Annotated in this window: 211 protein-coding genes, 7 tRNA genes and 3 rRNA genes (1 of these 221 cut by a window edge); 71 read left to right on the top strand and 150 right to left on the bottom strand. The window is 63.9% G+C overall.

Annotated elements, in window-relative coordinates; all coding sequences use genetic code 11:
- The 3 genes from ACEN9T_RS10325 to ACEN9T_RS10315 all read left to right on the top strand — a co-directional run.
- Positions 1-412, top strand: partial view of an ABC transporter substrate-binding protein gene (locus ACEN9T_RS10325; RefSeq protein WP_092975708.1) — the 3' portion only. Its footprint begins 695 nt before the window's first position; the window shows 412 of its 1,107 coding nt (coding positions 696-1,107); its start codon lies beyond the left edge, outside the window; the stop codon is at positions 410-412.
- Positions 413-499: 87 nt separating this feature from the next.
- Positions 500-2,311: an ABC transporter permease gene (locus tag ACEN9T_RS10320; RefSeq protein ID WP_092975709.1), complete on the top strand. Its 1,812-nt coding sequence runs from the start codon at positions 500-502 to the stop codon at positions 2,309-2,311.
- Complete coding sequence (locus tag ACEN9T_RS10315; RefSeq protein WP_024977827.1) at positions 2,304-3,389, top strand: ABC transporter ATP-binding protein; 1,086 nt, start codon at positions 2,304-2,306, stop codon at positions 3,387-3,389. The genes ACEN9T_RS10320 and ACEN9T_RS10315 overlap by 8 nt, the downstream gene beginning before the upstream one ends.
- 84 nt (positions 3,390-3,473) lie before the next feature.
- Here ACEN9T_RS10315 and tatC read toward each other — a convergent pair whose 3' ends face one another.
- The 28 genes from tatC to ACEN9T_RS10175 all read right to left on the bottom strand — a co-directional run bounded on the left by tatC (position 3,474) and on the right by ACEN9T_RS10175 (position 29,840).
- Complete coding sequence (gene tatC, locus ACEN9T_RS10310) at positions 3,474-4,277, bottom strand: twin-arginine translocase subunit TatC (RefSeq protein ID WP_024977828.1); 804 nt, start codon at positions 4,275-4,277, stop codon at positions 3,474-3,476.
- A gap of 61 nt (positions 4,278-4,338) precedes the next feature.
- The gene (tatB, locus tag ACEN9T_RS10305) at positions 4,339-4,851 is read right to left on the bottom strand and encodes a Sec-independent protein translocase protein TatB (protein WP_413707668.1); all 513 of its coding nucleotides are present in this window, start codon (positions 4,849-4,851) and stop codon (positions 4,339-4,341) included.
- Positions 4,852-4,871: 20 nt separating this feature from the next.
- Complete coding sequence (tatA, locus tag ACEN9T_RS10300; RefSeq protein WP_092975718.1) at positions 4,872-5,126, bottom strand: Sec-independent protein translocase subunit TatA; 255 nt, start codon at positions 5,124-5,126, stop codon at positions 4,872-4,874.
- Between the two features lie 61 nt (positions 5,127-5,187).
- Positions 5,188-5,562, bottom strand: coding sequence for a DUF4870 family protein (locus ACEN9T_RS10295; RefSeq protein WP_092975887.1), 375 nt, complete (start codon positions 5,560-5,562; stop codon positions 5,188-5,190).
- Between the two features lie 31 nt (positions 5,563-5,593).
- A complete protein-coding gene (locus tag ACEN9T_RS10290; RefSeq protein WP_413707667.1) occupies positions 5,594-5,968 on the bottom strand; it encodes a phosphoribosyl-ATP diphosphatase in 375 nt (124 codons plus the stop codon).
- On the bottom strand, positions 5,961-6,383 hold the full coding sequence (gene hisI / locus ACEN9T_RS10285) for a phosphoribosyl-AMP cyclohydrolase (RefSeq protein ID WP_027680226.1): 423 nt from the start codon (positions 6,381-6,383) through the stop codon (positions 5,961-5,963). The genes ACEN9T_RS10290 and hisI overlap by 8 nt, the downstream gene beginning before the upstream one ends.
- Complete coding sequence (hisF, locus tag ACEN9T_RS10280; protein WP_175537193.1) at positions 6,380-7,156, bottom strand: imidazole glycerol phosphate synthase subunit HisF; 777 nt, start codon at positions 7,154-7,156, stop codon at positions 6,380-6,382. Before hisF ends, hisI begins: the two co-directional genes overlap by 4 nt.
- Before the next feature lie 47 nt (positions 7,157-7,203).
- The gene (gene hisA / locus ACEN9T_RS10275) at positions 7,204-7,947 is read right to left on the bottom strand and encodes a 1-(5-phosphoribosyl)-5-[(5-phosphoribosylamino)methylideneamino]imidazole-4-carboxamide isomerase (RefSeq protein WP_045203048.1); all 744 of its coding nucleotides are present in this window, start codon (positions 7,945-7,947) and stop codon (positions 7,204-7,206) included.
- 76 nt (positions 7,948-8,023) lie between these two features.
- Positions 8,024-8,677: an imidazole glycerol phosphate synthase subunit HisH gene (hisH, locus tag ACEN9T_RS10270; RefSeq protein WP_092975723.1), complete on the bottom strand. Its 654-nt coding sequence runs from the start codon at positions 8,675-8,677 to the stop codon at positions 8,024-8,026.
- Between the two features lie 8 nt (positions 8,678-8,685).
- Positions 8,686-9,309, bottom strand: coding sequence for a MarC family protein (locus ACEN9T_RS10265; RefSeq protein WP_024977836.1), 624 nt, complete (start codon positions 9,307-9,309; stop codon positions 8,686-8,688).
- Positions 9,310-9,364: 55 nt separating this feature from the next.
- The gene (hisB, locus tag ACEN9T_RS10260) at positions 9,365-9,955 is read right to left on the bottom strand and encodes an imidazoleglycerol-phosphate dehydratase HisB (RefSeq protein WP_024977837.1); all 591 of its coding nucleotides are present in this window, start codon (positions 9,953-9,955) and stop codon (positions 9,365-9,367) included.
- Positions 9,952-11,076, bottom strand: a complete 1,125-nt coding sequence (gene hisC / locus ACEN9T_RS10255) for a histidinol-phosphate transaminase (RefSeq protein ID WP_092975726.1) — start codon at positions 11,074-11,076, stop codon at positions 9,952-9,954. Before hisC (ACEN9T_RS10255) ends, hisB begins: the two co-directional genes overlap by 4 nt.
- A 16-nt stretch (positions 11,077-11,092) precedes the next feature.
- Complete coding sequence (gene hisD, locus ACEN9T_RS10250; RefSeq protein WP_413707666.1) at positions 11,093-12,421, bottom strand: histidinol dehydrogenase; 1,329 nt, start codon at positions 12,419-12,421, stop codon at positions 11,093-11,095.
- Positions 12,418-13,107, bottom strand: a complete 690-nt coding sequence (gene hisG, locus ACEN9T_RS10245) for an ATP phosphoribosyltransferase (RefSeq protein ID WP_009241938.1) — start codon at positions 13,105-13,107, stop codon at positions 12,418-12,420. Before hisG ends, hisD begins: the two co-directional genes overlap by 4 nt.
- Positions 13,108-13,126: 19 nt before the next feature.
- Positions 13,127-14,392: a UDP-N-acetylglucosamine 1-carboxyvinyltransferase gene (gene murA, locus ACEN9T_RS10240; RefSeq protein ID WP_413707665.1), complete on the bottom strand. Its 1,266-nt coding sequence runs from the start codon at positions 14,390-14,392 to the stop codon at positions 13,127-13,129.
- A 98-nt stretch (positions 14,393-14,490) separates the two neighbouring features.
- Positions 14,491-14,727 (bottom strand): BolA family protein, encoded by a 237-nt coding sequence (locus ACEN9T_RS10235; protein WP_092975735.1) that lies wholly within the window; start codon positions 14,725-14,727, stop codon positions 14,491-14,493.
- A 174-nt stretch (positions 14,728-14,901) separates the two neighbouring features.
- On the bottom strand, positions 14,902-15,690 hold the full coding sequence (locus ACEN9T_RS10230; protein WP_045203042.1) for an ABC transporter permease: 789 nt from the start codon (positions 15,688-15,690) through the stop codon (positions 14,902-14,904).
- Positions 15,687-16,652, bottom strand: a complete 966-nt coding sequence (locus tag ACEN9T_RS10225) for an ABC transporter ATP-binding protein (protein ID WP_092975738.1) — start codon at positions 16,650-16,652, stop codon at positions 15,687-15,689. Before ACEN9T_RS10225 ends, ACEN9T_RS10230 begins: the two co-directional genes overlap by 4 nt.
- A gap of 251 nt (positions 16,653-16,903) precedes the next feature.
- A complete protein-coding gene (locus tag ACEN9T_RS10220) occupies positions 16,904-17,215 on the bottom strand; it encodes a lipid asymmetry maintenance protein MlaB (protein WP_413707664.1) in 312 nt (103 codons plus the stop codon).
- Positions 17,216-17,287: 72 nt separating this feature from the next.
- Positions 17,288-17,923, bottom strand: coding sequence for a phospholipid-binding protein MlaC (locus tag ACEN9T_RS10215; RefSeq protein WP_092975744.1), 636 nt, complete (start codon positions 17,921-17,923; stop codon positions 17,288-17,290).
- Between the two features lie 152 nt (positions 17,924-18,075).
- Positions 18,076-18,879: a VacJ family lipoprotein gene (locus ACEN9T_RS10210; protein ID WP_092975747.1), complete on the bottom strand. Its 804-nt coding sequence runs from the start codon at positions 18,877-18,879 to the stop codon at positions 18,076-18,078.
- A gap of 3 nt (positions 18,880-18,882) precedes the next feature.
- Complete coding sequence (gene mlaD / locus ACEN9T_RS10205; RefSeq protein ID WP_024977847.1) at positions 18,883-19,404, bottom strand: outer membrane lipid asymmetry maintenance protein MlaD; 522 nt, start codon at positions 19,402-19,404, stop codon at positions 18,883-18,885.
- Between the two features lie 37 nt (positions 19,405-19,441).
- On the bottom strand, positions 19,442-20,209 hold the full coding sequence (mlaE, locus tag ACEN9T_RS10200) for a lipid asymmetry maintenance ABC transporter permease subunit MlaE (protein WP_092975750.1): 768 nt from the start codon (positions 20,207-20,209) through the stop codon (positions 19,442-19,444).
- Complete coding sequence (locus tag ACEN9T_RS10195; protein WP_092975892.1) at positions 20,206-21,039, bottom strand: ABC transporter ATP-binding protein; 834 nt, start codon at positions 21,037-21,039, stop codon at positions 20,206-20,208. The genes mlaE and ACEN9T_RS10195 overlap by 4 nt, the downstream gene beginning before the upstream one ends.
- Positions 21,040-21,308: 269 nt before the next feature.
- On the bottom strand, positions 21,309-22,358 hold the full coding sequence (locus ACEN9T_RS10190; protein ID WP_413707663.1) for a Bug family tripartite tricarboxylate transporter substrate binding protein: 1,050 nt from the start codon (positions 22,356-22,358) through the stop codon (positions 21,309-21,311).
- Positions 22,359-22,531: 173 nt separating this feature from the next.
- Positions 22,532-23,995, bottom strand: a complete 1,464-nt coding sequence (locus ACEN9T_RS10185) for a glutamate synthase subunit beta (protein ID WP_413707662.1) — start codon at positions 23,993-23,995, stop codon at positions 22,532-22,534.
- A gap of 144 nt (positions 23,996-24,139) precedes the next feature.
- Positions 24,140-28,852 carry a glutamate synthase-related protein gene (locus tag ACEN9T_RS10180; protein WP_254775733.1) on the bottom strand — a complete coding sequence of 1,571 codons (4,713 nt, stop codon included), beginning with the start codon at positions 28,850-28,852 and terminating at the stop codon, positions 24,140-24,142.
- Between the two features lie 262 nt (positions 28,853-29,114).
- Positions 29,115-29,840, bottom strand: a complete 726-nt coding sequence (locus tag ACEN9T_RS10175; protein WP_092975756.1) for a transposase — start codon at positions 29,838-29,840, stop codon at positions 29,115-29,117.
- A 250-nt stretch (positions 29,841-30,090) separates the two neighbouring features.
- Here ACEN9T_RS10175 and ACEN9T_RS10170 point away from each other — a divergent pair, with 250 nt between their 5' ends.
- Complete coding sequence (locus tag ACEN9T_RS10170; RefSeq protein WP_092975758.1) at positions 30,091-30,765, top strand: OmpW/AlkL family protein; 675 nt, start codon at positions 30,091-30,093, stop codon at positions 30,763-30,765.
- Positions 30,766-30,990: 225 nt separating this feature from the next.
- On the opposite strand, the gene ACEN9T_RS10165 is transcribed toward ACEN9T_RS10170, so the two are convergent.
- The 8 genes from ACEN9T_RS10165 to pilM all read right to left on the bottom strand — a co-directional run bounded on the left by ACEN9T_RS10165 (position 30,991) and on the right by pilM (position 39,067).
- Positions 30,991-32,157 carry a deoxyguanosinetriphosphate triphosphohydrolase gene (locus ACEN9T_RS10165; protein ID WP_092975761.1) on the bottom strand — a complete coding sequence of 389 codons (1,167 nt, stop codon included), beginning with the start codon at positions 32,155-32,157 and terminating at the stop codon, positions 30,991-30,993.
- Positions 32,158-32,176: 19 nt separating this feature from the next.
- Positions 32,177-33,283, bottom strand: coding sequence for a 3-dehydroquinate synthase (aroB, locus tag ACEN9T_RS10160; RefSeq protein ID WP_092975764.1), 1,107 nt, complete (start codon positions 33,281-33,283; stop codon positions 32,177-32,179).
- Positions 33,280-33,852: a shikimate kinase gene (locus tag ACEN9T_RS10155; protein ID WP_175537194.1), complete on the bottom strand. Its 573-nt coding sequence runs from the start codon at positions 33,850-33,852 to the stop codon at positions 33,280-33,282. Before ACEN9T_RS10155 ends, aroB begins: the two co-directional genes overlap by 4 nt.
- Before the next feature lie 138 nt (positions 33,853-33,990).
- Complete coding sequence (gene pilQ / locus ACEN9T_RS10150) at positions 33,991-36,147, bottom strand: temperature dependent type IV pilus secretin PilQ (RefSeq protein WP_413708437.1); 2,157 nt, start codon at positions 36,145-36,147, stop codon at positions 33,991-33,993.
- A gap of 2 nt (positions 36,148-36,149) precedes the next feature.
- Positions 36,150-36,695, bottom strand: a complete 546-nt coding sequence (locus ACEN9T_RS10145) for a pilus assembly protein PilP (RefSeq protein WP_092975773.1) — start codon at positions 36,693-36,695, stop codon at positions 36,150-36,152.
- Complete coding sequence (locus tag ACEN9T_RS10140) at positions 36,692-37,351, bottom strand: type 4a pilus biogenesis protein PilO (RefSeq protein ID WP_413707661.1); 660 nt, start codon at positions 37,349-37,351, stop codon at positions 36,692-36,694. Before ACEN9T_RS10140 ends, ACEN9T_RS10145 begins: the two co-directional genes overlap by 4 nt.
- 2 nt (positions 37,352-37,353) lie before the next feature.
- A complete protein-coding gene (locus tag ACEN9T_RS10135) occupies positions 37,354-37,986 on the bottom strand; it encodes a PilN domain-containing protein (RefSeq protein WP_413707660.1) in 633 nt (210 codons plus the stop codon).
- A 10-nt stretch (positions 37,987-37,996) separates the two neighbouring features.
- On the bottom strand, positions 37,997-39,067 hold the full coding sequence (gene pilM / locus ACEN9T_RS10130) for a type IV pilus biogenesis protein PilM (protein WP_175537195.1): 1,071 nt from the start codon (positions 39,065-39,067) through the stop codon (positions 37,997-37,999).
- A gap of 452 nt (positions 39,068-39,519) precedes the next feature.
- Here pilM and ACEN9T_RS10125 point away from each other — a divergent pair, with 452 nt between their 5' ends.
- A complete protein-coding gene (locus ACEN9T_RS10125) occupies positions 39,520-41,934 on the top strand; it encodes a penicillin-binding protein 1A (protein WP_413707659.1) in 2,415 nt (804 codons plus the stop codon).
- Positions 41,935-42,003: 69 nt separating this feature from the next.
- Here ACEN9T_RS10125 and cyaY read toward each other — a convergent pair whose 3' ends face one another.
- A complete protein-coding gene (gene cyaY / locus ACEN9T_RS10120) occupies positions 42,004-42,348 on the bottom strand; it encodes an iron donor protein CyaY (RefSeq protein ID WP_102067435.1) in 345 nt (114 codons plus the stop codon).
- 138 nt (positions 42,349-42,486) lie between these two features.
- On the opposite strand from cyaY, the gene lptM reads away from it, so the two are divergent.
- Both lptM and lysA read left to right on the top strand, forming a co-directional pair.
- Positions 42,487-42,720: an LPS translocon maturation chaperone LptM gene (lptM, locus tag ACEN9T_RS10115; RefSeq protein ID WP_413707658.1), complete on the top strand. Its 234-nt coding sequence runs from the start codon at positions 42,487-42,489 to the stop codon at positions 42,718-42,720.
- Positions 42,721-42,784: 64 nt separating this feature from the next.
- Positions 42,785-44,044 (top strand): diaminopimelate decarboxylase, encoded by a 1,260-nt coding sequence (gene lysA, locus ACEN9T_RS10110; protein ID WP_413707657.1) that lies wholly within the window; start codon positions 42,785-42,787, stop codon positions 44,042-44,044.
- A gap of 67 nt (positions 44,045-44,111) precedes the next feature.
- On the opposite strand, the gene msrQ is transcribed toward lysA, so the two are convergent.
- The 8 genes from msrQ to ACEN9T_RS10070 all read right to left on the bottom strand — a co-directional run bounded on the left by msrQ (position 44,112) and on the right by ACEN9T_RS10070 (position 52,040).
- Entirely contained in the window at positions 44,112-44,768 is a 657-nt protein-coding gene (msrQ, locus tag ACEN9T_RS10105; RefSeq protein ID WP_092975791.1) for a protein-methionine-sulfoxide reductase heme-binding subunit MsrQ, read from the bottom strand.
- Positions 44,769-44,775: 7 nt separating this feature from the next.
- Positions 44,776-45,771: a protein-methionine-sulfoxide reductase catalytic subunit MsrP gene (gene msrP, locus ACEN9T_RS10100; protein WP_092975794.1), complete on the bottom strand. Its 996-nt coding sequence runs from the start codon at positions 45,769-45,771 to the stop codon at positions 44,776-44,778.
- 93 nt (positions 45,772-45,864) lie between these two features.
- Positions 45,865-46,725: an anti-sigma factor family protein gene (locus ACEN9T_RS10095; RefSeq protein ID WP_413707656.1), complete on the bottom strand. Its 861-nt coding sequence runs from the start codon at positions 46,723-46,725 to the stop codon at positions 45,865-45,867.
- 8 nt (positions 46,726-46,733) lie between these two features.
- On the bottom strand, positions 46,734-47,306 hold the full coding sequence (locus ACEN9T_RS10090) for an RNA polymerase sigma factor (protein WP_092975800.1): 573 nt from the start codon (positions 47,304-47,306) through the stop codon (positions 46,734-46,736).
- A 25-nt stretch (positions 47,307-47,331) separates the two neighbouring features.
- Positions 47,332-47,760, bottom strand: coding sequence for an ATP-binding protein (locus ACEN9T_RS10085; RefSeq protein WP_092975803.1), 429 nt, complete (start codon positions 47,758-47,760; stop codon positions 47,332-47,334).
- 108 nt (positions 47,761-47,868) lie between these two features.
- Positions 47,869-49,056 carry a c-type cytochrome biogenesis protein CcsB gene (gene ccsB, locus ACEN9T_RS10080; RefSeq protein ID WP_092975806.1) on the bottom strand — a complete coding sequence of 396 codons (1,188 nt, stop codon included), beginning with the start codon at positions 49,054-49,056 and terminating at the stop codon, positions 47,869-47,871.
- A 7-nt stretch (positions 49,057-49,063) separates the two neighbouring features.
- Positions 49,064-51,268, bottom strand: coding sequence for a cytochrome c biogenesis protein ResB (locus tag ACEN9T_RS10075; RefSeq protein WP_413707655.1), 2,205 nt, complete (start codon positions 51,266-51,268; stop codon positions 49,064-49,066).
- A 112-nt stretch (positions 51,269-51,380) separates the two neighbouring features.
- A complete protein-coding gene (locus ACEN9T_RS10070; protein ID WP_092975812.1) occupies positions 51,381-52,040 on the bottom strand; it encodes a c-type cytochrome in 660 nt (219 codons plus the stop codon).
- Between the two features lie 255 nt (positions 52,041-52,295).
- On the opposite strand from ACEN9T_RS10070, the gene yihA reads away from it, so the two are divergent.
- Positions 52,296-52,997: a ribosome biogenesis GTP-binding protein YihA/YsxC gene (gene yihA / locus ACEN9T_RS10065; protein ID WP_024977874.1), complete on the top strand. Its 702-nt coding sequence runs from the start codon at positions 52,296-52,298 to the stop codon at positions 52,995-52,997.
- A 150-nt stretch (positions 52,998-53,147) separates the two neighbouring features.
- Positions 53,148-54,143: a porphobilinogen synthase gene (gene hemB / locus ACEN9T_RS10060; RefSeq protein WP_024977875.1), complete on the top strand. Its 996-nt coding sequence runs from the start codon at positions 53,148-53,150 to the stop codon at positions 54,141-54,143.
- Here hemB and dsbD read toward each other — a convergent pair whose 3' ends face one another.
- The 36 genes from dsbD to ACEN9T_RS09880 all read right to left on the bottom strand — a co-directional run bounded on the left by dsbD (position 54,144) and on the right by ACEN9T_RS09880 (position 77,632).
- Positions 54,144-55,976, bottom strand: a complete 1,833-nt coding sequence (dsbD, locus tag ACEN9T_RS10055) for a protein-disulfide reductase DsbD (protein ID WP_413707654.1) — start codon at positions 55,974-55,976, stop codon at positions 54,144-54,146.
- An 18-nt stretch (positions 55,977-55,994) separates the two neighbouring features.
- On the bottom strand, positions 55,995-56,333 hold the full coding sequence (gene cutA / locus ACEN9T_RS10050) for a divalent-cation tolerance protein CutA (RefSeq protein ID WP_092975820.1): 339 nt from the start codon (positions 56,331-56,333) through the stop codon (positions 55,995-55,997).
- Positions 56,334-56,491: 158 nt separating this feature from the next.
- Entirely contained in the window at positions 56,492-56,890 is a 399-nt protein-coding gene (gene rplQ / locus ACEN9T_RS10045; protein WP_024977878.1) for a 50S ribosomal protein L17, read from the bottom strand.
- A gap of 154 nt (positions 56,891-57,044) precedes the next feature.
- Complete coding sequence (locus ACEN9T_RS10040; RefSeq protein WP_004634508.1) at positions 57,045-58,025, bottom strand: DNA-directed RNA polymerase subunit alpha; 981 nt, start codon at positions 58,023-58,025, stop codon at positions 57,045-57,047.
- Positions 58,026-58,264: 239 nt separating this feature from the next.
- Positions 58,265-58,888, bottom strand: coding sequence for a 30S ribosomal protein S4 (gene rpsD / locus ACEN9T_RS10035; RefSeq protein ID WP_092975823.1), 624 nt, complete (start codon positions 58,886-58,888; stop codon positions 58,265-58,267).
- Between the two features lie 203 nt (positions 58,889-59,091).
- A complete protein-coding gene (gene rpsK, locus ACEN9T_RS10030; protein WP_003264143.1) occupies positions 59,092-59,493 on the bottom strand; it encodes a 30S ribosomal protein S11 in 402 nt (133 codons plus the stop codon).
- 24 nt (positions 59,494-59,517) lie between these two features.
- The gene (rpsM, locus tag ACEN9T_RS10025) at positions 59,518-59,883 is read right to left on the bottom strand and encodes a 30S ribosomal protein S13 (protein ID WP_004634501.1); all 366 of its coding nucleotides are present in this window, start codon (positions 59,881-59,883) and stop codon (positions 59,518-59,520) included.
- Positions 59,884-59,904: 21 nt separating this feature from the next.
- Positions 59,905-60,021, bottom strand: coding sequence for a 50S ribosomal protein L36 (gene rpmJ / locus ACEN9T_RS10020; RefSeq protein ID WP_003264141.1), 117 nt, complete (start codon positions 60,019-60,021; stop codon positions 59,905-59,907).
- 30 nt (positions 60,022-60,051) lie between these two features.
- Entirely contained in the window at positions 60,052-60,270 is a 219-nt protein-coding gene (infA, locus tag ACEN9T_RS10015) for a translation initiation factor IF-1 (protein WP_003264140.1), read from the bottom strand.
- A 26-nt stretch (positions 60,271-60,296) separates the two neighbouring features.
- On the bottom strand, positions 60,297-61,619 hold the full coding sequence (gene secY, locus ACEN9T_RS10010) for a preprotein translocase subunit SecY (protein WP_009277656.1): 1,323 nt from the start codon (positions 61,617-61,619) through the stop codon (positions 60,297-60,299).
- A 57-nt stretch (positions 61,620-61,676) separates the two neighbouring features.
- Entirely contained in the window at positions 61,677-62,108 is a 432-nt protein-coding gene (gene rplO / locus ACEN9T_RS10005; protein WP_024977880.1) for a 50S ribosomal protein L15, read from the bottom strand.
- 18 nt (positions 62,109-62,126) lie between these two features.
- On the bottom strand, positions 62,127-62,309 hold the full coding sequence (gene rpmD, locus ACEN9T_RS10000; RefSeq protein WP_003264137.1) for a 50S ribosomal protein L30: 183 nt from the start codon (positions 62,307-62,309) through the stop codon (positions 62,127-62,129).
- A 22-nt stretch (positions 62,310-62,331) separates the two neighbouring features.
- The gene (gene rpsE, locus ACEN9T_RS09995; protein ID WP_004634493.1) at positions 62,332-62,850 is read right to left on the bottom strand and encodes a 30S ribosomal protein S5; all 519 of its coding nucleotides are present in this window, start codon (positions 62,848-62,850) and stop codon (positions 62,332-62,334) included.
- Between the two features lie 21 nt (positions 62,851-62,871).
- Positions 62,872-63,228, bottom strand: a complete 357-nt coding sequence (rplR, locus tag ACEN9T_RS09990; protein WP_004634492.1) for a 50S ribosomal protein L18 — start codon at positions 63,226-63,228, stop codon at positions 62,872-62,874.
- Between the two features lie 11 nt (positions 63,229-63,239).
- Positions 63,240-63,773 (bottom strand): 50S ribosomal protein L6, encoded by a 534-nt coding sequence (gene rplF, locus ACEN9T_RS09985; RefSeq protein ID WP_004634491.1) that lies wholly within the window; start codon positions 63,771-63,773, stop codon positions 63,240-63,242.
- A 12-nt stretch (positions 63,774-63,785) separates the two neighbouring features.
- A complete protein-coding gene (rpsH, locus tag ACEN9T_RS09980; protein ID WP_004634489.1) occupies positions 63,786-64,181 on the bottom strand; it encodes a 30S ribosomal protein S8 in 396 nt (131 codons plus the stop codon).
- A gap of 27 nt (positions 64,182-64,208) precedes the next feature.
- Positions 64,209-64,514 (bottom strand): 30S ribosomal protein S14, encoded by a 306-nt coding sequence (rpsN, locus tag ACEN9T_RS09975; RefSeq protein ID WP_004634486.1) that lies wholly within the window; start codon positions 64,512-64,514, stop codon positions 64,209-64,211.
- 9 nt (positions 64,515-64,523) lie between these two features.
- Positions 64,524-65,066 (bottom strand): 50S ribosomal protein L5, encoded by a 543-nt coding sequence (gene rplE, locus ACEN9T_RS09970; RefSeq protein ID WP_009241894.1) that lies wholly within the window; start codon positions 65,064-65,066, stop codon positions 64,524-64,526.
- Between the two features lie 26 nt (positions 65,067-65,092).
- Entirely contained in the window at positions 65,093-65,401 is a 309-nt protein-coding gene (gene rplX / locus ACEN9T_RS09965; RefSeq protein WP_092975826.1) for a 50S ribosomal protein L24, read from the bottom strand.
- A gap of 11 nt (positions 65,402-65,412) precedes the next feature.
- On the bottom strand, positions 65,413-65,781 hold the full coding sequence (rplN, locus tag ACEN9T_RS09960; RefSeq protein ID WP_003264129.1) for a 50S ribosomal protein L14: 369 nt from the start codon (positions 65,779-65,781) through the stop codon (positions 65,413-65,415).
- Between the two features lie 266 nt (positions 65,782-66,047).
- A complete protein-coding gene (gene rpsQ, locus ACEN9T_RS09955; RefSeq protein ID WP_004634482.1) occupies positions 66,048-66,317 on the bottom strand; it encodes a 30S ribosomal protein S17 in 270 nt (89 codons plus the stop codon).
- The gene (gene rpmC, locus ACEN9T_RS09950) at positions 66,314-66,508 is read right to left on the bottom strand and encodes a 50S ribosomal protein L29 (protein WP_004634481.1); all 195 of its coding nucleotides are present in this window, start codon (positions 66,506-66,508) and stop codon (positions 66,314-66,316) included. The genes rpsQ and rpmC overlap by 4 nt, the downstream gene beginning before the upstream one ends.
- Positions 66,509-66,520: 12 nt before the next feature.
- Positions 66,521-66,937 carry a 50S ribosomal protein L16 gene (rplP, locus tag ACEN9T_RS09945; RefSeq protein ID WP_003264123.1) on the bottom strand — a complete coding sequence of 139 codons (417 nt, stop codon included), beginning with the start codon at positions 66,935-66,937 and terminating at the stop codon, positions 66,521-66,523.
- 2 nt (positions 66,938-66,939) lie between these two features.
- Positions 66,940-67,728, bottom strand: coding sequence for a 30S ribosomal protein S3 (rpsC, locus tag ACEN9T_RS09940; protein ID WP_009241892.1), 789 nt, complete (start codon positions 67,726-67,728; stop codon positions 66,940-66,942).
- A 9-nt stretch (positions 67,729-67,737) separates the two neighbouring features.
- Positions 67,738-68,067, bottom strand: coding sequence for a 50S ribosomal protein L22 (gene rplV, locus ACEN9T_RS09935; protein WP_004634479.1), 330 nt, complete (start codon positions 68,065-68,067; stop codon positions 67,738-67,740).
- 9 nt (positions 68,068-68,076) lie between these two features.
- The gene (gene rpsS, locus ACEN9T_RS09930) at positions 68,077-68,352 is read right to left on the bottom strand and encodes a 30S ribosomal protein S19 (RefSeq protein ID WP_004634478.1); all 276 of its coding nucleotides are present in this window, start codon (positions 68,350-68,352) and stop codon (positions 68,077-68,079) included.
- Between the two features lie 21 nt (positions 68,353-68,373).
- Positions 68,374-69,204 (bottom strand): 50S ribosomal protein L2, encoded by an 831-nt coding sequence (rplB, locus tag ACEN9T_RS09925; protein ID WP_004634477.1) that lies wholly within the window; start codon positions 69,202-69,204, stop codon positions 68,374-68,376.
- A gap of 2 nt (positions 69,205-69,206) precedes the next feature.
- Positions 69,207-69,521, bottom strand: a complete 315-nt coding sequence (rplW, locus tag ACEN9T_RS09920; protein ID WP_004634476.1) for a 50S ribosomal protein L23 — start codon at positions 69,519-69,521, stop codon at positions 69,207-69,209.
- A complete protein-coding gene (rplD, locus tag ACEN9T_RS09915; protein WP_004634475.1) occupies positions 69,518-70,138 on the bottom strand; it encodes a 50S ribosomal protein L4 in 621 nt (206 codons plus the stop codon). Before rplD ends, rplW begins: the two co-directional genes overlap by 4 nt.
- An 11-nt stretch (positions 70,139-70,149) precedes the next feature.
- Positions 70,150-70,803: a 50S ribosomal protein L3 gene (rplC, locus tag ACEN9T_RS09910; protein WP_024977883.1), complete on the bottom strand. Its 654-nt coding sequence runs from the start codon at positions 70,801-70,803 to the stop codon at positions 70,150-70,152.
- A gap of 284 nt (positions 70,804-71,087) precedes the next feature.
- Positions 71,088-71,399, bottom strand: coding sequence for a 30S ribosomal protein S10 (gene rpsJ / locus ACEN9T_RS09905; protein ID WP_004634473.1), 312 nt, complete (start codon positions 71,397-71,399; stop codon positions 71,088-71,090).
- A gap of 107 nt (positions 71,400-71,506) precedes the next feature.
- Complete coding sequence (gene tuf / locus ACEN9T_RS09900; protein WP_102067425.1) at positions 71,507-72,715, bottom strand: elongation factor Tu; 1,209 nt, start codon at positions 72,713-72,715, stop codon at positions 71,507-71,509.
- An 83-nt stretch (positions 72,716-72,798) separates the two neighbouring features.
- On the bottom strand, positions 72,799-74,925 hold the full coding sequence (gene fusA / locus ACEN9T_RS09895; protein WP_045203008.1) for an elongation factor G: 2,127 nt from the start codon (positions 74,923-74,925) through the stop codon (positions 72,799-72,801).
- A 114-nt stretch (positions 74,926-75,039) separates the two neighbouring features.
- On the bottom strand, positions 75,040-75,510 hold the full coding sequence (rpsG, locus tag ACEN9T_RS09890; RefSeq protein WP_004634470.1) for a 30S ribosomal protein S7: 471 nt from the start codon (positions 75,508-75,510) through the stop codon (positions 75,040-75,042).
- Between the two features lie 186 nt (positions 75,511-75,696).
- Complete coding sequence (gene rpsL, locus ACEN9T_RS09885) at positions 75,697-76,074, bottom strand: 30S ribosomal protein S12 (RefSeq protein WP_003265519.1); 378 nt, start codon at positions 76,072-76,074, stop codon at positions 75,697-75,699.
- A gap of 298 nt (positions 76,075-76,372) precedes the next feature.
- Complete coding sequence (locus tag ACEN9T_RS09880; protein ID WP_413707653.1) at positions 76,373-77,632, bottom strand: MFS transporter; 1,260 nt, start codon at positions 77,630-77,632, stop codon at positions 76,373-76,375.
- Between the two features lie 99 nt (positions 77,633-77,731).
- Here ACEN9T_RS09880 and ACEN9T_RS09875 point away from each other — a divergent pair, with 99 nt between their 5' ends.
- A complete protein-coding gene (locus tag ACEN9T_RS09875; protein WP_413707652.1) occupies positions 77,732-78,652 on the top strand; it encodes a LysR family transcriptional regulator in 921 nt (306 codons plus the stop codon).
- Here the strand turns inward: ACEN9T_RS09875 and recQ are convergent.
- The 28 genes from recQ to ACEN9T_RS09735 all read right to left on the bottom strand — a co-directional run bounded on the left by recQ (position 78,649) and on the right by ACEN9T_RS09735 (position 114,441).
- A complete protein-coding gene (gene recQ, locus ACEN9T_RS09870) occupies positions 78,649-80,562 on the bottom strand; it encodes a DNA helicase RecQ (protein WP_092975836.1) in 1,914 nt (637 codons plus the stop codon). The two genes, ACEN9T_RS09875 and recQ, sit on opposite strands and share 4 nt — an antisense overlap.
- 112 nt (positions 80,563-80,674) lie before the next feature.
- On the bottom strand, positions 80,675-81,265 hold the full coding sequence (locus ACEN9T_RS09865) for a class I SAM-dependent methyltransferase (protein WP_413707651.1): 591 nt from the start codon (positions 81,263-81,265) through the stop codon (positions 80,675-80,677).
- Positions 81,266-81,272: 7 nt separating this feature from the next.
- Positions 81,273-82,115, bottom strand: a complete 843-nt coding sequence (locus ACEN9T_RS09860; RefSeq protein WP_413707650.1) for a YfaP family protein — start codon at positions 82,113-82,115, stop codon at positions 81,273-81,275.
- A 10-nt stretch (positions 82,116-82,125) separates the two neighbouring features.
- Positions 82,126-82,917: a YfaP family protein gene (locus tag ACEN9T_RS09855; RefSeq protein WP_413707649.1), complete on the bottom strand. Its 792-nt coding sequence runs from the start codon at positions 82,915-82,917 to the stop codon at positions 82,126-82,128.
- Between the two features lie 8 nt (positions 82,918-82,925).
- Entirely contained in the window at positions 82,926-84,656 is a 1,731-nt protein-coding gene (locus ACEN9T_RS09850) for a YfaQ family protein (RefSeq protein WP_413707648.1), read from the bottom strand.
- A gap of 7 nt (positions 84,657-84,663) precedes the next feature.
- Positions 84,664-89,448 (bottom strand): alpha-2-macroglobulin family protein, encoded by a 4,785-nt coding sequence (locus ACEN9T_RS09845; RefSeq protein WP_413707647.1) that lies wholly within the window; start codon positions 89,446-89,448, stop codon positions 84,664-84,666.
- Positions 89,449-89,456: 8 nt separating this feature from the next.
- Entirely contained in the window at positions 89,457-90,161 is a 705-nt protein-coding gene (locus tag ACEN9T_RS09840) for a DUF1175 domain-containing protein (RefSeq protein WP_413707646.1), read from the bottom strand.
- Positions 90,158-92,014: a DUF2138 domain-containing protein gene (locus tag ACEN9T_RS09835; RefSeq protein ID WP_413707645.1), complete on the bottom strand. Its 1,857-nt coding sequence runs from the start codon at positions 92,012-92,014 to the stop codon at positions 90,158-90,160. The genes ACEN9T_RS09840 and ACEN9T_RS09835 overlap by 4 nt, the downstream gene beginning before the upstream one ends.
- Positions 92,015-92,274: 260 nt before the next feature.
- A complete protein-coding gene (gene rpoC, locus ACEN9T_RS09830) occupies positions 92,275-96,504 on the bottom strand; it encodes a DNA-directed RNA polymerase subunit beta' (RefSeq protein WP_413707644.1) in 4,230 nt (1,409 codons plus the stop codon).
- Positions 96,505-96,631: 127 nt separating this feature from the next.
- Positions 96,632-100,738 (bottom strand): DNA-directed RNA polymerase subunit beta, encoded by a 4,107-nt coding sequence (gene rpoB, locus ACEN9T_RS09825; RefSeq protein ID WP_092975860.1) that lies wholly within the window; start codon positions 100,736-100,738, stop codon positions 96,632-96,634.
- Positions 100,739-101,187: 449 nt separating this feature from the next.
- Entirely contained in the window at positions 101,188-101,562 is a 375-nt protein-coding gene (rplL, locus tag ACEN9T_RS09820; RefSeq protein ID WP_004634456.1) for a 50S ribosomal protein L7/L12, read from the bottom strand.
- A 63-nt stretch (positions 101,563-101,625) separates the two neighbouring features.
- A complete protein-coding gene (gene rplJ, locus ACEN9T_RS09815; RefSeq protein ID WP_004634455.1) occupies positions 101,626-102,132 on the bottom strand; it encodes a 50S ribosomal protein L10 in 507 nt (168 codons plus the stop codon).
- Positions 102,133-102,509: 377 nt separating this feature from the next.
- Positions 102,510-103,205: a 50S ribosomal protein L1 gene (gene rplA / locus ACEN9T_RS09810; protein WP_004634454.1), complete on the bottom strand. Its 696-nt coding sequence runs from the start codon at positions 103,203-103,205 to the stop codon at positions 102,510-102,512.
- Positions 103,206-103,207: 2 nt separating this feature from the next.
- On the bottom strand, positions 103,208-103,639 hold the full coding sequence (rplK, locus tag ACEN9T_RS09805; RefSeq protein WP_004634453.1) for a 50S ribosomal protein L11: 432 nt from the start codon (positions 103,637-103,639) through the stop codon (positions 103,208-103,210).
- A gap of 176 nt (positions 103,640-103,815) precedes the next feature.
- Positions 103,816-104,400: a transcription termination/antitermination protein NusG gene (gene nusG / locus ACEN9T_RS09800; RefSeq protein WP_015855765.1), complete on the bottom strand. Its 585-nt coding sequence runs from the start codon at positions 104,398-104,400 to the stop codon at positions 103,816-103,818.
- Positions 104,401-104,412: 12 nt separating this feature from the next.
- The gene (gene secE, locus ACEN9T_RS09795; protein ID WP_092975863.1) at positions 104,413-104,793 is read right to left on the bottom strand and encodes a preprotein translocase subunit SecE; all 381 of its coding nucleotides are present in this window, start codon (positions 104,791-104,793) and stop codon (positions 104,413-104,415) included.
- A 59-nt stretch (positions 104,794-104,852) separates the two neighbouring features.
- A tRNA-Trp gene (locus ACEN9T_RS09790) sits at positions 104,853-104,928 on the bottom strand.
- An 89-nt stretch (positions 104,929-105,017) separates the two neighbouring features.
- Positions 105,018-106,208: an elongation factor Tu gene (gene tuf / locus ACEN9T_RS09785; protein ID WP_004634449.1), complete on the bottom strand. Its 1,191-nt coding sequence runs from the start codon at positions 106,206-106,208 to the stop codon at positions 105,018-105,020.
- A 43-nt stretch (positions 106,209-106,251) separates the two neighbouring features.
- Positions 106,252-106,326 (bottom strand) — tRNA-Thr (locus ACEN9T_RS09780).
- Between the two features lie 19 nt (positions 106,327-106,345).
- Positions 106,346-106,419: transfer RNA gene (locus tag ACEN9T_RS09775), tRNA-Gly, on the bottom strand.
- 56 nt (positions 106,420-106,475) lie between these two features.
- A tRNA-Tyr gene (locus ACEN9T_RS09770) sits at positions 106,476-106,561 on the bottom strand.
- Positions 106,562-107,041: 480 nt separating this feature from the next.
- Positions 107,042-107,154, bottom strand: a 5S ribosomal RNA gene (rrf, locus tag ACEN9T_RS09765).
- 117 nt (positions 107,155-107,271) lie between these two features.
- Positions 107,272-110,148: ribosomal RNA gene (locus tag ACEN9T_RS09760) — 23S ribosomal RNA — on the bottom strand.
- Between the two features lie 264 nt (positions 110,149-110,412).
- Positions 110,413-110,488 (bottom strand) — tRNA-Ala (locus ACEN9T_RS09755).
- A 36-nt stretch (positions 110,489-110,524) separates the two neighbouring features.
- Positions 110,525-110,601: transfer RNA gene (locus ACEN9T_RS09750), tRNA-Ile, on the bottom strand.
- Between the two features lie 60 nt (positions 110,602-110,661).
- Positions 110,662-112,199, bottom strand: a 16S ribosomal RNA gene (locus tag ACEN9T_RS09745).
- The 16S, 23S and 5S rRNA genes sit together here with 5 tRNA genes alongside, the layout of an rRNA operon.
- Positions 112,200-112,697: 498 nt before the next feature.
- Positions 112,698-113,558, bottom strand: a complete 861-nt coding sequence (locus ACEN9T_RS09740; RefSeq protein ID WP_413707643.1) for a CHAD domain-containing protein — start codon at positions 113,556-113,558, stop codon at positions 112,698-112,700.
- Between the two features lie 109 nt (positions 113,559-113,667).
- Positions 113,668-114,441, bottom strand: coding sequence for a DeoR/GlpR family DNA-binding transcription regulator (locus ACEN9T_RS09735; RefSeq protein ID WP_092977108.1), 774 nt, complete (start codon positions 114,439-114,441; stop codon positions 113,668-113,670).
- 143 nt (positions 114,442-114,584) lie between these two features.
- Between ACEN9T_RS09735 and glpD the strand changes: the two genes are divergently transcribed.
- From glpD to glpK, 8 genes are all read left to right on the top strand, one after another.
- Positions 114,585-116,162, top strand: a complete 1,578-nt coding sequence (glpD, locus tag ACEN9T_RS09730; RefSeq protein ID WP_413707642.1) for a glycerol-3-phosphate dehydrogenase — start codon at positions 114,585-114,587, stop codon at positions 116,160-116,162.
- Positions 116,163-116,227: 65 nt separating this feature from the next.
- On the top strand, positions 116,228-117,346 hold the full coding sequence (locus tag ACEN9T_RS09725) for an ABC transporter ATP-binding protein (protein ID WP_413707641.1): 1,119 nt from the start codon (positions 116,228-116,230) through the stop codon (positions 117,344-117,346).
- Entirely contained in the window at positions 117,333-118,430 is a 1,098-nt protein-coding gene (locus ACEN9T_RS09720; RefSeq protein ID WP_413707640.1) for an ABC transporter ATP-binding protein, read from the top strand. The genes ACEN9T_RS09725 and ACEN9T_RS09720 overlap by 14 nt, the downstream gene beginning before the upstream one ends.
- Positions 118,427-119,317, top strand: a complete 891-nt coding sequence (locus ACEN9T_RS09715) for a carbohydrate ABC transporter permease (protein WP_004637132.1) — start codon at positions 118,427-118,429, stop codon at positions 119,315-119,317. The genes ACEN9T_RS09720 and ACEN9T_RS09715 overlap by 4 nt, the downstream gene beginning before the upstream one ends.
- Positions 119,310-120,143, top strand: a complete 834-nt coding sequence (locus ACEN9T_RS09710) for a carbohydrate ABC transporter permease (RefSeq protein ID WP_027680527.1) — start codon at positions 119,310-119,312, stop codon at positions 120,141-120,143. The genes ACEN9T_RS09715 and ACEN9T_RS09710 overlap by 8 nt, the downstream gene beginning before the upstream one ends.
- Before the next feature lie 22 nt (positions 120,144-120,165).
- Entirely contained in the window at positions 120,166-120,447 is a 282-nt protein-coding gene (locus ACEN9T_RS09705; protein ID WP_260771999.1) for a DUF2160 domain-containing protein, read from the top strand.
- 171 nt (positions 120,448-120,618) lie between these two features.
- Positions 120,619-122,355, top strand: coding sequence for an ABC transporter substrate-binding protein (locus tag ACEN9T_RS09700; RefSeq protein WP_024977476.1), 1,737 nt, complete (start codon positions 120,619-120,621; stop codon positions 122,353-122,355).
- A gap of 129 nt (positions 122,356-122,484) precedes the next feature.
- Positions 122,485-123,981, top strand: a complete 1,497-nt coding sequence (gene glpK, locus ACEN9T_RS09695; protein ID WP_092977094.1) for a glycerol kinase GlpK — start codon at positions 122,485-122,487, stop codon at positions 123,979-123,981.
- Positions 123,982-124,051: 70 nt separating this feature from the next.
- On the opposite strand, the gene ACEN9T_RS09690 is transcribed toward glpK, so the two are convergent.
- Positions 124,052-124,417: a hypothetical protein gene (locus ACEN9T_RS09690; RefSeq protein WP_092977091.1), complete on the bottom strand. Its 366-nt coding sequence runs from the start codon at positions 124,415-124,417 to the stop codon at positions 124,052-124,054.
- A gap of 191 nt (positions 124,418-124,608) precedes the next feature.
- On the opposite strand from ACEN9T_RS09690, the gene ACEN9T_RS09685 reads away from it, so the two are divergent.
- Positions 124,609-125,235 (top strand): DUF1415 domain-containing protein, encoded by a 627-nt coding sequence (locus tag ACEN9T_RS09685; protein ID WP_413707639.1) that lies wholly within the window; start codon positions 124,609-124,611, stop codon positions 125,233-125,235.
- A gap of 272 nt (positions 125,236-125,507) precedes the next feature.
- Here the strand turns inward: ACEN9T_RS09685 and ACEN9T_RS09680 are convergent, their stop codons facing one another.
- Positions 125,508-127,121: a glucan biosynthesis protein gene (locus ACEN9T_RS09680; protein WP_092977085.1), complete on the bottom strand. Its 1,614-nt coding sequence runs from the start codon at positions 127,119-127,121 to the stop codon at positions 125,508-125,510.
- Between the two features lie 275 nt (positions 127,122-127,396).
- Here ACEN9T_RS09680 and ACEN9T_RS09675 point away from each other — a divergent pair, with 275 nt between their 5' ends.
- Together ACEN9T_RS09675 and ACEN9T_RS09670 are read left to right on the top strand one after the other, a co-directional pair.
- On the top strand, positions 127,397-128,635 hold the full coding sequence (locus tag ACEN9T_RS09675) for an AGE family epimerase/isomerase (RefSeq protein WP_413707638.1): 1,239 nt from the start codon (positions 127,397-127,399) through the stop codon (positions 128,633-128,635).
- Positions 128,636-128,644: 9 nt separating this feature from the next.
- A complete protein-coding gene (locus ACEN9T_RS09670; RefSeq protein ID WP_413707637.1) occupies positions 128,645-129,946 on the top strand; it encodes an MFS transporter in 1,302 nt (433 codons plus the stop codon).
- Positions 129,947-130,221: 275 nt separating this feature from the next.
- Here the strand turns inward: ACEN9T_RS09670 and ACEN9T_RS09665 are convergent, their stop codons facing one another.
- On the bottom strand, positions 130,222-131,313 hold the full coding sequence (locus ACEN9T_RS09665) for an ABC transporter substrate-binding protein (RefSeq protein WP_092976506.1): 1,092 nt from the start codon (positions 131,311-131,313) through the stop codon (positions 130,222-130,224).
- Between the two features lie 282 nt (positions 131,314-131,595).
- Here ACEN9T_RS09665 and ACEN9T_RS09660 point away from each other — a divergent pair, with 282 nt between their 5' ends.
- On the top strand, positions 131,596-132,393 hold the full coding sequence (locus ACEN9T_RS09660; RefSeq protein WP_413707636.1) for an AraC family transcriptional regulator: 798 nt from the start codon (positions 131,596-131,598) through the stop codon (positions 132,391-132,393).
- Between the two features lie 29 nt (positions 132,394-132,422).
- Here ACEN9T_RS09660 and ACEN9T_RS09655 read toward each other — a convergent pair whose 3' ends face one another.
- Entirely contained in the window at positions 132,423-133,721 is a 1,299-nt protein-coding gene (locus ACEN9T_RS09655) for an ATP-binding protein (RefSeq protein WP_092976484.1), read from the bottom strand.
- A 3-nt stretch (positions 133,722-133,724) separates the two neighbouring features.
- On the bottom strand, positions 133,725-134,456 hold the full coding sequence (locus ACEN9T_RS09650) for a response regulator transcription factor (protein ID WP_092976481.1): 732 nt from the start codon (positions 134,454-134,456) through the stop codon (positions 133,725-133,727).
- A 202-nt stretch (positions 134,457-134,658) separates the two neighbouring features.
- Here ACEN9T_RS09650 and ACEN9T_RS09645 point away from each other — a divergent pair, with 202 nt between their 5' ends.
- Positions 134,659-135,456 (top strand): MipA/OmpV family protein, encoded by a 798-nt coding sequence (locus ACEN9T_RS09645; RefSeq protein WP_413707635.1) that lies wholly within the window; start codon positions 134,659-134,661, stop codon positions 135,454-135,456.
- 12 nt (positions 135,457-135,468) lie between these two features.
- Here ACEN9T_RS09645 and ACEN9T_RS09640 read toward each other — a convergent pair whose 3' ends face one another.
- Positions 135,469-136,389: an alpha/beta fold hydrolase gene (locus tag ACEN9T_RS09640; RefSeq protein WP_413707634.1), complete on the bottom strand. Its 921-nt coding sequence runs from the start codon at positions 136,387-136,389 to the stop codon at positions 135,469-135,471.
- A 117-nt stretch (positions 136,390-136,506) separates the two neighbouring features.
- On the opposite strand from ACEN9T_RS09640, the gene ACEN9T_RS09635 reads away from it, so the two are divergent.
- Positions 136,507-137,466 (top strand): helix-turn-helix domain-containing protein, encoded by a 960-nt coding sequence (locus tag ACEN9T_RS09635; RefSeq protein ID WP_413707633.1) that lies wholly within the window; start codon positions 136,507-136,509, stop codon positions 137,464-137,466.
- Positions 137,467-137,490: 24 nt separating this feature from the next.
- Here ACEN9T_RS09635 and ACEN9T_RS09630 read toward each other — a convergent pair whose 3' ends face one another.
- Entirely contained in the window at positions 137,491-138,267 is a 777-nt protein-coding gene (locus ACEN9T_RS09630) for a hypothetical protein (RefSeq protein WP_413707632.1), read from the bottom strand.
- Positions 138,268-138,881: 614 nt separating this feature from the next.
- Between ACEN9T_RS09630 and ACEN9T_RS09625 the strand changes: the two genes are divergently transcribed.
- The gene (locus ACEN9T_RS09625) at positions 138,882-139,658 is read left to right on the top strand and encodes a PepSY-associated TM helix domain-containing protein (protein ID WP_413707631.1); all 777 of its coding nucleotides are present in this window, start codon (positions 138,882-138,884) and stop codon (positions 139,656-139,658) included.
- Between the two features lie 71 nt (positions 139,659-139,729).
- Here the strand turns inward: ACEN9T_RS09625 and ACEN9T_RS09620 are convergent, their stop codons facing one another.
- A complete protein-coding gene (locus ACEN9T_RS09620) occupies positions 139,730-140,593 on the bottom strand; it encodes a MurR/RpiR family transcriptional regulator (RefSeq protein WP_092976466.1) in 864 nt (287 codons plus the stop codon).
- 286 nt (positions 140,594-140,879) lie between these two features.
- Between ACEN9T_RS09620 and ACEN9T_RS09615 the strand changes: the two genes are divergently transcribed.
- A complete protein-coding gene (locus ACEN9T_RS09615; RefSeq protein WP_092976463.1) occupies positions 140,880-141,926 on the top strand; it encodes a porin in 1,047 nt (348 codons plus the stop codon).
- A 278-nt stretch (positions 141,927-142,204) separates the two neighbouring features.
- On the opposite strand, the gene ACEN9T_RS09610 is transcribed toward ACEN9T_RS09615, so the two are convergent.
- Together ACEN9T_RS09610 and ACEN9T_RS09605 are read right to left on the bottom strand one after the other, a co-directional pair.
- A complete protein-coding gene (locus ACEN9T_RS09610) occupies positions 142,205-144,472 on the bottom strand; it encodes a mechanosensitive ion channel family protein (RefSeq protein ID WP_413707630.1) in 2,268 nt (755 codons plus the stop codon).
- Between the two features lie 66 nt (positions 144,473-144,538).
- Positions 144,539-145,792 (bottom strand): MFS transporter, encoded by a 1,254-nt coding sequence (locus tag ACEN9T_RS09605; protein WP_413707629.1) that lies wholly within the window; start codon positions 145,790-145,792, stop codon positions 144,539-144,541.
- 119 nt (positions 145,793-145,911) lie between these two features.
- Between ACEN9T_RS09605 and ACEN9T_RS09600 the strand changes: the two genes are divergently transcribed.
- Positions 145,912-146,628, top strand: a complete 717-nt coding sequence (locus ACEN9T_RS09600; protein ID WP_413707628.1) for a glutathione S-transferase — start codon at positions 145,912-145,914, stop codon at positions 146,626-146,628.
- A gap of 42 nt (positions 146,629-146,670) precedes the next feature.
- On the opposite strand, the gene ACEN9T_RS09595 is transcribed toward ACEN9T_RS09600, so the two are convergent.
- From ACEN9T_RS09595 to ACEN9T_RS09580, 4 genes are all read right to left on the bottom strand, one after another.
- Complete coding sequence (locus ACEN9T_RS09595; protein ID WP_092976455.1) at positions 146,671-147,060, bottom strand: hypothetical protein; 390 nt, start codon at positions 147,058-147,060, stop codon at positions 146,671-146,673.
- Positions 147,061-147,101: 41 nt separating this feature from the next.
- Complete coding sequence (locus ACEN9T_RS09590; RefSeq protein ID WP_012436616.1) at positions 147,102-147,524, bottom strand: hypothetical protein; 423 nt, start codon at positions 147,522-147,524, stop codon at positions 147,102-147,104.
- 336 nt (positions 147,525-147,860) lie between these two features.
- Complete coding sequence (locus ACEN9T_RS09585) at positions 147,861-148,088, bottom strand: hypothetical protein (protein ID WP_024977450.1); 228 nt, start codon at positions 148,086-148,088, stop codon at positions 147,861-147,863.
- 44 nt (positions 148,089-148,132) lie between these two features.
- A complete protein-coding gene (locus tag ACEN9T_RS09580) occupies positions 148,133-148,342 on the bottom strand; it encodes a hypothetical protein (RefSeq protein WP_413707627.1) in 210 nt (69 codons plus the stop codon).
- A gap of 275 nt (positions 148,343-148,617) precedes the next feature.
- On the opposite strand from ACEN9T_RS09580, the gene ACEN9T_RS09575 reads away from it, so the two are divergent.
- Positions 148,618-149,832, top strand: coding sequence for a hypothetical protein (locus ACEN9T_RS09575; protein WP_413707626.1), 1,215 nt, complete (start codon positions 148,618-148,620; stop codon positions 149,830-149,832).
- Positions 149,833-149,842: 10 nt separating this feature from the next.
- Here ACEN9T_RS09575 and ACEN9T_RS09570 read toward each other — a convergent pair whose 3' ends face one another.
- Positions 149,843-150,991, bottom strand: coding sequence for a cation diffusion facilitator family transporter (locus tag ACEN9T_RS09570; protein ID WP_413707625.1), 1,149 nt, complete (start codon positions 150,989-150,991; stop codon positions 149,843-149,845).
- A 240-nt stretch (positions 150,992-151,231) separates the two neighbouring features.
- Between ACEN9T_RS09570 and ACEN9T_RS09565 the strand changes: the two genes are divergently transcribed.
- The 6 genes from ACEN9T_RS09565 to ACEN9T_RS09540 all read left to right on the top strand — a co-directional run bounded on the left by ACEN9T_RS09565 (position 151,232) and on the right by ACEN9T_RS09540 (position 160,849).
- Positions 151,232-151,900: a response regulator gene (locus tag ACEN9T_RS09565; protein ID WP_413707624.1), complete on the top strand. Its 669-nt coding sequence runs from the start codon at positions 151,232-151,234 to the stop codon at positions 151,898-151,900.
- A 7-nt stretch (positions 151,901-151,907) separates the two neighbouring features.
- Positions 151,908-156,236 (top strand): ATP-binding protein, encoded by a 4,329-nt coding sequence (locus ACEN9T_RS09560; protein ID WP_413708436.1) that lies wholly within the window; start codon positions 151,908-151,910, stop codon positions 156,234-156,236.
- Positions 156,237-156,381: 145 nt separating this feature from the next.
- Positions 156,382-158,004: a flavin-containing monooxygenase gene (locus ACEN9T_RS09555; RefSeq protein ID WP_413707623.1), complete on the top strand. Its 1,623-nt coding sequence runs from the start codon at positions 156,382-156,384 to the stop codon at positions 158,002-158,004.
- A 28-nt stretch (positions 158,005-158,032) separates the two neighbouring features.
- Complete coding sequence (locus ACEN9T_RS09550) at positions 158,033-158,923, top strand: SDR family NAD(P)-dependent oxidoreductase (protein ID WP_092976440.1); 891 nt, start codon at positions 158,033-158,035, stop codon at positions 158,921-158,923.
- Positions 158,924-158,933: 10 nt separating this feature from the next.
- Complete coding sequence (locus ACEN9T_RS09545; RefSeq protein WP_092976438.1) at positions 158,934-159,956, top strand: alpha/beta fold hydrolase; 1,023 nt, start codon at positions 158,934-158,936, stop codon at positions 159,954-159,956.
- Entirely contained in the window at positions 159,953-160,849 is an 897-nt protein-coding gene (locus ACEN9T_RS09540; RefSeq protein ID WP_009239703.1) for a metal-dependent hydrolase, read from the top strand. The genes ACEN9T_RS09545 and ACEN9T_RS09540 overlap by 4 nt, the downstream gene beginning before the upstream one ends.
- A 91-nt stretch (positions 160,850-160,940) precedes the next feature.
- Here ACEN9T_RS09540 and ACEN9T_RS09535 read toward each other — a convergent pair whose 3' ends face one another.
- The gene (locus ACEN9T_RS09535) at positions 160,941-161,759 is read right to left on the bottom strand and encodes a MerR family transcriptional regulator (protein ID WP_413707622.1); all 819 of its coding nucleotides are present in this window, start codon (positions 161,757-161,759) and stop codon (positions 160,941-160,943) included.
- 86 nt (positions 161,760-161,845) lie between these two features.
- On the opposite strand from ACEN9T_RS09535, the gene ACEN9T_RS09530 reads away from it, so the two are divergent.
- Both ACEN9T_RS09530 and ACEN9T_RS09525 read left to right on the top strand, forming a co-directional pair.
- On the top strand, positions 161,846-163,003 hold the full coding sequence (locus ACEN9T_RS09530; RefSeq protein WP_413707621.1) for a hypothetical protein: 1,158 nt from the start codon (positions 161,846-161,848) through the stop codon (positions 163,001-163,003).
- Positions 163,000-164,073: a DUF2993 domain-containing protein gene (locus tag ACEN9T_RS09525; protein ID WP_413707620.1), complete on the top strand. Its 1,074-nt coding sequence runs from the start codon at positions 163,000-163,002 to the stop codon at positions 164,071-164,073. Before ACEN9T_RS09530 ends, ACEN9T_RS09525 begins: the two co-directional genes overlap by 4 nt.
- 16 nt (positions 164,074-164,089) lie before the next feature.
- Here ACEN9T_RS09525 and ACEN9T_RS09520 read toward each other — a convergent pair whose 3' ends face one another.
- Both ACEN9T_RS09520 and ACEN9T_RS09515 read right to left on the bottom strand, forming a co-directional pair.
- The gene (locus ACEN9T_RS09520; RefSeq protein ID WP_413707619.1) at positions 164,090-164,503 is read right to left on the bottom strand and encodes a surface-adhesin E family protein; all 414 of its coding nucleotides are present in this window, start codon (positions 164,501-164,503) and stop codon (positions 164,090-164,092) included.
- Positions 164,504-164,678: 175 nt separating this feature from the next.
- Positions 164,679-165,575 carry a c-type cytochrome gene (locus tag ACEN9T_RS09515; RefSeq protein ID WP_413707618.1) on the bottom strand — a complete coding sequence of 299 codons (897 nt, stop codon included), beginning with the start codon at positions 165,573-165,575 and terminating at the stop codon, positions 164,679-164,681.
- A 381-nt stretch (positions 165,576-165,956) separates the two neighbouring features.
- Between ACEN9T_RS09515 and ACEN9T_RS09510 the strand changes: the two genes are divergently transcribed.
- From ACEN9T_RS09510 to kdpE, 4 genes are all read left to right on the top strand, one after another.
- Positions 165,957-166,032: transfer RNA gene (locus ACEN9T_RS09510), tRNA-Arg, on the top strand.
- Positions 166,033-166,204: 172 nt separating this feature from the next.
- Positions 166,205-167,272: a histidinol-phosphate transaminase gene (gene hisC / locus ACEN9T_RS09505; RefSeq protein ID WP_413707617.1), complete on the top strand. Its 1,068-nt coding sequence runs from the start codon at positions 166,205-166,207 to the stop codon at positions 167,270-167,272.
- A gap of 324 nt (positions 167,273-167,596) precedes the next feature.
- Positions 167,597-167,908, top strand: a complete 312-nt coding sequence (locus ACEN9T_RS09500) for a high-potential iron-sulfur protein (protein WP_004628878.1) — start codon at positions 167,597-167,599, stop codon at positions 167,906-167,908.
- Positions 167,909-167,978: 70 nt separating this feature from the next.
- Positions 167,979-168,683 carry a two-component system response regulator KdpE gene (gene kdpE, locus ACEN9T_RS09495; protein WP_413707616.1) on the top strand — a complete coding sequence of 235 codons (705 nt, stop codon included), beginning with the start codon at positions 167,979-167,981 and terminating at the stop codon, positions 168,681-168,683.
- A gap of 6 nt (positions 168,684-168,689) precedes the next feature.
- On the opposite strand, the gene ACEN9T_RS09490 is transcribed toward kdpE, so the two are convergent.
- The gene (locus tag ACEN9T_RS09490) at positions 168,690-169,688 is read right to left on the bottom strand and encodes a Bug family tripartite tricarboxylate transporter substrate binding protein (protein ID WP_413707615.1); all 999 of its coding nucleotides are present in this window, start codon (positions 169,686-169,688) and stop codon (positions 168,690-168,692) included.
- A 143-nt stretch (positions 169,689-169,831) separates the two neighbouring features.
- On the bottom strand, positions 169,832-170,962 hold the full coding sequence (locus ACEN9T_RS09485; RefSeq protein WP_092976412.1) for a porin: 1,131 nt from the start codon (positions 170,960-170,962) through the stop codon (positions 169,832-169,834).
- Between the two features lie 498 nt (positions 170,963-171,460).
- Here ACEN9T_RS09485 and ACEN9T_RS09480 point away from each other — a divergent pair, with 498 nt between their 5' ends.
- Positions 171,461-171,745 carry a hypothetical protein gene (locus tag ACEN9T_RS09480; protein ID WP_024977383.1) on the top strand — a complete coding sequence of 95 codons (285 nt, stop codon included), beginning with the start codon at positions 171,461-171,463 and terminating at the stop codon, positions 171,743-171,745.
- A 135-nt stretch (positions 171,746-171,880) separates the two neighbouring features.
- Here ACEN9T_RS09480 and ACEN9T_RS09475 read toward each other — a convergent pair whose 3' ends face one another.
- The 4 genes from ACEN9T_RS09475 to ACEN9T_RS09460 form a co-directional block, all read right to left on the bottom strand.
- The gene (locus tag ACEN9T_RS09475) at positions 171,881-174,079 is read right to left on the bottom strand and encodes a xanthine dehydrogenase family protein molybdopterin-binding subunit (RefSeq protein WP_413707614.1); all 2,199 of its coding nucleotides are present in this window, start codon (positions 174,077-174,079) and stop codon (positions 171,881-171,883) included.
- Positions 174,076-175,089, bottom strand: coding sequence for an FAD binding domain-containing protein (locus ACEN9T_RS09470; protein ID WP_092976406.1), 1,014 nt, complete (start codon positions 175,087-175,089; stop codon positions 174,076-174,078). Before ACEN9T_RS09470 ends, ACEN9T_RS09475 begins: the two co-directional genes overlap by 4 nt.
- Before the next feature lie 9 nt (positions 175,090-175,098).
- The gene (locus ACEN9T_RS09465; RefSeq protein WP_092976403.1) at positions 175,099-175,839 is read right to left on the bottom strand and encodes a 2Fe-2S iron-sulfur cluster-binding protein; all 741 of its coding nucleotides are present in this window, start codon (positions 175,837-175,839) and stop codon (positions 175,099-175,101) included.
- Between the two features lie 163 nt (positions 175,840-176,002).
- Entirely contained in the window at positions 176,003-177,313 is a 1,311-nt protein-coding gene (locus ACEN9T_RS09460; RefSeq protein ID WP_413707613.1) for a M20/M25/M40 family metallo-hydrolase, read from the bottom strand.
- Positions 177,314-177,496: 183 nt separating this feature from the next.
- Between ACEN9T_RS09460 and ACEN9T_RS09455 the strand changes: the two genes are divergently transcribed.
- Positions 177,497-178,291, top strand: a complete 795-nt coding sequence (locus ACEN9T_RS09455; protein ID WP_252692423.1) for a DUF1835 domain-containing protein — start codon at positions 177,497-177,499, stop codon at positions 178,289-178,291.
- Positions 178,292-178,392: 101 nt separating this feature from the next.
- On the opposite strand, the gene kefC is transcribed toward ACEN9T_RS09455, so the two are convergent.
- Positions 178,393-180,333 (bottom strand): glutathione-regulated potassium-efflux system protein KefC, encoded by a 1,941-nt coding sequence (gene kefC / locus ACEN9T_RS09450; RefSeq protein ID WP_413707612.1) that lies wholly within the window; start codon positions 180,331-180,333, stop codon positions 178,393-178,395.
- Between the two features lie 23 nt (positions 180,334-180,356).
- Positions 180,357-180,914: an NAD(P)H-dependent oxidoreductase gene (locus ACEN9T_RS09445; protein WP_413707611.1), complete on the bottom strand. Its 558-nt coding sequence runs from the start codon at positions 180,912-180,914 to the stop codon at positions 180,357-180,359.
- Between the two features lie 399 nt (positions 180,915-181,313).
- Here ACEN9T_RS09445 and ACEN9T_RS09440 point away from each other — a divergent pair, with 399 nt between their 5' ends.
- The 9 genes from ACEN9T_RS09440 to ACEN9T_RS09400 all read left to right on the top strand — a co-directional run bounded on the left by ACEN9T_RS09440 (position 181,314) and on the right by ACEN9T_RS09400 (position 188,446).
- A complete protein-coding gene (locus ACEN9T_RS09440; RefSeq protein ID WP_027680412.1) occupies positions 181,314-182,009 on the top strand; it encodes a GNAT family N-acetyltransferase in 696 nt (231 codons plus the stop codon).
- Positions 182,010-182,266: 257 nt separating this feature from the next.
- The gene (locus ACEN9T_RS09435; RefSeq protein WP_413707610.1) at positions 182,267-183,901 is read left to right on the top strand and encodes a methyl-accepting chemotaxis protein; all 1,635 of its coding nucleotides are present in this window, start codon (positions 182,267-182,269) and stop codon (positions 183,899-183,901) included.
- Positions 183,902-183,917: 16 nt separating this feature from the next.
- The gene (cysC, locus tag ACEN9T_RS09430) at positions 183,918-184,562 is read left to right on the top strand and encodes an adenylyl-sulfate kinase (protein ID WP_092976392.1); all 645 of its coding nucleotides are present in this window, start codon (positions 183,918-183,920) and stop codon (positions 184,560-184,562) included.
- Positions 184,559-185,665, top strand: coding sequence for a sulfotransferase family protein (locus ACEN9T_RS09425; RefSeq protein ID WP_092976390.1), 1,107 nt, complete (start codon positions 184,559-184,561; stop codon positions 185,663-185,665). The genes cysC and ACEN9T_RS09425 overlap by 4 nt, the downstream gene beginning before the upstream one ends.
- A 134-nt stretch (positions 185,666-185,799) precedes the next feature.
- The gene (locus tag ACEN9T_RS09420; RefSeq protein WP_413707609.1) at positions 185,800-186,291 is read left to right on the top strand and encodes a cupin domain-containing protein; all 492 of its coding nucleotides are present in this window, start codon (positions 185,800-185,802) and stop codon (positions 186,289-186,291) included.
- A gap of 124 nt (positions 186,292-186,415) precedes the next feature.
- Complete coding sequence (locus ACEN9T_RS09415) at positions 186,416-187,159, top strand: LysM peptidoglycan-binding domain-containing protein (protein WP_092976385.1); 744 nt, start codon at positions 186,416-186,418, stop codon at positions 187,157-187,159.
- On the top strand, positions 187,150-187,563 hold the full coding sequence (locus ACEN9T_RS09410; RefSeq protein WP_092976382.1) for a hypothetical protein: 414 nt from the start codon (positions 187,150-187,152) through the stop codon (positions 187,561-187,563). The genes ACEN9T_RS09415 and ACEN9T_RS09410 overlap by 10 nt, the downstream gene beginning before the upstream one ends.
- A 21-nt stretch (positions 187,564-187,584) precedes the next feature.
- Positions 187,585-188,022, top strand: coding sequence for a hypothetical protein (locus ACEN9T_RS09405; RefSeq protein ID WP_252692415.1), 438 nt, complete (start codon positions 187,585-187,587; stop codon positions 188,020-188,022).
- Positions 188,023-188,059: 37 nt separating this feature from the next.
- Positions 188,060-188,446: an SgcJ/EcaC family oxidoreductase gene (locus ACEN9T_RS09400; protein ID WP_413707608.1), complete on the top strand. Its 387-nt coding sequence runs from the start codon at positions 188,060-188,062 to the stop codon at positions 188,444-188,446.
- 14 nt (positions 188,447-188,460) lie between these two features.
- On the opposite strand, the gene ACEN9T_RS09395 is transcribed toward ACEN9T_RS09400, so the two are convergent.
- Complete coding sequence (locus tag ACEN9T_RS09395) at positions 188,461-188,949, bottom strand: Lrp/AsnC family transcriptional regulator (protein ID WP_027680403.1); 489 nt, start codon at positions 188,947-188,949, stop codon at positions 188,461-188,463.
- 156 nt (positions 188,950-189,105) lie between these two features.
- Between ACEN9T_RS09395 and hppD the strand changes: the two genes are divergently transcribed.
- Complete coding sequence (gene hppD, locus ACEN9T_RS09390) at positions 189,106-190,212, top strand: 4-hydroxyphenylpyruvate dioxygenase (RefSeq protein ID WP_092976376.1); 1,107 nt, start codon at positions 189,106-189,108, stop codon at positions 190,210-190,212.
- Between the two features lie 221 nt (positions 190,213-190,433).
- On the opposite strand, the gene ACEN9T_RS09385 is transcribed toward hppD, so the two are convergent.
- Together ACEN9T_RS09385 and ACEN9T_RS09380 are read right to left on the bottom strand one after the other, a co-directional pair.
- Positions 190,434-191,048, bottom strand: coding sequence for an EF-hand domain-containing protein (locus tag ACEN9T_RS09385; protein ID WP_092976373.1), 615 nt, complete (start codon positions 191,046-191,048; stop codon positions 190,434-190,436).
- Positions 191,049-191,186: 138 nt separating this feature from the next.
- Complete coding sequence (locus tag ACEN9T_RS09380) at positions 191,187-191,870, bottom strand: type II secretion system protein N (protein ID WP_092976370.1); 684 nt, start codon at positions 191,868-191,870, stop codon at positions 191,187-191,189.
- Positions 191,871-192,045: 175 nt separating this feature from the next.
- On the opposite strand from ACEN9T_RS09380, the gene gspG reads away from it, so the two are divergent.
- The 11 genes from gspG to gspF all read left to right on the top strand — a co-directional run bounded on the left by gspG (position 192,046) and on the right by gspF (position 203,534).
- Entirely contained in the window at positions 192,046-192,516 is a 471-nt protein-coding gene (gene gspG / locus ACEN9T_RS09375; protein ID WP_092976368.1) for a type II secretion system major pseudopilin GspG, read from the top strand.
- Positions 192,517-192,548: 32 nt separating this feature from the next.
- Positions 192,549-193,046 (top strand): GspH/FimT family pseudopilin, encoded by a 498-nt coding sequence (locus ACEN9T_RS09370; RefSeq protein ID WP_092976365.1) that lies wholly within the window; start codon positions 192,549-192,551, stop codon positions 193,044-193,046.
- Positions 193,043-193,441 (top strand): type II secretion system minor pseudopilin GspI, encoded by a 399-nt coding sequence (gene gspI, locus ACEN9T_RS09365; protein WP_045206679.1) that lies wholly within the window; start codon positions 193,043-193,045, stop codon positions 193,439-193,441. Before ACEN9T_RS09370 ends, gspI begins: the two co-directional genes overlap by 4 nt.
- A complete protein-coding gene (locus tag ACEN9T_RS09360) occupies positions 193,422-194,153 on the top strand; it encodes a type II secretion system protein J (RefSeq protein ID WP_413707607.1) in 732 nt (243 codons plus the stop codon). Before gspI ends, ACEN9T_RS09360 begins: the two co-directional genes overlap by 20 nt.
- 1 nt (position 194,154) lies before the next feature.
- Positions 194,155-195,234: a type II secretion system minor pseudopilin GspK gene (gene gspK / locus ACEN9T_RS09355; RefSeq protein ID WP_413707606.1), complete on the top strand. Its 1,080-nt coding sequence runs from the start codon at positions 194,155-194,157 to the stop codon at positions 195,232-195,234.
- Positions 195,235-195,395: 161 nt separating this feature from the next.
- A complete protein-coding gene (gene gspL / locus ACEN9T_RS09350; RefSeq protein ID WP_413707605.1) occupies positions 195,396-196,832 on the top strand; it encodes a type II secretion system protein GspL in 1,437 nt (478 codons plus the stop codon).
- Between the two features lie 10 nt (positions 196,833-196,842).
- Positions 196,843-197,409 carry a type II secretion system protein GspM gene (gene gspM / locus ACEN9T_RS09345; RefSeq protein WP_413707604.1) on the top strand — a complete coding sequence of 189 codons (567 nt, stop codon included), beginning with the start codon at positions 196,843-196,845 and terminating at the stop codon, positions 197,407-197,409.
- Between the two features lie 17 nt (positions 197,410-197,426).
- Complete coding sequence (locus ACEN9T_RS09340; protein WP_092976350.1) at positions 197,427-198,269, top strand: type II secretion system protein N; 843 nt, start codon at positions 197,427-197,429, stop codon at positions 198,267-198,269.
- Between the two features lie 37 nt (positions 198,270-198,306).
- A complete protein-coding gene (gene gspD, locus ACEN9T_RS09335; protein WP_092976347.1) occupies positions 198,307-200,727 on the top strand; it encodes a type II secretion system secretin GspD in 2,421 nt (806 codons plus the stop codon).
- A 16-nt stretch (positions 200,728-200,743) separates the two neighbouring features.
- Entirely contained in the window at positions 200,744-202,300 is a 1,557-nt protein-coding gene (gene gspE / locus ACEN9T_RS09330) for a type II secretion system ATPase GspE (protein WP_413707603.1), read from the top strand.
- A 22-nt stretch (positions 202,301-202,322) separates the two neighbouring features.
- Positions 202,323-203,534, top strand: a complete 1,212-nt coding sequence (gene gspF / locus ACEN9T_RS09325; RefSeq protein WP_413707602.1) for a type II secretion system inner membrane protein GspF — start codon at positions 202,323-202,325, stop codon at positions 203,532-203,534.
- A 571-nt stretch (positions 203,535-204,105) separates the two neighbouring features.
- Here the strand turns inward: gspF and ACEN9T_RS09320 are convergent.
- Positions 204,106-204,789, bottom strand: a complete 684-nt coding sequence (locus tag ACEN9T_RS09320) for a pyridoxamine 5'-phosphate oxidase family protein (protein WP_413707601.1) — start codon at positions 204,787-204,789, stop codon at positions 204,106-204,108.
- A 92-nt stretch (positions 204,790-204,881) separates the two neighbouring features.
- On the opposite strand from ACEN9T_RS09320, the gene ACEN9T_RS09315 reads away from it, so the two are divergent.
- A complete protein-coding gene (locus ACEN9T_RS09315; RefSeq protein WP_413707600.1) occupies positions 204,882-206,351 on the top strand; it encodes a PLP-dependent aminotransferase family protein in 1,470 nt (489 codons plus the stop codon).
- A 297-nt stretch (positions 206,352-206,648) separates the two neighbouring features.
- Complete coding sequence (locus ACEN9T_RS09310; RefSeq protein ID WP_413707599.1) at positions 206,649-210,209, top strand: indolepyruvate ferredoxin oxidoreductase family protein; 3,561 nt, start codon at positions 206,649-206,651, stop codon at positions 210,207-210,209.
- A 69-nt stretch (positions 210,210-210,278) separates the two neighbouring features.
- On the opposite strand, the gene sbcB is transcribed toward ACEN9T_RS09310, so the two are convergent.
- Positions 210,279-211,718 carry an exodeoxyribonuclease I gene (gene sbcB / locus ACEN9T_RS09305; RefSeq protein ID WP_413707598.1) on the bottom strand — a complete coding sequence of 480 codons (1,440 nt, stop codon included), beginning with the start codon at positions 211,716-211,718 and terminating at the stop codon, positions 210,279-210,281.
- A gap of 147 nt (positions 211,719-211,865) precedes the next feature.
- Here sbcB and adhP point away from each other — a divergent pair, with 147 nt between their 5' ends.
- Positions 211,866-212,888 carry an alcohol dehydrogenase AdhP gene (gene adhP, locus ACEN9T_RS09300; RefSeq protein WP_413707597.1) on the top strand — a complete coding sequence of 341 codons (1,023 nt, stop codon included), beginning with the start codon at positions 211,866-211,868 and terminating at the stop codon, positions 212,886-212,888.
- A 59-nt stretch (positions 212,889-212,947) separates the two neighbouring features.
- Complete coding sequence (locus ACEN9T_RS09295; protein ID WP_413707596.1) at positions 212,948-213,943, top strand: 2-hydroxyacid dehydrogenase; 996 nt, start codon at positions 212,948-212,950, stop codon at positions 213,941-213,943.
- 9 nt (positions 213,944-213,952) lie between these two features.
- Here the strand turns inward: ACEN9T_RS09295 and ACEN9T_RS09290 are convergent, their stop codons facing one another.
- Positions 213,953-214,582: an HD domain-containing protein gene (locus ACEN9T_RS09290; protein WP_413707595.1), complete on the bottom strand. Its 630-nt coding sequence runs from the start codon at positions 214,580-214,582 to the stop codon at positions 213,953-213,955.
- Between the two features lie 103 nt (positions 214,583-214,685).
- Between ACEN9T_RS09290 and ACEN9T_RS09285 the strand changes: the two genes are divergently transcribed.
- The 3 genes from ACEN9T_RS09285 (at position 214,686) to ACEN9T_RS09275 (ending at position 217,779) form a co-directional block, all read left to right on the top strand.
- Positions 214,686-215,441 carry a Crp/Fnr family transcriptional regulator gene (locus ACEN9T_RS09285; protein ID WP_413707594.1) on the top strand — a complete coding sequence of 252 codons (756 nt, stop codon included), beginning with the start codon at positions 214,686-214,688 and terminating at the stop codon, positions 215,439-215,441.
- A 95-nt stretch (positions 215,442-215,536) separates the two neighbouring features.
- A complete protein-coding gene (locus ACEN9T_RS09280) occupies positions 215,537-216,772 on the top strand; it encodes an MFS transporter (RefSeq protein WP_413707593.1) in 1,236 nt (411 codons plus the stop codon).
- A 194-nt stretch (positions 216,773-216,966) separates the two neighbouring features.
- Positions 216,967-217,779 carry a ferritin-like domain-containing protein gene (locus tag ACEN9T_RS09275; RefSeq protein ID WP_092976531.1) on the top strand — a complete coding sequence of 271 codons (813 nt, stop codon included), beginning with the start codon at positions 216,967-216,969 and terminating at the stop codon, positions 217,777-217,779.
- 80 nt (positions 217,780-217,859) lie between these two features.
- Here ACEN9T_RS09275 and ACEN9T_RS09270 read toward each other — a convergent pair whose 3' ends face one another.
- The 6 genes from ACEN9T_RS09270 to ACEN9T_RS09245 form a co-directional block, all read right to left on the bottom strand.
- Positions 217,860-218,939 (bottom strand): porin, encoded by a 1,080-nt coding sequence (locus tag ACEN9T_RS09270; protein WP_092976534.1) that lies wholly within the window; start codon positions 218,937-218,939, stop codon positions 217,860-217,862.
- Positions 218,940-219,332: 393 nt separating this feature from the next.
- The gene (locus tag ACEN9T_RS09265) at positions 219,333-219,944 is read right to left on the bottom strand and encodes a response regulator (protein WP_413707592.1); all 612 of its coding nucleotides are present in this window, start codon (positions 219,942-219,944) and stop codon (positions 219,333-219,335) included.
- A 113-nt stretch (positions 219,945-220,057) separates the two neighbouring features.
- The gene (locus ACEN9T_RS09260) at positions 220,058-222,046 is read right to left on the bottom strand and encodes a Cache 3/Cache 2 fusion domain-containing protein (RefSeq protein WP_413707591.1); all 1,989 of its coding nucleotides are present in this window, start codon (positions 222,044-222,046) and stop codon (positions 220,058-220,060) included.
- 120 nt (positions 222,047-222,166) lie between these two features.
- Complete coding sequence (locus ACEN9T_RS09255) at positions 222,167-224,929, bottom strand: hypothetical protein (RefSeq protein WP_413707590.1); 2,763 nt, start codon at positions 224,927-224,929, stop codon at positions 222,167-222,169.
- Positions 224,930-225,047: 118 nt separating this feature from the next.
- Positions 225,048-225,275, bottom strand: a complete 228-nt coding sequence (locus ACEN9T_RS09250) for a hypothetical protein (protein WP_413707589.1) — start codon at positions 225,273-225,275, stop codon at positions 225,048-225,050.
- Positions 225,276-225,472: 197 nt separating this feature from the next.
- Positions 225,473-226,261 carry an SDR family NAD(P)-dependent oxidoreductase gene (locus tag ACEN9T_RS09245; RefSeq protein WP_413707588.1) on the bottom strand — a complete coding sequence of 263 codons (789 nt, stop codon included), beginning with the start codon at positions 226,259-226,261 and terminating at the stop codon, positions 225,473-225,475.
- A 270-nt stretch (positions 226,262-226,531) separates the two neighbouring features.
- On the opposite strand from ACEN9T_RS09245, the gene ACEN9T_RS09240 reads away from it, so the two are divergent.
- Complete coding sequence (locus ACEN9T_RS09240) at positions 226,532-227,020, top strand: MarR family winged helix-turn-helix transcriptional regulator (protein WP_092976545.1); 489 nt, start codon at positions 226,532-226,534, stop codon at positions 227,018-227,020.
- A gap of 95 nt (positions 227,021-227,115) precedes the next feature.
- On the opposite strand, the gene ACEN9T_RS09235 is transcribed toward ACEN9T_RS09240, so the two are convergent.
- The 3 genes from ACEN9T_RS09235 to ACEN9T_RS09225 form a co-directional block, all read right to left on the bottom strand.
- On the bottom strand, positions 227,116-227,814 hold the full coding sequence (locus tag ACEN9T_RS09235) for a response regulator (RefSeq protein ID WP_413707587.1): 699 nt from the start codon (positions 227,812-227,814) through the stop codon (positions 227,116-227,118).
- 144 nt (positions 227,815-227,958) lie between these two features.
- Positions 227,959-228,909, bottom strand: a complete 951-nt coding sequence (locus ACEN9T_RS09230) for a S1C family serine protease (protein WP_413707586.1) — start codon at positions 228,907-228,909, stop codon at positions 227,959-227,961.
- Positions 228,906-229,493, bottom strand: coding sequence for a hypothetical protein (locus ACEN9T_RS09225; protein ID WP_092976551.1), 588 nt, complete (start codon positions 229,491-229,493; stop codon positions 228,906-228,908). Before ACEN9T_RS09225 ends, ACEN9T_RS09230 begins: the two co-directional genes overlap by 4 nt.
- Between the last annotated feature and the right edge of the window lie 11 nt (positions 229,494-229,504).

Raw genomic sequence — 229,504 nt, 5'->3', positions numbered from 1 at the left:
GATGATGGAGCGCGTGGCCTCGGGCGAAAACCTGGTGGCGTACAACATCCTCGGTTCGTACGCGATTGCGCGCGCCAAGAAGGACCCGTCGATCGGCATCGTCTATCCGAAGGACTACACGCTCGTGGTGTCGCGCGTGGCGATGATCGCCAAGAAGGCGAAGAACCCGAACGCGGCCAAGCTGTGGCTGGACTACATCCTGTCCAAGCGCGGCCAGGAAATCCTCGCCAACAAGTCGGATCTGCACTCGCTGCGTGAAGACGTGACGGGCGAAGCGACCGCCGCCGGCCTGAAGAAGATTCTCGGCAACAGCATCAAGCCGATTCCGGTTGACGAATCCATCCTGGCGTTCCTGGAACCCAAGAAGCGCCTGGACTTCATCAAGCAATGGCGCACCGCCGCCGGCCGTTGATCTGATCCGCTGATCACCGGCACCCTTCTCATCTGACCGACCTGCCGGCGCCATCCTTATCTGGCGCCGGCTCCTCCTGGAGGCACCATGCGTTCTCTAGCGCAAGACCGTGCCGCCGCTCGCCAAGTCACCCTCAAGCGCTCGCCCTGGACGCGTGTGGGACAAGCTTTGCCGCGCGGCGTGGTCATTCTGCTTACCGCGCTGGCGATTTTCACGCCGCTGGCGCTGATCTTCTACCAGAGCTTTCTGTCCGCGCCGTTCTTCATGCCCGACGCGCTGGCGGGGCTGGATGCGTATCGCTTCATCTTTACGGATTCGGATTTCTGGCAGGCCTTTGAGAAATCCACCGCGCTCGCTTTCGGTCTGGCGGTGATCTCGGTACCGCTGGGCGGCATCCTGGCGTTCCTGATGGTGCGTTCGGACTTGCCCGGCCGCCGCGTTCTCGAACCGCTGCTGATGATTCCGGTGTTCGTCTCGCCGATGGTGCTGGCGTTCGGCTACGTGGTGTCCGCCGGACCGGTGGGCTTCTACACCGTCTGGTTCAAGAGCCTGTTCGGCGGTGCGCCGTGGAACGTGTATTCCTTCACGAGCATCATCATCATTGCCGGCCTGACGCACGTACCCCACGTGTATCTGTATGTCTCGTCGGCGCTGCGCAGCTTGGGTTCGGACGTGGAAGAAGCCGCTCGTATCGCCGGGGCATCGCCGCTGTCGGTGGCACTCAACGTGAGCCTGCCGATGGTGCGCCCTGCCCTGCTGTACGCAGCCGTGCTGGTGACATTCCTAGGCTTCGAGGTGTTCGGCCTGGTGCTCGTGCTGGGTGATCCGGAAGGCCACCTCGTGCTGGCGACCTATCTGTACAAGCTGACGAACAAGCTCGGCACGCCGGCATATCACCTGATGGCGGCCGTGGCGGTCTGTCTCGTGATGGTGACGTTCCCGCTGGTGCTGTTGCAACGCTACATGCTGAAATCGGCCAACCGCTTCGTCACCGTCAAGGGCAAGGTCACGCGCAGCCGCCCGCTACCCCTGGGCAGCTGGCGCTGGCCGGCGTGGGCCGTGGTGGTGCTGTGGTTCTTCGTGACGGTGGTGGTGCCGCTCTCGGGCATCGCGCTGCGCGCCTTCGTGTCGAATTGGGGTGAAGGCGTGTCGCTGGTCGAGGCGTTCTCGACCACGGCGTTCCAGCAGATCTTCGAGCAGCCGCAGTTCCTGCGTGCGATGGTCAACACGGTGCTGATCGGCGTGATCGGCGGTGCACTGGCCGTGGGCTGCTACACGTGCATCGGTCTGGCCATGCACCGCAAGCCGGATGGCTGGACGCGCTTTCTCGATTACAGCGTGCTGGTGCCTCGCGCCATTCCGGGTCTGCTGGCGGGTCTGGCGTTCCTGTGGGTGTTCCTGTTCGTGCCCAACTGGATCGAGACCGGCCTGACCGACAGCGGCCTGCCCTTCGCCAACTGGATCATCGAAAACGTCGTGCCGAGCCTGCGCGACCTGCGCAGCACGATCTTCAGCGTGTGGATCGCTTACACGGTGGTGTGGCTGGCCTATGGCCTGCGGTTGATCTCGGCCGCGCTGCTGCAAGTGGGTCCGGAACTGGAAGAGGCCGCACGCTCGGTGGGCGCCACCCGTGCCCGCACCACGCGCGACGTGACCGTGCCGCTCACGCGCTACGGCCTGCTCGGCGCTTGGCTGCTGATCTTCCTGATTTTCGAGCGCGAGTATTCGACCGGTGTGTACCTGCTGTCGCCGGGCACCGAGACGATCGGCTCGATGCTAGTTTCCCTGTGGGCGGGCGGCGCCATCGATATCGTTGCCGCGCTGTCCTTCGTCAATATCGTGCTGGTGGCCGTCGGCCTCGGCATCGCACTGCGTTTCGGAGTGAAACTCCATGATTGAACTTACTGTCAACGACCTGCACCTGCAATACGGCAACAATCCGGTTCTCAAGGGTGTCTCGATGCAGCTGCAGAAGGGCGAGGTCGTCTCGCTGCTGGGCCCGTCGGGTTCGGGCAAGACCACGCTGCTGCGTGCTGTCGCCGGCCTCGAACAGGCCAGCCAGGGCACTGTCCAGATCGGCGATCGGGTCATGTTCGACGGCGCCAAGAAACTCGACGTGCCGGCCGAAGGGCGCAACCTTGGCCTGGTGTTCCAGTCGTACGCGCTGTGGCCGCACAAGACCGTGGCCGAAAACGTCGCCTACCCGCTCAAGCTGCGCAAGACACCTGCCGCGCAGATCAAGGAGCGCGTGCAAGCCGTGCTGCAGCAACTGGGCCTCGGCCATCTGGGCGAGCGCTTCCCGAGCCAGCTCTCCGGCGGCCAGCAGCAGCGCGTGGCGATTGCCCGCGCGCTGGTCTACAACCCGCCCGTGATCCTGCTCGACGAGCCGCTCTCGAACCTCGACGCCAAGCTGCGCGAAGAAGCCCGCGCCTTCCTGCGCGAGCTGATCGTCCGCCTGGGCCTTTCGGCCCTGATGGTCACGCACGACCAGAGCGAAGCAATGGCCATGTCCGATCGCATCCTGCTGCTGAACAACGGCGTGATCGAGCAGCAAGGCACGCCCGAGCAGATGTACGGCGCGCCCGAAACGCTCTTCACCGCCGAGTTCATGGGCAGCAACAACCGCATCAACGGCAAGATCGCAGAGGTGCGCGACGGTATGGCCCGGCTGGTGGACGAGACCGGAGGTTGGTCGCTGTGGGGCGTAGCGCGCGGCGATCTGAAGCCGGGCGCGTCGGCGCACGGCGTGATCCGCCTGGAACAGGTGCGCGTGGGCGTCGACAACGCCGACAACACCATCCACCTGCCGCTGGCGACGCGCATGTACCTGGGCGACCGCTGGGAATGCCTGTTCCGCGCTACCGACGACAGCGGCGCAACGGGCACAGGCCTGCGCGCCTACTCCGCCAGCGCCCCGAGCGACGGCAAGTACGCGCTGACCTTCCCGCGCGAGCAGTTCTGGCTGTACGCCGCCTGAAAGACGCAGCAACAGCAGATTCATCGGCAACAAAAAAAGGCAGCCTCGGCTGCCTTTTTCTTTGGCTGATGCTGGATCAGCCCGTCAGTCCTTCACCACCGGCAAGTGCTCCGGATTGTTCTCTGGTGCCGTGGTCTTACGGATAAAGATTGCCGCCAAGATGAGCCCCAGCTCATACAGCAGCCAAAGCGGCACCGCCAGCAGCAACTGGGACATCACGTCAGGCGGCGTCACCACCGCAGCGATCACGAACGCACCCACCACCACGTACGGCCGCGCCTGCCGCAGCTTCTCCAGACTCACGATGCCAAAGCGCACGAGCACCATCACAACCACCGGCACCTCGAAGGTGATGCCGAAGGCGAGGAACGTAGTCATCGCAAAGCTCAGATACTTGTCGATATCGGTCGACATCTCGGCGCCCAGCGGCGCGTTGTAGTGCGCCATCACCTTGAACACCGTTGGGAAGACCAGGAAATAGGCAAACGCCACACCGCACAGGAACAGCACATAGGTGCTCACCACCAGCGGCATGATCATCCGCTTCTCGTGCGTATATAGCCCCGGCGCCACAAAGCGCCAGATTTGGTACAGCACCCACGGCAGGGCGATGAGGAAGGCGGCCAGCAGCGTCACCTTCATCGGCACGAAGAACGAGCCGGTGACATCCGTCACGATCATGTGGCCATTCTTGGGCAACGCCTGGATCAGTGGTCGAGAGAACAGATTGAAGATATCCGGGGCCCAGTAGACCAAGCCCAGAAAGACCAGCAGCACGCCGGCACCCGCCTTGACGATGCGCTCGCGCAGTTCGACCAGATGCGAGATGAAGGTTTCCTGCGCGCCGTCCTCGGGCGACTCTTGCGGATCGAGCGGAGCGGCACTCATGTCGGGTGGGAAAGAGGGAAGTCAGGACGCGGCACCGCAGACACGGCTCGCGCCCGGAAGATCATTCGAAGAAGGAGCGCACACGCGACTGTGCGGCAACGATGGGCGGACGATGACGCTTGACGCGTGCCGCGCCCGATTGCGCCCACATGCGTACGCCCTGCTTCTGGCGGTACCACCTGGGCATCGAGAGCTGCTTGTTGCGCCAGCTGTTGCGGCCGTTGCGCGACTTGCCTGGCGCCGGGCGCCAGTCCGGGGCGGAGGTCGCTGTTTGCGCGGGATCACCAAGCGCCTCGTTCAGGCGCTCGTTGATCTCGGTCGTGTGCTTGCTGACCTCCTGGTGGATGGTCTGCTCGACATTGCGCGCGGCCTGCTCGAAGTCGGTGCGCATCTTGCGCAACTCTTCAAGCTCGATTTCGCGGCTGACCTCGGCCTTCACGTCGGCGATGTAGCGCTGTGCGCGGCCGAGCAGGGCGCCAGCGGTGCGCGCCACCTTGGGCAGACGCTCCGGCCCGATGACGACGAGCGCCACCATGCCAATCAGCGCTAGCTTGGAAATGCCGAGATCGATCATCGGTCAGTGCGCGTCGGTGCTCAGCCTTGCTTGGACTTGTCGCGCGCCTCGACGTCGATCGTCGTCGAATCGTGCAGCTCGCGCGGCGGCTGGCCGGCGGTCTGTTGCGGTTGCGAGCCCGCAGGCTTGTCTTCCTGCCCTTCGCGCATGCCGTCCTTGAAGCCCTTCACGGCGCTACCCAGATCCGAACCGATGTTGCGCAGCTTCTTCGTGCCGAAGACCATCATGATGATGACCAGCACAATCAGCCAGTGCCAAATGCTAAAGGAACCCATGACCTACTCCCACGTAAATACGGCTGTGGCGTCGCAACGATGGCGGCGCCATTGGTTGATTTTACGGATTTGCGTACATCGGCTTGCTGTCATTCAGATACAGCCAACCTTTCACAATACGATACAGCATCCAGATGCCCAGAGCCCACAGGACGGCAAAGCCGATGAAGGCCACGGGAATGAGCAACACGCCGATCACACCCCACAGTACGCACCACCAGAACGAACGGATTTGCCAACGGAAGTGCGACTCATACAGCGTGCCCCGCACATCGTCGCGCTTAACATACCCGACGATGATGGCAATCAATGCAGTGATACCGCCGGTCAGCCAAAAAATGGCGTAGAGCGCATACAGAATATGCGTCAGGCGACGCAGTCCGGCGAGGCGCTCCGCGTCGTCCGTCACCACCATTGCCGCTCCGTATTTGTCCACGCTGCCTCCCTGCGACGATTCGCCACCGTGATTACTCACCCGCCGCGTCGCGCGCCTGCGACTTGCGCAGCGCCTTTTCTTCCAGACCGGAAAGCCCTTCGCGGCGCGCGAGCTCACTTACGACGTCGTCCGGCGTGAGGTTGAAGTGCGACAGCAACACCATGGTGTGGAACCACAGATCGGCCACTTCGTAGACGACCTTGCTGCGCGCCTCGTCGGTCATGCCGGCGGCGCGGGCGTCCTTGGCGGCCATGACCGTCTCGGTAGCCTCTTCGCCGATCTTCTTGAGGATGGCATCGTCGCCTTTGTTGAAGAGGCGCGCGATGTAGCTCTTCTCCGGGTCGCCGCCATTGGCGAGCTTGCGGGATTCGAGCACCTCGCCCAGGCGGCGCAGGGTTTCACTCATGATTGTGGCCGGGCTTGCCGGCGTAGATGTCGTCGGGATTCTTGAGCACGGGCTCGACGGTGTGCCAGTCGCCGTCTTCAACATTGCCTTCGAACTTCTGGAAGAAGCAGGCGTGGCGGCCAGTATGGCAGGCGATACCGCCGACTTGTGTGACGCGAAGCAAGACCACGTCTTCGTCGCAGTCGAGGCGGATTTCGTGCACCTTCTGGATGTGGCCGGACTCCTCGCCCTTGTGCCACAGACGCTTGCGCGAGCGCGACCAGAACACGGCCTCGCCGGTTTCCACGGTCTTCTGCAGCGCCTCGCGGTTCATGAAGGCGAACATCAGGACGTCATTGCTGCCCTGCTCCTGCACGATCACCGGCACCAGGCCGTTGTCGTCCCAGTGGACCTTATTCAGCCACTTCTTGCTCATAGTCCGATCCGTACTGGAATGCCCTGCTCCGCCATGAATTGCTTGGCCTGGCCGACGGTGTATTCGCCGTAATGGAAGATGCTGGCCGCCAGCACCGCATCGGCGTGACCTTGCTGGATGCCGTCTGCCAGATGCTGCAGGTTGCCCACGCCGCCCGAGGCGATGACCGGCACCGGCACTGCGTCCGAGACGGCGCGCGTGAGCTCCAGATCGAAGCCGGCCTTGGTACCGTCCCGGTCCATGCTGGTCAGCAGGATTTCGCCCGCGCCGCGCTGAGCCATTTCACGTGCCCATGCCACGGCGTCCAGGCCCGTGCCCTTGCGGCCGCCGTGCGTGAAGACCTCCCAGCGCGGTGCTTCGCCTTCGGCCGACACCTTCTTGGCGTCGATCGCCACGACGATGCACTGCGCGCCGTGGCGGGCGCTGGCGTCCGAAACCAGTTGCGGATTCGATACCGCCGACGAGTTCATGCTGATCTTGTCCGCACCGGCATTGAGCAGCCGGCGCACGTCTTCCAGCGCGCGCACCCCGCCACCCACCGTCAGCGGGATGAACACCTGCGAAGCCACCGCTTCGATGATGCCCAGCATCAGGTCACGCCCGTCCGACGTGGCCGTGATGTCGAGGAAGGTGATTTCGTCGGCGCCCTGCTCGTCGTAACGGCGTGCGATTTCGACGGGGTCACCGGCGTCGCGCAATTCGACGAAATTGACGCCCTTGACCACCCGGCCGTTGGTCACGTCCAGGCAGGGGATGATTCGTTTGGCTAGCATGATGAGTCGGGCGCCGGAGCGCCCGTTGTGCACGGCTGGATCAACGATCAGGCCGCGCCGAGTTTGTCCGCAAGGGCTTGCGCTTCCTTGAAGTTCAGGTCGCCGGAGTAGATCGCGCGACCACAGATCACGCCCTCCACGCCATATTCTTCGACCGCGCAAAGATGGTCGATGTCCTTCAGGTTCGACAGGCCACCACTGGCAATGACCGGAATCTTCACCGACTGCGCCAGCTTGACGGTGGCATCGATGTTGATGCCCTGCAGCATGCCGTCGCGGCCGATGTCGGTGTAGATGATGCCTTCGACGCCGTAGTCTTCGTACTTCTTGGCGAGGTCAACGACTTCGTGGCCGGAGAGCTTGCTCCAGCCATCGGTCGCCACCTTGCCGTCCTTGGCATCGAGTCCGACGATGATGTGGCCGCCGAACGCCGTGCATGCGTCCCGCAGAAAGCCCGGATCCTTGACCGCCGCCGTGCCGATGATCACGTACGACAAGCCATCGTCGAGCCAGCGCTCGATGGTGCCCAGATCGCGGATGCCGCCGCCGAGTTGCACGGGAATCTCATCGCCCACCTCGGCGAGGATCGCCTTGACGGCCGCCTCGTTACGCGGCTTGCCCGCGAAAGCGCCATTCAGATCGACAAGGTGCAAGCGGCGCGCACCCTGCTCGACCCAATGCCGCGCCATGGCAGCAGGGTCTTCCGAGAATACGGTGGCTTGATCCATATCGCCTTGTTTGAGGCGCACACACTGACCGTCCTTCAGGTCGATGGCCGGGATGAGCAACATAAGCGTGACGACAGAGTTGAGGGGAAAAGATTAAAAAGGGCGAAAAATGGATTCGATTGCGACGCCACGGCGGGCATCACGGATTCCAGTGCACAAAGTTCCGGTAGATCTGCAGGCCGGCTTGCGCACTTTTTTCCGGGTGAAACTGTGTTGCAAAAATATTATCCCGGGCGATGGCGGAGGTAAACCGCACGCCGTATTCGGTCTCTCCGACCGATTCGTCAGCGTTGGCAGGCCGGGCGTAGTAGCTGTGCACGAAATAGAAGTAGCTCTGATCCGCCACACCTTCCCAGAGAGCGTGGGCACGACTCTGGTGCACGCGGTTCCAGCCCATCTGAGGCACTTTGTACCGTGAACCGTCCGGCTGCAACTGGCCGTCCAGGTCAAAGCGGACCACATCGCCTTTGATAAGGCCCAATCCTTCAGTGTATTGCTGTCCGGAGCGCGCCTCGGTGCTGCGCTCGAGCAGCATTTGCTCGCCCACGCACACGCCGAGCATCGGCTTGCTGCGCGATGCCTCCAGCACCGCGTCGCGCAGGCCGGATTGGTCGAACGCCGCCATGCAGTCGGGCATGGCACCCTGCCCCGGCAGCACCACGCGGTCGGCCGAACGAATTTCATCCGCTTGCGCACTGATGCGCACATCGGCCTCTGGAGCAACGGCCATCAAGGCTTGCGCTACCGAGCGCAGATTGCCCATGCCGTAATCGACGATTGCGATCTTAGTCATGACTTAACTTAGGCCCTAAGTACGGGCAACAGGGTTTTCAGCCCATCAACGATGAATTCCACGGCCAGCGCCGCCAAAATCAGGCCCATCAGCCGGGTCCCGACGTTGATGCCGGTGCGACCGATCACACGGGCGATTGGCTCGGCCGCGCGCAACACGATCCAGACCACGGCTGCGATCGCCACACCGACGCCAGCGAGGAGAAACAAGTCCCACCAGTGCTTGGTCTTGCCCGCATAGACGATCACGGTGCTGATCGAGCCCGGGCCCGTAAGCAGCGGAATCGCCAGCGGCACAACCGCAATGCTGGCCTTGGCACCGGCCTCGTCCTCTTCTTCGGGCGTGGCCTTGGTGCGGCTGGTCTGCGCATTGAGCATGTTCAGCGCGATCATGATCATGATGATCCCGCCACCCACCTGCAGCGAACCCACCGAAAATCCGAAAAAGCTGATGATCTGCTCGCCGAGCAACGCCGACAGGCCGATCACGATTGCCACCGAAATCGATGCGACCTTGATGGTGCGGCGCTTCTCTTCATCCGTCTGGCTCTCGGTCAGGCTGATGAAGAACGGGATCGCGCCGATCGGATTGATCAGCGCGAGCAGCGAGAAAAAGCTTTTTGTCAGATCCATCGGATCGGCGGCCGGTGTTGGAGTCGGGTAGGCGCGGCCAGGCCGACGCGGTGATTTACAGGGCGCCCTTGGTCGACGGAATCGTGCCTGCAGCGCGCGGGTCGATCTCCACCGCCATGCGCAGCGCGCGTCCAAAGGCCTTGAACACGGTCTCGATCTGGTGGTGTGCGTTGACGCCGCGCAGGTTGTCGATATGCAGCGTCACGCCGGCATGATTGACGAACCCGCGGAAGAATTCGATGGACAGGTCCACGTCAAAATTGCCCACGCGTGCGCGCGTGAACGGCACATGGAACTCCAGGCCCGGACGGCCTGAGAAATCGATGACCACGCGCGACAGGGCTTCGTCCAGCGGCACGTAGCTATGGCCGTAGCGCACGATGCCCTTTTTGTCGCCGATGGCTTTGGCGACGGCCTGGCCCAGCGTGATGCCGACGTCTTCCACGGTGTGATGATCGTCGATATGGGTGTCGCCGGTGGCCGAGACGTCCAGGTCGACCATTCCATGTCGGGCGATCTGGTCGAGCATGTGGTCGAGGAAGGGGACGCCGGTGTTCAGCGTTTGCTTGCCCGTGCCGTCCAAATCAAGGGCGACGCGGATCTGCGTTTCAGAGGTGTTGCGAGTGACCTCGACACGGCGGCTCATGGGGCTTCCTGCATCGATGCGGCAAAGGCATCGATAAATTGCGCGTTTTCTTCGGGATTGCTGACCGTCACGCGCAGACAGTTGGTCAGCAACGGGTGCATTTTACTGACGTTTTTAATCAGAATCCGCCGATTGAGCAGGCGCTCGAACAAAGCGGCGGCATCGGGCACGCGCAGCAGGATGAAATTCGCCGCGCTCGGGAACACCGTCACGCCCGGGTGAGCCGACAGCGCATCGATCAACTTGGTGCGCTCGGCACGCAAGGTCGCTGCCTGGGCATCCAGTACGTCCACGTGTTCGAGCATGAACTGGGCAGTCGCCTCCGTCAGCACATTCACGTTGTACGGCGGACGCACCTTGTCCAGCTCGGCGATCCACTTCGGGTGGCCAGCCACGTAGCCGAGGCGGATGCCAGCCAGGCCCAGCTTCGAGACGGTGCGCATCACCAGAAGGTGATCGAAATCGCGCAGGCGCGGCATCCAGCTATGTTGCGCGAACGGCTGGTAGGCCTCGTCGACCACCACCAGGCTCTGGCACACGGGGCCGCGAGCGGCGCGGATGATCGCGTCCATGTCGGCCGCGTCGAACAGGTTGCCGGTCGGGTTATTCGGATACGCCAGGTAGATGACGGCAGGCTGGTGCTCGGCCATGGCGGCCAGCATGGCTTCACGGTCGAGCGTCAGGTCCGCCTTGAGTGGCACGCCGACGAATTTCAGGCCCAGCAACTGCGCCGACATCGCGTACATCACGAAACCCGGCACGGGCGCCAGCACGGTCGCGCCCGGCTTGGCCGCCGCAATGGCGATGAGGCTGATGATCTCGTCCGAACCGTTGCCGAGCAGCACCTCGGCTCCGGCAGGCACGTGCATCACTTGCTTGAGCTGCGCCTTGAGCGCGTCGGCGGTCGGCACCGGGTAGCGGTTGAGCGCGACTTCGGCCAGGCGCTTGCCCAACGCGTCGCGCAACATCGCCGGCAGCGAATACGGGTTCTCCATCGCGTCCAGCTTGACCATGCCGGTCGCGTCGGGCACGTGGTACGCACCCATGGCGCGAACGTCGTCGCGCACGATACGGGCGAGCAGGTCATCCAGGGAAGCTTGGGCCGGAGCGGTGGCGGTCATCTTTGTGCGGTGCGTCTTATTCGGAGGCGGGGCGTTGCAGGCGATATTCAGCGCTGCGGGCATGCGCCTGTAAGCCTTCGCCGTAGGCCAGCTCGGCAGCAATCTCGCCCAGCATCTGCGCACCGGCTTCGCTCACTTCGATCAGGCTGGAGCGCTTGATGAAGTCGTATACGCCCAGCGGCGACGAGAAGCGCGCCGTGCGCGAGGTCGGCAGCACGTGGTTCGGACCAGCACAGTAATCGCCCAGCGATTCGCTGGTGTACTTGCCCAGGAAGATCGCGCCGGCGTGGCGGATGCGTTCTGCCCACTGGCGCGGGTTATCTGCCGAAATCTCCAGATGTTCGGGAGCGATGTCGTTGGCGATGTCGCACGCCTCTTCCATGTCGCGCACCTTGACGAGCGCGCCACGGCCTGACAGCGACTCGGCAATCACGCTACGGCGCGGCATGTCTTCGAGCTGACGGTTGATGCTGGCCTCCACCTGCGCGATGAACTCTGCGTTCGGGCACAGCAGGATCGACTGGGCCAGTTCGTCGTGCTCGGCTTGCGAGAACAAGTCCATCGCCACCCAATCCGGATCGGTCGTGCCATCGCAGATGACGAGGATTTCCGACGGACCGGCAATCATGTCGATGCCAACCGTGCCGAACACGCGACGCTTGGCAGCGGCCACATAGGCGTTACCTGGGCCGACGATCTTGTCGACGGCGGGGACGGTGTCGGTTCCATAAGCGAGTGCCCCCACGGCCTGCGCGCCGCCGATGGTGAACACGCGGTCCACGCCGGCAATGCAGGCCGCAGCCAGCACCAGCTCATTGCGCACGCCGCCGGGCGTGGGCACCACCATGATGATTTCCCTGACCCCTGCCACGCGAGCCGGAATCGCATTCATCAACACCGACGACGGGTATGCCGCCTTGCCGCCCGGCACGTAAATGCCCACGCGGTCGAGCGGCGTCACTTTCTGGCCGAGCACCGTGCCATCGGCTTCGGCGTATTCCCAGCTGTGTGTGCCGCACTCGATCTTCTGCTTCTCGTGATACGCGCGCACGCGGGCAGCAGCGGCTTCCAGTGCGGCGCGGCGCTTGGGCTCCAGGCCATCGAGCGCGGCTTGCAGGGTGGCTGGCGACAGCTCCAGCGCGGCCACGCTGTCGGCTTCGATGCGGTCGAAGCGGCGCGTGGCTTCCAGCACAGCGGCATCGCCGCGTGCCTTCACGTCAGCCAGGAGCTGCGCGGCGGCGCGGTCGATGGCTTCGTCTTCGCTCGCTTCAAAAGCGAGCACCTGGCGCAGTTGCGCCGCGAATCCGGCTTCGGCCGAATCCAGCTTACGGATGGTCAGGCTCATGCGGCTTCCCCAACACGCGCGTCCGTCGCGGAGGCGCGCTCGAAAGCGTCGAGGATGGGCGCCAGCCGGTCGCGCTTGAGTTTCAGCGCAGCCTGATTGACGACCAGTCGGGACGAGATCTGCACGATCTCTTCCACCTCGACGAGGTTGTTCGCGCGCAGCGTGCCGCCCGTGCTGACCAGGTCGACGATGGCGTCAGCCAGGCCCACCAGCGGGCCCAGCTCCATCGAGCCATACAGCTTGATCAGGTCGACGTGCACGCCCTTCTTGGCGAAGTGCTCGCGCGCGGTATTCAGATACTTCGTCGCCACCGACAGGCGCGCGCCCTGGCGCACCGCGTTGGCGTAATCGAAGCCCTTGGGCACCGCTACCGACATGCGGCAGCGGGCGATGTTCAGGTCGATGGGCGCATACAGGCCCGCCATGCCGTGCTCCATCAGCACGTCCCGGCCGGCTACGCCGAAGTCCGCCGCGCCGTATTGCACGTAGGTCGGCACATCGGACGCGCGCACGATGATCACGCGCAGCGCCGGGTCGGACGTCGGCAGAATCAGCTTGCGCGAGGTTTCCGGATCTTCGGTCACCTCGATGCCGGCGGCCTTCAGCAGCGGCAGCGTCTCTTCAAAGATGCGCCCTTTGGACAGCGCCAGCGTGAGCTGGTTGGAGGCGGACTGGAATGCGTTCATGGCCGGCGAGTTCCTTACCTTACGCTTGAATGCGGCGGATCTTGGCGCCGACAGCGGACAGCTTGTCTTCGATGCGGTCGTAGCCGCGGTCGAGGTGATAAATGCGGTCGACCAGCGTCTCGCCCTGCGCGATCAGGCCGGCAATGACGAGGCTGGCCGAAGCGCGCAGGTCGGTCGCCATGACGGTCGCGCCCGACAATTGCTCGACGCCCGTCACCACCGCCGTTTTGCCATCGATCACGATATTGGCGCCCAGGCGGTTCAGTTCCTGCACGTGCATGAAGCGGTTTTCGAAGATGGTCTCCGTCACCGTGGCAGAACCTTCGGCGATCGCGTTAAGCATCATGAACTGCGCCTGCATGTCGGTCGGGAACGCCGGGTATTCCGACGTGCGGAAGCTCACCGCCTTGGGGCGGCCCGTCATCTGCACGCGAATCCAATCGTCGCCCGTGGTGAGCGTCACGCCGGCTTCGCGCAGCTTGTCGAGCACGGCATCGAGGATGCCCGGCGGCACGCCGCGCAGCGTCACATCGCCGCCGGCTGCCGCCACGGCGCACAGGAACGTGCCGGCTTCAATGCGATCGGCGATCACCGTGTGGGTGGCGCCGTGCAGCGCTTCAACGCCTTGGATCACCAGACGGTCGGTGCCGATGCCTTCGATGCGCGCGCCCATCTTCACAAGCAGGTTGGCCAGGTCAGTGACTTCGGGCTCGCGTGCTGCGTTTTCCAGCACGGTTTCGCCGTCTGCCAACGCGGCGGCCATCAATAGGTTTTCGGTGCCCGTGACCGTCACCATGTCAGTGACAATGCGCGCCCCACGCAGGCGCTTGGCGCCTTCAGGCAGCTTGGCTTCGATGTAACCATGCTCGATGACGATCTCGGCGCCCATCAGTTGCAGGCCCTTGATGTGCTGATCGACCGGGCGCGCGCCGATGCCGCAACCGCCGGGCAGCGACACACGTGCATGGCCAAAGCGCGCCAGCAGCGGGCCCAGCACCAGGATCGACGCACGCATCGTCTTCACCAGGTCGTACGAAGCTTCCGGCGTGTGGATGGTCGCGGCGTCGAGCGTAAGGTGATGGCCGTCGAGCGAACCTTCCACGCCCATCTGGCGCAGCAGTTTGAGCATCGTGCGCACGTCCTGCAGGTTCGGCACGTTGCTCAGCGCCAGCGGCTCGGCCGTCAGCAGCGCGGCACACATGATGGGCAGCGCGGCGTTCTTGGCGCCAGACACGCGGATTTCGCCCGACAAGGGGCCATTGCCTTCGATCAGCAGTTTGTCCATGAGCGAGACGTCTCGTCGATCACTTTGAGAGGGGCGCTCAGCGAGCGCGAGGTCGGAGTCGGTTGAAACGGTAACCGGGGTGGGATCAAGCTCGGCCATCAGGACTGCCACTCCGCCGGGGTGAGCGTCTTCATGGAGAGCGCGTGGATCTCCGCGCGCATCCGCTCACCCAGCGCTGCGTAGACGAGCTGGTGACGCTGGATCAACCGCTTGCCTTCAAATTGCGCGCTGACGATGGTGGCAAAAAAGTGCTGGCCGTCGCCCTCGACTTCGAGGTGCTCGCACGACAGGCCGGTTTCGATGTACTGCTTGACTTGTTCGGGTGTGGGCAACATGGCCTTCCCTTCTCCAAAAACGTTAGGGTGGTGCGTCGTCGTTGTTTTTAGAGATCGCTGCAAAATGAAGCGAAACGGTTCTGACGGTTCAAGGCCGATGCAGACGCTACATGCAGTACGGCAAGGAGGCCCTGGGCCGTCGGAATCATTTTTCAGCGGTCTCTTATCGACGCATCAATGGCGCAGCTTGTAGCCCGTGCGCAGCATCTGCAGGGCTACTCCCCCCACCACGACCAGCGCGATCAACATCACACCGAGGCTCGTCGTCACCGGCACATCGGACACACCGAAGAAGCCGTAGCGGAAGCCGTCGATCATGTAGAAGAACGGGTTGGCGTGGGACACCGCCTGCCAAAACGGCGGCAGCGAATGAATCGAATAGAACACGCCCGCCAGGAAGGTGGCCGGCACGATCAGAAAGTTCTGGAACGCCGCAAGCTGGTCGAACTTTTCAGCCCAGATGCCGGCAATCAGCCCCAGCGTGCCCAGCACGCTCGCGCCGAGCACGGCGAACACGATGATCCACAGCGGCTGCGCGAAATGCAGATGCGCAAACAAGGTCGTCACGATCAGCACGCCCGTACCCACAGCCAGACCGCGAATCACAGACGCGCACACGTACGCGCCAAACATCTCCCAGTGCGACAGCGGCGGGAGCATGATGAACACCAGGTTGCCTGTGATCTTCGACTGGATGAGCGACGACGAGCTGTTTGCGAACGCGTTCTGCAGCACGCTCATCATCACCAGGCCAGGCACCAGGAAAGCGGTGTAGCTCAATTGGTCGAACACCTTGACCCGATCTTCCAGCACGTGCCCGAAGATCAGCAGATACAGCAGCGCGGTCAACACCGGCGCGGCGACGGTCTGAAAGCTCACCTTCCAGAAGCGCAGCACTTCCTTGTACAGCAGCGTGCGGAAACCGACCCAACGGCCCGGCAAGCTCTCGGGAATGGCGTTCATGCAGCGGGCTCCAGCGCAGAATCGGGAATGGCAGGCGTTTGAGGCCCGACGGGCAAGCCGCCCTCGCGGCGCATGATCTGCACGAATACGTCTTCCAGATCAGCCTTGGCGACTTCCATGTCGTCGATCTCGCAGCCGGCGAGGCGGCATGTGGAGAGAATCTGTTCGACCTCGCCATAGCCCGACAGGCGCAAGCGCACACCGCGCTCGCCGTGGTTACCCGGCAGGCGCAGGGCTTCCAGCGACGCGGGCAGCGCTCCCTTCGCAAAGCTCAGCACCAGTTGCAGCCCGGAAAATTGCGAGAGTAGATTCGCCGTGCGATCAAGCGCCACCACTTCGCCAAACTTGAGCATGGCGATGCGGTCGCACAGAGATTCGGCTTCTTCCAGGTAGTGCGTGGTCAGCACGACGGTATGGCCTTCGCGGTTCAGCCGCGAGATGAATTTCCACAGCGTCTGGCGCAACTCGACGTCCACACCGGCGGTCGGCTCGTCCAGCACGATCACGGGCGGCCGATGTACCAGGGCCTGCGCCACCAGCACGCGGCGCTTCATGCCGCCCGACAAGGCGCGCATATTGGCGTCGGCCTTGCTGGTGAGGTCGAGGTTGGCCATGACCTCGTCGATCCAATCGTCGTTCTTGGTCAGCCCGAAGTAACCCGACTGCAGGCGCAGTGTTTCGCGCACCGTGAAGAACGGATCGAACACCAGTTCCTGCGGCACCACGCCCAGCTTGCGGCGCGCCGTGCGGTAGTCAGTAACGACGTCGTGACCAAGCACGCGTACGTGGCCGGAATCGGCACGATTCAGGCCCGCAAGGATGGAGATCAGCGTGGTCTTGCCCGCGCCGTTGGGGCCCAGCAAGCCGAAAAACTCGCCCTGCTCGACAGATAGGCTCACGCCCTTGAGCGCTTGCAACGACTTGTAGCGCTTACGGACGTCAGCGATTTCGATGGCTTTCATGGCCGACAAAGTGAACTACTCTGCGCATCTCAGGACCGTGGATCGACAAGACCATGACGGCCGCGAATACCGCACACGGCGGCTGCAGAGCGACAAACCCAGAATTATAGGGGAACTGCACCAACTCACGGCGCCACAGCTGACGACGCCGAACCGCGAATGCCGAGGGCGCGCGCGACGCCCCGACCGGAGCGCGGCATCGCGATGACGGGTTCGGGGGAATCGCCCCGCGTCCCGCACCGGACGCCGCCTCAATGTCGAGCGTGATGGGGGGCAGCAGGAGCTGGCGCGACGGCCAGCAGAGACTCCACGCCGTACAGCGTGGCGAGATTGGACAGCGCTTGCGGAGCGCCTGCGATATCAAGCGCGATACCGGCATCCTGCGCCGTGCGCTGCCACGACAGCAGCACAGCCAGCGCAGACGAATCAACCTGCGACAGGCCAGCGCAATCGACGTGCAACGCGGCAATGCCGGCTTCGCGCGCTTGGCCAAGCTGAGCCTCGCCCTCGCGCAGAACGCGCGGCGCTTCGCGGTGAGTCAGCGGGCCGGACAAGGTCAACATGGTGGAAGTGGATGCGTCGGAAAAAGAAACAGCGGCCGAGTGACCGCTGTGTCGATTCTACCGGAAGGCCGCTTACTTTGCCGGGCCCTTCTCAAGCTGCGAGTTGCGTTCGTTCAGGAAGCTCACAAGGCCCGCCACGCCGCCACGTTTGCTGATGACATCGGCAAACTGGTTCTTGTACGTTTCCGACAGCCACAGGCCGCTGATGTTGATGTCGTACACCTTCCAGCCACCGGCCGTCTTTTCAAGGCGGTAGTCCAGAGCCACCGGCTCGCCGTTATTGTTCACGGTCGAGCGCACTACCACGTCGGTGTCATCGGCAGCCGCACGGAACGGCTTGTACGAAACGGTCTGGTTTTTCACGTTCGACAGCGCACCCGCGTAAGTGCGGATCAGCAACGTTTTGAAACCGTCCTGAATCTGCTGCTGTTGCTCCGGCGACGCCTGGTTCCAGAAGCGGCCCATGGCAATCTGCGTGGTGCGTTTGAAATCGGCGCGCGGCACGATCTTCTGGTCGACGAGCTGGTACACCTTGCTCATGTTACCGCCGCGCAGTTCCGGATCGCTCTTGATGGTGGTGAGCACGTCGTCCACAGCCGTCTTGACGGTGGCCTGGGCATCGGCTTCCTGAGCGTGGACCGGCGCGGCTGCCACGGCAGCCGTCAGCGTGAGGCCAGCGAACAGGGAGCGGAGGAGTTTCTTCAACATATCGCGTCCTTATAGTGTGATTTTCGGGTCGCTTGCAGCACATTCGCCGCAATCCTGTTGGCGATTAGAACAGACCGCCCGCAGCCAAGTTCGTGCGAGCCGGCCAGTTTTACGCCTTGTCACCTTTGAGGCGACCTTGTTACGTGTACCGATCAGCGGCGGAACACCGGCCAGTTGGGGGTGAAGCGCTGGTACGGCGAGACCGTGGCGTCACCGGTATCCGGCGATTTCTTGTTGTCCTGATCTTCCGGCAGGTTGCCGTCATAGATCAGGTATCGGCGGCGCTGCAGATAGGCATCCCGCAGAAAGGTGTATTTGTCGACAGCGGCCTGTTCGAACACATTGCTGGCCCCAAGCAGGTTCGCGCGCACGTCAACTACGCGCAGCGCGGCCAGCGAATAGGTGATCGTGCTGTCGTGCCAATACGTGAGCGGATCCATCTGCCAGTCGACCAGGAAGCCCACGGTGTCACGTGCGGTGCTCGGGCCGAGCAACGGCCAAACGACGTACGGACCCGACGGCACGCCCCATACACCCAGTGTCTGGCCGAAGTCTTCCTTGTGTTTCGGCAGGCCGGCGTCCGACGCAATGTCGATCAGACCACCCAGCCCCAGCACCGTATTGATCGCCACACGCATGGTGTCTTCCAGCGCGGCCGTCCCCTTCAACTGCAGCAGGTTGTTGACGGCCGAATAGACATCGCCCGCATTCGAGAAGAAATTCGACACGGCAGTGCGCGCCGGCGACGGCACCACATCGACATACGTTTGCGCAACCGGCTTCAGCACGCCCTTGTCGAGGTCCTCATTGATGCGGAAGACTTCGCGGTTGAACGGCTCGATCGGGTCTGCCGGATTGGCATTCGGCCCCGTTGCACAGCCGGCCAGCAGCGTAGCGCCAGCGGCCACGGCCAGCACAAAACCGCGCAGCGTATGGATGGATGTTGTTGTTTTCATGGTTTATTTACTCCCACTGCCCTCGGCCGGCTTGGCTCCGCCGGCACTGCCATTTGCGCTGCCGGCACCGGCATCCGCAGCCTTGCTGTACAGGAACTGGCTGATCAGGTTTTCCAGCACCACCGCCGACTGGGTCATCGTGATCTTGCTGCCGCTGGCGAGCATGGCCGAGTCACCGCCCGGTTCAATACCGATGTATTGCTCACCCAGCAGACCCGAGGTCAGAACCTTGGCCGAACTGTCTTTCGGAAACTGATAGCGCTGATCCATGTCGAGCACGGCGATTGCCTGGTAGCTCTTGTCGTCGAAGAGGATCTGCGACACACGGCCGACGACCACACCCGAACTCTTGACCGGGGCCCGCACCTTCAAGCCACCGATATTGTCGAAGGCCGCCTTCACCTGGTAAGTCTTGGCAAACGAGAACGAACTCATATTGCCCGCCTTGAGCGCCAGGAATAGCAGCGCAATGATGCCCACCAGAACAAATAGGCCGACCCAGAAATCGAGGACGCTTTTACGCATGATCTTTTCTCGTTGAACGCTAACGACAACCGGCGGCTCAGTTGAACATCAGTGCCGTGAGCACGAAATCCAGCGCCAGTACGGTGAGCGACGCGATCACCACCGTCCGGGTAGTCGCGCGCGAGACGCCTTCCGGCGTGGCCTTGGCCTCATAGCCCTGATACAGCGCAATGAAGGTGACCGCCACACCAAACACGACACTCTTGATGACGCCGTTGAGCACGTCGTCCATGACATCCACGCCGGCCTGCATCTGCGACCAGAACGCCCCAGGGTCCACGCCAATCAGCCCGACCCCGACGAAGTATCCGCCCAGAATACCGACCGCACTGAAAATCGCGGCCAGAAGCGGCATGGCGATGAAACCGGCCCAGAAGCGCGGCGCCAGCACGCGGGCCAGCGGATCGACGGCCATCATTTCCATGGCGATCAGTTGCTCGCCGGCCTTCATCAAGCCAATCTCGGCCGTCAGCGAGGTACCGGCGCGACCGGCAAACAGCAGTGCCGTCACCACCGGCCCAAGCTCGCGCACCAGCGACAGCGCCACCAGCAGGCCCAGCGCCTGCTCGGAGCCGTATCGATTAAGCGTGTTGTATCCCTGCAAGCCAAGCACGAAGCCAACAAACAGCCCCGATACGGCAATGATGATGAACGAATCATTGCCGACAAAGCGCAGTTGCTCGATCACCAGGCGCGGGCGGCGAAGCACATCGCCGGAAGCACCAATGAGCGAAATCAACGTGCGCGCGGCGTAGCCGAAGCGGCTGACCAGCACCAGAACAAAGCGGCCGATGGTAGAGATCACCGTGCGCCTCCGCTCTTGCCCAGACCGAAGTCATCGGCCAGGGGCGCCCCGGGATAGTGGAACGGCACAGGGCCGTCCGCCTCGCCACGCACGAACTGGCGCACAAACGGATCGGTCGACGCGGTGAGCTCAGCCGGCGTGCCCTGCGCGGCAATGCTACCGTTGGCGATGAAGTAGACGTAATCGGCGATGCGGAACGTCTCCTGCACGTCGTGCGAGACGATGATGCTGGTCGCGCCCAGCGCGTCGTTCAGCTTGCGGATGAGCGAGGCGGTCAGGCCCAGCGAGATCGGGTCCAGCCCGGCGAACGGCTCGTCGTAAAGGAGGAGCGACGGATCAAGCGCGATCGCCCGCGCCAATGCCACGCGCCGCGCCATACCGCCAGAAATCTCCGAGGGCATCAGGTCGCGCGCACCGCGCAGGCCGACGGCGTTGAGCTTCATCAGCACCAGATCGCGGATAAGCAGTTCGGGCAGTTCGGTATGTTCGCGCAGTGGAAATGCCACATTGTCGAACACGGACAGATCGGTAAACAGCGCTCCGAACTGGAACAGCATGCCCATCTGCCGGCGCGCCGCGTACAGCTCTCGCTTGTCCATGGCGCCGATGTCCTGGCCTTGTACGCGCACTGTGCCGGCGGCAGCGGCCACTTGGCCGCCAATCAAGCGCAGAATCGTCGTCTTGCCGCAGCCCGAGCCGCCCATGACGGCCACCACGCTGCCCCTGGGCACGCGCATGCACAGGCCGGACAGAATGCGCCGCGCGCCTGGCTGATAGGCGAAATCGACCTGATCGAGTTCGACAACGGCGTTGGAAGGCTGGGTGGACACGGTGGAGATCGGTGCAGAGGGCTCGGCAGGTTGGCGGCTTTCATGCTGCCGCATCTCGTTGTCTTGACTTCCGCGGGCTCGCCAACAAGGGCGGCTTCGCGCGGCCCGCCATTATAGGTGGAAACCCGCGTAGCCCGTCAGTCACGCCTTGCTTACCGACAGTTAGTGTGGCTTGTTCGCCGCGCCGCGGGTTTTCGGGCCTTGCGGGTTGCTGAAAGTGGTGCGCTTGCGAAGCTGGGCTGGTGCGGCAGACCGGCAGCGGAAGTGGCCTATTCGCCGCTATCGAGCCGTAGATCGGCCTGGCGAATCACCCCTTGCCAATGTGTGGCATCACGGCGCACGGCCTGGGCAAACGTGTCGGGGGCATCCCATTCCGGCTCGAAGCCGCCGGCACGCAACGTAGCGTGGACGTCACCCGAGGCGACGGCGCGGCGCAGTTCGGCCGCTGCGCGCATCGACAGGAGGCGGGGTGTGCGCGCCGGCATGAAAGTGCCGATCCAGGCGCTGCGATCGAATCCGGCGAGACCGCCTTCGCGCAGCGTCGGCACGGCGGGCGCGAAACGCGAGCGAGCCCCGCCCGTCACCCCGAGCAACCGTAGCTGGCCATTGGCCGCGGCGGCCGCCACGCTCGGATAGCAGGCGAAACACGCCGTCATGCGCCCCGCCAGGATCTGTTGCACGAGCCCCGCTTCACCGCGAACGGCCACATGCGGCGCATGGAAAGCGTAGTCGCGCACAAACTGCTCGGCGACAAGGTGCGACCACGTGCCGACGATATCCGAGCCGCAATTGACCGTGACGGACTCGCCGCGCGCCTGTGCGAGCAGATCGGTGATGGAGTAGATCGGCAAGCGCGCATCCACGGCGAGAAACAGCGGCAGCGTGGCCACCATCGCCACCGGCTGGAAATCTCGCAGCGGGTCATACGACGCTGGTTCCAGCGCGGGCTGGGTGACGAACGTGGTCTGTTGAAGCAGCAATGTATGGCCATCGGATGGCGCGCGGGCAACGGCCTCACCGGCGGCCATACCATTGGCTGCGGGGCGATCCTCGACACCCACCTCGCGGCCGACCTGCTGTTGCAGTTGCGTCGCCAGTGCCCGGGCAAGTGCGTCAAACGCGCTGCCTTCCGCCGCCGGCACGACCAGACGCAGCGGTTGCGAGGGATACCCTTGCAGCAATGCATGCGCGGGCGACGTCAGCATTGTCGGCAGCACACCCAGCCACGCAAGCGCCCGCCGCCGCTGCGGGTCCGGCATATGCGGCACATCGGGCGCGTGGGGCACATCAGCACGCACATTGCGGGCACGAGGTCGCATGAGGCAGGTTGGGATCACGGGGAGATCTCATTCTAGAAATCCGCCCGTCCGCCCTGCACTCATGTAAACCATGTCGACGTAAACCATGAGGCATGACGCGCGCGCCAAAACACGTGCGTCACAAACAAAAAGGCCCGCCAAGGCGGGCCTGAGTCATCCGGTCAACCGCGAGGTCAGCGCGGCAGTTCCGAATGGCCCATGAGAAACGCGTCGACCGAGCGGGCGGCTTGACGGCCTTCCCGGATGGCCCACACGACGAGCGACTGGCCGCGGCGTACATCACCGGCGGCGAACACCTTCGGCACGTTGGTGGCGTAAGCGTTGTCGCCTTCGGTGGCGGCACGCGCGTTGTTGCGCGCATCCTTGGTCACGCCAAAGGCATCCAGCACGCCGCCGACGGGATTGGTAAAGCCCATCGCCAGCAGGACGAGATCAGCCTTGAGCGTGAACTCGCTGCCTGCAACTTCGGCCATCTTGCCGTCCTTCCACTCCAGGCGCACGGCGATAAGGCCCGTCACCCGGCCGTTCTCGCCGATCAGCGCCTTGGTGGCGACCGACCAGTCGCGCTCGCAGCCTTCGTCATGCGACGACGACGTGCGCAGCTTGATCGGCCAGTACGGCCACACCAGCGGCTTGTTCTCTTCTTCGGGCGGACGCGGCAGCAGTTCGAACTGCGTGACCGACGCCGCGCCATGGCGGTTGGATGTGCCCACGCAGTCAGAGCCCGTATCACCACCGCCGATCACGATGACGTGCTTGCCATCGGCGCGGATCGGGTTCGGTGCATCGCCGGCCACTTCCTTGTTCTGCGGGATCAGGAATTCCAGCGCGTAATGCACGCCGTCCAGATCACGGCCCGGCACCGGCAGATCGCGCGGCACTTCCGAACCACCCGTCAGCACGACGGCGTCGAATTGCTTGAGGATGTCGTCGGCAGAGATCATCTCCCGCGCGTCGTTGGTGATGCCGGCCGGAACCGTCTTGTCGCCCACCATCACGCCGGTGCGGAACGTCACGCCCTCGGCTTCCATCTGCTGCATGCGGCGGTCGATCTGCGCCTTTTCCAGCTTGAAGTCGGGGATGCCGTAGCGCAGCAGGCCGCCAATGCGGTCGTTCTTTTCGAACAGCGTCACGTCGTGGCCAGCGCGTGCCAGTTGCTGCGCAGCGGCCATGCCAGCCGGGCCCGAGCCGACCACGGCCACAGTCTTGCCGGTCTTGTGCTTCGGCACTTGCGGTGCCACCCAGCCTTCTTCCCAAGCCTTGTCGATGATGGCGTGCTCGATCGACTTGATACCGACCGGCAGCTCGTTGATGCCCAGCGTGCACGCCGCTTCGCACGGTGCCGGGCAGATGCGGCCCGTGAACTCGGGGAAGTTGTTGGTCGAATGCAGCACCTCAATCGCGGTCTTCCAGTCCTGGCGATACACCAGGTCATTGAAGTCCGGAATGATGTTGTTGACGGGGCAGCCGTTGTTGCAGAACGGAATGCCGCAGTCCATGCAACGTGCGCCCTGGATCTTGGCTTCGTTGTCCGCCAGCGCGAACACGAACTCCTTGTAATGCTTCACGCGCGCTTCGGGCGCTTCGTATGCCTCGTTCTGGCGGGGAAATTCGAGAAAACCGGTCGCCTTGCCCATGGTGTCCTTCCTGACCCGATGCTGCTCTGCCGGCACAGTCGTGCTGAGCAGGCAGTCGGGCCTGTCTTGTGAGGTTGCGTTGTATTCAGTGGCGGCGGGAGCCGATCATCGATCGACAACCCGCCAAGTCGCTTGGAATCAGGTTCAGGCGGCGATCTGTTCGCGGCCCGCTTCCTGTTCGCGCTCGTACATCTCGGTCAGTGCACGCTTGTACTCGGTCGGGAAGACCTTGACGAAGCGACGGCGCGCGTTGTTCCAGTCGGCCAGCAGTTCCTTGGCACGCTCGGAGCCGGTGTAGCGGAAGTGCTTTTCCACCAGCGCCTTGAGCAGTTGCTCGTCGAGCACGCGCTCGCCGTTCACCTTGTGCCAGGTCGACGGGGTATGCGCCTTCTCCTGGTCTGCTGCCGACAGCACGGATTCCAGTGCGACCTGCGCCGTGTTGCAGCGCTTGTCGAACAGGCCGTCTTCGTCATAGACGTAGGCAACGCCGCCCGACATGCCTGCCGCGAAGTTGCGGCCGGTGGTACCCAACACGACGACGGTGCCTCCGGTCATGTATTCGCAGCCGTGGTCGCCCGTGCCTTCCACCACCGTGGTGGCGCCGGAGTTGCGCACCGCAAAGCGCTCGCCGGCCACGCCGTTGAAGAACGCCTCACCAGCCAGCGCGCCGTACAGCACAGTATTGCCGACGATGATGTTGTTGGTCGGCTCACCGCGGAACTCATGCGGCGGGCGCACGATCACGCGGCCGCCCGACAGGCCCTTGCCCACGTAGTCGTTGCCGTCGCCCACCAGGTCCAGTGTCACGCCGTGTGCCAGGAACGCACCGAACGACTGGCCAGCCGTGCCCTGCATCTGCACGTGGATCGAGTCATCGGGCAGACCTTCGTGGCCGTAGCGCTTGGCCACTTCACCCGACAGCATCGCGCCCACGGTGCGGTTGACGTTGCGCACCGGCTGGATGAACGACACGCGCTCGCCCTTTTCCAGCGCAGCCTTGGCCTTCTCGATGAGCTGGTGATCCAGTGCGCGATCAAGACCATGGTCTTGCACGTCGACCTGATAACACGGCTCGCCTTCCTTCTTGGCCGGCTGATAGAAGATGCGCGCGAAGTCCAGACCGCGGGCCTTCCAGTGTTCGATGCCGGACTTCGTGTCGAGCAGATCCGCGCGACCAATCAGTTCGTTGAAGGTGCGGATGCCGAGCTGCGCCATGATTTCGCGCACTTCCTCGGCTACGAAGAAGAAGTAGTTCACCACATGCTCGGGCTTGCCCGAGAACTTCTTGCGCAGCACCGGATCCTGCGTCGCCACACCCACCGGGCAGGTGTTCAGGTGGCACTTGCGCATCATGATGCAGCCTTCGACCACCAGCGGTGCGGTGGCGAAGCCGAACTCGTCTGCACCCAGCAGCGCGCCGATCACGACGTCACGGCCGGTCTTCATCTGGCCGTCGGCCTGCACGCGGATGCGGTTGCGCAAGCCGTTGAGCATCAGCGTCTGCTGCGTTTCGGCCAGACCCAGCTCCCACGGCGTGCCGGCATGCTTGATCGACGACCACGGCGAAGCGCCGGTGCCGCCGTCGTGGCCCGCGATCACCACGTGATCGGCCTTGGCCTTGGCAACACCTGCGGCCACCGTGCCCACGCCCACTTCCGACACAAGCTTGACCGAAACGTCCGAACGCGGGTTCACGTTCTTCAGGTCGTGGATGAGCTGTGCCAGATCTTCGATCGAGTAAATGTCGTGGTGCGGCGGCGGCGAGATCAGGCCCACGCCCGGCACCGCATAACGCAGCTTGCCGATGTAATCCGTGACCTTGTGGCCAGGCAGCTGACCGCCTTCGCCAGGCTTGGCGCCCTGCGCCATCTTGATCTGGATCTGATCAGCCGAAGCCAGATACTCAGCCGTCACGCCGAAACGACCCGACGCCACCTGCTTGATCTTCGAACGCAGCGAATCGCCCTCTTGCAGTTCCAGATCGCGCTCGACCACTTCGCGGCCGATCACGTCCGACAGCTTCGTGCCCTGCTTGATGGGAATGCCGCGCAGTTCGTTGCGGTAACGGCGCTCGTCTTCACCGCCTTCGCCTGTGTTCGACTTGCCGCCGATACGGTTCATCGCCACGGCCAGCGTGGTGTGCGCTTCGGTTGAGATCGAACCCAGCGACATGGCGCCGGTTGCAAAGCGCTTGACGATCTCCTTGGCCGGTTCGACTTCTTCCAGCGGAATCGCGCGTGCCGGGTCAACCTTGAACTCGAACAGACCGCGCAGCGTCATGTGGCGCTTGCTCTGATCGTTGATCAGGTTCGCGTATTCCTTGTACGTCTGGTACGAATTCGCGCGCGTCGCGTGCTGCAGCTTGGCGATCGAATCCGGGGTCCACATGTGCTCTTCGCCGCGGACGCGGTAGGCGTATTCGCCACCGGCATCCAGCATGTTCGCCAGCACCGGCGCATCGCCAAAGGCGTCACGGTGCAAGCGCAGCGCCTCTTCAGCCACCTCGAAGATGCCGATGCCGCCGACGTTAGATGCGGTGCCGTGGAAGTACTTGTCGACCAGTTCACGTGACAGGCCGATCGCTTCGAAGATCTGCGCGCCCGTGTACGACATGTACGTCGAGATGCCCATCTTGGACATCACCTTGTGCAGGCCCTTGCCGATCGCCTTGGTGAAGTTGTAGATGGCTTTTTCGGCGGTCAGGCCCAGACCCGGCGCCAATTCGGCGAGTGTCTCCATCGCCAGGTACGGGTGCACGGCTTCTGCGCCATAGCCGGCCAGCAGCGCGAAGTGGTGCACTTCGCGGGCCGAACCCGTTTCGACGACCAGACCCGTGCTTGTGCGCAGGCCCTTCTCCACGAGGTGATGGTGGATGGCCGACGTAGCCAGCAGCGCCGGAATGGCGGCCTGCTTCTCGTCGACCGCGCGGTCGGACACGATCAGGATGTTGTAGCCCGACTTGACCGCATCGACGGCCTCGGCGCACAGCGACGCCAGGCGCGCCTCGATGCCTTCCTTGCCCCACGCCACCGGATAGCAGATGTCCAGCTCATAAGACATGAACTTGCCGCCGGTGTAGTGCTCGATGTTGCGGATCTTCGCCATGTCCTTGAAGTCCAGCACGGGCTGGCTCACTTCAAGACGCATCGGCGGGTTGATGTTGTTCAGCTCAAGCAGGTTCGGCTTCGGCCCGATGAACGAGACGAGCGACATCACCACGTTTTCGCGGATCGGGTCGATCGGCGGGTTCGTGACCTGCGCGAACAGTTGCTTGAAGTAGTTGTAAAGCGTCTTGTTCTTGGACGACAGCACGGCCAGCGGGCTGTCGTTACCCATGGAGCCCGCGGCTTCTTCGCCGTTGGCAGCCATCGGGGTCATCAGGAACTTGACGTCTTCCTGCGTATAGGCGAAGGCCTGCTGGCGATCCAGCAGCTTGGCGGCCGGCTTGGTCTCGGCGGCCACGTCTTCGGGCTTCGCGTCCAGCTCGTCGAGCTTGATGCGCACGGCATCGATCCAGCTCTTGTACGGCTTGGCGTTGGCCAGGTTGTCCTTGAGTTCCTTGTCGTCGATGATGCGGCCCTGCTCCATGTCGATCAGGAACATCTTGCCCGGCTGCAGGCGCCACTTCTTGACGATGCGCGACTCGGGAATTGGCAGCACGCCCGCTTCCGAGGCCATCACGACCATGTCGTCGTCGGTCACGTAGTAGCGCGCCGGACGCAGGCCGTTACGGTCGAGCGTCGCGCCGATCTGGCGGCCGTCGGTAAAGCAGATGGCGGCAGGGCCGTCCCACGGCTCCATCATGGCGGCGTGGTATTCGTAGAACGCGCGGCGGTTGTCATCCATCAGCGTGTGCTGTTCCCACGCTTCCGGAATCATCATCATCATCGCCTGGGCCAACGGGTAGCCGGCCATCGTCAGCAGTTCGAGGCAGTTGTCGAACGATGCGGTATCCGACTGGCCCGGATAGATCAGCGGCCACAGCTTGGGCAGATCATCGCCCAGCACCGGCGACGAGATGCCGCCCGTACGCGCGTTGATCCAGTTGACGTTGCCCTTGACGGTGTTGATTTCGCCGTTGTGCGCGACCATGCGGTACGGGTGCGCCAGTTCCCAGGCCGGGAACGTGTTGGTCGAAAAACGCTGGTGCACCAGCGCCAGCGCCGACACCGTGCGCGGGTCTGCCAGGTCCTGGTAATAGCGGCCCACCTGCTCGCACAAGAGCAGGCCCTTGTAGACGATCGTGCGCGCCGACATCGACGGCACGAAGTATTCCTTGCCGTGCTTGAGCTTGAGTGCCTGGATCGCGTGGCTGGCGGTCTTGCGGATCACGTACAGCTTCCGCTCCAGCGCGTCAGTGGTCATGATGTCGCGGCCACGCCCGATGAAGATCTGGCGGATCACCGGCTCGGTCTTCTGCACCGTCGGCGACATCGGCATGGTCTTGTCGACCGGCACGTCGCGCCAGCCCAGCACGACCTGGCCTTCCAGACGCACGGTGCGCTCGAGTTCCTGTTCGCAGGCCAAGCGCGACGCGTGTTCCTTCGGCAGGAAGATCATGCCGACACCATATTCGCCGGCCGGCGGCAGATTGATGCCCTGCTTCGCCATCTCTTCACGGAAGAACTGGTCGGGAATCTGCAGCAGGATGCCCGCGCCGTCGCCCATCAGCGGGTCAGCACCGACGGCGCCTCGGTGGTCGAGGTTGTGCAGGATACGCAGGCCCTGCTGGACGATCTCGTGGCTCTTCTTGCCCTTGATGTGAGCGACGAAGCCGACGCCGCAAGCGTCGTGTTCATTGGTCGGGTCGTACAGACCCTGGGCCGACGGCGCGGCGGGGAAGGAATGTTGTTCCACGGCGATCTTCCGATGTTGTGGGCACAGCGCGCCGCAGAAAACCCTCGCGATCGTGCGAATGCGGTGGCAGACAGGCAATGGCGCGCCGCACCATGAATGCGGGGTGAAACGAATATAAAAGAGTGGCCCGTAACAGGCAAAAGTTTTTAAATGGGGTCAGAGTTAATTAATAAATGCACGACAACAGTGCGGGTTTACTAATGGGGACAGATTAAATTCGACCGCAATTGCTGCGACTGAGCGTGACGGCTCCACTACCTCGCTATTCGGTGCGCGCGCTGTCCTCCGCTCCCACTTCTGCGAGTTGGCGGGGCGGTCGCCCCTTGGGCAATGGCGCAACGCGACGGCCGCCGGCGCGTGCCAGCGTCGCGAGAAACGCCTCGTTTCCGAGCGGCCAGCCGCTGTGCACATGCTGACGAATCTGCGCCAGCTGGTCTGAACCCAAACCTTCGTGCCACAACGTTCGATAGCGAGATTGGCGCTCGAAAGGCGTATTGCCAAGCCGCCAATAACAATAGTGGTCACTCACCCACGGAATGGATTGGATTCCCACATGATGGCGATATGTGCTCCATCGGTCGTCTTCCGGCGTGCTGACGAGACCCGCGCGCACGGCGTTGGATTCCACATACAACAGCATCGGCAAGACCCACTCAGCCGGGTCCAGCACGGTTGAGCGGAAACGCCCTTCCCACAGCGTTCCGCTGCGATCAGCGGCGGCGTTGAAGTACCGCGTATAGCGCCGTCCGACCGCCTGCAGCGTGCGCGAAAGGCTGTCCGCCACCTTGGGCGTCCCCACCAGATGAACGTGATTCGGCATCAGCGAGAAGCCATGGACGGCGAAGTCGTGCTCGCGCGCGGCCATGCGCAACGTGTCGAGATAGAACGCGTAGTCGTCGTCGCCGCGAAAAACGATCTGCCGGTTGTTGCCGCGCTGCAACACGTGCACAGGAATATCCGTAGGACTGAGGCGAGGCAGGCGGGCCATGGAACAGACAGGGCAGCGAAAAGCGCCATCGTAGCCTGAACCCGGCGAACCTGTCCCCAATTTTTAGCAGGCAAACGCTTGCATGGCGGCTGTCGCGCAGAGGCGACGGCGAAGTTTGCGTGCCGTCAAATTGGCGACCGTCCACGGCATCGACGACGGGGTGAACTTGATCCCGAGCAAATCGGCTAAGCAACTTCCCCGCGAGACTGGCTCCCATCACATCACGAGACAACACGAGAGGGAGCGATTCATGGCTTTTCACCGCCTAGCCGCCGTAGCTGTAGCCGCCGGAATGCTTGCCGCCGGATTCAGCCAGACCGCCTTTGCGCAGAGCACGGACTTACCGCCGGCCACCGGCAACTGGATGGTGCGCCTGCGCGCTGTCAACCTGACAGCCGCCAACAAATCCGACGCGGTGCCGGCGCTGGCCATTCCGGCTGACGCCATTCAGATCAACAACAAGGTCCTGCCCGAGCTGGACATCTCGTACTTCTTCACGCCGCACCTCGCGGCCGAGCTGATCCTGACTTACCCGCAACAACAGGACGTCACGGTCATGCAAAGCGCGCTGGGCGGCCCGACCAAGATCGGCAGCTTCCGCCACTTGCCGCCCGTCCTGACGATGCAATACCACTTCACGCCCGAGTCGCGCTTCAAGCCGTACGTGGGCGCGGGCATCAACTACACGCGCATCTCGAATGTGAATCTGCAGGTGCCGGGCGTTGGTTCGCTGGACCTCAGCAAAAACAGCTTCGGCCCCGCGCTGCAGGCCGGCTTCGACTATCGCCTGACCGAACGTCTCTACTTCAACGTCGACCTGAAAAAGACCTGGATCAGCGCCGACGTGAAGATGGCCGGCCAGACCATCAGCAAGGTGAAGGTTGACCCGTGGCTGCTGGGCGTCGGCCTGGGCTATCGCTTTTAAGGGAGGGCGATCAGCGAACTGACACTGTCCTGATCGACTTTTACCGACGTGCCGCAGGGGCCGTCGACGGCGGGGGCGCTCGTCGGCGGTGGTTGGCGCGTTCGGCCCGGCATGCGTTGGGGCGGCCGGGCATTTTTTTTGGGCGTTTGATTTCGATCTGGTTTCAGATCGATTGGGAGCCAGGCGGGCGGATAGCGACCCGAACAGTAACGGTACAGCCGTTACTCAAGCTGCATCAATGGCAAAGATGCGGCGATGTTCCTTGATGGCGTAACGATCCGTCATGCCGGCGATGTAATGCGCGATCCAGCGCGGCTGCTCTTCGGGATTGGCTTTCGCCTGGTACTGCGGTGGCAGCAGACGCGGGTCATCCATAAAGACGCGGAACAGATCGTCGATGATGCGGCGCGCCTTGGCGGCCATGCGCATCACGAGGTAATGCCGATACAGGTTGTCAAACAGGAAGCGCTTGAGCGCGCGCGCCTCTTCGCGCATCGGGTCGGAGAACGCGACGAGCGCTGATGCGGCACGCACGTCATCGATACATTGCGGCGCAACGTCAGCAATGCCGGCACGCGTGGTGCCGATCAGATCGACGATCAGCGCGTTGATGATGCGGCGAATGGTTTCGTTGATCAGGCGCCGGCCGCTGACATTCGGGAACGCGGTTTCGGCCTCGCGCCGATGGACGGCCCATAGCGGCACGCCTTCGAGTTGCTCCAGCGTAATCAGGCCGGAACGCAGGCCATCGTCGATATCGTGGTTGTTGTACGCAACCTCATCAGCAAGGTTGGCAAGCTGGGCTTCCAGCGAAGGCTGTTGCCCCTCGAGAAAACGCCGCCCCAGGTCACCCAGCGTGGCCGCGTTGTTGCGCGAGCAATGTTTGAGGATGCCCTCGCGCGTTTCGAACGTCAGGTTCAGACCATCGAAACCGCCGTAGCGCTCCTCCAGCCGATCGACCACCAACAAGCTCTGGAGATTGTGTTCAAAGCCGCCGTACGGCTTCATGCAGTCGTTGAGCGCGTCCTGCCCTGCGTGGCCGAACGGCGTGTGGCCCAGATCGTGTGCCAACGAAATTGCTTCGACCAGGTCTTCGTTCAGACGCAGGCTGCGGGCAATCGAACGAGCAATCTGCGCGACCTCGAGACTGTGCGTGAGCCGCGTCCGGAACAAATCGCCCTCGTGATTCACGAAGACCTGCGTCTTGTATTCGAGGCGGCGAAAGGCGGTGCTGTGGACGATGCGATCGCGGTCACGCTGGAACTCGGTGCGCGATGTGGATGGCGGCTCGGCGTGCACGCGGCCGCGCGTCTGCGCCGAATGCGCGGCGTAAGGGGCGAGAGGGCCTTCGAGGTCGAACGGCGCAGAAGGCAAAGCGGATCGGTCGTTCATCGGGCCATCTCGTCTTGTCTCAGGCGACGGGCGCTTCGGTCGGTGGTCGCAGCACGGCGTGCCGCAAGGTAGCGCGCAAGTCGGCGTCGGGCACCGTGGTCACGAACGCCTGGCCCAGCTTGCGCAGCAGCACGAATTTGATCTCGCCGGCTTCGGCCTTCTTGTCGACGCGCATCAGGTCGATGAAGCGATCAACGCCGAGATCCGGCGCCACCGTTGGCAGGTCGGCCGCACGCGTGAGCGCAGTGATGCGGTTGCGCGTGTCGATGTCGATAAAGCCCAGGCGATGCGACAGGTCTGCCGCCATCACCATGCCGCAGCCGACGGCTTCGCCATGCAGCCATTCGCCGTAGCCCAGGCCGGCCTCGATGGCATGGCCGAAGGTATGGCCGAAATTGAGCGTGGCGCGCAGGCCAGTTTCACGCTCGTCCTGCGCCACGACGGCCGCCTTGATGCGCACCGAGCCGCGTACGGCTTCGGCCATCAGGTCGGTATCGCACTCGTTGAGGCCTTTGATGTTCTGCTCGATCCAGGCGAAGTAATCGGCATCGGCGATCGCGCCGTGCTTGATGACCTCGGCCATGCCAGCAGCCAGCTCCCGCGCAGGCAACGTGCGTAGCGTATCGATATCGGCCAGCACCACCTGCGGCTGGTGGAACGCACCGATCATGTTCTTGCCCAGCGGATGGTTGATGCCCGTCTTGCCGCCCACAGATGAATCGACCTGCGACAGCAGCGTCGTCGGCACCTGGATGAACGGCACGCCGCGCATGTAGCAGGCTGCGGCAAAGCCGGTCATGTCGCCAATTACGCCGCCCCCCAGCGCAACCAGCGTGGTTTTGCGGTCTGCGCCCGCCGTCAACAGCGCATCAAAGATCCGGTTGAGCGTGTCCCATTTCTTGAATGACTCGCCATCGGGCAGGACAACCGTGTCGACAACCTTGCCAAGCGAACGAATGGCCTCCTCGACCTGGGCCGCATAGAGCGGTGCGACAGTCTCGTTGGTGACGATCACGGCACGCGCGCCGCGAATGTGGGGGGCGAACAACTCAGCCTTGGACAGCAGCCCCGAGCCGATATGGATCGGATAGGCGCGATCGCCAAGGTCAACATCAACGGTAATCATGACTGAGGGGAGACTTGCGAGGAGGAGGAGGCGCCCGCGGGCGGCACAACAATGCCGGCCACCTCAAGTTGCATCAGGACCATATTAACAAGCTGGGCGACAGTGGGCTTGCCCGTTTCGATGACAAAGTGCGCCACGTCACGGTACAGCGGATCACGGATCGCATGCAGTTCTTCAAGCTTGGCACGCGGGTTTTCGGTCTGCAGCAGTGGCCGGTTCTTGTCGTGGCGTGTGCGAAGGTACAGGTCATGCGGATTGGCGCGCAGATAGATCACGGTGCCACGCTCACGCAAGAACGCGCGATTCTCGGCCCGCAGCACGGCGCCGCCGCCGGTGGCCACGACCACGCCATCGCGCGAGGTGAGTTCGTCGATCATGTGGGTTTCGCGATCGCGGAAGCCCACTTCGCCCTCGTGCTCGAAAATGACTGGCACACGCACGCCGCAGCGCGCTTCGATCTCGTGATCGGAGTCGAAGAACGGCAGATCGAGCCGACGCGCCACCGCCCGGCCGACCGTGGTCTTGCCCGCGCCCATCAAGCCGACGAAAAATACGTTCGAAACAGACAAAATCGCGTGAAATCAGGAATTTGAGCTTGATTGTAGTGGCATTTGGTCACCATCCTGCACAAACCCGGAAGCAGGACACAAAAAAGCCCGGCGCTCCACTCAGGAGGCCGGGCTTTCAGATCGCGATGCCGCCGCCGATTACTTCAGCGACAGTTGATCAGACAGCACACGCGGCGTCAGGAAAACGAGCAGCTCGGTGCGGTTGTTGATCTTGTTCGTGCTCTTGAACAGATTGCCGAGCACCGGAATGTCACCCAGCAGCGGCACTTTGTTGATGTCAGTCCGCTCGTTCTGCGTATAGATACCGCCGATCACAACCGTGCCGCCGTTCTCGACCAGCACCTGTGTCTGCACGTGCTTCGTGTCGATGGCAAAGCCGTTGGTGGTCTGGATACCCACGCTGTCCTTGTTGACGTCCACATCCAGGAAGATGTTGCCATCCGGTGTGATCTTGGGCGTCACTTCCAGCTTCAGGTTGGCCTTCTTGAACTGCACCGAAGTCGCCCCCGAAGAGGTCGCCTGCTGGTACGGAATCTCAGTACCTTGCTCGATCAGCGCCTTGATGTTGTCGGCAGTGACCACGCGCGGGCTGGAAACGATCTTGCCGCGGCCGTCTGCTTCCAGCGCAGAGAGCTCCAGTGCCAGGAAACGGCCGGCACCCGCATTGAACAGGCTAACGGCCACGCTGGCTGCATTCACGCCGTTGATGCCGTTGGCCGGGAAGCTGATCGCCGGGCTGTTGTCCCACGTGGCGTTTTGCGTAACCGGCGACACCACGTTGGTGTAGGTGTTGCCGTAACCAGCGCCGTTTGTCTTCGACGCGAAGCCCAGCTTGGCGCCCAGGTTGCGGCTGAACGTGTCGTCCGCCTCGACGATGCGCGCTTCGATCATCACCTGGCGAACCGGGATGTCGATCTTCTGAAGGAAGGCCTGCACCTCTTCAAGCTTGCTCGGGATGTCGGAGACGAACAGCTGATTCGTACGCGTATCCGCCGTGAGCGAGCCGCGCTTGGACAGAATTCGCGAGGTCGTGCCACCGGCAGCACCGCCTGCTCCACCTGCGGCGCCGGTACCCAGCAGCATGTTGCGCACATCGCCGGCGTTCTGATAGTTCAAGCGGAACACCTGGCTGCGCAGCGGCTCCAGTTCGGTCACTTGCTGTTGCGATTCAAGCTCGGCTTTTTCCTTCGTGGCCAGCTCGCCACGCGGGGCAACCCACAGCACGTTGCCGTTGCGACGCGACGCCAAACCCTTGGAATCGAGCACAATCTGCAGTGCCTGATCCCACGGCACATCTTTCAGACGCAGCGAAAGCGTGCCCGTCACGCTGTCGCTCGTGACGATGTTCAGGTTCGTGAAGTCGGCGAAGACCTGCAGCAACGAACGCACATCGATGTTCTGGAAGTTCAGCGACAGGCGCTCGCCACGGTAGCCCGGGCCGGAAATCAGCTTGTTCGGATCTTCCTTCGTTGGGCGCACTTCCACCACGAACTGCGTGTCGGTCTGGTACGAGCTGTACTGCCAGTTGCCACGCGGCTCGATGATCAGGCGTGCGCCAGTGCCGTTGTCAGTGGCACGCATGGCCTGCACGGGCGTGCCGAAATCGCTCACGTCATAGCGACGACGCAGCGACTGCGGCAGCGTCGCACCGACGAAATCGACTACAAGGTTCTGACCTTGCTGGGCGATGTTGATCGCCGAGTTGGCCGTCGACAGGTCGACCACCACGCGGCCGGCGAGATCCTCGCCGCGGCGGAAGTCAACGTTGCGCACCGCCGGGCGCTCGGCGCCTGCGACGGGTGTCGTGGCCGAGAAGGTCGGCGCCGCGACAGCTGCCGCCACCGGCGCCGCTTCCAGCGTCAGCACGTACTGATTACCGCGCACTTCCGACTTGTACTGCGTCTGGCGCGACAGATCGAGCACGACGCGGGTACGGTCGCCGATCTGCACGACATTGGCCGAACGCAGCAGCTTCCCGCCGTATTGATAATTGGCGCGGCCCTGCGCGAAGCTGGCCCCGAAGAAGTCGATGGCGATGCGCGCGGGCTGCTGCGTGCTGAACTCCACCGGCTTCTGTATCGGCGCGCTCTTGAGCGTGACCGTCACCACGGTGGATTCACCGGCCGTGGCCTGCTCCACCTTTTCGATCGTGTTGCCGGAGACGGCCGCTGCAGGCGCTGCCTGCTGAGCGACGGCCTGGCCGGCCACCATGAACAGGCACAGCGAAAGCCATGCCACCGCGCCCCCCCGGGCCACTCGGGTTGCCTGCGACAGGCCGCCCTTCACAAGACGCATCGTCATTGCGCGCTCTCCTGAACTTTCAGGGTCGTCATTTTTTCTTTCCATTCGGTCGTGCCTTCGCGCACCAGCTCACGCAGGGTGAGTTCCTGGTCTCCGATGCGGACGATGCGACCATAGTTTTGTCCGATGTACTGCCCCACATGCACATGCTGCGTCTTGTCCCCGACAGACAGGACACCTTCCGTCTCGCCATTGCGCTTCATCGTCCCGACCAGCTTGAAGGCTTCCAGCGGATAGTCTTCCAGCGGCTCGCGACGGCGATTCGGTTCCGGCGATTCGTTCTGCGCGCGCGAAAGTTCTGCCACCTTCTGCACGCTGAACGGATCAGTCTGCTTGGTGGTCGTGTATTCGCGCGGCGCGTAAGGCTTGGGCTCGGGCAGCGGCGGCACGGTCGTACTGACGCTCTGGCGCGCTTGCTGCATCCATTGCTGCAGTTCCTCGTCTTCGCTCGCGCCGCAGGCCGTCAGCACGACGGCGAGGCACAGCGGCGACAGACGCAGAACGTGCGACATGCGACGACGGCTCATGGTGCGGCCCCTCATTTGGCGCCTCCCTTGGCAGCGGCATTCGCCTTGCGCTGAGCCGCCTGCTCATCGGCGTCGAGCGCCCGGTAGGCTTCAGCGCGCGTTTCCATCACCATGCCGCCATCCTTGGTGCCCGTCAGCGAGATGTTCTGCAACGTGACGATGCGCGACAGCGCGGCCACGTCGGCAGCAAAGAGTGCCATGTCGTGATAGCGGCCATTCACCTTCACCGCCACCGGGATCTCGGCGTAGTAAGGCTTGATCACCGCGCCGGACGGGCGGAACAGGTCGAAGGTCAGGCCACGCGCGATACCGGCATGGTTGACGTCGGCCAGCAGCGCGTCCATCTCGGTCTTGTTCGGCAGTTGCAGTTCGAGCTTCGCGACACGCTGCTCCACCTCAGCTTTCTGCTTGCGCAAGGCTTCGAGGTTCACCACCTGTGCGAGCTTGCTCTGGTATGCCGACTTGAGGTTGTCCTGCTCGGTGCGCTTGGCGTCGCGCTCGTCAAACTTGCCGCTCCAGTAGAACTGCCAACCCAGGCCGATCACCAGCACGGCCGAGAGAATCATGAACAGGATGCGCGGCGCGATCGGCCACGTTTCCGGCTCATTCAGGTTCAGGCCACGGAACTGGCTGACCAAGTCTTCCAGCGAAATTTCGGTCGAGAGCGCCATGGTTATTTCCCTGCCGTGGCCGTACCCGGCTTGGCCGGCGCTGCCGGCTCGGTCTTCCATTGGAAGCGGATCGTGAAGTTGAACAAGCGGCGCTGTTCCTTCAGGTTGTTCGTCATGGTGGTGGCCACCGATTCGCCCAGCTCGGCGTGATCCAGCCAGGGCACCGCACCCAGGTTGCGCAGCAGATCCGACACGCGTTCGTTGGACTGCGCCACACCCGATACGGTGTAACGCTCGCCATCCTGCTTGAGCGACGTGAGATAGATGCCGTCCGGCACCTGACGCACCAGTTCCTCGAGCAACTGCACCGGGCGGTTGCGCTGGTTCTGCAGGCTTTCCACCGCTTGCTGGCGTTGCAGGAGGTCGTCGATGTCCTTCTTGAGGGTGTTGACCTCGGCGATCTGCTTGTCCATCTCCGCGTTCTTCTGCGTGAGGATGTCGTTGATGCGTTGCGCCTCTTCGGTCTGGTGATCGATCACCATGCCGCCCAGGAACACAACCACGGCGCCCGCAACGGCAGCGCCGCCCAAGCTCATGAAGACTTTCTTGCGCTTACCGGCGCGTCGCTCTGCGTGATACGGCAACAGATTAACGCTGGGGAGCGCATTCACGGCATTCGCGCTTTCATTGGCCATCGTCTGCTCCTTATTGCAGCCCGCGCAGGGCAAGGCCCGCGCTGACGATGTAGGCCGGCAGATCGCGCTGCAGATAGCGCGCGTTGACGTTCTTGGCCGCGCCCATATTGGCGAACGGATTGGCCAGCGTCGTATTGATCTGCGTCTGTTGCTGGATCGCGGTCTGCACGCCCAGCAACGATGCGTGACCGCCCGAGAGCACGATCTCGTCCACGCGGCCGACGCTCGAGGTCGACAGGAAATTCTGGATCGCCTGACCGACTTCCATCGCCAGCGTCTCCAGCGAGGGCTTGAGCAACTGGCTGCGGTATTCGTCAGGCAGCGTGTTCTTGCGCTTCTTCACCTCGGCCTTGAGCAGATCGAGGGAGAACAGGCGCGAGATGCTTTGCGTAAGCTGGTCGCCCGAGCCTGACATCGGCTGCTCGTAGAGCTCCTTCCAGCCTTGGTAGAACAGTGCATGCGAGCGCGCACCGCCCAGGTGGAACATCGCCACGACGGGCATGTCGCGTGTCTCGGTTTCCGTGGCGTCGGGCTTGACGGCCAGCATGTGCGTCATGGCGCGCTGGATGGCGTTCTCTTCCACGTCCATGACGATTGCTTTCAGGCCGGCCATCTCGGCAGCCGTCACGCGCTCGGTCACGCGCTCGGAAACCGTTGCCGTGACACGCACGCCGACCCCGCCTTCGGTTTCGGATGGGCCGATCACGACATAGTCGAAATTGACGTTCTGCGAGGGCGGAAACAGCCGATTGGCTTCGCTCTCGACCTGCACGAAGAGCTCGTCTTCGGTCAGGTTGTCGGGCAGGCTGACGGTTTGCGATTCCGTCAGGCTTGCAGGAATGGCAAGCACGGCTTCCTTACCGCGGATGCCGGCCTTGGCGATGGCACGCTTGAGCGCATTGCCCACCGCATCGATATTCACCAGATTGCCGTCGGCGACGGCACTGCGTTCAATCAGCTCGCTGGCGCATTTTTCGAGACGGAAATCCCCCTGCTTGCCGTTGGCGGACAACTCCACCACCTTGACGCTGGAAGACCCGATATCTATCCCGACGATATTGCGGCGCAGCAGGCCGGACAACAAACCCCGTCGCACAGAGACACCCCACCGTTTATAGTTTTTTGAACCCTGGCGCCCGTCGCAAATCCAACGTGCGCCATAGCCTGCTTAGATTTGCTGCTGGATTCTCACAAAATCCTTTAGAACAGGCAAACGCTCAGGCAGACCGCGATGCATTTCGCGCCATGCCTTTCCGAAAGCGTTGTCAAAACCCCACGGTCGGGGGATACCCCTTTCGTCTGACTTGATTTCCGCTCCGTCTACTTCTATCGGCGGATTCTTAGCCGCCTTGAATCAAGGGGCGTCCGGCGCACAATCCGCCCGCAGGGTAAGCATGACGCGGCGCACAAGTGCAGTCGCGTACGCTGACGTGACACTGGTTACGTGCTGTTACGTCCGATGCCGCCGGCCTCCCGAAGCCTCGACGATATAATCGCCGCCACGCTGACTGACACCCCCGGTGCCCACCTGTAATGGCTACTGCCCAAACCACCCCAGCTTCGCCCAAGCCGCCCAAAGCCCGCCGCCCGCTGTGGGCGCGACTGCTTCTCTGGATGCTCGGCCTGTTCGTTGCCATGGGGGTCGTCGGAGCGCTGCTGCTGGGCTATGCCCTGCTCGTCGCCGCGCCCAACCTCCCGTCGCTCGACGCCATCACCGATTACCGCCCGAAGATCCCGCTGCGCGTGTACACCGCCGACAACGTCCTCATCGGTGAATTCGGTGAGGAGCGCCGCAGCTTCGTGCCGATCACGCAGATGCCCGACGTGATGAAGCGCGCGGTGCTGGCCATTGAGGACGACCGCTTCTACGAGCACGGCGGCGTTGACTTCATCGGCGTACTGCGCGCTGGCCTGGCGAACCTGCACGGCGGCCTGTCGCAAGGTGCGTCGACCATCACGATGCAGGTGGCGCGCAACTTCTTCCTGTCGAGCGAGAAGACGTACACGCGCAAGATCTACGAGATGCTGCTCTCGTACAAGATCGAGGCGAGCCTGACAAAGGACCAGATCCTTGAGCTGTACATGAACCAGATCTACCTGGGCCAGCGCGCGTACGGCTTTGCCAGCGCCGAGCAGATCTACTTCGGCAAGAACATCAAGGACATCACCCTGGCCGAAGCGGCCATGCTGGCCGGCCTGCCCAAAGCGCCGTCGGCGTACAACCCGGTGGTGAACCCGAAGCGCGCGAAGGTGCGTCAGGAATACATCCTGCAGCGCATGCGCGACCTGCACTACATCACGCCGGAGCAGTACACCCAAGCCATCAATGAGCAACTGCCGGTGCGCGGCGAAGGCCATGAGTTCGACGTGCACGCCGAGTACGTCGCCGAAATGGTGCGTCAGCTGATGTACGCGCAGTACCGCGAAGAGACCTACACGCGCGGCCTGAGCGTCTACACTACGCTGCGCAAGGCCGACCAGGATGTCGCGTACCAATCCGTGCGCCGCGGCATTCTCGACTACGAGCGCCGTCACGGCTATCGCGGCCCTGAAGCGTTCATCGACCTGCCCTCCGATGCGGAAGAGCGCGAACAGGCCATCGACGACGCCCTGCTTGAACATCCGAACAGCGACGATCTGCAATCGGCCGTGGTGGTGAGCGTGACGCCCAAGCTGGTGCGCGCGACGATGCTGACCGGTGAGACGATCGACTTGGCGGGTGACGGTCTGCGCTTTGCACAGGCGGCGCTGTCGAACAATGCACAGCCGAAGATCAAGCTGCGCCCGGGCGCGGTGATCCGCGTGATTCAGGATACGAAGACGCAGAAGTGGTCGATCACGCAGTTGCCGGAAGTGGCCTCGGGCTTTATCTCGCTGGATCCGCAGACAGGCGCGATCTACTCGATGGTCGGCGGCTTCGACTTCAACCGCAGCAAGTTCAACCACGTCACGCAGGCCTGGCGCCAGCCGGGTTCCAGCTTCAAGCCGTTCATCTACTCGGCGGCGGTGGACAAGGGTTTCTCGCCGTCTACGGTCATCAATGACGCGCCGCTCTCCATCCCGACCGGCGACACCGGCGGCCAGGTGTGGGAGCCGAAAAACTACGGCGGCGGCTACGACGGCCCGATGACGATGCGCCGCGCGCTGCAAAAGTCGAAGAACCTGGTGTCGGTGCGCATCCTGCGCGCGATTGGTACGCAGTACGCGCAGCAGTACATCACGCGCTTCGGGTTCGACGCCGACCGGCACCCGGCCTATCTGCCGATGGCGCTGGGCGCAGGTTCAGTGACGATGCTGCAGATGGCGAGCGGCTACTCGGTGTTCGCCAACGGCGGCTACCGCGTAAACCCATACATCATCGATCGCGTGGTGGATGCGCGCGGTACCGTCGTGCAGCAGAGCCATCCGATGACCGCCGGCAAAGACGCTGTGCGCGTGATCGATCCGCGCAACGACTTCATCATGGATTCGCTGTTGCGCAGTGTGGTGTCGAGCGGCACGGGCTACCAGGCCAAGGTCAAGCTGGGCCGCAACGACATGGCTGGCAAGACCGGTACCACCAACGACTCGTTCGACGCCTGGTTCTGCGGCTACACGCCCAAGCTAGTGGGCGTGGCCTGGATGGGCTACGACAACCCGCGCAGCCTCGGCGATCGTGAAACCGGTGGTGGCTTGGCCCTGCCGATCTGGATCAACTACATGGGCTACGCGCTCAAGGGTGAGCCCCAGACCGAGCGTCAGCCGCCCGAAGGCGTCGTGCAGATGGCCGGCGACTGGGCCTACGAGGAATACGCCAACGGTCAGGGCGTGGCTTCGGTGGGCCTGGGCGATGCCATGCCGGGAGCATCCGCACCGGCCGGCGACCAGTCGCAGCAGCCTGGCGTCAATCTGGCGCCAACGCAGGAACAGGAGAAACAGAAGATTCTCGACATGTTCCGCGGCAACTGAACGTCGCGCCCATGAAAAAGCCGCCCTTCGGAGCGGCTTTTAATTTGGCATCCGACGAGAACGCTGCGCTCAGCCGGCCGCCAATGTCACATCCACATCGCTTTGCTGGCTGACATAGCGCGAGAGCGCCACATACAGCTCTTCCTTGCTGCGCGTATCGACCCAGCGGCCGTCGTCGCCGCGGCGGAAATGAAAACCGCCCGCACGCGCCGCCACCCACAGTTCCTGCATCGGCGCCTGGCTGTTGATGATGATCTTGGAGCCATCGTCGAATTCGAGGGTCAGCACGTTACCGGTGCGGTTGACCTCGATGTCGGCATCGGCCTCGTCGGCAGCCGTTTCAACGATGCTTTCGATGCGGCTGAGTTCCGCCTCGGCCAGCGCCAGGAACTCCGATTCGCTCAGGGGGGGCATGCTACACTCCAAAATCTTGCGCGGACGTTGCGTGGCGGCCCTTTCCGGCCCGTCCTGACCAGCAGGCGCCTCGTCCCATATGACTCCGATCGCCGCAAGGGTTACACCCCTGGGGCCTCCTTTCTGCACCATCATCCGATGATACGAACCGCCGCCATTGTAGCCACTGTCGGCCTGACCCTGACGGTCGCAGGCCTATCCGGCTGCGGGATTCGCGGGCCGCTGTACATGCCCAAGGTGCCGCCGGCGCCAACCGCGCCGCAAACCACGGACCCCGGCATCGCCGGGCCGAACGCCGTGCCGCAGCCGCCGGTGCCGGGCGCCAAACCCGCAGCCGCCGATGCCGCCAGCGCGGTACCCGCAAACCACTGATCCCGTCCTTTTTGCTCAACCGGCGCCAACCCTCTCTGGTGCGGCGCCCAGAATGTTCCCAATCATGTCCGAGTCCCTGATTCGCCAGGAAGGCGCGCTGATGATCGAAGGCGTCGCGCTGGACGCGATTGCCGCGCAGTTCGGCACGCCCACCTACGTGTACTCGCGCGCCGCGCTCACCGCCAACTATCGCGCCTACGCCGCCGCATGCGAGGGCCGCAACGCGCATGTGCAGTACGCCATGAAGGCCAACTCGAACCTCGCCGTGCTGCAGGTGTTCGCACAGCTGGGCGCAGGCTTTGACATCGTTTCCGCCGGCGAACTGAAGCGCGTGCTGGCCGCTGGCGCACAGGCCTCGAAGGTGGTGTTCTCGGGCGTGGGCAAGAGCGCGGACGAAATGCGGTTCGCGCTGGAAGTCGGCGTGGCGTGCTTCAACGTGGAGTCGATTCCCGAGCTGCACCGCCTGAACGACGTGGCCGCCTCGATGGGCAAGGTCGCGCCCGTGTCGCTGCGCATCAACCCGGACGTGGACGCCAAGACGCACCCGTACATCTCGACGGGCCTGAAGGGCAACAAGTTCGGGGTGGCGTTTGACGAAGTGCTGCCGACGTACCGCGCGGCCGCTGCGATGCCGAACCTGCGCGTGGTCGGCATCGACTGCCATATCGGCTCGCAGATCACCGAGGTGTCACCGTATCTGGATGCACTGGACAAGGTGCTCGACGTGGTGACGCAACTGGATGCTGAGGGCATCCGCCTGTCGCACATCGATGTGGGCGGCGGTCTGGGCATTACCTATACGGACGAGACGCCGCCGGACATCACCGCCTTCGCGCGCACGCTGCTCGACCGCGTCGAGCAACGCGGCTTTGGCGATCGCACCGTGCTGTTCGAGCCGGGCCGCTCGCTGGTGGGCAACGCGGGCCTGTTGCTCACGCGCGTCGAATACCTCAAGCCTGGCGCGAGCAAAAACTTCTGCATCGTCGATGCGGCGATGAATGATCTCACCCGCCCCGCGATGTACGAGGCGTATCACCATATCGTGCCGGTGCGCGAAGGCCAGAGCGCGCCGGTCGTCTACGACGTCGTGGGCCCGGTATGCGAATCCGGCGACTGGCTCGGCCGCGATCGTTCGCTGGCAGTGCAGCCGGGCGACGTGCTGGCGATCCTGTCGGCCGGCGCGTACGGTTTCACGATGAGTTCGAACTACAACACGCGCAATCGCGCGGCCGAGGTCATCGTCGATGGTAACAAGATGCACCTGGCACGCGAGCGCGAGTGCTTTGAAGACCTGATCCGCGGGGAGCATCTGTTCCCCGCGTAAGTCCGCCTCCCCCCGCAAAGAAAAAGCCGACGCACAAACGTCGGCTTTTTTATGGGCGCGATCAGCGTCAATCGCGCGCCGGCATCGCTGCACCGGCCATCGCACCGCGCTGCGAGCGCCACGCCCACCACACCCGCAACCCAAGCAGCACCGTCATCACTGCCGCGTAAATCGACACTTCCGCAAAGTCGTGCTTCCCGGCCTTGTGCCACCAGTAATGCAGGATGCCGAGCACGCCGGTCACGTAGACAAGCCGGTGCAGCCACTGCCAGCGCTTGCCACCGAGCCTGCGCACCATCGCGTTGGTCGACGTGGCGGCCAGCGGAATCATCAGCACGAACGCCGCGAAACCAACGGTGATGAAAGGCCGCTTGACGATGTCCTTGAGCATCGAGGCTGGATCAAGCCCGCGGTCCACCAGCAGCCAGATCAGGAAGTGGATCGAGCCGTAGAAGAACGTGTACAGCCCAAGCATGCGGCGCAGCCGGACCAGCCAGTTCATACCCGTAATCCGGCGCAGCGGCGTGATGGCCAGCGTGCAGCACAGCAGCACCAGCGTCCACGTACCGGTCGAGCGGGTGACGAACTCCAGAGGATTCGGCCCGAACTGATCGGTCGCGCCCAGGAAGACGATGCGCAGGAACGGCAGGAGCGCAACGACCCACGCGGTCGCCTTCACCACACGCAACTGCTTGGGCGGCAACATCGGCGGCAGCAGTGTCATGTCAGCCTCAGAAGTTCTTGCGCAGGTCCATGCCCGCGTACAGCGGGGCGACCTGCTCGTAGCCGTTGAACATCAGCGTCTTGCGCTTGGGCGCGAACAGGCCGCCGAAGCCGCCTTTGTCCTCGCCGATGCGGCGTTCAGTGGCTTGGCTCCAGCGCGGGTGATCCACGGTCGGGTTCACGTTGGAATAGAAGCCATATTCGTTGGCCGCAGCAAGGTTCCAGCTCGTCGGCGGTTGCTTGTCGACAAAGCGGATCTTGACGATCGACTTCGCGCTCTTGAAGCCGTACTTCCACGGCACGATCACGCGCACGGGCGCACCGTTCTGGTTCGGCAGCACCTGGCCGTAAAGGCCAAAGGTGAGCAGCGCCAGCGGATGCATCGCCTCGTCCAGGCGCAAGCCTTCGCTGTACGGCCACTCGAGCACGGGGCTGCTGACGCCGGGCATCTGCCGTTTGTCGGCCAGCGAGATGAACTGGATGTACTTGGCGCTGCCCTGGGGCTCCACCCGCTTGATCAACTCGGCCAGCGGGAAGCCCACCCACGGAATCACCATCGACCAGCCCTCGACGCAACGCAGGCGGTAGACACGCTCTTCCATCGGCGCGAGCTTCATCAGGTCGTCCAGGTCGTAGGTTTTGGGGGTTTTCACCAAACCCTCCACGCTGACTTGCCACGGGTGCGGGCGCAGCGTACCGGCATAGCGCGCCGGGTCAGCCTTGTCGGTGCCGAACTCGTAGAAGTTGTTGTACGTGGTGACCTGGTCGTACGGGGTGGCTTTCTCCACGGTCGTGTACGCAGGATTCGGCTTGCCGGGCAACTTTGCCAGCGAAGGGTTGGCGGCAAAGGCCTCGCGCGACGCCCACGGCGCCAGCGTCGCGCCGGCCGCACCCATGGCGGCAGCGGCCAAGAAACGGCGGCGCTGCTCGAAGATGTGCTGCGGTGTGATCTCGCTGGCGGGGATGTCGTCGCCACGCAGCCAGCGGTCAGTCTTGATCAACATGATTCGTGGTCCTCGTTGTGCGGGAACGCTGTCCCATGTGCGTTGGTCGTGCCCGCGCCGCCAACCTGACAAAGCGCGGAAAAAAATATGGCGCTATTCCTTGCGGGGCGCTGGTCCGGTGAATTCGCTGTACTGCCGATAGACCACCTGGGCCACTTCCAGCAACTGCGGCCGCGCCAGCGGGCCGGCGACCGCAAACCCCAGGCCGCGATCAGCCCAGTAGAACGCCATCGGTGGCGGGTGATCCACAGCAGGATGAATCGCCTGCAGCACGCGGTTGTCCGGGGCGAGCGTCTCCAGCCGGAAGCCCGTATCGCGGTTGTTCGGCATGCGCCGCAACTGCAACGAGATACGCGTGCCGCCGGGCCCCTCGTACATCAGCATGGCCGTAGGTGCATCCGCCACCACCGTCTGGCGCCCGCCGATGAGCCGGTAGCCGAGCGACGTCAGGTCGGGAACACGCAACTGCGCATCGAGCCGCCGCGACAACCATGTGACGAGATGCGCCTCTTCATCGGCCGGCACCTCCACCATATGTTTCGACTCGGGAGAAAAGACGACGTGCGATACGAGTGCATCGTTGGCGAAACGCTGCATGGGCATGGTGCGCTCGACGGCACCTCGGCCCAGCCAACCGGCACCCGAGCCAATGGCCAGGCACACGACGCCCAGCGCCACCGCGCTCCAGCCGCGCATTGCGCCAAAGCCGCTGGTCGTCGGGCGACGTGCCGCCGCCAAGATTGCCGCCGGAATGCGACGCTGCGGCACCGGTTCGTTGAGCAGCGGATCGAGCGCGTAGTGCAATTGCGCGTCCGTCTTGCGCCAGCCCGCGACCTCGGCGGCTGCATGCGGGTGCGCAGCAAGATAGGCCTCCACGACAGCGCGGCGCGCCGCGGGCAAGCGGCCGTCGGCATAGGCGTGAAGTTCGTCGATATGAATGGAATTGGAGGGCATGGCGAGCCTCACTTCACGCGGTGCAGCGCTGCGCTGCTGCTGTCGCCAGATGCTGCCGATGCACGCGCCGCTTCGGGCGAACCGTCGAGCGCCACGCGCATCCGCTCACGCGCCCGCGACAGCCGCGACATCACCGTGCCCACCGGCACGCCTAGCACGTCGGCGGCTTCCTTGTAGGCAAACTGCTCCAAGCCCACCAGCAGCAGTACAGCACGTTGATCTTCGGGCAGCGTCGCCAGCGCACGCAGCAGATCACGGCGCAAGCCGGGATCGTCGTCGACGGGGATCTCGGGAGGCGAGTCGCTCAGCTCGATCCGATCGGGCCGGCGCACGGCGTTCAGGTGCAGCCGATGCATGATGGTGAGCAGCCACGCAAACAGCCCGTCGCCCTCGCCCTTCGCCCCAATCTGCCCGATCGAACCAAGCCGGGGCCGCAGTTGGAAGCGCCAGCGGTAACGCCAGGCGCGTTCCAGCGTGTCCTGGACAAGATCGTCAGCACGACTGGCGTCACGCATCAGGCCGCGCGCGTGTCGGCGCAGGCGTGGTGTGAGCGCAATCAGCCGGCTGGCCAGGTCGGACATAGGGGCGCGAGCGAAGGCGTCGTACTTACGGCTTGGCGACGTGCCAAACGTTCATGAAGCCGTCTCCGGTCTGGTCGCCCGGCATCTTGTCCTTGCTCCAGAGGTAGAGCGGCTTGCCGCGATAGGCCCACTGTTTCTTGCCGTCGTCTCGCGTGATGATGGTGTAGTCGCCGGACGGCTTGTCGGCGTCATTGGCTGCCAGCGGCGGCCAGTTCTCGGCGCACTTGCCGTTGCAGGCGCTCTTGCCAGCCATGGCGTCACGGTCGAACGTGTAAAGCGCCATGCCGTGCTCATCTGTGAGCGTGCCATTGGTCACCTTGACGGCCGACGGCGCGGACGACGCGCCCATGCCCATGCCGCTGCAGCCTGCCAAACCGAATGCGGCAAGCAGCGCGGCGCCGGCCAACGCGGCGCGCGGGTTGAACGACTTCAGGGAAGCTGCAGACTGGCTCATCTTGTTCTCCTTGGATGGAGAGGCGCGCCGATCGCGCCCTCACTGAGCAGTAAACACGCTAAGCGCGTCTTTATTCCAGTCTGCCGAGAATTTTTTGTGACTTGCGGCTTACAGTTCGCCGTAGCTGTGCAGGCCCGAGAGGAACATGTTCACGCCCAGGAAGGCGAACGTCGTCACCAACAGGCCAATCAGCGCCCACCAGGCTGCCATGCGACCGCGCAGCCCCTTCATCAGGCGCATGTGCAGCCACGCGGCGTAGTTCAGCCAAACGATCAGCGCCCAGGTTTCCTTCGGGTCCCAGCTCCAGTAGCCGCCCCAGGCGTCAGCCGCCCACAGCGCGCCGAGAATCGTGGCGATGGTGAAGAACGCAAAGCCCACGGTGATGGCCTTGTACATCACGTCGTCCAGCACTTCGAGCGACGGCAGGCGATCGGCCAGCACGCCGCGCTCCTTCAGCAGATAAGCCGCACCGACCATGGCCGACAGCGCGAACGTGCCGTAACCGATGAAATTGGCCGGTACGTGGATCTTCATCCACCAGCTCTGCAGTGCCGGCACCAGCGGCTGGATCTCCTGCGCGCTGCGCGACACCGTGTACCACAGCAGAAAACCCACCGCCGCCGACACCACCAGCATCACGAACGGCCCCAGCGCGCGCGTCTTGTAGCGCTGCTCGTAGTACAGATAGAAGAGCGAGGTGATCAGCGTAAAGAGGATGAACACCTCGTACAGATTCGAGATGGGGATGTGGCCAATGTCTGCGCCCACGAGGTACGACTCGTACCACCGCACCAGCATGCCGGTCAGGCCGAGCACCACGGCTGCCCAGCACAGCTTGCTGCCGATCGACCCGCCCGCCTCCCAGCGCAGCAGAAAACCCGTCCAGAAAAACAGCGTGGACAGGAAGATCAGCGCGCTCATCCACAGGATGGCCGACTGACTGGCAAGGAAATACTTGAGAAAGAAGGCGTGCTCGGCCCGGGCGAGATCCGGGCCATTGGCGCCGGCGTATTGCGAGATACCGAACAGCGCCAACACGGCGATGCCGATCATCAGCACGCGCACCGGCTTCCACGTCCAGCCCAGCCATGCGAAGGCGGGCACGGCAGCGACAAGAATGCCGCGCTCGTAACCATCCATGTAAGCGCCGTAGCGGGAGAAGGCGTAACCTGCGCCGGCCGCCAGCATTGCAGCAAACAGCCAGTCAAACCAGCCCAAGCGGCGGAAATACGAGGGACGCTGCAGCGCACCCAGATCAGCGCTCGCCATGGTCGTTTGGGGATTGCTCGCTTCCATCACCGGCTCACTTCGTTGGTTTGGGGTCGACGCTCGCTGCACTGGCGGCGTCGGGGGCGCCCGGGGCTCCTGCCGCGGCGCGGATATCGTGCTTGAGGCGCTCGAACTCGCGGTCGAAGTCGAGCGTGCGGCGCATGGTCGACATGGCGGTCAGCACATGTGCGCCGGAGGCGCTTTCGTTGGCCTGACCGGATTGCGGCCGGATCCACAGCCACCAGCGGCGCTCTCGCACGTAAAACATCGAGAACACGCCCAGCACCAGCAGCAACGACCCAAGATACACGATGTTTTTGCCCGGCGCACGTGTGAGCTGGAACACGCTGGCCTGCACTTGCTGGAAGTCGGTCAGCTGCAGATACACCGGTGCACCGTAGAAGGCGTTGTCCGACAGCGCGTTGATGGCGCTTTGCAACCACTGGCTGCTGGCCGCATCCACGATGGGTGCTGGTTGGCCGTCCTGCGCGCGGGCCAGTTGCCACAACTCCCACATCGAGCTGTTGATGATCTTCATCAGCACATCGGCAGCCTTCTCGCGCTCGCCTTCGGGCACCGATTTCTGCAGGAACGTGGCAACTGCGGCGAAGCCGCCCTGTGCACCCGCGGAGCCGTCCTTCACATCGGCGGCACCGGCAAAGAGATCGAGCGCGCGACGGGCGCTTTCCATCAACTGGCTGCGGAGTTCCGCACGCTGCTCGCCGGGCATGGAGAGCAGCGCAAACCGGCGCGCCGCTTCGCCCCGCATCGCCGGATTTTGCAGCGCAGCGCGCAGGCGCATCCAGTCGCCGACGGTGCCTTGTGCGTCCGCAGGAATGCGCAGGTAGCGGAACGGCTCGTCGGGCTGTGAGCGCATGCCGGCAAGGAACACCGACTGCCCATCCAGCGTAACCGGCTGCATGTAATTACTGAACTCGTGCGCCTGGCCGTTGGCGTCGCGCAGCTTGTACTGCACCGAGGGGCCAACGTTGCGCAGGTCGCGGTCGCGCGTCATCTTGGTCACGTTGCCAAGCTCCGCGCGCAGACCACTTTCCGCACCGCCCTTCTTGCCGACGCCGCGAGCGTCCTGCTTGCCCGAGGCGTCCGTCACCGTTTCGACATTCATCAGGCGGAAGTCGGAGAACTCGACCGTGTAGTCGCCACCCTTGCCGGTGAGCTTGGAGCTTTCGCCCACGACGCCCGACATATCGAACGTCTTGGCGTTGTCACCTTGCATCGGGAAACCGGTCAGCTTGAGTTTCGAGCCGCCATCTTCAAAGCTCGACTGGTAGATCGCCACGCCGTCATACACGAACGGCTTGTTCACCTCCACGCGCGCAGCGGTCTGCTTACCGGTACGACGGTCGGTCACGACGATGTCGCTAGCGAACAGCTTTGGCATGCCGGTCGAATAATGCTCAACGGTGAACTTCTTGAGCGTGATCATGAACGGCAAGTCCTGGATCAGCGCGCCGTCGGCAATGTTCAGGATCGCCGTGCTGACGCTCGAACCTTCCGGCACGAATGCATTACCGCGGAAGCCCGGGTTCGACGTCGAGAGCCGATGCTCCGACCCAATGTCGCTGATGACCGCATTGCCCTTGATGGGCGACTTGCCGCCAAACCACATCTGCGCACGGATCATCATGTCGCCGTCCAGCAGCCCGCCGATACAGATCACGACGATGGCCGTGTGCGCCAGGATGTAGCCGATCTTGTTACCCGCCCCCGCCTTTGCTGTGATGAGCGTCGAACCACCATCGCGCGCGAACGCCTTGATCCGGAAACCGCGGTTCTGGGCGAGTGCGGCCAGGCGTGCGGTCACGGTTGCAATATCGACGGGTGAATCATATTCGTCCCGGTGGTGGAACGCGCGCAGGCTGCCTTCGCGCACGTTCTCGCGCCAGGCGCGCATGTCGGCCAGCATCTTGGGGGCATTGCGCACGATGCACAGCGAGGTCGACACCACCAAGAACGCCAAGATCAGCAAAAACCACCAGGCGCTATAGACCGTGGGCAGCGTCAGCGAACGGAACACATCGGCCCAGAACGGCCCAAACTGGTTGACGTAGTTCGGGTACGGATCGTTCTGCTTGAGCACCGTGCCGATCACGCTGGCAATGGCGATCACCGTCAGGAGGCTGATCGCAAAGCGCATCGACGACAGCAACTCGACCGCCTCGCGCAGCGCGCGACGGCGGGAACGAATCTGGACGCCGGAAGTGGAGACCGAAGACATGCGGGGAGACAACCTGTTCAAAAACGAAAACAGGGTGGCGATGCCAGGCGCATTGCCACCCTGTTCTTCTTGTTGATTGTGCGACCGTCACATGACGGCCGGGTGCGGCAGATTAGCGCAGGCCAGCAATGTAGTCGGCCACCGCCTTGATCTGCTGGGCCGTCATGCGACCGGCCAGGTCGTGCATCTGTACGCTGTTCTTGCGGGTGCCGCTTTGGAAGGCAACCAGTTGCGCTTCAGTGTATTCAGAGAACTGACCAGCGATACGCGGATATTGCGCCGGGATGCCGGCACCCGTCGGGCCGTGGCAACCTGCACATGCGGCAATACCGCGCTTGGCGTCGCCGCCGCGATACAGCTTCTGGCCCAGTTCGATGGTGTCCTTGCTCTTGGCCGAGCCCGGCTTCCAAGCCGCTTGCTTGCCCAGGTAGGCGCCAATGTCCTTCATGTCCTGATCCGACAGGGCGCCGGCGTACAGCGACATGACCGGCTGGTTACGGTCGGTCTTGGCCTTGAAATCCTTGAGCTGCTTTTCGACGTATTCGGCGTGCTGGCCAGCCAGCTTCGGGTTGACGTTCATGGCGCTGTTGCCGCCAGCACCGTGACAACTGGTACACGCGGGCACGCCATTGGCGGGCACACCGGTGTTGAAGATCGTTTCGCCGCGCGCGGCGTCGCCCTTGGCGACTTTTTGCTCTTCGGCATGGGCCATGGAGAAGACCGATGCCAGGGACAGCGCTGCGACAGCAAAAACGTTCGCGATGCGGTTCATTCGCACACCTTGTTTAGATTGTTTTCGAATGCTGCGTGCGCCGCCCATGCGGGACCCTGCGGCGCCGGGCGCCCCCTTCTCCTCGTGCCAGATCAGCGCATGAAAACGGACCGGCCCGGGTCTCGGGGCGGTCCTGCGGCGGATCTGGTGGGGACGTCCGTAAACCGGCGTATTGTACAATAACACCTCTGCAATGCGACCTCGCGGCGCAGCAACCACGCAGTTCTGAACTGCAGTTTACAGGTACTGCCGCGCATGTCGCTCCTGCATCAAGCCCGTTTCTTCATCACCGTCAATCATCTGCGTGATTTACCGGCGACCGCCGTGCCGGAAGTCGCGTTTGCGGGCCGCTCCAACGCAGGCAAATCCACCGCGATCAACATCCTGTGCAATCAGAAGCGGCTGGCGTTTTCCAGTAAGACGCCCGGCCGCACGCAGCACATCAACTATTTCTCGGTGATGCCCGCCAAGGCGGAAGACCCGCTCGGCTTCCTGGTCGACCTGCCCGGTTACGGCTATGCCGAAGCACCCGGCGAGACCAAATCGCACTGGGTTCACCTTCTGGGCGACTACGTCAAGGCGCGCCAGCAACTCGCGGGGCTCGTCATCATGATGGATGCGCGCCGTCCGTTTACCGACCTCGATTGCCAGATGGTCGAGTGGTTCCTGCCGACGGGCAAGCCTATCCATGTGCTGCTCACGAAAGCGGACAAGCTGACCAACAACGACGCCTCGCGCGCGCTCATGGCGGCACGCAAGGTGCTGGCCGATTACCGCGCGCAGATCGACGGCGATGTGTCGCTCACGGTGCAGTTGTTCTCCAGCCTGAAGCGCCGCGGCATCGAAGAGGCGCAGCGAATTGTCGCAGGCTGGCTGTGCTTGCCCGAAGCGCTGGAGCCCGAGCCGCACGCCGAGCAGGCAAAAAAAACCCCGTCGCCAAACACGCAACGGGGGTAACGACCCCATCGAGCCATCGATGGGAACCCGCGTCAGGGAGGAGCCGCGGGGGACGCTGCATCAGCGTCGCTGGCGCATTGTCCGTGCATAGGATGGATAATCGCGACAAAGGTTTCGAAACTTCACAGTGTGTTCTTAGGGTCTGCTGAAATGATCGCGAGCTTCCCCGACCATCGTCCGCGCCGCATGCGCCGCGACGATTTCTCCCGCCGCATGATGCGCGAATCGCGCCTCACTCCCGACGACCTGATCTACCCGGTCTTCATCCTCGAAGGCACCAACGTGCGACAGGCCGTGCCGTCCATGCCGGGTGTCGAGCGCGTGTCGATCGATGTACTGCTGAGCGTGGCCGAGCAGTGCGTGCAGCTTGGCGTCCCGGTGTTGGCGCTCTTCCCCGTTATCGAGCCCTCGCTCAAGACGCCGGATGGCATCGAGGCCACCAATGCGGATGGCCTGATCCCGCGCGCGGTAAAGGCGCTCAAGGCGCGCTTCCCTGAATTGGGCATCCTGACCGATGTGGCGCTCGATCCGTACACGAGCCATGGCCAGGACGGCGTGCTCGACGCCAACGGATATGTCCTCAACGAAGAGACGGTGGATATCCTGATGCGCCAGGCCCTGGTGCAAGCCGAGGCGGGCGTGGACATCGTCGCGCCGTCGGACATGATGGACGGCCGCATCGGTGCGATTCGCCTGGCGCTAGAGAATGACGACCACATCCACACGCGCATCATGGCCTACGCGGCGAAGTACGCTTCGGCGTTCTACGGCCCGTTCCGTGATGCAGTGGGCTCGGCGGCCAATCTGGGCAAGAGCAACAAGATGACTTACCAGATGGACCCGGCCAACTCGGACGAAGCACTGCGCGAAGTGGCGCTCGACATCGCCGAAGGGGCCGACATGGTGATGGTCAAGCCCGGTATGCCGTATCTCGACATCGTTCGCCGCGTGAAGGACGAGTTTCGCTTTCCGACCTACGTCTATCAGGTCAGCGGTGAATACGCGATGCTGAAAGCCGCCGCGCAGAACGGCTGGCTGGATCACGACAAGGTCGTGCTGGAATCGCTGCTGGCATTCAAGCGCGCCGGGGCGAACGGCATCCTGACGTATTTCGCACTGGACGCCGCACGCCTGCTGCGCGCGTAATCAGGCCGTCGGCTTGACTGCCTGCGTCGTGCCGATCGCGCGGCGCAGGCTTTCCAGGAAGGTGTCGGCGCGCTCAAAACCAACCACACGCGCTTTCAGTTCGCGACCCTGCGAATCGAAGAAGATCGTGCCGGGCGGGCCGAACAAACCAAAGCGCTTAAGCAGCGCTTGATCATCCGCGTTGTTGGCCGTCACGTCGGCCTGCAGCAACACCACATCCGCCAGCGCTTTCCGCACCCGTGCATCGGTAAAGGTCAGGCGCTCCATCTCTTTGCAGCTGACGCACCAGTCGGCGTAGAAATCGAGCATCACCGCACGACCCGATGCGCTCGCGTTGCGCACTTCGTCATCGAGTTCGGCGATGCTCTTCACGCGCTTGAATGTCACGCCGTGTGCTTCGGCTTGCGCGGACGTGCCCGCCGATGCGCGAATCAATCCGCTCAGCGGTTGCAGCGGATCGCGCCCCCCAGCGGCGACGCCAACCAGTTGCGCCGCACCCGCCAGCGCGAACAACACACCTGCGGCCTTGCCCAAGCGCTGCACGTTGCCCGCGCCATCCGGCAGCGAATCGAATGTCCGCAGAAACACCGCCGCACCGATCAGCAACCCACCCCAGGCGACCATTACCGCCCACACTGGCAACACCGGCTGCAAGATCCAAAGCGCCACAGCCAGCAGGATGAAACCGAACACCGCCTTGGTGACGATCAGCCAGTGACCAGCGCGCGGCAGCAGGTTGCCCGCCCCCACACCCACAAGCACGAGCGGCACGCCCATGCCGATCGACATCGCAAACAACGCCATACCGCCGATCGCGGCGTTGCCGGTCCGCGCGATATAGGCCAGCGCGCCCGCCAATGCCGGCGTCACACACGGCGACACAATCAACGCCGACAGCGCACCCATCACGACGGCTCCCACAATCTCGCCGCCGCCATGCTTGCTGGAAGCTTTTGTGAGGTGATCGCGCCAAGCTGCTGGTAACTGGAGTTCGTACAGGCCAAACATCGACAGCGACAGCGCCACCATCAATACAGCAAACGCGCCCAGCACCCATGCGTTCTGCAACGCGGCTTGCAAGCCTTGCCCCGCCAAGCCGGCTGCCACACCCACGACGGTATAGACCACTGCCATACCGAGCACGTATGCGCCCGACACGATGGCTGCGCGCGAACGCGTCGCGTGTTCGCCAACCACGATCGCCGACAGGATCGGCAGCATCGGCAGCACGCACGGCGTGAAGGTCAGCAGCAACCCAAGCCCAAAGAACAACGCCGCAATCGCTCCCAGATTGCCGCTGCCGAGCGTGCTGGCGATGCGGTCGAGGGCGTCGCCGGCGCTGGCGTCGTTACCGCTTGCCGTCGGCTCGCCGGGCAACGCCGTTGCGGACTCCACCATAAACCGGCTCTTCATGGGCGGATAGCACAGGCCCTGATCAGCACACCCTTGGGAGGTGACGATCAGCGTGAATGGTGCCGTGGCGTTCTGCGCCTTTACACGGAATGCGACATCATGCCGATAGGTCTCAACGTCCTTATTGAAGGTTTCGTCGAACTTGACCTTGCCTGCTGGCATGTCAGGCGGCATCAGCATGACGGTTGCCGGATCCGACGCCACCGCGAAGCGCTCGCGATACATGTAGTAGCCGTCGGCAATGGCGAACTTGACTTCGACAGTCTGGCCGTCGATTTGCGCGGCGGAGAAGCGGAATGCCTGCTCGGGTGGCAGGAAATCGTCAGCAGCATGCGTGAGCATGGGCAGCGTCGCCGCTGCGACGAACAGCATCACCATCTGCACCACACGTCGCACTGACACAAGCGAAGAAAAGGTCATATCAACGGCAATCGAACATCAATTGGAAGGCTGGCACGTTTCGTCGGCTACCCAGGCAAGATACGCTGGCAAGCCCATGGCCACCGGCAGAGCGACGATCTCTGGGACCTCGTACGGATGCGCCTTGCGGATCGCGGCTTCGAGCGCAGGGTAAGCTGCCCGCGTGGTCTTGATCAGCAACGGGATCTCGGCGGCATGCTCGATCGCGCCATTCCACCAATACGTCGATGCACAAGCCGGCAAGCGATTGACGCACGCCGCCGTGCGAGATTCCAGCACGACCCTGGTTACGCGATCCGCGCTTTCGGCATCGGGTAGGTTGGTCAGTACCAGCAGCACTTCAGTTCCGGCGGACATAGAGACTCCAAGGATGCACGCCGACAGCCAGAACACCGAAAGCGGGCAACAAAAAAGCCAGGAGGCGAATCCTGGCTTCATTGTAATGCGCGCGGCAGCACGCATTCTGGGGCTTGGCCGGCGCGACGCCATGTCGCACCGACAAACCTGGGCTGACCCTACTCGGCAGCGCCGTCGACTTCGACAGCCTCGGCAACTTCCGGACGGTCGAGCAGTTCGACCAGTGCCATCGGCGCATTGTCGCCCTGGCGGAAGCCGAACTTCAGGATACGGGTGTAGCCGCCCGGACGGGTCGCGAAACGCGGGCCCAGTTCGTTGAACAGCTTGGTAACCATATCGCGGTCGCGCAGGCGGGCAAAGGCCAGACGGCGGTTGGCAACGGTGTCCTTCTTGGCCAGCGTGATCAGCGGTTCAACAACCTTGCGCAGTTCCTTGGCCTTCGGCAGGGTGGTCTTGATCAGCTCGTGCTGCAGCAGCGAGTTGGACATGTTGCGCAGCATCGCGAGACGGTGCGACGAGGTGCGGTTCAGTTTCCGCAAACCATGACGGTGACGCATGATGATTCCTTCTTAAGAGTGTTTGACCAGCTCTTCTATCGCCGCTGCGTGAACAACGCTGCGTGGCGCGGGCCGGTAGCCTTAACAATAAGCCACCCAAACAGCGATGGCGGGAAAACCGGCCGATGCGCGGGCACCGGCCGACAATTGCAACTTACTTCTCGAGACCTGCCGGCGGCCAGTTCTCGAGCTTCATGCCGAGCGTCAGGCCACGCGATGCGAGGACTTCCTTGATCTCGTTGAGCGACTTGCGACCCAGGTTCGGGGTCTTGAGCAATTCGTTCTCAGTACGCTGGATCAGATCGCCGATGTAATAGATGTTTTCGGCCTTCAGGCAGTTGGCCGAACGCACCGTCAGCTCCAGATCGTCGACCGGGCGCAGCAGGATCGGATCGATCTGCGGTGCGCGGGCAGCAGCGGCCTCAGCGGCGCTCTCGGTACCTTCCAGCGCGGCGAACACCGACAGCTGATCAACCAGGATACGAGCCGATTGGCGGATCGCTTCTTCCGGCGAGATCACACCGTTGGTCTCGATGTTCATCACCAGCTTGTCGAGGTCGGTACGCTGTTCCACACGCGCAGACTCAACCGCATACGACACACGGCGCACCGGTGCGAAAGAGGCGTCCAGCACGATGCGGCCGATGACCTTGCTCGACTCATCGCCAAACTTGCGCACGTTGCCCGGCACATAGCCGCGGCCTTGCTCGACCTTCAATTGCAGATCCAGCTTGCCACCAGCCGACAGGTTGGCGATCACGTGACCCGGATTGATGATCTCGACATCGTGCGGCAGCTCGATATCAGCGGCGGTCACCACACCCTCGCCTTCCTTGCGCAGCGACACCGTGACTTCATCACGGTTGTGCAGCTTGAACACCACGCCCTTCAGGTTCAGCAGCAGGTTGACGACATCTTCCTGCACGCCGTCGATGGTGGAATATTCGTGGACCACCCCAGCGATCGTGACTTCGGTCGGGGCATAGCCGACCATCGACGACAGCAGCACGCGGCGCAGCGCGTTACCGAGCGTGTGGCCGTAGCCGCGCTCGAACGGTTCCATGACGACCTTCGCGTGATGATCGCCAAGCGGCTCAACCGCAATAATTTTGGGCTTCAGGAGTGCTGTTTGCATTAGGTTGTCCTATTTCAATACCCTCGGCTCGTTACACCGATAAGGCTGACGGATTGGACTGGAAAGGTTCCATCGCGGACATTGCGACGGAAGACGCACATGCCGCAACCATGTTGCGGCATGTAACGATTCGGATTGGCTCTGCGCCTGAGTACTGCAGGCGCGCGAACACAATGTCGTTGACGATGAGCGTCCCCAGAAGGCTCACGAGCCCGCACCTTGCAGTACGGGCGTCGTCATTAACGCGAATACAGTTCGACGATCAGGCTTTCGTTGATGTCGCCGGCAATATCCGCGCGATCCGGGGCTTGCTTGAAGGTGCCTTCCATCTTCTTGGCATCGACCGCAACCCAGATCGGGAAACCGGTCTGCTCAGCCAGCGACAGCGATTCGGCAATACGCACTTGCTTCTTCGACTTTTCGCGGATGGCAATCACGTCGCCCGACTTCACCTGAGCCGAGGGCACGTTCAGAGCTTGACCGTTCACCAGGATCGCCTTGTGCGACACCAGCTGACGCGCTTCTGCGCGGGTCGAGCCAAAGCCCATGCGGTAGACAACGTTGTCCAGGCGCGATTCCAGCAGTTGCAGCAGGGTTTCACCCGTGTTGCCCTTGCGGCGATCGGCTTCAGCGAAGTAACGGCGGAATTGACGCTCCAGCACGCCGTAGATGCGCTTGACCTTCTGCTTTTCACGCAGCTGGTTGCCGTAGTCGGAGGTGCGAGCGCCGGAAGTGCGGCCATGCTGACCAGGCTTGCTGTCCAGCTTGCACTTGTCGGCGAGTGAGCGGCGTGCGCTCTTCAGGAAAAGGTCAGTACCTTCGCGGCGAGACAGTTTCGCCTTGGGACCGGTATAGCGTGCCACGTTATGTTCCTTCGTTATCAGTCATCCGTGGCGCGCGGCCTCGGATGGTCCGCCTGCTCAGTCCCATCAACAGGACTGCAGCGAACAGTGGGCTTATGAAAAGACGAAACCCGCCTTCCGGGAAATCCGGAAGACAGGCAAGCGGGCAAGTATAGCACCCGCAGACCGACCTCGCCAGCAACTGGCGCGGTCGGTCGAATCACTTAGATGCGGCGACGCTTCGGCGGACGGCAGCCATTGTGCGGCACCGGCGTCACGTCTTCGATCAACTGGATCTTGATACCCAGGTTGTTCAGAGCACGCACAGCCGATTCGCGACCCGGGCCCGGGCCCTTGATGCGCACTTCCAGGTTCTTGATGCCTTGGTCCTGCGCCACGCGGCCGGCACTCTCAGCAGCTACCTGAGCGGCGAACGGGGTCGACTTACGCGAGCCCTTGAAGCCTTGGCCACCCGACGTCGCCCACGACAGCGCATTGCCCTGACGGTCGGTGATCGTGATGATCGTGTTGTTGAACGACGCGTGAACGTGCGCGATGCCGTCCGCGACGTTCTTGCGAACCTTCTTGCGCGCGCGCTGGGCGGCGGTATTCGCTGCTTTTGCCATAGTTCCTATCCTTTACCCGACGGATTACTTCTTGAGCGCGACGCCGGCCTTGCGCGGACCCTTACGGGTACGGGCATTGGTGCGGGTACGCTGACCACGCATCGGCAGGCCCTTGCGATGGCGCACGCCACGGTAGCAGCCCAGATCCATCAGGCGCTTGATGTTCATCGTCGTTTCACGGCGCAGATCGCCTTCGACGAGGAACTTCTCGATTTCCTTACGCAGCGCGTCCTGGTCCGGATCTGTCAGGTCTTTGACCTTCTTGTCGGTCGGGATGCCAGTAGCCTCGCAAATCTTTTGAGCGCGCGAGCGGCCAATACCGTAGATCGCCGTCAGGCCAATCACGGTATGTTTGTGGTTGGGGATGTTGACCCCTGCGATACGTGCCATTCGTCAATCCTCTTTGCGAAATTAGCCTTGGCGCTGCTTATGACGCGGGTCCGACGAGCAGATCACACGCACCACGCCCTTGCGCTTGATGATTTTGCAGTTGCGGCAAATGCGCTTAACAGAAGCCAGCACTTTCATGATTTTCCTCTTCCTTCAATTCCAGTCCGCTCACTTCGCCCGGAATACGATGCGCGCGCGGGACAGATCATACGGGGTCAATTCGACCGTCACCTTGTCCCCGGGCAAGATACGGATGTAATGCATACGCATCTTGCCGGAAATATGGCCTAACACTACGTGGCCGTTCTCCAGCTTGACGCGAAACGTTGCGTTGGGGAGGTTTTCCAGCACCTCGCCCTGCATCTGGATCACGTCATCTTTAGCCATGTCCTTTCAGGTTCGTGCGATCACTCCTAGCGGAGCGTCAGGTTTCCCTTGAAATTCGCCTTCTTCATCAAAGACTCGTACTGCTGAGACATCACGTAGGACTGCACTTGCGCCATGAAGTCCATCGTGACAACCACGATGATCAACAGGGATGTCCCACCGAAGTAGAACGGCACATTCCAGCGCAGTACCAAGAACTCCGGCAACAGACACACCAGCGTGATGTAGATCGCACCCGCCAGGGTCAAACGCACCAGAATCTTGTCGATATACCGCGTGGTTTGCTCGCCCGGACGGATGCCCGGAATGAACGCCCCACTCTTCTTCAGGTTATCCGCCACCTCGCGGCTGTTATAGACCAGCGCGGTGTAGAAGAAACAGAAGAAGATGATCGCCGCCGCATACAGCAGGATGTACACCGGCTGACCCGGCGACAGCGTCGCTGCCAGATCCTTGACGACCCGTGCGACCGGATTCGTCGAGTTACCGGCTGTAAACCAGCCCGCGATCGTGGCCGGGAACAGAATGATCGACGATGCAAAGATCGGCGGAATCACCCCAGCCATATTCAACTTCAGCGGCAGATGCGACGACTGGCCACCATAAATCTTGTTACCAACCTGCCGCTTGGCGTAGTTGACGAGGATCTTGCGCTGGCCGCGTTCAATGAACACAACCACAAACGTCACCGCACCGATAATCGCCACCACCAGGATCGCTGAGAAGATTCCCATCGAACCCGTACGCACCAGCTCGAACAACCCGCCGATCGCGTTGGGCAGCCCTGCAGCGATTCCGCCAAAAATGATGATCGAAATCCCGTTGCCCAGACCACGCTCGGTGATCTGCTCACCCAGCCACATCAGGAACATCGTACCCGTCACCAGCGTAATCACTGCGGTGGCCCGGAACATCAGACCCGGGTCCAACACCAGACCCGGCTGCGCTTCGAGCGCCACTGCAATCCCAAGCGCCTGGAACGTTGCCAGAACGACCGTACCGTAGCGCGTGTACTGCGTAATCTTGCGCTGGCCGGCTTGCCCCTCCTTCTTCAACGATTCCAGCTGCGGCAGCACGATCGTCAGCAGTTGCATGATGATCGACGCCGAGATGTACGGCATGATCCCCAACGCAAACACCGTGAAACGCGACAGCGCGCCGCCGGAGAACAGGTTGAACATCCCGAGGATGCCGCCCGACTGCCGTTGGAAAAGCTGCGCCAGTTGATCCGGATCGATACCCGGCACAGGAATGTGCGCGCCGATCCGGTACACCAGCAATGCCAGAACCAGGAACACCAGCCGACGGCGAAGATCGCCGTACTTGGCCGTGTTCTTGGCCTGGGCCATCACATTAGGTTTCGCCGTGGCCAAACGGATGCTCCGTCAACGTGAAACAGCAGGCTATTAGGCCAGCGAGCCACCAGCCGCTTCGATTGCAGCTTTCGCCCCAGCCGTCGCGCCGATACCCTTCAGAGTTACCTTCTTGTCGATTTCGCCCGACAGGATCACCTTGGCGCTCTTGACCATCTCGCCAACGAGGCCGGCTTGCTTGAGGGACAGCAGATCGATTTCTTCGATCGGCAGGCCCGCCAGGTCGCCCAGACGCACTTCAGCGGTGAATTCCTTGGTCAGCGAGGTGAAACCGCGCTTGGGCAGACGACGATGCAGGGGCATCTGGCCGCCTTCAAAGCCGACCTTGTGGAAACCACCCGAACGCGACTTCTGACCCTTGTGACCACGACCAGCCGTCTTGCCCAGGCCCGAACCAATACCGCGACCAACGCGGCGCTTGGCGTGCTTGGAGCCGGCTGCAGGCTTCAGGTTATTCAGTTGCATGTTCTTCTCCGTCTTGCCTTAGCCGATGACCTTGACCAGGTAGGACACCTTGTTGATCATGCCGCGCACTGCGGGCGTGTCCTGCAATTCGGACACCGAGTTCATGCGGCGCAGGCCCAGGCCGCGCACCGTGGCGCGGTGGTCTTCGCGCGTACCGATCAGGCTACGCACAAGTTGGACTTTCACGGTTTTCTGCGACATATCGTTCACCTATCCCTTCGGCTTAGCCGAGGATCTCTTCGACCGACTTGCCACGCTTGGCGGCAACTTCGGCCGGGGTGCTCATCTTGCGCAGGCCATCCAGCGTTGCGCGCACCATGTTGTAAGGATTGGTCGAACCGTGCGACTTGGTCACGATGTTCGTCACGCCCATCACTTCGAAGATGGCGCGCATCGGACCACCGGCGATCACGCCAGTACCGTCCTTCGCGGGCATCATCTGCACCTTTGCGGCGCCATGCTTGCCAACCACTTCGTGCTGCAGCGTACCGTTCTTCAGCGGGACCTTGACCATCTTGCGACGGGCTTCGTCCATCGCCTTCTGCACGGCCACGGGGACTTCCTTAGCCTTACCCTTGCCCATGCCGATACGGCCGTCGCCGTCGCCGACCACAGTCAGAGCAGCGAAACCGAGAATCCGGCCGCCCTTGACCACCTTGGTCACACGGTTGACCGCGATCATCTTCTCGCGAAGACCGTCGTCGCGTTCGTCCCCTTGGACCTTAGGTTGAATTTTTGCCATGACGATATCCTCTATGCCGGCTTAGAACTTCAGGCCAGCTTCGCGTGCCGCGTCGGCCAGAGCCTTCACGCGACCGTGATAACGGAAACCCGAGCGATCGAACGCCACGGCTTCGATGCCGGCAGCCTTCGCCTTCTCAGCGATACGCTTACCCACCAGGGTGGCAGCAGCGGTGTTGCCACCGTTGCCGTTCAGTTCCTTGCGGACTTCGGCTTCCGCCGTCGAGGCCGAAGCCAGGACCTTGGTGCCATCTTCCGAGAAGACCTGCGCATAAATGTGCAGGTTCGTACGGTGCACAGCCAGACGGGCGACGCTCAGTTCCGCAATTTTCAGGCGGGTCTGACGTGCACGGCGCAGACGCGAGTCATTTTTGTTCATGATGTGCACCCTTACTTCTTCTTGGTTTCCTTCAGGATCACACGCTCATCGGCGTAGCGCACACCCTTGCCCTTGTAGGGCTCCGGCGGACGATAACCACGCACTTCAGCGGCGACCTGACCAACTTTTTGCTTGTCCGAACCCTTGATGATGATCTCGGTTTGCGTCGGCGTTTCCGCCTTCACGCCTTCCGGCATCTCATGGATCACGTCGTGCGAGAAACCGAGTTGCAGTTTCAGAGCGGTGCCCTGAACCGATGCACGGTAACCCACGCCGACCAGGTTCAGCTTGCGCTCGAAGCCCGTCGTCACACCCTTGACCATGTTGGCCGTCAGGGCGCGCATCGTACCTTGCAACGCATTGGCTTCACGCGACTCATCTGCCGGCGCGAACGTGATCGTGCCGTTGTCGGTGTTGACCTTGACAAGCGAGTGAATCGGCTGCGTCAGGGTGCCCAGCGGGCCCTTAACGGTCAGCAGACCACCTGCGAAATTGACTTCAGCGCCCTTGGGCAGCGCGATGGGAGCCTTACCTACGCGAGACATGGTTCCCCTCCCTTAGGCGACGTAGCAAATGACTTCGCCACCGACACCGGTTGCGCGGGCGCGGCGGTCCGTCATCAGACCCTGCGGGGTCGAGATGATGGCGACACCCAGGCCGTTCATCACTTGCGGGATTTCATTACGGCCCTTATACACACGCAGACCAGGCTTCGAGACGCGCTCCAGGCGCTCGATGACCGGACGGCCAGCGTAGTACTTCAGACCAATCGTCAGCGTGGACTTGCCACCCTGCTCGGTCACGGCGAATTCGTCGATGTAGCCCTCGTCCTTCAGGACTTTGGCGATTGCCACCTTCAGCTTCGACGACGGCATGACCACCGACGCTTTTTCCACCGCTTGCGCGTTGCGGATACGCGTCAGCATATCGGCGATCGGATCGCTCATGCTCATACTGTTTCTCCTGTAGCCTGTGCGTGATTACCAGCTGGCTTTCGTCAGACCCGGGATCTCGCCCTTGAAGGCGATCTCGCGGAGCTTGTTACGCGCCAGGCCGAACTTACGGAACGTACCGCGGGGACGACCGGTGATCGAGCAGCGGTTGCGCTGACGAGTCGGATTTGCGTTGCGCGGCAGCGCTTGCAATTTCAGACGCGCTTCGTAGCGCTCTTCTTCCGACTTGCTTTGGTCGGCCACGATGGCTTCGAGAGCGGCGCGCTTCTCAGCGTACTTGGCCACGAGCTTGGCACGCTTCTTCTCGCGTTCGATCAGAGACAATTTAGCCACGGTAACCCCTTAATTACGGAACGGGAACTTGAACGCGTTGAGGAGCGCCTTCGCTTCCTCATCGTTCTTCGCAGTCGTCGTGATGCTGATGTTCAGACCACGGAGTGCGTCGATCTTGTCGTATTCGATCTCGGGGAAAATGATCTGCTCTTTCACACCGATGTTGTAGTTGCCACGACCGTCGAACGCCTTGCCGGACACGCCACGGAAGTCGCGCACGCGGGGCAGCGACACGGTGATGAAGCGATCCAGGAATTCGTACATGCGTTGGCCACGCAGCGTGACCATCGTGCCGATCGGGTAACCCTGGCGAATCTTGAAGCCGGCGATAGCCTTGCGGGCCTTCGTCACGATCGGCTTTTGGCCAGCGATCTTGATCAGGTCGCCCGTGGCGTGCTCAATGACTTTCTTGTCATTAATAGCTTCACCAAGACCCATGTTCAGAGTGATCTTGGTGATGCGCGGCACTTCCATCACGGACTTGTAGCCAAACTGCTTGATCAGTTCGGGCACAACCTTCTCTTTGTAAAACTCTTGCAGACGTGCAGTCATGCTCAACTCCTCTCTATTGCCCAGAATCAAGCGCCGACGGCAGCACCGGTGGTCTTCAGCACGCGCGTCTTCACGCCGCCTTCAACCTTGATGCCGACGCGCGACGGCTTGCCATTGGCATCCACGAGCGCAACGTTCGAAATATGGATGGGCATGACCTTGTCGACCACACCACCCGTGGTACCCAGCATCGGGTTCGGGCGCACGTGCTTCTTGGCAACGTTCACGCCTTCAACCGTCACATGCTCGGGGAGCACGGCCAGCACAGTACCTTGCTTGCCCTTGTCTTTACCGGTACGGACGATGACGCGATCGCCCTTGCGAATCTTGTTCATGCGGCCTCCGATTACAGCACTTCCGGCGCGAGCGACACGATCTTCATGAAGCGCTCGGTACGGAGTTCGCGAGTGACCGGCCCGAAAATGCGGGTGCCGATCGGCTCAAGCTTGGTGTTCAGCAGCACGGCGGCATTGCCGTCGAACTTGATGAGCGAACCGTCAGGACGGCGCACGCCCTTGGCGGTACGCACCACCACGGCGTTGTAAATATCGCCCTTCTTCACGCGACCACGCGGGGCAGCATCCTTGACGCTGACCTTGATGATGTCGCCGACGCTGGCGTAGCGGCGCTTCGAACCGCCCAGCACCTTGATGCACATGACTTCACGCGCACCCGTGTTATCGGCCACTTCGAGCCGGCTTTCTGTCTGAATCATGGTGTTCTCGTCCCAACTTAATTCGCCAAACGCACAATGCGCAGAGGCGATCAGTCTTGGTCCCGCCGGCTGCTGGCATTGCGCCAACTGCGATTGGGTTGATCAACTTGAAGTCGGTAGCTGCCCGACGGCGATTGCCGCCTGGCCCATTCGCTTTTCCCCTCACCCGAGCCACCAGCAGATTTGCTGGCCACCCTCTTAAAGGGAAAGACCGAGACTATATCACATAATCCCGGTCTTGCAACAGCAAACTATCCGCTGTTGTTTTAGATCACGCGTGCAGCTTCAAGCAGACGCGACACCACCCACGACTTCGTGCGGGACAGCGGACGCGATTCCGTGATCTCAACCTTGTCGCCTTCGTTGTACTGGTTGGCTTCGTCGTGCGCATGGTACTTCTTCGAGCGCACCACGTACTTGCCGTACAGCGGATGCTTGACGCGGTTTTCGATCAGGACCGTGACGGTCTTGTCCATCTTGTTGCTGACAACGCGACCGACGAGCGTGCGCTTCAGGGACGTTGCGGCTTCAGTCATTTCTGGTTCCCCTTCTGGCCCAGCACGGTGCGGACACGCGCAATGTCACGACGCACCTTCTTCAGCTGGCTGGTGTTCTGCAGCTGTTGCGTCGCTTTTTGCATGCGCAGGCCAAATTGGGCCTTCAGCAGCTCGGAGAGCTCCTGGTTCAGCCCGGCGACATCTTTGTCGCGCAGTTCGGATGCTTTCATGGTGTGTGCTCCTTACGTTCCGACCTGACGCACCACGAAACTGGTCGCGATCGGCAGCTTGGCAGCAGCCAGGCGGAATGCCTCGCGTGCCAGTTCTTCGCCAACGCCGTCCATTTCGTACAGCATCTTGCCCGGCTGAATTTCAGCCACGTAGTATTCCGGGTTGCCCTTACCGTTACCCATACGGACTTCGGCAGGCTTCTTCGAGATCGGCTTGTCCGGGAAAATCCGGATCCAAATGCGGCCGCCACGCTTGATGTGACGGGTCATCGCACGACGCGCCGACTCAATCTGACGCGCGGTCAGACGGCCACGGCCCATCGCCTTCAGACCGAACTCGCCGAACGAGACTGCGTTGCCGCGCGTCGCGATACCGGTGTTACGGCCCTTCTGCTCCTTGCGGTACTTCCTGCGCTTAGGTTGCAGCATGTTTATTCTCCAGTCTTGGCGTCGGCGCCACGACGGGCACCTGCACCAGCACCGCGGCGCTGACCGGCCGGGCGACCTTCGCCCTCACGGCGACGACCTTCCGGGCGACCCGGACGCTTGCGACGCTCTTCTTGCGGCTCTTCCACGACGGGTGCGTCGTTGCGACCGAGATGGTCACCCTTGTACACCCACACCTTGACACCGATGATGCCGTAGGTGGTTTCCGCTTCGGAGAAGCCGTAGTCGATATCGGCGCGCAGCGTGTGCAGGGGCACACGGCCTTCGCGGTACCACTCGGTACGGGCAATTTCGATGCCGTTCAGACGACCCGAGCTCATGATCTTGATGCCTTGGGCACCCAGACGCATCGCATTCTGCATCGCGCGCTTCATTGCGCGACGGAACATGATGCGGCGCTCGAGCTGCTGCGTGATCGAATCGGCAATCAGCTGTGCATCGACTTCTGGCTTGCGGATTTCTTCGATGTTCACGTGCACGGGCACACCCATGCGGCGCTGCAGCTCAGCCTTCAGCAGTTCGATGTCCTCGCCTTTCTTGCCGATCACCACGCCCGGACGCGAGCTGTAAATGGTGATACGAGCATTCTTGGCCGGACGCTCGATGACCACGCGGCCCACCGATGCGTTCTTCAGCTTCTTCTTCAGAAACTCGCGAACCTCGATGTCTTCCTTGAGCATGCCGGCAAACTGGGTGTTGCTCGCGTACCAGCGCGATGCCCAGTTACGGCTGACAGCCAGACGGAAGCCAGTCGGATGAATCTTCTGTCCCATCGTGACCCCTTAGTTGCCCAGCGTCACAGTGATGTGACAGGTTTGTTTCTCGATGCGGTTGCCACGGCCCTTCGCACGCGCAGTGAAGCGCTTGAGCGACGTGGCCTTGTCGATGTAGATCGACTTGACCTTCAGCTCGTCGATATCGGCGCCTTCATTGTGCTCGGCGTTCGCGATAGCGGACTCAACCACCTTCTTCACGATGCCAGCCGCCTTCTTCGGGCTGAACGTCAGCACGTTGAGCGCGCGCTCGATCGACAGGCCGCGAATCTGGTCAGCAACCAGGCGCGTCTTCTGTGCAGAGATACGGGCGCCGCGATGAATCGCTTTAACTTCCATGATTGCCCCTTATCGCTTCGCTTTCTTGTCGGCAGCGTGGCCCTTGAACGTACGCGTGAGCGCAAATTCGCCGAGCTTGTGGCCAACCATGTTTTCCGTGACATACACGGGCACGTGCTGACGACCGTTGTGAACGGCAATCGTCAGGCCGATGAAGTCCGGCAGAATGGTCGAACGACGCGACCAAGTCTTGATGGGCTTCTTGTCCTTCGTCTGCACCGCCGCCTCAACCTTCTTCAGCAGGTGGGCGTCAATGAAAGGACCCTTTTTTACGGAACGAGTCATATCTAAGCTCCTACCTACCGATTAACGCTTGTGACGGCGCTGAACGATCATGCTGTCAGTGCGCTTGTTACGACGGGTGCGGTAGCCCTTGGTCGGCGTGCCCCACGGGGACACCGGATCACGGCCAGCAGCAGTCTTACCTTCACCACCACCATGCGGGTGATCGACCGGGTTCATCACCACACCGCGAACGGTCGGGCGAATACCGCGCCAACGGGTTGCACCGGCCTTGCCGATCTGGCGCAGGCTGTGCTCTTCGTTGCCGACTTCACCGATGGTCGCGCGGCACTCGATGTGCACGCGGCGCACTTCACCCGAGCGCAGGCGCACTTGAGCGTAGATGCCTTCGCGAGCCAGCAGCACGGCGGACGTGCCGGCCGAACGGGCAACTTGAGCACCCTTGCCCGGCAGGATTTCCACGCAGTGGATCGTCGTACCGACCGGAATGTTGCGGATCGGCAGGTTGTTACCGGCCTTGATCGGCGCTTCCGAGCCGTTAGCGATGGCTTGGCCAACCACAGCGCCCTTCGGGGCGATGATGTAGCGGCGCTCGCCGTCAGCGAACAGCACGAGCGCGATGTTGGCGCTACGGTTCGGGTCGTATTCCAGGCGTTCGATCTTGGCCGGGATACCGTCCTTATCGTTACGCTTGAAGTCGACGACGCGATAGTGATGCTTGTGACCACCGCCCTTGTGACGGGTGGTGATGTGGCCGTTGTTGTTACGACCCGACTTCTGGATTTGCTTTTCCAGCAGCGGAGCGTGCGGCGCGCCCTTGTGAAGGTCGGGGTTAACGACCTTCACCATCGAGCGGCGGCCCGGCGATGTCGGCTTGGTTTTGACGAGTGCCATGATTACTTGGCCTCCGCTTCAAAATTGATTTCCTGGCCCGGCTTCAGCGAAACATAGGCCTTCTTCACGTGGTCACGGCGACCCATGAAGCGACCGAAGCGCTTTTGCTTGCCCTTCTGGTTCAGGATCTGGACGGACTCGACCTCGACCTTGAACAGCAGTTCGACAGCAGCCTTCACTTCGCCTTTGTTGGCGTCGCGAGCCACTTCGAACACGACCTGCTCGTTCTTCTCGGCCACCAGGGTTGCCTTTTCAGACACCACAGGCGCCAGCAGCACCTGCATCAGGCGATGGTCGTTCTTGGCAACTTGCGTCATTTCAGCAACTCCTCGATCTGCGCGACGGCTGCCTTGGTCACGAGCACCTTCTTGTAGTGCACGAGCGACAGCGGGTCGGCGTGACGCGGCTCAACCACGAGCACGTGCGCCAGGTTGCGCGATGCCAGGAAGAGGTTTTCGTCCAGGTTATCGGTAATCACGAGCACCGAATCCAGGCCCATGGCGCGGAACTTGTCGGCCAGCAGCTTGGTTTTGGGCGCGTCGACGGACAGGCTGTCAACGACGTTGATGCGACCTTCACGGGCAAGCTGCGAATAAATCGAGCGCATGCCGGCGCGGTACATCTTCTTGTTGACCTTCTGCGAGAAGTTTTCTTCCGGGCTATTCGGGAAGATACGACCACCCCCGCGCCACAGCGGAGAGGAGCTCATACCTGCACGGGCGCGGCCCGTACCCTTTTGACGCCACGGCTTCTTGGTCGTGTGCTTGACCTCTTCACGGTCCTTCTGCTTACGGTTACCGCTGCGAGCGTTGGCCTGGTAAGCGACGACGACTTGGTGAACGAGGGCTTCGTTGTAGTCACGGCCGAACACTTCCGGCGAGGCAGCAACGCCGGCGCCGAGTTGACCGTTGTCCTGGAGCAGCTTCAGTTCCATGCGTTTGCTCCTTATGCCTTCTTGGCGCGGGCCTTCACGGCCGGCGTGACGATGACTTGACCGCCCTTGGCGCCCGGAATCGCACCCTTGACCAGCAGCAGCTTGCGTTCTGCATCGATCTTGGCGATTTCCAGATTCTGAACGGTACGGGTGACGTCACCCATATGACCGGTCATGCGCTTACCCGGGAACACGCGGCCCGGATCCTGCGCCATACCGATCGAGCCCGGCACGTTGTGCGAGCGCGAGTTACCGTGCGAGGCGCGACCCGACGAGAAGTGGTAACGCTTGATGGTACCGGCGTAGCCCTTACCAATCGTCACACCCTGGACGTCGATCTTCTGACCGACTTCAAACAGGTCGACGCTGATGTTCGCACCAGGCTGGAATTCAGCGGCACGAGCGGCATCCACTCGGAATTCTTTGATGACTTCGCCCGCTTCCACGCCGGCTTTGGCGAGATGACCCGCCAGCGGCTTGGTGACGCGGCTGGCGCGTCGGGTGCCGAAGGTGACTTGAACCGCGGTATAACCGTCGGTCTCGTCCGTCTTGATTTGCGTCACGCGGTTGTCGCCGACCTCAAGCACGGTGACGGGAATCGAATCGCCGTCGTCCGTGAAAATACGGGTCATGCCAACCTTGCGACCTACAAGGCCAAGGCTCATGGTTTGCTCCATTCCCAGCTGCGATTGGCCGGGGCTGATTGATACTACGAATCTTGAACTGGACTGCGCCTAAAGAGACAGCGCGAGGCCAAACGGCCAGCCCACTCCCCTGACTAAAGGGGTAGCCCTACAATATATCCGGGTTACGGACAATATGCAAGAGCGATTACCAGATGCGGGCCAGGGCATCGTGTGCAATGCAACATTCGGCGCCAAAAGCAAAACGGCGAGCACTTGGCTCGCCGCTTGCCCGTTACCGGAGTGATCCGGCAGCGTTGTGTTGCTTACTGCAGCTTGATCTCGACGTCCACGCCAGCCGGCAGGTCCAGCTTCATCAGCGCATCGACGGTCTTGTCCGTGGGATCGACGATGTCCATCAGGCGCTGGTGCGTACGGATCTCGAACTGGTCGCGACTGGTCTTGTTAACGTGCGGCGAACGCAGAACGTCGAAACGCTGGATACGGGTCGGCAGGGGCACCGGGCCCTTGACGATCGCGCCGGTGCGCTTGGCGGTTTCAACGATTTCAGCGGCCGACTGGTCGATCAGGCGATAGTCGAAAGCTTTCAGGCGGATACGGATCTTCTGATTCTGCATGATGTTTCCTTAAAGAGCATGGCGGCCGGGCCGCCGGTAGATTGAAAGAGCGATGCAACAAGCGATGCGCCGCACCCCTTACGAGGAACAGCGCATCGATCCGCCTTTTACTTCAGGATCTTGGCAACGACGCCAGCACCCACGGTACGGCCGCCTTCACGGATAGCGAAGCGCAGACCTTCTTCCATGGCGATCGGGGCGATCAGCTTGACAGTGATCGACACGTTGTCGCCCGGCATGACCATTTCCTTGCCTTCCGGCAGGGCGATCGAGCCAGTCACGTCCGTCGTACGGAAGTAGAACTGCGGGCGGTAGTTGTTGAAGAACGGCGTGTGACGGCCGCCTTCGTCCTTCGACAGGATGTAGACCTCGCCCGTGAATTCCGTGTGCGGCTTGATCGAGCCCGGCTTGGCCAGCACTTGGCCGCGCTGGACGTCTTCGCGCTTCGTACCGCGCAGCAGAATACCGACGTTATCGCCTGCCTGACCTTGGTCCAGCAGCTTGCGGAACATTTCCACGCCCGTGCACGTCGTCTTGTCGATCTTCGGCTTGTCGCCGTCCATGGCGATACCGACGATTTCGATTTCTTCGCCGACCTTGATGATGCCGCGCTCGATACGGCCGGTCACCACGGTGCCGCGACCCGAGATCGAGAACACGTCTTCCACCGGCATCAGGAACGTACCGTCAACAGCGCGCTCCGGCGTCGGGATGTAGGTGTCCAGTGCGTCGGCCAGATTCATGATGGCCACTTCGCCCAGCTCGCCCTTGTCGCCTTCCAGCGCCAGCTTGGCCGAACCCTTGATGATCGGGGTGTCGTCGCCCGGGAAGTCGTACTTCGACAGAAGTTCGCGCACTTCCATCTCGACCAGCTCCAGCAGCTCAGCGTCGTCCACCATGTCGCACTTGTTCAGGAAGACGATGATGTACGGCACACCAACCTGGCGAGCCAGCAGGATGTGCTCACGCGTTTGCGGCATCGGGCCGTCAGCGGCCGAGCACACCAGGATTGCGCCGTCCATCTGGGCGGCACCGGTAATCATGTTCTTGACGTAGTCGGCGTGGCCCGGGCAGTCAACGTGCGCGTAGTGACGGTTAGCCGTTTCGTACTCGATGTGCGCGGTGTTGATCGTGATGCCGCGTGCCTTTTCTTCCGGCGCTGCGTCGATTTCGTCGTACTTCTTCGCGGTACCACCGAACTTGCTCGACAGCACGGTTGCGATCGCTGCGGTCAGCGTCGTCTTGCCGTGGTCAACGTGACCAATCGTACCAACGTTCACGTGCGGCTTGGTCCGCTCGAACTTTTCCTTTGCCATGTCAGCTCCTCAATTCGGAATCGGCTAATTACTAGATTTGGATGCGGGCAGCACGCACACGCGCGCCGCCCAAAACACGTTGATTACTTCGTACCCTTGGCAGCCATCACAGCTTCGGCGATGTTCTTCGGTGCCTCAGCGTATTGCTTGAATTCCATGGTGTACGTGGCGCGGCCTTGCGTTTGCGAGCGCAGCGACGTCGAATAACCGAACATTTCCGACAGCGGGACTTCGGCCTTGATGATCTTGCCACCGCCCACCATGTCGTCCATGCCCTGCACGATCCCGCGGCGGGACGACAAGTCGCCCATCACGGTACCCGTGTAGTCTTCCGGCGTTTCCACTTCCACAGCCATCATCGGCTCGAGCAGAACCGGGGTAGCGCGACGCATGGCTTCCTTGAAAGCCATCGAGCCGGCCATGCGGAACGCGTTTTCGTTCGAGTCCACGTCGTGGTACGAACCGAACGTCAGCGTGACCTTCACGTCCACCACCGGGAAGCCCGCCAGAATACCGGCCGGCAGCGTGTCGACGATACCCTTCTCAACCGCGGGGATGTATTCGCGAGGAATCACACCGCCCTTGATGGCGTCGACGAATTCGAAGTTCTTGCCAGCCTTCTTCGCCTCGTCGTCCGCCGGCTCCAGCGTGATCACAGCGTGACCGTACTGACCGCGACCGCCGGACTGCTTGACGAACTTGCCTTCAACGTCTTCAACCTTCTTGCGGATGGTTTCGCGGTAGGCAACTTGCGGGGCGCCGATGTTGGCTTCCACGCCGAATTCGCGCTTCATGCGATCGACCAGAATTTCGAGGTGCAGCTCACCCATACCCGAAATGATGGTCTGGCCCGATTCTTCATCGGTACGCACGCGGAACGACGGATCTTCAGCAGCCAGGCGGTTCAGGGCGATACCCATCTTTTCCTGGTCAGCCTTGGTCTTCGGCTCGACAGCCTGCGAGATCACCGGCTCCGGGAACACCATGCGCTCGAGAATGATCGGAGCGCTCGGGTCGCACAGCGTGTCACCCGTGGTGGCGTCCTTCAGGCCCACTGCGGCGGCGATGTCACCTGCCAGCACTTCCTTGATTTCTTCGCGCTGGTTGGCGTGCATCTGCAGAATACGGCCCAGACGCTCCTTCTTCTGCTTCACCGGGTTGTACACGGTGTCGCCCGAGTTGATCTTGCCCGAGTAGACGCGGAAGAAGATCAGCTGACCAACGAACGGGTCGGTCATGATCTTGAACGCCAGCGCCGAGAACTTCTCGTTGTCGTCTGCCTTGCGCTCGAGCTTCTTCTCTTCGTCGTTTTCGTCGATGCCTTGAACCGGCGGAATGTCGACCGGCGACGGCAGGAAGTCGATCACGGCGTCGAGCATGCGCTGCACACCCTTGTTCTTGAACGCAGTGCCGCACAGCATCGGCTGGATTTCGCAGGCGATGGTACGGTCGCGCAGCGCCTTGACGATCTCAGCACGAGTCAGCTCTTCGCCGCCCAGGTACTTTTCCATCAGCGCTTCGCTGGCTTCAGCGGCCGACTCGACCATCTTCTCGCGCCACTCGTTGCATGTGTCAACGAGCTCAGCCGGGATGTCGGTGTATTCGAACTTCACGCCCTGGCTGGCTTCGTCCCAAATGATCGCCTTCATTTCCAGCAGATCGACGACGCCCTGGAAGCCATCTTCAGCGCCGATGGGCACCACGACGGGCACCGGGTTGGCCTTCAGGCGGGTCTTCAGCTGATCATAGACCTTGAAGAAGTTCGCGCCGGTACGGTCCATCTTGTTGACGAACGCCAGACGCGGCACCTTGTACTTGTTGGCCTGACGCCAGACGGTTTCCGACTGCGGCTGCACGCCACCCACTGCGCAGTACACCATGCACGCGCCGTCCAGCACACGCATGGAACGCTCCACCTCGATGGTGAAGTCCACGTGGCCCGGGGTGTCGATGATGTTGAAGCGGTGCTCGGGGTAGTTGCCGCCCATGCCCTTCCAGAAGGCGGTGGTAGCAGCAGACGTGATGGTGATGCCGCGCTCCTGCTCCTGCTCCATCCAGTCCATGGTGGCAGCGCCATCATGCACTTCACCGATCTTGTGGTTCACACCGGTGTAGAACAGGATCCGCTCGGTCGTGGTGGTCTTGCCGGCGTCGATGTGAGCGGAAATACCGATGTTACGGTAGCGCTCAATGGGGGTCTTACGAGCCACGGTTAATCCTCAGATTCGTCAACGGGGCGCCGGCCCACGGCCAAGCGCCCCTAATACAAATGGGCGAGATGTGCGCACACAGCCCGCCCAGCAACCAACAACGTCTCGCGTCGCTTAGAAGCGGAAGTGCGAGAACGCCTTGTTGGCTTCAGCCATGCGGTGCACTTCGTCGCGCTTCTTCATGGCGCCGCCGCGGCCTTCCGACGCTTCGAGCAGCTCACCAGCCAGACGCAGGGCCATCGACTTCTCGCTGCGCTTCTTCGCAGCTTCCCGCAGCCAACGCATCGCCAATGCCAGACGACGCGACGGCCGGACTTCGACCGGCACCTGATAGTTGGCGCCACCAACACGACGGCTCTTCACTTCGACCACCGGCTTGATGTTGCCGATAGCCAGCGTGAACACCTCGATCGGCGCCTTGCCTGCTTTCTTCTCGATCTGGTCGAACGCACCGTAGACGATACGTTCAGCCACCGACTTCTTGCCGTCCAGCATCAGGACGTTCATGAACTTGGCGACTTCCACATTGCCGAACTTCGGGTCCGGCAGAATTTCCCGCTTGGGGACTTCACGACGACGTGGCATCTTCTTTCCTTCTCTGTTCAGTTGAGAACCGCTTCGGTTCTCCGGCCACCAACTAGCTTGTCTTCCAACAATCTGAGCCGGGTGACCACTTACTCGACGGTGCCAGTGCGGTCAAAAAACGCACCGTTGTACCGCCTGCTCATGACAAGACCGTGACCGCAAATGCGGCGCGATCTCACTGACGACTTAAGCCGCCTTCGGACGCTTCGCGCCGTACTTCGAACGCGCTTGCTTACGGTCCTTGACGCCTTGCAGGTCAAGGGAGCCGCGCACGATGTGGTAACGCACACCCGGCAAGTCCTTCACACGGCCGCCGCGGATCAGCACGACGCTGTGTTCTTGCAGGTTGTGGCCTTCACCGCCGATGTACGAAATGACTTCGAAACCGTTGGTCAGGCGCACCTTGGCGACCTTACGCAGTGCCGAGTTCGGCTTCTTCGGCGTCGTGGTGTACACGCGGGTGCACACGCCGCGACGCTGTGGGCAGTTCTCAAGTGCCGGGCTCTTGCTCTTCAGCTTTTCCGAGACGCGGGGCTTGCGAACCAGTTGATTGATGGTTGGCATTGTTCAATCCAGCTTGGTTTTTGAAAAATCGCCGGTTCACATAACGTGAACGCCTCATTTGTGAGGCGGACGGCGCAATCGGGTTTTATGGAAGTGGCGAGCAGAACGCTCTGAAGGGAGGACCTGCGGGAACAGATCAAGACCAAAGAGCGCGAGCCCGTCTGGTTCAGATGTCTTGCACAGCGCTTTGCCGGGCATGGACGCGCGAAACCAGAAGCCAAAAACTCGAATCTGGCACTATAGCGGCCTGCCTTGCAAGCGTCAAGCGCGCCGCCTCTCTGGCGACGCGCGCAGGCAATCAGCAGCGGCGCGGTGTGGCGCCGATGGCACGCGAAGCACGCGCAGGCCAAACAAAGACGAGTGCGGCCGTCGCCACAAACCCAAGCGCCAGAACGGATACGCCGATCCAGCCCGCGCTCGCCCAAGCCACGCCGGCCAGTCCACCGCCTGCAGCTGCACCAAAGAAGAACGCGCCGGTGTACAGACCATTCACGCGCCCGCGAATCTCCGGTGACAGGGTGTTCACCATGTAGCGGCCGAGCGCCTGGTCGCCGATGGCACCGAAGTCGAGCAGCAGCGCCGCAGCCACCAGCATTGTCAACATGACGGAAACGCTCAGGCCCGGCAGCAGCGCCGAAGCCAGCGCCAACAGCAGACCCGTCGCCGCGCTGCCATGCGCGAGCAGCGTGCCAACGCGCACCAAGCCGCGATCGGCCAGCCGTCCGGCGATGGGCGCCGCCACGACGCCGGCCGCGCCGCACAGCGCAAAGATGCCGATGCCGTTCTGGGTAAGGAGGAACGGCACTGCCGCCAGCCGCAATGCAACAGCGGTCCAGAACAGCGTGAAGGCCGCCATCAGCAAAGCTTGCGTGGCGGCGCGGCGACGCAATACCGGTTCGCTGCGCAGAAGATGGCCATACGACTTGAGCAACGCGCCATACGACAGCGCACGCGGCGGCACGAAGGTCGGCATCACGCGCGGCAGAAGGACGGCCAGCACGGCAATCGCCACCGCAGATGCGCCGTAGAACGCGCGCCAGCCCCATTGCGCCGCGATCAGGCTGGCCGCCGGGCGTGACAGCAGGATGCCCAGGTTCAGGCCGATCATGATGTCGCCGAGCACGCGGCCGCGCCGGTGGTCTGCGGCGAGGCGCCCCGCCAGCGCGATCAGCATCTGAATGACCGTCGACGTCAGGCCAATGGCAAAGGCGGCCAGCATCAGCACTTGGCCACTCTGCGCAACCGTGGTCAGCGCCAGCGAAGCCACCGCGCCCCAAAGCGTGCGCGAGGCGAGCGCGCGGTTGTCCTGCAGATCGGTCAGCGGCATCAGCAGCAACAGGCCGATGCCGTAGCCGACGAGCGTGGCGGTCACCAGCAGCCCGGTGGCGGCCGTGGTCCAACCGATGCTCGCAGCGATCTCGGCAACGAGCGGCTGGATGCCGAACAGGTTGATGACGATGAGCCCGACGGCGGCGGCAAACAACGGTGTGGCGCCGCGGGGCAGCCGGTCGGCAACTGGCGGGTTGGACACGGTAACGGCAGGAGCTTCGGTAGTCATGATGAACAGGGCGAGGGATGGGAGCGCCCATCGTAGCCAGCCGATTCGCGCAGATTAAGGTAGCCTCTAGCGCAATATTGTTTCCGCAAGTGCGCAAATATGGATCGACTCTCTGACGTGATGATCTTCGTGCAGGTGGTGGAGCGCGGTAGCTTGTCGGCGGCGGCAGATGCGATGGGCATGTCGCGCGGTGTGATCAGCAAGGCGCTGGCGCGGCTGGAGGCTCGGCTTCAGACACGTCTGCTGCAACGGACAACGCGGCGCCTGTCGCTCACCGAAGCGGGCGCGGCGTTCTTCGAGAAAAGCCGCGAGGGTCTGGCGCTCGTCGATGCAGCGGAGCAGGCCGTGAGCGCCTTGCGCGATGAGGCGCGCGGCACGTTGCGCGTGTCGGCGCCAGCTTCGTTTGCGGTGACATTGCTGGCGCCGCTGTTGGGCGCATTCCAGGCGCGCTACCCCGCCGTGCAGATCGATCTGGACATGAACGATCGCTACGCGGATCTTGTCGCCGGGCGCATCGACGTGGCGATCCGCATCGGCATGCTGGAGGATTCTTCGCTGGTGGCGCGGCGACTGGCGAGTTGCGCGCACGCCATCTACGGCGCGCCGTCGTATTTTCGCGAGCGGGGGATTCCGCAATCGCCGGAGGATTTGCGCAATCACAACTGCCTCGTCTACGCCAATTACGACGGACCGCACGACTGGGTGCTGACGGACGCAGCCGGCCAGCGCCACATCGCTCATGTAAATGGCTCGATGCTGGCCAACAACAGCCTTGTGCTGCGCGAGGCAGCGCGTTCAGGGCTAGGCGTGTCGCTGGGGCCGGCGTATCTCGTGCGCGACGATATTGCCGCCGGCCGGCTGCAGGCGGTGCTGACGAACTACGCGGCGCGCGAGGTGCCGTTGCACGCCGTCTTCACCCAGCGCGTGCATCTGCTGCCGAAGGTACGGGCGTTTGTCGATTTCCTGAGTGACCATATCCGCAGCAGCGGCGTGATGGGTCCATTGCCGCCGTCCGCTTAAGCCTGCTCGCGGCATTTCTCCAGCACGTCGAGCAGCGCCTGGCCGTAGCGGTCCAGTTTTGCCATGCCAATGCCCGGCAGCTCGCCGAGCGCCTCGCGCGAATCCGGATCGGTCTCGGCAATGCGCGCGAGTGTGGCGTCGTGAAAAATCACATATGCGGGCACGCTGTGCTCACGCGCGGCCTGCGTACGCCAGGCCCGCAACGCCTGCCAACGCACCTGCGCCTCGGCGGAAAGCTCAGCGGCCGGATCGGCGCGACGCTCCTTCTTCGTCGACGATGACGACGCGCCGCGCACCTTCTCGGCCTGACGGCGCAGGATCACCGACTGCGCGCCCTTGAGCACGGGGCGCGCGGCGTCGGTCAGGATGAGCGCGCCGTGGCCGCCGTGATCCACTGCAAACAAACCCTGCGCGACCAGCTGTCGGAACACGCCGCGCCACGCGGCTTCTGACAAATCGCTGCCGATGCCGAAGGTGGAGAGCGTCTCGTGGTGCCACTGTTTGATGCGCTCGGTCGCGTTGCCGCGCAGGATATCGATGAGCTGGCCAGCGCCAAAGCTCACGCGACTGGCCTGCTGCACGCGGTATGCGCAGGACAGCGCCATCTGCGCCTCACGCGTGGCGTCCCAGGTTTGCGGCGGAGTCAGGCACGTATCGCAGTTGCCGCACGGCTGGCTGCTTTCACCAAAGTACGCGAGCAGCGCCACACGGCGGCAGCTTGCGGCTTCGCACAGGCCGAGCAGCGCTTCGAGCTTGGCGGTTGATACGCGCTTGTGCGCATCGTCCGCGTCGGACTCGTCGATCATGCGGCGCTGCTGCACGACGTCGGCCAGGCCATATGCCATCCACGCGTTGGCCGGCATGCCGTCGCGGCCAGCGCGACCGGTTTCCTGGTAATAGCCTTCCAGACTCTTGGGCAAATCCAGATGCGCAACGAAACGCACGTCGGGCTTGTCGATGCCCATGCCAAAGGCGATGGTCGCCACCATCACGACGCCCTCCTCCTTGCGGAAGATCGCCTGATGGCGGGCACGCACTTCGGAGTCCATCCCGGCGTGATACGGCAGCGCGCGGATGCCCTGCTCGGCCAGCCACTGCGCGGTCTCTTCCACCTTCTTGCGCGACAGGCAGTAGACGATGCCGGCGTCGCAGGTGTCACCGTCCATGTGTTCGGCGCGGATGAAGCGCAGCAGTTGCTGACGCGCGCTGTCCTTCTCGACGATGGTGTAGCGGATGTTCGGGCGGTCGAAGCTGGAGAGGAAGACGCGCGCGTCCGTCAACGCCAGCCGTTCAACGATCTCGTCGCGCGTGACGGCGTCGGCCGTGGCGGTGAGCGCAATGCGCGGCACGTGCGGGAAACGCTCGTGCAGCACGGAAAGCTGGATGTACTCCGGCCGGAAATCGTGCCCCCACTGCGACACGCAGTGCGCTTCGTCGATGGCGAACAGGCCGATGCGCGATCGCTCGAGCAAGTCGAGGAAGCGCGGCGTCATCAACCGCTCGGGCGCGACGTAGACGAGATCCAGCCGCCCCGCAGCCAGGTCTCGCTCGACCTGCGCGGCCTCGGCGCCCGTCAGCGCGGAGTTGAGGTACGCGGCGCGCACGCCAGCCTCTTCCAGCGCGGCCACCTGATCCTGCATCAGCGCAATCAGCGGCGACACGACAATGCCGGCGCCCTGCCCGCGCCGATGCCGCACGAGCGCCGGAATCTGGTAGCAGAGGGATTTGCCGCCGCCGGTGGGCATCAGCACGAGGCAATCGCCGCCGTCTGCCACATGGGTGACGATCTCCGCCTGCGGGCCGCGGAAGGCGCTGTAGCCGAACACATCGTGCAGCACCGCATGCGTGGCGGCGGCGGTGTCTTCGGGCAGCGCCTGCAGCGCGTGGTCTATGGCGGGGGAGTCGTACATCGGGGCGGCGGGTGCGCGCGGTGTCACGCGCGGGCTGGGCGAAACCGCTATTGTGACAAACCCCGCCGACGGGTGGTCAATCAGGACAGTCGGATTGTCGGAAACGCCGCGATCAGACCTTGCGCGCAACGATGCGATGGATCGTCCGCCCCGACGACTGACTGACAGCCGCTTCGTCGAAAACCAGCTCGGTGCCAGCCAGCGCCTCGCGCACGGGCGCCGCATCGAACGACGTGAACAACCGGCCGCGCCCATCGCGCTGATCGGCCTCAGGCGTGACGCGCCAGCTCAGGTACAGCGTGCCCTCCGGGCGGAGCAACGACACCAGGCGCTCCACCGCCGCACCAATCTGCTCGGGCGGCAAATGCATGATGACGGTCTCGCAGATGACGTTGTCGAACGCGCCTTCAGCAATACCGACCAATTCAGGCAAGAGCGCTTGCCGGAACGACAGCCCCGGATATTGCTCGCGTGCCGCTTCCAGCAGCGCGGCAGACGCGTCGTAACCGACCGCCGGATAACCGTTGGCATTGAGCCACGCCACCTCGCGCCCTGCGCCGCAGCCGATGTCGGCGGTGGCACCGCCTGCCTTGAACTCGCGGCGCAGCAGCGCGTACAGGTCTTCAGGCGCCGGCTGGTCGCGCCACTCCTGCGCGAAGGTTTCGGCGAGCGCGTCGTAGGCGGCAACGGTCTGCGTGTCCATGGAGATCCTATTTCATTGTGAAACTGCGTAGCAGCGTCAGATCGCCGGCCTTGCGCATCGGCACGACAAACGTCTGCTGGCGCTCGGATGGCGTGTTCTCGTCGGTGATGATGGTGACGGTGGCGGTCGTGATCGCGCTGCGGTCATTGCCGCTGCCGTAGTAATTCACATAGACGAGATACGTGCCGGGCACGGGGGCCGGGTTCGAATAGATTTCCGGACCATAGCCGGTGGTGACGTCCACGTCGAGCGCGCCGCCGTTTTCGACCACGCGGTTGCCGTACCAGGCGTGCTGTCCGTCGGGCGAAATGACATGCAGGTCGAGATCGGTGCCGTCGGTGTCCCACGACAGGACCACGCGCAAACGCGGACGCTGCTTGCCGGTGTAGCTGTCGTAGAACTGCACGCGCTTGGCGTCACCGCGCGCGCTGCGCACCTCGACGCTGTTGCTGCCCGCGCCAAATGCGTACGGGCGCGAGAACGTGCCGTCGGCCTCGATACGCTGCGGCATGGCCACGCCGTTGACGATCAGCGTGCCCACCGACGAGCCATCGGCGCCACGGCGGCGGCGCGGCTTGTTTTCTTCCGTTGCTGCGGCAGCCTTCGGCTGATTGCGGATGCGCCCGGCAATCATCGCCGCAATGCCCTGCCCTTGCGGCGTCGACACCGACACCGCCGGGTAATGCACGTCCTGCGTGTAGCGGGATTCGTCGCCAGCCGAATTGCGCCAGCCGTTGAGCGGCGCGGTGATCTCGATATTCCCGGCGTCGGTTTGCGCAAGCACGCCGCCAGCGGCCGCAAACGTGGCCAGTGCAATGGCAGCGGCGAGACGGAAAGTGGAAGGCATCATGTGCGTCACGTCAGAAGCGGATCGATTTCATCAGCGCCAGCTCGCCGATCTTGCGCAGCGGCACGCTGACGAACTCGCGCCGCTCGTTGGGCGTGTTCTCGTTATAGATCAGCGTCAGTTGCGCGGTGATGAGATCGCGGTCGTGCGCCTTTTCGTCGAAGTTGTAGCCGCCGGCATTGAAGTTGCCCCAGTAGTTCACGTAGAACAGCCACACGCCAGGACGCGGCGCGGCGGTCGAGAAGATCTCCGGGCCGGCGCCGTCGACGCTGTCCACGTCGAGCCCGCCGCCGTCAGACAGCAGCGGCTGCGCCCAGAACGCATGATCGCCAATCGGCGAAATGACATGCATGTCGACCTCGGCGCGCGGGTCGTCCCACGTGAGGATGGCGCGCAGCTTGGCCGACGTCTTGGTGGTGTCGGCCTCGTAGAACTGCAGGCGTTGGCGCGACTGGCCGTCGGCGCTGACGATTTCGACGCTGTTCGAGCCCGGGCCGAACGCCCAAGGGCGCGCGAAGCGCCCTTCGCCATCGCCATACAGCGGCATCGCGTTGCCATTGACGACGAGCACCGGCGGGCGGCGCTGCTTGCCGGCCGCGCGAATGCGTCCGGCGATGAGCGTGCGGTACTTTTGCGCGCCGCGGTCCACGGGCGGTTTTGGATACGCCGCGGTGTATTGCTCCAGCTCGTTGGTCAGCTTGCTGTTGCGCCAGCCGCCGATCGGCCCTTCCAGATCGGCCACCGGCTCAGCCAGCGCCGAAGCGGCCAGCAGCAGCGCAACGGTGCCCAGCGCCAAGCGCGTCATCCCACTCTTCACAGCAAACCCTCCCCTCGGATCAGGCGACGCGCCATCGCCTCGACAAACTGTTCGTCCTGCCCGCGCGGGTGCCGCGCAAAAGCGAGGTGCAGATATTCGTGCGTCAGCGCGATGCGGTCTTCTTCGGTGGCAAGCCGGTGCACGTAGAGCCGGTTTCGGCGCGCGTCTGCGTAGGGCCGACCTTCGTGCACGACGCACACGGCGGGCAGCGGCGGTGTCTCGTAACCGGGCTCGGCAGCTAGGCGCGCCGACCAACCCGGCGCGCGCGCCTGCAGCCACTGCTGCGCACCCGCCACCGGAGAGCAATCCCCCGCCACCGGGCTCTGGAACGACGTAAGCGTCGCCTGCGGCCACCACTGCGCGAGGATGGCGTCGAACCCCTGGCCACGTTGAGCAGCGGCACGCGCCGCGGTCCAGCTCATCTGGCCGCGCGCGCTGATGGTGCCGTGGTACTGCACGGACTGACCGCTCAGCACCAGCGCGTCGGTAAATTCGGCTGCGTTGCGCGCAGCGGCCAGCGGCGGGCGCGGCAGCACGCGCTGCGTGCGCGAGCTGTCGGCGATGCGGTAGCAGCCTTTGTCACGCGAGGCGTGCTGCACGAGATAGCTGCGCGCCGCCACGGCCAACGCACGCGCGGCCTGCGGCTCGGCGAGTTCCCCTTCGCGCTCGACCACGCGCGCCACGTAGTCGTTCATGCCCAGGCGGCCGGTGATGACGGGCACGTTGTTCTGGCGCGCGAGCGTCAACTCGCCCCGGCTCTCGATCGGCAGCGTGTTGCCATTGACGAAGCGCACGGCGTAGCGGCCTTCCAGGCGACCGGCGGCGACCGGCTTGCCGCTGGCGTCGCGCACCTCGCGAATCGGATAGCGCGCAAAGAAGTCCACCACGACACAGGCATCGTCGTCGGGCACGGGCGTCTGTTCGATCAGCGGCGTAAGGCGCGGTGCGGCAGCGGCCAGCACTTGGTTGCTCGACCCGGCACCGCCGAGCCAGACGGGCGTGCCGTCGGCTAGCCAGCCCGCTGCCCCGCCGATCGACGCGCCGGGCCGCTGCGGGTCGGGCATCGTCCACGTCTTGGCGCGCAGCAGGCCGCCGAAGTCCGACACCGTGCCCTCGCCACGCCCGACGGTCAGCACGGAGACGAGCGTTTGCGCGGCAGTTTCGCGCCCATCGGCCGGGACGGTGCGCAACGCGGTGAGCAGATCGGCGACCGGCACGCGATGCGTCGGTTGCATGGCGCGCAGATCGCGCAACCATGCGGGTGATCCTGCATGCTGCCAGAAGCGGCGCCAATCCGCGCGGTCCAGCCCGAGACGCGCCGGTTCGAAATAGCGTCCGCACGACTGGATGAGCGCGCGCTCGCGGTCGATGCTGTTGCCGGCGGTGCAGCAGTAGACCTCTTCGGCGTCGTTGCCGTGGCACGTGTAGTCGGGCGTGCTGATGCGGCGCGAGACGAGGTAGCTGTAGACGAAGAGCTTCCAGACGCTGCCGAGCGGTGTTTCGGCGTCGCGCGGCAAGGCGGTGGCTTGCGGCATACCGCCGGCCGGGTCAGCGCCGAATTGCCAGAGCTTGGCTTCGTCGCCTTGCAAAGCGGCATATCGCAGCTGCGGAACGGGCTGGCCAACCGGCGCGGCGATGGCGTGCCCAGCCTGCCCGGCAAGCACGCAGGCGCCGGCAGCCCAGAACAGGCCGGTCAGCACACCACGCGCGAGCAGGCGGGAAGGCATCGCCAGATCACTCCACCTTGAACGGATAGCTGGCCGTCTTGCCGTCGCCCTGGAACGCCTTGGCTTCCGGCTGGTACATGCGGAAGTAGCGCACCGGCGGCAACGCAAAGCGGCCCGGTAGCGAGAAGCGCACCAGCTGGCGCAGCACGGTCGGGCGCTCCAGCGCGGGCACCGGCTGGTTGTACGAGAGCTGGCCCATTTCGTACGCGGCCTTGCGCTCGAACGCCTGCGCGCCGTTGCCTTCGTTCGGCTCGCCCTTCAGGCCGTCGATCTGGATGCCCCACGTGGTGGCTTCCACTTCGGCGCCCGGCGGCAGTGGCACTTCGACCAGGCCGTAGCGGTACGTGCCCTGGCGTGGAGTCAGCACCACCTCGTCGACGTAGAGTGCATTGCTGTCGAGCGTGTCGCCCGGCTTGACCGGCTTGGCGGTAAAGGCGATGCCGCTGCTGGTAGCGTCGGCCGCCGGCTGCTTGGGCGCCTTCGGATCGGCCTTGGCGGGCGCGCTGTCGATCGGCTCCAGACGGTACAGCTTGCGCTCCACCGTGATCGGCAGCTTGGAGGCCTCGGCCGCGCGGCTGCGGTACGACACGATGGCCGATTGCGTGGTCACGTCGGTCGGAGCCGCCGTCAGGTCCAACGCGGCGGGCACTTGCGCGCCGGTCCAGCGCCACGTCGGCACACCGACCGGAGAGCGCGTCGCCTGCCAGCCACCAGCCGCAACAGCCGGTTGGATGGCCGCAACGCTGGCGCCTTGCAGGCCGCCCAGACCTTTCTGCAGCCAGACCAGCGCCACAGCGCGATCCATCGTCGGCATGGCAGCGCTGGCGCGGGCCAGCAGCGGGCCCGGATCGGCAGCCGAGCGCCCGCCGCCCATCAGCAGGAGGCTTTGCACCAGCGGCGAGGTGTCGGCGGCCAGCGCATTGCGGGCAGCAATGTCAGCAGAGACCAGCGCTTCCGGCACCGGCTGGCCGACTTGGCGCATCAGTTGTGCCGTCAGCACCGTCGCCACCTGGCGGCCGCGCGGCGAATCCGGCGCCACGAAGATCAGGCTGTCACCCGCTGCAGGATCGGCATCGGCCGGGGCCTTGGCCGCCTTGCCGCCACTGGGCGCAAGCTCGTTCGCCACGCCCGACAGAGGTGTTGCCACCGGCAGGCCCATCTCGTTGGCAAACCACAGCGCCAGCGCGCGGTGCAGCAGCGGCTCGTTCTGGCTGGTGCGCTTGTAGGCTTCGAGCACCTGCTTCCAGTTGTCTGCCGGCAGGCTGATGCCGACCGAGCGGCTGGCGAGCCAATCCGCGTAATACGCATACGACGTGATCAGCGCGCTGCTGGTGGTCAGCTCGCCCCACCAGCCGAAGGTGCCGTTGGTGCCGGCCAGCAGTGCCAGACGCTGGCGTTGCGTGCGCAGCAGCGCGTCGACGCCTTGCGTGCCGGCCGGGCCGCCGTCGCCCAGTCGCGTGCCGGTGGCCGCGAGACTTTGCTGAGCAATTGCCAGCGGGATCAGGCGGCTGGCGGTCTGTTCGGCGCAACCATACGGATATTCGATCAGGTCATCCGCCACGCGGGCGAACTGGCTGGCTGTGTTGCCGACCACGCGCAGGCGCACGTCGCGCGCATCGGCCGGCAGGCCAAGCGGCAGGCGCGTGCCCTGCAACTGCGTGAGCGGGACGACGTTTTCACGGTCGGCCAGCCAGCCCGTTGCGTCCAGCTTGAGCGTGGTTTGCAGACGGTCCGAAACCTTGTCGTCCTGCTTCAGCTCGGCATTCACGACACCCGCCTGCAGCGCCGTGACGGGTGCGCGCAGGTAGTTGGCGCCACGCTTGAGCGTCACGCGCTGGTTGATGTTCAGGCCAGCGCCCGAGACGATCCAGTCGGCGGTGATGTCCTTGTCGGTCTGATTGAAGGCCACCATGTCCAGGCGCGGCTGATCGCTTTCGCGGAAGCGCTGCGGGCCCGTCCATTTCAGGTACAGCGGCTTGTCGGAGCGGATGCTCGCCGTGCGCTGGCCAACGATGCCGTCCGATGCACCGGTGGTCGACACGGCGCGCACGGTGATGCGCCAGCGCGCCAGCGAATCCGGCATCTTGAAGGTCATGCGCGCACGGCCATCGGCGCCGGTCTGCAGATTGGCGACCCAGGCTGCGGTGTCCTTCTCATCGCGGCGCGGGCGTTCGAGTACCTTCACGCCGCGCTCGTTGTGACGGCCATACGTGCCGCCTGGCTTGCCCGGCAGCGAGGCGAGCGCAAGGTCGTAGCTGATGAAGCTCTGGCTCGATGTGGTGCGCACGCTGTTGCGGCGCGGGTGATAGAAGAAGTCGACGATGCTGGGCGCCACTTCTGGCTGCAGCACGTAGATCATTTCGTCGACCACCGAGACGGTCAGGTTGGCCGGCACGGGCTTGCCCGCCAGCGCGCTGGTCAGGTCCAGCGTAACGGTCTCGCCCGGAGCGTAGACGGCCTTGTCGGCATGCACGCCCAAGTCCAGCGTCGGTTGCGTGACGACGATGCCGGCGTTCTGGAACACCATGTCGCCGTCGCGCACGTACAGCACCGAGAACGTCATGTTGGGGGCGAACTCCGCGCCGATCTTGATGCGCGCGCGGTATTGCGACGGCGTGACCTTCTGCAGGCTCAGCCATTCGCCGCCGCGCGTGAGCAGCGCGTGGCGCTCGACCTTGTCGCGCTCCAGCGTGAGCAACGCATCGTCCACCGGCAGCGGGAATGTGATCAGCGCTTCAGCCGTGTCGCCAATCTGGTAGCGATCGCGGTCGAACACCATTTCGATATTGCCCGGCACGGTCTGCACGCCGTCGCCGGCCACCCAGTGGCTCGATGCGGCGAGCAGGTTGCCGGCCGCATCGCGCACCGACAGCGTGTACGAACCCGGCTGGTCAAACTTGACCGGGAACGTGGCATTGCCCTTGGCATCCGGCGCCAGCGTGCCTTCGGTGCGCGTGCGCGTTTCCAGGCGCACCAGATCCCACTTGGCGGGCGGCGCGCTGGCACCGCTTGCGCCACCGACAACCGGCATCGGCGTGAGCGTGAACGACACGTTCTGCCCCGGCGTGGTGAAGTTCGACGTGGTCGACAGCTTGTACGGCGTGGCGCCACGTGCGATCAGCAATTCGCGCGTGACCTTCACGCGGTACGCTGCGCCGTCGTTGGCAAACACGGTCACCACGTAGCGGCTCGGTTCCTTGGCGGCGGGCAGTTCCAGCTTGGCGTTGCCGTCGCCGTCGGTGGTCAGCTCCTGCTGCTTCAGCTTGACGGGAAACAGGCCCGCGTAGCGCAGCTCGCCCTCCACCATCGTCACCTGTTGCGCGCGCAGGCTGACCGACACCTTGCCGTTCTTGACCGGCTTGCCATCCGGATAGCGCAGGCTGATCTTGCCCTTGACCGCTTCGCCCGTGCCGTAGCTCGCCTTGTCCAGCGACAGGTTCACGTCAAAGTGCGGCTTGATGTATTCGGCTACGCGGAAGGCACCGCCGTATGTGCCGCCGTTGTAGTCGAAGCGCAGCGAGTAGCCGCCGGCCGGTGCGTTGGACGGCAGCGTAAAGCGCGCATCGGCGCCCGCCTCGCCCGTCAGGCGCGTGGTCGACGTGGCCACCGGCGCACCATTCGGGTCGAGCACTTGCAGCTTGATGTCCCCAGCCGCCGGCACGGTCGATTCGGTCGCGTTCTTGAAGTTGCGGCCGATGAACTTGACGCTCACCTCGTCGCCCGGGCGATACAGCGGGCGATCGGTAAAGGCATACAGCTTGGTGTTGTAGATCTCGCTGTCGTAATAGAAATTCTCGGAGATGAACACGCCGCCCGCGCGGTCGTTGCCGATCACGTAGCTGCGTTCGGGCGAGACGTGGCGCAGGTCGGCCGTGCCGTCGGCTTCGGTGGTACCGGAGGCGAGCACGCCTACGCCGTCGGTCCAGCTCACCGATGCGCCCGCAACAGGCTTGCCGCTCTTGCGCTCGGCCGTCCACACCATCATCCCCTGCGAAGTGCCCTTGGTGACGGCCACGGTGTCCGACACGAACAGCAGCGTGTGCGCACGGTACGCGCCAATCACAGCTTCAACGATGTACAAACCCGCCGGCAGCTTGCCAACCGGGATCATCACGTTGCCGGCGTTCTGCGGCATCCATTCGCTGCTGCTGCCTTCGAGCTTCACGTCCTTGGGCGGCGCGATCGGCTTGGCATCCCAGATCGGGTAGCGGAATCGGCCCAGCAGCTCGTAGCCCTTGAGCGGCGCGTACTGCGGGTTGTTCGAGAAGCGCGTGGGCGCGGTCATCTGGTCGCCCATGCTGAACTGCGGCGCGGTCTCCACGGCCTTGCTGCGTGTGGCGAACGACAACACGCGCTGCCAGGCACGGCGGGCTTGGCGCGTCCAGTTGTCCCACAGATAGGCGAGCGTGTTGGCCAGGCCTTCGCCCGTGTAGTTGGCCTTGACGTCGATGCGGTGCAGGTTCTTCTGCGCCTTCAGAAATTCCAGCGGCTGCGGCACGCGGTAGACGAGGATGTCTGCGCCGCCGTAGCGGGAGAGTTCGTCCTTGTATTCGCGCCCCGGGGCTTCGAGGCGGACCAGCGCTTCCTGATCGGTGCCGTAGCTCGCATCGGAGAGCAGGAAGAACGGCTGCCCCTTGATCGGCTCGTAGCCGCTGCCCGGCACGTCGAACAGTGTGGGGTTCGGCGCTTCCGGCGCGTCAGCCGCGTGCGCTGCGGGCACCGAAGCGACCAACGCCAGCGCCGTCACGCAGACGGCGGCAACGAGATTGAACGACAGCCAACGGTTGCGCATGAGTTTTTCTACCGTGTCAAAAAGGCCAGACGAAACACGCCGATGAAGTTGGGGTTGCCGCTCTGCGGCTGCCAGCGCGAGTCTTTCCATTGCATCAGTTCAGAAACCGGGACCGCGCGCAGGCCGTTGTCGGTGCGGGTGACGGTGCCGGTGTGGTAAGCGATGTAGCGATCCATCCAGATCATCAGATGCTGGTCGTCGCCTTGATCGAAGAAGAGCAGATCGCCCGGGAGTGCCTGGTTGACATCCTTGGCGATGAAGCGGCTGTTCTGCTGGATGAGCCCAAGCGCCGAGACATACGCCCCGGTGCTGCCATCGAAGCGCGTCCACCGCTGCGTGAGCGTGCGCTGGGCAGGCGTGAGATTCAGTTCGGGCGGCAGTTGTCGTGCGGATTCCGCGTCGCGCATGCCGTTGGCGCGCAGCCACCGGGCGTCGTGCGTGCGCAGCGCCTCGCCGGCGGCAAAGCGCACGAGGCCGGCACAGTCGCGATGTGTCCAGCGCGGGTTGGGGCCTTGGCGAAGCTGCTCGTTGACGATGCGGACGAACCACGCCCGGAACACGCTGGATTGGTCCGCAGTAAGGGCATCGGCATCCGCCGGAGCCGTGTCGGCCCAGCCCGACAGCGCATGTACAGACGGAGCGAGCAGGCAGGCGCTCGCCGCCGTCAACCAACGGCGGCGGTTCAACGCGGCGGCCTGGGTGCGCAACGTCATTGCTGCGTGCTGGTGTTGTCTTCGGAGGCGGCCGCCGCAGCCGCTGTGGTCGGCGCATTCGCCGCAGGGGCTTGCGCTGCCGTTGCGTCAGCCGGCGGCGGCGTTCCGTCTCCACCGGCAGGCAGACCGCGTCCGCTGGAGAGCCACGTCACCGGCACCCAACCGCGCGCCGACGGCACACCGCCATCCAACGCCAGCGATACCGGCGCATAGCGCGACAACGCCTTGAGCTTCGGAAACAGATGCGTCTGCGCGGCGTTCAAGAACACCGCTTCCTGGTCGGCCGGCAGCGCGGCACCGGCTTCGCGGCGGACGAGCGGCGCGAGCGATGCGGGCGTCATCGTCAGAACGATGCGATCGGTCTTGTCCTTCGGCAAGCTATCGGCCACGGCGGGGAAGCGCTTGGCGAGCACCGCCAGGGCGTCTTCGACGAGACGCGCGTCCGGCGAGAACACGACCACATCGCCCGCAATGGCCAGCGTGACCGGGAAGTAGCGATCGGCTGACAGTTGCGCCGCAAACGGTGCTCCCGCCGATTGCGCGGTACCGTAGCGCGCGCTGACCGGGCGCTGCCACAGCGTGGCATTGGCGGGCCCTTGCTTTGTCGTCACCGGCAGGCGCTTGTACGGACCGGACTTGTCGTCGGACTGCGCCTTGGTTTCATACGAACCGACGATCTGGCCAAACAGTGCTGCCATGGCCGGCTTGACCGCCTCGGCCTGCGACGCCGACGACAGCTTCGCCACGAACAACGGCGCCACCAGCGACGACTTGCCGTACCAGCATGCTGCCGCCGGCCCCGCAAATGCATCGCCGACATGCGCGGCGGCTTCGCTGATCTCCTTGGCGTCGCCGGCCACGGACTTCAACAGCGTGCCGGCGGCTTTCCAGTCGACCGGCAGCGTCGCGCACGCAGCAGGATCAGACGGCAGCGCACGCCACAGGCCGGCGTTGTCCCACTTGGCAGAAAGCCGGGTCGGGTCGATGAGCGCGGCGCTCTGCCAGCCGTTGCCCGCGCCGTCCTTGGCCGAACCGAAGTCGAAACGCAGCGCTTCAATGCCGGGGAAGTATTGCTGATAACCGAACGACAGATAGTTGGCGCTCACCACAACGTGATGGCCCGTCGGCTCCTGCGCGGGCAGCGCGTACGCCGTGCCTTGCACATTGCGCTTGCCAGCATCGTCGGAGAACAGGGCCGCCAGCGCGTTCGCCTGCTTGGAAATCGGCTTGCCGTCCTTGTCCAGCAGCATGCCCGGCTCGGACAGCGCGATCAGCCGGTCGCCCTTGCTGGCAATCAGGATCGAACGCGTGGCCGAAAGCCTGAGCGCATAGACCGGCGCGCCCGAATCGCCCAGCCCATCGGCGACCTTGCTGAGCTGCGCGTCGCTCGTCGCCACGGTGGCCACGGCTTCGAGCGCCTTGGCCAAGCCGTTGCGCTGCATCGAGAGCACCCAATAGCGCAGCTTGTCGTCCGGGCCACGCCACAGCATCACGCGGGCGGGCTCGTCAAACACGTGCTTGAGCACCGTCTCGGCCAGGTCGAGCTTCTGCTCGTACGCAAGGCGGCGCAGCGCACCGGCCACCGAGAGCCGGTCTTCGTTGCCTTCGTAATAAGCGACGAAATCTTCGGTCAACACGTCGCGCAGGAGCGGCACGCGCAGCACGTCACGCGGCAGTTGCGACAGGCTCTGGCTGTCGATCAGGGCATCGGGATATGTCAGGTCGAGCTGGACCTGGCGGGCGTGCAGCGCGCGCGTACGGCCAAACGGGTGCCAGACCATCTGCACCACCGCCGCGCCGGCAACGACCAGGGCGACCGCACCAACGGCGATCTGCTTGCGTGTGAGCTTCATGGAGGAATCGTCGGCAAGACTGGAGGGGCCGGCGACTTGCTGGAACCTGCTCCGCTGGAGGGCGCGCAGATTGTAAAAGTGCCGGTCTATAACCGCGAAATCATAGCGGTTGGCATGTTAAGGCGGGTTAACGTCTCAAGAAAATACGAATCGGGCGACGCCGGTGTTGTTTTTGATGTCTGCACACAGCGCTGGAGAAGAACGCGGGCAAAAAAAAGCCCGGCACATGGCCGGGCTTTGATGGTGTTGCTTGCGTTCGCTTACGCGTCGCCTTCTTGCTGGACGGCAGGCGTTTCGAAGATCGAAGCGGCTTCTTCTTCGGCAATCGCTGCAGCGCGGTCGCGGTCGGCCACTTCCTTCGCCTTGCGGGCGCGGTGGTAGGCCAGGCCGGTACCGGCCGGGATCAGACGGCCAACGATGACGTTTTCCTTCAGACCACGCAGGTCGTCGACCTTGCCCATGATGGCGGCTTCGGTCAACACGCGCGTGGTTTCCTGGAACGACGCCGCCGAGATGAAGCTGTCGGTCGACAACGATGCCTTCGTAATACCCAGCAGCAGGTTCTCGTAGGTCGCCGGACGCTTGCCCAGCGCGATCACCTTGTCGTTCTCGTCGAGCAGGTCCGAACGCTCCACCTGCTCACCCGGGATGAAGCGGGTGTCACCGGTATCGACGATCTGCACGCGGCGCAGCATCTGACGAACAATCACTTCGATGTGCTTGTCGTTGATCTTCACGCCCTGCAGACGGTACACGTCCTGCACTTCGTCGACGATGTAGGTCGCCAGTTCTTCCACGCCCTTCAGACGCAGGATGTCGTGCGGGTCGGCCGGGCCTTCAACGATCATTTCGCCCTTGTTGACCACTTGGCCGTCGTGCACCAGCACCTGCTTTTCCTTGGCGATCAGGAACTCGTGGGCATTGCCGTCGAGATCCGTAATCACCAGGCGCTGCTTGCCCTTGGTGTCCTTACCGAACGAAGTCGTACCGGTGACTTCCGCCAGCACGGCGGCGTCCTTCGGCGAACGGGCTTCGAACAGCTCGGCCACACGCGGCAGACCACCGGTAATGTCACGCGTCTTCTGCGATTCGGTCGGGATACGTGCGAGCACTTCACCCACGTGCACTTGCTGACCGTCCTTCACGGTGATCAGCGCGCCCACCTGGAAGCCGATGGTCACGGAGTGGTCCGTGCCCGGGATCTTCACTTCCGCGCCCGACGAGTCGAGCAGCTTCACCTGCGGACGGATGCCCTTCGTGGCAGCGGTACGACGCTTCGCATCGATGACAACCAGCGTCGACAGACCGGTCACTTCGTCCATCTGCTTGGCGACGGTCACGCCTTCTTCGACGTTCTCGAACTTGATGGTGCCCGAGTACTCCGAAATGATCGGACGCGTCAGCGGATCCCACGTGGCGAGCTGCGTGCCGGCCTTGATGGACTGACCATCCTTGACCAGCAGCGTCGCGCCATACACGATCTTGTGGCGCTCACGCTCACGGCCGTGGTCGTCGGTGATCAGCGCTTCGCCCGAACGCGAGATGACGATCTGCTCGCCCTTCGCGTTGGTGACGTAACGCATGGTCGCCGTGAAACGCACGGTACCGGTTGCCTTCGCTTCCACGCTCGATGCCACTGCCGCACGCGATGCCGCACCACCGATGTGGAACGTACGCATCGTCAGCTGCGTGCCCGGCTCACCGATCGACTGCGCAGCGATCACGCCCACAGCTTCGCCGGAGTTCACCAGCACACCGCGGCCGAGGTCGCGGCCGTAGCACTTGGCGCACAGGCCGTAACGCGTGTCGCAAGACAGCGGCGTGCGAACCTTCACTTCGTCCACGCCCAGCGCGTCGATCAGGTCCACCATGTCTTCGTCGAGCAGCGTGCCGGCTTCGATCGCGGTTTCCTGCGTTTCCGGGTTCACCACGTCGTTGACGACCACGCGGCCCAGGATACGGTCGCGCAGGGCTTCGATCACTTCACCGCCTTCGACCAGGGCCTTCATGGCCACGCCGTTGGAGGTGCCGCAATCGTCTTCCACCACCACCAGATCCTGCGTCACGTCGACCAGACGACGGGTCAGGTAACCCGAGTTCGCGGTCTTCAGTGCCGTATCAGCCAGACCCTTACGTGCACCGTGGGTCGAGATGAAGTACTGCAGAACGTTCAGGCCTTCGCGGAAGTTCGCGGTAATCGGCGTCTCAATAATCGAGCCGTCCGGCTTGGCCATCAGGCCACGCATACCGGCGAGCTGACGGATCTGCGCTGCGGAACCCCGTGCGCCCGAGTCGGCCATCATGTAGATGGAGTTGAACGACTCTTGCTTGACGGTGTTGCCGTTGCGGTCGACCACGTCTTCGGTCTGGAGCTGCTCCATCATCGCCTTGCCCACCTGGTCGCCGGCGGCGCCCCAGATGTCCACGACGTTGTTGTAACGCTCCTGGTCCGTCACCAGACCCGACATGTACTGCTTGTCGTATTCCTTCACCTTGGCGGCGGCCTCGGAGATGATCTTCTCCTTGGCCGGCGGCACCAGCATGTCGTCGATGGCGATCGAGATACCAGCGCGCGTTGCCAGGCGGAAGCCCGACTGCAGCAGCTTGTCAGCGAAGATCACGGTTTCGCGCAGACCGCACTTGCGGAACGCCGTGTTGATCAGGCGCGAGATTTCCTTCTTCTTCAGCGGCTTGTTCAGCACCGAGAACGGCAGACCCTTGGGCAGGATCTCCGACAGGATCGCGCGGCCGACCGTGGTCGATTGCAGCGTGATCTTCGGTGCGAAACGGGCGTCGCCGTCGGCTTCCGGGTTCACCAGCTCATACTCGGTGATACGCACGTTCACGCGGGAAGCCAGTTCGACTTCCTTGTTCTCATAGGCGCGGATCACTTCCGAGATGTCGGCGAACGTCATGCCTTCACCGCGGCCGTTGATCTTGTCGCGGGTCGTGTAGTACAGACCCAGCACCACGTCTTGCGACGGCACGATCGACGGATCGCCGTTGGCCGGGAACAGCACGTTGTTCGACGCCAGCATCAGCGTGCGCGCTTCCATCTGCGCTTCGAGCGACAGCGGAACGTGAACAGCCATCTGGTCACCGTCGAAGTCGGCGTTGAACGCCGCGCAGACGAGCGGATGCAGCTGAATCGCCTTGCCTTCGATCAGCACCGGCTCGAACGCCTGGATACCCAGACGGTGCAGCGTCGGTGCACGGTTCAGCATCACCGGGTGCTCGCGGATCACCTCTTCGAGGATGTCCCACACCACCGGCGTCTGGCTTTCCACTTCCTTCTTCGCCGCCTTGATCGTGGTGGCGATGCCCATCGTTTCCAGCTTGTGGAAGATGAACGGCTTGAACAGCTCGAGCGCCATCAGCTTGGGCAGGCCGCACTGGTGCAGCTTCAGCGTCGGGCCCACCACGATGACCGAACGGCCCGAGTAGTCCACGCGCTTGCCCAGCAGGTTCTGACGGAAACGACCGCCCTTACCCTTGATCATTTCAGCCAGCGACTTCAGCGGACGCTTGTTGGCACCGGTCATCGCCTTGCCGCGACGGCCGTTGTCCAGCAGCGAATCCACTGCTTCCTGCAGCATGCGCTTTTCGTTGCGCACGATGATCTCCGGCGCCTTCAGCTCAAGCAGACGCTTCAGACGGTTGTTCCGGTTGATCACGCGGCGATACAGGTCGTTCAGGTCCGACGTGGCGAAACGGCCGCCGTCCAGCGGCACCAGCGGACGCAGCTCGGGCGGCAGCACCGGCAACACTTCGAGGATCATCCAGTCGGGCTTGATGCCCGAACGCTGGAATGCCTCGAGCACCTTCAGGCGCTTGGCGAACTTCTTGATCTTGGCTTCCGAGCCCGTAGCTTGCAGCTCGGCGCGGATCGTCTCGATCTGCTTCTCGATGTCGATACCGCGCAGCAGCTCGCGAATGCCCTCGGCGCCCATCATGGCGACGAATTCGCCTTCGCCGTACTCGTCGCACTTGGCCAGGTAGTCGTCTTCCGACATGATCTGGCTCTTCTTGAGCGCGGTCATGCCCGGCTCAACCACGACGAATGCTTCGAAGTACAGCACGCGCTCGATGTCACGCAGCGTCATGTCGAGCACCATGCCCAGACGCGACGGCAGCGACTTCAGGAACCAGATGTGCGCGGTCGGCGCAGCCAGTTCGATGTGGCCCATGCGCTCGCGGCGCACCTTGGCCAGCGTCACTTCAACGCCGCACTTCTCGCAGATCACGCCACGGTGCTTCAGGCGCTTGTACTTGCCGCACAGGCACTCGTAGTCCTTGATCGGGCCGAAGATCTTGGCGCAGAACAGACCGTCACGCTCGGGCTTGAACGTACGGTAGTTGATGGTCTCGGGCTTCTTGACTTCGCCGAACGACCACGAACGGATTTTCTCAGGCGACGCGAGGCCGATCTTGATCGCGTCAAACTGCTCTTCTTGCTGTACCTGACGGAATAGGTCGAGCAATGCTTTCATTCCAAACTCCTTGAGTTTGAGGCTGGCGTCTTGGTGTGACCCAAAGGCGCCGACCCTAAATCTTCGTCAATGGCTGCTGTTACCAGGGCATGGCGATGTTGCCGCCACGCCCTCACCGCATCGGCGCTCAGTTGCGCTCGAGGTCGATGTCGATACCCAGCGAGCGGATTTCCTTCACCAGCACGTTGAACGATTCCGGCATGCCGGCATCGATCGAGTGCTCGCCCTTGACGATGTTCTCGTACACCTTGGTCCGGCCGTTCACGTCATCCGACTTCACGGTCAGCATTTCCTGCAGCACGTAGGACGCGCCGTACGCTTCGAGTGCCCACACTTCCATTTCACCGAAACGCTGGCCACCGAACTGGGCCTTACCGCCCAGCGGCTGCTGCGTCACCAGCGAGTACGGACCGGTCGAACGCGCGTGCATCTTGTCGTCGACCAAGTGGTGCAGCTTCAGCATGTGCATCACGCCCAGCGTGACCGGACGCTCGAAGGCTTCACCGGTGCGACCGTCGAACAGCGTGACCTGTTGCTTGGAAGCAGTCAGGCCCTTCTCCTTCGCGATGTCTTCCGGATAGGCGAGGTCCAGCATGCGGCGGATTTCGTCCTCATGCGCACCATCGAACACCGGCGTCGCGAACGGCACGCCCTTCTTCAGGTTCTCGGCCAACTCCAGGATCTCAGCGTCCGACAGGCTGTCCAGATCTTCAACCTTGCCACTCTCGTTGTAGATCTGACCCAGCAGCTTGCGGATCTCGGCAGCCTTGGCTTGCGCCTTGAGCATGTTGCCGATGCGCTCACCCAGACCGCGTGCGGCCCAGCCCAGGTGGGTTTCGAGAATCTGACCCACGTTCATCCGCGAAGGCACGCCCAGCGGGTTCAGCACGATGTCGGCAGGTGTGCCGTCGGCCATGTAGGGCATGTCTTCGATCGGGGTGATCTTCGACACAACACCCTTGTTACCGTGACGGCCGGCCATCTTGTCGCCAGGCTGCAGGCGACGCTTCACGGCCAGGTACACCTTGACCATCTTGATCACGCCCGGCGGCAGTTCGTCGCCTTGCGTGAGCTTCTTGCGCTTCTCTTCGAACGCGAGGTCGAAGTCGTGGCGCTTCTGCTCGATGGCAACCTTCACGGCTTCGAGTTGCAGCGCGACTTCGTCTTCCGCCGGGCGGATGTCGAACCAGTGCCACTTGTCCAGATCGGCCAGGTATTCCTTCGTAAGCGCGGTGCCCTTGGCCAGCTTCTTCGGACCGCCGTTGGCAACCTTGCCCACCAGCAGACGCTCCAGACGCTGGAAGGCATCGCCTTCCACGATACGCAGCTGGTCGTTCAGGTCCAGGCGGTAGCGCTTCAGCTCTTCGTCGATGATCGACTGAGCACGCTTGTCACGCACCACGCCTTCACGCGTGAAGACCTGCACGTCGATCACGGTACCGCTCATACCCGAAGGCACGCGCAGCGAGGTGTCCTTCACGTCGGACGCCTTCTCACCGAAGATCGCACGCAGCAGCTTCTCTTCCGGCGTCAGCTGGGTCTCGCCCTTGGGCGTGACCTTGCCGACCATCACGTCGCCGGCTTCCACTTCTGCGCCGATGTACGTGATGCCCGATTCGTCCAGGCGAGCCAGTTGGGCTTCGGCCAGGTTCGAGATGTCGCGCGTGATTTCTTCCGGTCCGAGCTTGGTGTCGCGAGCAACGACCGACAGCTCCTCGATGTGGATCGAGGTGTAGCGGTCTTCAGCCACGACGCGCTCCGAGATCAGGATCGAATCCTCGAAGTTGTAGCCGTTCCAGGGCATGAACGCGACCAGCATGTTCTGGCCGAGCGCCAGCTCGCCCATGTCGGTCGAGGCGCCGTCAGCGATCACGTCGCCGCGGGCAACGATGTCGCCAACCTTGACCATCGGACGCTGGTTGATGTTCGTGTTCTGGTTCGAACGCGTGTACTTGATCAGGTTGTAGATGTCGACGCCAACTTCACCAGCGACGGCTTCGGCATCGTTCACGCGGATCACCACGCGGTTCGCGTCAACGTAGTCGACCACGCCGCCACGGGTTGCCTGCACGGCGGTACCCGAGTCCACTGCCACGGTGCGCTCGACGCCAGTACCCACCAGCGGCTTGTCTGCGCGCAGGCAAGGCACGGCCTGACGCTGCATGTTCGCGCCCATCAGTGCACGGTTTGCATCATCGTGCTCGAGGAATGGCACCAGCGAAGCTGCAGCCGACACGATCTGCGACGGTGCCACGTCGATGTACTGCACGCGGTCCGGCGTGACCATACGGGTTTCACGCTCGCTGCCTTCACGCGCGGAGACCAGTTCGTCGATCAGGTTGCCGTCCTTGTCCAGCGTCGCGTTGGCCTGCGCCACCACGTACTTGCCTTCCTCGATGGCCGACAGGTAATCCACCTGGTCGGTCAGCTTGCCGTTTTCAACCTTGCGGTACGGCGTTTCGAGGAAGCCGTAGTCGTTCAGTTGTGCGTACAGCGCCAGCGAGTTGATCAGACCGATGTTCGGGCCTTCCGGCGTTTCGATCGGGCACACGCGGCCGTAGTGGGTCGGGTGCACGTCACGGACTTCAAAGCCCGCACGCTCGCGCGTCAGACCGCCCGGGCCCAGGGCCGAAATACGGCGCTTGTGCGTGACTTCCGACAGCGGGTTGGTCTGGTCCATGAACTGCGACAGCTGCGACGAACCGAAGAACTCGCGAATCGCCGACGAAATCGGCTTCGAGTTGATCAGGTCGTGCGGCATCAGGTTTTCCGTCTCGGCCTGGCCCAGACGTTCCTTCACGGCACGCTCAACACGCGACAGACCGGCGCGGAACTGGTTTTCCGCCAGTTCGCCGACGCAACGCACGCGACGGTTGCCGAGGTGGTCGATATCGTCCACTTCGCCCTTGCCGTTACGCAGGTTCACCAGCAGCTTGATCGTGTCGAGGATGTCCTCGTCCGTCAGCACCATCGGGCCGGTACCGGCCGAACGGTTCAGGCGGCTGTTGACCTTCATGCGGCCAACGCGCGACAGGTCGTACGAGTCTTCGCTGTAGAACAGGCGTTGGAACAGCGCTTCAACGGCGTCTTCGGTCGGCGGCTCGCCGGGGCGCATCATCCGGTAGATGGCGATACGCGCGGCGGTCTGGTCGGCCGTGTCGTCTGTGCGCAGCGTGGCCGACATGTACGGACCTTGATCGAGGTCGTTCGTGTACAGCGTCTGGATTTCCTTCACGCCGGCGTCGCGCAGCTTCTCGAGCACGCCTTCGGTCAGTTCGTCGTTGGCGTTGGCCAGGACTTCACCAGTATCCGGATCGACGATGTTCTTCGCCAGCACGCGGCCCAGCAGGTAGTCTTCCGGCACGCTGATCAGCTTGGTGCCGGCGGAATCCAGGTCACGGATATGCTTGGCGTTGATGCGCTTGTCCTTCTCGACCACGACCTTGCCGTTCTTGTCGGAGATGTCGAAGCGAGCGACTTCGCCGCGCAGACGCTCGGGCACGAATTCCATCAGTGCGCCTTCGGTCTTGAGCGTGAAGTTATCGAACACGAAGAAGTGCGCCAGGATCTGCTCCGGCGTCAGGCCGATCGACTTCAGCAGGATCGTCACCGGCATCTTGCGGCGGCGGTCAACGCGGAAGTACAGGATGTCCTTCGGGTCGAATTCGAAATCGAGCCACGAGCCACGGTACGGAATGATCCGCGCCGAGAACAGCAGCTTGCCCGAGCTGTGCGTCTTGCCCTTGTCGTGCTCGAAGAACACGCCCGGCGAACGGTGCAGCTGGGACACGATCACACGTTCCGTACCGTTGATCACGAACGAACCGGTGGAGGTCATGAGCGGAATTTCGCCCATGTAGACTTCCTGCTCCTTGATCTCCTTGACCTTGGTGGGATTCTCACGGTCGTTGATGATCAAGCGCACTTTAGCGCGCAGCGCCGAGTGGAAGGTCAGACCACGCTGCTGACATTCCTTGACGTCAAACGGCGGGTTGGACAGGTGGTACGACACGAACTCCATGCGTGCCAGACCATTGTGCGACACGATGGGGAAAATGGCGTTGAACGCCGCTTGCAGACCTTCGCTCTTGCGTTGTGCAACAGGAGCGTTCTCCTGCAAGAACTGGGCATACGATTGAATCTGGGTGGCAAGCAGGAAGGGAACCTGATGAACCGTTGCGCGTTTCGCGAAACTCTTGCGAATACGCTTCTTCTCGGTAAAGCTGTACGCCATGGGATCTCCGAATCATCGCAAGTGCGCGCGACGGACTTAAGGCGATAAGGCACGCCTGACACTTGAGGTGTTCAGCGACTGGTGACGGGATTTGGCGGTTGGCCGCTACCAACCTCTGGCTGACGGTACTGCGCGCGCCACCCGCACATGGACCCATGGAGTCCATGCTACGGACGGGGGAGTACCCGACCAAACTTGCCTTCTGCAGTCGGTTCAGAAGACAAACATCAGCGGACTGCGAACTGCTTAGTGTGCCACTGATGTTTGGCCTCTGCTGGCCTTGTCGAGGCCGGCTACCGGAAAACCCGGCAAAGAGACTTCAACGATACTTACAGCGTGATTGCGGGATCGCCCAACAATCGGTCCTACAAGCGCAAAAAGGCTGGCGCCGGGAAATCTCCCTTTGCCAGCCTCTATCGCGTACCGAGTACGGCACGCGAGACCTGCACTTACTTGGCTTCGGCTTCCGCGCCGGCTTCCACCAGCTTCTTCACCAGCTCGTCGGCGGTCTTCTTGTCGACGCCTTCCTTCACGGGCTTCGGTGCGCCATCGACCAGGTCCTTGGCTTCCTTCAGGCCCAGACCGGTGATTTCACGCACGGCCTTGATGACGCCAACCTTGTTCGCGCCGGCGCTCTTCAGCGTCACGGTGAATTCGGTTTGCTCTTCAGCAGCAGCAGCGCCACCAGCAGCAGCCGGACCGGCCACGGCCACGGCAGCAGCCGACACGCCAAACTTCTCTTCGAACGCCTTGACCAGGTCGTTCAGTTCCATCACGGACATCGCGCCAACAGCTTCCAGGATGTCGTCTTTGGTGATTGCCATTTGAATAACTCCAGAATGTGATTCGGTATCGATCGTGCGATCTGTACGTGGTGCAGCAGCCTATTAGGCCGCTGCAGCCTCGCCTTCGCCTTGCTTGGCAGCCAGGGCACCCAGGGCGCGGGCAAAGCCCGACACCGGAGCCTGCATGACGAACAGCAGCTTGCTGAGCAGTTCTTCGCGGCTCGGAATCGTTGCCAGCGCCTTCACGGCGTCGACGTCGAGAACCTTGCCATCGTACGAACCGGCGCGCAGCACCAGCTTGTCATTACCCTTGGCGAAATCGTTCAGCACCTTGGCCGGGGCCACTGCGTCTTCGGAAATACCGTAGATCAGCGGGCCAGTCAGTTGCTCGGCGAGTTCGGCAAACGGCGTGCCTTCAACAGCGCGGCGTGCCAGCGTGTTCTTCAGAACGCGCAGGTAGACGCCTTGCTGGCGCGCTTGCGCGCGCAGCTTGGTCAGATCGCCAACCGTGATACCGCGATATTCAGCGACGACGATGGTCGAGGCCTTGGCGACTTGCGCCGTTACCTCGGCCACGACGGCCTTCTTATCTTCGAGATTGAGTGCCACGGTTAAGCTCCAAAACGACTTCGGTTTCCGCAGTCACTGCGGTCACCTCGGTCAGTCCAAAAGTACGGCGTCCGATTGGCACAAATCACTTCGGCAATACCAAAGTCACTCATTCCCTTCGGGGGCGCCATCTGCGTTGGCTAAGCATCGCCTCCGTTCCCGGAGGTATCCACTGATTAAGGTGTTGGCCCCGAGGAGCCCTTCACCGCCAACGGTCTTTGATAACCAGCGGCGTTGGCCTGCTTGCGCAAACGTCTACCACTGCCCAAAGTCTTGTCCCTCAAACTTCAAGGGCTCGCGCAGCCGGGGCCGCGCGAGAGAAAACTGCTAACACCAGGATGGTTATCGGGCCACCCGGTGCGAATGATCGGAAGCGATCAGGCAGCCAGGGTCGCCTGGTCAACGCGCACGCCCACGCCCATCGTCGACGAGACGGCGACCTTGCGCAGGTACACGCCCTTGCTCGATGCCGGCTTGGCCTTGGTGAGTGCATCCAGCAGTGCAGCCAGGTTGCTCTTCAGTGCGGCCGGCTCGAACGAGCGGCGACCGATGGTGGCGTGGATAATACCGGCCTTGTCGACACGGAATTGCACCTGACCAGCCTTGGCGTTCTTCACGGCCGTAGCAACGTCCGGCGTCACGGTGCCAACCTTCGGGTTCGGCATCAGGCCGCGCGGGCCCAGAATCTGACCCAGCGTACCGACCACGCGCATCGTGTCCGGCGAAGCGATCACGACGTCGAAGTCCATCTTGCCGGCCTTGATCTGCTCGGCGAGATCCTCCATGCCGACGATCTCAGCGCCAGCAGCCTTGGCTTGCTCGGCCTTGTCGCCTTGGGCGAACACGGCCACGCGCACCGACTTGCCGGTACCAGCAGGCAGCACCACCGAGCCACGGACGACTTGGTCCGACTTCTTTGCATCGATGCCCAGTTGCACCGCCACGTCGATGGACTCATCGAACTTGGCGCTGGCGCATTCCTTGACGAGGCTCAGCGCTTCGTCGATCGGGTAGAACTTGGTACGTTCGACCTTGGCCTTGTTCGCGGCCGCACGCTTCGAAATCTTTGCCATGATTACAGGCCCTCCACCGTGATACCCATCGAACGGGCGCTACCGGCGATCGTACGCACGGCGGCGTCCAGATCAGCTGCAGTAAGGTCAGCGTTCTTCGCCTTGGCGATTTCTTCTGCCTGAGCGCGGGTGATCTTGCCGACCTTGTCGGTATGCGGCTTGGCGGAACCCTTCTGGATACCGGCAGCCTTCTTGATGAGCACGGTCGCCGGCGGCGACTTCATCACGAAGGTGAAGCTCTTGTCGGCGAAGGCGGTGATCACGACCGGCACCGGCAGGCCCGGTTCCATACCTTGAGTCTGCGCGTTGAACGCCTTGCAGAACTCCATGATGTTCAGACCACGCTGACCCAGGGCCGGGCCGACGGGCGGGGACGGATTTGCTTTACCAGCCGGAATTTGCAGCTTGATAAAGCCAATAATTTTCTTGGCCATCTTGACTCCAATCCGGATTGCCTAGCTTAAACGACCACGGCAATCCTGTTGAGTGGTAACGCATCGGCGCAGAGCCGACGCTCCTCTGTTGGCGCGGGCGGCTTCGCCACCGTTGCCCGCCAAGTCCAGTGGACCGGGCGAATGGCGCGGCGGCTTGCGCCACCACACCGATTTTTTTAAACCTTTTCGACCTGACCGAACTCAAGCTCGACCGGCGTCGCCCGCCCGAAGATCGTCACGGAAACGCGCAGGCGCGATTTCTCGTAGTTCACTTCCTCGACGTTGCCGTTGAAGTCGGTAAACGGGCCTTCCTTCACGCGGACCATTTCACCCACTTCGAACAGCGTCTTGGGACGCGGTTTTTCCACCCCTTCCTGAATCTGGGCCATGATCTTGTCGACTTCGCTCTTGGAAATCGGCGAGGGGCGATTGCCCGTACCACCGATAAAACCGGTCACCTTGGAAGTGTTCTTCACCAAGTGCCAGGTCTCGTCAGTCATTTCCATTTCGACAAAGACGTAGCCGGGAAACAGGCGGCGCTCAGTCACGGTCTTGCGACCGCTCTTGCTCTCCATCACCTCCTCCGACGGCACCAGAATCTGACCGAACAGATGTTGCAGGCCTTCGCGCTCAATGCGCTCCTGCAGCGCGCGTTGCACGCTTTTTTCCATGCCCGAATAGGCATGCACGACATACCAGCGCTTCTTCGAGGCCGGTGCGGACGAATCCGTGGACGTGTCGTTCACTACGTTATCCGTCATGGCTTCACCCGATTATTTCCAGCCCAGCACGAGCGAGAAGATCACCCACTCAATGAGCTTGTCCGCAGACCACAGGAACAAGGCCATGATCACCACGAACGCGAACACCAGACCGGTCATCTGCCCGGCTTCCTTGCGCGTCGGCCACACCACCTTTCGAACTTCGCGGTACGACTCGCGCGCGAACTCGATGAAGCCTTGCCCTGGGGCGGACACCAGCGCAACGCCTGCACTAAGCACCAGCCCGCCGATCAGCGAGGCTGCTCGGACATAGCTTGGCTGTTGCGCCAGCAAATAAAAACCGATCACCCCAGCAACCAGCAGCAGGAACGCCAAGACCAGCAGCCATTTGCCGCTGGCGGTGTTGACGGTTTCGACGTTCGGATTGGCCATGTTTCCCAAACGAGACTAAGCCGCGTGGCGCGTTTTCCTGCGCGACGCGGCTGATGAATTGGCAGGGGCAGAGGGAATCGAACCCCCAACCTTCGGTTTTGGAGACCGACGCTCTGCCAGTTGAGCTATACCCCTAAAACAGCTTTGGGGTTGCCATTCCGGTCAACCCCACTCTGGCACCTCACGTGCGGCCGGTTGGCAGCCGCACGGAAGAGTTACAGCACTTACTCGATGATCTTAGCGACGACGCCGGCGCCGACGGTACGACCGCCTTCACGGATAGCGAAGCGCAGACCTTCTTCCATGGCGATCGGGGCGATCAGCTTGACAGTGATCGACACGTTGTCGCCCGGCATGACCATTTCCTTGTCGGCCGGCAGCTCGATCGAGCCGGTCACGTCCGTCGTACGGAAGTAGAACTGCGGACGGTAGTTGTTGAAGAACGGCGTGTGTCGGCCGCCTTCGTCCTTCGACAGGATGTAGACCTCGCCCGTGAAGTGCGTGTGCGGCTTGATCGAACCCGGCTTGCACAGCACTTGACCGCGCTCGACATCTTCGCGCTTCGTACCGCGCAGCAGAATACCGACGTTGTCGCCTGCCTGACCTTGGTCCAGCAGCTTGCGGAACATTTCCACGCCCGTGCAGGTGGTTTTCTGCGTGGCCTTGATACCAACGATTTCCAGTTCTTCGCCGACCTTTACGACGCCGCGCTCGATACGGCCGGTCACCACGGTGCCGCGACCCGAGATCGAGAACACGTCTTCCACCGGCATCAGGAACGTACCGTCAACAGCGCGCTCCGGCGTCGGGATGTAGGTGTCCAGTGCGTCGGCCAGATTCATGATGGCCACTTCGCCCAGCTCGCCCTTGTCGCCTTCCAGCGCCAGCTTGGCCGAACCCTTGATGATCGGGGTGTCGTCGCCCGGGAAGTCGTACTTCGACAGAAGTTCGCGCACTTCCATCTCGACCAGCTCCAGCAGCTCAGCGTCGTCCACCATGTCGCACTTGTTCAAGAACACGACGATGTACGGCACACCGACCTGGCGAGCCAGCAGGATGTGCTCACGCGTTTGCGGCATCGGGCCGTCAGCGGCCGAGCACACCAGGATGGCGCCGTCCATCTGGGCGGCACCGGTGATCATGTTCTTGACGTAGTCAGCGTGGCCCGGGCAGTCAACGTGCGCGTAGTGGCGATTGGCCGTTTCGTACTCAACGTGCGCGGTGTTGATCGTGATACCGCGCGCCTTTTCTTCCGGCGCCGCATCAATCTGGTCGTATGCCTTGGCGGCACCACCAAACTTGGTCGCCAGCACGGTCGTGATCGCTGCGGTCAGCGTCGTTTTGCCGTGGTCAACGTGACCAATCGTACCAACGTTCACGTGCGGCTTGGTCCGCTCGAACTTTTCCTTTGCCATGTCGCGACTCCTGTCTCGGTAGCGATTTGCGTTGGTGGATGCGTGGTGCCCATGGGCAGGATCGAACTGCCGACCTCTCCCTTACCAAGGGAGTGCTCTACCACTGAGCCACATGGGCAAAACTTGCGAACAGTGAATGGAGCGGGTGAAGGGAATCGAACCCTCGTCGTAAGCTTGGAAGGCTTCTGCTCTACCATTGAGCTACACCCGCCCGGACTACTTCTTCCCTTGCCGCCCGGCCCTGCGACCGAACTCACTGCTTAATTCTGGTGGAGAGGGTTGGATTCGAACCAACGTAGGCGTAAGCCAACAGATTTACAGTCTGCCCCCTTTAGCCACTCGGGCACCTCTCCGAAGAGAACTTGCGATTATGGGACCATCAGGCCACCCTGTCAAGCATTGCTTGATGAAATCGCGAGATTTCGAGCATTGATGCTCTCATCCTTATAGTGCGGCTCAGTTCATTGGGATCTGTGCTGTTGCCACCCAGGTGTGCGACGACCCATCCGGCGGAAGCGTTTGTAGAGCCCTCCACGGAAGTCTCGAGCAAAGCCAAGCGGGCGGGCCACGAGGCCAGTGGCGCCGTAGCTACCTTGCGCCATGCAACCATGCCTGGGCCTCCGCACAAGGGAACACAGCCAACCCGCCTGCAACGGCACCTCGCTAGGCGAGCAGATGATCGATAGCGAACCTAGCAACCGAAGACGCCACGCACAACCGCTGGAGCCTCCGTTGTTGAGAGGTTTTGGCTGGAGGGATGGTTGCGATCGCGAAGCGTTCGCGCAAAGGCAAACACCCCAGCTCTGTGTGAGAGCTGGGGTGTAGATGGGAGAGCCTGGCGATGACCTACTTTCACACGGGAATCCGCACTATCATCGGCGCGGAGTCGTTTCACGGTCCTGTTCGGGATGGGAAGGGGTGGTACCGACTCGCTATGGTCACCAGGCTATGACTTGTCGCCACGTTGACGAGGTCAACGCGACCAATATGGGAATGTAGATTTGGGGTTGTGATTTGTGTGTATCAGGCACAAGGCGGACCCAGCCGGAAACATACCGGTTATAGGATCAAGCCGCACGGGCAATTAGTACTGGTTAGCTGAACGCATTACTGCGCTTCCACACCCAGCCTATCAACGTCCTGGTCTCGAACGACCCTTCAGGGAGATCAAGTCTCCAGGGAATCCTCATCTTCAGGCAAGTTTCCCGCTTAGATGCTTTCAGCGGTTATCTCTTCCGTACATAGCTACCCTGCGATGCCTCTGGCGAGACAACAGGTACACCAGCGGTACGTCCACTCCGGTCCTCTCGTACTAGGAGCAGCCCCCGTCAAGATTCCAACGCCCACGGCAGATAGGGACCAAACTGTCTCACGACGTTTTAAACCCAGCTCACGTACCTCTTTAAATGGCGAACAGCCATACCCTTGGGACCGGCTACAGCCCCAGGATGAGATGAGCCGACATCGAGGTGCCAAACACCGCCGTCGATATGAACTCTTGGGCGGTATCAGCCTGTTATCCCCAGAGTACCTTTTATCCGTTGAGCGATGGCCCTTCCATACAGAACCACCGGATCACTATGTCCTGCTTTCGCACCTGCTCGACTTGTCGGTCTCGCAGTTAAGCACGCTTTTGCCATTGCACTTTAGGTACGATGTCCGACCGTACCAAGCGTACCTTCGAACTCCTCCGTTACACTTTGGGAGGAGACCGCCCCAGTCAAACTGCCTACCATGCACTGTCCCCGACCCGGATTCACGGGCCAAGGTTAGAACCTCAAACAAACCAGGGTGGTATTTCAAGGACGGCTCCACCGAAACTAGCGTCCCGGTTTCAAAGCCTCCCACCTATCCTACACAGATCGGTTCAAAGTCCAATGCAAAGCTACAGTAAAGGTTCATGGGGTCTTTCCGTCTAGCCGCGGGGAGATTGCATCATCACAAACACTTCAACTTCGCTGAGTCTCGGGAGGAGACAGTGTGGCCATCGTTACGCCATTCGTGCAGGTCGGAACTTACCCGACAAGGAATTTCGCTACCTTAGGACCGTTATAGTTACGGCCGCCGTTTACCGGGACTTCAATCAAGAGCTTGCACCCCATCATTTAATCTTCCGGCACCGGGCAGGCGTCACACCCTATACGTCCACTTTCGTGTTTGCAGAGTGCTGTGTTTTTATTAAACAGTCGCAGCCACCATTTTATTGCAACCCCTTCGTCCTTCTGGCGCGAGCCAGTCAAACTACAAGGGCGTACCTTATCCCGAAGTTACGGTACCAATTTGCCGAGTTCCTTCTCCCGAGTTCTCTCAAGCGCCTTAGAATACTCATCTCGCCCACCTGTGTCGGTTTGCGGTACGGTCTCGTATGACTGAAGCTTAGAGGCTTTTCTTGGAACCACTTCCAATTGCTTCGCGACCTAAAGTCGCTCGCCCCACACCCTTGAATCACGCACCCGGATTTGCCTAAGTGCCATCTCCAATGTAGGGACCGGGACATCCAACACCCGGACAACCTTCCGCGATCCGTCCCCCCATCGCATCATACGACGGTGCAGGAATATTAACCTGCTTCCCATCAGCTACGCATCTCTGCCTCGCCTTAGGGGCCGACTCACCCTACGCCGATGAACGTTGCGTAGGAAACCTTGGGCTTACGGCGAGGGGGCCTTTCACCCCTTTATCGCTACTCATGTCAGCATTCGCACTTCTGATACCTCCAGCATCCTTTACAAGACACCTTCACAGGCTTACAGAACGCTCTCCTACCATGCACTTACGTGCATCCGCAGCTTCGGTATATTGCTTAGCCCCGTTACATCTTCCGCGCAGGACGACTCGATCAGTGAGCTATTACGCTTTCTTTAAAGGGTGGCTGCTTCTAAGCCAACCTCCTGACTGTTTTAGCCTTCCCACTTCGTTTCCCACTTAGCAATATTTAGGGACCTTAGCTGGCGGTCTGGGTTGTTTCCCTCTTGACACCGGACGTTAGCACCCGATGTCTGTCTCCCGTGATTGCACTCTTCGGTATTCGGAGTTTGCTATGGCGGGGTAATCAGCAATAGACCCCCAACCATGACAGTGCTCTACCCCCGAAGGTGAGACACGAGGCACTACCTAAATAGTTTTCGGAGAGAACCAGCTATTTCCAAGTTTGTTTAGCCTTTCACCCCTATCCACAGCTCATCCCCTAACTTTTCAACGTTAGTGGGTTCGGTCCTCCAGTACGTGTTACCGCACCTTCAACCTGGCCATGGATAGATCACTTGGTTTCGGGTCTACACCCAGCGACTGAACGCCCTATTCGGACTCGCTTTCGCTACGCCTTCCCTAATCGGTTAAGCTTGCCACTGAATGTAAGTCGCTGACCCATTATACAAAAGGTACGCCGTCACCCGTTTCCAGGCTCCGACTGTTTGTATGCATGCGGTTTCAGGATCTATTTCACTCCCCTCCCGGGGTTCTTTTCGCCTTTCCCTCACGGTACTGGTTCACTATCGGTCGATTACGAGTATTTAGCCTTGGAGGATGGTCCCCCCATCTTCAGACAGGATTTCACGTGTCCCGCCCTACTTGTCGTACACCTAGTTCCACAATACTGTTTTCGCATACGGGGCTATCACCCACTATGGCCGGACTTTCCATTCCGCTTTGCTAACAATACTGCTAAAGAGTACAAGGCTGATCCCATTTCGCTCGCCACTACTTTGGGAATCTCGGTTGATTTCTGTTCCTGCAGCTACTTAGATGTTTCAGTTCACTGCGTTCGCTTCTGTTACCTATGTATTCAGTAACAGATGACCCATTCGGGCCGGGTTTCCCCATTCGGATATCTGCGGATCAAAGCTTGTTTGCCAGCTCCCCGCAGCTTTTCGCAGGCTACTACGTCCTTCATCGCCTGTAATCGCCAAGGCATCCACCACATGCACTTATTCGCTTGACCCTATAACGAGTATGTCTCGCTATAGGCTGAGTTCTCGCGTTGTGCCGTATTCCAAGACAATCTTTCGATTGCTCTGGTAATACTGGTTGATACAATCACAACCCAGTGTCGCGTTTTAGTGTGCGTCTCATCAACGCACCGCGACACCTTTACTACATTCCATATTGTTAAAGAACAGCCGAACTTTTACGCTCGTCTTGGCTAGGCCAAACGCAAACACCATCGACATAGCGTCGATGCTTGCGTTTGGTAACCAAAAGGTAATGGTGGAGGATGACGGGATCGAACCGACGACCCCCTGCTTGCAAAGCAGGTGCTCTCCCAGCTGAGCTAATCCCCCAGTCACGGCAGAGAACAACTTCCACCGTCCGTAACTTGGTGGGTCTGGTAGGACTTGAACCTACGACCCCCGCCTTATCAAGACGGTGCTCTAACCACCTGAGCTACAGACCCTTGGCTGTAACATCAAACAAACCGATAAGTGTGGACGCCTAACGTCGGATGCACGCTCTTAAAGGAGGTGATCCAGCCGCACCTTCCGATACGGCTACCTTGTTACGACTTCACCCCAGTCATGAACCCTACCGTGGTAATCGCCCTCCTTGCGGTTAGGCTAACTACTTCTGGTAAAGCCCACTCCCATGGTGTGACGGGCGGTGTGTACAAGACCCGGGAACGTATTCACCGCGGCATGCTGATCCGCGATTACTAGCGATTCCAGCTTCACGTAGTCGAGTTGCAGACTACGATCCGGACTACGATGCATTTTCTGGGATTAGCTCCACCTCGCGGCTTGGCAACCCTCTGTATGCACCATTGTATGACGTGTGAAGCCCTACCCATAAGGGCCATGAGGACTTGACGTCATCCCCACCTTCCTCCGGTTTGTCACCGGCAGTCTCTCTAGAGTGCCCTTTCGTAGCAACTAGAGACAAGGGTTGCGCTCGTTGCGGGACTTAACCCAACATCTCACGACACGAGCTGACGACAGCCATGCAGCACCTGTGTCCACTTTCTCTTTCGAGCACCTAATGCATCTCTGCTTCGTTAGTGGCATGTCAAGGGTAGGTAAGGTTTTTCGCGTTGCATCGAATTAATCCACATCATCCACCGCTTGTGCGGGTCCCCGTCAATTCCTTTGAGTTTTAATCTTGCGACCGTACTCCCCAGGCGGTCAACTTCACGCGTTAGCTACGTTACTAAGGAAATGAATCCCCAACAACTAGTTGACATCGTTTAGGGCGTGGACTACCAGGGTATCTAATCCTGTTTGCTCCCCACGCTTTCGTGCATGAGCGTCAGTGTTATCCCAGGGGGCTGCCTTCGCCATCGGTATTCCTCCACATCTCTACGCATTTCACTGCTACACGTGGAATTCTACCCCCCTCTGACACACTCTAGCCGTGCAGTCACCAATGCAATTCCCAAGTTAAGCTCGGGGATTTCACATCGGTCTTGCACAACCGCCTGCGCACGCTTTACGCCCAGTAATTCCGATTAACGCTTGGACCCTACGTATTACCGCGGCTGCTGGCACGTAGTTAGCCGGTCCTTATTCTTCCGGTACCGTCATCGACCCCAGGTATTAACCAGAGCCATTTCTTTCCGGACAAAAGTGCTTTACAACCCGAAGGCCTTCTTCACACACGCGGCATTGCTGGATCAGGCTTTCGCCCATTGTCCAAAATTCCCCACTGCTGCCTCCCGTAGGAGTCTGGGCCGTGTCTCAGTCCCAGTGTGGCTGATCGTCCTCTCAGACCAGCTACTGATCGTCGCCTTGGTGGGCCTTTACCCCACCAACTAGCTAATCAGACATCGGCCGCTCCTATAGCATGAGGCCTTGCGGTCCCCCACTTTCACCCTCAGGTCGTATGCGGTATTAGCTAATCTTTCGACTAGTTATCCCCCACTACAGGGCACGTTCCGATGTATTACTCACCCGTTCGCCACTCGCCGGCAGGAAAGCAAGCTTTCCCCCGCTGCCGTTCGACTTGCATGTGTAAGGCATGCCGCCAGCGTTCAATCTGAGCCAGGATCAAACTCTTCAGTTCAATCTGCTGTTTTCGCTCTTTACGAGCGGTCGCTCACTCTCAGAATCTGACTTGAACTTTCGTTCAAACCTTACTTCTGTGCGAGCACTTCATTACTTGTTAGCTAGCGGATCGAAATCCGCCGCACCCAGTATTAAGCGCCCACACTTATCGGCTGTTTGCTTGTTAAAGAACTTCGCGATTAACTTTGTTCACCGCGTCGCTGCGTTGTCTGCAGCAGAGAAACGAGATTATGCAGAGCTTTTTCGTCGCTGTCAACAACTCGTCGAAGAATTTTTATCATCAACTCGCCGCCAACTACTCCTGAATTTCCAGCCAATCACCAACCACTCAATCGACCGCAAACCCGCTCCACCACTACTTCTCCACCGCCTCAACCACCCCGCCGTCGCTTTCGTTTCGGCGCTGTCGTTTGCAGCGAGGGGCGAACTATAGGCGGGTTTCACGAACAGCGCAAGCCCTTTCTCTCCCCAGGGTCTTTTTGCCATGCTTTCGGGGTTACGCCGCCTTATGGGACCGGATCCACCGCAAGCCCTTCGCAGCCCGCCCCCGCGCCGCACGGGCACGCTTGTGAAAGGCACTCACTATAGACAGCGGCGGCGGCGCATCCAATAGGCGGGCGACACGTTCCAGGGAGACGCTTGCATCATGCACCTCGCCCAAAGCATTTTGGAGTTTGCGCAAATGCTTCCGATAACGCTTCGCCGCGTGAGCGCCGAGCGCCGGGTAGAACGCCTCATATAGATAGCGCCACTGCTTGGCGGCGATCCGGGCGCGATGCAGTCGTGGCGCAGACGACCGCCTGGGATGGCGCCCGCGACGGATCAACTTCTTTCGGAGCGCCTCGGCCCGAGCGCGAGCAAAACGGAGATGCCGCTCCGACTCGCCTTCTATATGAAACGCGACGACCGCCCGCTCCACTTCGAGCAGCGTTTCCGACACATCTGGCGAGGCAAGTTCGGCACGCAGCTCCTCCCAAGCTCGATTGCGCGCCTCTTTGGACTTGGCGAGCGCCCTGTCCAACCAAGCCCGGCCGACTTCGTCGCCATCAAGCAAGGACTGCTGAGCCGCGGGAAGCCAATCGGAAAACAGCACATCCCATTCGCGCACAGGACCCGTGGAAGCGGCGAGCGCACGCAGGCGACGTTTCCACTCTGCGGCGAAGCGGGTTGGCAGAACCGGCGCGAACGTCACCCAAGCCGAACGTAGACGGCGCAGCGTGACGCGGAACTGGTGAAGATCTTCGTCGCTGGGGCTGGGCGCGGCCAGCTTGGCGAGGGCATCGCGCAGATCAGCGATGTGTTCGATAACGATGCCTGAGAAGACCGAAAGGATTGCCGCATGTGAGTGCTTGCTCACGATGCTCCCCGTGTGACGAGTTTGAGTGACCGAGAGGCTCGCAAGGTGCGCGCCCTGTCATTTCACTGTAGTCGACGGGGCGAAGACTCGAGGAACGTCAGATCAACTTTCAGAGCGTTTCGCTGGCGACAACCACATCGACCTCGGCGGCGCGGAAGACTTCGGCCATCGGCTCGGGCACGGGGACGTCGGTGAAGAACTTGTCGATCTGCGAGACGTGGCCCAGGCGGACGACAGCCCGTCGGCCGAACTTGGAGTGATCGGCGACCAGCCAGACCTCGCGCGACTGCTCGATGATGGCCTGGGCGACGCGCACTTCACGGTAATCGTAGTCGAGCAGCGTGCCGTCTTCGTCGATGCTGGAGACGCCGATGATGCCGATGTCGACGCGGAACTGCTTCATGAAGTCGATCGTGGCCTCGCCGACGATGCCGCGGTCGCGGTTTCGCACGAGGCCGCCGGCGACGATGACCTCGGCATCCGGGCTGCCTGACAAGATCGACGCGACGTTCAGGTTGTTGGTGATGACGCGCAGGCCGCGTGGCCCGTTCTGGCCGACGAGTGCCTTGGAAACCTCTTCGGTCGTCGTTCCGATATTGATGATGAGCGAGCGGCCGGGCTCGACGTGGCGCGCGACGACTTCGGCGATACGGCGCTTGGCGTCGATGTGCAGGACCTGGCGCTGGTCGTAATCGATGTTCTCGACCGACGATGGCAGGCCGACGCCGCCGTGGTAGCGCGCGAGCAAGCGCTCGTCTTCGAGCTGCCGAATGTCGCGGCGAATGGTTTGCGTCGTGACGCCGAGCACGCGAGCAAGTGCGTCGACGGAGGCATCGCCGTGCTGGCGGACGTATTCGAGGATCTGGCGGTGTCGCGGAAGCATCAAGTCACGAAATGAACACAAACGAACACATGTGAGCGGATTAGGCGATTCCCTATGTTGCTTTATTTTCGCCCTTCACTAAACTATCCGCCAACGCGTCACTATTCGCAAGAAAAGACGCGCAAATCAACAGATTCCAACCCATGCAACTCACTGACGCGTCGCATCTGGACTGTGATCTGCTGGTGGTCGGAGGCGGCATCAACGGCGTGGGAATCGCCCGGGATGCCGTGGGCCGTGGCCTGTCGGTGGTCTTGTGTGAAAAAGACGACCTGGCCCAGCACACCTCTTCGGCCTCAACCAAGCTGATCCACGGCGGGCTGCGCTACCTCGAAAATTACGAATTCAGCCTGGTGCGCAAGGCGCTGCAGGAGCGCGAGGTGCTGCTGCGCATGGCGCCGCACATCATGTGGCCGCTGCGTTTCGTGATGCCGCACGATGCAGCGCAACGCCCTGCGTGGATGATCCGCGCGGGCCTCTTCCTCTATGACCACCTGGCGCGCCGGCGCTTTCTGCCGGGTTCTGAGTCGATCAGGCTGGCGCAGCACCCGGCGGGTAAGCCCCTCAAAGCGGGCTACACGCGGGGATTCGTCTATTCCGACGGTTGGGTGGACGACGCCCGCCTGGTAGTGCTCAACGCCCGCGACGCGGCAGACCGTGGGGCGCAGATTTTCACCCGCACGCGCTGCCTGAACGCCGAGCGCCGCGCCGATGGCTGGCACGCGTCGCTGGCCGGTCCGGAGGGCATTCGCTCCGTGCGCGCCAAGGCGATCGTCAACGCGGCCGGGCCGTGGGCGGCGGAGTTCGCACGCTCCGCGCACGCGCTGCCGAGCACGCGTGGCCTGCGCCTGATCAAGGGCAGCCACATCGTCGTGCGGCGGATGTTCAACCACCCGTTCGCTTATATCTTCCAGAACCCGGACGGGCGGATCGTGTTTGCGATTCCGTACCAGAACGATTTCACGTTGATCGGCACGACGGATCTGGAATACAAGGGCTCGGTGGACCAAGTGGCCATTGATGCGGGCGAAATCCAATACCTGTGCGAAATGGCCAGCCGCTATTTCACCCAGCAGCTGACGCCGGCCGACGTGGTGTGGAGCTACTCAGGCGTGCGGCCGCTGCTGGACGACAGCGCCGCCAATGCTTCAGCCATCACGCGCGACTACCTGGTCGAATGCGAAACGGGCGCCGACGGCGCCAGTGCACCGCTCATCAATGTGTGGGGCGGCAAGATCACGACCTACCGCAAGCTGGCCGAAGAAGCGCTGGACCAACTGGCTCCGCATCTGCCGCTGGCGGGCAAGCCTTCGTGGACCGCCACCGCATCGCTGCCCGGCGGCGATCTGGAAGCGCCGGGCCAATTGGTTGCCGAATACACCTTCGACGATTTTGTGACGCGCCTGCAAAAACGTTTGCCGTGGCTGCCGACCCAGTTGGCGACGCGCTATGCGCACCAGTACGGCACCCGCGTGAACACGCTGCTGGCCGGCGCCACGCGACTGGAAGAGTTGGGCGCCGAAGTGACGCCAGGCTTGTATGAAGCCGAAATCCGTTACCTGATCGAACATGAATGGGCCCGCACGGCGCAGGACATCCTGTGGCGGCGGACCAAGCTGGGGCTGCACGCCAGCGATGCCGACCGCAGCCGGCTGGAAGGCTGGCTGGCGCGGCATCTGCCGGAAGGCGAGACCTCGCCGGTCGCGGAACGCGCGCCCTGAAACACTGGGCCGGGCGCACGAGCCAAGACATCAAGAAATCAAAGCAGTAAGACGGGAGACACCAATTGATTCTGGAACTGGACCAGGTTACGGCCATGGTCGGGGCGCAGACGCACCTGTACCCGACCAGCCTGCGGCTGGCGCCCGGCGCCATCAACGTGCTGCTGGGGCCAACGCAAGCTGGCAAGACCACGTTGATGCGCATCATGGCCGGCTTGGACCGGCCGACCACCGGCCGCGTACTGGTCGACGGCAAGGACGTGACGGGCGTGGGAGTGCGCGATCGCAATCTGGCGATGGTGTACCAGCAATTCATCAACTACCCGGCGATGACGGTGTACGACAACATCGCCTCGCCGCTGCGCCTGCAAGGCACCAATAAGGGAGAGATCGACTCGCGCGTGCGGGCCGTCGCCGCCAAGCTGCACATCGAGCACCTGTTGCAGCGCCTGCCGGCAGAACTGTCCGGCGGACAGCAGCAGCGTTGTGCGCTGGCCCGGGCGCTCGTCAAGCGTGCGCCGCTGGTGCTGCTCGACGAACCGCTCGTCAACCTCGACTACAAGCTGCGCGAAGAACTGCGTGCCGAGCTGGCATCGCTCTTTGCCGATGGCGGCACGACCGTCGTCTACGCCACCACCGAGCCGCAGGAAGCGCTGCTGCTGGGCGGCCACACCGTCGTCATGCATGAAGGCCGCGTGCTGCAAGACGGCCCGACGCTCGACATGTACGAAGTGCCGGTGTCGGTCAACGCCGCGGCCATCTTCAACGACCCGCCGATGAACGTGCTGGACGCCACCGTGGTTGAGGGCAACCAGATCCGGCTGCCGCAAGGTATTGACGTTCCGTGGACGCGTCCCCTGCCGATGGCGGCCGGCACGCGCTGCCGCATCGGCCTACGTCCGAGCCACATCCGCCTGGCACCGCGCAACGGTGGCGCGGTCGCCCTGCCGGGCACGGTGGAACTGGCCGAGTTGTCGGGCTCCGAAACCTATCTGCACGTGCGCGCGTATGCCGCTGGCCAGTCGAACACGATCGGCTTGGTCGCGCAGTTGCCCGGTGTGCACGAATTCGAACTCGGCGCGGCGCTGGACGTGTTTGTCGATCCGGCCGAACTGTTCCTGTTCGACGATGCGGGCAAGCTGGTGAGCGCGCCCAAGCAGGGAGGCGCACATGGCGCGCATTGAATTCCGCAACCTGGGGCACAGCTACCGCCCGAATCCGCAAAACCTGAACGACTACGCGCTGCAGCCGATGAACATGACCTGGCGCGACGGCGGTGCGTATGCATTGCTCGGTCCGTCGGGCTGCGGCAAATCCACGCTGCTGAACATCATCTCCGGGCTGCTGACGCCGTCGGAGGGCCAGGTGCTCTTTGACGACCGCGACGTCACGCACGCAACCCCGCGCGAGCGCAACATCGCGCAGGTGTTCCAGTTCCCGGTCATCTACGACACGATGACCGTGTTCGACAACCTCGCCTTCCCGCTGCGCAATCGCAAGACGCCGGAAGCCGAAGTGAAGAAGCGCGTGGAGGAAGTGGCCGAGATCCTCGAGCTGCAGCACGCGCTCAAACGCCGCGCCTCTGGTCTGGCAGCGGACGCCAAGCAGAAGATCTCGCTGGGCCGCGGCCTGGTGCGCAAGGACGTGGCGGCCATCCTCTTTGACGAGCCGCTCACTGTCATCGACCCGCACCTGAAGTGGCAACTGCGTCGCCAGCTCAAGAAGATTCACCAGCAGCTCAAGCTCACGCTGATCTACGTGACGCACGACCAGGTGGAAGCGCTGACCTTTGCCGACGAGGTGGTCGTCATGACCGAAGGCAAGGTCGTGCAGCAAGGCGGGCCGGAAGCGCTGTTCGAGCGGCCGGACCACACCTTCGTCGGGTACTTCATCGGCAGTCCGGGCATGAACCTGTACCCGGTGACGGTGGATGGCGATGTGATCGCGCTGGGCGATCAACGTCTGTCGGTTGGCGGCGACACGCTGGCCACACTCAAGAACGCGAACGGCTCACTCAAGCTCGGTATCCGCCCGGAATTCGTGCAACTGGCGGCGCCCGGAGAAGTCGGGACCGTGGCTGCCAACGTGCACCAGGTGCAGCAACTCGGTACGCACCAGTTGCTGACGGCCAGCCTGGGTGAGGCCGGCGGCTTGCCCATCAAGGCCAAACTGCCGAACGAAGTGAGCGTGACCGAATCGCGCGTGTGGCTGCGCCTGGATGCGCCGCAGACGCTGTACTACAGCAATGACGAGAGGATCGGCCGATGAACAAGCCGCTCAACAACAAGGCGTGGTTCTTGATCCTGCCGGTGTTCCTGTGCGTGGCGTTCTCCGCCATCCTGCCGCTGATGACGGTGGTGAACTACTCCGTGCAGGACATCATCAGCCCCGAGCAGCACGTCTTCGTGGGTGTGGACTGGTTCCGCCAGATCCTGCGCGACGGCGATCTGCAGGACGCGCTCACGCGCCAGCTGATCTTCTCGCTGTGCGTGCTGGCGGTGGAAATTCCGCTGGGCATCGGCCTGGCGCTGTCGATGCCGTCCAAGGGCTGGAAGGCTTCGGCCGCGCTGGTGGTGCTCGCCATGCCGCTGCTGATTCCCTGGAACGTGGTGGGCACGATCTGGCAGATCTTCGGGCGCTCCGATATCGGCCTGGCCGGCTACTGGCTCAACCAGATGGGCATCGATTACAACTACACGTCGCACTCGTTCGATGCGTGGATCACCGTGTTGATCATGGACGTGTGGCACTGGACGCCCCTGGTGGCGCTGCTGGCGTATGCCGGGCTGCGTTCGATTCCGGATGCGTTCTACCAGGCCGCCGAGATTGACGGCGCCAGCCGCCTGGCCGTGTTCCGCTACATCCAGCTGCCGAAGATGCGCGGCGTGCTGATGATCGGCGTGCTGCTGCGCTTCATGGACAGCTTCATGATCTACACCGAGCCGTTCGTGCTGACCGGCGGCGGGCCGGGCAACGCCACGACCTTCCTGTCGCAGTACCTGACGCAGAAGGCGGTCGGCCAGTTCGACCTGGGCCCGGCGGCTGCCTTCTCGATCGTGTACTTCCTCATCATCCTGCTGTTCTGCTTCGTCCTCTACAACTGGATGCAGCGCATGGGCAGCGCCAGCACGGCCGTGGGAGACGACCATGCCTAAGCAGAACAACAACAACGAGCACAAGCGCAAGATTGCTCGCGCGATCACGCTGGCGGTATATGTGGCATTTGCCGTACTGCCGCTGTACTGGATGCTGAGCATGTCGCTCAAGACCAACGAGGAGACGCTCGCCGGTTTCTCGATCTGGCCGAAGCTCGTCACGTTCGACAACTACAAGATCATCTTCACCGACCCGTCGTGGTACTGGGGTTACATCAACTCCATCATCTACGTGACGATGAACACGGTGCTCTCGACCGTGGTGGCGCTGCCGGCGGCTTACGCCTTCTCGCGCTACCGCTTCCTGGGCGACAAGCACATGTTCTTCTGGCTGCTGACGAACCGCATGACGCCGCCCGCAGTGTTCCTGCTGCCGTTCTTCCAGCTGTATTCGACGGTCGGCCTGATGGACACGCACCTGGGCGTGGCGCTGGCACACATGCTGTTCAACGTGCCCCTGGCGGTGTGGATTCTCGAAGGCTTCATGTCGGGCATTCCGCGCGAGATTGACGAGACGGCCTACATCGACGGCTACAGCTTCCCCAAGTTCTTCCTGAAGATCTTCCTGCCGCTCATCAAGGCCGGCGTGGGCGTGACGGCGTTCTTCTGCTTCATGTTCAGCTGGGTCGAGTTGCTGCTCGCGCGCACGCTTACCTCGGTCGATGCCAAACCCATCACCGCAGTGATGACGCGCACGGTGTCGGCCTCGGGCATGGATTGGGGCGTGCTGGCCGCGGCCGGTGTGCTGACGATCATTCCCGGCGCACTGGTGATCTGGTTTGTGCGGAACTACATCGCAAAGGGTTTTGCGATGGGCCGCGTCTAAAACAAGAACGGGAGACACAGCCATGTTCAGCTGGATGGCCTGGACGCCCGAAGTGGCGATCTTCTTCGGCTGCATCGCCTTGATGCTGGCCAGCATGACGGTGTGGGAAGTGGCCCGCCCGACGGTGGAGCGCAAGGGGTTCCTGCCCATTGCCACCACGCGCGGCGACCGCCTCTTCATCGGCCTGCTGACTGCGGCCTATATCAACCTGGCGTGGGTTGGGCTCACATCGGAAGAGACGAGCGCCTGGGGCGGCTTCATCGCCTCGATGGTGGTGCTGGTGATCGTGATGTGGCGCGGCTGATGCGCCATCGATGTACTTGAATTTGCAAGTCCGGGGGCATCGGCACAGGTTGATGCTTCCACGCCCAAATTGACGTACGGGCACAGGCATTCCATCACGCTCCCCGCGTCGGAATGCCGGATGTTTTCGCTGCGGGGAGAACAACAAGCCAACAAGCACGAGGAGATACCGATGAAAACATCCTGGCGCATGACGCTTCAGATCAGTGCCATTGCACTGGCAAGCGCCCTGGCGGTCGGCGCAGCCCATGCCGGCGAAGCCGAAGCCAAGAAGTGGATCAGCAGCGAATTCCAGCCCAGCACGCTGTCGCAAGACAAGCAGATGGCGGAAATGAAGTGGTTCATCGACGCCGCGGCCAAGCTCAAGGCCAAGGGCGTGACCGAGATCCACGTCGTGTCGGAAACGCTCGACACGCACGCGTATGAATCGAAGACGCTGGCCAAGGCCTTCGAAGAAATCACCGGCATCAAGGTCAAGCACGACATCATGCAGGAAGGCGATGTCGTCGAAAAACTGCAGACTTCGATGCAGTCGGGCAAGAGCATCTATGACGGCTGGATCTCCGACTCCGACCTGATCGGCACGCACTACCGCTATGGCGTGGTGATGCCGCTGTCGGACTACATGGCCGGCGAAGGCAAGGAATTCACCAACCCGGGCCTGGACCTGAAGGATTTCATCGGCACGAGCTTTACCACCGCGTCTGACGGCAAGCTGTATCAGCTGCCCGACCAGCAGTTCGCCAACCTGTACTGGTTCCGCGCCGACTGGTTCGCCCGCAAGGACCTGCAGGACAAGTTCAAGGCCAAGTACGGCTACGACCTCGGCGTGCCCGTCAACTGGACAGCCTATGAAGACATCGCCAACTTCTTCACGAACGACGTGAAGGAACTGGACGGCAAGCGCGTCTACGGCCACATGGATTACGGCAAGAAGGATCCGTCGCTGGGCTGGCGCTTTACCGATGCGTGGCTGTCGATGGCCGGCTCCGCCGACAAGGGCATCCCGAACGGCCTGCCGGTCGACGAATGGGGTATCCGCGTGGAAGGCTGCGCTCCGGTGGGCGCCTCGATGTCGCGCGGTGGTGCCACCAACAGCCCGGCTGCGGTGTACGCCCTCACCAAGTACATCGACTGGATGAAGAAGTACGCGCCGCCCGAAGCCACCGGCATGACCTTCAACGAAGCTGGCCCGGTGCCCGCGCAAGGCCACATCGCCCAGCAGGTGTTCTGGTACAGCGCCTTCACCGCGCCGATGACCAAGCCGGGCCCGGTCGTCAACGCCGACGGCTCGCCGAAGTGGCGCATGGCGCCGTCGCCGCACGGCCCGTACTGGAAGGATGGCATGCAGAACGGCTACCAGGACGTCGGCTCGTGGACGTTCTTCAAGTCCACCCCGTTCGAGCGCCGCTCGGCCGCGTGGCTGTACGCGCAGTTCGTCACGTCGAAGACCGTGTCGCTCAAGAAGTCGATCACCGGCCTCACGTTCATTCGTGACTCCGACATCCACAGCGACTACTTCACCAAGAACGCAGCCAAGTACGGCGGCCTGATTGAGTTCTACCGCAGCCCGGCCCGCGTGGCCTGGACGCCGACCGGCAACAACGTGCCCGACTATCCGAAGCTGGCACAGCTCTGGTGGAAGAACGTCGCTACGGCCGTCACGGGCGAAAAGACCCCGCAGGGCGCGATGGACAATCTGGCCAAGGAAATGGACCAGGTGATGGGTCGCCTGCAGCGCGCCGGCATGAAGAACTGCGCGCCGAAGCTGAACCCGGAAAGCGATCCGTCGAAGTGGCTGTCGACCGAACACGCCCCGTGGAAGAAGCTCGACAACGAGCGTCCGAAGGGTGAGACGGTGGCCTACGACAAGCTGCTCGCCGCATGGAAGGCTGGCAAGGTGCGCTGATCACGCGCAGCCCGCGGGGCGCCGGTCTTTGACGACGGCCACCTGCGGGCTACCATGCTTGTTTCCGTTTCATTCACTGTCGGGCAGGCCACACCCTGACCGTGCCCGACAGTCATCAGACTCTGCCTTATGGAATACCTCCTCGCGCTCGACCAGGGCACGTCCAGCTCACGCGCCATCGTCTTCAACCGCGCCGGCCAGATCGTCGCCAGCGCCCAGCAGGAGTTTCCCCAGCATTTTCCGCAGCCCGGTTGGGTCGAGCACGATCCGTTCGACATCTGGAACAGCCAGCTCGCCACCTGCCGCGCCGCACTCGAACAAGCCAAGCTCTCCGCCGCCGACATGGCCGCGCTGGGCATCACCAACCAGCGCGAAACCACGATGGTGTGGGAACGCGCCACGGGCAAACCGATCTTCAACGCCATCGTCTGGCAAGACCGCCGCACGGAAGCCATCTGCGAGCGCCTGCGCGCCGAGGGCCTGGAAGACGAAGTGCGCAAACGCACCGGCCTCATCATCGACCCGTACTTTTCCGCCACCAAGCTGCGCTGGATTCTCGACCACGTGGATGGCGCCCGCGAGCGCGCCGCACGTGGCGAACTCGCCTTCGGCACCATCGACAGCTGGCTCGTGTGGCAACTCACGCGCGGCCGCCTGCATGTGACCGACGTATCGAATGCCTCCCGCACGATGCTGTGGAACATCCACACCGGCGAGTGGGACGCTGACCTGATGCGCGCGCTCGACATCCACCCGAGCCTCTTGCCAGAGGTGCATCCGTCTGCGTATCAATTTGGGCAGACTGATGCCGACTGGCTCGGCGCTTCGCTCACCATCGGCGGCATTGCAGGCGACCAGCAATCGGCCCTGTTCGGCCAGGCGTGCTTCAAGCCCGGTATGGCCAAAAACACCTACGGCACCGGCTGCTTCATGCTGCTCAACACGGGTGACAAGGCTGTCCAGTCGCACAACGGCCTGATCAGCACCGCGGCTTGTCAGAGCGGCCTCAAGCGCAGCTACGCACTCGAAGGCAGCGTGTTCGTTGGCGGCGCGGTCGTGCAGTGGCTGCGCGACGGCCTGCGAGCCATCCAGCGCTCTGCTGACGTCGAAGGCTTGGCTGCCTCGGTGCCCGATTCCGGCGGGGTGGTCTTCGTGCCATCGTTCACGGGCCTCGGTGCGCCGTACTGGGACCCAACCGCGCAAGGCGCCATCGTCGGCCTGTCACGCGGCACGACCATCGGGCACATCGCTCGCGCGGCGCTGGAGTCCATCGCGTTCCAGAGCACCGCGCTGCTGCAGGCCATGACGCGCGATGCCGTCTCCACCATCTCGGAACTGCGCGTCGACGGCGGTGCCTCGGCCAACAACCTGCTGCTGCAATTCCAGGCCGATTTGCTCGGCATTCCGGTGGTGCGCCCGGAGATCATCGAAACCACGGCGCTGGGCGCGGCCTATCTGGCCGGCATCGCCACCGGCTTCTACCAGGGGGAAGACGAAGTCGCCCAGCAGTGGCGCGCCTCCCGCACGTTCCACCCCGTCATCAGCCGCGACGAGGCTGCGCACCGCATCGCCCAGTGGGAAATGGCCGTGGCGCAGGTACGTCTACCGACAACGCGCGGGCACTGAAGGCAAAACCAGCGGCAGAAGAAAGGCGACCCTCGGATCGCCTTTTTTTTTCCATGCTTCGGCCGGCGGCTTACTTGCCTTCGCTGCTCGGCGTCTGGGCAGGGCCGCCTTGTTCGCTCATGGCTTCCTTGCGCTTGGCGCGGGCTTCCTTCTTCTCGGCCTTGCGGTTGGCCTTGGCGGCCTTCTTCTCGTCCTTGTAGGCGGCCTTGGCGTCGGACTTGCGAGCCTTGTACTCGTCGCTGGCAGCCTTGTCGTCAATACGCTTCTGCACCAGCGGGTCAGACGACGAGGTGGACGGCGCACCCTGCGGGGCGGCCTGCACGGTGCCGGTGGTCTGCGGTGAAGTCTGCGGTGCCGGCGTCATCTGTGCGAAAGCAGCCGACGCAGCAAACGTGGCGGCCACGGCGAGGGCGGTTTTCAGGCGCAGTTCAATCATGGTTGAGCTCCTTCTTTTACAAAATCACGGAATGGACTGACCACATAAGCGGCGCACGAAGCACCTGAAGTGATCTCGGCGCACATCAACGGCGCACGCCGGACGTTGCAAATCACAACACCTATTGCTTCGCAAGAAGCGCTCCCAGGCCATCGACTACACTGCGCGCTATCTCATCCCTCCTATGCGCCGTGTCCAATCACGCACCCGATTTCGTCCTGCTTGATCCGCCCGCCGATGCGCTGTCCCTGAATGCGGATGACGCTGCCCACCATGTCGCGCGCGTGCAGCGCTGGCTGGAAGACGCCGTGATCGGCCTGAACCTGTGCCCCTTCGCCAAGGCCGTGCATGTCAAACAGCAGGTTCGATACGTCGTCAGCCGCGCCACGATGGACGGCGACGTGCTCGACCACCTGCGCGCCGAAGCCGACCTGCTGCACGCCACCCCCGCCGCACAGATCGACACCACGCTGCTGATCGTCCCCGCCCTGGCCGACTTCCTCGACTTCCACTCGCTCACGGAGCGTGCTGAATCTGTGCTCGCCAAGGCCGGCTACGAAGGCGAACTGCAGCTCGCAAGCTTCCACCCCGATTTCGTCTTCGCCGATGCGGAGCCTGACGACATCGCCAATGCCACCAACCGCGCGCCCGTTCCCATCCTGCATCTGCTGCGAGAAGACAGCATCGCCCGCGCCGCAGCCGCCGTACCCGACGCAGCGGACATCTACGAGCGCAATATCGCGACGATGGAAAAGCTGGGCCCGGAAGGCTGGGCAGAAATGGCAAAGAAGTTCAGCAAGACACCACCCCGCGACTAACCAAAAGCAGCGACGGTTTGGCCGTCCCCTGCCCTAGATGGCGCCTTGAATTTTCGTAAGCGGGAGGAAAAAAGAAGGGGAACTGTCTGAGCGCAGCGAGTTTTCCCCTTCTCCGCCCGGTTACGAAAATTCAAGGAATGGGTCGCCATCTTGGGCGCGCCTTTCTTTGCTTACTTTCTTTGGCAAGACAAAGAAAGTGAGTCAGCCCCGGAAGGGGATGAAACAAGGGATGCACCACCCGCATCAATCAAGCGAGCAAGCAAGCCAAAGAGTCAAACTCCACGATCCACCGGCGGCGTCCACTGATACGCCCAAGTCTCAGACAGCAACCGCTCCCCCGACTGCAACGTCAGCAACAACTCAATCGGTGCATTGCTCGCATCCGGCACCACATCAAACATCGCCCGGACACCGTCAATGCTCGCCAGCGGCCGCGCCGATGCAATCTCTACCCGCCCACGCGAGGCTCGGATGACAGGCTCCACGGTGGAGCCCGCGGTGCTGCGCCCCAGCCGCGACAGCTCGCCGCCCGCAAAATCCACCACGAACCGCCAGGAGAAGTATTTGCGCGCCTGCCCCACCACACCACCAATGCCCGTGCGCGTGGCCACCACCCGCGCCAGCGGTGAGGCCGCTGCAGGCTGCGCGCCCCACGTCAGCCGATAGCCGAACGCCAGCTCCTGCCCCGCATGCGGCGCCACGGCCGGCCTCCAGAACGCGACGATGTTGTCGAAGGTTTCATCGTTGGCCGACAGTTCCACCAATTCGACCGCGCCCTCACCCCAGTCGTGCGTGGGCTCCACCCACACACTTGGGCGCTTCTCGTAGAACACGCCGTCATCCTGGTAATGATCGGGATTGCGGTCACGCTGCAGCAGGCCGAAGCCGCGCGGGCTGTCGTCGGCAAAGCGCTGGCTGCGCAGCATCGGCGGATTGGCCAGCGGCCGCCAGACCCACTCCCCCGAACCGCGCCAGATGGCCAGGCCATCGGAATCATGAATTTCGGGGCGCCAATCTGATGCCCGCCATCGGCGCGCGGCGCTGTGGCGATCACCGGCGCGGTCGGTGCGGTCGTTTTCGCCGTAGAGGAACATGCTGGTCAGTGGCGCGATGCCAAGGCGCTCGATCGGCTTGCGCACGTAAAGCGTGGCGGCCACGTCCATCACCAGCGTGTCGCCGGGGCGGATGTCGAAGCGGTAAATGCCGGCCACGCTGGGGGAATCGAGCAACGCGTAGACGCGCAACGTATCGGCGTCGGCGGCCGGGCGCACCAGCCAGAATTCGGTGAAGTCCGGAAACTCTTCTGCGCGGGCCAGGCCGGTATCGATCGCCAGCCCCCGCGCTGACATGCCGTACTGCCACTGCCCCCCGACGGCGCGGAAGTAGCTTGCCCCCAGGAAGGCGGCCACATCGCGCGTCGGGTCCGCCTTGGTGGTCAACCGAAAACCGGCAAAGCCGAGATCGGCCGGCAACGCCTGGTGATCCAGCCCGCTCTTGCCGTAATCGAACATGGCGGGGTCGTAGGCAATTAAGCGAGCTTGGCCGTCGACCACCTCGTGCATCTGTACGGCCGACTTGAAGAACAGTCCCAAATGGAAGAACTTGGCCTCGAACGGCAAGTGCCGTCCGGTCCACAGGGCGTGATCAGGGCGATAGCCGATGGACTGGTAGCCGTCCCAGTCCAGTGCGGCCAGCGGCTTGGGCAACTGCGTGCTTCGGGGCCGGTACGGCCTTGCAGCCAAGGCTCGGGCACGCGCCAGCAGGCGCGCTTCGTCAAACGGTTCGGCGGCGCCAGCGGCGGAGCCGGGCGCGGCACTGCGGGACAAACCAGGAGCCAGGGCAAGCAGCCCGGCGGCCAACTGCTTGAGCAGGTCGCGACGGTGCATGGATCGGGGCAGGACCAGGGGTGAGCCAGGGGTGATTCATCTTCGCACAACCCACGCCCGGGCAGCATCCGGTAAAAACCTTTCATTGGACCCACAACCCTGCGCCATGACCGGGATTGCGCCAGTTGTGCGTGGCGCGGGGCAGGCAGTTGGAGCACAATCCCGGGTCTGTTCACATGTACAACGCAAGTACGTCGCCTATGGTGAACAGAACAGATCCGAGCAATCGGCCTGGCTAAAACAGGTCAATGCCCGCCACGATCATCACGGCGCACATGCTTTCACAATCCTCCACGCCCCCGCTGCCCGATACGGCTACCGAACTGTCCGCTCACATTGCGGCTGCCCTGGAATCATTCGGCCGCTATTACGACGACGTTCTGCTGCCCATGTGGCTCGGCCCGGGCTGGAACGCGCAGGCCGGTCTCTGCTATGAAGCGCTCGTCGTCGACAACGGCGCGCTGGTGCCAGCATCAACCGCGCGGTACCGGGCGATGGCATGTGCGCGGCAGTTGTACACGTTCGCGCGCGCCACACAGCTCTCCGAGCGACACCGCGATCTCTGCGCCGAACGTGCCGCCGCGCTGTGCCATGCACTGGACACCCGCTTTCGCGACACGATTCACGGCGGCTGGCTGTTTGCGATCGACAGCGCGTTGGCCCCGCATGACACCACCAAGGATCTGTACACGCACGCCTTCGTGCTGTTTGCCGCCGCACATTGGCTGGCCGTGAGCGAAGACCCGCGTGCCGCCGCGCTGATGCACGACGCGCACGACGTGATCGCGCGCAGCTTCGCGCGGGCCGGGGCCAAACCGCTGCCGGTCGCGGCCATGGACGCCACGTTCAGCACCACGCTGGCCGGTGTCGCGCAGAACCCCGTGATGCATCTGACCGAGGCCTACCTGGCCGCCGCCGCGCTGGACGAACCGCCCGCCTGGGCCGAGGCCGGCGTGCACACGCTGGCTGAAGGCATCCTCGCGCGCTTCATCGACACGCGCACGGGCAGCATCGCCGAGTTGCCGGTTGACGAAGCCAGCGCCGACAACCGCATCGAACCTGGCCACCAGTTCGAATGGTTTTATCTCGTGCGCGCACACGCCGACGTCTTTACGCGCTCCGAAGCCGGCCGCCATCTGGCCGAGAGCCTCGCCCGCGCGGTGGACGCGGCCTGCGCCGACGGCGTGGATGCCGACACCCAGGGCGTGTGCCTGTCACTCAATCTGGACGGCACGATGCGCGACGCCAGCCAGCGCATCTGGGCACAGACCGAATACGGCCGCGCCCTCGCGCTGTGCACGGAAACGCAAGGTGCCATGCTCGCGCGCCTGCTGCCGGCGTGGTCGGCGCGCTTCCTGCACGCACAAGGCTGGAACGAGGTGATCGATCCCGCCGGCCAGCGCCTGCGCGCCGACATGCCGTCGAGCACGCCGTACCACATCACCACCTTTTACGAGGCGGCCTGCAGTTCGCTGTCCGGCTCGCCCGCACGTTGTACCCAAGCTGTTGAGTGAGACCCATCCATGCATACCTCCAACCCCAACGAATCCAAAGCCCGCACCGTCTTCCGGGTGGTTAGCGGCAACTTCCTGGAGATGTACGACTTCATGGTCTACGGCTATTACGCCAAGGCCATTGCCGACACCTTCTTCCCCGCCGGCAACGAGTTCCTCTCGCTGATGCTGTCGCTGGTGACCTTCGGTGCCGGCTTCCTGATGCGGCCGCTCGGCGCAATCTTCCTGGGCGCGTACATCGACCGTCACGGCCGCCGCACGGGCCTGATTGTCACGCTGGCGCTCATGGCCTGCGGCACGCTGCTGATCGCGCTGGTGCCGGGCTACGCCACCATCGGGCTGGCGGCGCCGCTGCTGGTGCTGATCGGCCGGTTGCTGCAAGGCTTCTCGGCGGGCGTGGAGCTGGGCGGTGTGTCGGTCTACCTGGCCGAAATCGCCACCCCGGGCAAGAAGGGCTTCTTCGTGAGCTGGCAATCGGCCAGCCAGCAGGTAGCCGTCATGTTTGCGGCGCTGCTCGGCGTGTTGATGTCGTACCTGCTGCCGCCGCCTGAAATGAGCGCATGGGGCTGGCGCGTGCCGTTCCTGATCGGCTGCCTGATCGTTCCGTTCCTGTTCATCATCCGCCGCTCGCTGCAAGAGACGGAAGAGTTCCAGAAGCGCAAGCACCGTCCGGACCTGGCCGCCGTGTTCCGCTCGATGGGCCAGAACTGGCGTCTGGTGGGCGCAGGCACGCTGATGGTCGTGATGACCACGGTGTCGTTCTACCTGATCACCGCCTACACGCCGACCTTCGGCAAGAGCGTGCTGCATCTTTCGGACATGGACAGCCTGATCGTCACGCTGTGCGTGGGCGCCTCGAACTTCTTCTGGTTGCCCGTGATGGGCGCCGTGTCTGACCGTGTCGGCCGCCGCCCGCTGTTGATTCTCTTTACCGTGCTGATGCTGGTGACGGCCTACCCGGCCATGCAGTGGCTGGTTGCCGCACCGTCGTTCGCCCGCATGCTGACCGTGCTGCTGTGGCTGTCTTTCCTGTATGGCAGCTACAACGGCGCGATGGTCGTCACGCTCACCGAGATCATGCCGCCGGAAGTCCGCACCACCGGGTTCTCGCTGGCGTACAGCCTGGCCACGGCCATCTTCGGCGGCTTCACTCCCGCGATTGCCACGTGGCTGATCCACGAGACGGGCAACAAGGCGATGCCGGGCGTGTGGGTGTCATTTGCCGCGTTGTGCGGGTTGATTGCCACGCTGGCCATCGTCAAGCCGGCGGGTAGGCATGAGCATGGGGCGGGCACGGCGCCTGTGGCCTGACCTGCATTTGGGATGAAGGAACGCCTCTCGGAGGGGAATCTCCGAGGGGCGTTTTGCTTTTGTGCTTTTGTTTTTTGCTGGGATTTTTTGTTGGTGGTGGATCCCTTGTTTCATCCCCTGCCGGGGCTGACTCACTTTCTTTGTCTTGCCAAAGAAAAGTAAGTCGGTCCCGGCAGGGAACGAAAAGGGGGGTGGACCACCAACAAAGAAACCACCCTCCACCCCTTCCGAGTTCCAAATCCGCATTCGCCATAACCAGCCGTGCAGACGCAGCGTTACTGAATCACCAGCCCATTCGGCCCCACCACCCCGAGCTCCACATAGTGCGAGCCCGGCCGCGTGCGGTCGGAAAAGTCCACCATAAACCCGCCCCCCACATCGAAGTTGCGCAGATGGGCCAGCTCGCGGCGCACCTGGTCACGCGTGGGCTTGGGGCCGGCGCGGCGCACGGCTTCGGCCAGCACCTTGGCTGCCACAAAGCCTTCCACCGCCCGGAATGAAAGTTCGACATCTCTGGCGCCCACGGCTGCGCGTGCGCGGTTGAACTCTCGGATGACGGGGTTGACGCTCTTGCCCGGGTTCGGCATCACGAGCGCCAGCGAATAGCCACGCACCGCGTCGATACCTGCCACCTTGAGCAAGATGCCCGGATCGATGGATGACAGCCCCAGGAGCTGCGCGCCACCACCACGCACGCGGTATTGCTTGATGAACTGCGCGGCGGGCTCCGCCGTGGCGCCCAGGAAAATGGCCTGCACATCGGTGCCGAGCAGCTTGTCGACAGCGGCGCTCACCGAGGCCGTATTGCGCGGGTACGAGGCGGTGGCTGCAATCGTCAGCTTGTGGGGCTTGAGCGTGCGCTCCACGCCTGCCAGCACTTCCCTGCCCAGCGCATCGTCCTGATACAACACCCCGATACGCGTAACGCCGATGGTGACGAGCGCGCCTACCATCTTGTCCATCTCCTGCTGGTAGCTGGCCTTGATGGGAAACACCAGCGGATCGCCGGTCATGCTGGAGGCACCCGTGGCGGGCCCGACCAGCGGCAGATTGGCTTCGGCCAGCACGCCACTGCGCATGAGCGCTTCCACATTGGCGGTGCCGACCACGGTGAGCGCCGCCACGGGGTTGTCGATCTTGGCCATGTCGCGCACGTTGCGCAGGGTCTGCTCGACTTTCTGCTCATCGTCGCGGGCGACCAGGCGGATGGTCTCGCCGTTGATGCCGCCGTCGAGATTGAGCCAGTCGAAATACAGGCGTGCCCCGGCATTGAGTGCCCGCCCCGTCGCGGCTTGCGTGCCCGACAGCGGCAAGGATTGGATGATGCTGATGTCGGCGCGGGCGGCCGGCGCTGTCAACGCAGCCATGCATGCCACACACGTGGCAAGTGCGGCCCACGGCCGCAACCATCCCATCGCCCCGCGTGCCCCCCGGCTACGCGTGTGATTTCCCGTTTGCATTGTTCGCACCCATGTCGCCGCGTGCCTCGTGGGCAACGGCGTTTTTGTCGAGACCGCTTGAGCGATCCGCTTTGTTGTGTGGCGCCAGATATCTCCAGCGCCGGGCGATAGCCTGCCATCGACATCTGGCTTCGACAAGTCCTGCCGGCGCATTTACACTGGCCCGACCGTTTCTGTCGCAAACCCGCCATGCCACAGCGCCTCCTGCCCACCGATATCGAAGGCCGCACACCGCCCTCAGCGGCGCATCCGGTGCGGCTCTACACGCGGCAGATGGAGGCCAATACGCGGTTCCCGCGCCACACGCATCCGTGGGCGCAGGTGGCGTATAGCCACAACAGCGTGCTGCGCGTGCAGGCCGGCGACACCGCCTGGGTGGTGCCGCCCTCGCGGGCGATCTGGATTCCGCCCGGCATCGAGCACGAGGTGTGGGTGGTCGAGGCCGCCTTCCTGCGTACGCTGTATGCCGACCCGTCCGTGGTGACGGGCACGCTGGCGCAGTGCCGCGTGATGGAGGTGTCGCCGCTGCTGCGCGAGCTGATTGCCGCCATGGACGTGCGCCAGCCGCTGCCGGCTGCGCGCGAGCAGGCGCTGGCCATGCTCATCCTCGACGAGCTGCGCCGCAGCGCCCCGCTGCCGCTCGATCTGCCTATGCCTGCCGACAAACGCCTGCGCGCCCTGTGCGAACGCGTGATGGCCGACCCGGGTACCTCGCTCACCTTTGACGCCCTCGCCCGCGATGTCGGCGCCAGCGCCCGCACGCTGGCGCGGCGCTTCCGGGACGAGCTGGGCGTGAGCTTTTCGCAGTGGCGCCAGCAGGCCGTGCTCGCCAGCGCCATCCCGATGATGTCGCAGGGGATGCCGCTGTCGCGCGTGGCGCAGGAGCTGGGCTACAACAGCCAGAGCGCGTTCTCGGCGATGTTCCGGCGGGCGTTCGGCAGCAGCCCGAGCGCGTTTCTGCATCGACCGGGCGGCGACGACGCCTAGCCCCCAAAGTGGAGGCGATCCTGCCGCACCTACAGCGGCGGAATTTCCATCGCAGGCAGCAGCACCGCAAAGCGCGCACCGCCGGCCGTGGCCGCATCCAGACGGACGTCGCCGCCATGCACCAGCGCAATACGCCGCACGATCGCCAGCCCCAGGCCGAAGCCTCCTGTGTGGCGGTCACGGCTGGCGTCCAGGCGCAGGAACGGCTCGAACACGCGCGCGCGGTCCGGCTCGGGGATGCCAGGGCCATCGTCTTCCACCGTCAGTCGCAGCGCACCGGCGGGGCCCGCTTCGGCGCGGATGGTGATGGTGTTGCTGGCATAGCGCGCGGCATTGCGGATCAGGTTGAGCAGCGCACGCGCCAGCAACCGCGGGTCGCATACGTGGTGCGCGGGGGCGGCATCGGCGTGCACGGCCAGGATGAGCTGGCGGTCAGCCACGTCGTTGGCGACGCTGGCGACCACGCTGTCGAGCCATTCACCCACGGCCACGCGCATCAGCACGAGGTGCATGGCGCCCTGCTCCAGGCGGCTCAACGCCAGCAGCTCGCTCACCAGTTCATCAAGTTCGCGCACATCGCGGCGCAGCGCATCGAGCCGCACGTTGCGCTGTGCTTCCGACACCGGCGACTGCAGCAGCGCAATGCCGAATTCCAGCCGCGCAATCGGCGTTTTCAGCTCGTGCGAGATGCCGTTCATCATCTCGCGCTGGTGCTGGATCGAGCCCTGGATGCGCTCGGCCATCTCGTCGAACTGGCGCGCCAGCGCATACACGTTCGAGCGCTTGCGCAGATTGGCGCGTGTCGCCAGCTTGCCAGCACCGAAGCCGCGCGCCGCGTCTTCCAGCACGCGCAGGTCGCGCCAATGCATCCAGACCCAGAGCAGCAGCGGCAGGAGCGCGGCAATGGCGATCAGCGAATAGGCGATCAACTGGATGCCAAGGTAGTCCATGTCCTCGCTGTGGGCGTGCAACACGCTGCCGTCGCGCAGCGGCAGGTAGTAATCCTTGCCGTTGGTCATCAACACAAGCTTGTGGTCGGCCAGATCGCGCCGCTGCTGAGCTGAGAAGCCTGGCACGGTGTCCGGATCGACGAGGTCGAATTTCTCCCACGCATTCTTGTTCAAACGCGCGATGGCGGCATCGCGCCCGTCGGAGCCCGCGTGATCCAGGTAGTCCTGCAGCACGAAGGCGTAACCCTTGCGCACCTCGCGCTCGCCGTGGGTGAGTGTGTCGTGGAACAGCCAGACGAACGACTTGTTCACGCCGATCAGCGCCAGCGCCGCGGCCACCACGACCATCGCGTACAGCTTCAGTAACGACTTGAGCACGGTTCAGTCCTCCCACGCCGACGGGCTGAACAGATAGCCGCGTCCCCAGATCGTCTTGATCTTGTGCGGCTCGGGCGAGGCATCGCCAAAGCGGCGGCGCAGGCGCGAGATGCCCGAGTCGACGGTCCGGTCCAGCCCGTCGAACTCGATGCCGCGCAACTGTTTGAGAATGTCGTCGCGGCTGAGCACGGTGCCGGCGGCGCGCGCGAGGATCAGCAGCAGATTGAACTCCGCCGTCTTGAGGTCGACCGGCTGGCCGCGCCACGTGACGGTGCGGTTGGGTGGCGAGATAGCGAGTTCGCCGAAGACGAGCGTGTCGTCGCGCGGCGCCACCGGCTCGGACGTCGACATGGCCGGCACCGAACGGCGCAGCAGCGCGCGAGCCCGCGCCACGAGCAGGCGCGGCTCGATGGGCTTGAGCACGTAGTCGTCGGCGCCGATTTCCAGCCCGGCCACCTGGTCGTATGTGTCGACACGCGCGGTCAGGATCAGCACCGGCACGCGCGAGAACGCGCGGATGCGCCGACACACTTCCATGCCGTCCATGTGCGGCAGCATCAGGTCGAGGATCACCAGCGCCGGCTGGTGTTCACGCACGGCGGCCACGGCAATGTCGCCGCGCCGCACCACTTCGACTGCAAATTCATAGTTGCCCAGGTATTCGCCGACAAGCTGCGCGAGGCGGTCGTCATCTTCGATCAGCAACACCTTGGTCTTGAGCGGCGCGTCGGTCATCGCGTTCATCGCCCGTACCCCCGTTTCTTCTTGTGTTGGCGCGCAGTGTACGGCGCCGGCCTTGCGAGCGGATGGGGCGGAGAAACTTGCGGACACTCGCGCACAATTGCGCACAACTTCCCGGCAATTTCCAGACAGACGTGCGCGGGGCATCTCGCCAGACTGCGGGCTCTCTCTCAAGAGGTCCAACAAGAGGTCCTACGTGCTCAATCGTCTCTCTCCCCGATTCTCCGTCGCTTATCTGGCCGTGCTCTCCGGCATGTGGCTGTCTCCGTCTTCCGTGTATGCCGATGAATCGTCGTATTCGCTGTCGCTCAACGCCGGCGTAGCGCCGCGCTACCAGGGCGGCAAGGAGTACACCGTGACGGCCGGCCCGGGCTTCCGGGCAGATTTCGGCAACGGCTGGTTCATCGACCCGACCCAGGGCGGCGCGGGTTATGCCATCCGCTTCCTGAACGGCATGTTCGCCTCGGCCGCGCTGTCGTACGACCCGGGCCGCTCCGACACCAACCGTTACGGCCGCCCCGGCTCGGATCACCTCAAGGGCATGGGCACCGTCAAGGGATCGCTGCTGGGCGTGTTCACGGTGGGCGGCAAACTCATCGGCGACACCACGGGCAGCGCCACGCTGGAAGTGCCCATCACCAACCGCGAGCGCGGCTGGTCGGGCCACATTGACGTGGCGGCGCCGGTCGTGAGCTGGGGCAGCGACAAGATCACCGTCAGCCCGAGCCTGCATTTCGGCTCGAGCAAATACATGCAGACGTACTTCGGAGTGACGCCGCAGCAGTCGGCCAACAGCGGCTTCGCCCAGTACAGCGCGGGCAGCGGCCTGCAAGCCGCCACGCTCACGGTGGCCTGGACGCACGAGTTTTCGCGCCATTGGGCGGTGCAGACGGCGTTCGGCACCTCGCGCCTCTTGGGCAACGCGGCGAAGAGCCCTATCGTGCAGAACAAGCAAAGTTACTTTGGCGGTACGGGCATCGTCTACACGTTCTGATCGGGCCCTCAATCAAGCGAGGGCATCGAGCCACGCCACGGTTTCGCGCCACCACGGCGCGCCGGACGATGCCCGGAAGAAGCCCATGTGGCCGACGCCCTTGGCGCCCAGCGCTGCGCCGCCCACGTGCCGGCGTGTCACGCGCGTGGCGGGAAACTGCGCGACCAGCGCATCGATGGCATTGGCCGGTGCCAATGGGTCATCGTCGAAACCCCAGGCGAGCAGCGGCACGGCGAGCCTCGGGTAACGCGAGGTATCCAGCCCGGTACGCGGCGCAAAGAGATAGCCGCGCCGGCGGGCAAAGCGCGCCCAATCACCCAGGATGGCGGCCGGAATCGACATCGGCCCCATGCCGACAGCCGCGAGCGGCAGCATGCCGCCGCGCACGCGCGCCACCGCCAAGGGAATCCGCACACGCAGCAGCCATGCGAGTTGCGGACGGATCAGCGGGCCGTGCCACGGCCACAGCCGCGCATTCGCCAGCGACACTGCCACGTGCACCAACGCATCGGCATGCACGATGTGCGGTGCCAGCCCCGCCAGTTGCCCGCCCGCGCTGTGGCCGAGCACCACCAGCTTGCGGCCGCCGCAGCCCTCAGGGACCAGCGTGTCGTGCACCCATTTCAGCACGGCGTCGATGTCCTGCCGGCCCCAATCGGCAAAGCGCGGTGTGCCCGGGCCGGTCGCGGCCGCCGCGCCAATGCCGCGGTAGTCGAACGTCACCACCCGCCAGCCCGCCAGGCACAGGGCCCGCGCAAACGCCGCGTAGAACTGGCGCGGCACGCCCAGCGCCGAGCAGATCACCACCGTGCCGTGCGCGCCCAGCCCGGGGCTGGTGACCGTCACGGGCAGCGTCCACCCGTCGGCCGTGCGGACGTGGTCGTCGCGGGTGGGAAGGGCATCGGCGGGGTAGTCGATCGGTTCGCGCTGCATGGGCACTCCGCTCGGGCTATCAAGTTGGGATGGACCGAGTATTGGCGGCGCAGGATGCGGTCACAATTACGCGACAGGTAATCGCGGCAGCTACCCGACTCTGCTTCAATAGGTGACATGACGCCCACCAAGCCCGCCTCCGCCTCGTCCATCGACGACACCCTCATGCTTGAAGACGCCCATGCCTCTCATGGCGCCCAAGCGGCCCAACCGGCAATTGAGCCGCCTGAAGCGGCGCTTTCGCGGTTCCCGCAGTTGCTGCGCTTCTGGCGCACGCGGCGCGGCTATAGCCAGCTGGCGCTGGCCCTGGCGGCGGGTGTATCACAGCGGCACGTGAGCTTCCTGGAATCTGCGCGCGCGGCGCCCAGCCGCAACATGATCCTGCAGCTGGCCGAGGAGCTGAACGTGCCGCTGCGCCATCGCAACCAGATGCTGCTGGCAGCCGGTTTCGCGCCCGCCTATTCCCAGCAGGGCCTCGCCACGCCGGCCGATGAAACGTCGCCGATGATGCAGGCGGTGCGCCACGCGGTGAAGCTGATCCTCGACAAGCAGGCCCCGTATCCGGCCATCGTGCTCGACCGCTTCTGGCATGTGCTCGACGCCAATGCCGCGCATCGCCGGCTGATGCGCTGGGCCATCGGCGACGACCGGTCCGAAGGCGCACCGGGCGCCGTCAACATGATGAAACTGGTATTCGACCCGACCGCGCTGTGGTCGGCCATCGCCAACCGTGAAGCAGTCGGCCGCTACCTGGCCCGGCGCGTGCGGCAGGAACTGGCGCTGCAGGCCATCGACCCGGCGACGCAACGTCTGCTGCACGACATCCGCGCGATGCAACCGGCGCTGTTCGATGCGGCGGATGCGCCGGCCTCCCCCGCCGCACTCCCGCACGATGCCGGCGATCCGCCGCCGTTCCTTCCCATTTCGCTGCAGCGCGACGGCGTGACGATCTCGCTGTTCTCCACGCTCACCACGCTGGGTACCCCGCGCGATGCGGGGCTGCAGGAGATGCGCATCGAGTGCTTTTATCCGGCCGACGAGGCGTCGCGGCGGGCGCTGGAGCGTATTACGTTGTAACCGGCAGCCGGCCTTAAGTCCGCTTCATGCAGGGGTGCCTTCGAGCGAGGAGACGTCAAAGGGTGTAGAGATGCCCTCATTTGTGAGCTTTCCTCGTGGCCAATGACATATCGAGTCAATCGCTTCAGCGAGTTGAATCAACTGAGCGGGTTGGTAATGCACAGGCTGATCGTTCTTGACCGAATCTTCCACGGTCACGCGAAAGCTTACGCCCTCCCGAACCCAGCCGACGTCCCAAAGAGCGGGGCCGTCACGTCGTCCCCATGACAGCACCAAGCTTGCGGGATTTTTATGCACCGAGAACTTGAGCGTGAGGCCAAACTTCCCAGATTGACCTCCATATGCCCAGAAATCAGAACGCCCTAAAAGCAGACGCCTTTTCCCGTTGTCGACTGAGTACACTGCGGACCAGATTCCCGGTTGCTCGGGGATCGCGCCTACCAACTTGCTCCCATGTGCCATGCATCTGAGGGCCTCGTCAGTGACCTTCTGATCCCCCTCAAGCGGCTTCTGAGCCACACGCTTAGCTTCATTTTCCGCGGTATCGAGCAGGCCGAGATATTCGTCGCGGCCACGATTACGTACGTAGCCTGATGCATCAAAGACGTTGTCCCCCATCAAAATCTGGCGTTCTTCATTGGTGATATCCCACTGAATACAAGCTTCACCAGATTGAATTCGACTCAGACACTGGTTTGGAACATAGCCGGGTGCTCGGTAGTGCTGAAAGCTCCCCTTGTACCAATAGACTGCGGCTGCAAAAGCCACACCAATTACACCCATCGTCAAAAAGTATTTCATCGCGTTTCAAAACCCCATTCCGCCAAGTTGCAGTCAGTGGCCTTCGTTTTCGCCAGCGGCCTCATCTCCTGTACGAACGGGTCGTAAAGCCAATGCGTTCCGGCGACGCGTGCTGTGGGCTCCTCTATCACGTCGTAAATGGCCGGATGTCCTGCTCGAGCGCTGTACAAGGCCCCTCGGTTATGTAGGAATACCAGCCCTTGCAAGCGGCTGCTTGCACCTGCGTGTTCGCGTTCACTTCGCATACTCGCCAAACGCCGTGCCCATTATCGACATGGAGGCCGCCGTCCGCGCTCAGCCCCAAATATTGAATCTGACCACTGCAGGCGTAATTGCTGGCATGGGCGAGTTGGGTGGACAACAGAACGCCCCAGGTCGCTAAGAAAGTTCGAAGCGCACGCATCTAAGTTTCCTTCTCTGGAATCAAGTTGAAGGAGGACTGTAGTCAGCGCTGAGGCGAAATATTGCAGCCGTAACGCAACTTGACATGCCCGTGCCGGGCCTAGGAGCGTATTACCTTGTAAGCTGCACCCAATTGCAACGAGAATCATTCTCATCTATATTGGCCGGTCGATTTGCCTCCCTCTGGCGGCCCTTGCCCCGTCTTGTGCTTCATGACCGACCTGTCCCATCCCCCGCTTTCGGCCAAGCCGGCCGCCAAACCGGCCGCCAACGCACGCCCCGCGAAGGCCAAGGCTGAACATCCCGCCAATCGCCGTGCCACGATCGTCCGCTGGCTGCGCAAGACGCACGGCTGGTTCGGGCTGTGGGGCGCGGTGATGGGCCTGATCTTTGGTGTGTCAGGCATCTGGCTGAACCACCGCGCGGTGTTGAAGCTGCCCGTGGCGCAACAGCGCATCAATACGCAGGTCGCCCTGCCCGACCCCGTGCCGGCCACGCCTGAAGCGATGGCCGCCTGGCTGCAGCAGACGCTGAACACGCCGGAGCCGGCCACCCGCACGCGCGTGGAAAAGGCCAAGCCCGTGGCCTGGGCCGAGCGCCCGACCAAGGGTCAAAGCGCCTCGGACGAGAAGAACGCCGACGCGCCACGCGAACCGGCCGCCAAGCCCCTGATGCAGCCCGAGCAATGGACCTTCAACTTCGGCAGCGCCACCACGCAAATCCAGGCCGAATACTGGGCCGGCAACCGCTCGGTAGCGATCCGCCAGACCGACAACGGCTTCCTCGGCACGCTGATGAACCTGCACAAGGGCGTCGGCATGACGGTGCCGTGGATTCTGCTGGTGGATACGCTGGCCGGCTGCCTGATCTTCCTGTCGATCTCGGGCCTGTGGCTGTGGGTGATGACCACCAAGCGCCGCACGGTCGGCTGGACGATCTTCGGGTTGGGGAGTCTGCTGGCGATCGGGCTGGCGATCTCGCGGCTTTGAGTGCCGCATGTGTGGTGGATGGCGCCCGCGGGGCGCCATTTTTTTTGCCTTCGCGGCTTCGTTGCCGTCGCTTACGGGCGGTCGACGCCGCGCTCTGTCAGCAGCCGCTGGATCGCCCGCATGCGCGAACGCACCATCTCATCGCGGCGTTGCGCCACGCAGGTCATCAAGATTTCGATGACGGTCAGGTGCACCAGATACGCCTCGGTGCCCACCCGCATCACCGCATCTTCCGGCACATCCACCGTCAGCGCGATCTGCGCGCGTTCGGCCAGCGGTGTGCCAGCCTGGGTGATGGCGATCACGCACGCACCCTGCTCCGCCGCATAGGCAATCGACTCGAGCAGATACGGCATGCGCCCCACGTGCGAGAACGCCACCACGACGTCGGACGCGCCCAGCATGGCCGCCGACACGAGCTGCAGATGCGCATCAAAGTAAGCATTGGATGCCAGCCCCAGCCGCATCAGCCGCGCTTGCATGTCGTTCGCCATGAACGATGAGGCCGCACCGGCCGCATAGCAATCGACGCGGCGGGCGCGGGCGATGCGTTCGGCGGCGGCGTCGACTTGTGTGGTGGACAGCGATTCACGCAGTTTGGCCAGCGCACGCGTGGCTCCATCGATGACCTTGCTGGCGACCAGCGCCGGCGGATCCGCCCGGCCGACATGGCCCGGCAGCGTCGGCTGCGCGTGCGCGAGTTCAGCGGCCAGCGTGGCCTTGAACTCGCGCAGGCCTTCAAAGCCGAGCGCCTGACACATCCGCACGATGGTCGGCATCGACACGCCGGCGCGCACGGCCAGCGTCTCCACGGATTGTTCGAGCGACAGCTCCGGCGCTTCCAGGATCAACCGCGCCACGCCCTGCTGCGCCGGCGATAGCGCGGGCAGCTTGTCACGCAGGGCGTTGAGCACGGGAACGGAGAGCGAAGGCATGGGGGGCGTGGGCGGCAAACGGAAATCGGCGTCGCCAGTGTAGCGGCAGCCCCGCGCCACACCGCCTGCCCGAGGGAAAACCCCCAAGAATCTGTAAGCCGGCGGTTTACGCTCAACGCCCCTTCGGCGGGCAACGCCCCAACCGGCGCGACGTGTGCGGCGCTTTGTCGGTGCATGCGTAACTTCAACCCTTACAGCACAGACTTGCCTGAGAGTCGGCCCCCGAGCCAGGCCGGAAAGCCCATTCCGGCCAACACAACAGTCGTCACGACAACAAGGGAGCCACATGACCACTTCGAACCGTTCCATTCCGCTATCGGCCGTTGCACTGTCGGCACTCCTTGCCTGTGGTGCTGCGCACGCGCAATCGAGCGTCACGCTGTACGGCGTGATGGAAACCGGCCTGCGCTACAGCACCAATAACGACGCCGACGGCCACGGCAAGGCCGAGATGGCGGGCGGTTACTACAGCGGCAGCCGCTTCGGCATTCGCGGCTCGGAAGACCTGGGCAACGGGCTGAAGGCCGTGTTCCACCTGGTCAGCGGTTTTGCGCCGGACACGGGGGTGGGCTCCACCAACGACATGGGCCTGGGCGGCTACAAACCGACCACGCCCGCCACCTCGCGCCTGTTCGGGCGCCAGGCGTATGTCGGGCTGGAAGGCGGGTTCGGCTCGCTGACGTTCGGCCGGCAAGAGAACCTCGTCTTCAACACGGCCGGCCAGTACGATGCGCTCTCCATTGGCAACCTCGGCGCGACAGCCTGGCACGTGACCGCCACCGGCGTGCGCATCGACAACTCGGTCAAGTACGTGGGTGATTTCAACGGCTGGCGCCCCGGCGTGATGGTCGGCATGGGCGAGCAGGCAGGCGCGTTCTCAGCGGGAAACTACAGCGCGCTGTCACTCAACTACGCCAGCGGCCCGTTCGCTTTCGGCGGCGCATGGGAGCAGCAGAAAGACCTGCAATCGGTCGGCACCCGCACGTGGACCACCGGCGGCAGCGTGCAGGTCGGCCCCGCCAAACTGATGCTCGGCTACATCAACTACCGCGACGGCACGCGCACCAAGAACGACCTCATTCTCGGCGGCGTGAAGTACGACTTCAGCGGTCAGTACAACCTGGTGGTGGGCGGCATGGCCACGCGCCAGCGCGACCCCGACGGCCTGCGCTACACCGCCTACGCGATCATGAATTACGTGGTCAGCAAACGCACGTGGCTGTACGTCGGTATGGACTACACCCACCAGAAAGACGCCGGCACCGTCCTGGCAGCCGCACTGCCGAAAGCCTCGCAGACCGGCGTCATGGTCGGCATGCGCCACGGGTTCTAAAACGAAGACACGGCCTGGGCGCCAACACATGCGCCCAGCCGGCTTGGCTTTTGACTTTCCCCTGCCCTAGATGGCGCCTTGATTTTCTGTTGCAGAGAGGAAAAAGGAAGGGAAACTGTCTGAGCGAAGCGAGTTTTTCCCTTCCCTCTCTGCGACATAAATTCAAGGAATCTTTCGCCATCTCGGGCGCGCCTTTCTTTGCTTACTTTCTTTGGCAAGACAAAGAAAAGTAGGTCGACCCCGCCAGGGGACGAAACCACAGCAAACCACCAACGCCCTTACGCCGGCGCAGCAGCAGGCGGTTCATTGGAAGAAGCCGACGCCGCTTTCTCCGGCGCCACCCGCGCCATCCACTCCTCCAACGCCGCAGAAGTCCGCAACACCGTCCCCGGCGCCGCCAGCGGCACGTGCGCCTTGTCGAACGCATCCTTGAGCACAACGTTGAACGCGCGCAGCACGTCAGCCTGCTTCTGCGGACGCGTCTTGAACCGCCCCTTGACGATCATCGCGCCACCTTCAAAGCGATCCAGCCCGAAGATTTCCGCACCGCCGAGCAACGTGTAGCCAAAGCGCGGCTCACCCGCAATCTGATCAGCCGCCGCGCGCACGAGATCGATCGCCTGCTGCGGCTCTGCCTCCATCGACACGCGCACTTCAAAATCGGCAAACGAGTAATCGCGCGAGAGGTTGCGCACGGTCTTGATCTGGCTGAACGGAATCGACAGCACCGCACCTGTGCCATCGCGCAGCCGTACCGTGCGGATGGTGAGATTGATGACGGAACCCGTAGCCACGCCCACGTCCACCGTATCGCCCACGCTGATGGTGTCTTCCATCAGGATGAAGATGCCGGTGATGAAATCCTGCGCCAGCGATTGCGCACCAAAGCCCACCGCCAGGCCGATCACGCCGGCGCCGGCCACCAGCGGCGTCACGTTGACGCCCAGGTTGGCCAGCACGCCGATGCTGGCGGTCACCACCAGCGTCACCTTCAGGCCATTGCGCAGCAGCGGCAGGATCGTGAGCGCGCGCGTGCTGGGCTGCGCCCGCGCGGACGCCGGCGACAGCGCGCGCAGGATCGCCGTGTCGAGCAGGATCCAGACCAGCCAAGTGGCAAACACGGTGCCGATCAGGCCGACCAAGGCATCGGCGATGCGCTTACCGTTGACCGAACTGTGCGCGACCTCCACCAGCGTGTGGCCCCACACGCGCAGCACCAGCTCCAGGAAGGCGATCCAGATAACGAGCTTGATCAGCGCGCCAACGAAATGCTTGAGCCGCTCCACGTAAGGCGAACTGCGCGCCAGACGCAGGTGCGAGCGCCAGTTCGCGCGGGGGCGAATCAGCGCCGACAGAAAGAACGCCGCCACCAGCAGCAGCGACGTCATCACCGCGCGGCGCGCCACGGCGTCAACGTTGTCGGGCGTCGTCAGCGTGGCCACGACGGTGGCGCTCGCCAGCACCACCACCGGCACGGGCCAGAACGCGGCCAGCAGACGGCGGACCTGGTTGCCCGTGTGTTCGCCGCTGCGCAGCTCCAGCGCGCGATTGGCGATCAGCTGGCCGATGGGCCGGCGCGCCCACAACGCGCCCGCTGCCAGCATCAACGACGACACCACGTTGCACACCGTGGCCAGCAGCAAACTGAGCGATCCGCCCAGCACCAACGCGACGCGCGGATCGACCAGCGCATCGCCGCAGGCGCCCAGACTGGCCGTCAGAAAAATCGGCCACATGCCGTGCTTGAACAGATATTCCACCGCCACACGCCGGTGCGCGCTGCCGGAAAAGAGCGAGAACAGCATCGCCACGCCCGCCGTGATGATCGCGCCCCATACGATGGCGTAGGCCAGCACCACCGCCAGCACAAAGCCCGGCGAGGCGTCGTGGTCGAGCCGCACGATGACTGCAAAAGAGATCGCCCATGGGCCGATCTTGCGCAACGCGTCGATCAGCAACGCCCGAGTGGTCGGATGCGGCCCGAGGCCCGCCGTGAGGCCAAACACACGGCGGATCAACCAGCCCAGGGCGAGCAGGCCACCGGCGATGGCGGCCCAGATGCCCACGGTGCCGGCAAAGTCGGCGGCCAGCGGCATGCGTTTGTCGGGCGAGAAGAGCAGGCCGGCGTTCCCGCTGGCGGCCTCGATGCGGCGCAGCCAGTAGCGCGGCGCCCCGGCTTCCACATCGGCCTGCAGCGAGCCGTTCTCGATCAGCGACGCCACCGCACCCAACAGACCCGGTGCCTGTTCTGCCTGCACCTTCTGCTGCGCGCTCATGCCGTCGCGCAACTGCTTCAGTTCATTGACGAGGGCCGTGCGCTGCTGGTCGTTGTTGAGCAGCGTGATGACGGTGTCGAGCGACTGGCGTGTCTGCGCAGGGTCCGCCGCCGGCGCCGATGCGCTGGCGGTGGAGGTCGGCAGCCCGGCCAGTTTGGCAAACGACACCGGGGCAGCATTGGCCACGTTGGCGAAGCACGCCATCAGCAAAATCAGGAACGACGCGAGCGGCCACAGTTGCCGCGTGCAGAAGAGAGAATGAGTACGCATGATAGGGAAAGCGATCGTGCAGACATCGATCACGGCACGATACGCGAATTCCCCGGGCGCACAACTTCAGCGCTTGGCGCCCTGCGGCAGCGGCGCCCGCCGCCAGAGCCAGGCCGCCGTGCCGAGCGCACATGCCATGCAGGCCATCACCAGGACCACCACCCCGGGCCAGCCCCACGGCGTGTAGAGCTTGCCCCCTGTCGTGCCGATCAGGCTGGAGCCCAGGTAATACGCCAGCAAATACAGCGCCGCGGCCTGCCCCTTGGCACGCTGCGCGCGGCGCCCGACCCAGCCGCTGGCCACCGCGTGCGCACCGAAAAAACCGAAGGTCAGCAGCGCGATGCCGCCAATCACCAGCACCAGCGGGCCCGCCAACGTCATCAGCACGCCCGTCGACATCAGCGCTGTGCCCGCCAGCAGCATGCGGCCCCGGCCATGGCGATCCGCCAATCGGCCGAACCACGCAGAGGCGCCAATGCCCAGCAGATACACCATGAAGATGCCGCCCACCGCCGTCTGGCTGAGGGCGTACGGCGCATCGAGCAAGTGAAAGCTCGCGTAGTTGTAGATCGTGACGAAGCCGCCCATCAGCAGAAAGCCCATGGCGAACAGCGCGCGCAGGCCCGGCTCGCGCAGATGCGCGCCCAGCGTGTCGAACAGGTCGCCCAGCGCCACGCCCTTGCGTGGCACAAACCGACGCGACGGCGGCAGCAACCACAGAAAGGCCAGCGCCGCGAGCAAACCCAGCATGCCGGTAAAACCGATGGCGGCGCGCCAACCGAAATGGTCGGCCACGGCGCCGGTCAGCACGCGCCCCGCCATGCCGCCGAATGCGGTGCCGCCAACGTACAGGCCCATCGCCATGCCCAGCCCCTGCGGATGCACCTCTTCCGCCAGATACGCCATGGCCACCGCCGGCACGCCGCCCAGCACCACGCCCAGCAATGCCCGCGTGGCCAATAACCCGTGCCAGCCCGGCAACACCGCCGCCGCCAGCGTAAGCACCGACGACAGCACCAGCGACACGCCCATCAGCGTCTTGCGATGGATCGACTCCGACAGCAACCCCGCAAACAGAATCGCAAATGCCAGCAGCAACGTGGACACCGACAGAACCAGGCTCGTCTGCGCGGGCGTGAGGCCAAAGTCGTGCGCCAGCATCGGCATGAGCGGCTGCACGCAATACAGCAGCGAGAACGTGGAGAAGCCCGCCGCGAACAGCGCCAGGTTGGCACGCAGATAGCCGGGATGGCCGCGGACCAGCCAGCGCGAAGGATCAACGGGTTCGATGGCGGGCGAAGGAGAAAGCGGAGCGTTCACGATGGGCGGGTTGAAACAAGCGCAGAGGCAAGCGCCTATTATCGTTCGCAGGCACTGTTCCCGCTGCGCTGCGGCATTGCTCTTGCTGCGCAGCCCCCACCACGTTTATCCGCCCGACCATGGAAACCACGCTCTACTACTGGCCCGAAATCCAGGGCCGCGGTGAATTCGTCCGGCTGGCGCTGGAGCAGGCCGCCGTGCCCTACACCGACCTCGGCCGCGAAGATGAATCCGCCATCGAAGCGTTTCTCGACGATGCCGGCATTCCGACGCCGCCGTTCGCACCACCGTTCCTGGTGGCTGGTCCGCTGGTGATTGCGCAGACGGCCAACATCCTGCTCTACCTGGGCCAGCACTATGGCCTGGCCCCGCACGACGAAGCCGGCGGCCTGTGGACGCACGGCCTGCAACTGACGATTGCCGATTTTGTGGTGGAGATTCATGACACGCACCACCCCATCGCGTCGTGCGAGTACTACGAAGACCAGCGGCCCGAAGCCAAGCGCCGAACACAGGATTTTCTGGACAATCGCGCGCCCAAGTTCCTGCACTACTTCGAGCGCGTGCTCGACCGCAATCCCGCCGGCCCGACATGGGCCGTGCGCGATGCGCTGACGTATGTGGATTTGTCGCTGTTCCAGATCGTGGCGGGACTGCGTTACGCGTTTCCGCGCCACATGCAGCGATATGAGCGCGAGCTACCGCATCTGGCGGCGTTGCATGACCGCGTGGCGGCGCAGCCTAACATCGCGGCGTATCTGGAATCACCGCGACGCATTCCGTTCAACACGATGGGCATCTTTCGCCACTACCCCGAGCTCGATGCGCTGAAATGACAAAACCCGGCACAGGCCGGGTTCGCATGGAGGTTCAATCGTTCAGGCCGCTAACGGCGTATCGGGCAACCGGCGGCGGATGTCTTCCAACGCCGCGGGCCAGCTTTCGATGGCTGCCAAGTCGTGGATGTCCTGCAGATCGATCAGCAGATCCACCACCTGATCGTCGTCGACATTCACGCCGGAGCAGCGCAGCGCACACGCGAGCGGATCGTCGCTCGGCACACGCAGTAGGCTCACGCCCAGGCGCTCGATCGCGCTGCAGTAGAACGCATCGTCGATGAGGATGCCGACGCCGCACCGGCGGTTATCGAGGCCGCGGTAGCGCGGCTCGCCGTCGGCGTCTTCGGAACGGCATTGCTGTGCGAGCAGGTGCGTGCGCACGCGTTCAAAAATGTCCTCGATGGCGAGGAACGTCCCCTTCCCTTTCATGGCGTCACCTTCTATAGGGTGATCTGTGACCGGCCGGTCGGTCAGAATGTATCGACAAGAGCGCCGCTCAGGCCGAATTGGCGCGCAATCGACTGCAGGCGTTCCTTCCACTCCCACGTGCCGAACACGTCGTGCGCGTTCTGCAGCTTGGAGAGCAGCTCAACGGTGTCGCGGTCATCCACGTCAATGCGCGCACGCTTGAGCGCGCGGCGCAGCGCAATGACGCCGGCGTCCATGTAACGCGGAATCTCGTTGGTGGGCTTGAGGATGTAGCGCACCGGCACGCTTTCCATCGACGTCGTGTAGTCACGCACGCCGATCAGGTTGCCGATCGGGCAGCAACGGCCGCCCTGGCCGTGGTACGCCGCACCGCCGCGCGGCAGGATGGCAGCGCCGCCCTGTCCGAACAGATGGCGGACTGCGCCGTCGTAGATTTCTTGTTTGCTGAGATATTGCGTCTTCATGTTCTTTCCCCTGACCCCAGAGTGCAGGCGTCGCCGATTCGATTCACTTCCGACTTCCGGCCTGACGTTGCGTCCGACGTCGCACAATCTGCCATCCGTGCGATCTATCTTGGTTCAGGATGCACCAGAACCATGGGCCGAAAAAGGACCGGAATGTAAGTCATTTTTACCGTTTGCTTTTTGGCAACGGATTGCCCGCAAAGGTGCGTCAGTCAACGCTTTGCGGGTGCTTCATACACCACGCACTCAGGCCGCCTTGACATGCCGCGATGCGCTTTCGCAACAGCATGTGCGCATGACTGCGCGCACGTGGCGCATGCGTCGTAGGCGCGGCGCTTACATCCCGATGATCTGGTCTGCGTGACCGAGACAGAAGCCACGTCGGTCATGATGCCCACAGGTGGGCATCACCTCGTAGCCCGCAGCGCGCAGCAACACAGCGCGCGCGGCGACTTCCACCGGAGGCAGGGGCTGCCCCGAGTCTTCATCGCGCACCAGCCGGCCCAGTTGGGCAAACGGCTGGCGCAGCAGATGGTCCAAATCCAGCGAACCGCAGTACCGCATCACATCACCTTCTTCCAAAATGGCGGCGGCACCGCGGTGCGCCGTTACATCGATTCGTCCACCAGTTCAGGGCACGCAACAACCGTCCGGCGCACACGCGCATAGGCGGCACGCTGGGCCCAGATCGCATCGGTCAGGGCCGCGATGAGCGCGTCGCGGGGCAGGCTTTGCGGTGCCACGCCGAACTGCGCCTCCACGGTACGTAGAGCCTCCGTCACTTCGCTTCGCCATCGGGCGTCGAGTCGCTGGGTCATGTTGTTCTCGTTGGGTCGGTTCTGGCGCGGTGGGCGGCGGGCTTGTGCCCACTCTGGCCGCGCTGGGAAGGGATTGGCGGAATGGGTTCCGCTCTTGTTTGTGAAGAACGGCACACGGGGCCGAAACTTGATTGCTGCGGCGGGGGGTAAACCGGCGCCTCCGTCGGACCTGGCGACACCCGGCGCCACTCCGCCAAACGGCCTCCCCCATTCGCGCAGCAACTTCGGCGGGTGCCCGTGGCCCAATCGGTTCTGCAACCGCCACCGAGCCACCGATGAAGATGGAGCGTCACGTGTCCCGACTGTCTTTTCTGCGCCGTGCCGTGCTGGCCCTTGCCTGCGCACTGGCCCTGCCCGCCGTCGCCACGGCCGGCGCGCCCGACCCGCGTCAATACATGCATGGCATCGGCGCGGTGCCTGGCGCAACGGCCAACACCTTCAACGTGTTCTTCAGTAGCTCCGGTCTACCCCCGCGCGGCGCCGATCGCAGTGGCAGCTGGCCGCACGATGTCTATGTCGCGCAATGGCATGCCGACACGGGGGTGCTCGATGCCCCGCGCATCTTCATCCAGAAGCTCGAAGCGCAGGAGCCGGTGACGGTGGCCCGCAATCGCGCGGGCCAGGTGATGGTGTCGTTTGAAGACGGCTGGAATGCGCCGGAGAACGTCAACCAGCGCTTCGGCATCTACGACACCGCGTTGCGGCCCATCAAGCCGTATCCGCAACAGGTGGAATCCGGTGGCCACTCGGGCCATATCACGGCCGTGGGCGACCGTTTCGTGGTGTTCTATTCCGACGGCTGGATCACCGGCGGCGGTGTCGACAACCTCGGCAGCGGCAACGGTGTCTACCTGAAGGTCTACGACGGGCGCGGCCGTCGCCTGCACAACGTCGATGTTGCCGATGGCCGGCGCGAATGGTGGCCCATGGTGGCAGGCGGCAGCACCAACGCGCTGCTGGCCTGGCAGCAGTTCGTGCCGGGCCAGACGGAGGCCAATCTGAAGATCGCCGTCTTTGATCCGGTCAGCGGACGCGTAACGGGCGAGCAGCTTCTGCACAAGCATCTGCAGTACTACACCTACAGCGTCACATGGATGCCGGCGATCGAGCGGTTCCTGCTGGTGGGCGTGGCCAAGGGCAACGGCTTTGCCGATCTGATCGACACTACGGGCAAGGTGCGCGCATCCATTTCATGCATGCCGGCAACCGTGCGCGAAGCCAGCATCGCCGTGAAGCAGAACACCGCCTACACGCCCGCCGCCGATGGCCGTCTGCTGCAACTGCAGGCGGGGCCGGATTCGCTCACGCTATCGGCTACGTTGCGGAACACCGACGGCAAGCGCGTGCAATGGCGCCCGGTGGGCAGCACCGGTTTGCTGCGCACGTCGGGCGCAATCGACTGGATGTCGCTGACGGAAAAGGGGCTGGAGCAGTTGCACTTCGACCCCACCAAGACGCAGCCGGCCAACGCGGTTGACCAATGCCGTTAGCGCGACAGGCTCAAGCGTCCGTAACAAGCACGCGCAGGCGTACGAGGCCATCCCACCTGGCGTGGACGGCATCGACAATGCGGGCGATTTCGGCAGCCAGTGCCGGCGGCAGGACCAGGTCGACCTCCACCGCGCCATCGACGTAATGCAGCACGCAGTGGCGCGCGTCCAGCGGCGTGCCGGGCGGCAGCAGTTGTGCCAGCACGGCATGCAGCGCATCGCGATCGGGTAGCGGCACGGGGTCGGTCGCGATGTGCTCGCGCGGGTCGACGTGAATCTGTACGTCGAGCACCGCCATCGCCGTGTGTGCCGTCAGCACGTTGGTGCGGGCCCGGACGGCAATCGCATGGCCCTCGCTCACGGAGACACGCGGGTCCACCTCGATATGCGCGTCCACCAATGCCTGGTCTCCCGTCACACGCGTGCGCAGATCGTGCACATTGATCACGCCCGGCGTGGCTTCCAGGCTGACACGGATCGCCTCCACCTGCGCGGGCGGCAAGGCCCGGTCCATCAGGTCATTGAGCGCCTCCCAACCAAAGCGCACGCCCACACGGCCAATCATCAGCCCGACGATGCAGGCGGCCACCGGGTCGAGCCAGTGATAGCCCATCAGGTTGCCCGCCACGCCAATTGACGCCACCAACGACGACACCGCATCGGAACGCGCATGCCACGCATTGGCAATCAGCATGCGTGAGTTGATGCGCTTGGCCACGGCCAGCATGTAACGGAAAAGTCCTTCTTTGGCCGCCAGCGCGATCAGCGCCACCACCAGCGCCAGACCATGTACCGGCGTCGGCCCCTGCGGCGAGCGCAGGCTCTCCACGGCGGCCCAGATCATGCCCGCGCCCGCCCCGATCAGCAGCAGCCCCAGCCCGAGCGACGCGGCGTTCTCATAGCGCGCGTGGCCGTATTGGTGATCTTCGTCTGGTCCCTTGTGGCTGTTGCGGTTGGCAATGAAAACAATGCCATCGGCGATCAAGTCGGACAGCGTATGCAGCCCGTCGGCCACCAGACCCTGCGAATGCGACCACAACCCCGCCGCAATCTGCCCCGCCGAGAGCAGGCAATTGACGCCTGCACTCACCAAGGTTGAGCGTTCGGCGCTCTGCTGGCGCGCGGCCGCTGAAGGTGCTGTCGAGGATGTGGGCGTCATGGGAAATCGGTGCGATCAAGCGTGCGAAGCAATCGCGAGCATTGTGCCACGCAGCGGCGCGCCGCCCTGGTCCGAAATCATGGCTGCGATCACAACACGTAGCCACAAATCTGCACCAGAAAAGCGCAGATCGGGGTGTACGAATAGGACTTTTCCGATGTTCCGCCCTGGAGGCTTCGGCGATTCTCAGCAATGCGGCAAACACGTTGCCGCACGTTACACGCTCGGAGACACGTCGACATGCAGACCCCAGTCCAACTCGTCATTGCAGATGATCACCCCGGTGTGGTGGCAGCCCTGCGACGCCTCGTGTCGGCGGTCGACGGCTTCGAGGTGGTGGGCGAAGCCACCAACGCCGATGAGCTGCTCGCCGTGCTTGGCCGCGTGCGCTGCGACCTTGTCATCACCGACTACGCCATGCCCGGCAGTCGCTATGGCGACGGCATCCTCCTGCTCGAATTCCTCGTGCGCCGCCACCCGGACCTGCGCGTGATGGTGCTCACCATGCTTGAGACCCGTGCACTGATGAGCAACATCCTGCGCGCGGGCATCAAGGTCATCGTCAGCAAATCCGACGAACCGCAGCACATCCTCGAAGGCATGCAGGCAGCGGCGGACGGTCGCATCTATCTCTCGCCAATGCTCAATGTCAAGCTGCTCTGCCGCAACGGCGAACCGCAGCCCGTCCACGACGACCCGGTCTCCAAACTCGGCAAGCGGGAGCTGGAAGTGCTGCGCATGTACGTGACCGGCAAGACGGTCAGCGAGATTGCCGTGCAGCTCAACCGCAGCGTCAAGACCATCAGCTCGCAGAAGCAGACGGCCATGCGCAAGCTCGAGCTTGGCACCGAGGCGGCGCTGTTCGACTTTGCCGTGCGCCACGGGCTGCTGGGCAGCAGCGAGGGCTGACACGATGATGGCGTGGCTCGCGCCCAGGGCGGCTGCCCACCTGCTCGTTGGTATCGTTGCGGGGTTGCTTGCCTGCGCGGCGGCATTTGTCTGGCTGGGCGGAGCGCGCAATGCCGACGCGGAGGACGCCTCACAGACCATTCAGCGGCTCAAGCAGTTTCCACCCAAGGTAACGGTCGGCGTGATCAGCGACGCCATGGCTCCACTCGAAGGCGTGGAAGCCGACCGGCTCAGCGGCTTCTCGGGTGATCTGCTGATGCATCTGATTCCGCAGGATCAGGTGCGCGTCATCCCGCGCGTCTTCGCACGGCGTGACGAGCTGCTCAAGGCGGCTTGCCGGGGCGACGTCGACATCATCATGAGCGTGGCACCCCGCTCGCAATACGATCACTGCCTTATCTATTCCGCGCCGTATCTGGAACGTCCCACCGCAGTGGTCGCGCGCATCGACAACGCGCAAGTCGCGCAGAACCCGTTTGCCTCAGGCATGCGCATCGCCGTCGAGCAAGGCTCTTCGCTCGAAGAGGAACTGGCGGTTCAGTACCCGAGCATCCGGCTGATCAGTACCCCCACGGCGGCCGACGCCCTCGATGCCGTGCTGCACGACGCGGCGGACGCTTACGTGGGAGTGACCTACCCCACGCGGGAGTTGATGTCGCAGCCGCGCTACCGGCGGCTGTCGATCGTGCAACTGGTGAACCAGCAGGTTGACGCGCTGCACTTTGCCGCGCCGCGTGAGCAGGCGATGCTAATCCGCTATCTGGACCGCCACCTTGCCCAGTTGCCCGACGCCACCATGAGCGAGCTGCGCGCGCGGTGGATCACGCAAGGCGGCGGTTCGTTGGCAGGCCTGCAGTTGTCGGCCGACGAGCGGGCCATGCTGGCGTCGCTGCCGCCGCTACGCTACGCCGCCGACCCCGACTACATGCCGTACACCTTCAACGGATCGGGCGGCGGGATGCTCGGCATCTTTCCCGAGTACCAGAGCTTTCTCTCGCGGACGCTCGGGTTGCGCTTCGAGCGGGTGACCGTGCGCGACTGGGCCGAAGCACTCGCGAAGGCGCATAGCGGCGAGGTCGACATCCTGCTCGGCATATCCGACCAGGATTCCCGCCCGCCGGGCTTTACGCTCACACAGCCGATCGATGCCACGCCGATGGTGATCGTCGGGCGCACCGACGCGCTCACGGTCGCTGCGCTGCCCGAGCTTTCCGGCAAGACCGTCGCTCTGCCGGCGAGTGACACCCTGACCACATTGCTGCATCAAAACGTACCGAAGATCCGCATTCTTCCGGCGCGCTCGGTCAACGATGCGTTGTCCATGACGGCGACCGGAGAGGCCGATTTCACCATCGTCAACCTGCCGGTGGCCGACGCGCTGATCCGCCATCACTTTCCAGGCGAGTTGAAGGTCACGGGTTCCGCAAACACGATCGAAAGCATCGGCGTGGCCGTGTCGGCGCGGTACGCAGCGCTGGTGCCGCTCATCAATCGCGCGCTCTTTGCCATGCCGGAAGGTGAGCAGGTGAGCATCCGCAACAAGTGGCTGTCGGTCAGCTACCAGCTGGGTCCGTCCGCTTCGGCCGTGCTCGGCAGGTTCGGGCCAGCGGCGGCGCTGGTGCTGGCGGCACTCGTTGCGCTGTTCATCAAGCAGATGCAACTGCGCCGCGAAAACCACCAGCGCCGCCGTGCCGAAGAAACCCTGGCTCGCCAGCTCAGCTTCCAGCGCGCGCTGATGGAAGCCGTGCCGTTTCCGCTCGTCGCCAATGACGCCGGGCACCGTTACGTTGCCGTGAATGCGGCGTTCTGCAACATGTTCGGGCGGACACGGGCGTCGCTGCTCGGGCGCACGCCGCAGGAGCTCGGGCTGCAATCGGTCGGCAACACGTCGCCGCTGTCCGATATCAACCGGCGCGCCGTGGAGACCAGCGAAAGCACACGCGAAGAACTCATCATCGACACGCCGGACGGGCAATCACGCAACGTGCTGTACTGGATCGAGCCGTTCCATCTGCCGGATGGGCAAGCCGCGGGCACCGTCGCCTCGCTGGTCGACATCAGTGAGATCCGCGAAACGCAGGCCCGGGCCGAACGCCTTGAGCAGCGCCTGCGCGAGGTCACCGAATCGCTGCCGGCGCTGGTCTATCAGTTCGAGCTGCCGCCGGGCCAAGCGGGGGGACGCATCACCTACGTGGCTGGCAAGGCGCACGAAACGCTGGGCGTTGAGCCCGAGGATTTGCTGGGCTACCTGTCAACGCCCGAGCTGCTCATTTTCCAGGATGACCGGGAACGCATTCTCGAGAGCGTGCTGACCTCTGCGCAAGAGCTGACGCCGTTCGATCAGCGCTTTCGCCATGTCAGCCCGGACGGTTCGGTGCGCTGGCTGCACGCGCGCTCGATCCCGCACCGCGAAGCCGACGGCCGTACGGTCTGGAACGGCTACCTGAGCGATGTCACCACGGAGCGCGAGCAAGCCGACGCACTCGAAGCGGCCAAGAACGCAGCCGAATCGGCGTTGCATGCGAAGGATCGCTTCCTGGCCATGATGAGCCACGAAATCCGCACGCCCATGAACGGCGTGCTTGGGCTGGTCGAGCTGCTGCAGCAGACGAAGCTCGAAGGCGAGCAGAAACAGATGGTCTCGATGGTGCAGGATTCGGGGCGCGCCCTACTGCACATCCTCGATGACATCCTCGATTACGCAAAGGTCGAGGCCGGTCGACTGGACATCTCGCCGTCGCCCACAGACTTGCGCGAGGTCTTTGACGGCACGGTCGGCCTGCTGGCAAGCCGCGCCCACGAGAAGGCGCTCGCCGTGCACGTGGACGTGGCCGCCAACGTACCGGCCAGCGTCTCGGTCGACAGCATTCGTCTACGGCAGATCCTCTTCAACCTGCTCTCCAACGCCATCAAGTTCACCGACACGGGCAGCGTGCGGCTTTCAGCGGAGTGCACGCGCATCGAGAACGACACGGCGCACCTTGCCATCTGCGTCAGGGATACGGGCATCGGGATCTCATCCGAGGTCCAGGCCACGCTGTTTGCACCATTCGTGCAGGCTGAGCGCTCGACCACGCGGCGCTACGGCGGCACCGGTCTGGGCCTGGCGATTTCGCGCCAGCTTGCCGGCCTGATGGGCGGCAAGCTTGTCATGGAGAGTGCGCCCGGGCACGGCACGGCGGTCACGCTGCATTTAGCCGTGCCGATGCTTAAGGCACGGTATGCGTTGCCGCAACTGGCGGGCTGCAGCGTTGCCATTGTTGTGGACGACCCGGCTGTGCGGCACAGCCTCACGCAATTCGCGATCGCAGCCGGACTGCAAGCGGGCCCCGTCGCCAACTCCGACCTCCTCTTGAGCTCGACCGCCCAGGCGGATGCGCGCGCCATCCGCATCACCCCGGAAGCGTGTTATTCCGGACCCGGCAACACGCTGAGCATCAATCCTCTGAACTGGCACGCATTTGTGCAGGCGTGCGAGCGCGCGCTCCCCCCATCTGACCATCTGCAGGCGACCAGCGCCGCTGCACATGCGCTGCCGGCCCCAACACCCTGTGATGCGCCGGGCGCGCACATCCTCGTGGCGGAAGACCACCCGATCAACCGTGAACTGATCGCCAAGCAACTCCGCCTGCTGGGTTATCGCGTCACGCTGGCCGAAGATGGCGTCGTCGCGCTCGAGCGTCTGCACGAACATCATTTCGATGCGTTGCTCACGGACTGCCACATGCCGCGCATGGACGGCTTCGACCTGGCGCGGCACATCCGCCACGAAGAGCGCGCCGGCGGCCCTCGCCTACCCATCATCGCCATCACGGCAACCACGCTCGCCGAGGAGCACGCGCGGTGCCGTGCCGTGGGAATGGACGCAAGCCTGCTGAAGCCCACCACGCTTGTCACGCTGCAAGACGCGCTGTCTGCGCTATGGGAAGCCGCAGAACCTGCGGAAGCGCCCCTGGAGGGGCCATTCGCCCTGTCGCTCGACGATCTGCACGCCGCGCTGGGGGCCGACCCTGCCGTAGCCGGGCTGGCACAGGTCTTCCTGTCGTCGCTGGCCGAGGATGCGCAGCGGCTGCAGCCGCTGCTGGACGCAATGGACCGCGTAGCGCTGCGCCAGTGGGCCCATCGCACCGGAGGCGCGCTGGCGCTGCTGCACAACCCGAGCGTCGACGCCACGTTGGAAGCCTTCCTCCATGCTGTGCATGACGGTAGCGAGCGTGACATCCGCGTCTCGGGGCGCCATGTCATGCGGCTTCTTGCGCACATCAACGCGTTGTTGAGTGCCTTCGCGCCGGCAGCCCCTGACGTTGTGCACCGCACGCAAGTGACGGATTCCTAAGGAAACACCGTTTCAAGCGATCGATGCATCGCTTTTAGATGAACCGTTCCAATCGGTCGATTGACTCGGTCTAGGCAGCCTCCTACGATGACATCGATCAATGTCACATTAAGAGGCGCCCAAGTGGTGCCCACGGAGACACCACGTGAACGCACGGACCGATTTTCCGCGCCCCGACGCTTTTGCGCCGACCCCGCGCAGCCCAGACGCCCCCGTCCTGATCGATGCCGCCATCATCGGGACGGGCTTTGCCGGCCTGGGCATGGCGATCCAGCTCAAGCAGAACGGCATCGACAACTTCCTGGTCTTCGAAAAAGCGGGGTCTGTGGGCGGCACGTGGCGCGACAACCATTACCCCGGCTGCGCGTGCGATGTGCAATCGCACCTGTATTCGTTTTCGTTCGCGCCCAATCCGGACTGGTCGCGCATGTATTCGCCGCAACCAGAAATTCGCGCGTATCTGGAGCGCTGCACCGATGAATTTGGCGTGCGCCCGCATGTGCGCTTCCATCACGAACTGGCGCGCGCGGCCTTCGACGACGCTGCAGGCGTGTGGAACCTGGAAATGGCCGACGGCCGCCGCTACCGTGCCCGCACGCTGATCTCCGGCATGGGCGGCCTGAGCCGTCCGGCCTGGCCGAACATTCCCGGCATCGAAAACTTCCAGGGCAAGGCTTTCCACTCGCAATTGTGGGAGCACGACTACGACCTGCGCGACAAGCGCGTGGCCGTGATCGGCACTGGCGCCTCGGCCATCCAGTTCGTGCCGCAGATTGCGCCGAAGGTAGGCCGCCTCGACCTGTATCAGCGCACACCACCGTGGATCCTGCCCAAGCCCGACCGCAAGGTGTCCCGCGCGGAGCATTGGCTGTTCCGCCACCTGCCGTTCACGCAAAAGCTGATGCGCACGGGCATCTATTGGATGTTGGAATCGCGCGTGCTCGGCTTTGTGATCCATCCGAAGCTGATGAAGGCGGTGGAGCGCATGGCGCGCGGCCACATCAAGCGCCGCATTGCCGACCCGGTGCTGCGTAAGAAGGTCACACCGAACTACACCATCGGCTGCAAGCGCATCCTGATCTCGAACGACTATTACCCGGCGCTTACGCGCGAGAACGTCGACGTCATCACCTCCGGCATCGCACGCGTCGAACCCAATGCCATCGTCACCACCGATGGCACGCGGCGCGAAGTCGATTGCCTGATCTTCGGCACGGGTTTTCATGCAACGGACCCGTTCCCGCGCGGCGTGCTGCTTGGCAGCCAAGGCGTGGACATTGTCGACGCGTGGGACAAGCACGGCGCCGAGGCCTACCTGGGCACGACCGTGTCGGGCTTCCCGAATTTCTTCATGGTGGTGGGCCCGAACACGGGGCTCGGCCACTCGTCGATGGTGTTCATGATCGAGTCGCAGGTGGCGTACATCGTCGACGCGCTCAAGTCGATGCGTGCGCACAACGTGGCGGCCATCGACGTACGCCCCGACGTGCAGCGCCGCTTCAACGACGGCATCCAGAAGCGGCTGTCGAATGCGATCTGGTCTGCCGGCGGCTGCGTGAGCTGGTACCTCGACCCGAAGACCGGCAAGAACACGACGCTGTGGCCGGGATTCACGTGGCAGTTCCGTCGCGCGACCGCGCATTTCCGGCTGGCGGATTACCGCACGCGCCCGATGACGGTACCGAAGGGCGTGCCGTTGCGCGTGCCTGCCCGCACAGTGCCCGCCGCTCAGAACACCCCTAACGAAGAAGCGCTCGACCGCGTCTGACGCGCGCCAGCCCCAAGGAGACCACGCCATGAAGTCATTCAACAATCAGGTTGCCGCCATCACGGGTGCCGCGTCGGGCATGGGTCGCTCGCTGGCGCTGCAGCTGGCACGCGAAGGCTGCCATCTCGCGCTGGCCGATCGCAATGAAGCGGCGCTCGCGCAGACGCTGCAACTGGTGCGCGCGCACGAAGGCGACCGCATCCGCGTGACTACACATGCCGTCGACGTGGCCGACCGCGCCGCTGTGTACCGCTGGGCCGAAGAAGCGGCCGCCGCGCACGGCAAGGTCAACCTGATCTTCAACAACGCGGGCGTGGCGCTGTCCAGCACGATCGAAGGCATGGAAGACGACGAGCTGGCCTGGATCATGAACATCAATTTCTGGGGCGTCGTGCACGGTACCAAGGCGTTCCTGCCGCTGCTCAAGGCAACAGGCAATGGCCACATCATCAACACGTCGAGCATCTTCGGCATCTTTGCGCAGCCGGGCATGGGGGCCTACAACGCCAGCAAATACGCCGTGCGCGGCTACACCGAGGCGCTGCGCCAGGAACTGGATCTGATGAACTGCGGCGTGTCGGCCACGTGCGTCCATCCGGGCGGCATCAAGACCAACATTGCCAAGTCGAGCCGCGTCTCGCCGAGCATGAACGGCTTCCTGGTGCGCGACGAACAGCAGGGCAAGGCGGAATTCGAGAAGTTCTTCATCACCTCGGCAGACAAGGCCGCGGAGGTGATCCTGGACGGCGTGCGCAAGAACAAGCGCCGCGTGCTGATCGGCCCCGACGCCCACGCCGCCGATGTGATGGCCCGCGTGCTGCCGGCCGCATACCAGGCGCTGGTCGTGCGCGAAGCCCGCCGCACGCGCAAAAAGGCGCTGCGCGACGATACGGCGCCGGCCACCGCCCGCGCAAAGTAGGAGGCCGCCGATGAACACGGCCACCACCGGAGAATTGTTCGCCAGCCCCCCGCGCGCGAACCTGCTCAACGTTGCACGCGCCATGCTGCGCCCCGGCCGCATCGGCCTGCGCAGCATCGGCCGCGATGTGCTGATCGCACGCTACGCCAAGCCGCAATCGCGCTACCTGCCGTTGATGGGTACGCGCGTGCATTACACCGACGAAGGCGCTGCCAACGCCGAAGGCACGTTGCTGCTAATCCACGGTTTTGGCGCGTCACTGCATACGTGGGACGGCGTGCTGCCGCAGCTCACGCGGCGCTATCGCGTGATCCGGCTCGACCTGCCGCCGTTCGGCATCACCGGCCCGCTGCGCGACGCACAAGGCCGCCCGCGCACGATGGAACTGCCGCTGTATCGCGACTTCATCGACGCGTTTGTCGATACGTTGGGCTTGTCGAAACTCACGCTGATCGGCAACTCGCTGGGCGGCATGGTGTCGTGGGATTTTGCCGTGCGGCACCCCGGCCGCGTCGAGAAGCTCGTGCTGATCGATTCGGCAGGCTTTCCGATGAAGCTGCCGATCTACATCGATCTGTTCAATCACCTGGGCGTGCGGCTGACATCGCCGTGGATGCTGCCCGAGGGGATCATCCGCGCCGCCACGCGCGATGTGTATGGCGACCCGTCGCGCGTGTCCGAACCCACGCTGCGCCGCTACGCCGATTTCTTCTATGCCGACGGTGCACGACAGGCCATCGGCAAGATGGTGCCGAAGTTCCGCTTTGACGATGTCGATACCAGCGGGCTGGCCTCGATCCGAGTGCCCACGCTCATCCTCTGGGGCCAGCGCGACCGGTGGATCCCGCCCGCGCATGCCGGCGAATTTGCCCGCCGCATTCCTGGCGCCACGCTGCGCATGTATCCGGCGCTCGGCCATATCCCGATGGAGGAAGACCCCGTGCGAGTGGGGACCGACCTCTGTGCATTCCTAGATCAGGGGCGCGCATCGATGCGCCTTTCAGAAACCACATTCCAGGAGAACCGCCCATGATGCCAGTCCGTCGCGACGTGCATCCTCACCTGCCGGCTGATCGCATCAGCAACTGGCACGAGCGAGGCCCGCACGTGACCCACTTCCTGAACGCGCTGTCGATCTTCTTCCCGACCGGCGAGCGCTTCTTCATGGACAGCGTGCGCAACTACCGCCATCTGGTGACCGACCCCGAACTCAAGCAGGCCGTGGCCGGTTTCATTGGCCAGGAAGCCATGCACACGCGCGAGCACGTGCTCTACAACGACCTGCTCGACCGGGCCGGCCTGCCCGCCACGCGCATCGACCGCTTTATTGGCAAGTTCCTGAACGTGCTGCGCAAGTACACGCCCAAGTCGCACCAGTTGGCCGTGACCGTGGCGCTGGAGCACTACACCGCCATGCTGGCCGGCCAGGTGCTTTCACATGAAGACGGCCTGGGCCGCAACTCGGAACCCGGCTATCGCCAGGTCTGGCTGTGGCACGCCATGGAAGAGACCGAGCACAAGGCCGTCAGCTACGACGTATGGAATCTGGCCATCAAGCCGGGCGTGGGCCGCTACCTCACGCGCACGCTGACGATGTTGGTGACGACCGTTACCTTCTGGGCGATGGTCTTCTACGTGCACTTGCGGCTGATCTTTGCGGATCGCACCGTCAAGCACAAATTCCTCGGCCTCGGCAAGGCGTTCCATTTCCTGTGGATTCACCCGGCGCCGCTGCGCAAGATCATCCCGGAGTTCTTCGACTTCTTCCGACCCTCATTCCACCCGTGGGATGAAGACAACCGTGACGCACTCGAACGCCTGCCCAAGCTGATTTCGGAAATCGAAGCCTACGCCGCTGCAAACGGCGAAGCGCCGTCGCCGTCAATCCGCCGCAAGCTCTCAACCGCAGGTGCAGCGGGATCTTGAGCAGGCATTCAAAACGCCTGCAGCACCCGTCGTATCGGGATCAAACTAGAAATAGATAAGGCGCGCCCCACGCAAGGGCGCGCCGGAGACACTAGCCTTTGTCCGGCCCGGGTGCGCTGCCCGGCGGTTCATGCATGTGCTCGATGACCTGCGCCACGCGGTCGCCCAGGTATTTGTTGGCGGCCGTCTCGAGCGCGCGCATCAGTTCGGCTTCAACCGCCACCAGCGCCAGCGGACGGATGCGCCAGATCACGTCGACCAGACGCGGCACGTCTTCGACCGGCGGCAGATCGCTGCCGTACTTGTCGAGTTCGCGCACGACCATGGAGACGAGATCGTCGGCCACCGCCTGCGTATGCGGCCGGGCACGCTCGATGATGTCGAGCACTTCGACCAGCGGGAAACCGGCCTTTGCCATCTGCGCGCCGGCCAGCAGTGCTTTCGGGCTGCGCGCCAGATAGCCGAGGCCATCGGGTTCAAGCAGGCCAAGCGAAATGGCCCGCGCGAGCGCCTGACGCGACATGGCACGGCCAAACAGCTTGGCCAGCGCCAGGAGCGAGTAGTGCTTGGGCGACTCATCCGACCATGGGCTGGCGATGGCGGATTCGAGCCCAAGGATGGAGCGTAGGTCATGGCCCTCGACGATGGCCTTGAGCAGCTCCTGGATGTTGGAGAGCGTGTAGCCGCGCCCGAGCAGGTGATTGATGAGCTTGAGCCGCCCCAGATGCGCCTGCGTGTAGATCCCCACGCGACCACGCCGCTCGGGCGGATCGATCAAGCCGCGGTCCTGATACGAGCGGACGTTGCGGACAGTGGTTTCAGCCGCGCGCGCCAGTTCATCGATGGTGAACTCGCGGGCAGATGGAACAGCGGGCGGACCGGCATCGCCGGTTGGTTTGCGGGCAGGCATGCAAAAAATTCTACACGAGCGCGGCGACAGACCGCGTCGGTGACCGGAACGTTTCCGGTGCGTTTCTCACGACGAGGAGACCGTCGATGTGGGACTTGATATTGCGTCATCGTAATAGCGCGCTCCGGGCTGCGGGCGCAGTGGTTGCGGCGCTGCTGCTGCAAAGCTGCGCCGCCGCCGGCGATGGCCACGGCGCCATCGAAGCCGACAAAGCCAAACAGCTTGAAGACGCGCGGGCCCAGGCGCGGGCGCCATTCCAGTCGGGCAACCTCGCCACGCGCGAGGTGCGGCCCGCCACGCTGCGCGATTCCGGCCAGCCCGATGCGATCTCGTATCTGCGTCATGTCGATTTCCGCTTCGATGGTGGCGTGGGCTTTCTGGTCGATCAGCTCGCGCTGCGCATGGTGCCGCGTGCGCCAGGTGATCCGGTGTGGCTCGACGATGTGTCGTCGTACACGCTGCAGCCGGTGAGCGGTTCGGTGCGCGTCACGGCCGAGAGCATGGCCGCGCTGTTCAACACCGTGGTGTTTGCGCGCGGGCCGGGCGAAGATCCGCCGCTGCGCGGCTTCAGCTTCGCGCTCGACGACGGCACGCTCGACATGCGCGCCGAGATGCGCCGTCGCGGCGCCTGGGTGCCGATCGAGCTGCGTGGCCCGCTCGTGCTGCGCGATCCGCAGACCATCGTGTTCCGCCCCAACGTGGTCAAGGTGCGCGGGCAGGACGCCGGAGCACTGATGGGCGCGGCGCATATCGAACTGGCCGATCTGTTGCCTGTGTCGACACCCGCCGTGCAATTGGCCGGCAGCGAAATCGTCATGCAGGTGCCCAAGCTGTTTCCGCCGCCTGCGCTGGATTTGAAGCTCTCCGCCATCCGCGTCACGCGCGAGGGGCTGCTCATGCAGATCGGCGATGGCAACCCGCAGATGCCTCCGCTAGCCAACGCCACCGACGCGCAGCGCCCGTACATCCTCTTTCGCGGTGGCGACATCCGCTTCATGCGCTCGATGCCGATGAACGCGCGCATCGATATCGTCGTGGCTGATCCGGCCAAGCCGTTCGTGTTCAACCTGTACCGCTATCGCAATCAGCTTGTGGCGGGGTCGCTGCGCTTCTCGCCGGATGGCGGCATTCGCGTGCTGATGCCGTCGTTCGACACCCTGGCCGCTGCCAAGGCCGCCAAGTTGACCGCAACTGCCAAAGTCGGCAAGCCCGCCCTGCAACTCGCCAAGAGGACCGCGCCATGATCGCCCCCGCCTTCGCTCTCGCCGCTCTGATGTTGCGCCTGGCGTTGGTGACGCTCGGCTTGGCCGGCCTCGTGGCCAGTGCGCTCGCCCGCGCTGCCGAGCCGCCAATGGCCAGCGCGCAACGCAAGGACTTGACCACAGTGCGCCAGCAATGGGCGCAGCGCTGCGATCCGTCCTCCGGAGCGCCCAACGCCAGCGGCCCTGCCGTTGCGCGCGACTCGGGCACGGCGCCGCCCGTCGTGCAGATGCGTGATGTCGATTTCCGCATCACCGGCGACATCGGCTTTCGCGTGCACCAACTCACCGCGCAGCTCGTGCCACACAAACCCGGTCAGCCCGTCGACATGGACGATCCGGGCCAGTTCGACATCCGCATCCTGGGCGGCGAAGTGACGGTGCCCAAGGATTCGCTCGACGCGCTGTTCAACCGGTATCTGCTCGACTATTCGCCGCGCTCGCTCAATGCGCTGTCGCTCACGCCGGGCGACGGCGTGCTCGACGTCTCGGGCGGGCTCAAGCTACGCAATCATTTTCCCGGCGTGTGGCTGCCGTTCGGCATGCGCGGCACATTGGCGCTCAAGGAATCGCGCTACCTCGTCTATACGCCCACCGAGGCCCGCGTGATGGGCATCCAGACGCTGGCGCTGCTCAAGGGAATGGGGCTGGAGTTGTCGCAGCTTGCGCCGCTCAATCGCGACGGCGCCAAGCTGGACGGTAATGACATGGTGCTGGATCAATACACGGTCTTCCCGCCGCCGCGACTGATCGGTCAGATGAAAACGGCGCGCGTCACGCCCGACGGGCTGGTGCTCGGATTCGGCCCCGCGCCCGCGATGTGTGGGTCTGCACCAACCGACGCGGCCAGCCGCATCTGGATCCAGTCCGGCGACCTGAAGATGTACAACGTGCTGGTCACCAACAGCCGCATTCTCGTGACCGATACATCAACCCGCGGGCCGCTGCGCTTCGACCTGTACCACTACCGCGAGGCTGCTGCACGCGGCACCACGCGCATGGACACGGACGGCACGCTGCGTGTCGACCTGGCGCCGGCAGCGACCGTCCAGTAACGCCATCGTCAGCGCGCTATTTTTGGCAAACGGCGTGCAGGATCGCCTCACCCTCTGAGCGCGGCACGACGGCTTCCCAGCGGGGGCCGTCGATGTTCTTGGTGAGCACCGTGGCGTGCTGGCCGTCCTGGATCAGCGCGCTGACCGGCAGGATGCGCCCCTCCTTGCAGTCATAGACGGACGTGCGCGTGTCGTACTGGTACGCCCTGCCGTCTGAGAGCTTGCGCGGGGCGTCATAGGCGTCGCGCGTCGTGGCGCGCACGGTGCCATCCGCGTTGCGCTCGATGGAGTCCTTGTCCAGATAGAGCGAGCCGCTGTTGTTGGCCAGCGGGGCCAGCTTGACCCAGTTGTCGGCCGCCCTAGCCGTCGAGCTACCGATTGCCAGCGCAGCAGCCACCCAGTAGATCAGCGTCGTTCGTTCCATTCGCATCGCAACCTCCGTTTGCCTCATCGCACAGACGTACGCGGAGCGAAGCAGCAGGGCTGCCTCGTTCTCCGCACATTCGAACTAGGCGTAGCAAACGGCATGCCCCAAGTGTGACGCTGCCACGGCAGACAACAAAAAAGCCCGCACGGGGCGGGCTTCTTCGGGAAGGCAGGACGGCTTACTTGGCGGCAGCGGCCATGTAGTCGACGGCGGCTTTCACGTCGTCGTCGGAGCCGGCGTAAGTGCCCTTGGGCGGCATCGCGCCCTTGCCGTGCAGCGCGGAGTCATACAACTTGGCCTTGCCTTGGGCAATGCGCGGCGCCCAAGCGGCCTTGTCGCCAAACTTGGGCGCGCCAGCCACTCCGGCGGCGTGGCACATCTGGCAAGTCGAATCGTAGACTTTCTTGCCGATTTCACCCGCAGAGGCTTGCGGTGCGGCAGCCGCAGCCGGCGCGACCGGTGCTGCAGCAGCGGGTGCCGGCGCGGCAGCGGCCGGAGCGGGGGCAGCCGCCGGCGCCGATGCTTCCGGTGCCGATGCAGCAGCCGGCGCTGCACTCGCGCCCGCCGGTGCAGCCGGTTCCTGCAGCTTGCCGCCAGCGGAGTTGGCCATGTAGACGATGGCGCGTTCGATTTCGTAGTCGCTAACGTCATCCGGCGACGTGCCGCCGCGCGCGGGCATGCCACCCTTGCCGGCCAGCGCCACCTTCGTCAGGCCATCCAGGCCCTGCGGCAGGCGCGGACCCCAGCTTGCCGCGTCGCCAAATTTGGGCGCGCCAGCCACGCCTGCCGCGTGGCAGGTCGCGCAGACTTCCTTATAGAGCTGCTCGCCCGTCTTGAAAACGCGCGGCGCATTCGGGTCTTTCAGTTCGAGTTGCGCAACGGGCTTGATGCGATCGTTGACGGCCTCTTCCGACATGCCGGAACCGCCCGCGCCTTCCCTGGCGCCCAGGCCAACGTAATTGGCAAGCAGGATGATGATGAGAATGGGAACGACAAAGGCGGCGATCACCGCGATGATCAGCTGCTTAGGGGTCTTGATCAGAGGCTCGTGTTCGTCGTGTTGCGCGTCGCTCATGCTCAACTCTCAGGATGGTGGAACCGCTCTTGGAGCCCTCAGAGCGCCGCCGGCAAGGTCACGAGCATCGCCGGCAGGGCGTGGGGGCCGCATTGGATCGCGATGAGGGCAGGAAGACCATGGCGATTGAATCGCCGCGTCGGCCCAGACAGACCTGTCCCCGTCTTTCTTCTGGCAAATAACGCGCGATTATATCCGTAATGCTTTGGCCTTTGACACGCGGGACAGCCCTAGGCGCCGCTTTTCGACCTGCGTCAAAAACCCAACGAAACGTTGCAGCAGCAGGCCCTCGCACCCAGGGTTCATGGGCGTGCGATGGACGCTTGCGCCCAAATGCGCTATCCTGCGGGGCTTCTCTTTCGGTGCGTTCTGTGCCGATATGCGCCCGTAGCTCAATGGATAGAGTACTGCCCTCCGAAGGCAGGGGTTGCTGGTTCGATCCCAGCCGGGCGCGCCAAAAATCAAAGATTTACGCAACTTGTACGGTTTTTCGACGCCAGAACCGCGCTTCTGCCGCAACGTGCAGGCCTGCCTATTCCCGAACCTTACTCAGCTCCCCGGCATTTTTCGATTCGTCGATCGCGCTGCGGGCACGCTTAGAAAATAGTCACCTCATCAGGAGTCGAGTCGTGAGCCGTTACTGGAGCGATATCGTTCAGCAACTCGTGCCCTATGTCCCGGGCGAACAGCCGGCCATCGCGCGGCCCATCAAGCTGAACACCAACGAGAACCCGTACCCGCCGTCGCCGCGCGTGGTGGCCGCGATCTCTGCAGAGCTGGGAGAGACGGGCGAGAATCTGCGCCGCTATCCCGATCCGCTGTCGCGCCGGCTGCGCGAGACGGTGGCCGCGCAGGTGGGCCTCCAGCCCGAGCAGGTTTTTGCGGGCAACGGGTCGGACGAAGTGCTGGCGCACGTCTTCCAGGCGCTGCTCAAGCACGACAAGCCGCTGCGCTTTCCGGACATCTCGTACAGCTTCTATCCGACCTACGCGCGGCTTTACGGCGTGCAGTGCGAAGTGGTGCCGCTGGCGGACGACTTCTCCATCCGCGCCGATGACTATCTTGGCGACGCAGGCGGCGTGCTGTTCCCAAACCCAAACGCGCCGACCGGCCACGCGCTGCCGCTGACGGAGATCGAACGGATCGTCGCCGCGAACCCGTCGTCGGTCGTCGTGGTGGATGAGGCTTATGTGGATTTCGGCGCGCAGTCTGCCATTGCGCTCATCGACCGCTACCCGAATCTGCTCGTTGTGCACACGACGTCGAAGTCGCGCTCGCTGGCCGGCATGCGCGTGGGCTTTGCGTTCGGGCATACAGCGCTCATCGAAGCGCTTAATCGCGTGAAGGACAGCTTCAATTCGTATCCGCTGGATCGCCTCGCGCAGGCGGCTGCCCAAGCGGCTTATGAAGACGATGCGTACTTCCGTTCCACCTGCGCCCGCGTGATGGCGAGCCGCGCGCGGCTAACGCAATCGCTGCAGTCGCTCGGGTTCGAAGTCGTGCCGTCGATGGCGAATTTCGTGTTTGCACGGCATCCGGGCCACGACGCTGCCGCGCTCGCAGCACGGCTGAAAGAGCAGGCCATCTTCGTGCGCCACTTCAAGCTCGCGCGTATCGATCAGCATCTGCGCATCACGGTCGGCACCGATGGTGAATGCGACGCATTCTTAAAGGCGTTGCGGGATCTGCTGGCGTAAGCATGTACGGGTGTGCGGCAAATTGCCACCCGGGTTGACCGGCCGTTTGGGGGACTGCGCGTGCACCGGCGACCGCATCCCTCGACCACACGGTGCATCTGCGACATTGCACGGTGTGGATCGAAGACCATGAACGCAACCCATTGCTGCACTCAGGTATGTGGAACATTGACCGTACGCAGATGCTGCCGGCCGATTGCTGTGCCAGAATGCACGAGCGGGTAAACGGCGCGCCGACGCCGTCCGCTGTCCCCTAGGGCGAGCCTGAGCACTGCGCGGGCGGCACGGGACGCCACACAACACACTCCCACAAAAGGAATCAGCATGTCCAATCGTCGTCAATTCCTGAAGAGCATCCCCATCGTGGCCGCCGCGGGCGCCGTCATGTCGATGTCGGACCTGGCACTGGCTGCGCCGATGGTGGCGGAAACCGACCCGCAAGCCAAGGCGCTGGGCTACGTGGCTGACACCACCAAGGCCGACAAGGCCAAGTTCCCGAAGCACACGCCGGATCAGCATTGCGGCAACTGCGCCCTGTACCAGGGCGGTACGGCTGCGCAAGGCGGTTGCCCGCTGTTCGCCGGCAAGGACGTCGCCAACAAGGGCTGGTGCAGCGCCTGGGCAAAGAAGGCTTGAGCGAAGCGGTATCGCGCGCAAGCAAAACGGACCCTGCGGGGTCCGTTTTTTTATGGCCGCGCCCTCTACAATGCGTGCCATGCCGTTCACATTCACACCCACCGTCCTCGTCATCGACGACGAGCCGCACATCCGACGCTTCGTCCGCGCTGCATTGGAGGAGGAAGGCTGCGAAGTGCATGAAGCCGACCGCGTCGAGCGCGGCTTGATCGAAGCCGGCACGCGTCAGCCGGATGCGGTGATCCTCGATCTCGGTCTGCCCGATGGCGATGGCATGCAGTTGATTCGCGAGTTGCGCACCTGGACGGAAGTGCCGGTGCTCGTGCTTTCGGCTCGCGTGGATGAGCGCGACAAGATCGACGCGCTTGATGCCGGCGCAGATGATTACCTGACGAAACCCTTCGGCGTGGGCGAGCTGGTTGCGCGCTTGCGCGTGCTGCTGCGGCGACATGCCAAGCGCGGCGAAGACGGCGGCAGCATCATCCGCTTCGGCGAGGTGGAAGTCGACCTGGCGCGCCGCCTGGTCAACCGCAATGGCCAAGCCGTGCATCTCACACCGATCGAATACCGGCTGCTGGCAGTGCTGCTTGGCCGCCGCGGCACTGTGATGACGCACCGCGAACTGCTGCGCGAAGTCTGGGGCCCCGCGCATTCCGACAGCAGCCACTATCTGCGCATCTACATGGGCCACCTGCGCCACAAGCTTGAGCGCGATCCGGCGCGGCCCGAGCACCTGCTGACCGAAGTCGGCGTCGGGTACCGCTTCACGGCGTAAGCCGGTTCACTGCTCCTTGATGCCGGCGGCGCGCACGATGCGGCCGTTGCTGTCGTATTCCGCGCGGATGGCCGCAGCAAACTGCTCTGCCGTGCCGCCGGCCGGCACCACGGCGGCCTGCGTGAGGCGCTCGCGCAGATCGGGCGCAGCCAGCGCCTTGTTGATCTCGGCGTTCAATCGGGCAATCACGGGGGCGGGCGTCTTGGCAGGCGCGAACACGCCGAAGGTCGATGCCATGTTCGCCTTGGCATAACCCAGCTCGGTGAAGGTCGGCACATTCGGCAGCGTATCGAGCCGGTGCGGCGCACCCACTGCCAGCGGGCGCAGCTTGCCGCTCGTGATGTGTTGCATCAGGGTCGGGCCGACGTTGGTCGACATGACTTCCACCTGGCCGCCCAGCGCATCCGTCAATTGCTGGCCACCGCCCTTGTACGGGATGAGCGTGATATCCACGCGCGCCTGCGACTTGATCTGCTCCAGCGCAAGGTGCCCCACCGTACCCAGGCCCGATGTCGACCAACGGATCGAGCCCGGCTTGGTGCGCGACTGGCTCAGCATGTCGGCAAAGCTCTTGCCCGTGAACGACGGCGTGCCCAGCAGGATCATCGGCGCGTACATGACATTCGCCACGGGCGCGATGTCTTTCTGCGGGTCATACGGCAGCTTGCCGAAATGGGGGTTGAGCGTGAGCGGGCTGACCGACGAGAAACCCAGCGTGTAGCCATCTGGCGCCGCCTTGGCCACGGCGTCCATGCCGATGCTGCCGCCGGCACCGGCGCGGTTTTCCACCACCACCGGCTGGCCCAGTTGCGCCGACAGCTTCTCGCCCAGCGCACGCGCCACGTTGTCCGAAATGCCACCGGTCGGGTACGCGACGATGATGCGGATCGTTTTAGCCGGATAGTCCTGCGCTTGCGCAGGCACGGTGGCAAGCAGCGGCAGGCCGGAGCACAGCAGCACGGCAGAGGCAATCAGACGACGGCGGGCAGTACGTGCGGAAGTCATGGCGCAATGTCAGCGGAAGAAACGGAAAGCGACATTGTAGGCCGATGCCCAGGCAAGCTCGCCTGGCGACGTACAAAAACAGCAGCCAAAAGAAAAGGCGCCCGAAGGCGCCTTTTCCGTTCCCAATCGCGTGACAGCGTCGATTAGAAGATGTGGCGGATACCCACGCCAACGCTCGTCTGGTTCGACTTGCCAACGCCGGTTGCGTTGCCGCCACCCGACAGTTCCGGCAGAGCTGCGTCCTTGACCTTGTTGTAGTCGACCGTGCCATACACTTGCGTGCGCTTGGACAGAGCATACTCAGCCAGCAGAACGCCGGTGTAGCGCTTGCCGTCGTTGCCGGCGGTCAGAGCAGCGTTCTTGATGCTGTCGTAGTAGAACGCGCCCGTCAGAGCCAGGGCCGGGGTGACGTTGTACGTCACGCCCAGGATGCCGACGTGGTCACGACGCTTCGTGGCGCCCGGGGTCAGGCCAGCGCCCGAGGTGGCGTTGCCGTAGATGTTCAGGCCGAAAGCGCTGCCGCCGACGCAGTTTGCCGAGCTGTTCACGCAACCCGTGGCGTCGCTGCTGTCGATGTAGCCTGCGAACAGCTTGGCTGCAGCGATCGTGTAGTTACCGCCGATACCCCACACGGTTTGCTTGTTGCCAGCAACGTCCTTGTGCTGTTGAGCGAAGGCGCCGATGTAGGCCGGGCCGAATTCATAGGCCACCGTGCCGCCAACGTACGAGTTCTGGCTTGCAGCGCCAGCCACTTCGCCAAAGCCGTAGGCCAGGCCGACCGACAGGCCGTTCCACTTACCTTCGTACTTCAGCATGTTGGATTCACGCAGACCGGTCAGGCCGTAGTACATCCACGAGTTGCCGTCGTAGTTACCCACGCCCAGCGGGTCGAAGTTGCCACCGGTCGTGAAGCCGAAGTTGTATTGACGGCCCAGCGTGATGGTGCCCAGATCCTTGTTGGACAGGCCCACGAACGATTGACGATTGAACAGCGTACCCGAGCTGCTCATGCGGCCCGAATCCGAGTTGAAGCCGCTTTCCAGCACGAACAGTGCCTTGTTGCCGCCGCCCAGGTCTTCCGAGCCCTTCAGGCCCCAGCGGCTGTTCGACACAGCACCGCTTTCCATCTGGGTCACGCTGTTGCCAGCTTGGTTGGCGTTGTTGATGTAGTGAATGCTGGTATCGACAATACCGTACAGCGTCACGCTCGATTGGGCGTAGGCAGAACCTGCGAACAGGGCGCCAACTGCAACCAGAATGGCAGACTTTTTCATGTGGGCTCGTAATAAAAGAGTTGTCTCAAACCGCCCGACCCCGTGTGCATGAGGTTGGGCTCCTCCGTTTCCTTAACTTCCGTGTCGGAAGTGCCGCGCAAATTTAACAAAAGCCCATATGCCCGGCAAAGTAATTCACGGAATCGTTCTACCAAGTGTGGTACGCGCGCATCGCTCTTAATGCGCCGCACCAAATCGGCCTGCGACAAGGCTTGCCAGCGCGTCGTGCCCTGCTGTGGTGCACCAAGGCGGCCCACAGTCTTTGAACCGCTCTCTTGATTAGACAAAAAGGTTGGGAGATTGCCGGGGGCGTTACGCCATTGGCGCGCTTTTCAGCGCGGTTCACGCTGACTTGCATCATTTCAGCGCCGACAACAAACCGTTCGTCGCACCACCGTGGATAGGGCATGCCCCCTGACCTAGGCTGTAGACCGTGGCAGGACATCAAATGACCACGCCTAAAACAGCACCGAAAATCAGTTGAAGAAGGAGTTCGCCATGCGACTCAAGCAAATGGGGTTGGCCGCCATGTTGGCGGTCGGAGCCCTCGCGGCGGGCAGCGCTTGGGCGCAGGCCAGCCGCGTGGAAGTGTTCGGCCAGAATGCACGGGCCGAACGGTTTGACGTCTATAGCGACGGTGCCCGCACCGGACGCTTCGACACGTATACAGAAGGTGCGCGCAGCGGCCGCTTCGATCCGTATTCGGACGGCATGCGCAGCGATCCGGCCGGCCGCTCCCGCGACGGCGGCGGGACGGTCTACGGGTACCCGGTTCCGAATTGATGCGCTGATCGGCATTCACCGCGTTCATCGCGCATTGATCAATTACGGGCCGGTCTCCAGGCATCCTCCGTTTTCCGCCTCTTGGCCCACTCTGGCCCCGCTGGTGATGCGCCAGCGGGGCTTTTTCATGCGCGCTCAGATGAGCTTGTCGAGCGTGATCGGCAATTCGCGCACGCGCCGGCCGGTGGCGTGATAGACGGCGTTGGCGATGGCCGCCGGCACGCCGGTGATGCCGATCTCGCCGATTCCCTTGGCGCCCAGCGGGTTGATGTGCGGGTCCGCCTCGTCGAGCACGAGAATGTCGATGTCCGGCACATCGGCGTTGACGGGCACGTGGTACTCCGCCAGGTTGTTATTGACGATGCGGCCGTAACGCGTATCGAACAGGCTTTCTTCGAACAGCGCCATGCCCATGCCCCAGACGATGCCGCCCACGAGCTGGCTGCGTCCCGTCTTGGCGTTGAGCAGCCGCCCCACGCCGTAGCTCGCCACGATGCGTGAGACGCAGATCACGCCCAGGTCCGCATCGACATGCACCTCGGCAAACACCGCGCCGAACGAGTGCATTGAGTACTTTTGCCTTTCTTCGCCCGGCTGCACCTTGGCGGTCACCTCGATGGGGCGGCCGTAGCGCGCGACCACGGCAGCCACGGGCTCACGCGCCCCGCTGCGGGCGCTCAAGAAGCCGTCGACCACGGTGATCTCGCTTGCGGCAAGCCCGTGCAGCGGCGAGCTGGCATCGGCGATGGCCGCGGCAATCAGCGCATCGCGGGCCCGCGCGCCGGCGGCCTGCACGGCGGGCGATACGCTGGCCACACTCTGCGAACCGCCCGACACCGGCGCCTCGGGCATGCGCGTATCGCCCAGGCTGAAATGCACGCGGTCGACGGGCATGCCCATGGCATCCGCCGCCACCTGCGTCATCACCGTGTAGGTGCCGGTACCCAGATCCTGCGAGCCGGATTCGACCTGCGCCGTGCCGTCGGGCAGGTAGCGCGCGGTGGCGCCGGCCGCGCTGCGGTTGGCGGGGTACGTGGCCGTGGCCATGCCCCAGCCGATGCGTGTGTTGCCCTCGCGCATGCTGCCCGGCTGCGGGTTGCGGCGCGCCCAGCCGAAACGCTCGGCGCCGGCACGGTAGCACGCTGCCAGCGATTTGCTCGACCAGGGGATGCGTTTTTCCGGATCTTGTGCAGCGTCGTTGCGCAGGCGCAGTTCCACGGGGTCGAGACCCAGGGTGTAGGCCATCTCATCCAGCGCCACTTCCAAAGCGAACGTGCCGGTGGCTTCGCCCGGAGCGCGCATGAACGTCGGCGTACCGATGTTGAGCCGCGCGAGCCGATGCGTGGTCCGCTGGTTGGGCGTCTCGTAAAGCATGCGGGTGACGATGGCGCAGGGCTCGGTCCAGTCTTCGATCATCGACGTGGTGGTCAGCGAGTCATGCGAGATGGCGGTGAAGCGGCCGTCGCTGGCGGCGCCCACGGCGATGCGCTGCTCGGTGCGCGGGCGCCCGCCGACCGGGCCGAACATCTGCGGGCGCTCCAGCACCAGCTTGACGGGCCGCCCCGCCTGGCGGGCGGCCATCGCGGCCAGCACCACGTGGGACCACACGGAGCCCTTGCAGCCGAACCCGCCGCCCACGAAGGGGCACACGACACGGAGCTTGTCAGGCGACAGGCCAAGCGTCTTGGCGACGGTGCGGCGCACGCCCGAGACGTATTGCGTGCTGTCGTACAGCGTAAGCGAATCGCCCTCCCACACGGCGATGGTGGCGTGCGGCTCCATGGGGTTGTGCGTCTCCATGGGCGTCCCGTAGACGGCCTCGATGCGCTGCGCCGCCTGCGCCATACCGGCAGCCATATCGCCGCGTGTGGTATCGGCCGATTGCGCCTGCACCTTGCCAGGCGAGTGCGCATCGGCGCGGGCGGTTTCGAAATCGAGCCGCGCGGGCTGCTGGGCAACCTCCACGCGCACCATGCGCGCTGCGGCCTGGGCATGTTCCAGCGTGTCGCCCACCACGAGCGCCACGGGCTGGCCGTTGTAGTGCACCTGGTCGTCCTGCAGCAAAGAAAGTGCGCGTCCGGCCGGGGGTTCGAGCGCTGGCTTGCCGCCGTTGGGCAGGCGAGGTGCGTTCTTGTGCGTCATCACCAGCAGCACGCCGGGCATGGCCTGCGCGACATGGGTATCGACCCGCGTGATCCGACCCGCAGGCACGGTGCTCTGCACCAGCACCGCATGCACCAGACGCGGCACCTGGAACTCTGCTGAATAGCGCGCCTGACCCGTGACTTTGAGCAGACCGTCTGTGCGGTCCAGCGGTTGGCCCACGTTGCTCATGCCACACCTCCTGTCGGATTGGCGGGATTGACCGCGATGGTGAGCGCCCGGGCCACCGCCCGCTGTGCGAGCGGCACCTTGAAGCCGTTGTCGCGCAGCGGCTGGGCGCCCTGCACGGCCAGCGCACCCGCCTGGGCAAACAACTGCGCATCCACGGCCTGGCCCGCCAGCATCTGCTCGGCCGCGTGCGCGCGCCACGGCTTGTGCGCCACGCCGCCGAGCACAATTCGCGCCTCCCGGATCGTCCGCCCATCGGTCTGCAATGCCAGCGCCGCAGCCACCGACACCAGCGCAAACGCATAACTGGCGCGGTCGCGCACCTTCAGGTAGTGCACGTGCGACCCGAACACGGGCGGCGGCAGATCGATGGCGATGATCAACTCGCCGGGTCCGAGTGTCGTCTCGATTTCAGGGTGCGCTTCCGGCAATCGATGGAACGCTTCGATGGGAATACGCCGCTCACCGTGCGCACCGTGCACCACCACCGTGGCATCCAGCGCGGGCAGCGCGACAGCCATGTCGGAAGGATGCGTCGCTACGCATGCCTCGCTCGCACCAAGGATGGCGTGCATGCGGTTGAAGCCCTCACGCGCGGCACAGCCGGAGCCGGGTTGCCGCTTGTTGCATGCCGGATACGCCGTGTCGTAGAAGTAATGGCAGCGTGTGCGCTGCATCAGGTTGCCGCCGTTGGTGGCCATGTTGCGTAGCTGACCCGAGGCGCCCGACACGATCGCTTCACTCAGGAGCGGATACCGCGAGCGCACCAGCGGATGCGCCGCCGTATCGGCATTGCGCGCCATCGCGCCCAGGCGCAGGCCACCGTCGGGCAACGCGCGAATCTGCGCGAGCGGCAGACGGCTTACGTCCACCAGCCGCTGGGGCTGCTCGACGCCGCCTTTCATCAGGTCCAGCAGGTTCGTGCCGCCGCCGATATAGCGCGCGCCCGGCTCATGGCCCAGGCGCACGGCAGCTTCAACGGAAGACGCACGGTCATAGGCAATCGATTGCATGGCGGCTCCTCAGGCAGCGTTGCCAGACTTGGCAGCCACCACGCGAATCGCCGCCACGATGTTGGGGTACGCGCCGCAGCGGCAGATGTTGCCGCTCATGCGCTCGCGTATTTCGTCTTCGGTCAGCGCCACGGGGCCGTCATTGCCCAGTGCTGCGGGCGACGTGACCGTGCTGGGCATACCGCGGCGCGCCTCGTCCAGCACCGCCACCGCCGAGCAGATCTGCCCTGGCGTGCAATATCCGCATTGAAAGGCGTCGTGTTCGAGAAACGCGGTCTGCACCGGATGCAGCGCCGTGCGGTCGACCACGCCTTCATGCGCGTGTGCCAATCCTTCGACGGTGGTGATGGCCTCGCCCTCGTGCATGATCGCCAGCGTCAGGCAACTGTTGATGCGCCGCCCGTTCACGAGGACGGTGCATGCGCCGCACTGGCCGCGATCGCAGCCTTTCTTGGTGCCGGTCAGGCCGAGCACTTCACGCAGCGCATCGAGCAACGTGACGCGCGGCTCCAGTGACAACGCATACGGCTTGCCGTTGATATTGAGCGATACCGGCCGCGCAGGCGCCAACGCAGCGGGACGTGCCGGGGCCGATGCAGAAGTGCCCGCACCGGCCGGTTCGTGCGGCAGCGCAAACGCCGAGGCGGCGGCTGCGGCGCTCTGCAGAAAGCCGCGCCGGCTCGGGCGTGCGGGTGCCCCATCCGGTTCGTGGGCAGGGTCATTCGATGCTGTTAAGGGGTGATCAGACATGGCGCGCGCTCCACCGGCCGAGGCGGCCGTAGCTGGGGACATGCGTCAGGGGAAAGCAAGCGGAATACCCGGCACCCGGGCGTTGGAAAGCCACTGAGCAGTGGCTTCGCGAGGGGGAATTGCTGCGGCGCGTGTAAGGCTTACGCGCCGCGTTGCAGTGCGGTTACTTGCCCAGGCCGACGCGGTCGCGCGACACATCCATGACCATGCGGGTCAACAGGTACAGGCGCGGAACGATGGAGTTGAGGTCGACATATTCGGCGTCATTCGAGTGCGCGCCAAAGCTCGCCAGACCGAAGCGCTCAATCACGGGCGCCTTGGTTTTCGACGCAGCAAACGCGGCATCGGTGCCGCCGCCTTCGGCCTTGTCGTCAATCTCCAGCGTCTTGCCAAGCTCGCCGTAGATCTTCTGGGCGTGTTCGGCCAGCGCGCGCGACGCCGGGGTCGCTTCCAGCGGCGGGCGGCGGCGCTCGAACCGGGCCGAGACCTGCGTATCCGGAATCAGCTTGTTCTTGATGCGCTCGTTGACGGTCTCTTCCAGCTTGTCGGCATCGGCCGCGCGCAGCAGGCGCACATCAGCCTGGGCGCTGGCCACGGCCGGAATCACGTTGCGGTTGGTGCCCGCCTGCGCCACCGTCCAGTTCACCTTCAGGCCCGTTTCCGGCTTGGACAGATCGCGCATCTGCAGCACCTGGTGCGACAGCTCATACAACGCGTTGCGGCCCTGCTCCGGCGCACCGCCCGCGTGCGAAGCCTTGCCCTTCACATCCAGCAGGATCGCGCCGATGCCGCTGGTGGCCAGCGACAGCTTGTCGGAGGTCACGCGCGTGCCTTCGCACGAGAACACGGCGTCCTGCTCGGCGCCCAGCTTGGCCTGCATGGCCCGCGCGCCCGGCGAGCTGATCTCCTCGTCACCGTTGATCAGCACCGTAAGCGTGCCGTATTGCTTGAAGTTGACGGCCTGCAGAATCGACACCGTGTGCAGGATGACCGCCACGCCGTTCTTGTCGTCGGCAATGCCCAGGCCGTAGGCACGCTCACCGTCGATGCGGAATGGCTGCTGCGCGAGCATGCCCTTCAGATAGACGGTGTCCATGTGCGCGATCAGCATGATGTTGCGCTTGCCCTCGCCCTTGAAGCGCGCGAGCACCATCTTGCCGATCTTCTCGGGCGTGTCGGCCATGCGATAGGCATGGTCGCTGGGGTCGATGAGCTTGACGTCGCCGCCCATGCCGCGCAAGCGCTCGGCGATCACGCTGGCAATCTTGTCCAGGCCTTCGATGTCCTTGCTGCCCGATTCGATCGAGACCAGAGTCTTCATGGTGTCGATCAGCGCCGGTTTTTCCTGCTGGGCGCGCTTGTAGATTTCAGCCGGCGGCACGGCGGCGGCATGGCCGGCAGCCAGCACACTCACCATTGCGATGACGGCCAGCAGTGCCGGGCGCATGCCCTTGGGCAACAACGGGGCTCTCATGAATGTTTCCTCACCTGTTCTTAGTTATGGTCTGCAACAAAACGGCGATTTTCGCACGCCCGTCTGACGATTGCCCGAGGGCTATCCCCCCTTTGGGTAGGCGCATGACACCGCGCAAAGGAATACTGATAGAGATGCGTAAAACGAAAGCGCCGGGCTGACACTCTCGCTACAATTGCTGCCATGCAATACATCCATGTCGTCAACGGCGATGTTGCCGGCGCCACGCTCAAGCAGGCGCTCGCACAGGCTGGCCGCCCCGATTCCGTAGTCGTACTGCGCGACGATCTCGCCGTCGGGCCGCTGGTCGACGTCGATAGCGTCGCCATGGCGCGCTCCGGCTTCTGGCAGCGCGTGGCGCCCAACAGCAATATCGACTTCGCCTCCGAAATGCGCGACGCCCTTGCGTCGCTCGCCGATCTGCGCGATGCCACCACGGAAGTCGCCATCTGGCACGGCCAAAGCGCGTCGGACCAGCTCATGCTGCGCCGCGTGGCGTTCCACCTGCACCAATCGCCCCAGCGCATCAATGAAGTCGGCATGGATGTGCGCGAACTTGAGGCCCCCAACGGTCAAGGTCCGCTGACGACCATCGGCATGTACTCGGGCGCCCGGTTGGCGCGGCGGTTTTCGACCATTGCGCCGGTGTCGGTGCTGCGCATCGGCCGCCTGGCCTACGAATGGCAGCAGACCGTGCGCGAGAATGCCGACACGCGGCTGTGGAAAGGCAACACGCTGGTACCGGTGTCCTACGGCACGGTGGATGAAGTGATCCTGGAGCACGTTCCGACCGACTGGGCCAGCGCACGCGACGTGGTGGGCAGCATCATGGGCGCCATCGACGGGCTGCTCGCCAGCGACTGGTTCGTCTTCTGGCGCTGCCGCGAACTGGTCGGCAACGGTCAGTTGCTGCTGCGCGGCGAGGCCGATTCGCTCAGCACCTGCGAGCTGCGTCGCAATGTGAGCGTGGCCGTGTAAGCGCCGCCCGAAACCTGGATCTGCCCTGAGGAGCGCCGAAAGCGCTCCTTTTTATTTGTTCGCGCTGCTTACGCCTAAAACGCGTTCGTAACCGGCGCGGGTCAGCCGTCTCGGCGCAGGCCTGCGCGTGCGGGACAATCAATCGGGGCGTCAGGGTCGCCGCCGTCGACTTCGTTGGCGAGATCGGTATCGGGCTGCGTGCCTTCCACGTCGCTATGGACGTCGCCTTCGCCCCACGGCATGCCGGATTCGCGCAGGCGCTTGCGCTGGGTGCGGTCGCGCTGAAACATTTCGGCCAGCTCGTCGCGCCCCTGCTGTGCCAGTGACACAAGCTTCTTCTGATCGCGGTAAACGGGGTAGACCTGCTCCATTGAATTGAGCGTGTGCCGGCGGAACGTCTGGGCGATGCGGTGCGCCTCGTACGGCTCCTTGCCCAGCCCTTCCAGCACGCGGCGACTGAGCATAAGCGAGCCTTCGAACATTTCACGCTCGATCACCTCCACGCCGCGGTCCCGCAGTTGGTACACGTGCGACACGTTGCGCGCCCGCACATACAGCTTCAGGTGGGGAAAGCGCTCGCGCACGCGGTCGACCACCTCCAGGTTGGTCTCCATGTCGTCGATGGCGACGACCATCATGCTGGCCTTGTCGGCGCCGGCGGTTTCCAGCAGATCCATGCGCGTGGCGTCGCCGTAAAAGACCTTGAAGCCGAAGCGGCGCAGCATGTCGATCTGGTCCGGGTCATGATCGAGCACGGTGGCGCTGTAGCCCTGGCTGTAGAGCATGCGGCCGACGATCTGCCCGAAACGGCCGAAGCCCGCGATGATGACCTGGTTGTCCTGGGGCTCGATGGCGTCGGGCGCGCGCTTCTTGCCATCCATCAGGCGCGGTACCAGCACCTTGTCGTGCAGCAGCAGGAGCAATGGCGTCGCGGCCATCGACAGCGCCACCACGAGGTTGAGCGCAGCGGCCGTCTCCGCGCCGAGCACGTTGCCGGCGACGCCGGGGCCGAACACCACGAATGCAAATTCACCGCCCTGCGAGAGCAGGAACGCAAACAACCACGCCTGCCCGCGCGCAATGCCAAAGCGGGTGGCCAGCAGGCGCAGCGCGCCAATCTTGACCGCCAGGAACACCGCAACCAGCCCGATCACGGCGACCGGCTGGCGCATCAGTACGCCAAAGTCGATCGACATGCCGACGGCCAGGAAGAACAGGCCCAGCAGCAGGCCTTTGAACGGCTCGATGTCGGTTTCGAGCGCGTGGCGGTATTCGGAATCGGCCAGCAGCACGCCGGCAATGAAAGCGCCCAGCGCCATCGACAAGCCCACGCTGTGCATCAGCAGTGCAATGCCCACCACCAGGAGCAGCGAAAACGAGGTGAACATCTCGCGCATGTTGGTACGGGCAATGGCGCGCAGCACCGGCCGCAACACCGTGCGCCCGCCAAAAATGACTGCCGCCACCACGCCCACCGCCTTGGCCGCAGCCACCCAGCTATGGCCGCCGGATGCGTCGCTTGCATCGGTCGCCAGCAGCGGCAGCAGCGCGATCATCGGGATGGCCGCGATGTCCTGGAATAGCAGAATGCCGAAGCCGGCCGTGCCGGCAGGCGTGCGCATGAGGTTGCGCTCGGAAAGCGTGGCCAGCGCAATCGCCGTGGACGACAGCGCCAATCCCAGCCCGGCCACCACAGCCGCGCGCCACGGATGGCCCACCGCCATGACCGCCAGCCCCACGGCTAACGCGCACACCACAATCTGCAGGCCGCCGTAACCGAAGATGCTCCGCCGCAGCGACCACAGCCGCGCCGGCTCCAGCTCCAGGCCAATCACAAACATCATCAGCACGACGCCGAATTCTGAGAAATCCAGAATCGACTGCACGTTGGTGATGAGCCGCAAGCCCCACGGCCCCACGATCACCCCGGCCAGCAAATAGCCAAGCACCGAGCCCAGCCCCAGCCGACGCGCCAACGGCACTGCCGCCACGGCCGCAGCTAGGTAGATGACGAAATTGACAAGCAGATCGTGCGATTGCATGGGCAAGGAAGAGATCGGAAACGTCAGACGGCGGAATCGCCGTCAGCCGGGAGCCAGGGTTGCAGCGCGGCGCGCACCTGAGCGATATGGGCGTTGATGGCCTCGGCAGACACATCGTCGGCGTCGTGCAGCACATGCGGTGGCTGCCATTGCATGCCGCAGAGCGCCGCGGTCTGCTGCAGCGGCAGCAGGAACATGTCGAACGTGTGGCCGTGAACGCCATCCGGGTTGTAGGAATGCGCGCGGCCGCCGGTGGTGGCCAGCACCATCAGATGCTTGCCGCGCAAGGCGGTGCCGCCGGGCCCGTAGGCCCAGCCCATCTCCAGAATCACGTCGATCCACTCCTTGAGCAGCGACGGCGTGGCGTACCACTGCACCGGAAACTGGAAAACGATCAGCTCCGCAGCCTCCACCGCTTCTTGCTCGACACGCACGTCGATGTCGAAATCGGGGTAATGCCAGTAAAGGTCACGCAGGGCCACGCCAGGCAAGCTGGCCAGCGCACGCGCGAGCGGCTTGTTGGCACGCGAACGGCGCGGCGCGGGATGCGCGTAGATCACAAGAATGCGCGAGGGCGTCATGGAAAATCAGGAGGCGGGGGCGTCTTGATGGCGCATCTTCGCACGGCTATTGTTGAGCGGCGTTACGAACCGGGCGGGAGATTTGGCAGTGATGCCTCGTGGGCAGCACTTTTAAAAGCGCTTCTTTCCTCGCTTTTGCGCGACGCAGCATTTTCGTTGTTACCACACCACACGGCTGGAAGCCGTGCTCGGATGCGCTAAATCAATGATTTATCGGGAAATCCTGTGGAAAGTCTGACGCCAGACTTACGGGGAAACCCTGATTGCACTACAATGGTATGGTGCATTGCACAACACTCAGTTGCATCCGATTGAGTGCCCCGGAGGTGCCATCCGCGCCTCCGACTCATCACCTCGCTGCCTTGCACTGAAAGGCGCGATCAGAACAGGAACTGTGTCGTGAACCCGCTCGAACTGAGCAAGGCCATCGGCGTCGTCACCCAGGACGACATCGACAAGACGGAAGCAGCGCAAGGCGCGCCGCGTTCCACCGTGCTGGTGCGCGAGCTTGCTGCGCACCACCGGTCGCGCCTGCTCAAACACCTGCTCGCCCTGGGCGAGGAAGACCGCCTGCTGCGATTCGGCCAGGTGGTACGGGATCACGTCATCGAGGCATACGTCGACAGCATCGATTTTGACCACGACAAGGTCTTTGGCGTCTACAACGAGCGCCTGGAGCTGACCGGCGTGGGCCACCTCGCCTACCTGCGCGACAACCCGCAAGGGCGCGTGGCGGAGTTCGGCGTGTCGGTGTCGGAATCAGCGCGCGGCAAGGGCGTGGGCAGTGCGCTGTTCCAGCGTGCCGCCATGCATGGCCAGAACACCAAGGTGCGCACGCTGTACATGCACTGCCTATCGCGCAACGCGGCCATGATGCACATCGCCAAGAAGGCCGGCATGCGCGTGCAGTACGCCTATGGCGAGGCTGACGCGTACCTCGAACTGCCGCCTGCAGACACGATGAGCTTGCTGACGGAGGCCATCGACGAACAAGTGGCCGATCTCGACTACATGCTCAAGCGCAACCTGCGCGACGTGCGCCGTTTCGGCCAACGCTTCTGGCGCTCCCTGGTGCCGCAAAAGCGCACCGTGTGATGGCATCGCAGCGCAAGAAACGCCCGGCTTCCACCGGGCGTTTTGTTTTGCGTGACGCGCTTTGATTGCTCGCAATTTAATGCAAGCCATTTCAATAAAATAAACTCAGTAAAAAGCGTCACCATTATCCAGGCGCATATTTTGTGATGCCAATTCGACGCGGCATTACGCATATTGAGTAATTTGAATTAAATCCCTCAAGCCCCTCGCCATTTGGCTCGATAGAGCAGTCGTTATCGATTATGACGGGGACAATCATGCGCTTCTCGAAAATGAAGGTGGCCACCCAACTCGCGTGGGGGTTCGGCTTGACGATGGGGCTGCTTGTTCTGCTCATGGCATTCAGCCTGCAGCGCATGTCGGATTTTCGACGGCTGCTGGAAGACTCCACGGAGGTCAACGCCGTGGAAGCCAAGCTCGCCGCAAAAATGTATTCGAGCGTTACCGAGCGGGCACTGGCTTATCGGAATATTGTGTTGCTGGAGCAGCATGACGAAATCCAGACCGAACTGACCCGCGTTGAAAAACAGGAAGGCACCTACGCCGAAGCCGACCGCAAGCTCGGCCGCATGTTCGACACGTTGCCGGACACCACCAGCGAAGAAAAAACGCTGCTTGCGCAAATCCGGCAACAGGCGGAATTAGCCGCACCGTTCGCAACGCGCGTCAAGGCACTAATTGCCTCCGGCCACAAGGAAGACGCGTACAAGGTGCTGCGCTTCGAATTCCGCCCCGTGCAGCGCGCTTGGTGGGATCTGCTCAGCAAGCTGCAGGCGTTTGAAGAAAAGCTCAACGACGAAAACACCGCCAAGGCCAAGGCGAGCTATGTCGACAGTCGTAACTGGCTGGTGGCCCTGAGCGTGGTGGCGCTCCTGGTGAGCCTCGCGGCCAGCGCGCTCATCACGCGCGGGTTGCTGCGCAAGCTCGGCGGCGAGCCGGGCACCGTGGCCGATATTGCCAGCCAGATCGCTGGCGGCAACCTGGCCGTGGTGATCGACACGCGCCCGGATAATCCGGCAAGCCTCATGCACGCCATGAAGCGCATGCGCGACAGCCTCGCGACGATTGCCGAACAGGTGCACACCAGCACCGACACGTTGGCCACGGCATCGGAGCAGATCGCCACCGGCAACTTCGATCTGTCCACCCGCACGCAGGAACAGGCCTCCGCGCTGGAGGAATGCGCTGCATCGATGGAAGAACTCAACGCCACCGTCAAACAGAATGCCGAGCATGCGCGGCACGCCAACCAGCTCGCTGCCACAGCCGCCGAGGTCGCCACGCAAGGTGGCACGGTGGTGGCACGCGTGGTGGACACCATGGGCGCAATCAGCGAATCGGCACGCAAGGTGAGCGAAATCATCGGCGTGATCGACAGCATTGCGTTCCAGACCAACATCCTTGCGCTCAATGCGGCGGTGGAAGCGGCGCGCGCCGGCGAGCAGGGGCGCGGCTTTGCCGTCGTTGCCAGTGAGGTGCGCGGGCTGGCGCAGCGCTCTGCGGCGGCGGCCAAGGAGATCAAGGTGCTGATCAACGACTCTGCCCACCATGTGGACGCAGGCAGCGCGCTGGTGGAGCAGGCCGGCACCACCATGCAGGACGTGGTGAGCAGCATCCACCGCGTGACCGCCATCGTGACCGAAATCATGGGCGCGACCGACGAACAGGCCGGCGGCATCGACCAGATTCACCGCGCCATCACGCAGATGGACGAAGTCACCCAGCAGAACGCCGCGCTGGTTGAAGAAGCAGCGGCGGCGGCGGAATCGATGCGCGAGCAATCGAACCGACTGGTGGGTGTGGTGAGCGTGTTCAAGCTGGCGAACCACGCGATTGCATCAGCTCCCGCGCCGCGTATCGGCTACCACCAGCCAGCCCTGTTGCCGGCCTGAGCCGGAGGACGCCGCGATGAAATCTGCCCTCTCCTCCTGCGCAGGCCCCGCACGGAATGTCTACTGGCATACCGGCGCGGTGGCTGACGAAGCCCGCGCACACCAGTTCGGCCATGCGCCGCTCACGTTGTGGCTCACGGGCCTGAGCGGGGCGGGCAAATCCACCCTCGCCTACGCGCTGGAAAAGCGCTTGTACGAAACGTGCCAGCGCTGCGCCGTGCTCGACGGCGACAACCTGCGCCACCACCTGAACCACGATCTCGGCTTTACCGAAGCCGACCGCACGGAAAACCTACGCCGCGCCGCCGAGGTGGCGCGCCTCATGAACGACGTCGGCCTGATCGTCGTGACGGCGTTCATCTCGCCGCTGCGCTCCGATCGCGAGATGGCGCGCGAGATCATCGGCGCAGACCGGTTTGTGGAAGTGCACGTCTGCACCGCGCTCGATGTGTGCGAGGCACGCGACCCGAAAGGGCTGTACGCCCGGGCGCGCGGCGGACAGATCCCGCAGTTCACCGGCGTGTCGTCGCCGTATGAGGCGCCGGTGGCGCCCTCGCTGCAGCTCGATACCGGCGCAATGGCACTGCCGGTGGCCACCGCCGCGCTGCACGCGCACATGTCCGCCTGGCTGGACACCCGTCAACCGGAGACCGTTCGATGACCGCCCTTCCCCGTCCCGTCCTGATGATTCCGCTGCGTCGCTGCGGCAGCCACGCGCTGCGCCTGCGCCTGAACTTCAATCCGGCGTTCTACGCGCCGTATCCGCTGCACATCGTCGACTTCATGCCGCTGGTGCCGCTGTACGGCAATCTGCAGGACGATCGCGCGTACTTCCGCCTCGTGACCGACGTGATCGGCCTGCAGGCTGCGAGCATGGTGAAATGGCCCGGCATGGTGTTCGATCCGGTGGAGGTATTCGAAACCCTGCGCGACCAACCGCGCAGCGTGCATCGCGTGGTGTGGGAACTGCTGCTGCGGGCGGGCGCACAGCATGGCGCCCGGGTGGTCATGGACAAGTCGCTCGACAGCGTGCACTACGCCGCAGAGCTGATGACGCTATTCCCCGACATGCGTTTCCTCAACGTGGTGCGCGACCCGCGCGCGCAGGTCGCGTCGATGAACCGCGCGATCATCCACGACTTCGACACGCTGCTGAACACGCAGACCTGGGTGGCCGCGCACCGCGCCGCCAATGCACTCATCGCCCGGTATCCGGAACGCACGTGCACCATCCGCTATGAAGATTTCCTGGTCGATCAGGAAAGCACGTTGCGCCGCGTATGCAGTTTCCTGGAGATCGATTTCCTGCCGCAGATGCTGGATGTTTCACGCTCGGCCGAAGCGCGGCAGATTTCTCGGTTGTCCGCGTTGTGGACGTCCAATTGTTTCGCGCCCATCACGGCCAATATCGACAAATTCCACCAGCAGTTGTCGATGGACGAAATCACGATCATCGAAACCCTGGCACGCGACGACATGGCGCGCTATGGCTATGCCCCGCTGACCGCCGCCAACGCGCATATCGAAACGCGCGAACTGGAGGCTGCGCGCATGCGCTCCGAAGCCGACCGCCAGACGGCGTGGCGCGCTCTGGAAGCCGACAACTACCGCGATTTCGTCTTGCGCCGCCACCGTGCCGATTTTCTGAGCGGCGTGCGCGAGCGGCTCATGCTCCAAGCGATGACGGCGGCGGCCGTCAAACCCACGGTACCGCATCGGCTGGAGGTGCTGGCCGACCCGGCTGCGTTTGAAGTCGCGGACTAGCCCGTCTAGGGCAATTGCGTGCTTGTCAGCCGCGCAGGTGCCTTCCCTACGATTGGGGTGAGGCACCTCTCGCTCTCCAGTGGCGGCCATCTGCGTCGCCCGCGAGCCGATGCCGAGGCAAGAAGGAGACGACGATGAAGACAACATCCGCGCAATTGATGCTGCTGACAGCGGCCATGCTGCTCTGCCTGGGCGCCACGCCCGCTGCGGCACAGGAAGCGGCCATGGGCGACATGACGATGATCAACCCATCCGCCCTGAAGTGGGTCGACGCGCCGCCGAGCCTGCCCAGGGGCGCCAAGCTGGCCGTGCTCTACGGCGACCCCGGCAAAGATGGCCCCTACGTCATCCGCCTGAAAGCACCGGGCGGCTACAAGGTGCCGCCACACTGGCACACCCAAACCGAGAACCTCACGGTGATCTCGGGCACGCTCTACCTGGGCAGCGGCGACGCCATGGACACGAGCGCCGCACACCCACTCAAGACCGGCGGGTTCCACAACCTGCCCGGCGGCATGCACCACTACGCCTTCACCAAGACGACGACGGTGGTGCAGATTCATGGCACGGGGCCGCTGGACGTCAAATACGTCAACCCGCAGGACGATCCGTCGGCCAAGCAGTGAAGCCTGACGCGCCTCCGCTCACGATCGCCAGCCGCCGGCAAGGTACATAAACAGCCGTTAACACGCGGCGGCCGGGCGCTGGCTACCATGCCCCTCCACAGGTCACGCAACCACGGAGGGGCACATGGTCACCAAGGCCCAGGTCAAACCGAAAACCGATTTCGAGCGCTGGCAGGATTACATCAACACCTCCACCCAGCACCCCGACCGCTGGAACGGCTACGACTGCGATATCCAGTCTGCGGTGGCGGAATACAACCGCTACCTGATGGGCAATGCGGGTTATCTGCCGCTGGACTGGCAGATCGTCAAGGCGATGGTGTGGGTTGAAACAGGGGCAGATTCAGAAGCGTGGCAGACCAAGCCGATGCAGATCGGCAACTTGGGGGACCCGGGGTTGAATACCCTGCTGCGCGGCGAGGAAGGCAGCGACCTGATCGTCCCTCCGGCCATCCGCACCCGGTTGAACGCGGGCCTGGCCCGAACGGTGCCAGCTTGGAACATTCGCGCTGGCATCGGCTACCTGCTCACGCGCATGGCGAAGTTCGACGTCCGGAGCGTGCGCGACACCGACGACAAGGTCTATGAGGTCGCCGTCAAGGCGGGCGACAGCCTCGACAAGATCGCCCGCGCGCAAGGTTCAACCCTGACGGAGATGCGCGCGCTCAACCCGAATGCCGCAACACTCAAGCCCGGACAAGTGGTCAAATACCGCAAAGCCGCCATGCGCAAGGTGATCACCGGCTGGCGGCCGTTGACGACGCAAAACATTGCCGTGCTATACAACCACGGCGACGCCGCGTACATCCGGAAACTCGATTACGTGCTCACGCTCATCCCGAAGATCGGAACCGCCGCATGCAAGTAGGCCGCCTCCTCATCGCCGTGTCGCTGCTGGCAGCGCAATCGGCCATGGCTGCAGATACCCTGACCGGAACCTTCCGCGGTGATGGCCGTGCGTGCTACGGAGCATTGTTCGTCCGGCCGAAGACCATCGAGTGGAACGCCAGCTTCTTCAAGTGCGGGCCCACACGCTACAAAGTGATCGAGCAGGATCTGTCGGGCGAGCATCCGCACGCGGCGTTCAAGATTGAAGACCACCGCAAGCGCTGCGGCCTGGCCGTCATCGAGGTCTCGCGCTACAGCGAGTTCTCGTGGAGCGTAAAGGGCTACCCAACGATGGAGGCGTACCAGAAGCGCGACGAACCCGGCTGGAAGGACTCCGCCGATCCTGCACGCCAGGTCGCCCTGTGCGGCATGCGCAAGGAATAGCGCAACCAACGCGCCGCCGCCATGCAGCCGCTCCAACGCTTCGCCCTGGAGAAACACAGCGGCCCGTATGAGCGGTGGCCCATGCGCACGCGCGTGATTATCGACGGCGTGCCGCACCCCACGCTCACCATCCCCGGCTACGAACTGCTACGGCAGTACCAGACCGATCTCGGCTTCGTCCTCATCACCAGCTACGACTGCCCGTTTGAAGAGGCGGTCTCCGTCACACTCGTTGCTCCGGACCTCTCACGGGCCATCAGCACAGGCACCATCGGTGCGGCGTACTACACGTTCTGGCTGGATGACGTCGAATGGCTCGACGCGAACCACTTTCGCCTCACTTGCGAAGACGCCGTGGGCGATTGGCTGGTCACGCTGCGCGCCCGGCATATCCCGGTGTTATCTCCAGCCGTCTTCATCAAGCGCCGCGTGGCACCGCCGGTCGAACCTGCGGTGTAGAGTGAAACGCCGCCCTTTCACCGACACCCGCACCGCCATGACCGACGACGAACGCGCCATCCGCAACGTAGTGGACACTTGGCTCGCTGCCAGCAGAAGCGGCGATCTGGCCACCGTGCTCAGCCTGATGACCGACGACGTGCTGTTTCTCACGCCCGGCCAAGCGCCCTTCGGCAAGGAAGCCTTCGCCAAGATGTCTGAAGGCATGAAGGACGTGCACGTCGACGGGACGAGCGATATTCAAGAGGTGCAGGTGTTTGGCGACATCGCCTATCTGCGAAATGCGCTGCACATCGTCATCACGATGCCGGATGGGAAGGTGGCGCGGCGCTCAGGGCAGACGTTGACGATTCTGCGCAAAGGGGCGGATGGGAAGTGGCGGTTGGTGCGGGATGCGAATTTGGTGATGGCTGACAATGTCTGATACGGGCGCACATCTCAGACCACCACCGGCAACGCCGTCGTATCTTTAATCCGCTCAAGCGCAAAGCTGCTCTTCACATCAATCACCGCCGGGTGCGCAAGCAACTGGTCGCGGATGAAGCGAGCGAAGTGCTCCATGTCTTCCACGAACACCTTGAGCAGGTAGTCCATCTCGCCGGTCATGGCGTAGCACGTGACCACCTCCGGCCACGTCGCCACGGCGGCGCGAAAGATGTCAGACGGGCCTTTCCCTTTGGGCGCACCGCCCTGCTTTTCCAGCCGCACGTTGATGTACGCCGACAGCCCCAGCCCGATCTTGGTCGGGTCGAGCAGCGCGGCGTATTGGCGGATGACGCCGGACTCTTCCAGGCGCCGGATGCGTCGCAAACATGGGCTGGGCGACAGATTCACCCGCTCGGCGACTTCCAGATTGGTGAGGCGGCCGTTGTTCTGCAGGACTTCCAGGATCTTGCGGTCGATCTTGTCGAGTTCCACTTTATTCATTTTTGTTGCTCCGCACCAATTAATTCGGCAATTTTCTTGCGCAAATTTAGCAAGGTGGGCACAACTTCGCAATTTTTGCGTGGACCGACACTTCTACACTGCGAGGATCGTCAAAGACCTGAGCGCTCCAAAGCGCGCCCCCACAGGAGACTCACCATGCAATTCACGCCTTGGGAAAACCCGATGGGCACCGCCGGTTTCGAATTCATTGAATACGCCGCGCCGGACCCCGTTGCCATGGGCAAGCTGTTCGAGAACATGGGCTTTACCGCCATCGCGAAGCACCGTCACAAGAACGTGACGCTGTATCGCCAGGGTGAGATCAACTTCATCATCAACGCCGAGCCGGATTCGTTCGCGCAGCGCTTTGCGCGTCTGCATGGCCCGTCGATCTGCGCGATCGCGTTTCGCGTGCAAGACGCCGCGTTCGCCTACAAGCGCGCACTGGAGCTGGGCGCCTGGGGCTTCGACACGCACAGCGGTCCGATGGAGTTGAACATTCCGGCCATCAAGGGCATCGGCGATTCGCTGATCTACCTGGTGGACCGCTGGACCGGCAAGAACGATGCGAAGGCCGGCGACATCGGCAACATCAGCATCTACGACGTCGATTTCGTGCCCATCGCGGGCGCCAACCCGAACCCCACCGGGCACGGCCTGACCTACATCGACCACCTGACGCACAACGTCTACCGTGGCCGGATGAAGGAATGGGCCGAGTTTTACGAACGCTTCTTCAACTTCCGTGAAGTGCGCTACTTCGACATCGAAGGCCAGGTCACGGGCGTGAAGAGCAAGGCGATGACGAGCCCGTGCGGCAACATCCGCATCCCCATCAACGAGGAAGGGACGGAGAAGGCCGGTCAGATCCAGGAGTATCTGGACATGTACCACGGCGAGGGCATCCAGCACATTGCGCTGGGCTCGACCAACCTGTCCAACACGGTGGATGCACTGCGCAGCAACGGCATCACGCTGCTCGACACGATCGACACGTATTACGAACTGGTCGACAAGCGCATCCCGGGTCATGGCGAGGACGTGGCAGAACTGAAGAAGCGCAAGATCCTGATCGACGGCGCCCCGGGCGATCTGCTGCTGCAGATCTTCTCCGAGAACCAGCTTGGCCCGATCTTCTTCGAGTTCATCCAGCGCAAGGGCAACCAAGGTTTTGGCGAGGGCAACTTCAAAGCGCTGTTCGAGTCGATCGAACTCGACCAGATGCGCCGCGGCGTGCTCAAGGCCGACGATCAGCCGGCCTGAAGACCCTCAAACTTCAGGCGTGCTGTACCCGCACCCCGATGGTTCGCCGTCGGGGTGTTTTTTTTGTGGGCATAGGCTGCAGCCGCGCATGCGGCACTGACATGGCCCGGTAGCCAAATCGACCCGCACCCGCCTTGCGCCTCATTGAGGATGCGGATTGGCGTGGGCAATAAAAACGGCGCCCGAAGGCGCCGCTTGCGTGCGGAGATTTAGACGAAGCGTCACTCGCCCTTGGTGGCCGACGGGCCGCCCGGCATGGCCGCCGCTGCAGGCGTGTTCTTCTGCGCCTTGCGAGCATCGTGACGGGCCTTCATGTAGGCGCGGATTTCGTCTTCGGTGATCTTGCCGTCGTGGTTGGCGTCGATCTGGTCGAAGCTCTTGGCAAGGCGCGGCATGCCAGCCTGCACTTCGTCCTTGCTCAGGGAGCCGTCGTTGTCCTTGTCGGCGGCCTTGAACTTGGCGTCGAAGCGTTGCGCCATCTTTTCGTGCATCTCGCCCTTGTGGGCCTTGTGCCAGGCGGCAAGCTCGTCCTTGCTGAGTTGGCCGTCGTGGTTGGTATCGATCTGGTCGAAGTTCTTCTCAAGCCAGGTGTGGCCCTTGGCCTCATCGCGCGAGATCTGGCCGTCGCCGTTGGTGTCGAGCGCCTTCAGGCCGCCGCCGTGGCGGCCCGGCTTGCCGGCAGGGGCATTGGCTTGCGGCGCAGCCTGCGCCGCGGCCGGTGCTTGTGCACTGGCGGCTGGGGCGCTGGCATCCTGGGCGCGGGCGTTCATGCCCGACATGGCCAGGAACAGGGCCGAGGTGGCGAGGAAGGCTTGGACAGCACGTTTGTTGGTCATGGTCAGCTCCTTTTCACATGGACTGTGTAGCGGATTAGAACCCGACAATGCCGACGCGTTGCCGGCTTTTACACGCTGTTACCCCGATGACATGCGCTGTAATATGCGCCCGCCACCGCCTGGCCGGCCGCTAGACGCCTATTGGTCGGCGCCCGGCTGAGGGGTATCGCCTTTGCGCGCAGCGGCCGCCGCGCGGTGGCGCGGGCCGACGATACCGCCGCCTTGGCTGGCAGGCTCGTCACCCGTGTTGATCTGCGCGGGCGCAATGGGCAGCATGGCGCCCGGCATAGCGGTGTTGGCCGGATTGTTGGCAACCGGCGGCGCGGGTGGTGTGACGGGCGTCGATAGCGGGGCTGCGGCGCCGGCGGGCGGCAGCGGCATTGCCGGCGCATTGCGATTGGCCGGCGACACGCCCGCCACGGCGCTGGCCGGCAGCGGAATCTCCTGGCGCGCGCCATTGCGCTCGATCACCACCGAACGCGCCTTGATTTCAACCAGCTTGAGGTTGGACGACAGCGACTTGCCGGCCCGCACCGCCTGCGGTGCGCCACCGTCCACCGACACGATGGCCGCGCCGGAGCCATCCGCCAGATCGGCCACCACGCCCATTACCTGCACATCGCGCGGGCCATTCTGCGGGCCGCCGCCAAAGAGCGTGACGGCCGCGCCAGTCTCCAGCGCATCGGTCTGGGCCACACGCGCCTCACGCGGGGCGCCCAGCGAGCGCAGCGACGACAGCGTCAGCACCCAATGCGTCAGGAGCGCACACAGGGCAGCAAACAGTACAAGACTGAGCAGGCGGGACGACTGTCGAGCGTTCATGAAATGGGGCGAGGCACCGTAGGAATACGCCGATTCTATCCGCCCTTCATGCCGGTTCGGTGAACAGCTTGGAGGTGCGGCTCTAGAGCCATCGCAGCATGACCCTGCCGTGCAATATATGGTCATATGTCACGGATATACTGTGTCTCTTCCCCTTATTGCCAACTCTGTCGCCATGATGCAAGGCCAACTTCGCTCTTCCTTCCGCCAGCGCGCCCTCGCCCGACAAGCAGCGCGTGGCTTCACCCTGATCGAAATCATGGTGGTGGTGGTGATCCTGGGCATCCTCGCCGCGCTGGTGGTGCCGAAGATCATGAGCCGTCCTGACGAGGCGCGCATCATCGCCGCCAAACAGGACATCGCTTCCATTTCGCAGGCGCTCAAGCTCTATCGCCTGGACAACGGCCGCTATCCGACCACCGAGCAGGGCATTGGGGCGCTGGTCGCCAAGCCGACCACCGAGCCGATTCCCAACAACTGGAAAGGCGGCGGCTATCTGGAACGCCTGCCCAAAGACCCGTGGGGCCACCCGTATCAATATCTGAACCCGGGTGTGCGCGGTGAAGTGGACATCTTCAGCTTCGGTGCCGACGGCCAGGCCGGCGGCACGGGCAACGACGCCGACATCGGCAACTGGGACAACTAAGCCAGCGCAGCGCCCTCAGCCGCCCGCTCACCATGCTCGATCACCCACGCCGCCGGCATCCTCGCGGCTTTACGCTGCTGGAGTTGCTGGTGGTGGTGGTCATCATCGGCATCGTGCTGGCCGTGGTGGCCGTCAACGCCACGCCCAACCCGCGCTCGCAACTGGCCGATGACGCGCAGAAGCTGGCCCGCCTGATCGAACTGGCACAGGAAGAGGCGCAGCTCACCTCGCGCCCCGTGGCGTGGGAAGGCGATGCGCAGGGCTGGCGCTTCTATGAATCCACCCCCAACGGCTGGCGACAGCTCAACCGCGATGTGCTCGCGCCGGGCCATTGGCGCCAAGGCATGGACAACGTACAGATCGTCGCCGGTGCCGGTGCCGCTGCGGTGCCGGGGGCGCCGCAGCGCCTCGTGTTCGGCCGTGAGGCGATTGGCCTGCCGTGGCGCGTGGCACTGACCTCGCAGGGCTCGCGCGTGGATGTCGTGTCCGACGGCGGCCCGCGCGTGCTGACGGAGACGGAACCGCAATGACGCGCAGCCACCGTCCCACGCGCACGCGCGGCTTCACCCTGCTCGAAGTGCTGGTGGCGCTGACCATCGTGGCCGTGGCGCTTACCGCCACCATGCGCGCCATGGGCAGCATGACCACCGCCAGCGATTCGCTGCAGACGCGCATGATCGCTACCTGGAGCGCCGAGAACCACCTCGCCAACCTGCGCCTGGCACGCGTCTTCCCAGACCCTGGCGCGCGCGGCTTTGCGTGCCCGCAAGGCGATACGCAACTGTGGTGCGAAGAGACCATCGCCACCACGCCCAACCCGGTGTTCCGCCGCGTGGAGGTGTCCGTCTATCCGGACGCGTCCAAATCCGTGCGACTGGCCTGGCTCGTGACTCTATTGCCGAACGATGCACGCAATGTCTTCTAACCGTTCGGCGCGCGGCTTCACCCTGCTCGAGCTGCTGGTGGCGATCACGCTGCTGGCCATCCTGGCCGTGATCGCCTGGCGCGGGCTGGACAGCATGACCCGCACGCACGAGGCGCTGGCCCAACGCGACGAGCGCATCGAAGCACTAAAAACCGCCTACGCCCAGTTCGACGCCGATTGCACCCAACTGGCCGATCCGAACACGCTGTCGCGCTCACCGGTGGAAGTAGACGCCAACCGCGTGCTGATGGTGCGCGACCGCCGCGACGACAGCCAGCCACCCGCCTGGCAAGTGGTGCTCTACCGCATCGTCGACGGCCGGCTCGAACGCCTCCAGACCCAACCGATCACCAACCGCGGCGACCTGCGCAATGCGATGGACAACCTGCGCCAGGGCGGTGTGGGTGCTGCGCGCTACCTGCTCGCCACCAACGTCGACAGCATCAGCGCGCGCGCGTGGATCGAACCCGGCGGCTGGATGGACAACACGGGCGCGCTGTCTGCGGCATTGTTCCCGGCAGGCAGCAACACCACCACCCTCACCGGCTTGCCGTCGGCTTCCACGCCGAGCGCGTCGGCGCCGTCGGCCAACACCCCGGGCGTGGTGGTGCCGGCCGCCTCGGTGCGCGCAGTGGAACTGGCATTGCTCGTGCGCATGACGCCGCAGGGCGCGCCGCAGCGCTTCACGCGCATCTGCATGACGGGGCTTTGACATGGCGCGATGCTCCCGTCGACTCGTTCAACGTAACTTGCGTGCCCCGCGCCAGCGCGGCGCGGCCATCATCACGGCGCTGCTGGTGGTTACGCTGGCCGTGGTGATTGTGTCGGGCATGCTGTGGCGGCAGCAGGTGGAGATCCGCGCAGTGGAAAACCAGCGCTTGAAAGCGCAGGCCACGTGGATCGCGCGGGCTGGCATCGACTGGGCGCGCCTCATCCTGCGCGATGACCAGCGCCGCACTGGCGCGGTGGACCACCTGGGCGAAATCTGGGCCGTGCCGATCCAGGAAACGAAGCTGTCGGACTTCCTCGGCAGCTCGCTGCGCACGGATACGGCCGGCGAAGAGTCATACCTGTCGGGCCGCATCTTCGATGCCCAGGCGCGCTTCAACCTGATGAACCTGCTGACGGCGCAGACGCTGGGCGCCCGCACCCTCATTACGGGCCGCGACAAGGACGCCATCAAGGCGTACGGCCTGCTCCTGCAATCGCTCAACATCGACCCGGGCCTGGCCAATATCACGGCGACGTACCTGGCGCAGATGCTGGGTGGCTTCCAGTCGATCGAAGGGATGCAGGGCGGCCAGCAAGGCGGCGAAGACAGCGGCGGCGGCGGAAGCAACAGCAACGGCCCGCGGCCGCTCGATGACGTGGCCAGCCTGTTGACGATTCCCGGCTACACAGCCGACATGATCGCCAAGCTGCGCCCCTACGTGATCGTGTTGCCCACCCGCACGCAGATCAATGCCAACACGGCCAGCGCCGAAGTGCTGGCCGCCGTCATCCCGAACCTGAGTCTGGACCGCGCCCGCTCGCTGGTGCAGGCGCGCGACCGCGCTTACTTCCGCAACATCGGCGATGTCACGAACCAGTTGCGCGGCATCGCGCCCGGCGTCGACACCACTGCCGCGGCCAATCTGCTGGACGTGCAGACCCACTATTTTCTGGTCTACGGCATGGCCCGCCATGAGCGCGCCCGGATCGGAGAAGTGGCGCTTGTTTCACGTGGCGATCCGATCAACAATAACGCGACCCGCATCGTCTGGGTCCGCCGCATCGACGAGATTCCGTCATGACGGCGGCGCAACACCCCTCTACGTGCGTACGCGCCGCTTGTAGACAGACCCTAGCCTTCGCCGTATTGTCATCCGCATCGTTCAGCATCGCGGGTTTTGCGCAATCCGGCGCTTCCGTTGGCAGTTCGCATTCACACTCTCAAGATCAATAGAGGAGCGGTTTGACGACCTCCCTGTACGTGCGCCTGCCGCACCGGCCCATTCAATCGCCCGAACGCTGGTCGGCGGGCGCGCTTGCCTCCGTGCCCTTCGCGCTGGTGCGTGAAGAGGGCGCGCTTGGGGCCCAACGTGTTCAGCGCGAAGGTACGTCGCGCACCGACGAACTGCCCGCGGCTGATCGCCTGATCCTTCTGCTGCCCGCCGCCGATGTGCTGCTGGTGCCGGCCAACGTGCCGCCGCTGGCGCTGCCCAAGCTGCGTCTGGCATTGCCCAACTTGGTGGAAGACCGCCTCGTGCAGGACGCGCAGCAATGTCATATCGCCCTTGGCCCCCGCCTGGGCGACGCCCCTGCGCGTGGCTGGCGCGCGCCCCGCGAGCCGCAATCACGCGCGTTGATGATTGCCGACCGCGCCTGGGTCCGCTTCATTCTCGATACCTTTGCCGGCCACAAGCACCGCACCTGCCATCTGCTGCCTGCGCAGCTTTGCGTGCCGTTTGAAACGCCTGCCGCAGCGGCAGCGCTGATTGCAGAATCGTCAAACGCCGTCGAACGCGCAGAGCCATCGCTCGACGCTTCCGCGGCCGCTAGCCCTGCAGTCGAAGCGCCTGCTACTGAAACCGTGGCCGCGGTCACACCGGCAACCATCGCGCTTGACGCTGCGCCATCGTCCGACCCGGACGCGCCCGTGGCCGTCGACATCACCGTACGCACCGGCCGCGCCGAGGGCTACGGCCTGCGGCTGCTACCAGCCAACGTCGGCAACTGGCTGGGGATTGCCCCTACGCCGGCCACGCTGATGGTGTCGCCCGCATTGCGCGAGCTGGCGCCCGGCTTGTCAGCCGACCCGGCCACCGCCACGCTGGACTGGTCTACCTGGGCTGCCGGCGCCCGCGACGCCCTCGCCTCCGGCGAAGCCGATCTCTGCCAGTTCGACTTTGCGCGCGGCGGCGTGGCCGGCATGGACTGGAGCCTCTGGCGCCTGCCCATCGCGCTGGCCGTGCTGATCGTGGTCGTGCAGCTCATTGGCATGAACGCGCGCTGGCTCACGCTGCGCGCGGAGCAGAAGCGGCTCGATACCGCCATGCGCGCGCAGCTGCAGACGGCATTCCCGAATACGCCCGTGATTCTCGACCCGCCCGCGCAGATGCGCCGCCAGGTCGAGCAACTGCGCTTGGCCGCCGGCAAATCGGCGCCGGAAGACTTCCTGCCGCTGGCCGATCGCTTTGCCCAGGCTGCGACCGGGCTCGCGCCCGATGCGCTGCTCGCACTCGATTACCACGGCCGCGCGCTCACGGTCACGCTCAAGGACGGCACCGACACCGCCAGCCTGCGCACCGCCGCCCGCAATGTCGGCCTGAACATGGACACCGCCGAGGCCCCGCGCGGCGCAGAAGCCACCGTACCCGGCTCGCGCTGGACGGTCTCCATCGCCCAATAACGATTCCTCCATGGCGACTTCCTCCTCTCCTTCCCGATCGTCATCCCGCCGCCTGCCGCGCATTGGCGTGCCGGACTCGGTGCGCGATGCGGCCACGACCTTCTGGATGCAGCGCGAACCGCGCGAGCGCCGCATCCTGGCCGGTGGCGGCGTGGTGCTGCTGCTTGTGATCGTCTACCTCGCGCTGTGGGAGCCGGCCTTCGAAGGCCAGCGCCGCATCGAGAAAGCCCTGCCGCAGATGCGTACGCAGCTCGCCGAAATGGAAACGCTGGGCCAGGAAGCGCGCGGCCTGTCGGCCATTGCCGCCGCGCCCGTGCCGCGCGGTGCGGAACTGCAGCAGGCGCTCAACACGAGCCTCACCAACCACGGCCTGAAGGCCACGCGGATGGCGATGTCGGGCGAGAGCGTGCAGGTGCAACTGGACAAGGTGCCCTTTGGCGCCGTCGCCGAATGGCTGCAGGAGGTGCGGCAGGCGCAGCGCATGAAGGTGATCGACACGAACATCAAATACGTGGGCGCAACGGCCCTGGTCAACGTGACGGCGACGCTGCAAGGCCCTGCCGCCACGGGCCACTGACGGGTCCGATCGTGCCGATGGGGATTGAATCGCTACCGCCGCTGCGCCTGCGCCGCCGTGCCGAGTCCGACAAGCGCACGAGCCTCGGCTGGCGCGTGCTGTGGTGTGGCGTGGCGCTGCTGGCCGTGGGCTTGACCGTGGTGGCGCAGTATCCGGCCGCGTGGGCGGCCGAGCGCGTGGCCGCGGCCACGGGGCATCGTGTGTTGCTGGCTGACAGCCAAGGCAGTATCTGGCACGGCAGCGCAACGCTGGCGCTGACCGCCGGCAACGGGGGGGCTGATGCGACCGTGCTGCCGGGCCGCCTGTCGTGGTCGATCGACATGCTGCCGCTGCTCACCGGCACGCTGCGCGCGCACCTGACGCACGATCGCGCGCTGGAGAAGCCGGTCACGCTGACGGTCAGGCCGGGGCACTGGGACGCAGAGGCTGGCACGGTCGCGTTGCCTGCGTCGTTGCTGGAAGGCATTGGCGCGCCGTTCAACACGCTCAAGCTGGATGGCCGGCTGCGGGCGCAGTGGACGCCGCTCTCAGGCCAATTCGGTCGTGGAAAAGGCCAGCCAGACACCGCCCAGGGCGCGCTGACTGTCACGCTTGAGCAGGTATCATCCAGCCTCAGCCGGGTGCGGCCGCTGGGCAGTTATCAGGCCGTGGTGTCGTTTGGCGGCGTGAGCGGTGCGCCGATGCAGTTGTCGCTGTCGACGCTGGCCGGGCCGCTCACTCTGCAGGGCCAGGGCACCCTGGGGCCCAGCGCGCATTTTGACGGGGTGGCCAGTGCCACGCCGGAGTCGGAACCGCAATTGATTGGCCTGTTGAGTCTGCTGGGCCCGCGCGACGGGTCGCATCATCGACTCCGCTTTTGATCCTCAAGCCGGCGCGCGAGCCAGCGTGCCGACAACCATGAACGAGACCATGTACAACGCCTCTTCCCGACTCACCGTTCGCGCCATCGTCCTGGCATGCTGCGCAACAATGGTGGCCGGCTCGATGCCAGTCTTCGCCGCCCCGCCGAGCGCGGCATCCGCCCAGAACGGCGCCGCCGGCAACCCCGGGGATGAGGTCTCGCTGAATTTCGTCAACGCGGATCTGGACTCGGTGGTCAAGGCCGTGGGCCAGGCCACCGGCAAGAACTTTATCGTCGACCCGCGCGTGAAGGGCACCGTCAACCTCGTCACCGAAAAGCCGGTGACGCGCTCGCAAGCGCTCGAATCGCTGGGCTCGATCCTGCGCATGCAGGGCTACGCGATTGTCGAAGGCAACGGTTTCACCAAGGTCGTGCCGGAAGCCGATGCCAAGCTGCAGGGCTCGCCCACCAGCGTGGGCGCGGCAGGCGCGCGCGGCGGCGAGCAGGTCGTCACGCAGGTCTTCCGCCTGCAGCATGAATCGGCCAACAACCTGGTGCCGGTGCTGCGCCCGATGATCGCGCCCAACAACACGATCACCGCATACCCGGCCAACAACACGCTGGTCATTACCGATTACGCCGACAACCTGCGCCGCATCGGCCGCATCATCGCGTCGATCGACACGCCCGTGGCTGGTGAGACCGAACTGATTCCGCTGAAGAACGCCGTGGCCATCGACGTGGCAGCTACGCTGCAGAAGCTGCTGGACCCGTCGGCTGGCGGCGCAGCTGGTGCCGGTGCCGGCGCGGCGCTGTCGGACCCAAGCCTGCGCACGTCAGTCGTGGCAGAGCCGCGTTCGAATAGCGTGATGGTGCGTGCGTCGAGCGCGGCCCGTCTTGCCCAGGCCAAACAGCTGATCGCCAAGCTTGACGTGCCGAATGCGCGCCCGGGCAACATCTGGGTGGTGCCGCTCAAGAACGCCAACGCGGTGCAGCTGGCCACCACGCTGCGCGCGATCGTGGCGGCCGACGCCACGCTGTCGGCCTCGGCATCGACCGGGCCGGGCGGCCAGAGCGCCGCCCAAGGCGCAACCTCGCAGCCGGCCGGCGGCGTGAACACCTCGCAGAACCAGAACACACAGAACACCAACTACGGCAGCGGCTCGGGTTCGGGCAGCGGCTCGGGCAGCGGCAGCTCTTCGTTCCGCGCCTCGTTTGGGCAGAACAACACGCCGACCACCGGCGGCATCATCCAGGCCGATCCGGCCACCAACGCGCTCATCATCACCGCCAGCGAGCCGGTCTATCGCAACCTGCGCGCCGTGATCGACGACCTCGACGCGCGACGCGCCCAGGTCTATATCGAATCGATGATCGTGGAAGTGACGGCCACCAAGGCTTCGCAGTTGGGCATCCAATGGATGGCCGGCGCAGGCGGGCCGACCACCTTTTTTGGCGGTGGCACCAACTTCGGCTCCGGCGCCAATAACCTGATCAACCTCGCGGGCACGATTGCCACCATTACCAGCGGCGGCATCGGCAGTACGGCCGCGCAGACTGCCATTGGCACGCTCTCCAACAGCGTTGGCCAACTCAACGGCGGCAACTTCGGGGTGTTCAACAGGGGCAGCGGTTTGGGCGCCATCCTCAGCGCGCTGGGTTCGGATGGTTCGGTCAACGTGCTGTCCACGCCCAACCTGATTACGCTCGACAACGAAGAGGCCAAGATCCTGATTGGCCAGAACGTGCCGATCACGACCGGTTCATATGCGCAGACCGGCGGCGCAGCTTCGGTCACGCCGTTCCAGACGTTCGACCGCAAGGACGTCGGCATCACGCTGCGCGTCAAGCCGCAGATCACCGACGGCGGGCTGGTGAAGATGCAGATCTTCCAAGAATCGTCGGCGGTGGTGCCGGGCACGCAGAATGCCACGCAGGGCCCGACCACCAATGTGCGCTCGATCGAGACCAATGTGCTGGCCAACGACGGCCAGGTGGTCGTGCTGGGCGGCCTGCTGGAAGACAACTACCAGGACGGCGAGCAGAAAGTGCCGGGCCTGGGCGACATCCCGCTGCTTGGCGCGCTGTTCCGCTCGGAGAGCAAGACGCGTGTGAAAACCAACCTGCTGGTGTTCCTGCGCCCGATCATCTTGCGCACGGCCGATGCCACGGGCGCGTTGTCGGACAACCGCTACAACTACATGCGCGATACGCAGCAGGGCTTTGTCTCGCCGAACATGCTGCCGACCACCTCGGACAAGGACACACCGGTGCTGCCCACGCCCAGCGCCATGCGCCCGGCTGACAATTACGGCGATGTGTCGATCGTGCCGAAGGGCCCGGCCGGCACGCAGGTGCCCCCGGGCGCCCCGATGCCGATGCCGCAAGGCACCACGCGCAGCCAGCCGCGCCTGCAGAACTTCGCGGCGCCCACCTCCGGCGGCTACGATGGCAATGCGCCGCGCAACGGTGGCTGACAACGGACAACGAACCATGGCCACGCACGCTTCCACCACCGACGTCAGCACGCTGGAGCCGCCCTCGCAGTCGGCCGTGCGGCTCGTGCCGTATGCGTTTGCGCGCGACGCCAGGTTGCTCGTCGCCCGCCAGGACGTCGACACGCTGGAAGTGTGGGTCTGCCCCGAAACTTCGCGCACGGCGCTGGCTGAACTCGGTCGCGTGTTCGGCGCGCTGCAGTTGGTGACGCTTAGCACGGCGGCGCTGTCCACCGCCACGCAGACGGCGTACAACGCGCAAGACGGCAGCGCAGCGCAGGTGGTGGGCGAAGTGGAAGGCGAAGTCGACCTCTCGCGCCTGATGCAGGACATTCCTGCCGTGGAAGACCTGCTCGAATCCGAAGACGACGCGCCGATCATCCGCATGATCAACGCGCTGCTCACGCAGGCCGCGCGCGAAGGCGCCTCGGATATCCACATCGAGCCGTTCGAGAATGCATCCGTCGTGCGCTTCCGGGTGGACGGCACGCTGCGCGACGTCGTGCGCCCCAAGAAGGCGCTGCACGGCGCGCTCATTTCGCGCATCAAGATCATGGCGCAGCTCGACATTGCCGAGAAACGCCTGCCGCAGGACGGTCGCATCACGCTGCGCGTGGGCGGTCGCCCGGTGGACGTGCGGGTGAGCACCTTGCCCACCGGACACGGCGAGCGCGCGGTGCTGCGTCTGCTCGACAAGGAAGCCGGCCGCCTGGATCTGAGCAAGCTCGGCATGGGCGCCGGCACGCTGGCGCGCTTTGACCACCTCATCAATCAGCCGCACGGCATCGTGCTCGTCACCGGCCCGACGGGTTCGGGCAAAACGACCACGCTGTATGCGGCGCTGTCGCGGCTGGACGCGGCGTCCACCAACATCATGACGGTGGAAGACCCGATCGAATACGACCTCGACGGCATCGGCCAGACGCAGGTCAACCCGAAGATCGACATGACGTTCGCCAAGGCCCTGCGCGCCATCCTACGCCAGGACCCGGACGTGGTGATGATCGGGGAAATCCGCGATCTGGAAACCGCGCAGATTGCCGTGCAAGCCTCGCTCACGGGCCACCTGGTGCTGGCGACGCTGCACACGAACGATTCGGCCTCCGCCGTGACGCGCCTGATCGACATGGGCATCGAGCCCTTCCTGCTATCTTCATCGCTGCTCGGCGTGCTGGCGCAGCGGCTGGTACGTCGCCTGTGCGTGCATTGCCGTCGCGAAGAAGTGCTCGAACTCACCGCGGCCGAACTGGAAGCCGTGGCCGGCACGCCGGTGGCAGAGGGTGTGACACCGGCCGCGCCGGCACGCAAATCGGTGTGGCATCACGTCGGCTGCGACCGTTGCAGCAACTCCGGCTACCAGGGCCGCACCGGTGTCTACGAACTGCTGACCGTCACGCCCGAAATCCAGACCATGATCCACCGCCAGGCCGCAGAATCCGAGATCAAGGCGTTCGCCATCGGCCAAGGCATGCAGACCATGCGCATGGATGCACAGCGCTGGATCGACACGGGTGCCACGTCGCTGGAAGAAGTGCTGCGGGTCACACGCGACTAAGGCGCGATTACACGAATAGCGCATGCCAGCCTTCCGCTACGAAGCCGCCGACGCCACCGGCAAGACCGACAAGGGTGTCATCGAAGCCGACAGCGCACGCCAGGCGCGCACGCTGCTGCGCGCGCGCGGGCTGACGCCGCTGCTGGTCGACGCGCTGGGCGCGCAGGCCACCAAGCGCGGCGGGTCGAGCTTCGGCAAGCGGCTCTCGGCGCAGGAAAACGCGCTCGTCACGCGCCAACTCGCGAGCCTGCTGGTGGCGGGTCTGCCGCTCGATGAAGCGCTGGCCGCGCTGGCCGATCAGGCCGAACGCGCGTACGTCGGCGAGCTGCTCGCGGCCATCCGCGCAGAAGTGGTGGGCGGCAGCTCACTCTCGGTGGCACTGGCGCAGCATCCGAAGGATTTTCCGGACATCTACCGCGCCCTCGTTTCAGCGGGGGAACACTCGGGCAACCTGGGCCTCGTGCTCTCGCGCCTGGCGGACTACATCGAGAGCCGCAACGCGCTGACCTCTAAGATCAAGCTGGCATTCACGTATCCGGCCATCGTAACGGTGGTGGCGTTTGCGATCGTGATCTTCCTGCTGTCATACGTGGTGCCGCAGGTGGTGAGCGTATTTGCCAACACGAAGCAGAAGCTGCCGACACTCACGATCATCATGCTGTGGCTGTCGGATTTTGTGCGGAACTGGGGATGGCTCGCAGCGATCGTTCTGGTGGCGATCGGCGCGCTGATCCGCAAACTGCTCAAGCAGCCGGCATTGCGGTTGTCGTGGCACAAGTGGCTACTGACCGCGCCGCTGTTCGGCAAGCTCGTTCGCGGCTACAACACCGCGCGGTTTGCCAGCACGCTGGCCATTCTCACCAGTGCCGGCGTGCCGATCTTGCGGGGCTTGCAGGCGGCGGGGGAGACGCTGAACAACGTCGCGCTCAAGACCAATGTGGAGGATGCGTCCACACGCGTACGGGAAGGGACTTCGCTGGCGCGGGCTTTGGCGGCGCAGAACCAGTTTCCGCCTGTGCTGGTGCATTTGATTCGTTCGGGTGAGGCGACGGGCAATCTGCCTGCGATGTTGGAGCGGGCTGCGCAGGGCGAGGCTCAAGAGCTGGAGCGTCGGACGTTGTTCCTCACGGGCTTGCTGGAGCCGGCTTTGATTTTGACGATGGGTGTGGTGGTGCTGTTGATCGTGCTGGCTGTGCTCATGCCGATCATCGAGATTAACCAACTGGTGCACTGAGGGGTTTTGTTTTTTGGGCTTTGGTGCATCCCTTGTTTCATCCCCTGCCGGGGCTGACTCACTTTCTTTGTCTTGCCAAAGAAAGTAAGCAAAGAAAGGCGCGCCCGAGATGGCGACTTCCCCTTGAATTTCTGTCGCAGGGAGGGAGGGGAGGCAAACTCGCTGCGCTCAGACAGGCCTCCCCTCTTTTTCCTCCCTGCAACAGAAATTCAAGGCGCCATCTAGGGCACCAAAGTCAAAAGACAAAAGCCAAACCTTCGGGGCGCCCGCCCAAACGACAAGGCCAACCGCACGATGGGTTGGCCTTTCTCTTTTGACGTTGAGCCCTTGATGGCGCCTTGAATTTTTGTGAGCGGGCGGATCAAGGAAGGAGGCTTGTCTGAGCGCAGCGAGTTTGCCTCCTTCCCCGCACGGTTACACAAATTCAAGGAATCTTTCGCCATCTCGGGCGCGCCTTTCTTTTGCTTACTTTTCTTTGGCAAGACAAAGAAAAGTAAGTCGGTCCCGGCAGGGAACGAAAGGGAGATGGACCATCAGGGCCAAAACAAAACCAACCAGCACCCCACAGCCGTCACGACATCGCCACATCCCCCACCGGCGCGCGAGCACTGTCCTTCCACTCCTGTACATAATCCGGCGTACCCACCGGCGCAGCCTCCACCACCGGCGGCAACGGCAACAGCGCCATCGGCAGCACACCAGCCCACACAGGCAGGTCAAGGTCCTCAGCATCGTCCTTCGGACCACCCGTGCGCACTTTGCACGCAGCCTCATCCAACGGAATGCGCAGCACGGTCGTGGCGGCAAGCTCCTTGGTATTGCCGGGCCGTGCCTGTTGCGAACGGCCCGGCGCGAGGACTTCCATGAAGGTATCGAGCACCGCAGGCTTCTGCGCATCGGGCACGACTTCGAACGCGCCATAGATGACCGCCGAGCGATAGTTCATCGAATGGTTGAACGCCGAGCGCGCCAGCACCAAGCCATCGATGTGCGTGATAGTCACGCAGACCTGCGCCCCGCTGCCGGCCAGCTTGAGCATGCGGCTGCCGTTGGAACCATGGATGTAGAGGTGATCGCCCTCGCGCCAGCACGCGGTCGGGATGCAATGCACGCCATGCTCGTCGGCGAAGGCGATGTGGCAGACGTAGGCCTCGTCGAGGATGGCATGCAGCGTGGTGCGGTCGTAATGGCCGCGGTGCGCGACGCGGCGCACGCGGGTGCGCGCGGTGGGCGATGTGGGTTCTGTGCTCGACATGCAAGGCTCCGAAATCGTAATCGACATGCCGACGATAAAAAAACCGTGGCACCATGCATAGACCCACCAAAATGCAGAGTCTTGGAGCCACGATGGATTACGGCGTCCTGCTGTCGAACTACGAACGCACCGCGATGCACGGCGAGGGCGTAGCCCGCGCATCACAGCAGCATCGGCTATATGCCTGCCTGCGTGCAGCCATCCTCAGCGGACAGATCGAGGAAGGCACGCGCCTGGCGCCATCGCGCACGCTGGCCGAAGAGCTGGGCATCGCGCGCAACTCGGTGCTCTACGCTTACGAGCAACTCGCCACGGAGGGCTTTGTGCTCAGCCGACGGCAAGGCACGGTGGTAGCGCGCGTCGGCCTGCAGCAGACGCCCGCGCAAGCGCCCGCAGCCCCGGGCCAGCTGTCGCGCCGCGTGAAAGACCTCGAACGCCCGCGCGGCGGCATGGACGACCTGCTGCCCTTCTTGCCCGGCACGCCCGCACTGGATGAATTCCCGCTGGCGCAATGGCGCCGCTGCATGGAACGCGGATGGCGTCGCATCGGACCTGGGCAGATGGGCTACGGCCCGGTCGAAGGCAATGCCGCCCTGCGCCAGGCCGTGGCGGAATACCTGCGCGTTTCGCGCGGCGTGCGCTGCGACGCGTCGCAGGTGTTCATCACCGACGGCACGCAGAACAGTCTCGACATGTGCGCCCGTACGCTCGCGGATGCGGGCGATACCGCATGGATCGAAAACCCCGGCTACTACGGTGCGCGCGCCGCCTTGCAGGCCGCAGACATGCGACTGGTACCGATCAGCGTCGACGCCGATGGCCTCGCCCCGCGCGAGGAAGACTGGCACGATACGCCACCCAAGCTCATCTACATCACACCGTCGCACCAATACCCATTGGGCGCGGTGATGAGTCTGGAGCGCCGTCTCGCGCTCATCCAGCACGCACGCGCAGCCGGCGCGTGGATCATCGAAGACGACTACGACAGCGAGTTCCGCCACACGGGTGCGCCGCTATCGGCCGTGCAGGGCCTGACCGAAGATGCGCCGGTCATCTATCTCGGCACGTTCAGCAAGATGCTCTTCCCGGCACTGCGCCTCGGCTATATGGTGGTGCCGCCCGCGCTGGCGCCCGTGCTGAAAAAGACGGCAGGTGCGCTGATGTTGCGCGGGCGCGTAGCCGAGCAGCTCGCGCTGGCCGAGTTCATCGAGGCGGGACATTTCACGCGGCACCTGCGGCGCATGCGTCGTCTGTACGGCGAGCGCCGCGATGCGCTGCAGACGGCCATCGAACGGCACCTCGACGGTGTGGTGACGGTGTCGGGCGGCGCAGGCGGCATGCACCTCTCGGCACGGCTCGACGCGCCGGTGCGCGATACCGAAGTCAGCCGCGCCGCACGCGAGCACGGAATGGTGCTGCGCCCGCTTTCGCGCTTCTGCCTGCCGGGAACCTTCACCGCGCAGTACAACGGCCTGGTGCTGGGCTATGGGAACGTGCCTGCCCAAGCAATGGACGGGCTTGTCGTCCGCATGCGGGAAGTCATCGAACGCCTCGGGGATTGATTCCGACCGTGGCGGTGCGTCGCGAAAGCGCATTGCCCGGCCGGCTTTGCCGCAAACGTTGCATGCACCGCACAACCGGTGCAACCCCGTCGTCCAGCGCTGTGCATGCATGCACCGGACACCACAACCAAGGGAAAACCCACCCCCATTCTTGCTGCGTTGCACGGTGTTCGGAATGTCACGCGATGCTACGATGCCTCGACCCACGGCTGTCTGCCAGTTTCCACAAGAAGCGGCGCAGGCGGCACCAAAAGAGACCTGCTGTCGGTGATCCCGACACACCCACCCGGAGCACGCATGAATGCCCCTCTGAACGACGCGCTACGCCGCGCGCTCGAAACCGTTTCCCTGGACGACAAGTACACGCTTGAGCGTGGCCGCATCTACATCAGCGGCACGCAGGCACTGGTGCGTCTGCCGATGCTGCAGCAGGAGCGCGACCGCGCCGCTGGGCTGAACACGGCGGGCTTCATCTCCGGCTACCGCGGCTCGCCGCTGGGTGCGCTGGACCAGGCCCTGTGGAAAGCCAAGAAGCATCTGGCGGGGCACAACATCGTCTTCCAGGCGGGGCTCAACGAAGACCTGGCCGCCACGGCGGTCTGGGGCTCGCAGCAGGTCAATCTGTATCCGAACGCGAAGTTCAGCGGCGTGTTCGGCATGTGGTACGGCAAGGGGCCGGGCGTGGACCGCACGATCGACGTGTTCAAGCACGCCAACTCGGCCGGCTCGTCCGCGCACGGCGGCGTGCTGGTTCTGGCGGGCGATGACCACGCCGCCAAGTCGTCCACGCTGGCGCACCAGTCCGAACACGTCTTCAAGGCGGCCGGCATTCCGGTGCTGTATCCGTCCAACGTGCAGGAATACCTCGACTACGGCCTGCATGGCTGGGCGATGAGCCGCTACTCCGGCCTGTGGGTCTCGATGAAGTGCGTGACGGACGTGGTGGAATCGTCAGCTTCGGTGGATGTCGATCCGCACCGCGCGCAGATCATCCTGCCGGAAGATTTCGTCATGCCGCAGGGCGGGCTGAACATCCGCTGGCCCGATCCGCCGCTGGTGCAGGAAGCGCGCCTGCTCGACTACAAGTGGTACGCCGGCCTGTCTTACGTGCGTGCCAACAAGCTCGACCGCGTGGTGCTCGATTCGCCGCAGGCGCGCTTCGGCATCATGACGGCCGGGAAGGCGTACCTCGACGTGCGTCAGGCGCTGGTCGACCTCGGCCTCGATGAGGAAACCTGCCGCCGCATCGGCATCCGCCTGTACAAGGTCGGCTGCGTGTGGCCGCTGGAAGCGCACGGCGCGCGGGCCTTTGCCGAAGGGCTGCAAGAGATCCTGGTGGTGGAAGAGAAGCGCCAGATCCTCGAATACCAACTGAAGGAAGAGCTGTACAACTACCGCGACGACGTGCGCCCGCGCGTGTACGGCAAGTTTGACGAGCGCGACAACGCCGGCGGCGAATGGTCGGTGCCGATGGCCAACTGGCTCCTACCGGCGCACTACGAGCTGTCGCCTGCGCTGATCGCCCGCGCCATCGCCACACGTCTGGAAAAGTTCGAGCTGCCGTCGGACGTGCGCGCACGCATCGCCTCGCGCATCGCCATCATCGACGCCAAAGAGAAGGCGCTCGCCAAGCCGCGCGTTACTGCCGAGCGCAAGCCGTGGTTCTGCTCGGGCTGCCCGCACAACACGTCGACCAACGTGCCCGAAGGCTCGCGCGCGCTGGCCGGCATCGGTTGCCACTACATGACCGTGTGGATGGACCGCCGCACCGACACCTTCAGCCAGATGGGCGGCGAAGGCGTGGCGTGGATCGGCCAGATGCCGTTCTCGGGCGATCAGCACGTGTTCGCCAACCTGGGCGACGGTACGTATTACCACTCGGGCCTGCTGGCGATTCGCGCATCGATCGCCGCCAAGGTGAACATCACCTACAAGATTCTCTACAACGATGCCGTGGCCATGACCGGCGGCCAGCCGGTCGACGGCCCGCTGTCGGTGCCACAGATTGCCGCGCAGGTGTATGCCGAAGGCACGTCGCGCATCGTCATCGTGACCGACGAGCCCGAGAAGTACAACGCTGCCATCAAACTGCCCGAAGGCGTGACGGTGCATCACCGCGACCGCCTTGACGCGATTCAACGCGAGCTGCGCGAGGTGCAAGGCACCAGCGTGCTGATCTACGACCAGACCTGCGCCACCGAGAAGCGTCGTCGTCGCAAGCGCGGCACGATGGCCGACCCGGCACGCCGTGCGTTCATCAACGACGCGGTGTGCGAAGGCTGCGGCGATTGCTCGGTCAAGTCGAACTGCCTGTCGGTCGAGCCGCTGGAAACGGAGCTGGGCACGAAGCGCAAGATCAACCAGTCGTCCTGCAACAAGGACTTTTCGTGCGTGAACGGGTTCTGCCCGAGCTTCGTGACGGCTGAAGGTGCGCAGGTGCGCAAGCCGGAATCGCACGGCGTGTCGATGGAAGGCCTGCCGCTGCTGCCGCATCCTGAGCTGCCTGCCATCCAACGCGCGTATGGCGTGCTGGTGACCGGGGTGGGCGGTACGGGCGTGGTCACCATCGGTGGCCTGCTCGGCATGGCCGCGCACATCGAAGGCAAGGGCGTGACCGTGCTCGACATGGCGGGCCTCGCGCAGAAAGGCGGCGCCGTGCTCTCGCACGTGCAGATCGGCGAGCGTCCGGATTCGATTCACGCCACGCGCATCGCCATGGGCGAGGCGGACCTCGTGATCGGCTGCGACGCGATTGTCTCGGCGTCGGACGAAGTGCTGTCGAAGGTGCAGCACGGCCAGACGCGCGCCATCATCAACAGCACGGCATCGCCCACGGCCGACTTCATCAAGAACCCGAACTGGCGCTTCCCGGGCAGCTCGGCCGAGGCGGACATCCGCGCGGCCGTCGGCGATGCCTGCGCATTTGAAGACGCCAACACGCTGGCCGTGCGCCTGCTGGGCGACGCCATCTTCACCAACCCGCTGGTGCTGGGCTTTGCATGGCAGAAGGGCTGGGTTCCGCTGACGCACGACGCGCTCATCCGCGCGATCGAACTCAACGGCGTGGCCGTCGAGAAGAACAAGACCGCGTTCGAATGGGGCCGCCACCTCGCGCAAGACCGCGATGCGGTGCTCAAGCTCGCCGGCGATGCGCCGCGTGCCAAAGCCGACGTCATCGCCCTGCCTTCGCTGGACACGCTGATCGCCCGCCGCGTTGATCTGCTGACCGCGTACCAGAACGCAGCGTATGCCGCTGAGTTCCGCGCGGTGGTGGAACGCGTGCGTGCAGCGGAAGCTGCCGTGGTGGGTGCCGGCCAACCGCTGGCGTTCACGGAAGCTGTGGTGCGCAACCTGTCGAAGCTGATGGCGTACAAGGACGAATACGAAGTCGCTCGCCTGTACACCGACCCGGCATTCCTCGACAAGCTGCGCGCGCAGTTCGAAGGCGAGCCCGGCCGCGACTACCAGCTCAACTTCTGGCTTGCGCCGCCCATGATTGCCAAGCGTGACGAGAAGGGGCACCTGGTCAAGCAACGCTTCGGTCCGAACACGATGCGCGTCTTCAAGCTGCTCGCCAAGTTCAAGGGCCTGCGCGGCACGGCGTTCGACATCTTCGGCAAGACCGAAGAGCGCCGCACCGAGCGCGCGCTGATCGGCGAATACCGAGCACTGGTCGATGAGCTGGTGAAGGGACTGACCGCTGACAAGCTGGCTCAGGCCCTGGAACTGGCCCGCCTGCCGGAGGACATCCGCGGCTTCGGCCATGTGAAGGACGCCAACCTGGCGGCTGCTCGCATCCGCTGGAACAAGCTGCTGGCACAGTGGCGCGATCCGGCGGCGGCCCAGCGCGCTGCCTGACGGGCGTTCGCATCACCATGAAAAAACGGAGGCTTCGGCCTCCGTTCTTCTTTGCGTGCGTCCGGCGCGTCAGCCCGGCACGATCTGCTGTGCGTAGTCGTACAGGTCCTGCAGGATGCTCTGCGCGCGCGCGTCGCCTTTCTCGGTGGCTTCCGCACCCAGCTGTTGAAGCCGCTCGGCGAAGAGCTCGAAGGTCATATAGCCATCACGCCCTTCAAACAGCCGCTCGGCGCGCAGTTGCTCCCAGTGCTCGTATTCCTCTTCGTTCAACGTATCGGGAAAGTTGCGTGCCCGGTAGCGGAACAGCAGTTCGGGCAGACGCGCATCGGAAAAATCCGGATGCAGGTTGGCAAGTTGTTCGCCGCTGAGCGTGCGCAGCTCGTTGAGCGTGCGACGGTCGTCATTGCCGACGAAGCCGCCGTAGAGGTTCTGGTCCACGTCCTCGATGGGCTCCAGCTCACGGGCGTACACCTGGCGCCACGTGTCGCGCATGTCCGGCGCCCCCTGCGCGATGGCGGCGTGGCGTTCAATCGTGGCGAAGTCGATGCCCCAGCGTTCCGCCTGGGCGGGCTGCAGCGTCTTCATGTTGCTGATGACGATGGGCGACTTGTTGATGTGGATCGACTTGATCGGCAGGCGCGTGGTGCCTTCGACCAGATCGGCCGTGCGCGTGAACATGCGCTCGCGGAGCGTCGCCACATCCATATGGAACAGCTCGGACGGGTCGAATGCCAGGTCCCAGACGATCAGTTCGTTCTTGTTGGTCGGATGACCGCCCAGCGGCCACACCACGGCCATGCAGCCGCGCTCCACGCCGTACATGCCGGAAATGTGCAGCAGCGGCCGCGGCGCATCGCCGATCTCGGCCACCACGCGGTCTTTCTTGCGCAGCGCCAGACAAAAATCAAACAGGCGCGGCTGCGCGTTGCGAATGAGGCGGGCCAGCGCAATCGTCGCCCGCACATCCGACACCGCGTCGTGCGCCGCCTCGTGCACCAAGCCGTTGGCTTTGGACAGATGCTCCAGCTTGAAGCTCGGCCTGCCGTCTTCGTGCTTTGGCCATTGGATGCCATCGGGGCGCAGCGCCCAGGTGGTGCGCACCACGTCGAGCAGATCCCAGCGCCCGCATTCGTTCTGCCACTCGCGTGCGTACGGGTCGATCAGGTTGCGCCAGAACAGGTGGCGCGTCACCTCATCGTCGAAACGGATGGTGTTGTAGCCGACGCCGATGGTGCCGGGCGTGCCGAGTTCGCGCTCGATGGCCTGCGCGAACCGGTATTCCGGAATGCCCTGCCGGGCGCACTGCTGCGGCGTGATGCCGGTGATGAGGCACGACACCGGATCGGGCAGCCAGTCGTTGGACGGCTGGCAGAACAGTTCGACCGGCTCGCCGATTTCGTTCAGTTCGGCATCGGTGCGGATGCCGGCAAACTGCGCTGGGCGATCACGGCGCGGCACGGCGCCGAAGGTTTCGTAGTCGTGCCAGAGGAAGGTGGGAGTGACGGGCAAGGCAGCGGCTCGTTTTAAAGACTGAAGATGCCGGCATGCTAACAGTGTTGCCGATCCCGCTCGGTCGCCCTGGCGGTTGACTCACATCAACCCGCACCGGGCAGGCGTCGACCAGACTGGTATCTCCCCCCAACCAGGAGATGTCTCATGGCCCAGTCGATGAAAGCTGCGGTTGTCCACGCGTTTGGCGAACCCTTGCGCATTGAGGAAGTGCCGGTTCCCACACCTGGGCGCGGGCAGATTCTTGTGAAGATCGCGGCCTCGGGCGTCTGCCATACGGACCTGCACGCCGCGGAGGGCGACTGGCCCGTCAAACCAAGCTTGCCGTTCATCCCCGGGCACGAAGGGGTCGGCTATGTGGCGGCGGTGGGCGAAGGCGTCACCGCCGTCAAGGAAGGCGACCGTGTGGGTGTGCCCTGGCTCTACACCGCCTGTGGCCACTGCGAGCACTGCCTGAGCGGCTGGGAAACCCTCTGCCACGAGCAGCAGAACACCGGCTACTCCGTCAACGGCGGCTATGCCGAATACGTACTGGCCGATCCGAACTACGTCGGCCACCTGCCCGCGCAGGTCAGTTTCGAAGAAATCGCACCGATCCTCTGCGCGGGGGTGACGGTCTACAAGGGCATCCGCATGACGGATACGCGGCCCGGACAGTGGATCGCCATTTCCGGCATCGGCGGGCTGGGACACGTGGCGGTGCAGTATGCGATCGCCATGGGCCTGCACGTGGTGGCGGTAGACGTGGCGCCGGACAAGCTCGCGCTGGCACGCGAGTTGGGGGCCAAGCTCGTCGTCGATGCCTCGCAGCAGGACCCCGCGGCCGTGATTCAGAAAGAGATCGGCGGTGTGCACGGCGTGCTCGTGACGGCGGTGTCGCGCAGTGCCTTTGCACAAGCGCTGGGCATGGTGCGGCGCGGCGGGACGATCTCGCTCAATGGGCTGCCGCCGGGCGATTTTCCGTTGCCGATCTTCTCCACGGTGCTCAATGGCATCACGGTGCGCGGTTCGATTGTCGGCACGCGGCGTGATCTGCAAGAGTCCCTGGAGTTTGCTGCCGAGGGGCTGGTACGCGCCCACATTCACCGCGACAAGCTCGACAACATCAACCAGGTGTTCGCCGATCTGAAGGCCGGCAAGGTGGATGGCCGCATCGTCCTGACGCTCTGAGTGCCGCCACCGGGCGGTGCGAGTAAGCTGCAGGCATCACGTCCGCTTACCCCACCGCCATGCGCGTCCTCTTTTTCAGCAGCCACCGTTACGACGAAGACAGCTTCCGCGCCTCCCTGGCGCGCGGCGGCCACAGCTTCGACCTCGTTTTCCAGCGCGCGCACCTTGACGCGCAAACGGCGTCCCTCGCAGCGGGCTTTGAAGTGGTGTGCCCATTCGTGAACGACGCGCTCAACGCGGAAGTGCTCGAAGCGTTGGCAGCGGGCGGCACGCGCCTGATCGCGCTGCGCTCGGCAGGCTTCAACCACGTCGATCTGCCGGCCGCACAGCGCCTGGGGCTGACGGTGGTGCGCGTGCCGGCCTATTCGCCGCACGCGGTGGCCGAACATGCGGTTGGCATGATCCTAACGCTCAACCGGCGCCTGCACCGTGCCTGCAATCGCACGCGCGAAGGCGATTTCTCATTGGATGGATTGCTGGGCTTCGACCTGGCGGGCAAGACCGTCGGCGTGATCGGCACCGGACAGATCGGGCAGGTGTTCGCGCGGATCATGGCGGGCTTTGGATGCCAGTTGCTGGCATTCGATCCGTTTCCGCAGGCCTCGCTGACGGCGCTGGGCGTGCGCTACGTGCCGCTGCCTGATTTGCTGGCGCAGGCGGATATCGTCAGCCTGCACTGTCCCCTCAACACCGGCACCCACCACCTGATCGACGCCAACGCTCTGGCCAGCATGAAGCCGGGCGCGATGCTCATCAACACCAGCCGCGGCGGCCTGGTCGACAGCCCCGCGCTGATCGACGCCCTCAAGACCGGCCAGCTCGGCCACCTCGGGCTGGACGTGTACGAGGAAGAGGCGGATCTGTTCTTCGAAGACCGCTCCGCCGATGTGCTGCAGGATGACGTGCTGGCGCGGCTGCTGAGCTTTCCCAACGTCATCGTGACCGCACATCAGGCGTTCTTCACGCGCGAGGCGCTCGCGGGCATTGCCGACACCACGCTCGCTAACGTGGCGGCCTGGGTGGCTGGCGCGCCCGTCAATGTGGTGAAGGCCTAGGCCGGCACATCACGCTGCCGCGGCTTTCGGCTGCGACAGTTCGCTCTCGCCTTCCCTCACGTAGATAGAGTTGCGTGGCTTGGCCAGCACGCGCCGCACCATCGGCTCGAAGAACGACAGCGGCAGGTTGTCGTAATCCGGCATGAAGGCCGCGGCGTCGTATTTGGCGCAGAACTCGGCGGTGCGCTCGAACAGCTCGGGCTGGCTGCGGTACTGCTCGCGCAGGTTGCGGTCGAGCCCCAGATGGTGGAAGAAGTAGTAGCCCTGGAAGATGCCGTGCTTCTCGACCATCCACAGGTTTTCCGGGCTCACGAACGGCTTGAGGATGGCCGCGGCGATGTCCGGGTGGTTGAAGCTGCCCAGCGTGTCGCCAATGTCGTGCAACAGCGCGCACACGACGTATTCCTCGTCCCGCCCGTCGCGGTGGGCGAGCGTGGCCGTCTGCAGTGAGTGCGCGAGACGGTCGATCGGAAAGCCGCCGCAATCACCGTCGAGCAGCTTCAGGTGCGCGAGCACCCGGTCGGGCAGCGCGCGGGCATAGGGCATGAACTCGGCCGAGATGGCGGCCCAGTCCTCGCGCGTGCCGTGCTCCATATGGGAAAACGTTGCGCGCGGAGCGGTGTGTTGGGAATCGGTCATTGGGGGTGTCTCCTTCGTCGCCGGAATGGTCGCGTCGGTGCCGCGTCGTATTTCTTAATGGCTGAGTGCGCGGCTAGCGGGCCATTCTCTGCCCGGCGCTTGCATGCAGACTGTCAAGCGTTTGACAATGATCGGACCGCCCTCGCCGCATCCTGCCGCCATGCCCGCAGACGCCACCCACACCGCCGCCGCGCCCACGCCAGCACAGCTCGCGCAAGGCTGGCTGCGCGACGCCCCCGCCGATCTGCTGGCCGAAATCGCACCCACCGCGCGCCTGGTCACCTACCCTGACGGTGAATGCATCCACCCGCACGGCGGCCCGGCGCAGGGCATGTTCCTGATCGTGCGCGGCCGCGTGCGAATCAGCCGGACGACCGACGGCGGCAGCGAACTGGTCTATGGCGTGCTGCGCGCGGGCGAATGGTTTGGCGAGATCGCGCTCATTGACGGCGGCGGCCGCACGCACAGCGCCCATGCCCAGGGGCCGACCACGCTCATCCTGCTGGGCAGCGCGGCGTTTGCGCGCGTGGTGTCGGCCTATCCGGCCGGCATGTGGGCGCTGATGCAGCAGCTCTGCCAGCGCATCCGCCTGATCTTTGACGAGTTCGAGCACGCCAGCGAAATGCCCGCCGATGCGCGGCTCGCCCAACGGCTGCTGCAGCTCGCCCGCGCCGGCGATGGCCGCACCGTCGCCGCCAGCAATGAAGAGCTGGGCCGCATGCTGGCACGCTCGCGGCAGACGATTTCCAAGTACCTGCAAGCGTGGCAGCGCGCGGGCTGGATCCGCTGCCATTACCGGACGGTGGAAGTCGTCGACACGGCAGCTTTGCGGATGCTGATCGACGGCCACGCTTCCTGAGCACGCCCTGCGCAGGGGGTACGCGCGCCGCAGCCTGCGCCGATAGAATGAATCGTTGCCGCGCAGATCTGCCCGCCTCCACCACTCCCACCCCCATGAACCCCATGTTCTCGCCCGGCTCGCCCGAGGGCCGGCGCCTTGTGTTGCTGCTCGGCCTCGCGCAGATGGTCTCGTGGGGCACGCTGTACTTCACCTTCACCGTGTTTCTGGCGCCGATGCACGACACGCTCGGGTGGGCGCGGCCGTTTTTGGCGGGCGGGTTTTCACTCGGGCTGCTGGTGTGGGCGCTGTGCTCGTTCTGGGTTGGGCGCGCGCTGGACCGCTGGCCTGCGCGCCGTGTGATGGGCGCAGGTACCGTGCTGGCGGCGAGCGGCCTGGTGGCTTGGTCCTTCGTCTCGAACGAGGCGGCCTTCCTGCTGCTCTGGCTGCCGATGGGCCTGGCGATGGCCACCACGCTCTACGATCCGGCCTTCGTCGTGCTTCGCCAAGCGTTTGGCGATGCGTATCAGCGCCCGATCATTGGCCTCACGTTGATTGCGGGGTTCTCCAGCACGCTGAGCATTCCGCTCGCGCAATGGGGCGTGGAACATCTTGGCTGGCGGCACACGCTGCAGCTTTTTGCGCTGGCCCATGTGCTGATCTGCCTGCCGATCCATGCGCGCCTGCGCGTGCGGCCGCCCATGCTCGCCCCTGCAGCAGCGCTTGACCCCGCAGCAGCGGTGCATGCCTCGGCATGGCGCATGGTGTTGCGCTTGCCGGTGTTCTGGGCGGTGGTGCTGGCCTTCGTGGCCACCAGCCTGATCGCCACCGTGCTCGGGGCGCACCTGATTCCGCTGTTGACGGAGAAAGGCGTGCCGACCAGTCGCCAGTTGCTGATCGCGGCGCTCATCGGCCCCGCCCAGGTGCTCGGGCGGCTGGCCATGATGCGGTCGCGCCCGGCGCATCCGGTGCGCATTGCACCGTGGACGTACGGCGCCATGGCCGCAGCGCTCGTCTTGCTGGCGCTGTCGAGCGGGCCGCTGCTGATCGTATTTGCGCTCGTCTACGGGGCAGCCAACGGCATCAACACGATGGTCCGCGCGATTGCGATGCCGGAGCTGGTTTCGCGCAACCAGTACGCCACGCTCAATGGCCTGATGATGACGCCCGTGCTGCTGGCGCAGGCCAGCGCCCCATGGCTGGGCGCACTGCTCTGGCGGGCCAGCGGTGGCTATGCAGCAGTCGAATGGGCGATGGTTGGGGCGGCCCTCATCGCACTCGCGGCTTTCGCCTATGGTTTGCGGCACGCGCAAAACGCCACGTACCTACCGCTGCGTCGCGTACCGAGGTGACCCAATCGCCATGACGCATTCACCACTTTCCACGCAGAAAATTGCTTTTAGGAACCTTTGCAAGCGCACATCTGTCTTGAAACATAGGACGTGATGTTTCATTCTCATAGCAAGGGCGGCCCGCTTTTTGCGAGACTGCCTACGGAGGAAGCGCCTTGTCACAGGTTCATGTGGAAACATCTGAGAGCGAGCGCATGCCGTGGTCGGTCCAGGAGATCGCTTACGGCAGCATCGACGTAGCACGCGTACGCGAAAACGGCACGCTGTTCTACCTCGTTGCCAGTGCGTCGTTTGTGGAGAGCGGCTCCGACCTCTATGCCGGCAACCTCGCTCAGTACTACGCCGATCGCCCCGAAACCGCGCACTGGCTGATCCACCACTGGGAACGCGAAGAGCTTCAGCACGGCCGTGCATTGCGCCGCTACGTTGAAACCGTCTGGCCCGAGTTCGACTGGGAGCGCGGCTACGCACGCTTCTTCGAGGAATACTCGGTCACCTGTTCGGTCGACCAGTTCGAGCCCACGCAGGCGTTGGAAATGGTCGCGCGCTGCGTCGTCGAAATGGGCACTGCCACTTTCTATCGGGCCATCGCCCAAGCCGCGGCTGAAGCCGATGAACCGGTGCTGCGCGACCTCGCCAGCCGCATCTCGGCCGATGAAGTCCGACATTACAAACACTTCCTGCGTTTCTTCAACGAGTGCAACGCGAGCGAAGGCGTCGGCCGCGCACGCGTGCTCAAGGCGCTCGCCTCACGCCTGCGTGAAATCAAGAATGAAGATTCGATGATCGCCCTGCGCAATGTGCTGCGCATCGAGCGCGGGCAGGAGGACGTGCCCGAAGCCGATGTCCGCGCACTGAACTCGCGCGTCAGCGCGTTGGTGCGCTCTTATCTGCCGCTGGATATGGCGGCCAAGATGCTGCTCAAGCCCTTGCGCCTGCGCCCGGGGTTCGAGCGCTCGATTCGGCCGCCCCTGGTGGCCGTGGTGCGGCGGGTGATCCTGCACTAGAACGCGGCGCGCAAAGGAGGCGCCAACAAAAAACCCGGGTTGAAGCCCGGGTTTTCTATATCTAGCCGACAGAATGCCGATTAGAACTTGTGGCGGATACCGACCATGGCACCCATTTGGTTGTTGCTGCTGCCGTCAGCGCTGGTGAACACATCGCCGAGGCCAGCGACACCGAGCGGCAAAGCTGCATTGCTGCTGTTCTTGGCGTAAGCCACGTTCAGATAGGCGTCGGTGCGCTTGGACAGCGCATAGTCGCCGCTCAGGACAAACAGCCAGGGATTGCCGGCGCCGGTGGTCTTGAAGTTCTGGTAGTAGGCCGTACCGGTCAACGCCAGAGCCGGCGTCACTTGGTAGCCTGCGCCCAGCCAGTACAGGTTCGAACGCAGTACGGATTCGGATGCAAGCGGATGGGTCGCATTGAGCCAACGATAACCCGCGTAGAGCTTGGCCGGGCCATAAACGTACGTGCCCCCGATGGTGGCGCGTTGCACCTTGAGGTCGGAAGCAATGCCGTAGTCCGCGGGCACGTCCGTATTCCCATTCATTTGGTCATACACGGCACCCACGGAGAACGGGCCATTCGCGTAGTTCAGTCCAACGCTCCACTCGCGGCCCAGCTTGCTCGCGCCGGCAATCTCCTGGCCATCGTTGCGCGTCGAGTACAGCGCCGAAGCGGTCAGGCCACCGAACGTACCCATGTATTTCACCGCGTTGTCTGCGCGCCCCGCCATGGCAGCGTCCTGCGAAGCCAGCGAATAGCGCGAAACTGCCATCGGGTCGTATTGCAGCGCGAAGTCGTACAGCAGGTTCTGCTGGCGACCCAGGGTCAGTCGGCCCCACTGGCCTTCCAACCCGACGTAGGCGTTACGGCCGAACAGACGATCGCCCTGGCCCATCTTGCCGTCATCAATACTGAAACCGCTTTCCAGGTTGAAGATACCCTTCAGGCCGCCGCCCAGGTCTTCAGCGCCGCGCAGGCCCCAGCGCGAACCGGACATACCGCCCGACTGCAGTGCACCGCGAGAACCGCCGTTACCCGGCGCCTTGTTCACCCACTCGACGCCAGCGTCGACCACGCCGTACATCGTCACGCTCGATTGAGCGAATGCGCCAGCCGAAACCAGAGCGGCAGCGGCGGCCGCAAACAGCTTGATCTTCATATCGTTTTCCTTAAAAAAACTATCGCGGGTATTTGCGATCGGCGGCCATTATGTATTCCGACTTCTCGTATTCAGAACTTTCAAAAATAGCCTGTGGTAAATATGAAACCTAAGCATTGATGACGAAATTGTTCATATAAATCAATGCTCTGCGACCGCACGCAGACAGCCGTAAGCATGACTTACGAGAAGGCAATCCGATGCCTTACACGAAGTAATCCATTAAACCCACAAAGTCATCCAGTCGATGATAAAAATTAAAGATTAAGGCGCACTTCTTTTCGACTATGATTCACCCCGAAGCGTGAATAACAGTTCCACAGCTTCATATCGACTTTAAGAGACCGCCCTAAACAGCGGTCTCTTTTTTTGCCCGTGAACTTTGCCGATCAGTCAGCCGGGGAGTCCGACCTTCCTGGAGATGCGGTGCTTGAAGGTGGACACCGTCTTGGGCGAGATCCCCAGGCGCTTGGCGATCTCGGTGTTTCGATGGCCTTCGGCCAGCAGTTGGTTCACGCGCATTTCGCGCTGGGTGAGCGTGGCGAGGCCAGCGCCTTCCGCTGCCCCCATCGCGGAAGCAGGGAACGAGAGGTAGCCGCGCGCCGCCAGCAGCAATGCCGCCGTCAACGCGGATGTCGCTTCAGATTTCGGCACGTAGGCGTTGGCGCCCGCCAGGAAGGCGAGCCGCGCTTCGTTGCCCGTGGTCTGGGCAGACGTGACCACCAGGCCGATGTCGTGGCGCTGCGCGCGCACGCGGCGCACAAGTTCGAGACCGTCCAGGCTGGGCAGATTGATGTCGACGATGGCGAGCTTCGGGCGCGCCGTACGAATCAGCTGCAGCCCCCGTGCGCCGTCAGCCGCCGTCGCCACAAGCTGCAACTGCGGCGACCCGGCGAGCAGCGCCTGGATGGATTCAAGAACGATCGGATGGTCGTCGATCGCGACGACGGAATGGAAGACTGGATCTGCGGGGGACATGGAGAGCGATGCCTGAGCGGGTTCCATGCTGCGAGTCCCCCGGGCGGGCCAGGTTCCGCGCGGTACAGGTTTGCACGATTGCCCGTCAAACCTTGTACCGATTGCAACGCCACGTCATCAATTCATGACATCTTGCCGGCTCAGGCGAGCCGAAACACGTCCACCGCGCCGCGCAGTTCCTGGGCCTGTTGGCGCAGGCTTTCAGCGGCGGCGGCCGCTTCTTCGACCAGCGCAGCGTTCTGCTGCGTCACCTCGTCCATCGACGTGACCGCGTGGTTGACCTCTTCGATGCCTTGCGACTGCTCGCGCGACGCGTGGCTGATCTCGCCCATCAGACCGGCGATGCGCTCCACGCGCGTCACGATGTCCTGCATGGCATCGCCGGCGCCGCGGGCGGCCTCGTTGCCGGCCTGCACTTCTTCGACCGAGCGACTGATCAACTCCTTGATCTCCTTGGCGGCGGCGGCGCTGCGCTGGGCGAGGCTGCGCACCTCGCCGGCCACGACGGCAAAGCCGCGGCCCTGTTCGCCTGCGCGGGCGGCTTCGACGGCGGCGTTCAGCGCCAGGATGTTCGTCTGAAACGCGATGCCGTCGATGATGCCGGTGATGTCGGCGATCTTCTGCGCCGTGGCGTGAATGCCCGACATGGTGCCGACCAGCCGCTCGACCGTCTGCCCGCCGGCATTGGCCGCCTCGCTGGCGGACTGCACCATGTCGTGCGCATGGTGGGCGCTCTCGGCGTTCTGGCGCACGGTGGCGGCCAGTTGCTCGATGCTCGATGCGGTGCGCTCAAGGTTGCCGGCCTGCGCTTCGGTGCGCGCGGAAAGATCGGCATTGCCGGCAGCGATCTGGCCAGTGCTCGACGCGATGGTCGAGGCGCTGGCGCGCACCTTGTCGACGATGCCCGAAAGGCCGTCGCCGACGCCGTTGACAGCACGCATGACCTGGCCGATCTCATCGCGGCGCGTGGCGGGCAGGCGGTGCGTGAGATCACCCGCAGCCACACGCTGCGCGACGTTCACCACCTCGGCCAGCGGCGCGCTCACGGCACGGCGCAGCATCCAGTACAAGCCGCCCGCCAGCAGAGCGCCGAGCGCCAGCCCCAGCAGCAGGAACCGGTTGCGGGCGGCCACCAGATCGGCGTTGAGTTCATCCACGTAAGCCGTGCCGGCAATCACCAGCTGCCAATCGGGGTATTGCGTGAAGACGGTCAGGCGCTCGCGCGCGGTGCCGCCTTCCGTGTCGGCCAGCGTATGACGCAGCGTGCCGTCCTTGCGCGCGATCATTTCGCGCACCCAGGCCTGGCCGGCGGCGTCCTTGGCGTCGAGCAGGTTCTTGCCTTCGCGGTCTTGCGTGTGGTCGATCAGCACTTTGCCCTGATCGGTGCCGGGCTTGCCGTCGATGACGAAGTAGCCACCCGTCTTGCCGATGCCGTGCGAGCGGATCTTGTCCTTGAGCAGCGCCAGTTCCGAGCGCACGTCCACACCAACATACAGCGCGCCGATCACCTTGCCCGACGCATCGCGCACGGGTTCGTACTTGCTCATGTAGGGCACGCCAAACAGCCACGCCAGGCCGCGGAACGGCTCGCCGGCCATCAGCGCCTTGTAGCTCGGATGGGCGCGGTCGAGCAGCGTGCCGATCGCGCGTTCGCCGTTTTCCTTCTTGAGCGAGGTAGTCACGCGGACGAAGTCGTCGCCGGTGCGGGCAAACACGGTGGCAATCGTGCCGCCGGTGCGCGCGAAGAACTTGTCGGGCACGGTGAAGTTGAGGTTCAGTACCGTGTCACCGCTCTTGAAGGTGGGCGTCGGCTTGCCGGCCACTTCCACGGTCTGCGCCGGGTCCACGCTGTAGGGGCCTGGCGCGGCGTCGGCAAAAGCGGTCAGGAAGCGATCGGCCTCGGTGCGCATGGTGCCGTCGAACAGGCCGATCATGTCGCGCATGGCCGCCTCCTGGTTGTGCATGGCCGACTGCGTATTGGCCTCAAGCATGCGCAGGCTCGATTGCGAGTTCGCCAGGGCAAACATGCCGAACACCGCAACCAGGGCGATCAGGCCGATCAAGGCCAGCCGGGTGCCAAGGCTCGCGGGGGATTGTGAAACTTCAGATAGGGGCGCAGACGCTCTCATGCTTTTTTTCCTGGGGTCGTCAGTCGAGTTAACAACGGATCGACCCGCAAAAGCTTGAGCGCAAACGTTTTACAAACCGCTTTGTCCGGCAAACCAGACATCTGTCTGCAATCCCGGACGTCAACGGTCGCAGGTCAGCTCGACATGCTGAGGCGTGAGCTTGGCGGGGTTGCCGGCGCCAAGTTCGATGCGCCAATCAGCCCCGCGCGCGGCGCCCACGTCGCGGCCGTCCACCGTGGCGCGGCAACGGGCTGCGTTGGCAAAGCGGATGAACGGTCGCGTATAGCCGGCAACATCGACCGACAGCGAGCGGCCATCCACACTGCGTTGCCAGTTCGAGAGCCGGCCGCTGGCATCGCGCACGTAAGGCTGCGTTGGCGCGGCGCTGTTCAGGGCGAAGCGCGCCGAGCCACTGGTCAAGTGGACGTAGGTGCCGCCCGGGCCCGCAGCGTAGCCAGCCACGTCGCGCGCATCCGCAAGACGCGGCACACCGGGGCCGGCCCAGCGCACGGTGCGCAGATCGCCATTGCCGCGCACGACCCAGGCATCGCCGTCACGCGCAATCGCGATGGCGCGGAAGTCGAGCACCTTGCGGATGTAGTCCGACGCGTAGATCGGCATGACCGGCTGGGCGACCGCCCAGTCGTACACCTGCCGCAAGGCGGTGAGCGAAGCCAGCTTGGTGCCCGAATACATGTGGTAGTAAATGCCGATCGGCTTGAAGCGATAAGGCTTGTCGGTCAGTTCGAACGTTTCGATGGCCCGCGAGAACCCGTAATACGGGCCGTGCCAGAGGTTGGTGTAGATGTTCTCGTTCTGGTCGGGCGCAAATACCTGGAAGAGGCCATCGCCTTTGTCCACGCCAAGCGGCGCCACGGCCGTCCAGCTCGGGTTGGAGCGCGTGATGTAGGTGTCGCCGCCGTTCATGTTCAGCACACCGGCTTCGACCGTCTTTTGCACGGCAATCGGCGGCACTTGGCCGTTGCCGCTCCACAGCAGCACCGTCACGCGCTTGCCTGGCGGCGCCAGCTTCGTGTTGATGTACTGGATGGAGCCGGCGATCTCGCGGTCGAAACTGAAGCGGTAATTGGGAATCTTCAACGAGAAGGACGTGTCGCTGCCTTCGGGCGTTGCGGCGGAGGCCGGATCGGGCGGGTTCGTGGTGCGCAGCCAGTTGAACGGATGCGAGAACGTGTGGCTGGCCAGTTCCACGTAGGGCTGCGCAAAGAGGGTCCGCGCGATTGGCTCAAGTTGCGGCGTGAGCTTCGGGTACACGCCGTCGGCCGCCACTTCGCCCTCGATGATGGACACGGTGGTCGGCACCTTGTAACGGTCCAGGACCTCGCGCAGCAGCGCCTGGCCGGAAAACTCGCTCGGCGGGAATTCGGTGCGAGAGGCAAATCCGTCGCCGTCGATATGCACGGTCATCAGCCGGCGGCCGTTCTCCGTCGTGGTGTCGGGCACGGGCATGGCGGGCAGCTGCAACGCACGGCGCAGAAAATCGAGCGGCTGGACCACCCAGCGCGCCTGGTCGACATCGGGCATGCGAAACACACCAAACGGCTGCAGCACATAACCACCCCACGGCATGATGGCCGCCGCATCGTAGGCGTAACTGCCGGCCGACAGCCGCAGCAACGACTGCGCCCCCGCCACGCTGGAATCGACCTGCACCCCCACGGCCATCCGCCGATCAGGATGGGGCTGCAACTCGAAGCCCATGATCGGATCGCGCGAGGCCACGGCAAGGGGCCCCGCCGGCGTGCCGGGCACGGCTTGCAGATCGAACATCTGCGCTGTGGGCGCATCCATGTTCAGCCCGAACTGGTTGAACATCGCCACACGCACGCCGGCGCCCATCGTCCGCCGAAGCCACGACGCCCATGCGCTCGGCCGCGGTGCGTTGCCATCGAACCACGTGACGACGCCCGCATAGCGATCGGGCGTGACGGCCGGCAACGGCTTGTTGGCGTCGGCGAATTCGACGCGATAGCCGAGATAGTTGATCGGCATGGCCAGATAAAGCACCGACGGCGCGGTGTTGGTGCTGGTGCCGGGCTCCTGCGGCTCGACCAGCAGGATGCGGCGCGGCATCACTTCCAGCCGACCGATACCGATAAAGTCGACGGCCGGCGTGGTCGCGTAGCTGCTGACGCCCGCTGCACGCGCCACGTTGGCGGTCTCGCGCAGACAGGCCCGGTTGTAGTTGGGGCAGTAATCGAGCGCCACCGCGGGCAGGTGGTACTGCGCGCCGATGTTGCGCAGCGTGGCGATGCGCGCAGTGCGGTCGGCATCGGCCACATCCTGCAAGCCCTCGCCGCCGGTGCGCTCACGCACCAGGCTTGCCGTCACCACGCCGGACAACTGCGGTGCGAGCGTTTCGAGCCAAGCCGTGCCACCGGCCAGCAGCTTGGTCTGCGGCGCGCGGGCGTGCAGGGCCTGGGCCAGTGTCGCGATACCGTTGCCCGCATCGGGCGCGCTGCGCTGGAGCGCGTCCAGCCCATCCAGCAGGAAGCCCGCATAGCCTTGCGCGAGCAGCGGCGCAAAAACCTGGTCGATCACATTGGCAGGCCAGGCGCTTGAGCGCATCGCATCGGTCTGCCGCGTCAAATCTACGCGAGCGAACCAAAGCGTGGGCGATGGTTGCTTCGGATCGAAACTGCCAGCCGTGGCGGGGTCCAGCACAACCCAGTCGAAGGCTTGCAGTTCAGCCACGGGGACATCGCGGCCGTAGTAGAAGGCGATCTGGGGACCAGCAGGCGCGGGCGTTGTCAGCGGCTGCTGTGCACGAACCGTCGCAACGCCGAACGCCAACGCAGCGACCCCCAGCCATGTCGCCCATCGCACCATCCATTTGCTGCCCACCACCTTCCTGCCCTGCATCCCGATCCTCGAAAGTCGATCCGACTTTTATTGTGTCGGGCAGCCGTCCGATTGCAATGTTTGTGGCCACAGCGTGCCCGCCTGGGCACCGCGGCGCGCATGGCGGGCGGTACCCAGCTCAGTAGCCGACCACCGTGTACTGCGGGAATTCCGCTTCGAACGCCTTCTCCAGGTTGTCGGCTGTGGCGACTGCGGAGGTGTAGACAGCAGTTGTCGTGCCGCTGTCGTAGGCCAGCGTGACGGCCCAGGCGGCATGGGCCGTGTTGACGCGATCGCGAGCGGCTTGGGCCGCGAGCAGGCCCGGGCCGTTGTCAGGTTTGGTTCCGTAGACTTTGCAGTGGGACATGGCAATCACTCCGAAGATGTGGAAGGAATGCCGCCAGCGCACGGGCGAGGACACGCTCGGTCTGGCTGGTCTGCGTTCTCAACGATACGGGCGAACAGACGCGCTGCCGGCTTGTCCCGCCGGCATGCGCCAGCGACACGGCCAGCGTAAAAGCCGGGGCCGCGCGCCGGAATGGTGCGTTCGTCAGGGCTGACGTTCTAGAACGCCGACTTCACCACGCCGCCATCCACGCGCAGCGCGGCGCCCGTGGTGGCTGACGACAGCGGGCTCGCCACATAGGCAACCAGGTTGGCCACCTCCTGCGTGCTGGCAAACCGCTTGATGAGCGAGGTCGGCCGCGCCGTCTCGAAGAAAGTCTTCTCGAACGCTTCGAAGCTCTGGCCGCCGGAGAGCTTCTCGACAAACTCGTCCACGCCTTCGGAACGCGTCGGCCCCGGCAGCACAGCATTCACCGTGATGGCCGTGCCCGCAGTCAGCTCGGCCAACCCGCGCGAGAGGCCCAGCAGCGCAGTCTTCGTGACGCCGTAGTGGATCATCTCCACCGGGATCTGCACGCCGCTCTCGCTGCTGATGAACACGATGCGGCCCCAGTTCTGGGCGCGCATACCAGGCAGATACGCGCGGGACAGACGCGCGCCGCTCAGCACGTTCACGTTGAAGAAGTGCTGCCATTCGGCGTCATCGATTTCCTCAAACGGCTTGGGGTCGAAGATGCCGAGGTTGTTGATGAGGATGTCGACCTTGGGAAAGCGGCCGAGCAGCACTTCCGTCTGCTGCGGGTTGGACAGGTCACCGGCAAAGCCCTCGACCTGGGCGTCGGGCACTTCGGTGCGCAGGCGCGCAATCGCGTCGTCAACAGACGTTTGGGTGCGGCCGTTGACGATCACGCGGGCGCCTTCGGCGGCCAGTGCTACAGCAATGGCATGACCGATGCCCTTGGTAGAGCCGGTCACGAGTGCGAGCTTGTTCTGAAGGTGGAGGTTCATGGCGTTCAAAAAAGGAATATGGAGGAGGAGGAGCACACCACGCCACATGGTTCGGCGGCGGCGTTTCAACCATGATACGAACCACCCCGCCCCTTGGCAGCCGCAATCGTTTTGCAGCGGTATCCAACGAGATTTGACGATCTGCGTCGGTATCGATCCCGGCTTGACGGCCTGGGCAAGCGACGATTAGTGTGCAATGAAGCACGCCAGCGTTACGGGAACGCGGCGCGCCTTACAAGCCGGATCACCGGCAGAACGGGGAGCACCACCATGAGCATCGACGTACAGACACCTGAGGCCGCCGACACCAGCACCAGTGAAGGCGCCTACCAGCTTGACACCATGGACCGCGATACCAACATCGGTCGACTCGTGCATCGGGTCCGACACGCGTTGGTGACGCACATCGACAGTGCCCTGTCATCGCTGGACCTGACGGCCGCGCAGTGGACGGTCGTCATCTATCTGGCCGAAGACCTGGCCACCACGCCAGCCGAGCTATCGCGCCTGCTGCACTACGATCCGGGCGCGATGACGCGATTGATCGATCGGCTGGAGAAGAAGAACATCGTCAAGCGTGCGCCCAGTGATGCAGATCGTCGCTCGGTGGTGGTCTCGCTCACCGAGCAGGGCCGCGCGCTGTATCCGGAGATCCGGCCGCTGATCATCGACGTGCTGAACCACCTGCTGCGCGGGTTCTCGCAAGCCGAGGTCAAGCAGTTGGAGAACCTGCTGCTGCGCGTACTGCACAACGCCTGACCAACTCAGGCGTTCGCGGTTCGGTATTCTGAGCCGACGGCGTTGTCGGCCTGGAGGGGTTGCTCGGGCGTGGGGTGTGGGGCGCCGCTCAGCGCTTACTGCCCCTCAAGCTCGTGCTTGATCTTGAACAGTTCGGTATCGGTACGGATACCCAGCTTGCGAAAGGCGGATTGCTTTTGCGAGCTGATGGTCTTGATGCTGCGCGCGAATTTCTCGGCAATGTCCGTGACCGACATGCCGTCGAGGCAGCAGCGCAGCACTTCGCGCTCGCGCGGGCTGAGTTCGGAGCGATCGAGTAGCGCCGACAGCTTGGTGCCATTGGCGGCGGGCGCGGGCGCATCGGCGGAAAGCGCATCGTGCTCCATCTCGGCCGCCAGGGCGGCATTCAGGCGCTTGCCGCCCGCGGCCACGGTGCGAATGGCGCGCACCAGTTCCGACAATTCCTCTTCCTTGCCGACAAACCCGCGCGCACCGGCATGCATGACCATGCCCACCGTCGCCTTGTTGTGATGCGCCGAGGCCACCAGGATCTTCAAGTCCGGGTAGCGCACGCGAATCAGGCGGATCAGGTTCAGCCCATCGATCTCGGTCGGTCCGAGCGAGTAGTCCATCAGCAGGACGTCCACCTCGACGGTGGCGTCCTGGAGTGCCCGCACGATTTCGCGGCCCGAGGCAAACATCCCGGAAACCTCGATGTCGGCTTCCTGTTTCAGGCGCGCAGCCAGACCATGTCGGACAACCGCATGGTCATCGAGCACGATCACGCGGATCGGTCGGGTTGCGGTCCAATTCATGTTGGCAGGTTCCTATTCGACTTGTTTTGCATGACTGCGCAGGCTCGCTTGAAGGGGCATGGCACAGCCAAACGGCTCACATATTAATGTCTTCATTGCCCGACCTGAACCGGGCTACATCGATGCCCAGGGTTGCGAGGGCCTTTATTTGGCCTCGACAACCGTGTCGTCGCGGGCATAGATGGAGCAGTTCTGATAACGCTCCTTGCACGACGACACCGCACGGAATTCAGCGTTCTGGCCCCACTCGTAGACGAATTGATCGTCGTCTGCGGCCACGAAGATTTTCGGCCACGGCTTGCGCAAATACGCTCCAAAGGCAGCTTGCGATTTCGGGCCGAGTTCACCGGGCTTGCGCGGCTGTGGCGCGGCGGCGGCCACGGTTGCCGCTGCAGGCGTGGTGTTCGCCGTCACCGCCGACGCTGCGGCCGCTCGCTCAGCCAGCGCCTTCTGCGCGCGGGCGGGCACATCGTTGATCCACTCGGCGGGCGCCGCAAAATTCAGGTTCTGTCCGTAAACGGCGGACACCATGCGCGACGTGATGCCGACCAGCCGTGCATTGCTGTCGAACAGGCCACCGCCGCTGGAGCCGTGCGAAATCGCCGCCGACGTCTGGATCGCGGTCAGCACGCCGTTGTCGTCATGCCGCAGCGACGAGATCAACCCCTCGCTGATCGTCAGGTCAAACCCCAGCGGGTTGCCGATTGCGTAGACCTTCTGCCCCGTCACCAGCATGCTGCTCGGCACGATGGTGACGGAGGGGTAGTGGAAATCGGCAACGCGCAGTTGGCACAGGTCGCGCTGCACGTCGGGATACAGCAGGCGTGCACCAAAGCTGGCGTTGCCGCGCTTGAGGCTGACCTGCTTGCCGCCGCGCAGCACATGGCAGTTCGTCACGGCCAACCCATCGCCGATCACCACGGCGCTGCCGATGGCCAACGGCTGCCCGGCGGCGTTGGACACGCGCACTTCCCAGATGCTGGGCGCGACCTTGGCGAACACCTCGGCCGGCTCCAGCGCGGCCGCCGGCAACGCGGCCAGTGCCGATGCCGTGGCCAGGAACGTGCGGATCATGAAGGCAGTGCGGCGGGTCATTGCGGTGTCAGCAGATCAGAAAGGTCGCTCAGCGTGGTCGAGCCGTCTTCAGAGCGCGTTTTGTCGCGCATGAAGGCCACGTCCGCATCGGTCAGGTCGGGGCAGCTTCCGGTGCCCCACGACGGGTTGATGCGGTAGGTGCGATAGCGGGCGTTGATGGCGTGCCACGACCGGCCATCGTCAGACTCCGCCACGCCGGCACGGCACACATGCGCGTTGGTCGGGTAGCTGGCCGTCATCTTGTACTGCTTGCCGGCCTGCGGCACGAACGTCACCGACACGCCGCAGCGGTAGATGAGCGTGCCCGAGGTGCGGATGAAGCTTGCGCCCAGCGCGGTCGGCACACCGGCCAGCACGCGAATCGGCCGCGTTGCATCGGCCGGCTTGAGCGCGGTGCGCGGGTTGCCGCAGTGCTTCGCGTCGTCAAACGTGAGGATGGTGGCGTTGGTGCTGGCCAGCGGGCGGACGAAATCTACCGTGGCGGTGTTGGCGCCGGCTGGCGGCTCCGTATAAGGCGCTGCGCAGCCCGTCAGCCACAGCGCGCCCCCGATTCCGATGGCCGCAGCAATCGTTCGGCTCGTCATACCCTGTTCCC

This window comes from Ralstonia sp. Ralssp110, from assembly GCF_047325135.1.
GTDB classification, from domain to species: Bacteria; Pseudomonadota; Gammaproteobacteria; order Burkholderiales; family Burkholderiaceae; genus Ralstonia; species Ralstonia mojiangensis.
This window is presented reverse-complemented; position numbering and strand designations above follow the sequence as displayed.

Coding starts and splice junctions, on each gene's coding strand:
- ACEN9T_RS10320 (WP_092975709.1), top strand. CDS start 500: ATGCGTTCTCTAGCGCAAGACCGTGCCGCCGCTCGCCAAGTCACCCTC.
- ACEN9T_RS10315 (WP_024977827.1), top strand. CDS start 2,304: ATGATTGAACTTACTGTCAACGACCTGCACCTGCAATACGGCAACAAT.
- tatC (WP_024977828.1), bottom strand. CDS start 4,277: ATGAGTGCCGCTCCGCTCGATCCGCAAGAGTCGCCCGAGGACGGCGCG.
- tatB (WP_413707668.1), bottom strand. CDS start 4,851: ATGATCGATCTCGGCATTTCCAAGCTAGCGCTGATTGGCATGGTGGCG.
- tatA (WP_092975718.1), bottom strand. CDS start 5,126: ATGGGTTCCTTTAGCATTTGGCACTGGCTGATTGTGCTGGTCATCATC.
- ACEN9T_RS10290 (WP_413707667.1), bottom strand. CDS start 5,968: ATGAGTGAAACCCTGCGCCGCCTGGGCGAGGTGCTCGAATCCCGCAAG.
- hisI (WP_027680226.1), bottom strand. CDS start 6,383: ATGAGCAAGAAGTGGCTGAATAAGGTCCACTGGGACGACAACGGCCTG.
- hisF (WP_175537193.1), bottom strand. CDS start 7,156: ATGCTAGCCAAACGAATCATCCCCTGCCTGGACGTGACCAACGGCCGG.
- hisA (WP_045203048.1), bottom strand. CDS start 7,947: ATGTTGCTCATCCCGGCCATCGACCTGAAGGACGGTCAGTGTGTGCGC.
- hisH (WP_092975723.1), bottom strand. CDS start 8,677: ATGACTAAGATCGCAATCGTCGATTACGGCATGGGCAATCTGCGCTCG.
- ACEN9T_RS10265 (WP_024977836.1), bottom strand. CDS start 9,309: ATGGATCTGACAAAAAGCTTTTTCTCGCTGCTCGCGCTGATCAATCCG.
- hisB (WP_024977837.1), bottom strand. CDS start 9,955: ATGAGCCGCCGTGTCGAGGTCACTCGCAACACCTCTGAAACGCAGATC.
- hisC (WP_092975726.1), bottom strand. CDS start 11,076: ATGACCGCCACCGCTCCGGCCCAAGCTTCCCTGGATGACCTGCTCGCC.
- hisD (WP_413707666.1), bottom strand. CDS start 12,421: ATGAGCCTGACCATCCGTAAGCTGGATTCGGCCGAAGCCGGATTCGCG.
- hisG (WP_009241938.1), bottom strand. CDS start 13,107: ATGAACGCATTCCAGTCCGCCTCCAACCAGCTCACGCTGGCGCTGTCC.
- murA (WP_413707665.1), bottom strand. CDS start 14,392: ATGGACAAACTGCTGATCGAAGGCAATGGCCCCTTGTCGGGCGAAATC.
- ACEN9T_RS10235 (WP_092975735.1), bottom strand. CDS start 14,727: ATGTTGCCCACACCCGAACAAGTCAAGCAGTACATCGAAACCGGCCTG.
- ACEN9T_RS10230 (WP_045203042.1), bottom strand. CDS start 15,690: ATGAACGCCATTCCCGAGAGCTTGCCGGGCCGTTGGGTCGGTTTCCGC.
- ACEN9T_RS10225 (WP_092975738.1), bottom strand. CDS start 16,652: ATGAAAGCCATCGAAATCGCTGACGTCCGTAAGCGCTACAAGTCGTTG.
- ACEN9T_RS10220 (WP_413707664.1), bottom strand. CDS start 17,215: ATGTTGACCTTGTCCGGCCCGCTGACTCACCGCGAAGCGCCGCGCGTT.
- ACEN9T_RS10215 (WP_092975744.1), bottom strand. CDS start 17,923: ATGTTGAAGAAACTCCTCCGCTCCCTGTTCGCTGGCCTCACGCTGACG.
- ACEN9T_RS10210 (WP_092975747.1), bottom strand. CDS start 18,879: ATGAAAACAACAACATCCATCCATACGCTGCGCGGTTTTGTGCTGGCC.
- mlaD (WP_024977847.1), bottom strand. CDS start 19,404: ATGCGTAAAAGCGTCCTCGATTTCTGGGTCGGCCTATTTGTTCTGGTG.
- ACEN9T_RS10190 (WP_413707663.1), bottom strand. CDS start 22,358: ATGCGACCTCGTGCCCGCAATGTGCGTGCTGATGTGCCCCACGCGCCC.
- ACEN9T_RS10185 (WP_413707662.1), bottom strand. CDS start 23,995: ATGGGCAAGGCGACCGGTTTTCTCGAATTTCCCCGCCAGAACGAGGCA.
- ACEN9T_RS10175 (WP_092975756.1), bottom strand. CDS start 29,840: ATGGCCCGCCTGCCTCGCCTCAGTCCTACGGATATTCCTGTGCACGTG.
- ACEN9T_RS10170 (WP_092975758.1), top strand. CDS start 30,091: ATGGCTTTTCACCGCCTAGCCGCCGTAGCTGTAGCCGCCGGAATGCTT.
- ACEN9T_RS10165 (WP_092975761.1), bottom strand. CDS start 32,157: ATGAACGACCGATCCGCTTTGCCTTCTGCGCCGTTCGACCTCGAAGGC.
- aroB (WP_092975764.1), bottom strand. CDS start 33,283: ATGATTACCGTTGATGTTGACCTTGGCGATCGCGCCTATCCGATCCAT.
- pilQ (WP_413708437.1), bottom strand. CDS start 36,147: ATGCGTCTTGTGAAGGGCGGCCTGTCGCAGGCAACCCGAGTGGCCCGG.
- ACEN9T_RS10145 (WP_092975773.1), bottom strand. CDS start 36,695: ATGAGGGGCCGCACCATGAGCCGTCGTCGCATGTCGCACGTTCTGCGT.
- ACEN9T_RS10140 (WP_413707661.1), bottom strand. CDS start 37,351: ATGGCGCTCTCGACCGAAATTTCGCTGGAAGACTTGGTCAGCCAGTTC.
- ACEN9T_RS10135 (WP_413707660.1), bottom strand. CDS start 37,986: ATGGCCAATGAAAGCGCGAATGCCGTGAATGCGCTCCCCAGCGTTAAT.
- ACEN9T_RS10125 (WP_413707659.1), top strand. CDS start 39,520: ATGGCTACTGCCCAAACCACCCCAGCTTCGCCCAAGCCGCCCAAAGCC.
- cyaY (WP_102067435.1), bottom strand. CDS start 42,348: ATGCCCCCCCTGAGCGAATCGGAGTTCCTGGCGCTGGCCGAGGCGGAA.
- lptM (WP_413707658.1), top strand. CDS start 42,487: ATGATACGAACCGCCGCCATTGTAGCCACTGTCGGCCTGACCCTGACG.
- lysA (WP_413707657.1), top strand. CDS start 42,785: ATGTCCGAGTCCCTGATTCGCCAGGAAGGCGCGCTGATGATCGAAGGC.
- msrQ (WP_092975791.1), bottom strand. CDS start 44,768: ATGACACTGCTGCCGCCGATGTTGCCGCCCAAGCAGTTGCGTGTGGTG.
- msrP (WP_092975794.1), bottom strand. CDS start 45,771: ATGTTGATCAAGACTGACCGCTGGCTGCGTGGCGACGACATCCCCGCC.
- ACEN9T_RS10095 (WP_413707656.1), bottom strand. CDS start 46,725: ATGCCCTCCAATTCCATTCATATCGACGAACTTCACGCCTATGCCGAC.
- ACEN9T_RS10090 (WP_092975800.1), bottom strand. CDS start 47,306: ATGTCCGACCTGGCCAGCCGGCTGATTGCGCTCACACCACGCCTGCGC.
- ACEN9T_RS10085 (WP_092975803.1), bottom strand. CDS start 47,760: ATGAGCCAGTCTGCAGCTTCCCTGAAGTCGTTCAACCCGCGCGCCGCG.
- ccsB (WP_092975806.1), bottom strand. CDS start 49,056: ATGGAAGCGAGCAATCCCCAAACGACCATGGCGAGCGCTGATCTGGGT.
- ACEN9T_RS10075 (WP_413707655.1), bottom strand. CDS start 51,268: ATGTCTTCGGTCTCCACTTCCGGCGTCCAGATTCGTTCCCGCCGTCGC.
- ACEN9T_RS10070 (WP_092975812.1), bottom strand. CDS start 52,040: ATGAACCGCATCGCGAACGTTTTTGCTGTCGCAGCGCTGTCCCTGGCA.
- yihA (WP_024977874.1), top strand. CDS start 52,296: ATGTCGCTCCTGCATCAAGCCCGTTTCTTCATCACCGTCAATCATCTG.
- hemB (WP_024977875.1), top strand. CDS start 53,148: ATGATCGCGAGCTTCCCCGACCATCGTCCGCGCCGCATGCGCCGCGAC.
- dsbD (WP_413707654.1), bottom strand. CDS start 55,976: ATGACCTTTTCTTCGCTTGTGTCAGTGCGACGTGTGGTGCAGATGGTG.
- cutA (WP_092975820.1), bottom strand. CDS start 56,333: ATGTCCGCCGGAACTGAAGTGCTGCTGGTACTGACCAACCTACCCGAT.
- rplQ (WP_024977878.1), bottom strand. CDS start 56,890: ATGCGTCACCGTCATGGTTTGCGGAAACTGAACCGCACCTCGTCGCAC.
- ACEN9T_RS10040 (WP_004634508.1), bottom strand. CDS start 58,025: ATGCAAACAGCACTCCTGAAGCCCAAAATTATTGCGGTTGAGCCGCTT.
- rpsK (WP_003264143.1), bottom strand. CDS start 59,493: ATGGCAAAAGCAGCGAATACCGCCGCCCAGCGCGCGCGCAAGAAGGTT.
- rpsM (WP_004634501.1), bottom strand. CDS start 59,883: ATGGCACGTATCGCAGGGGTCAACATCCCCAACCACAAACATACCGTG.
- rpmJ (WP_003264141.1), bottom strand. CDS start 60,021: ATGAAAGTGCTGGCTTCTGTTAAGCGCATTTGCCGCAACTGCAAAATC.
- infA (WP_003264140.1), bottom strand. CDS start 60,270: ATGGCTAAAGATGACGTGATCCAGATGCAGGGCGAGGTGCTGGAAAAC.
- secY (WP_009277656.1), bottom strand. CDS start 61,619: ATGGCCCAGGCCAAGAACACGGCCAAGTACGGCGATCTTCGCCGTCGG.
- rplO (WP_024977880.1), bottom strand. CDS start 62,108: ATGCAACTGAATAACCTGAAGCCTGCAGCCGGCTCCAAGCACGCCAAG.
- rpmD (WP_003264137.1), bottom strand. CDS start 62,309: ATGTCGCAGAAAACCGTGAAAGTCCAACTTGTGCGTAGCCTGATCGGT.
- rpsE (WP_004634493.1), bottom strand. CDS start 62,850: ATGGCAAAAATTCAACCTAAGGTCCAAGGGGACGAACGCGACGACGGT.
- rplR (WP_004634492.1), bottom strand. CDS start 63,228: ATGAACAAAAATGACTCGCGTCTGCGCCGTGCACGTCAGACCCGCCTG.
- rplF (WP_004634491.1), bottom strand. CDS start 63,773: ATGTCTCGCGTAGGTAAGGCTCCCATCGCGCTGCCCAAGGGCGCTGAA.
- rpsH (WP_004634489.1), bottom strand. CDS start 64,181: ATGAGCATGAGCGATCCGATCGCCGATATGCTGACGCGTATCCGCAAC.
- rplE (WP_009241894.1), bottom strand. CDS start 65,066: ATGACTGCACGTCTGCAAGAGTTTTACAAAGAGAAGGTTGTGCCCGAA.
- rplX (WP_092975826.1), bottom strand. CDS start 65,401: ATGAACAAGATTCGCAAGGGCGATCGCGTCATCGTCCGTACCGGTAAA.
- rplN (WP_003264129.1), bottom strand. CDS start 65,781: ATGATTCAGACAGAAAGCCGGCTCGAAGTGGCCGATAACACGGGTGCG.
- rpsQ (WP_004634482.1), bottom strand. CDS start 66,317: ATGACTGAAGCCGCAACGTCCCTGAAGCGCACGCTCGTCGGTCGCGTT.
- rpmC (WP_004634481.1), bottom strand. CDS start 66,508: ATGAAAGCATCCGAACTGCGCGACAAAGATGTCGCCGGGCTGAACCAG.
- rplP (WP_003264123.1), bottom strand. CDS start 66,937: ATGCTGCAACCTAAGCGCAGGAAGTACCGCAAGGAGCAGAAGGGCCGT.
- rpsC (WP_009241892.1), bottom strand. CDS start 67,728: ATGGGACAGAAGATTCATCCGACTGGCTTCCGTCTGGCTGTCAGCCGT.
- rplV (WP_004634479.1), bottom strand. CDS start 68,067: ATGGAAGTTAAAGCGATTCATCGCGGCGCCCGTATCTCTGCACAGAAG.
- rpsS (WP_004634478.1), bottom strand. CDS start 68,352: ATGACTCGTTCCGTAAAAAAGGGTCCTTTCATTGACGCCCACCTGCTG.
- rplB (WP_004634477.1), bottom strand. CDS start 69,204: ATGGCACTCGTCAAAACCAAGCCGACATCGCCGGGCCGCCGCTCGATG.
- rplW (WP_004634476.1), bottom strand. CDS start 69,521: ATGACGCAAGTTGCCAAGAACGACCATCGCCTGATGCAGGTGCTGCTG.
- rplD (WP_004634475.1), bottom strand. CDS start 70,138: ATGGAACTGAAGCTGCTCCAGGACAACGGTCAACTCGGCGCCGGCGTT.
- rplC (WP_024977883.1), bottom strand. CDS start 70,803: ATGAGCCTTGGCCTTGTAGGTCGCAAGGTTGGCATGACCCGTATTTTC.
- rpsJ (WP_004634473.1), bottom strand. CDS start 71,399: ATGCAGAATCAGAAGATCCGTATCCGCCTGAAAGCTTTCGACTATCGC.
- tuf (WP_102067425.1), bottom strand. CDS start 72,715: ATGGCAAAGGAAAAGTTCGAGCGGACCAAGCCGCACGTGAACGTTGGT.
- rpsG (WP_004634470.1), bottom strand. CDS start 75,510: ATGCCACGTCGTCGTGAAGTCCCCAAGCGGGAAATTCTGCCGGACCCG.
- rpsL (WP_003265519.1), bottom strand. CDS start 76,074: ATGCCAACCATCAATCAACTGGTTCGCAAGCCCCGCGTCTCGGAAAAG.
- ACEN9T_RS09880 (WP_413707653.1), bottom strand. CDS start 77,632: ATGACTACCGAAGCTCCTGCCGTTACCGTGTCCAACCCGCCAGTTGCC.
- ACEN9T_RS09875 (WP_413707652.1), top strand. CDS start 77,732: ATGGATCGACTCTCTGACGTGATGATCTTCGTGCAGGTGGTGGAGCGC.
- recQ (WP_092975836.1), bottom strand. CDS start 80,562: ATGTACGACTCCCCCGCCATAGACCACGCGCTGCAGGCGCTGCCCGAA.
- ACEN9T_RS09865 (WP_413707651.1), bottom strand. CDS start 81,265: ATGGACACGCAGACCGTTGCCGCCTACGACGCGCTCGCCGAAACCTTC.
- ACEN9T_RS09860 (WP_413707650.1), bottom strand. CDS start 82,115: ATGATGCCTTCCACTTTCCGTCTCGCCGCTGCCATTGCACTGGCCACG.
- ACEN9T_RS09855 (WP_413707649.1), bottom strand. CDS start 82,917: ATGACGCGCTTGGCGCTGGGCACCGTTGCGCTGCTGCTGGCCGCTTCG.
- ACEN9T_RS09850 (WP_413707648.1), bottom strand. CDS start 84,656: ATGCCTTCCCGCCTGCTCGCGCGTGGTGTGCTGACCGGCCTGTTCTGG.
- ACEN9T_RS09845 (WP_413707647.1), bottom strand. CDS start 89,448: ATGCGCAACCGTTGGCTGTCGTTCAATCTCGTTGCCGCCGTCTGCGTG.
- ACEN9T_RS09840 (WP_413707646.1), bottom strand. CDS start 90,161: ATGACGTTGCGCACCCAGGCCGCCGCGTTGAACCGCCGCCGTTGGTTG.
- ACEN9T_RS09835 (WP_413707645.1), bottom strand. CDS start 92,014: ATGAAGCTCACACGCAAGCAGATCGCCGTTGGTGCGGTCGCCCTGGTC.
- rpoC (WP_413707644.1), bottom strand. CDS start 96,504: ATGAAAGCATTGCTCGACCTATTCCGTCAGGTACAGCAAGAAGAGCAG.
- rpoB (WP_092975860.1), bottom strand. CDS start 100,738: ATGGCGTACAGCTTTACCGAGAAGAAGCGTATTCGCAAGAGTTTCGCG.
- rplL (WP_004634456.1), bottom strand. CDS start 101,562: ATGGCAATCACCAAAGACGACATCCTGGAAGCTGTTGGCGCGATGTCC.
- rplA (WP_004634454.1), bottom strand. CDS start 103,205: ATGGCAAAGATTTCGAAGCGTGCGGCCGCGAACAAGGCCAAGGTCGAA.
- rplK (WP_004634453.1), bottom strand. CDS start 103,639: ATGGCCAAGAAAATTATTGGCTTTATCAAGCTGCAAATTCCGGCTGGT.
- nusG (WP_015855765.1), bottom strand. CDS start 104,400: ATGACGGATAACGTAGTGAACGACACGTCCACGGATTCGTCCGCACCG.
- secE (WP_092975863.1), bottom strand. CDS start 104,793: ATGGCCAATCCGAACGTCGAAACCGTCAACACCGCCAGCGGCAAATGG.
- tuf (WP_004634449.1), bottom strand. CDS start 106,208: ATGGCAAAGGAAAAGTTCGAGCGGACCAAGCCGCACGTGAACGTTGGT.
- ACEN9T_RS09735 (WP_092977108.1), bottom strand. CDS start 114,441: ATGCTTCCGCGACACCGCCAGATCCTCGAATACGTCCGCCAGCACGGC.
- glpD (WP_413707642.1), top strand. CDS start 114,585: ATGCAACTCACTGACGCGTCGCATCTGGACTGTGATCTGCTGGTGGTC.
- ACEN9T_RS09720 (WP_413707640.1), top strand. CDS start 117,333: ATGGCGCGCATTGAATTCCGCAACCTGGGGCACAGCTACCGCCCGAAT.
- ACEN9T_RS09715 (WP_004637132.1), top strand. CDS start 118,427: ATGAACAAGCCGCTCAACAACAAGGCGTGGTTCTTGATCCTGCCGGTG.
- ACEN9T_RS09710 (WP_027680527.1), top strand. CDS start 119,310: ATGCCTAAGCAGAACAACAACAACGAGCACAAGCGCAAGATTGCTCGC.
- ACEN9T_RS09705 (WP_260771999.1), top strand. CDS start 120,166: ATGTTCAGCTGGATGGCCTGGACGCCCGAAGTGGCGATCTTCTTCGGC.
- ACEN9T_RS09700 (WP_024977476.1), top strand. CDS start 120,619: ATGAAAACATCCTGGCGCATGACGCTTCAGATCAGTGCCATTGCACTG.
- glpK (WP_092977094.1), top strand. CDS start 122,485: ATGGAATACCTCCTCGCGCTCGACCAGGGCACGTCCAGCTCACGCGCC.
- ACEN9T_RS09690 (WP_092977091.1), bottom strand. CDS start 124,417: ATGATTGAACTGCGCCTGAAAACCGCCCTCGCCGTGGCCGCCACGTTT.
- ACEN9T_RS09680 (WP_092977085.1), bottom strand. CDS start 127,121: ATGCACCGTCGCGACCTGCTCAAGCAGTTGGCCGCCGGGCTGCTTGCC.
- ACEN9T_RS09675 (WP_413707638.1), top strand. CDS start 127,397: ATGCTTTCACAATCCTCCACGCCCCCGCTGCCCGATACGGCTACCGAA.
- ACEN9T_RS09670 (WP_413707637.1), top strand. CDS start 128,645: ATGCATACCTCCAACCCCAACGAATCCAAAGCCCGCACCGTCTTCCGG.
- ACEN9T_RS09665 (WP_092976506.1), bottom strand. CDS start 131,313: ATGGCTGCGTTGACAGCGCCGGCCGCCCGCGCCGACATCAGCATCATC.
- ACEN9T_RS09660 (WP_413707636.1), top strand. CDS start 131,596: ATGCCACAGCGCCTCCTGCCCACCGATATCGAAGGCCGCACACCGCCC.
- ACEN9T_RS09650 (WP_092976481.1), bottom strand. CDS start 134,456: ATGACCGACGCGCCGCTCAAGACCAAGGTGTTGCTGATCGAAGATGAC.
- ACEN9T_RS09640 (WP_413707634.1), bottom strand. CDS start 136,389: ATGCAGCGCGAACCGATCGACTACCCCGCCGATGCCCTTCCCACCCGC.
- ACEN9T_RS09635 (WP_413707633.1), top strand. CDS start 136,507: ATGACGCCCACCAAGCCCGCCTCCGCCTCGTCCATCGACGACACCCTC.
- ACEN9T_RS09630 (WP_413707632.1), bottom strand. CDS start 138,267: ATGAAATACTTTTTGACGATGGGTGTAATTGGTGTGGCTTTTGCAGCC.
- ACEN9T_RS09625 (WP_413707631.1), top strand. CDS start 138,882: ATGACCGACCTGTCCCATCCCCCGCTTTCGGCCAAGCCGGCCGCCAAA.
- ACEN9T_RS09620 (WP_092976466.1), bottom strand. CDS start 140,593: ATGCCTTCGCTCTCCGTTCCCGTGCTCAACGCCCTGCGTGACAAGCTG.
- ACEN9T_RS09615 (WP_092976463.1), top strand. CDS start 140,880: ATGACCACTTCGAACCGTTCCATTCCGCTATCGGCCGTTGCACTGTCG.
- ACEN9T_RS09610 (WP_413707630.1), bottom strand. CDS start 144,472: ATGCGTACTCATTCTCTCTTCTGCACGCGGCAACTGTGGCCGCTCGCG.
- ACEN9T_RS09600 (WP_413707628.1), top strand. CDS start 145,912: ATGGAAACCACGCTCTACTACTGGCCCGAAATCCAGGGCCGCGGTGAA.
- ACEN9T_RS09595 (WP_092976455.1), bottom strand. CDS start 147,060: ATGAAAGGGAAGGGGACGTTCCTCGCCATCGAGGACATTTTTGAACGC.
- ACEN9T_RS09590 (WP_012436616.1), bottom strand. CDS start 147,524: ATGAAGACGCAATATCTCAGCAAACAAGAAATCTACGACGGCGCAGTC.
- ACEN9T_RS09585 (WP_024977450.1), bottom strand. CDS start 148,088: ATGCGGTACTGCGGTTCGCTGGATTTGGACCATCTGCTGCGCCAGCCG.
- ACEN9T_RS09580 (WP_413707627.1), bottom strand. CDS start 148,342: ATGACCCAGCGACTCGACGCCCGATGGCGAAGCGAAGTGACGGAGGCT.
- ACEN9T_RS09575 (WP_413707626.1), top strand. CDS start 148,618: ATGAAGATGGAGCGTCACGTGTCCCGACTGTCTTTTCTGCGCCGTGCC.
- ACEN9T_RS09570 (WP_413707625.1), bottom strand. CDS start 150,991: ATGACGCCCACATCCTCGACAGCACCTTCAGCGGCCGCGCGCCAGCAG.
- ACEN9T_RS09565 (WP_413707624.1), top strand. CDS start 151,232: ATGCAGACCCCAGTCCAACTCGTCATTGCAGATGATCACCCCGGTGTG.
- ACEN9T_RS09560 (WP_413708436.1), top strand. CDS start 151,908: ATGGCGTGGCTCGCGCCCAGGGCGGCTGCCCACCTGCTCGTTGGTATC.
- ACEN9T_RS09550 (WP_092976440.1), top strand. CDS start 158,033: ATGAAGTCATTCAACAATCAGGTTGCCGCCATCACGGGTGCCGCGTCG.
- ACEN9T_RS09545 (WP_092976438.1), top strand. CDS start 158,934: ATGAACACGGCCACCACCGGAGAATTGTTCGCCAGCCCCCCGCGCGCG.
- ACEN9T_RS09540 (WP_009239703.1), top strand. CDS start 159,953: ATGATGCCAGTCCGTCGCGACGTGCATCCTCACCTGCCGGCTGATCGC.
- ACEN9T_RS09535 (WP_413707622.1), bottom strand. CDS start 161,759: ATGCCTGCCCGCAAACCAACCGGCGATGCCGGTCCGCCCGCTGTTCCA.
- ACEN9T_RS09530 (WP_413707621.1), top strand. CDS start 161,846: ATGTGGGACTTGATATTGCGTCATCGTAATAGCGCGCTCCGGGCTGCG.
- ACEN9T_RS09525 (WP_413707620.1), top strand. CDS start 163,000: ATGATCGCCCCCGCCTTCGCTCTCGCCGCTCTGATGTTGCGCCTGGCG.
- ACEN9T_RS09520 (WP_413707619.1), bottom strand. CDS start 164,503: ATGCGAATGGAACGAACGACGCTGATCTACTGGGTGGCTGCTGCGCTG.
- ACEN9T_RS09515 (WP_413707618.1), bottom strand. CDS start 165,575: ATGAGCGACGCGCAACACGACGAACACGAGCCTCTGATCAAGACCCCT.
- ACEN9T_RS09500 (WP_004628878.1), top strand. CDS start 167,597: ATGTCCAATCGTCGTCAATTCCTGAAGAGCATCCCCATCGTGGCCGCC.
- kdpE (WP_413707616.1), top strand. CDS start 167,979: ATGCGTGCCATGCCGTTCACATTCACACCCACCGTCCTCGTCATCGAC.
- ACEN9T_RS09490 (WP_413707615.1), bottom strand. CDS start 169,688: ATGACTTCCGCACGTACTGCCCGCCGTCGTCTGATTGCCTCTGCCGTG.
- ACEN9T_RS09485 (WP_092976412.1), bottom strand. CDS start 170,962: ATGAAAAAGTCTGCCATTCTGGTTGCAGTTGGCGCCCTGTTCGCAGGT.
- ACEN9T_RS09480 (WP_024977383.1), top strand. CDS start 171,461: ATGCGACTCAAGCAAATGGGGTTGGCCGCCATGTTGGCGGTCGGAGCC.
- ACEN9T_RS09475 (WP_413707614.1), bottom strand. CDS start 174,079: ATGAGCAACGTGGGCCAACCGCTGGACCGCACAGACGGTCTGCTCAAA.
- ACEN9T_RS09470 (WP_092976406.1), bottom strand. CDS start 175,089: ATGCAATCGATTGCCTATGACCGTGCGTCTTCCGTTGAAGCTGCCGTG.
- ACEN9T_RS09465 (WP_092976403.1), bottom strand. CDS start 175,839: ATGTCTGATCACCCCTTAACAGCATCGAATGACCCTGCCCACGAACCG.
- ACEN9T_RS09460 (WP_413707613.1), bottom strand. CDS start 177,313: ATGAGAGCCCCGTTGTTGCCCAAGGGCATGCGCCCGGCACTGCTGGCC.
- ACEN9T_RS09455 (WP_252692423.1), top strand. CDS start 177,497: ATGCAATACATCCATGTCGTCAACGGCGATGTTGCCGGCGCCACGCTC.
- kefC (WP_413707612.1), bottom strand. CDS start 180,333: ATGCAATCGCACGATCTGCTTGTCAATTTCGTCATCTACCTAGCTGCG.
- ACEN9T_RS09445 (WP_413707611.1), bottom strand. CDS start 180,914: ATGACGCCCTCGCGCATTCTTGTGATCTACGCGCATCCCGCGCCGCGC.
- ACEN9T_RS09435 (WP_413707610.1), top strand. CDS start 182,267: ATGCGCTTCTCGAAAATGAAGGTGGCCACCCAACTCGCGTGGGGGTTC.
- cysC (WP_092976392.1), top strand. CDS start 183,918: ATGAAATCTGCCCTCTCCTCCTGCGCAGGCCCCGCACGGAATGTCTAC.
- ACEN9T_RS09425 (WP_092976390.1), top strand. CDS start 184,559: ATGACCGCCCTTCCCCGTCCCGTCCTGATGATTCCGCTGCGTCGCTGC.
- ACEN9T_RS09420 (WP_413707609.1), top strand. CDS start 185,800: ATGAAGACAACATCCGCGCAATTGATGCTGCTGACAGCGGCCATGCTG.
- ACEN9T_RS09415 (WP_092976385.1), top strand. CDS start 186,416: ATGGTCACCAAGGCCCAGGTCAAACCGAAAACCGATTTCGAGCGCTGG.
- ACEN9T_RS09410 (WP_092976382.1), top strand. CDS start 187,150: ATGCAAGTAGGCCGCCTCCTCATCGCCGTGTCGCTGCTGGCAGCGCAA.
- ACEN9T_RS09405 (WP_252692415.1), top strand. CDS start 187,585: ATGCAGCCGCTCCAACGCTTCGCCCTGGAGAAACACAGCGGCCCGTAT.
- ACEN9T_RS09400 (WP_413707608.1), top strand. CDS start 188,060: ATGACCGACGACGAACGCGCCATCCGCAACGTAGTGGACACTTGGCTC.
- ACEN9T_RS09395 (WP_027680403.1), bottom strand. CDS start 188,949: ATGAATAAAGTGGAACTCGACAAGATCGACCGCAAGATCCTGGAAGTC.
- hppD (WP_092976376.1), top strand. CDS start 189,106: ATGCAATTCACGCCTTGGGAAAACCCGATGGGCACCGCCGGTTTCGAA.
- ACEN9T_RS09385 (WP_092976373.1), bottom strand. CDS start 191,048: ATGACCAACAAACGTGCTGTCCAAGCCTTCCTCGCCACCTCGGCCCTG.
- ACEN9T_RS09380 (WP_092976370.1), bottom strand. CDS start 191,870: ATGAACGCTCGACAGTCGTCCCGCCTGCTCAGTCTTGTACTGTTTGCT.
- gspG (WP_092976368.1), top strand. CDS start 192,046: ATGATGCAAGGCCAACTTCGCTCTTCCTTCCGCCAGCGCGCCCTCGCC.
- ACEN9T_RS09370 (WP_092976365.1), top strand. CDS start 192,549: ATGCTCGATCACCCACGCCGCCGGCATCCTCGCGGCTTTACGCTGCTG.
- gspI (WP_045206679.1), top strand. CDS start 193,043: ATGACGCGCAGCCACCGTCCCACGCGCACGCGCGGCTTCACCCTGCTC.
- ACEN9T_RS09360 (WP_413707607.1), top strand. CDS start 193,422: ATGCACGCAATGTCTTCTAACCGTTCGGCGCGCGGCTTCACCCTGCTC.
- gspK (WP_413707606.1), top strand. CDS start 194,155: ATGGCGCGATGCTCCCGTCGACTCGTTCAACGTAACTTGCGTGCCCCG.
- gspM (WP_413707604.1), top strand. CDS start 196,843: ATGGCGACTTCCTCCTCTCCTTCCCGATCGTCATCCCGCCGCCTGCCG.
- ACEN9T_RS09340 (WP_092976350.1), top strand. CDS start 197,427: ATGGGGATTGAATCGCTACCGCCGCTGCGCCTGCGCCGCCGTGCCGAG.
- gspD (WP_092976347.1), top strand. CDS start 198,307: ATGAACGAGACCATGTACAACGCCTCTTCCCGACTCACCGTTCGCGCC.
- gspE (WP_413707603.1), top strand. CDS start 200,744: ATGGCCACGCACGCTTCCACCACCGACGTCAGCACGCTGGAGCCGCCC.
- gspF (WP_413707602.1), top strand. CDS start 202,323: ATGCCAGCCTTCCGCTACGAAGCCGCCGACGCCACCGGCAAGACCGAC.
- ACEN9T_RS09320 (WP_413707601.1), bottom strand. CDS start 204,789: ATGTCGAGCACAGAACCCACATCGCCCACCGCGCGCACCCGCGTGCGC.
- ACEN9T_RS09315 (WP_413707600.1), top strand. CDS start 204,882: ATGGATTACGGCGTCCTGCTGTCGAACTACGAACGCACCGCGATGCAC.
- ACEN9T_RS09310 (WP_413707599.1), top strand. CDS start 206,649: ATGAATGCCCCTCTGAACGACGCGCTACGCCGCGCGCTCGAAACCGTT.
- adhP (WP_413707597.1), top strand. CDS start 211,866: ATGGCCCAGTCGATGAAAGCTGCGGTTGTCCACGCGTTTGGCGAACCC.
- ACEN9T_RS09295 (WP_413707596.1), top strand. CDS start 212,948: ATGCGCGTCCTCTTTTTCAGCAGCCACCGTTACGACGAAGACAGCTTC.
- ACEN9T_RS09290 (WP_413707595.1), bottom strand. CDS start 214,582: ATGACCGATTCCCAACACACCGCTCCGCGCGCAACGTTTTCCCATATG.
- ACEN9T_RS09285 (WP_413707594.1), top strand. CDS start 214,686: ATGCAGACTGTCAAGCGTTTGACAATGATCGGACCGCCCTCGCCGCAT.
- ACEN9T_RS09280 (WP_413707593.1), top strand. CDS start 215,537: ATGAACCCCATGTTCTCGCCCGGCTCGCCCGAGGGCCGGCGCCTTGTG.
- ACEN9T_RS09275 (WP_092976531.1), top strand. CDS start 216,967: ATGCCGTGGTCGGTCCAGGAGATCGCTTACGGCAGCATCGACGTAGCA.
- ACEN9T_RS09270 (WP_092976534.1), bottom strand. CDS start 218,939: ATGAAGATCAAGCTGTTTGCGGCCGCCGCTGCCGCTCTGGTTTCGGCT.
- ACEN9T_RS09265 (WP_413707592.1), bottom strand. CDS start 219,944: ATGGAACCCGCTCAGGCATCGCTCTCCATGTCCCCCGCAGATCCAGTC.
- ACEN9T_RS09260 (WP_413707591.1), bottom strand. CDS start 222,046: ATGAGAGCGTCTGCGCCCCTATCTGAAGTTTCACAATCCCCCGCGAGC.
- ACEN9T_RS09255 (WP_413707590.1), bottom strand. CDS start 224,929: ATGCAGGGCAGGAAGGTGGTGGGCAGCAAATGGATGGTGCGATGGGCG.
- ACEN9T_RS09250 (WP_413707589.1), bottom strand. CDS start 225,275: ATGTCCCACTGCAAAGTCTACGGAACCAAACCTGACAACGGCCCGGGC.
- ACEN9T_RS09245 (WP_413707588.1), bottom strand. CDS start 226,261: ATGAACCTCCACCTTCAGAACAAGCTCGCACTCGTGACCGGCTCTACC.
- ACEN9T_RS09240 (WP_092976545.1), top strand. CDS start 226,532: ATGAGCATCGACGTACAGACACCTGAGGCCGCCGACACCAGCACCAGT.
- ACEN9T_RS09235 (WP_413707587.1), bottom strand. CDS start 227,814: ATGAATTGGACCGCAACCCGACCGATCCGCGTGATCGTGCTCGATGAC.
- ACEN9T_RS09230 (WP_413707586.1), bottom strand. CDS start 228,909: ATGACCCGCCGCACTGCCTTCATGATCCGCACGTTCCTGGCCACGGCA.
- ACEN9T_RS09225 (WP_092976551.1), bottom strand. CDS start 229,493: ATGACGAGCCGAACGATTGCTGCGGCCATCGGAATCGGGGGCGCGCTG.